Annotated in this window: 216 protein-coding genes, 4 tRNA genes, 7 pseudogenes and 1 riboswitch (2 of these 228 only partly in view); of the genes and pseudogenes, 110 read left to right on the forward strand and 117 right to left on the reverse strand. The window is 69.2% G+C overall.

Annotated features, from left to right (window positions below; translation table 11 throughout):
- From FHR32_RS09070 to FHR32_RS09080, 3 genes are all read left to right on the forward strand, one after another.
- Window positions 1–1,072, forward strand: the 3' portion of a protein-coding gene (locus tag FHR32_RS09070) for a helix-turn-helix domain-containing protein (RefSeq protein ID WP_246466060.1). The gene continues 842 nt to the left of window position 1, outside the view; 1,072 of the gene's 1,914 nt are visible here — the last part of the coding sequence; its start codon lies beyond the left edge, outside the window; its stop codon occupies window positions 1,070–1,072.
- Window positions 1,073–1,290: 218 nt separating this feature from the next.
- The gene (locus tag FHR32_RS09075; protein WP_184753899.1) at window positions 1,291–2,628 is read left to right on the forward strand and encodes an MFS transporter; all 1,338 of its coding nucleotides are present in this window, start codon (window positions 1,291–1,293) and stop codon (window positions 2,626–2,628) included.
- 10 nt (window positions 2,629–2,638) lie between these two features.
- On the forward strand, window positions 2,639–3,658 hold the full coding sequence (locus FHR32_RS09080) for an alpha/beta fold hydrolase (RefSeq protein WP_184753900.1): 1,020 nt from the start codon (window positions 2,639–2,641) through the stop codon (window positions 3,656–3,658).
- A gap of 23 nt (window positions 3,659–3,681) precedes the next feature.
- Here FHR32_RS09080 and FHR32_RS09085 read toward each other — a convergent pair whose 3' ends face one another.
- Together FHR32_RS09085 and FHR32_RS09090 are read right to left on the reverse strand one after the other, a co-directional pair.
- Window positions 3,682–5,655 carry a glycosyltransferase family 2 protein gene (locus FHR32_RS09085; RefSeq protein ID WP_184753901.1) on the reverse strand — a complete coding sequence of 658 codons (1,974 nt, stop codon included), beginning with the start codon at window positions 5,653–5,655 and terminating at the stop codon, window positions 3,682–3,684.
- 60 nt (window positions 5,656–5,715) lie between these two features.
- Window positions 5,716–6,417 carry an aggregation-promoting factor C-terminal-like domain-containing protein gene (locus FHR32_RS09090; protein WP_184753902.1) on the reverse strand — a complete coding sequence of 234 codons (702 nt, stop codon included), beginning with the start codon at window positions 6,415–6,417 and terminating at the stop codon, window positions 5,716–5,718.
- Window positions 6,418–6,741: 324 nt separating this feature from the next.
- Between FHR32_RS09090 and FHR32_RS09095 the strand changes: the two genes are divergently transcribed.
- The 3 genes from FHR32_RS09095 to FHR32_RS09105 are packed head-to-tail and all read left to right on the forward strand — an operon-like array spanning window position 6,742 to window position 9,394.
- Window positions 6,742–7,416: a response regulator gene (locus FHR32_RS09095; RefSeq protein ID WP_184753903.1), complete on the forward strand. Its 675-nt coding sequence runs from the start codon at window positions 6,742–6,744 to the stop codon at window positions 7,414–7,416.
- The gene (locus FHR32_RS09100; protein ID WP_184753904.1) at window positions 7,413–8,819 is read left to right on the forward strand and encodes an ATP-binding protein; all 1,407 of its coding nucleotides are present in this window, start codon (window positions 7,413–7,415) and stop codon (window positions 8,817–8,819) included. Before FHR32_RS09095 ends, FHR32_RS09100 begins: the two co-directional genes overlap by 4 nt.
- 11 nt (window positions 8,820–8,830) lie before the next feature.
- A complete protein-coding gene (locus tag FHR32_RS09105) occupies window positions 8,831–9,394 on the forward strand; it encodes a hypothetical protein (RefSeq protein WP_184753905.1) in 564 nt (187 codons plus the stop codon).
- A gap of 97 nt (window positions 9,395–9,491) precedes the next feature.
- Here the strand turns inward: FHR32_RS09105 and phoH2 are convergent, their stop codons facing one another.
- The 8 genes from phoH2 to abmR form a co-directional block, all read right to left on the reverse strand.
- On the reverse strand, window positions 9,492–10,835 hold the full coding sequence (gene phoH2, locus FHR32_RS09110) for an RNA 5'-3' helicase PhoH2 (protein ID WP_184753906.1): 1,344 nt from the start codon (window positions 10,833–10,835) through the stop codon (window positions 9,492–9,494).
- Between the two features lie 221 nt (window positions 10,836–11,056).
- The gene (locus tag FHR32_RS09115; RefSeq protein WP_184753907.1) at window positions 11,057–11,824 is read right to left on the reverse strand and encodes an isoprenyl transferase; all 768 of its coding nucleotides are present in this window, start codon (window positions 11,822–11,824) and stop codon (window positions 11,057–11,059) included.
- An 81-nt stretch (window positions 11,825–11,905) separates the two neighbouring features.
- Window positions 11,906–12,385: a hypothetical protein gene (locus FHR32_RS09120; RefSeq protein WP_312882191.1), complete on the reverse strand. Its 480-nt coding sequence runs from the start codon at window positions 12,383–12,385 to the stop codon at window positions 11,906–11,908.
- 442 nt (window positions 12,386–12,827) lie between these two features.
- Window positions 12,828–13,238, reverse strand: a complete 411-nt coding sequence (locus FHR32_RS09125; protein WP_184753909.1) for an SCO6045 C-terminal-like domain-containing protein — start codon at window positions 13,236–13,238, stop codon at window positions 12,828–12,830.
- Complete coding sequence (locus FHR32_RS09130) at window positions 13,231–14,043, reverse strand: MbnB/TglH/ChrH family RiPP precursor modification enzyme (RefSeq protein ID WP_184753910.1); 813 nt, start codon at window positions 14,041–14,043, stop codon at window positions 13,231–13,233. Before FHR32_RS09130 ends, FHR32_RS09125 begins: the two co-directional genes overlap by 8 nt.
- A 114-nt stretch (window positions 14,044–14,157) precedes the next feature.
- Complete coding sequence (locus FHR32_RS45815) at window positions 14,158–15,129, reverse strand: TIGR04222 domain-containing membrane protein (RefSeq protein WP_184753911.1); 972 nt, start codon at window positions 15,127–15,129, stop codon at window positions 14,158–14,160.
- 87 nt (window positions 15,130–15,216) lie between these two features.
- Window positions 15,217–17,016, reverse strand: coding sequence for a phosphoenolpyruvate carboxykinase (GTP) (locus FHR32_RS09140; protein ID WP_184753912.1), 1,800 nt, complete (start codon window positions 17,014–17,016; stop codon window positions 15,217–15,219).
- Window positions 17,017–17,304: 288 nt separating this feature from the next.
- Window positions 17,305–17,832 (reverse strand): ATP-binding transcription factor AbmR, encoded by a 528-nt coding sequence (gene abmR / locus FHR32_RS09145; RefSeq protein ID WP_184753913.1) that lies wholly within the window; start codon window positions 17,830–17,832, stop codon window positions 17,305–17,307.
- Window positions 17,833–17,933: 101 nt separating this feature from the next.
- On the opposite strand from abmR, the gene FHR32_RS09150 reads away from it, so the two are divergent.
- Both FHR32_RS09150 and FHR32_RS09155 read left to right on the forward strand, forming a co-directional pair.
- Window positions 17,934–18,494, forward strand: a complete 561-nt coding sequence (locus FHR32_RS09150) for an MFS transporter (RefSeq protein WP_221465327.1) — start codon at window positions 17,934–17,936, stop codon at window positions 18,492–18,494.
- Window positions 18,472–19,071: an acyl-CoA-like ligand-binding transcription factor gene (locus FHR32_RS09155; protein ID WP_184753914.1), complete on the forward strand. Its 600-nt coding sequence runs from the start codon at window positions 18,472–18,474 to the stop codon at window positions 19,069–19,071. Before FHR32_RS09150 ends, FHR32_RS09155 begins: the two co-directional genes overlap by 23 nt.
- 22 nt (window positions 19,072–19,093) lie before the next feature.
- On the opposite strand, the gene FHR32_RS09160 is transcribed toward FHR32_RS09155, so the two are convergent.
- The 3 genes from FHR32_RS09160 to FHR32_RS09170 form a co-directional block, all read right to left on the reverse strand.
- Window positions 19,094–20,335, reverse strand: coding sequence for a C40 family peptidase (locus FHR32_RS09160; protein ID WP_312882192.1), 1,242 nt, complete (start codon window positions 20,333–20,335; stop codon window positions 19,094–19,096).
- A 211-nt stretch (window positions 20,336–20,546) separates the two neighbouring features.
- Window positions 20,547–21,047 (reverse strand): transcription elongation factor GreA, encoded by a 501-nt coding sequence (gene greA / locus FHR32_RS09165; protein ID WP_184753915.1) that lies wholly within the window; start codon window positions 21,045–21,047, stop codon window positions 20,547–20,549.
- A 106-nt stretch (window positions 21,048–21,153) separates the two neighbouring features.
- Window positions 21,154–21,582, reverse strand: a complete 429-nt coding sequence (locus FHR32_RS09170) for a DUF4307 domain-containing protein (RefSeq protein WP_184753916.1) — start codon at window positions 21,580–21,582, stop codon at window positions 21,154–21,156.
- A gap of 229 nt (window positions 21,583–21,811) precedes the next feature.
- Here FHR32_RS09170 and mca point away from each other — a divergent pair, with 229 nt between their 5' ends.
- Both mca and FHR32_RS09180 read left to right on the forward strand, forming a co-directional pair.
- The gene (mca, locus tag FHR32_RS09175) at window positions 21,812–22,696 is read left to right on the forward strand and encodes a mycothiol conjugate amidase Mca (protein WP_184753917.1); all 885 of its coding nucleotides are present in this window, start codon (window positions 21,812–21,814) and stop codon (window positions 22,694–22,696) included.
- 34 nt (window positions 22,697–22,730) lie between these two features.
- Window positions 22,731–22,904 (forward strand): hypothetical protein, encoded by a 174-nt coding sequence (locus FHR32_RS09180; RefSeq protein WP_184753918.1) that lies wholly within the window; start codon window positions 22,731–22,733, stop codon window positions 22,902–22,904.
- A gap of 153 nt (window positions 22,905–23,057) precedes the next feature.
- Here the strand turns inward: FHR32_RS09180 and FHR32_RS09185 are convergent, their stop codons facing one another.
- The 3 genes from FHR32_RS09185 to FHR32_RS09195 all read right to left on the reverse strand — a co-directional run bounded on the left by FHR32_RS09185 (window position 23,058) and on the right by FHR32_RS09195 (window position 26,510).
- Window positions 23,058–24,203, reverse strand: coding sequence for a hypothetical protein (locus FHR32_RS09185; protein ID WP_184753919.1), 1,146 nt, complete (start codon window positions 24,201–24,203; stop codon window positions 23,058–23,060).
- A 172-nt stretch (window positions 24,204–24,375) separates the two neighbouring features.
- Window positions 24,376–25,785, reverse strand: a complete 1,410-nt coding sequence (locus FHR32_RS09190; RefSeq protein ID WP_312882196.1) for a sensor histidine kinase — start codon at window positions 25,783–25,785, stop codon at window positions 24,376–24,378.
- Window positions 25,782–26,510 carry a response regulator transcription factor gene (locus FHR32_RS09195; protein WP_184753920.1) on the reverse strand — a complete coding sequence of 243 codons (729 nt, stop codon included), beginning with the start codon at window positions 26,508–26,510 and terminating at the stop codon, window positions 25,782–25,784. The genes FHR32_RS09190 and FHR32_RS09195 overlap by 4 nt, the downstream gene beginning before the upstream one ends.
- Window positions 26,511–26,658: 148 nt before the next feature.
- On the opposite strand from FHR32_RS09195, the gene FHR32_RS09200 reads away from it, so the two are divergent.
- The 3 genes and pseudogenes from FHR32_RS09200 to FHR32_RS09210 all read left to right on the forward strand — a co-directional run.
- Entirely contained in the window at window positions 26,659–27,714 is a 1,056-nt protein-coding gene (locus FHR32_RS09200; protein ID WP_221465328.1) for a ferredoxin reductase family protein, read from the forward strand.
- Between the two features lie 10 nt (window positions 27,715–27,724).
- Window positions 27,725–28,207: an FMN-binding protein gene (locus FHR32_RS09205; RefSeq protein ID WP_184753922.1), complete on the forward strand. Its 483-nt coding sequence runs from the start codon at window positions 27,725–27,727 to the stop codon at window positions 28,205–28,207.
- A 20-nt stretch (window positions 28,208–28,227) separates the two neighbouring features.
- Window positions 28,228–28,829: pseudogene (locus tag FHR32_RS09210) on the forward strand (FAD:protein FMN transferase); the annotation flags it as partial.
- A gap of 143 nt (window positions 28,830–28,972) precedes the next feature.
- On the opposite strand, the gene FHR32_RS09215 reads toward FHR32_RS09210, so the two are convergent.
- Window positions 28,973–30,460, reverse strand: coding sequence for an MptA/MptB family glycosyltransferase (locus FHR32_RS09215; RefSeq protein WP_184753923.1), 1,488 nt, complete (start codon window positions 30,458–30,460; stop codon window positions 28,973–28,975).
- Window positions 30,461–30,843: 383 nt separating this feature from the next.
- Between FHR32_RS09215 and FHR32_RS09220 the strand changes: the two genes are divergently transcribed.
- Window positions 30,844–32,820, forward strand: a complete 1,977-nt coding sequence (locus tag FHR32_RS09220; protein ID WP_184753924.1) for a thioredoxin domain-containing protein — start codon at window positions 30,844–30,846, stop codon at window positions 32,818–32,820.
- Window positions 32,821–32,953: 133 nt separating this feature from the next.
- Here the strand turns inward: FHR32_RS09220 and FHR32_RS09225 are convergent, their stop codons facing one another.
- Together FHR32_RS09225 and FHR32_RS09230 are read right to left on the reverse strand one after the other, a co-directional pair.
- Window positions 32,954–35,179 carry a transglycosylase domain-containing protein gene (locus FHR32_RS09225; RefSeq protein WP_184753925.1) on the reverse strand — a complete coding sequence of 742 codons (2,226 nt, stop codon included), beginning with the start codon at window positions 35,177–35,179 and terminating at the stop codon, window positions 32,954–32,956.
- A 102-nt stretch (window positions 35,180–35,281) separates the two neighbouring features.
- On the reverse strand, window positions 35,282–35,761 hold the full coding sequence (locus FHR32_RS09230; protein ID WP_184753926.1) for an Lrp/AsnC family transcriptional regulator: 480 nt from the start codon (window positions 35,759–35,761) through the stop codon (window positions 35,282–35,284).
- 102 nt (window positions 35,762–35,863) lie between these two features.
- Here FHR32_RS09230 and hppD point away from each other — a divergent pair, with 102 nt between their 5' ends.
- The 13 genes from hppD to FHR32_RS09295 all read left to right on the forward strand — a co-directional run bounded on the left by hppD (window position 35,864) and on the right by FHR32_RS09295 (window position 48,146).
- A complete protein-coding gene (hppD, locus tag FHR32_RS09235) occupies window positions 35,864–36,973 on the forward strand; it encodes a 4-hydroxyphenylpyruvate dioxygenase (RefSeq protein WP_184753927.1) in 1,110 nt (369 codons plus the stop codon).
- Window positions 36,974–37,067: 94 nt separating this feature from the next.
- Window positions 37,068–37,598, forward strand: a complete 531-nt coding sequence (locus FHR32_RS09240; RefSeq protein WP_184753928.1) for an RDD family protein — start codon at window positions 37,068–37,070, stop codon at window positions 37,596–37,598.
- Between the two features lie 84 nt (window positions 37,599–37,682).
- The gene (locus FHR32_RS09245) at window positions 37,683–39,137 is read left to right on the forward strand and encodes a M1 family metallopeptidase (protein ID WP_184753929.1); all 1,455 of its coding nucleotides are present in this window, start codon (window positions 37,683–37,685) and stop codon (window positions 39,135–39,137) included.
- A gap of 100 nt (window positions 39,138–39,237) precedes the next feature.
- Window positions 39,238–39,579 (forward strand): PadR family transcriptional regulator, encoded by a 342-nt coding sequence (locus tag FHR32_RS09250; RefSeq protein WP_184753930.1) that lies wholly within the window; start codon window positions 39,238–39,240, stop codon window positions 39,577–39,579.
- On the forward strand, window positions 39,576–40,508 hold the full coding sequence (locus FHR32_RS09255; protein ID WP_184753931.1) for a hypothetical protein: 933 nt from the start codon (window positions 39,576–39,578) through the stop codon (window positions 40,506–40,508). The genes FHR32_RS09250 and FHR32_RS09255 overlap by 4 nt, the downstream gene beginning before the upstream one ends.
- Before the next feature lie 78 nt (window positions 40,509–40,586).
- Window positions 40,587–41,480, forward strand: coding sequence for a hypothetical protein (locus FHR32_RS09260; protein ID WP_184753932.1), 894 nt, complete (start codon window positions 40,587–40,589; stop codon window positions 41,478–41,480).
- A 71-nt stretch (window positions 41,481–41,551) separates the two neighbouring features.
- A complete protein-coding gene (locus FHR32_RS09265; RefSeq protein WP_184753933.1) occupies window positions 41,552–42,445 on the forward strand; it encodes a hypothetical protein in 894 nt (297 codons plus the stop codon).
- Entirely contained in the window at window positions 42,442–43,410 is a 969-nt protein-coding gene (locus tag FHR32_RS09270; protein WP_184753934.1) for a hypothetical protein, read from the forward strand. The genes FHR32_RS09265 and FHR32_RS09270 overlap by 4 nt, the downstream gene beginning before the upstream one ends.
- Window positions 43,407–45,182, forward strand: coding sequence for a peptidoglycan-binding protein (locus tag FHR32_RS09275; protein WP_312882200.1), 1,776 nt, complete (start codon window positions 43,407–43,409; stop codon window positions 45,180–45,182). The genes FHR32_RS09270 and FHR32_RS09275 overlap by 4 nt, the downstream gene beginning before the upstream one ends.
- Entirely contained in the window at window positions 45,175–45,987 is an 813-nt protein-coding gene (locus tag FHR32_RS09280) for an ABC transporter ATP-binding protein (RefSeq protein ID WP_184753935.1), read from the forward strand. Before FHR32_RS09275 ends, FHR32_RS09280 begins: the two co-directional genes overlap by 8 nt.
- 94 nt (window positions 45,988–46,081) lie before the next feature.
- Window positions 46,082–47,257 (forward strand): ABC transporter permease, encoded by a 1,176-nt coding sequence (locus FHR32_RS09285; protein ID WP_184753936.1) that lies wholly within the window; start codon window positions 46,082–46,084, stop codon window positions 47,255–47,257.
- Between the two features lie 194 nt (window positions 47,258–47,451).
- The gene (locus tag FHR32_RS09290) at window positions 47,452–47,829 is read left to right on the forward strand and encodes a type II toxin-antitoxin system RelE/ParE family toxin (protein WP_184753937.1); all 378 of its coding nucleotides are present in this window, start codon (window positions 47,452–47,454) and stop codon (window positions 47,827–47,829) included.
- Window positions 47,826–48,146 (forward strand): helix-turn-helix domain-containing protein, encoded by a 321-nt coding sequence (locus FHR32_RS09295; RefSeq protein ID WP_184753938.1) that lies wholly within the window; start codon window positions 47,826–47,828, stop codon window positions 48,144–48,146. Before FHR32_RS09290 ends, FHR32_RS09295 begins: the two co-directional genes overlap by 4 nt.
- 159 nt (window positions 48,147–48,305) lie before the next feature.
- Here FHR32_RS09295 and FHR32_RS09300 read toward each other — a convergent pair whose 3' ends face one another.
- Together FHR32_RS09300 and FHR32_RS09305 are read right to left on the reverse strand one after the other, a co-directional pair.
- Complete coding sequence (locus tag FHR32_RS09300) at window positions 48,306–49,370, reverse strand: ROK family protein (RefSeq protein WP_184753939.1); 1,065 nt, start codon at window positions 49,368–49,370, stop codon at window positions 48,306–48,308.
- On the reverse strand, window positions 49,371–50,531 hold the full coding sequence (locus tag FHR32_RS09305) for an FIST signal transduction protein (RefSeq protein WP_312882201.1): 1,161 nt from the start codon (window positions 50,529–50,531) through the stop codon (window positions 49,371–49,373).
- A 192-nt stretch (window positions 50,532–50,723) separates the two neighbouring features.
- Here FHR32_RS09305 and FHR32_RS09310 point away from each other — a divergent pair, with 192 nt between their 5' ends.
- Together FHR32_RS09310 and FHR32_RS09315 are read left to right on the forward strand one after the other, a co-directional pair.
- A complete protein-coding gene (locus FHR32_RS09310) occupies window positions 50,724–52,121 on the forward strand; it encodes a sigma 54-interacting transcriptional regulator (RefSeq protein WP_184753940.1) in 1,398 nt (465 codons plus the stop codon).
- Window positions 52,122–52,130: 9 nt separating this feature from the next.
- On the forward strand, window positions 52,131–54,077 hold the full coding sequence (locus FHR32_RS09315; RefSeq protein ID WP_184753941.1) for a vWA domain-containing protein: 1,947 nt from the start codon (window positions 52,131–52,133) through the stop codon (window positions 54,075–54,077).
- A 56-nt stretch (window positions 54,078–54,133) separates the two neighbouring features.
- On the opposite strand, the gene FHR32_RS09320 is transcribed toward FHR32_RS09315, so the two are convergent.
- Window positions 54,134–54,556, reverse strand: a complete 423-nt coding sequence (locus FHR32_RS09320; protein ID WP_184753942.1) for a DUF6292 family protein — start codon at window positions 54,554–54,556, stop codon at window positions 54,134–54,136.
- Window positions 54,557–54,826: 270 nt separating this feature from the next.
- Between FHR32_RS09320 and FHR32_RS09325 the strand changes: the two genes are divergently transcribed.
- The gene (locus FHR32_RS09325) at window positions 54,827–55,252 is read left to right on the forward strand and encodes a hypothetical protein (RefSeq protein ID WP_184753943.1); all 426 of its coding nucleotides are present in this window, start codon (window positions 54,827–54,829) and stop codon (window positions 55,250–55,252) included.
- A gap of 40 nt (window positions 55,253–55,292) precedes the next feature.
- Here the strand turns inward: FHR32_RS09325 and FHR32_RS09330 are convergent, their stop codons facing one another.
- Both FHR32_RS09330 and FHR32_RS09335 read right to left on the reverse strand, forming a co-directional pair.
- Window positions 55,293–56,432 (reverse strand): cystathionine gamma-synthase, encoded by a 1,140-nt coding sequence (locus FHR32_RS09330; RefSeq protein WP_184753944.1) that lies wholly within the window; start codon window positions 56,430–56,432, stop codon window positions 55,293–55,295.
- 40 nt (window positions 56,433–56,472) lie between these two features.
- Complete coding sequence (locus tag FHR32_RS09335) at window positions 56,473–56,634, reverse strand: hypothetical protein (protein ID WP_184753945.1); 162 nt, start codon at window positions 56,632–56,634, stop codon at window positions 56,473–56,475.
- 135 nt (window positions 56,635–56,769) lie between these two features.
- On the opposite strand from FHR32_RS09335, the gene FHR32_RS09340 reads away from it, so the two are divergent.
- Complete coding sequence (locus FHR32_RS09340; protein WP_184753946.1) at window positions 56,770–57,978, forward strand: sensor histidine kinase; 1,209 nt, start codon at window positions 56,770–56,772, stop codon at window positions 57,976–57,978.
- A 62-nt stretch (window positions 57,979–58,040) separates the two neighbouring features.
- Here FHR32_RS09340 and FHR32_RS09345 read toward each other — a convergent pair whose 3' ends face one another.
- On the reverse strand, window positions 58,041–59,411 hold the full coding sequence (locus FHR32_RS09345) for a cystathionine beta-synthase (RefSeq protein ID WP_184753947.1): 1,371 nt from the start codon (window positions 59,409–59,411) through the stop codon (window positions 58,041–58,043).
- Between the two features lie 134 nt (window positions 59,412–59,545).
- On the opposite strand from FHR32_RS09345, the gene FHR32_RS09350 reads away from it, so the two are divergent.
- The 3 genes from FHR32_RS09350 to FHR32_RS09360 all read left to right on the forward strand — a co-directional run bounded on the left by FHR32_RS09350 (window position 59,546) and on the right by FHR32_RS09360 (window position 63,311).
- Window positions 59,546–60,520 carry an SGNH/GDSL hydrolase family protein gene (locus FHR32_RS09350; protein ID WP_184753948.1) on the forward strand — a complete coding sequence of 325 codons (975 nt, stop codon included), beginning with the start codon at window positions 59,546–59,548 and terminating at the stop codon, window positions 60,518–60,520.
- 53 nt (window positions 60,521–60,573) lie between these two features.
- A complete protein-coding gene (locus FHR32_RS09355; protein WP_184753949.1) occupies window positions 60,574–61,932 on the forward strand; it encodes an outer membrane protein assembly factor BamB family protein in 1,359 nt (452 codons plus the stop codon).
- Window positions 61,933–62,090: 158 nt separating this feature from the next.
- On the forward strand, window positions 62,091–63,311 hold the full coding sequence (locus tag FHR32_RS09360) for an acetyl-CoA C-acetyltransferase (RefSeq protein ID WP_184753950.1): 1,221 nt from the start codon (window positions 62,091–62,093) through the stop codon (window positions 63,309–63,311).
- A gap of 98 nt (window positions 63,312–63,409) precedes the next feature.
- On the opposite strand, the gene FHR32_RS09365 is transcribed toward FHR32_RS09360, so the two are convergent.
- The 16 genes from FHR32_RS09365 to mfd all read right to left on the reverse strand — a co-directional run bounded on the left by FHR32_RS09365 (window position 63,410) and on the right by mfd (window position 79,702).
- A complete protein-coding gene (locus FHR32_RS09365; protein WP_184753951.1) occupies window positions 63,410–63,820 on the reverse strand; it encodes a PPOX class F420-dependent oxidoreductase in 411 nt (136 codons plus the stop codon).
- An 89-nt stretch (window positions 63,821–63,909) separates the two neighbouring features.
- Window positions 63,910–64,137, reverse strand: coding sequence for a DUF4287 domain-containing protein (locus FHR32_RS09370; RefSeq protein WP_184756436.1), 228 nt, complete (start codon window positions 64,135–64,137; stop codon window positions 63,910–63,912).
- A gap of 83 nt (window positions 64,138–64,220) precedes the next feature.
- Window positions 64,221–64,811, reverse strand: coding sequence for an IS630 family transposase (locus FHR32_RS09375; RefSeq protein ID WP_312882647.1), 591 nt, complete (start codon window positions 64,809–64,811; stop codon window positions 64,221–64,223).
- The gene (locus FHR32_RS09380) at window positions 64,745–65,353 is read right to left on the reverse strand and encodes a helix-turn-helix domain-containing protein (protein WP_184753818.1); all 609 of its coding nucleotides are present in this window, start codon (window positions 65,351–65,353) and stop codon (window positions 64,745–64,747) included. Before FHR32_RS09380 ends, FHR32_RS09375 begins: the two co-directional genes overlap by 67 nt.
- 233 nt (window positions 65,354–65,586) lie before the next feature.
- Complete coding sequence (locus tag FHR32_RS09385) at window positions 65,587–66,369, reverse strand: Bax inhibitor-1/YccA family protein (protein WP_184753952.1); 783 nt, start codon at window positions 66,367–66,369, stop codon at window positions 65,587–65,589.
- Window positions 66,370–66,674: 305 nt separating this feature from the next.
- Window positions 66,675–66,747: transfer RNA gene (locus tag FHR32_RS09390), tRNA-Leu, on the reverse strand.
- Window positions 66,748–66,950: 203 nt separating this feature from the next.
- Window positions 66,951–68,267 (reverse strand): NAD(P)/FAD-dependent oxidoreductase, encoded by a 1,317-nt coding sequence (locus tag FHR32_RS09395; protein ID WP_184753953.1) that lies wholly within the window; start codon window positions 68,265–68,267, stop codon window positions 66,951–66,953.
- 170 nt (window positions 68,268–68,437) lie between these two features.
- A complete protein-coding gene (locus tag FHR32_RS09400) occupies window positions 68,438–69,235 on the reverse strand; it encodes a uracil-DNA glycosylase (protein ID WP_184753954.1) in 798 nt (265 codons plus the stop codon).
- 133 nt (window positions 69,236–69,368) lie between these two features.
- Window positions 69,369–70,694 (reverse strand): hypothetical protein, encoded by a 1,326-nt coding sequence (locus tag FHR32_RS09405; RefSeq protein ID WP_184753955.1) that lies wholly within the window; start codon window positions 70,692–70,694, stop codon window positions 69,369–69,371.
- Between the two features lie 230 nt (window positions 70,695–70,924).
- Window positions 70,925–71,884 (reverse strand): Ppx/GppA phosphatase family protein, encoded by a 960-nt coding sequence (locus FHR32_RS09410; RefSeq protein ID WP_312882204.1) that lies wholly within the window; start codon window positions 71,882–71,884, stop codon window positions 70,925–70,927.
- Window positions 71,881–72,462, reverse strand: a complete 582-nt coding sequence (locus FHR32_RS09415) for a DUF501 domain-containing protein (protein WP_184753957.1) — start codon at window positions 72,460–72,462, stop codon at window positions 71,881–71,883. The genes FHR32_RS09410 and FHR32_RS09415 overlap by 4 nt, the downstream gene beginning before the upstream one ends.
- Window positions 72,463–72,503: 41 nt before the next feature.
- Complete coding sequence (locus tag FHR32_RS09420) at window positions 72,504–72,911, reverse strand: FtsB family cell division protein (RefSeq protein WP_184753958.1); 408 nt, start codon at window positions 72,909–72,911, stop codon at window positions 72,504–72,506.
- 159 nt (window positions 72,912–73,070) lie between these two features.
- Window positions 73,071–74,348: a phosphopyruvate hydratase gene (gene eno, locus FHR32_RS09425; protein WP_184753959.1), complete on the reverse strand. Its 1,278-nt coding sequence runs from the start codon at window positions 74,346–74,348 to the stop codon at window positions 73,071–73,073.
- A gap of 175 nt (window positions 74,349–74,523) precedes the next feature.
- Window positions 74,524–75,501, reverse strand: coding sequence for a nucleoside triphosphate pyrophosphohydrolase (locus FHR32_RS09430; protein ID WP_184753960.1), 978 nt, complete (start codon window positions 75,499–75,501; stop codon window positions 74,524–74,526).
- A 10-nt stretch (window positions 75,502–75,511) separates the two neighbouring features.
- The gene (locus FHR32_RS09435; RefSeq protein ID WP_184753961.1) at window positions 75,512–76,144 is read right to left on the reverse strand and encodes a SurA N-terminal domain-containing protein; all 633 of its coding nucleotides are present in this window, start codon (window positions 76,142–76,144) and stop codon (window positions 75,512–75,514) included.
- Between the two features lie 27 nt (window positions 76,145–76,171).
- Window positions 76,172–79,702, reverse strand: a complete 3,531-nt coding sequence (gene mfd, locus FHR32_RS09440) for a transcription-repair coupling factor (RefSeq protein WP_184753962.1) — start codon at window positions 79,700–79,702, stop codon at window positions 76,172–76,174.
- A gap of 171 nt (window positions 79,703–79,873) precedes the next feature.
- Between mfd and FHR32_RS09445 the strand changes: the two genes are divergently transcribed.
- From FHR32_RS09445 to FHR32_RS09455, 3 genes are all read left to right on the forward strand, one after another.
- On the forward strand, window positions 79,874–80,608 hold the full coding sequence (locus FHR32_RS09445) for a methyltransferase domain-containing protein (RefSeq protein WP_184753963.1): 735 nt from the start codon (window positions 79,874–79,876) through the stop codon (window positions 80,606–80,608).
- Window positions 80,609–80,687: 79 nt separating this feature from the next.
- Window positions 80,688–81,917 carry an adenylyl-sulfate kinase gene (gene cysC, locus FHR32_RS09450; protein ID WP_184753964.1) on the forward strand — a complete coding sequence of 410 codons (1,230 nt, stop codon included), beginning with the start codon at window positions 80,688–80,690 and terminating at the stop codon, window positions 81,915–81,917.
- Window positions 81,918–81,962: 45 nt separating this feature from the next.
- Window positions 81,963–82,925: a sulfite exporter TauE/SafE family protein gene (locus FHR32_RS09455; protein ID WP_184753965.1), complete on the forward strand. Its 963-nt coding sequence runs from the start codon at window positions 81,963–81,965 to the stop codon at window positions 82,923–82,925.
- Here FHR32_RS09455 and FHR32_RS09460 read toward each other — a convergent pair.
- Entirely contained in the window at window positions 82,809–83,864 is a 1,056-nt protein-coding gene (locus tag FHR32_RS09460) for a glycoside hydrolase family 26 protein (RefSeq protein ID WP_312882205.1), read from the reverse strand. The two genes, FHR32_RS09455 and FHR32_RS09460, sit on opposite strands and share 117 nt — an antisense overlap.
- A gap of 328 nt (window positions 83,865–84,192) precedes the next feature.
- On the opposite strand from FHR32_RS09460, the gene FHR32_RS09465 reads away from it, so the two are divergent.
- Genes FHR32_RS09465 through FHR32_RS09490 form a run of 6 tightly spaced genes read left to right on the forward strand, consistent with a single transcriptional unit; the run spans window position 84,193 to window position 90,535 of the window.
- Entirely contained in the window at window positions 84,193–85,314 is a 1,122-nt protein-coding gene (locus tag FHR32_RS09465; RefSeq protein ID WP_184753967.1) for a Wzz/FepE/Etk N-terminal domain-containing protein, read from the forward strand.
- Entirely contained in the window at window positions 85,311–86,603 is a 1,293-nt protein-coding gene (locus FHR32_RS09470; RefSeq protein WP_184753968.1) for a hypothetical protein, read from the forward strand. Before FHR32_RS09465 ends, FHR32_RS09470 begins: the two co-directional genes overlap by 4 nt.
- Window positions 86,600–87,499, forward strand: coding sequence for an RIO2 family protein (locus FHR32_RS09475; protein WP_184753969.1), 900 nt, complete (start codon window positions 86,600–86,602; stop codon window positions 87,497–87,499). Before FHR32_RS09470 ends, FHR32_RS09475 begins: the two co-directional genes overlap by 4 nt.
- Window positions 87,496–88,353, forward strand: coding sequence for a sulfotransferase domain-containing protein (locus tag FHR32_RS09480; protein ID WP_184753970.1), 858 nt, complete (start codon window positions 87,496–87,498; stop codon window positions 88,351–88,353). Before FHR32_RS09475 ends, FHR32_RS09480 begins: the two co-directional genes overlap by 4 nt.
- Window positions 88,341–89,636, forward strand: coding sequence for a lipopolysaccharide biosynthesis protein (locus FHR32_RS09485; RefSeq protein ID WP_184753971.1), 1,296 nt, complete (start codon window positions 88,341–88,343; stop codon window positions 89,634–89,636). The genes FHR32_RS09480 and FHR32_RS09485 overlap by 13 nt, the downstream gene beginning before the upstream one ends.
- Window positions 89,633–90,535, forward strand: coding sequence for a sulfotransferase (locus tag FHR32_RS09490; protein WP_184753972.1), 903 nt, complete (start codon window positions 89,633–89,635; stop codon window positions 90,533–90,535). The genes FHR32_RS09485 and FHR32_RS09490 overlap by 4 nt, the downstream gene beginning before the upstream one ends.
- An 85-nt stretch (window positions 90,536–90,620) precedes the next feature.
- Here the strand turns inward: FHR32_RS09490 and FHR32_RS09495 are convergent, their stop codons facing one another.
- The 9 genes from FHR32_RS09495 to FHR32_RS09535 form a co-directional block, all read right to left on the reverse strand.
- Entirely contained in the window at window positions 90,621–90,797 is a 177-nt protein-coding gene (locus FHR32_RS09495; protein ID WP_184753973.1) for a hypothetical protein, read from the reverse strand.
- Window positions 90,798–90,862: 65 nt separating this feature from the next.
- Entirely contained in the window at window positions 90,863–91,231 is a 369-nt protein-coding gene (locus FHR32_RS09500) for a protein kinase domain-containing protein (protein WP_312882208.1), read from the reverse strand.
- A gap of 68 nt (window positions 91,232–91,299) precedes the next feature.
- Complete coding sequence (locus FHR32_RS09505) at window positions 91,300–92,139, reverse strand: WecB/TagA/CpsF family glycosyltransferase (RefSeq protein ID WP_184753974.1); 840 nt, start codon at window positions 92,137–92,139, stop codon at window positions 91,300–91,302.
- Window positions 92,139–93,080, reverse strand: coding sequence for a glycosyltransferase family 2 protein (locus tag FHR32_RS09510; RefSeq protein WP_184753975.1), 942 nt, complete (start codon window positions 93,078–93,080; stop codon window positions 92,139–92,141). The genes FHR32_RS09505 and FHR32_RS09510 overlap by 1 nt, the downstream gene beginning before the upstream one ends.
- On the reverse strand, window positions 93,077–94,039 hold the full coding sequence (locus FHR32_RS09515) for a sulfotransferase (protein WP_184753976.1): 963 nt from the start codon (window positions 94,037–94,039) through the stop codon (window positions 93,077–93,079). The genes FHR32_RS09510 and FHR32_RS09515 overlap by 4 nt, the downstream gene beginning before the upstream one ends.
- A gap of 246 nt (window positions 94,040–94,285) precedes the next feature.
- Window positions 94,286–95,548 (reverse strand): sulfate adenylyltransferase subunit CysN, encoded by a 1,263-nt coding sequence (gene cysN, locus FHR32_RS09520; protein WP_184753977.1) that lies wholly within the window; start codon window positions 95,546–95,548, stop codon window positions 94,286–94,288.
- Entirely contained in the window at window positions 95,548–96,462 is a 915-nt protein-coding gene (gene cysD, locus FHR32_RS09525; protein ID WP_184753978.1) for a sulfate adenylyltransferase subunit CysD, read from the reverse strand. The genes cysN and cysD overlap by 1 nt, the downstream gene beginning before the upstream one ends.
- A gap of 19 nt (window positions 96,463–96,481) precedes the next feature.
- A complete protein-coding gene (locus FHR32_RS09530) occupies window positions 96,482–97,246 on the reverse strand; it encodes a 3'(2'),5'-bisphosphate nucleotidase CysQ (RefSeq protein ID WP_281390850.1) in 765 nt (254 codons plus the stop codon).
- Between the two features lie 2 nt (window positions 97,247–97,248).
- Window positions 97,249–98,634, reverse strand: a complete 1,386-nt coding sequence (locus FHR32_RS09535) for a sugar transferase (RefSeq protein ID WP_246466728.1) — start codon at window positions 98,632–98,634, stop codon at window positions 97,249–97,251.
- A gap of 198 nt (window positions 98,635–98,832) precedes the next feature.
- Here FHR32_RS09535 and FHR32_RS09540 point away from each other — a divergent pair, with 198 nt between their 5' ends.
- Window positions 98,833–99,336, forward strand: a complete 504-nt coding sequence (locus tag FHR32_RS09540; protein WP_221465333.1) for a 3'-5' exoribonuclease domain-containing protein — start codon at window positions 98,833–98,835, stop codon at window positions 99,334–99,336.
- 51 nt (window positions 99,337–99,387) lie between these two features.
- Here FHR32_RS09540 and pth read toward each other — a convergent pair whose 3' ends face one another.
- The 6 genes from pth to FHR32_RS09570 all read right to left on the reverse strand — a co-directional run bounded on the left by pth (window position 99,388) and on the right by FHR32_RS09570 (window position 103,513).
- Window positions 99,388–99,993 (reverse strand): aminoacyl-tRNA hydrolase, encoded by a 606-nt coding sequence (gene pth, locus FHR32_RS09545; protein WP_184753982.1) that lies wholly within the window; start codon window positions 99,991–99,993, stop codon window positions 99,388–99,390.
- Between the two features lie 63 nt (window positions 99,994–100,056).
- Window positions 100,057–100,656: a 50S ribosomal protein L25/general stress protein Ctc gene (locus FHR32_RS09550; protein WP_184753983.1), complete on the reverse strand. Its 600-nt coding sequence runs from the start codon at window positions 100,654–100,656 to the stop codon at window positions 100,057–100,059.
- Between the two features lie 193 nt (window positions 100,657–100,849).
- A complete protein-coding gene (locus FHR32_RS09555) occupies window positions 100,850–101,827 on the reverse strand; it encodes a ribose-phosphate diphosphokinase (protein ID WP_184753984.1) in 978 nt (325 codons plus the stop codon).
- Window positions 101,824–103,275 (reverse strand): bifunctional UDP-N-acetylglucosamine diphosphorylase/glucosamine-1-phosphate N-acetyltransferase GlmU, encoded by a 1,452-nt coding sequence (gene glmU / locus FHR32_RS09560; RefSeq protein ID WP_184753985.1) that lies wholly within the window; start codon window positions 103,273–103,275, stop codon window positions 101,824–101,826. The genes FHR32_RS09555 and glmU overlap by 4 nt, the downstream gene beginning before the upstream one ends.
- Window positions 103,199–103,450: a PEP-CTERM sorting domain-containing protein gene (locus tag FHR32_RS47195; protein WP_184753986.1), complete on the reverse strand. Its 252-nt coding sequence runs from the start codon at window positions 103,448–103,450 to the stop codon at window positions 103,199–103,201. Before FHR32_RS47195 ends, glmU begins: the two co-directional genes overlap by 77 nt.
- Window positions 103,439–103,513 (reverse strand) — tRNA-Gln (locus FHR32_RS09570). The genes FHR32_RS47195 and FHR32_RS09570 overlap by 12 nt, the downstream gene beginning before the upstream one ends.
- A 324-nt stretch (window positions 103,514–103,837) precedes the next feature.
- On the opposite strand from FHR32_RS09570, the gene FHR32_RS09575 reads away from it, so the two are divergent.
- The 4 genes from FHR32_RS09575 (at window position 103,838) to FHR32_RS09590 (ending at window position 108,956) form a co-directional block, all read left to right on the forward strand.
- The gene (locus FHR32_RS09575; RefSeq protein WP_184753987.1) at window positions 103,838–104,779 is read left to right on the forward strand and encodes an acyl-CoA desaturase; all 942 of its coding nucleotides are present in this window, start codon (window positions 103,838–103,840) and stop codon (window positions 104,777–104,779) included.
- 172 nt (window positions 104,780–104,951) lie between these two features.
- Window positions 104,952–105,959, forward strand: a complete 1,008-nt coding sequence (locus FHR32_RS09580) for a TetR/AcrR family transcriptional regulator (RefSeq protein ID WP_246466063.1) — start codon at window positions 104,952–104,954, stop codon at window positions 105,957–105,959.
- 62 nt (window positions 105,960–106,021) lie between these two features.
- Window positions 106,022–108,085 carry an RNA degradosome polyphosphate kinase gene (locus FHR32_RS09585; protein ID WP_184753988.1) on the forward strand — a complete coding sequence of 688 codons (2,064 nt, stop codon included), beginning with the start codon at window positions 106,022–106,024 and terminating at the stop codon, window positions 108,083–108,085.
- Window positions 108,078–108,956 carry an NUDIX hydrolase gene (locus FHR32_RS09590; protein WP_184753989.1) on the forward strand — a complete coding sequence of 293 codons (879 nt, stop codon included), beginning with the start codon at window positions 108,078–108,080 and terminating at the stop codon, window positions 108,954–108,956. Before FHR32_RS09585 ends, FHR32_RS09590 begins: the two co-directional genes overlap by 8 nt.
- 66 nt (window positions 108,957–109,022) lie before the next feature.
- Here FHR32_RS09590 and FHR32_RS46615 read toward each other — a convergent pair whose 3' ends face one another.
- Both FHR32_RS46615 and FHR32_RS09600 read right to left on the reverse strand, forming a co-directional pair.
- On the reverse strand, window positions 109,023–110,501 hold the full coding sequence (locus tag FHR32_RS46615) for a CYTH and CHAD domain-containing protein (protein ID WP_184753990.1): 1,479 nt from the start codon (window positions 110,499–110,501) through the stop codon (window positions 109,023–109,025).
- A gap of 90 nt (window positions 110,502–110,591) precedes the next feature.
- On the reverse strand, window positions 110,592–111,344 hold the full coding sequence (locus FHR32_RS09600; RefSeq protein ID WP_184753991.1) for a trans-aconitate 2-methyltransferase: 753 nt from the start codon (window positions 111,342–111,344) through the stop codon (window positions 110,592–110,594).
- Window positions 111,345–111,413: 69 nt separating this feature from the next.
- Between FHR32_RS09600 and FHR32_RS09605 the strand changes: the two genes are divergently transcribed.
- Entirely contained in the window at window positions 111,414–111,956 is a 543-nt protein-coding gene (locus FHR32_RS09605; RefSeq protein WP_184753992.1) for a MarR family winged helix-turn-helix transcriptional regulator, read from the forward strand.
- Window positions 111,957–111,986: 30 nt separating this feature from the next.
- Here the strand turns inward: FHR32_RS09605 and FHR32_RS09610 are convergent, their stop codons facing one another.
- The 3 genes from FHR32_RS09610 to rsmA form a co-directional block, all read right to left on the reverse strand.
- Window positions 111,987–113,789, reverse strand: a complete 1,803-nt coding sequence (locus FHR32_RS09610; RefSeq protein ID WP_184753993.1) for an ABC-F family ATP-binding cassette domain-containing protein — start codon at window positions 113,787–113,789, stop codon at window positions 111,987–111,989.
- Window positions 113,790–113,816: 27 nt separating this feature from the next.
- Window positions 113,817–114,719 carry a 4-(cytidine 5'-diphospho)-2-C-methyl-D-erythritol kinase gene (locus FHR32_RS09615; RefSeq protein ID WP_184753994.1) on the reverse strand — a complete coding sequence of 301 codons (903 nt, stop codon included), beginning with the start codon at window positions 114,717–114,719 and terminating at the stop codon, window positions 113,817–113,819.
- Between the two features lie 107 nt (window positions 114,720–114,826).
- Window positions 114,827–115,672: a 16S rRNA (adenine(1518)-N(6)/adenine(1519)-N(6))-dimethyltransferase RsmA gene (gene rsmA, locus FHR32_RS09620; protein ID WP_184753995.1), complete on the reverse strand. Its 846-nt coding sequence runs from the start codon at window positions 115,670–115,672 to the stop codon at window positions 114,827–114,829.
- 219 nt (window positions 115,673–115,891) lie between these two features.
- Here rsmA and FHR32_RS44170 point away from each other — a divergent pair, with 219 nt between their 5' ends.
- The gene (locus tag FHR32_RS44170) at window positions 115,892–117,424 is read left to right on the forward strand and encodes a serine/threonine-protein kinase (protein WP_312882210.1); all 1,533 of its coding nucleotides are present in this window, start codon (window positions 115,892–115,894) and stop codon (window positions 117,422–117,424) included.
- Entirely contained in the window at window positions 117,421–118,794 is a 1,374-nt protein-coding gene (locus tag FHR32_RS09630; RefSeq protein ID WP_184753996.1) for an FG-GAP repeat protein, read from the forward strand. The genes FHR32_RS44170 and FHR32_RS09630 overlap by 4 nt, the downstream gene beginning before the upstream one ends.
- Window positions 118,795–118,808: 14 nt before the next feature.
- Here the strand turns inward: FHR32_RS09630 and FHR32_RS09635 are convergent, their stop codons facing one another.
- The 3 genes from FHR32_RS09635 to FHR32_RS09645 form a co-directional block, all read right to left on the reverse strand.
- Window positions 118,809–119,669 (reverse strand): TatD family hydrolase, encoded by an 861-nt coding sequence (locus FHR32_RS09635; protein ID WP_184753997.1) that lies wholly within the window; start codon window positions 119,667–119,669, stop codon window positions 118,809–118,811.
- Window positions 119,670–119,820: 151 nt separating this feature from the next.
- Window positions 119,821–121,602, reverse strand: coding sequence for a methionine--tRNA ligase (gene metG, locus FHR32_RS09640; RefSeq protein WP_184753998.1), 1,782 nt, complete (start codon window positions 121,600–121,602; stop codon window positions 119,821–119,823).
- Window positions 121,603–121,627: 25 nt separating this feature from the next.
- A complete protein-coding gene (locus FHR32_RS09645) occupies window positions 121,628–122,872 on the reverse strand; it encodes a glycosyltransferase family 2 protein (RefSeq protein ID WP_184753999.1) in 1,245 nt (414 codons plus the stop codon).
- 127 nt (window positions 122,873–122,999) lie between these two features.
- On the opposite strand from FHR32_RS09645, the gene FHR32_RS09650 reads away from it, so the two are divergent.
- Window positions 123,000–124,508: a hypothetical protein gene (locus FHR32_RS09650; RefSeq protein ID WP_246466065.1), complete on the forward strand. Its 1,509-nt coding sequence runs from the start codon at window positions 123,000–123,002 to the stop codon at window positions 124,506–124,508.
- Here the strand turns inward: FHR32_RS09650 and FHR32_RS09655 are convergent.
- Entirely contained in the window at window positions 124,456–125,985 is a 1,530-nt protein-coding gene (locus FHR32_RS09655; RefSeq protein WP_246466067.1) for a dolichyl-phosphate-mannose--protein mannosyltransferase, read from the reverse strand. The genes FHR32_RS09650 and FHR32_RS09655 overlap by 53 nt on opposite strands.
- Before the next feature lie 54 nt (window positions 125,986–126,039).
- Window positions 126,040–126,894, reverse strand: coding sequence for a 16S rRNA (cytidine(1402)-2'-O)-methyltransferase (rsmI, locus tag FHR32_RS09660; protein WP_184756439.1), 855 nt, complete (start codon window positions 126,892–126,894; stop codon window positions 126,040–126,042).
- A 218-nt stretch (window positions 126,895–127,112) separates the two neighbouring features.
- On the opposite strand from rsmI, the gene FHR32_RS09665 reads away from it, so the two are divergent.
- From FHR32_RS09665 to FHR32_RS09675, 3 genes are all read left to right on the forward strand, one after another.
- The gene (locus tag FHR32_RS09665) at window positions 127,113–128,630 is read left to right on the forward strand and encodes a dolichyl-phosphate-mannose--protein mannosyltransferase (RefSeq protein ID WP_221465805.1); all 1,518 of its coding nucleotides are present in this window, start codon (window positions 127,113–127,115) and stop codon (window positions 128,628–128,630) included.
- A 112-nt stretch (window positions 128,631–128,742) separates the two neighbouring features.
- Window positions 128,743–129,957, forward strand: a complete 1,215-nt coding sequence (locus FHR32_RS09670; RefSeq protein ID WP_184754003.1) for a hypothetical protein — start codon at window positions 128,743–128,745, stop codon at window positions 129,955–129,957.
- A gap of 166 nt (window positions 129,958–130,123) precedes the next feature.
- Window positions 130,124–130,519 carry a peptidase inhibitor family I36 protein gene (locus FHR32_RS09675; RefSeq protein WP_246466068.1) on the forward strand — a complete coding sequence of 132 codons (396 nt, stop codon included), beginning with the start codon at window positions 130,124–130,126 and terminating at the stop codon, window positions 130,517–130,519.
- A 63-nt stretch (window positions 130,520–130,582) separates the two neighbouring features.
- On the opposite strand, the gene FHR32_RS09680 is transcribed toward FHR32_RS09675, so the two are convergent.
- The 4 genes from FHR32_RS09680 to FHR32_RS09695 all read right to left on the reverse strand — a co-directional run bounded on the left by FHR32_RS09680 (window position 130,583) and on the right by FHR32_RS09695 (window position 133,943).
- Entirely contained in the window at window positions 130,583–130,825 is a 243-nt protein-coding gene (locus FHR32_RS09680; protein WP_184754005.1) for a hypothetical protein, read from the reverse strand.
- A 91-nt stretch (window positions 130,826–130,916) separates the two neighbouring features.
- A complete protein-coding gene (locus tag FHR32_RS09685; protein ID WP_184754006.1) occupies window positions 130,917–132,140 on the reverse strand; it encodes a pyridoxal phosphate-dependent aminotransferase in 1,224 nt (407 codons plus the stop codon).
- A 36-nt stretch (window positions 132,141–132,176) separates the two neighbouring features.
- The gene (locus FHR32_RS09690; protein ID WP_184754007.1) at window positions 132,177–133,283 is read right to left on the reverse strand and encodes a histidinol-phosphate transaminase; all 1,107 of its coding nucleotides are present in this window, start codon (window positions 133,281–133,283) and stop codon (window positions 132,177–132,179) included.
- Window positions 133,284–133,943 (reverse strand): GntR family transcriptional regulator, encoded by a 660-nt coding sequence (locus FHR32_RS09695; protein WP_184754008.1) that lies wholly within the window; start codon window positions 133,941–133,943, stop codon window positions 133,284–133,286.
- 162 nt (window positions 133,944–134,105) lie between these two features.
- Here FHR32_RS09695 and FHR32_RS09700 point away from each other — a divergent pair, with 162 nt between their 5' ends.
- From FHR32_RS09700 to FHR32_RS09745, 10 genes are all read left to right on the forward strand, one after another.
- Window positions 134,106–135,266, forward strand: coding sequence for a diaminopropionate ammonia-lyase (locus FHR32_RS09700; protein ID WP_184754009.1), 1,161 nt, complete (start codon window positions 134,106–134,108; stop codon window positions 135,264–135,266).
- Window positions 135,267–135,713: 447 nt separating this feature from the next.
- Entirely contained in the window at window positions 135,714–137,249 is a 1,536-nt protein-coding gene (locus FHR32_RS09705) for a peptide ABC transporter substrate-binding protein (protein WP_184754010.1), read from the forward strand.
- Window positions 137,250–137,276: 27 nt separating this feature from the next.
- Window positions 137,277–138,200 carry an ABC transporter permease gene (locus FHR32_RS09710; RefSeq protein WP_184754011.1) on the forward strand — a complete coding sequence of 308 codons (924 nt, stop codon included), beginning with the start codon at window positions 137,277–137,279 and terminating at the stop codon, window positions 138,198–138,200.
- Entirely contained in the window at window positions 138,193–139,104 is a 912-nt protein-coding gene (locus FHR32_RS09715) for an ABC transporter permease (protein WP_184754012.1), read from the forward strand. The genes FHR32_RS09710 and FHR32_RS09715 overlap by 8 nt, the downstream gene beginning before the upstream one ends.
- A 40-nt stretch (window positions 139,105–139,144) precedes the next feature.
- Entirely contained in the window at window positions 139,145–140,185 is a 1,041-nt protein-coding gene (locus tag FHR32_RS09720; RefSeq protein ID WP_312882212.1) for an ABC transporter ATP-binding protein, read from the forward strand.
- Window positions 140,151–141,164 (forward strand): ABC transporter ATP-binding protein, encoded by a 1,014-nt coding sequence (locus FHR32_RS09725; RefSeq protein ID WP_184756440.1) that lies wholly within the window; start codon window positions 140,151–140,153, stop codon window positions 141,162–141,164. Before FHR32_RS09720 ends, FHR32_RS09725 begins: the two co-directional genes overlap by 35 nt.
- 81 nt (window positions 141,165–141,245) lie before the next feature.
- Window positions 141,246–142,505 (forward strand): metal-dependent hydrolase family protein, encoded by a 1,260-nt coding sequence (locus FHR32_RS09730; RefSeq protein WP_184754014.1) that lies wholly within the window; start codon window positions 141,246–141,248, stop codon window positions 142,503–142,505.
- Window positions 142,506–142,577: 72 nt separating this feature from the next.
- Window positions 142,578–143,795, forward strand: coding sequence for an amidohydrolase family protein (locus tag FHR32_RS09735; protein ID WP_184754015.1), 1,218 nt, complete (start codon window positions 142,578–142,580; stop codon window positions 143,793–143,795).
- Window positions 143,792–144,388, forward strand: a complete 597-nt coding sequence (locus tag FHR32_RS09740; protein ID WP_184754016.1) for a pyridoxine/pyridoxamine 5'-phosphate oxidase — start codon at window positions 143,792–143,794, stop codon at window positions 144,386–144,388. The genes FHR32_RS09735 and FHR32_RS09740 overlap by 4 nt, the downstream gene beginning before the upstream one ends.
- Window positions 144,389–144,545: 157 nt before the next feature.
- Entirely contained in the window at window positions 144,546–145,541 is a 996-nt protein-coding gene (locus FHR32_RS09745) for an alpha/beta hydrolase (protein WP_184754017.1), read from the forward strand.
- Window positions 145,542–145,734: 193 nt separating this feature from the next.
- Here FHR32_RS09745 and FHR32_RS09750 read toward each other — a convergent pair whose 3' ends face one another.
- A complete protein-coding gene (locus FHR32_RS09750) occupies window positions 145,735–146,232 on the reverse strand; it encodes a hypothetical protein (protein ID WP_184754018.1) in 498 nt (165 codons plus the stop codon).
- A gap of 301 nt (window positions 146,233–146,533) precedes the next feature.
- Window positions 146,534–146,601: riboswitch (guanidine-III (ykkC-III) riboswitch) on the forward strand.
- A gap of 11 nt (window positions 146,602–146,612) precedes the next feature.
- Between FHR32_RS09750 and FHR32_RS09755 the strand changes: the two genes are divergently transcribed.
- From FHR32_RS09755 to FHR32_RS09780, 6 genes are all read left to right on the forward strand, one after another.
- Window positions 146,613–147,518 (forward strand): MBL fold metallo-hydrolase, encoded by a 906-nt coding sequence (locus FHR32_RS09755; RefSeq protein WP_184754019.1) that lies wholly within the window; start codon window positions 146,613–146,615, stop codon window positions 147,516–147,518.
- A 343-nt stretch (window positions 147,519–147,861) separates the two neighbouring features.
- The gene (locus tag FHR32_RS09760; RefSeq protein WP_184754020.1) at window positions 147,862–148,131 is read left to right on the forward strand and encodes a hypothetical protein; all 270 of its coding nucleotides are present in this window, start codon (window positions 147,862–147,864) and stop codon (window positions 148,129–148,131) included.
- A 2-nt stretch (window positions 148,132–148,133) separates the two neighbouring features.
- Window positions 148,134–148,760 (forward strand): hypothetical protein, encoded by a 627-nt coding sequence (locus FHR32_RS09765; protein ID WP_221465335.1) that lies wholly within the window; start codon window positions 148,134–148,136, stop codon window positions 148,758–148,760.
- 77 nt (window positions 148,761–148,837) lie between these two features.
- Window positions 148,838–149,605, forward strand: a complete 768-nt coding sequence (locus tag FHR32_RS09770) for a hypothetical protein (protein ID WP_184754021.1) — start codon at window positions 148,838–148,840, stop codon at window positions 149,603–149,605.
- A gap of 316 nt (window positions 149,606–149,921) precedes the next feature.
- Window positions 149,922–150,512 (forward strand): hypothetical protein, encoded by a 591-nt coding sequence (locus FHR32_RS09775; protein WP_184754022.1) that lies wholly within the window; start codon window positions 149,922–149,924, stop codon window positions 150,510–150,512.
- A gap of 749 nt (window positions 150,513–151,261) precedes the next feature.
- Complete coding sequence (locus FHR32_RS09780; RefSeq protein ID WP_184754023.1) at window positions 151,262–151,528, forward strand: hypothetical protein; 267 nt, start codon at window positions 151,262–151,264, stop codon at window positions 151,526–151,528.
- 198 nt (window positions 151,529–151,726) lie between these two features.
- Here FHR32_RS09780 and FHR32_RS47200 read toward each other — a convergent pair whose 3' ends face one another.
- The 3 genes from FHR32_RS47200 to FHR32_RS09795 are packed head-to-tail and all read right to left on the reverse strand — an operon-like array spanning window position 151,727 to window position 156,285.
- Complete coding sequence (locus tag FHR32_RS47200) at window positions 151,727–152,359, reverse strand: TniQ family protein (protein WP_184754024.1); 633 nt, start codon at window positions 152,357–152,359, stop codon at window positions 151,727–151,729.
- A 27-nt stretch (window positions 152,360–152,386) separates the two neighbouring features.
- Window positions 152,387–153,400 (reverse strand): TniB family NTP-binding protein, encoded by a 1,014-nt coding sequence (locus FHR32_RS09790; RefSeq protein WP_184754025.1) that lies wholly within the window; start codon window positions 153,398–153,400, stop codon window positions 152,387–152,389.
- Window positions 153,397–156,285, reverse strand: coding sequence for a TnsA-like heteromeric transposase endonuclease subunit (locus tag FHR32_RS09795; protein ID WP_184754026.1), 2,889 nt, complete (start codon window positions 156,283–156,285; stop codon window positions 153,397–153,399). The genes FHR32_RS09790 and FHR32_RS09795 overlap by 4 nt, the downstream gene beginning before the upstream one ends.
- Before the next feature lie 251 nt (window positions 156,286–156,536).
- On the opposite strand from FHR32_RS09795, the gene FHR32_RS09800 reads away from it, so the two are divergent.
- The gene (locus FHR32_RS09800) at window positions 156,537–157,802 is read left to right on the forward strand and encodes an IS701 family transposase (protein ID WP_221465336.1); all 1,266 of its coding nucleotides are present in this window, start codon (window positions 156,537–156,539) and stop codon (window positions 157,800–157,802) included.
- Window positions 157,803–157,982: 180 nt separating this feature from the next.
- On the opposite strand, the gene FHR32_RS09805 is transcribed toward FHR32_RS09800, so the two are convergent.
- The 6 genes from FHR32_RS09805 to FHR32_RS09830 all read right to left on the reverse strand — a co-directional run bounded on the left by FHR32_RS09805 (window position 157,983) and on the right by FHR32_RS09830 (window position 164,185).
- Window positions 157,983–158,636 carry a hypothetical protein gene (locus tag FHR32_RS09805; RefSeq protein WP_184754027.1) on the reverse strand — a complete coding sequence of 218 codons (654 nt, stop codon included), beginning with the start codon at window positions 158,634–158,636 and terminating at the stop codon, window positions 157,983–157,985.
- 338 nt (window positions 158,637–158,974) lie between these two features.
- Entirely contained in the window at window positions 158,975–159,754 is a 780-nt protein-coding gene (locus FHR32_RS09810) for a transposase family protein (RefSeq protein WP_184753075.1), read from the reverse strand.
- A 188-nt stretch (window positions 159,755–159,942) separates the two neighbouring features.
- On the reverse strand, window positions 159,943–160,491 hold the full coding sequence (locus FHR32_RS09815) for a hypothetical protein (RefSeq protein ID WP_184753076.1): 549 nt from the start codon (window positions 160,489–160,491) through the stop codon (window positions 159,943–159,945).
- 586 nt (window positions 160,492–161,077) lie between these two features.
- Window positions 161,078–162,574: an FAD-dependent monooxygenase gene (locus FHR32_RS09820; protein ID WP_184754028.1), complete on the reverse strand. Its 1,497-nt coding sequence runs from the start codon at window positions 162,572–162,574 to the stop codon at window positions 161,078–161,080.
- A gap of 82 nt (window positions 162,575–162,656) precedes the next feature.
- Window positions 162,657–163,259, reverse strand: a complete 603-nt coding sequence (locus tag FHR32_RS09825; RefSeq protein WP_184754029.1) for an acyl-CoA-like ligand-binding transcription factor — start codon at window positions 163,257–163,259, stop codon at window positions 162,657–162,659.
- A 434-nt stretch (window positions 163,260–163,693) separates the two neighbouring features.
- Window positions 163,694–164,185: a hypothetical protein gene (locus FHR32_RS09830; RefSeq protein ID WP_184754030.1), complete on the reverse strand. Its 492-nt coding sequence runs from the start codon at window positions 164,183–164,185 to the stop codon at window positions 163,694–163,696.
- Between the two features lie 368 nt (window positions 164,186–164,553).
- Between FHR32_RS09830 and FHR32_RS09835 the strand changes: the two genes are divergently transcribed.
- The 6 genes from FHR32_RS09835 to FHR32_RS09860 all read left to right on the forward strand — a co-directional run bounded on the left by FHR32_RS09835 (window position 164,554) and on the right by FHR32_RS09860 (window position 168,067).
- Window positions 164,554–164,820 (forward strand): hypothetical protein, encoded by a 267-nt coding sequence (locus tag FHR32_RS09835; RefSeq protein ID WP_184754031.1) that lies wholly within the window; start codon window positions 164,554–164,556, stop codon window positions 164,818–164,820.
- 508 nt (window positions 164,821–165,328) lie between these two features.
- Complete coding sequence (locus FHR32_RS09840) at window positions 165,329–165,910, forward strand: helix-turn-helix domain-containing protein (protein WP_184754032.1); 582 nt, start codon at window positions 165,329–165,331, stop codon at window positions 165,908–165,910.
- Window positions 165,871–166,332, forward strand: coding sequence for a transposase (locus FHR32_RS09845; RefSeq protein ID WP_221465338.1), 462 nt, complete (start codon window positions 165,871–165,873; stop codon window positions 166,330–166,332). The genes FHR32_RS09840 and FHR32_RS09845 overlap by 40 nt, the downstream gene beginning before the upstream one ends.
- 109 nt (window positions 166,333–166,441) lie before the next feature.
- Window positions 166,442–166,849: a transposase gene (locus FHR32_RS09850; protein WP_184754033.1), complete on the forward strand. Its 408-nt coding sequence runs from the start codon at window positions 166,442–166,444 to the stop codon at window positions 166,847–166,849.
- A 29-nt stretch (window positions 166,850–166,878) separates the two neighbouring features.
- Complete coding sequence (locus FHR32_RS09855; protein WP_184756443.1) at window positions 166,879–167,886, forward strand: IS3 family transposase; 1,008 nt, start codon at window positions 166,879–166,881, stop codon at window positions 167,884–167,886.
- Window positions 167,887–167,899: 13 nt separating this feature from the next.
- Window positions 167,900–168,067 (forward strand): hypothetical protein, encoded by a 168-nt coding sequence (locus FHR32_RS09860; protein WP_184754034.1) that lies wholly within the window; start codon window positions 167,900–167,902, stop codon window positions 168,065–168,067.
- An 11-nt stretch (window positions 168,068–168,078) separates the two neighbouring features.
- Here FHR32_RS09860 and FHR32_RS09865 read toward each other — a convergent pair whose 3' ends face one another.
- From FHR32_RS09865 to galU, 9 genes are all read right to left on the reverse strand, one after another.
- A complete protein-coding gene (locus FHR32_RS09865; protein WP_184754035.1) occupies window positions 168,079–168,489 on the reverse strand; it encodes a VOC family protein in 411 nt (136 codons plus the stop codon).
- A 37-nt stretch (window positions 168,490–168,526) separates the two neighbouring features.
- Window positions 168,527–168,811, reverse strand: coding sequence for a DUF7710 domain-containing protein (locus tag FHR32_RS09870; protein WP_221465339.1), 285 nt, complete (start codon window positions 168,809–168,811; stop codon window positions 168,527–168,529).
- 133 nt (window positions 168,812–168,944) lie between these two features.
- Window positions 168,945–169,021, reverse strand: a tRNA-Ala gene (locus FHR32_RS09875).
- 57 nt (window positions 169,022–169,078) lie between these two features.
- Window positions 169,079–169,690 carry a divisome protein SepX/GlpR gene (gene sepX / locus FHR32_RS09880; protein WP_184754036.1) on the reverse strand — a complete coding sequence of 204 codons (612 nt, stop codon included), beginning with the start codon at window positions 169,688–169,690 and terminating at the stop codon, window positions 169,079–169,081.
- Window positions 169,691–169,814: 124 nt separating this feature from the next.
- Window positions 169,815–170,468: a GNAT family N-acetyltransferase gene (locus FHR32_RS09885; protein ID WP_184756445.1), complete on the reverse strand. Its 654-nt coding sequence runs from the start codon at window positions 170,466–170,468 to the stop codon at window positions 169,815–169,817.
- A 33-nt stretch (window positions 170,469–170,501) separates the two neighbouring features.
- A complete protein-coding gene (locus FHR32_RS09890) occupies window positions 170,502–170,975 on the reverse strand; it encodes a MogA/MoaB family molybdenum cofactor biosynthesis protein (protein WP_184754037.1) in 474 nt (157 codons plus the stop codon).
- 166 nt (window positions 170,976–171,141) lie between these two features.
- On the reverse strand, window positions 171,142–171,615 hold the full coding sequence (moaC, locus tag FHR32_RS09895) for a cyclic pyranopterin monophosphate synthase MoaC (RefSeq protein WP_184754038.1): 474 nt from the start codon (window positions 171,613–171,615) through the stop codon (window positions 171,142–171,144).
- A 43-nt stretch (window positions 171,616–171,658) separates the two neighbouring features.
- The gene (gene glp / locus FHR32_RS09900; protein WP_184756446.1) at window positions 171,659–172,846 is read right to left on the reverse strand and encodes a molybdotransferase-like divisome protein Glp; all 1,188 of its coding nucleotides are present in this window, start codon (window positions 172,844–172,846) and stop codon (window positions 171,659–171,661) included.
- Window positions 172,847–172,860: 14 nt separating this feature from the next.
- Window positions 172,861–173,760, reverse strand: coding sequence for a UTP--glucose-1-phosphate uridylyltransferase GalU (gene galU / locus FHR32_RS09905; protein WP_184754039.1), 900 nt, complete (start codon window positions 173,758–173,760; stop codon window positions 172,861–172,863).
- A 25-nt stretch (window positions 173,761–173,785) separates the two neighbouring features.
- Here galU and FHR32_RS09910 point away from each other — a divergent pair, with 25 nt between their 5' ends.
- The 3 genes and pseudogenes from FHR32_RS09910 to FHR32_RS46620 form a co-directional block, all read left to right on the forward strand.
- Window positions 173,786–174,367: a 5-formyltetrahydrofolate cyclo-ligase gene (locus FHR32_RS09910; RefSeq protein WP_184754040.1), complete on the forward strand. Its 582-nt coding sequence runs from the start codon at window positions 173,786–173,788 to the stop codon at window positions 174,365–174,367.
- A gap of 50 nt (window positions 174,368–174,417) precedes the next feature.
- On the forward strand, window positions 174,418–175,923 hold the full coding sequence (locus FHR32_RS09915) for a potassium/proton antiporter (RefSeq protein WP_184754041.1): 1,506 nt from the start codon (window positions 174,418–174,420) through the stop codon (window positions 175,921–175,923).
- A gap of 34 nt (window positions 175,924–175,957) precedes the next feature.
- Window positions 175,958–176,125: pseudogene (locus tag FHR32_RS46620) on the forward strand (FmdB family zinc ribbon protein); the annotation flags it as partial.
- A 62-nt stretch (window positions 176,126–176,187) separates the two neighbouring features.
- Here the strand turns inward: FHR32_RS46620 and FHR32_RS46625 are convergent.
- On the reverse strand, window positions 176,188–176,415 hold the full coding sequence (locus FHR32_RS46625; protein ID WP_312882672.1) for a hypothetical protein: 228 nt from the start codon (window positions 176,413–176,415) through the stop codon (window positions 176,188–176,190).
- A 66-nt stretch (window positions 176,416–176,481) separates the two neighbouring features.
- Window positions 176,482–178,545, reverse strand: a complete 2,064-nt coding sequence (locus tag FHR32_RS09925) for an MFS transporter (protein WP_184754043.1) — start codon at window positions 178,543–178,545, stop codon at window positions 176,482–176,484.
- Between the two features lie 151 nt (window positions 178,546–178,696).
- Here FHR32_RS09925 and FHR32_RS09930 point away from each other — a divergent pair, with 151 nt between their 5' ends.
- Together FHR32_RS09930 and FHR32_RS09935 are read left to right on the forward strand one after the other, a co-directional pair.
- A complete protein-coding gene (locus tag FHR32_RS09930) occupies window positions 178,697–179,506 on the forward strand; it encodes an S-methyl-5'-thioadenosine phosphorylase (protein ID WP_184754044.1) in 810 nt (269 codons plus the stop codon).
- Between the two features lie 100 nt (window positions 179,507–179,606).
- Window positions 179,607–180,212 carry an RcpC/CpaB family pilus assembly protein gene (locus FHR32_RS09935; RefSeq protein WP_246466073.1) on the forward strand — a complete coding sequence of 202 codons (606 nt, stop codon included), beginning with the start codon at window positions 179,607–179,609 and terminating at the stop codon, window positions 180,210–180,212.
- A 66-nt stretch (window positions 180,213–180,278) separates the two neighbouring features.
- Here the strand turns inward: FHR32_RS09935 and FHR32_RS09940 are convergent, their stop codons facing one another.
- Together FHR32_RS09940 and FHR32_RS09945 are read right to left on the reverse strand one after the other, a co-directional pair.
- Complete coding sequence (locus FHR32_RS09940; RefSeq protein WP_184754046.1) at window positions 180,279–181,343, reverse strand: M15 family metallopeptidase; 1,065 nt, start codon at window positions 181,341–181,343, stop codon at window positions 180,279–180,281.
- A 173-nt stretch (window positions 181,344–181,516) separates the two neighbouring features.
- Window positions 181,517–182,113 carry a hypothetical protein gene (locus tag FHR32_RS09945; RefSeq protein ID WP_184754047.1) on the reverse strand — a complete coding sequence of 199 codons (597 nt, stop codon included), beginning with the start codon at window positions 182,111–182,113 and terminating at the stop codon, window positions 181,517–181,519.
- A gap of 154 nt (window positions 182,114–182,267) precedes the next feature.
- On the opposite strand from FHR32_RS09945, the gene FHR32_RS09950 reads away from it, so the two are divergent.
- The 5 genes from FHR32_RS09950 (at window position 182,268) to FHR32_RS09970 (ending at window position 184,660) form a co-directional block, all read left to right on the forward strand.
- Window positions 182,268–182,340, forward strand: a tRNA-Arg gene (locus FHR32_RS09950).
- 340 nt (window positions 182,341–182,680) lie between these two features.
- A complete protein-coding gene (locus tag FHR32_RS09955) occupies window positions 182,681–182,998 on the forward strand; it encodes a PadR family transcriptional regulator (RefSeq protein ID WP_184754048.1) in 318 nt (105 codons plus the stop codon).
- The gene (locus FHR32_RS09960) at window positions 182,995–183,444 is read left to right on the forward strand and encodes a hypothetical protein (protein ID WP_184754049.1); all 450 of its coding nucleotides are present in this window, start codon (window positions 182,995–182,997) and stop codon (window positions 183,442–183,444) included. The genes FHR32_RS09955 and FHR32_RS09960 overlap by 4 nt, the downstream gene beginning before the upstream one ends.
- A gap of 141 nt (window positions 183,445–183,585) precedes the next feature.
- Window positions 183,586–184,359 carry an HARBI1 family protein gene (locus FHR32_RS09965; RefSeq protein WP_184756447.1) on the forward strand — a complete coding sequence of 258 codons (774 nt, stop codon included), beginning with the start codon at window positions 183,586–183,588 and terminating at the stop codon, window positions 184,357–184,359.
- A 52-nt stretch (window positions 184,360–184,411) separates the two neighbouring features.
- The gene (locus tag FHR32_RS09970) at window positions 184,412–184,660 is read left to right on the forward strand and encodes a hypothetical protein (RefSeq protein ID WP_184754050.1); all 249 of its coding nucleotides are present in this window, start codon (window positions 184,412–184,414) and stop codon (window positions 184,658–184,660) included.
- 104 nt (window positions 184,661–184,764) lie between these two features.
- Here the strand turns inward: FHR32_RS09970 and FHR32_RS09975 are convergent, their stop codons facing one another.
- From FHR32_RS09975 to FHR32_RS09985, 3 genes are all read right to left on the reverse strand, one after another.
- On the reverse strand, window positions 184,765–185,256 hold the full coding sequence (locus FHR32_RS09975) for a tyrosine-type recombinase/integrase (protein ID WP_312882216.1): 492 nt from the start codon (window positions 185,254–185,256) through the stop codon (window positions 184,765–184,767).
- Between the two features lie 198 nt (window positions 185,257–185,454).
- A complete protein-coding gene (locus FHR32_RS09980) occupies window positions 185,455–185,727 on the reverse strand; it encodes a hypothetical protein (protein WP_184754051.1) in 273 nt (90 codons plus the stop codon).
- Window positions 185,718–186,002 carry a helix-turn-helix domain-containing protein gene (locus FHR32_RS09985; RefSeq protein ID WP_184754052.1) on the reverse strand — a complete coding sequence of 95 codons (285 nt, stop codon included), beginning with the start codon at window positions 186,000–186,002 and terminating at the stop codon, window positions 185,718–185,720. Before FHR32_RS09985 ends, FHR32_RS09980 begins: the two co-directional genes overlap by 10 nt.
- Before the next feature lie 414 nt (window positions 186,003–186,416).
- On the opposite strand from FHR32_RS09985, the gene FHR32_RS09990 reads away from it, so the two are divergent.
- On the forward strand, window positions 186,417–187,583 hold the full coding sequence (locus FHR32_RS09990; protein ID WP_184754053.1) for a serine hydrolase domain-containing protein: 1,167 nt from the start codon (window positions 186,417–186,419) through the stop codon (window positions 187,581–187,583).
- A gap of 57 nt (window positions 187,584–187,640) precedes the next feature.
- On the opposite strand, the gene FHR32_RS09995 is transcribed toward FHR32_RS09990, so the two are convergent.
- Together FHR32_RS09995 and FHR32_RS10000 are read right to left on the reverse strand one after the other, a co-directional pair.
- Entirely contained in the window at window positions 187,641–188,285 is a 645-nt protein-coding gene (locus FHR32_RS09995; RefSeq protein ID WP_184754054.1) for a LuxR C-terminal-related transcriptional regulator, read from the reverse strand.
- Window positions 188,273–189,484 carry a sensor histidine kinase gene (locus FHR32_RS10000; protein WP_184754055.1) on the reverse strand — a complete coding sequence of 404 codons (1,212 nt, stop codon included), beginning with the start codon at window positions 189,482–189,484 and terminating at the stop codon, window positions 188,273–188,275. The genes FHR32_RS09995 and FHR32_RS10000 overlap by 13 nt, the downstream gene beginning before the upstream one ends.
- A gap of 132 nt (window positions 189,485–189,616) precedes the next feature.
- Here FHR32_RS10000 and FHR32_RS10005 point away from each other — a divergent pair, with 132 nt between their 5' ends.
- Complete coding sequence (locus FHR32_RS10005) at window positions 189,617–190,315, forward strand: ABC transporter ATP-binding protein (RefSeq protein WP_312882217.1); 699 nt, start codon at window positions 189,617–189,619, stop codon at window positions 190,313–190,315.
- The gene (locus tag FHR32_RS45835; protein ID WP_184754056.1) at window positions 190,312–192,423 is read left to right on the forward strand and encodes an FtsX-like permease family protein; all 2,112 of its coding nucleotides are present in this window, start codon (window positions 190,312–190,314) and stop codon (window positions 192,421–192,423) included. The genes FHR32_RS10005 and FHR32_RS45835 overlap by 4 nt, the downstream gene beginning before the upstream one ends.
- A 209-nt stretch (window positions 192,424–192,632) precedes the next feature.
- On the opposite strand, the pseudogene FHR32_RS44180 reads toward FHR32_RS45835, so the two are convergent.
- Window positions 192,633–193,877, reverse strand: a pseudogene (locus FHR32_RS44180) (ABC transporter substrate-binding protein); the annotation flags it as partial.
- Between the two features lie 193 nt (window positions 193,878–194,070).
- Here FHR32_RS44180 and FHR32_RS10015 point away from each other — a divergent pair.
- From FHR32_RS10015 to FHR32_RS45845, 3 genes and pseudogenes are all read left to right on the forward strand, one after another.
- Window positions 194,071–195,393, forward strand: a complete 1,323-nt coding sequence (locus FHR32_RS10015; protein WP_184754057.1) for a serine hydrolase domain-containing protein — start codon at window positions 194,071–194,073, stop codon at window positions 195,391–195,393.
- An 80-nt stretch (window positions 195,394–195,473) separates the two neighbouring features.
- Window positions 195,474–195,794 (forward strand): annotated as a pseudogene (locus FHR32_RS45840) (pyridoxal-phosphate dependent enzyme); the annotation flags it as partial.
- Between the two features lie 131 nt (window positions 195,795–195,925).
- Window positions 195,926–196,354, forward strand: a complete 429-nt coding sequence (locus FHR32_RS45845) for a pyridoxal-phosphate dependent enzyme (RefSeq protein ID WP_345004242.1) — start codon at window positions 195,926–195,928, stop codon at window positions 196,352–196,354.
- 911 nt (window positions 196,355–197,265) lie between these two features.
- Here FHR32_RS45845 and FHR32_RS10025 read toward each other — a convergent pair.
- Both FHR32_RS10025 and FHR32_RS10030 read right to left on the reverse strand, forming a co-directional pair.
- Entirely contained in the window at window positions 197,266–197,766 is a 501-nt protein-coding gene (locus FHR32_RS10025; protein ID WP_184754058.1) for a hypothetical protein, read from the reverse strand.
- A gap of 163 nt (window positions 197,767–197,929) precedes the next feature.
- Window positions 197,930–198,706: a TetR/AcrR family transcriptional regulator gene (locus FHR32_RS10030; protein ID WP_184754059.1), complete on the reverse strand. Its 777-nt coding sequence runs from the start codon at window positions 198,704–198,706 to the stop codon at window positions 197,930–197,932.
- Window positions 198,707–198,817: 111 nt separating this feature from the next.
- Here FHR32_RS10030 and FHR32_RS10035 point away from each other — a divergent pair, with 111 nt between their 5' ends.
- Window positions 198,818–199,897, forward strand: a complete 1,080-nt coding sequence (locus tag FHR32_RS10035) for an alpha/beta fold hydrolase (protein ID WP_184754060.1) — start codon at window positions 198,818–198,820, stop codon at window positions 199,895–199,897.
- Between the two features lie 158 nt (window positions 199,898–200,055).
- Window positions 200,056–200,670, forward strand: a complete 615-nt coding sequence (locus tag FHR32_RS10040) for an SMI1/KNR4 family protein (RefSeq protein ID WP_184754061.1) — start codon at window positions 200,056–200,058, stop codon at window positions 200,668–200,670.
- A 142-nt stretch (window positions 200,671–200,812) separates the two neighbouring features.
- On the opposite strand, the pseudogene FHR32_RS10045 reads toward FHR32_RS10040, so the two are convergent.
- The 3 genes and pseudogenes from FHR32_RS10045 to FHR32_RS10055 all read right to left on the reverse strand — a co-directional run.
- A pseudogene (locus FHR32_RS10045) lies at window positions 200,813–200,908 on the reverse strand (VOC family protein); the annotation flags it as partial.
- Window positions 200,909–200,965: 57 nt separating this feature from the next.
- On the reverse strand, window positions 200,966–202,930 hold the full coding sequence (locus tag FHR32_RS10050; protein ID WP_184754062.1) for a hypothetical protein: 1,965 nt from the start codon (window positions 202,928–202,930) through the stop codon (window positions 200,966–200,968).
- On the reverse strand, window positions 202,915–203,685 hold the full coding sequence (locus tag FHR32_RS10055) for an ABC transporter ATP-binding protein (protein ID WP_221465342.1): 771 nt from the start codon (window positions 203,683–203,685) through the stop codon (window positions 202,915–202,917). The genes FHR32_RS10050 and FHR32_RS10055 overlap by 16 nt, the downstream gene beginning before the upstream one ends.
- A 109-nt stretch (window positions 203,686–203,794) precedes the next feature.
- Here FHR32_RS10055 and FHR32_RS10060 point away from each other — a divergent pair, with 109 nt between their 5' ends.
- Window positions 203,795–204,376: a TetR/AcrR family transcriptional regulator gene (locus FHR32_RS10060; RefSeq protein ID WP_246466076.1), complete on the forward strand. Its 582-nt coding sequence runs from the start codon at window positions 203,795–203,797 to the stop codon at window positions 204,374–204,376.
- Between the two features lie 48 nt (window positions 204,377–204,424).
- On the opposite strand, the gene FHR32_RS10065 is transcribed toward FHR32_RS10060, so the two are convergent.
- From FHR32_RS10065 to tnpA, 3 genes and pseudogenes are all read right to left on the reverse strand, one after another.
- Window positions 204,425–204,634, reverse strand: a complete 210-nt coding sequence (locus FHR32_RS10065) for a GNAT family N-acetyltransferase (RefSeq protein ID WP_184754064.1) — start codon at window positions 204,632–204,634, stop codon at window positions 204,425–204,427.
- Between the two features lie 58 nt (window positions 204,635–204,692).
- Window positions 204,693–204,866 (reverse strand): annotated as a pseudogene (locus tag FHR32_RS42920) (DUF6461 domain-containing protein); the annotation flags it as partial.
- A gap of 425 nt (window positions 204,867–205,291) precedes the next feature.
- A complete protein-coding gene (gene tnpA / locus FHR32_RS10070; RefSeq protein WP_184754065.1) occupies window positions 205,292–205,720 on the reverse strand; it encodes an IS200/IS605 family transposase in 429 nt (142 codons plus the stop codon).
- 25 nt (window positions 205,721–205,745) lie between these two features.
- On the opposite strand from tnpA, the gene FHR32_RS10075 reads away from it, so the two are divergent.
- From FHR32_RS10075 to FHR32_RS10085, 3 genes are all read left to right on the forward strand, one after another.
- Window positions 205,746–206,897, forward strand: coding sequence for an RNA-guided endonuclease InsQ/TnpB family protein (locus FHR32_RS10075; RefSeq protein ID WP_312882219.1), 1,152 nt, complete (start codon window positions 205,746–205,748; stop codon window positions 206,895–206,897).
- Window positions 206,898–207,181: 284 nt separating this feature from the next.
- The gene (locus FHR32_RS10080) at window positions 207,182–209,368 is read left to right on the forward strand and encodes an McrB family protein (protein ID WP_221465343.1); all 2,187 of its coding nucleotides are present in this window, start codon (window positions 207,182–207,184) and stop codon (window positions 209,366–209,368) included.
- Entirely contained in the window at window positions 209,365–210,546 is a 1,182-nt protein-coding gene (locus tag FHR32_RS10085; RefSeq protein WP_184754066.1) for an McrC family protein, read from the forward strand. Before FHR32_RS10080 ends, FHR32_RS10085 begins: the two co-directional genes overlap by 4 nt.
- Window positions 210,547–210,699: 153 nt before the next feature.
- Here FHR32_RS10085 and FHR32_RS10090 read toward each other — a convergent pair whose 3' ends face one another.
- Both FHR32_RS10090 and FHR32_RS10095 read right to left on the reverse strand, forming a co-directional pair.
- Window positions 210,700–211,740: an FUSC family protein gene (locus FHR32_RS10090; protein ID WP_312882221.1), complete on the reverse strand. Its 1,041-nt coding sequence runs from the start codon at window positions 211,738–211,740 to the stop codon at window positions 210,700–210,702.
- A 245-nt stretch (window positions 211,741–211,985) separates the two neighbouring features.
- Window positions 211,986–212,294 carry a hypothetical protein gene (locus tag FHR32_RS10095; protein WP_312882222.1) on the reverse strand — a complete coding sequence of 103 codons (309 nt, stop codon included), beginning with the start codon at window positions 212,292–212,294 and terminating at the stop codon, window positions 211,986–211,988.
- Between the two features lie 171 nt (window positions 212,295–212,465).
- On the opposite strand from FHR32_RS10095, the gene FHR32_RS10100 reads away from it, so the two are divergent.
- Entirely contained in the window at window positions 212,466–213,497 is a 1,032-nt protein-coding gene (locus FHR32_RS10100; protein WP_184754068.1) for an aldo/keto reductase, read from the forward strand.
- An 18-nt stretch (window positions 213,498–213,515) separates the two neighbouring features.
- Here the strand turns inward: FHR32_RS10100 and FHR32_RS47205 are convergent.
- A pseudogene (locus FHR32_RS47205) lies at window positions 213,516–213,698 on the reverse strand (integrase core domain-containing protein); the annotation flags it as partial.
- Between the two features lie 453 nt (window positions 213,699–214,151).
- On the opposite strand from FHR32_RS47205, the gene FHR32_RS10110 reads away from it, so the two are divergent.
- The 6 genes from FHR32_RS10110 (at window position 214,152) to FHR32_RS10135 (ending at window position 219,828) form a co-directional block, all read left to right on the forward strand.
- Window positions 214,152–214,850: an alpha/beta fold hydrolase gene (locus tag FHR32_RS10110; RefSeq protein WP_184754069.1), complete on the forward strand. Its 699-nt coding sequence runs from the start codon at window positions 214,152–214,154 to the stop codon at window positions 214,848–214,850.
- 764 nt (window positions 214,851–215,614) lie between these two features.
- Entirely contained in the window at window positions 215,615–217,048 is a 1,434-nt protein-coding gene (locus FHR32_RS10115) for an ATP-binding protein (protein WP_221465344.1), read from the forward strand.
- A 103-nt stretch (window positions 217,049–217,151) separates the two neighbouring features.
- Window positions 217,152–217,571, forward strand: a complete 420-nt coding sequence (locus tag FHR32_RS10120) for a roadblock/LC7 domain-containing protein (RefSeq protein ID WP_184754071.1) — start codon at window positions 217,152–217,154, stop codon at window positions 217,569–217,571.
- Window positions 217,568–217,927 (forward strand): DUF742 domain-containing protein, encoded by a 360-nt coding sequence (locus FHR32_RS10125; RefSeq protein ID WP_184754072.1) that lies wholly within the window; start codon window positions 217,568–217,570, stop codon window positions 217,925–217,927. Before FHR32_RS10120 ends, FHR32_RS10125 begins: the two co-directional genes overlap by 4 nt.
- 13 nt (window positions 217,928–217,940) lie before the next feature.
- Window positions 217,941–218,516 carry a GTP-binding protein gene (locus FHR32_RS10130; protein WP_184754073.1) on the forward strand — a complete coding sequence of 192 codons (576 nt, stop codon included), beginning with the start codon at window positions 217,941–217,943 and terminating at the stop codon, window positions 218,514–218,516.
- A gap of 25 nt (window positions 218,517–218,541) precedes the next feature.
- Window positions 218,542–219,828 (forward strand): cytochrome P450, encoded by a 1,287-nt coding sequence (locus FHR32_RS10135; protein WP_246466080.1) that lies wholly within the window; start codon window positions 218,542–218,544, stop codon window positions 219,826–219,828.
- Window positions 219,829–219,862: 34 nt separating this feature from the next.
- Here the strand turns inward: FHR32_RS10135 and FHR32_RS10140 are convergent, their stop codons facing one another.
- The 6 genes from FHR32_RS10140 to FHR32_RS10165 form a co-directional block, all read right to left on the reverse strand.
- The gene (locus FHR32_RS10140) at window positions 219,863–221,278 is read right to left on the reverse strand and encodes a hypothetical protein (RefSeq protein ID WP_184754074.1); all 1,416 of its coding nucleotides are present in this window, start codon (window positions 221,276–221,278) and stop codon (window positions 219,863–219,865) included.
- An 87-nt stretch (window positions 221,279–221,365) separates the two neighbouring features.
- Window positions 221,366–221,734, reverse strand: a complete 369-nt coding sequence (locus FHR32_RS42925) for an LLM class oxidoreductase (protein WP_221465345.1) — start codon at window positions 221,732–221,734, stop codon at window positions 221,366–221,368.
- Window positions 221,734–222,258, reverse strand: coding sequence for an ATP-grasp domain-containing protein (locus FHR32_RS10150; protein ID WP_184754075.1), 525 nt, complete (start codon window positions 222,256–222,258; stop codon window positions 221,734–221,736). Before FHR32_RS10150 ends, FHR32_RS42925 begins: the two co-directional genes overlap by 1 nt.
- Window positions 222,259–222,326: 68 nt before the next feature.
- Window positions 222,327–223,466 (reverse strand): tetratricopeptide repeat protein, encoded by a 1,140-nt coding sequence (locus FHR32_RS10155; RefSeq protein WP_184754076.1) that lies wholly within the window; start codon window positions 223,464–223,466, stop codon window positions 222,327–222,329.
- A gap of 50 nt (window positions 223,467–223,516) precedes the next feature.
- Window positions 223,517–224,347: a WXG100-like domain-containing protein gene (locus FHR32_RS10160; RefSeq protein ID WP_184754077.1), complete on the reverse strand. Its 831-nt coding sequence runs from the start codon at window positions 224,345–224,347 to the stop codon at window positions 223,517–223,519.
- The gene (locus tag FHR32_RS10165) at window positions 224,338–224,673 is read right to left on the reverse strand and encodes a hypothetical protein (protein ID WP_184754078.1); all 336 of its coding nucleotides are present in this window, start codon (window positions 224,671–224,673) and stop codon (window positions 224,338–224,340) included. Before FHR32_RS10165 ends, FHR32_RS10160 begins: the two co-directional genes overlap by 10 nt.
- 152 nt (window positions 224,674–224,825) lie before the next feature.
- On the opposite strand from FHR32_RS10165, the gene FHR32_RS10170 reads away from it, so the two are divergent.
- From FHR32_RS10170 to FHR32_RS10180, 3 genes are all read left to right on the forward strand, one after another.
- Entirely contained in the window at window positions 224,826–225,221 is a 396-nt protein-coding gene (locus FHR32_RS10170) for a YbaB/EbfC family nucleoid-associated protein (protein WP_184754079.1), read from the forward strand.
- A gap of 25 nt (window positions 225,222–225,246) precedes the next feature.
- On the forward strand, window positions 225,247–225,612 hold the full coding sequence (locus FHR32_RS10175) for a YbaB/EbfC family nucleoid-associated protein (RefSeq protein ID WP_184754080.1): 366 nt from the start codon (window positions 225,247–225,249) through the stop codon (window positions 225,610–225,612).
- A 377-nt stretch (window positions 225,613–225,989) separates the two neighbouring features.
- Window positions 225,990–226,214 carry the 5' portion of a glycosyltransferase gene (locus tag FHR32_RS10180; protein ID WP_184754081.1) on the forward strand. Its footprint extends 915 nt past the window's final position, so 225 of the gene's 1,140 nt are visible here — the first part of the coding sequence; the start codon lies at window positions 225,990–225,992; its stop codon lies off the right edge, out of view.

Genomic DNA, 226,214 nt, shown 5'->3' on the forward strand with positions numbered 1-226,214 from the left:
CGGCTCGCTGGTCGTGCTGGACGACAACGGGCGGCCGATCGCGGGGGACGCGAGCGAGCTGGCCGAGGACCCGGCGGAACCGGAGGGCGGCTCCGCGGCGACGAGGCGCGGGGCCGAGGCGACCGCGGTCATGATCGCGGATGCCGCGCAGATGTCCCGGGCGCTGGGCCGTACCGTCAGGAAGGGCAGTCTGCTGGTCGCCTCGATGGATGTGGGGGCCGAGCCGCTGTGCACGCTCGTGCTGCGGACCGAAGGGCAGGTGGCGGACACCGACCAGCGCATCCTTGAGCGGGCCGCGCTGGTCACCGCGCTCCTGCTGCTGTTCCGGCGCACGGTCGCCGAGGCGGAGGGCCGGGTCAGGGGCGAGCTGCTCGACGACCTGATCTCTCGTCCGGGGCTCGACGGCCTGGGCCAGCGGGCCCGGCGGGTCGGGGTGGATCTGGACGCCGAGCACGTGGTGGTCGTGGTCCGCCATGGCGGCCGGCGCGAGCGCGCCGCCTTCTGGGCCTCCTCCCAGGCCACGCTGAGCCACGGTCTGGCGGCTCTGCGCGGGGACGAGGTGGTGCTTTTCCTCCCCGGAGACAAGCCCGGCCATCTGGCCAAACGGGTGGCGGCCGAGCTCAGCGTCTCTCTCGGCCATCCCGCCACGGCGGGCGCCTCCGGTCCGGTGCGGGGCCCGTCCGAGATCGGCGCCGCCCACCGCGAGGCACAGCGCTGCGCCGACGCGCTGCTGGCCCTGGGCCGGGCGGGGGAAGGCGCGAGCGCCTCCGAGCTGGGCTTCGTCGGCTTGCTCGTCGGCGACGGGCGGGACATCGAGGCGTTCCTCGACTCGGCGCTCGGTCCGGTGATCGACTACGACGACCGCCGGGGCACCGCCCTGGTGCGCACCCTCACCTCCTATTTCGGCACGGGTGGCTCGCTCTCCCGTACGGCTGACGCCCTTCACATCCACGTGAACACGGTCACTCAGCGCCTGGACAGGACCGCCCAGCTCCTCGGCGCCGACTGGCAGGAGCCGGAGCGCGCCCTGGAGATCCAGCTCGCCCTCCGCCTGCACCGCCTCAGCCGCTGACCGCACCCGGCGCGTGACCGGCCGCACGACACCATGCCGTCGTGCGGCCATGCCGCCGTGCGTCCCCCGTCATCGCCCACCGGTCATTCCTCGTGATGATCTTATATATCCACATAGGCCCGTCGTCGGGTATGGCGACCAGAGCCATAGGAGTGATGCCGGTCACTACGTACCGTGAGCCGACATCCCCCCAACAGCGATTCCCATTGGTGAGTGAGATGTCAGAGAAAACACGGACCCCCATCGGCAAGATCGTCGCAGCCAGTCTGGTCGGCACGACGATCGAGTGGTACGACTTCTTCCTGTACGGCTCCGCCGCCGCGCTGGTCTTCCCCGCGCTCTTCTTCCCGAAGTCGGACCCCCTCACCGGCACCCTGCTGGCCTTCCTCACCTATGCGATCGGCTTCATCGCCCGGCCCCTGGGCGCGCTGGTCTTCGGCCACTACGGCGACCGGCTCGGCCGTAAGAAGCTCCTGGTCGTCAGCCTGCTGCTGATGGGCGGCGCGACCTTCCTGATCGGCTGCCTGCCGACCTACGCGGCGGTGGGGGCGGCGGCACCGCTGCTGCTGACCCTGCTCCGGCTCGTCCAGGGCTTCGCCCTCGGCGGCGAGTGGGGCGGCGCGGTGCTCATCGTCTCCGAGCACGGCGACAGCGCACGGCGCGGGTTCTGGGCCTCCTGGCCGCAGTCCGGCGCCCCGGGCGGCAACCTGCTGGCCACCGCGGTCCTCGCCCTCCTGGCCGCCGTCCAGACCGACGAGGCCTTCCAGAGCTGGGGCTGGCGCATCCCGTTCCTGCTGTCGGGTGTCCTGGTGCTGCTCGGTCTGTGGATCCGGCTGTCCATCAGCGAGTCGCCGATCTTCCAGCAGGCCGTCGCCAACGCCGAGCCCACTCCCAAGATGCCCATCGTGGAGGTCTTCCGCCACCACTGGCGGGACGTGCTCACCGCGATCGGCGCCCGCTTCGCCGAGAACGTCTCCTACTACGTGCTCACCGCGTTCGTGCTGGTGTACGCGACCACCGCGGCGGGGCTGGCCAAGCCCGTCGTGCTGAACGCGGTGCTGATCGGGTCGGCCATCCACTTCTTCTCGATCCCGCTGTGGGGCGCGCTCTCCGACAGGCTCGGCCGCCGGCCGGTCTACCTGCTCGGCGCGGCCGGTGTGGGGCTGTGGTCCTTCGCGTTCTTCCCGCTGATCGACACCAAGAACTTCGCCGCGGTCACCCTGGCGGTGACGGTCGGCCTGATCCTGCACGGTGCGATGTACGGCCCGCAGGCGGCGTTCTTCTCCGAGCTGTTCGCCACGCGGATGCGTTACTCGGGCGTGTCGATCGGCGCGCAGCTCGCGTCGATCGTCGCCGGCGGCCTGGCACCGCTGATCGCGGTGGCCCTGCTGGACGCCTACAAGTCCGCCTTCCCGGTGATGCTCTACGTGGCCGGCGCGGCCGTGCTCACCCTGATCACCGTCTTCGTCTCCCGGGAGACCAGGGGCCGCGACCTCGCCAACCTCGACGGCGTCGCGGACACCGCCCCGGCCTCCGCGACCCCTCTGAAGCCCTAAGGAACACTCGATGCGCCTCGACAACCGGCGGGTGCCCACCGCCCGGATCACCCAGAACGTGCTGTCCACCGGCGAGGCCGGAGGTGAGGCGGTGCTGTTCGTGCACGGCAACGTGTCGAGCGCCGCCTTCTGGCGGGAGACGCTGCTCGCGCTGCCCGACGGCTACCGGCCGCTCGCGGTGGACCTGCGCGGCTTCGGCGACACCGATCCCGCACCGGTCGACGCCACCCGCGGCCTGCGGGACTACTCCGACGACGTGCTCGCGCTGGTCGACGCCCTCGCCCTTTCCCGCGTGCACCTGGTGGGCTGGAGCATGGGCGGCGGGGTGGTGCTCCAGGCGCTGCGCGACCGGCCGTCCGTGGTGAGGAGCGTGACGCTGGTCAACCCGGTCTCGCCGTACGGCTTCGGCGGCACGCACGGGCCCGGCGGCACGCTGAACCACCCCGACGGAGTCGGCGGCGGAGCGGGGGCGGCCAACCCCGACTTCGTGAAGCTGCTGGCGGCCGGAGACCGTTCCGGCGACTCACCGCTGTCGCCGAGGAACGTCTTCCGGAGCACGTACGTGAAGGCCGGCGCGGTGATCGAGGAGGAGGACGAGGACGCCTACGTGGAGTCGATGCTCTCCACGAAGATCGGCGAGGATCACTACCCGGGTGACGCCGTTGCCTCCGAGGTGTGGCCGGGGGTCGCCCCGGGGTCCCGGGGAGTGCTCAACGCGATCGCGCCCACGCACTTCCGGCTCGACGACCTGGAGACGATCGACTCCAGGCCGCCGATCCTGTGGATCAGGGGCGAGGACGATGTGATCGTCTCTGACACCTCGATGCTCGACCTGGCCCACCTGGGCGCCCTCGGCGTCGTCCCCGGATCGCCGGGCACCCCGGCGCAGCCGATGGTCACCCAGACCCGGACCGTGCTCGAACGGTACGGAAACCACAGCGAGGTCGTCCTCGACTGCGGCCACAGCCCGCACATCGAACGGCCCGAGGAGTTCCGCACCGCTCTCATCGACCACCTCAGGCGGAGCTGACCGGTGAACACGCCGAGCAGGTGTCAGTTCGGCAGGTAGCGCTCCTGCACGGTCCGGACGAGCCGGACCGTGCTCCGGGCCCCGGGGATCCGCAGCGCGACGCGCTTGAGCAGCGGATTCCGGGGCTCGGGCGTTTCCGAGGCGGAGCTGCGGATCTCCACCCGGCCGCCGCGGCCCATTCCGACCGTGAAGCGGAGCTCGACCTCCTTGTCGTCCACCCGCAGGAACGGCACCCAGTCCCCCGGGGAGAGGGCGCCGTCGCGGCGTGCCAGCCGGATGGGGACCTTGGCGACCAGCCGCCCGGGGTGCTGCCCGGGCACGCCCGGCTCGACCAGGGCGGGCGCGCAGACCTCGCGATCCGCCCGCACCGTGTGGCGGAGCACGAGCTCGGCGGGCGGGCCTCCGCTCGGCGGCACGTACGGCACGGGCACGACGACGAAGACGTGCTCGCGCTGCCGGGTGATCGTCGTCCCCGCCGAGACCAGGACGATCGACTCGGCGAACGAGCGGGGCTCCACGCATATGCCCAGCTCGCCCTGGTCGGACCACCAGGGGATGACCAGCCGCTTGGAGTAGTCGGCCAGCACCCCGGTGCAGTTCAGCGGGGAGCCGGTCACGCGGGTGCGCACGTGGTGGGCGCCGCCGTACATGCGCACGTGGATCTCCCAGAGCCCCGACGGCAGCGGGTGACCGAGCGCGGCGGAGGCGACGTCCAGCCGGGCCGTGCCCGTCACCTGCAGCCTGATCCCGTTACGGTGCCGCGAGCGCATCATCGAGCAGGCCACCGGCAGGAAGTAGACCAGACCGGTTTCCTCATGCCTGACGTAGATCTCGAACCGCGCCCGTGAGGCGGCCTGTGAGATGTCGGCCAGCTCGGGGGTGAGGCGGATGTCGAGAGGCACGGGTGGCTCCCAGAGCAGGCCGTCCTCGCCGTAGGGCACATAGCGTGTCGGGGACCCGTCGCCGCGCACGATCTCCACGGTGAGCCCCATGATGAACGTGCCGTCCTCCCAGACGACGTTCCTGAGGTCGGCCTGCAGCCGGGTGCCGCGCATGGCCTCGGCCAGCAGGACGAGTTGGTCGAGGCGGCCGGCGCGGAGCAGGGTCGCGCGGGCACGCAGGTGCACGGGGAGGTAGCGGTCGAGGCGCGGCGGGAAGCGCTGGACGACCAGCTCGCGCAGGGTGGTGAAGGTGGCGGCCCGTTCCTTGGCGGGGGCGGAGGCGAACCGGCCTCCGCCGAGCCGGCGCAGCACCGAGGCGCGGAGCCAGTGCGCGTACATCCGGTCGCGCTGGCGTCCCGCGGGGACCTCGACGTCGATGATGTCGAGCAGCTCACGTAGCTCGGCGCCCCGGACGTAGGGATCGCCGGCCGGTTCGGGCCGCTCGGTGACATGACAGCAGACCTGGTCGGCCAGGATGGCGATGACCTTGGCCCGCAGGTAGGACCGGATGGCGAAGGCCTGCTCGGCCAGGCGTCCGCCGAGGTCGGGGAAGCTCAGCGCCTCGGCGTCCAGGAACGTCCTGCGGTAGAGCTTGTGCGGGGTGAGAAGCGAGAGCAGCCGGTCCCTGAAGATGTCGGCCCGCTCCCGGTTGCCCTCGAACACGGTCGAGGGCGGGCCCTGGTCGCTGACCAGGCGCCCGATGAGGATGTCGGCGTCGGTCTCGGCCGCCCGCTCGTACATCCGCTCCAGGGCGACCCGTTCCAGACGGTCCGTCTGCTCCATCAGGTACACGTACTCGCCCTTGGCGATCGCCATACCGATGTTGCGCGCCCGCGCCGGCGAGCCGTCGGGGCCCAGATGGAGCACCCGCACGTTCGGCCGGACCGCCGCGATGGAATCAAGTCGCTGCTGGATCCCGTCGTCCGACCCGTCGTCGGCGAAGATGACCTCGTACTCCTCCGAGGACATCGACTGCTCCAGCACCGAACGGATACACGCGTCGGCGGTATCACCGGGGTTGTGCACCGGCACCACCACGCTGACCTTCACATCCATACGGCCAAGCGTGCGTCGCCCGCAGCCGGGACGTGGTCAGACTTGCCGACTCCTGGCCTCTCAGTACCAGCCCGTGGCCTGGGAATGACCCCACGCACCACATGGCGTGCCGTAGCGGCCCTTGATGTAACCAAGTCCCCACTCGATCTGGGTGGCCGCGCTGACCTGCCAGTCACTGCCGGCACTGGCCATTTTGCTGCCGGGCAGCGACTGCGGGATGCCGTAGGCCCCGCTGTAGCGGTTCATCGCCCGCTCGTTCCAGCCGCTCTCCTTCGTCCAGAGCTTCTCCAGGCAGCCCCACTGGTCGCCCCAGCCGCGCGACTCCAGCATCTGCTTGCCCAGCGCCTTGTTGCCGGTCGGGTTGGCGGTGCCCGGCGGGAGTTCCTTCGGGTCGAAGCCGCCGCCCCCGGGGGCCTTCTTGGGGATCACGATCGGGTCGAGCGCCTTGCGCTTGCCGCGCTGGGCCGCCAGCCTGTCGGCCTTGAGCGCCTGGACCGCCTGGGCTTTCAGGATGTCGGCCTGGGGATCGGGGCCGAACGGGTCGTCGCTGAGCATCTTCGACAGTTCGTCCAGGCTGAGCGCCGGGTTCGCCGGAGCGGAGGCGTTCTGGATCGCGGTGTAGACGGTGAAACCGCCGCCTCCCACGAGGACCACGGCCGTGGTGCCGAGGATGACGGCGCGCTTGGGGGTCAGCCATCCCCGCTTCCTGGCCCTGGGCGGCTTGGCCGTACGGCGGGGGCGGGGAGCTGAGCGCTCCTTCAAGTGCGGCGGTCCTGAACTCACGACCTATGAGCTTGCCGTGGACAGGGGGGTGGTCCGCAACCTGAACGGAAGAGTTGATTGGTGTTCCTCGGCCCATCCACCAAGTTTTTTACCATCTACTGGCTGGTTACCTGGACTTTACTGATACTTGGTGACATTAGTGTGATTTTCATCACATTGCCGCATGAGGAGCGCCCCACGTGCCCCTGTGCCGGGGGGAGTTCCTCCTTCAGGCTGCCACCGTCCTATCCGGTTCCTGTCCGCCTCATGTCACAGTTCTGTGACAGAGCGGGCATTACCGGACATTGGAAGAATAATGTCCGCGTGGCCGGCATCCTCCTTGTTGAAGACGATCCCTCGGTCCGGACCGGACTCGCGCTGGCGCTGTCGCGCCAAGGCCACTCCGTCACGTCCTATGGCAGCGGCGAGGAGGCACTCGACCACATCCGGGCACGCCGGCCCGAGATCGTCGTCCTGGACGTCATGCTCCCCGGGATCGACGGGGTCGAGGTGTGCCGCCGCATCCGCAGGCTGGACCAGTTACCTGTGATACTGCTCACCGCCAGAGGCGACGACCTCGACGTGGTCGTGGGGCTGGAGGCGGGAGCGGACGACTACGTGATCAAGCCCGTCGAACCACGTGTTCTGGACGCCCGGATCCGCGCCGTCCTGCGCCGGGTGGAGTCGGTCGCCTCCGACCGCATCACCTTCGGCGACCTGGTCGTCGACCGCGGAGCGCTCAAGGTCTCGCTGGCCGGGCGGGAGATTCACCTGACCCCGACCGAACTGCGGCTCCTGCTCGAACTGGTCCGCCACCCCGGCCAGGTCCTCAACCGCAGATACCTGTTGCGGGCCGTCTGGGACCACACCCACGTCGCCGACTCCCGGCTGGTGGACGCCTGCGTCCAGCGGATCCGCGCCAAGATCGAATCGGTGCCCGCCGAGCCCGAGTTCATCCATACCGTCCGCGGGTTCGGCTACCGGTTCAGCCCGCCGTGAAGCGGGTGTACACCGGGCTGCGCGGCCGTCTGATCATCACCTTCACCCTGATCGCGGTGACGGCCTCGGCGCTGGTCGCGGGGATCGGCTACGAGCTCGTCAAACGCCGTGTGATCGACCTCGCGGAGAACGTGGCCGTGAGCGAGGTGCGTGACACCCTGGAGGGGATCAGGGTGCCCATCGGCGCGCTCTGGCCGGGAGACAGCCCACCGACCGACGTCCAGATCAGCACGTTGCAGAAGAGCCTCCGCGTGCGGAACGGCGGGGTGGTGGTCCGCTATGAGACCTATCTCTACCCCGACGGCGCGTTCAGCATGGGCAACGTCCCCGCCGACCTCGACGCCGGGGCCACCCGGCGGCTGGTGACCAAGCGGCAGACGATCAACGGGAGGATGTGGCTGATCATCGGCACCCCCGTGTGGCGGATAGAGCCCATCCACACGGCCCAGCCCACCGGGATGACCGTCTTCGTGTTCGTCCCCCTCACCGCCGAGGAACAGCTCCTGAGCGACCTGCGGCAACCGCTGGCGGCGGCAGGGGCCGTCATGCTGGTCATCGCGCTCGCCCTGGCCCTGGTGTCGGCCCGGCGGGTGCTGCTGCCCGTCCGGCGGCTCGGGTCGGCGGCCCGGGCACTCGGCGCCGGTCACCTGGACACCCGCCTGCCCGTGCACGGTCAGGACGAGCTGGCCGAGCTCACCGCCACGTTCAACGACACCGCGGCCGCCCTGGAGCGGAGCGTGTCCGAGCTGCGCTCGCTGGAGGCGATGTCCCGCCGGTTCGTGGCCGACGTCTCCCATGAGCTGCGGACCCCGCTGACCGCGATGACCGCGGTGGCCGACATGCTCTCCGAGGAGGCCGACCGGCTGCCCCCGGAACCCGCGACGGCCGTACGGCTGGTGCTGCGGGAGATCAGGCGGCTGCGGACCCTGGTGGAGCAGCTCATCGAGGCGAGCCGGTTCGACTCGGGCACGGCCACGCTGCATGTGGACACCGTGAACATCGCCGACGTGGTCTGGGACTGCCTGAAGCTGCGCGGGTGGTCGGACCAGGTGCGGGTGAACGTGCCTCAGGGGCTGGCCTTCTCCGTCGACCCCCTGCGCTTCGACGTGATCCTGGCGAACCTGGTGGGCAACGCCCTGCGCCACGGCGGCCCCCCCGTCGTGGTGACCGTCCGCAGCACCGCGAACGGCATGGAGGTGAAGGTGCGCGACCACGGCAAGGGCATCCCGCCGACGGATCTGCCCCATGTGTTCGACCGTTTCTACAAGGCCGGCGCCCGGGGCGACGGGAGCGGCCTCGGCCTGTCCATCGCGCGGGCGAACGCCCGCCTGCACGGCGGCACCATCTCGGTACGTCCGCAGGACCCGGGCACCCTCTTCACCGTCTGGCTGCCCTCGGCATGAGGCCGCACCCCATGGCCGCACCCGGTGCCGGCAGGCGGCTCATGTGCCTGCTCGCGGCCGCCCTGACGCTGTCCGGCTGCGGGATCGCCCCCACCGGCGTCCAGGACGAGGGCCGCCCACCGGTGATCAGCTACAGCCCCACGTGGGTGACCGTCTACCTGCTCCGCGACGGCCGGCTGGAGCCCGTCAGGTTCCCGGTGGGCTCCGACTCCGCCAAGAGCATCATCGACACCCTGTTCCGTGCCGGGAAGGTGCCGCCGAGGCCGGAGCTGAGCACCGCGCTCAACTCCTTCCGCCACTACGACACCGAGACCACCCGGTACTCGGCCGCCTCCCAGCGCAACGAACCCGAGGACAACCTGGGGTATCGGCTGAACGTGCTCATCACGGGTGAGGGCACGATCACCAGGCAGGGGCTCGCCCAGATCACCTGCACCATCAGGCAGAACAAACAGGAGAGCATCTGGAGCGTCGAGGTCACCCGGCTGTTCCCGGGGCCCCCGCAGTCCTTCAAGGAGCACACCTGCTTCGAGTATCGCGACCTCGCCGCCGACGGCGTGCGCCTGCCTCCGTGACCCGGACGGGGAGCACGCCCGGCGGTCACGGGTGAGAGCGGGATCCCGTCCCCCGGGCCGTCCGGACGGCGCCGGCCCGGGGGACGGGATCCGCGGCCTACATCGTGACGTCCTCCAGCATCTCGGTGACCAGTGCGGCGATCGGCGAGCGCTCCGAGCGGGTCAGTGTGACGTGCGCGAACAACGGGTGGCCCTTGAGCTTCTCCACCACGGCCACCACGCCGTCGTGCCTGCCGACCCGGAGGTTGTCACGCTGGGCGACGTCGTGGGTGAGCACGACCCTGGAGTTGGCCCCGACCCGGCTCAGCACCGTCAGGAGCACCCCGCGCTCCAGCGACTGCGCCTCGTCCACGATCACGAAGGCGTCATGCAGGGAGCGGCCGCGGATGTGGGTGAGCGGGAGGACCTCCAGCATGCCCCTGTCCATGACCTCCTCGATCACCTCGGGCGTGGTGACCGCGCCCAGGGTGTCGTAGACGGCCTGCGCCCACGGGCCCATCTTCTCGTTCTCGGAGCCGGGCAGGTAGCCCAGGTCCTGGCCGCCCACGGCGTACAGCGGGCGGAAGACGATGACCTTGCGGTGCTGGCGGCGCTCCAGAACGGCTTCCAGGCCCGCGCAGAGGGCCAGGGCGGACTTGCCGGTGCCCGCCCGGCCGCCCATCGACACGATGCCGACCTCGGGGTCCATCAGGAGGTCGAGCGCGATGCGCTGTTCGGCGGAACGGCCGTGCAGGCCGAACACCTCCCGGTCGCCGCGGACCAGGCGCACCGACTTGTCGGGCAGCACCCGCCCCAGCGCCGACCCCCGGCTGGACAGCAGCCTCAGGCCCGTGTGGGTGGGCAGGTCACGGGCGTCGGCCAGATCGGCGGTGCCGTGCTCGAAGAGCGTCTCGACGTCCTCGGCGGTCACCTGGAGTTCGGCCATGCCGGTCCATCCGGACTCGACCACCAGCTCGGCGCGGTACTCCTCCGCGGCGAGACCGATGGAGGCGGCCTTGACGCGCAGCGGCAGGTCCTTGGAGACCAGCACCACGTCGCGCCCCTCGGCGGCGAGGGTCCGCGCCACGGTGAGGATGCGGGTGTCGTTGTCGCCGAGCCGGAAGCCGACGGGCAGGATCGATGGGTCGCTGTGGTTGAGTTCGACCCGTAGGCTTCCCTCGCCGATCGGCATGGGCTCGTCCAGCCGCCCGTGTGTCACCCGCAGGTCGTCGAGGTACCTCAGCGCCTTACGGGCGAAGTATCCGAGCTCTGGATGATGGCGTTTGCCCTCCAACTCGGTGATGACGACGATCGGGAGGACGACCTCATGCTCTGCGAAGCGGCTCATCGCCGCTGGATCCGCCAGCAGTACCGAGGTGTCCAGGACGTACGTACGCCGACTGGTGGCCGGCGACGTGGGTGAGGACGAAGGGTTTGCCACGCGTTCTCCCCCGGGCGCCATGGGGGGCGCCCTGCCATGAGCTGGGATGCGGACCGGATTCGGGCCCCCGCTCGCGGCTTGCCGAGGAGGCGCCGGTGCCCGGCCCTTCTTGGCAGTGGTGACGCAAAGGCGGGCCCTCTCCGGAGTAGGCGGGCTGTGCCCGACTACTTGTTACGGTACGTCCTGAATACCCAGTTTCCAAAGGGACATGCCTGTCCCAAAGGGGGTGTTCACGTGATGTTTCAGTTTCCGTACCGTCGATGCCGCGCGGCATACGAGCGGAGAGCCCGCAAGAAATCGACTCTGCGGAAGTCAGGCCAATAGGCCTCGCAGAAGTAAAATTCGGAGTGGGCGCTCTGCCAGAGCAGGAATCCGGAGAGCCGCTGCTCTCCCGAGGTCCGGATGACGAGATCCGGGTCGGGCTGACCGCGCGTGTAGAGATGCTCCGCGATGTGCTCCACATCGAGGACCTCGACCAGGTCCTCGATGCTCGCGCCCTTGCTGGCGTGCTCCTGGAGAAGGGAGCGCACCGCATCAGCGATCTCACGCCTTCCTCCATACCCAACAGCAACGTTCACAATCAAACCCGGACGGTGTGATGTTGCGTCTTTTGCATTTTTCAGGACATGGGCCGTGTGGTCGGGCAGAAGATCGAGCGCGCCCATGGGCTTGATGTGCCATCCGTCGGCGACGAGCTCCTGGACCAGGTCCTCGATGATCTTCACCAGGAGGTCCAGCTCGTCCTTGGGCCGGTTGATGTTGTCGTTGGACAGCAGCCACACCGTGACGACCTCGACACCCGCCTCACGGCACCAGCCGAGGAGCTCGAAGATCTTGTCCGCGCCCTTGCGATGACCCCGGCTGACGTCGTCGAGCCCCATCGAGCGCGCCCAGCGCCGGTTCCCGTCCACGATGACGCCGACATGCCTGGGGGCCATCTCCTTCTGACGGGACAGCTTCGTTTCCAGCCGTCGCTCATACAGCCGGTAGACGAGATCGCGCACGCCCATTGGAGCCCCTCCCCCCAGACGCCCGTCGTCGAAGGGCGCTGACAGGCAATTATCGCCGCACTGAAGACCTCTCCGCCCCGTCTATCGGGTTCCGGTTGAGTTGCCTGACTTCTCCGGCGCCAGGCACTCCTCCGCCTCGGTGACAAGTGCCTCCACGAAAGCAGCCAGCTCAGCCGAGGTGAGAACGGCCCGCATGCCCACTCCGCCGCCGCCTCCCCAGGCCTCCACGAAGGCTCTTCTGGTCAGTCGCCATTCGCCCACGGCTCCTTGCTGCGCGGGGATCCAGATGGGGATGGTACGCAGCTGACATCGGAGTTCGCCCCCGCTGACAATCCCGTTCCTGGCCCGATAACGAAAGGCGAACAGTTCTTCCTCTTCGGGAAACCGGTCGTCGGGGTCGGGCCACTGCGCCTCATAGTCGGCACGGGCCTCGGCGACGCCCCTGGCGAGCCGGACGAGGAGCCAGCCGCACCGCTCCCCCACCGTTCCGTAGAGCGTGCCGTCGCGATGGAGCTCGAGCGTCACCTCGTACGGCAGGCCGACACTGTCACGGCACGCCACCGGCGTAACGGTCAGATACGACCCATCAAGACAACGCAGTCCCCCCACCTCAGAGAGGTTATCCCCGGCACAGCCTGCTAAAACGTTCTTAACGCCGGCCGTGTCCGCGCCACCCGGGCGGCTGCGGAACAGGCCTCACCCACCGCTGCCGCAGCTGCCGCCACCGTCGCCGCCGCCCCAACCGTCGCCCCAGCCTTCGCCTGCGGCTCCCGAGTTCGAGATCGGCGCCGACCAGGTCGGGGACGGTCGTGAAGCGCCTCTCCTCTTGCGGGCCTTGAGGGAGCGCCTCGCCGGTCTCCCCACGATCCTCAGCGCTCTCAGTACGGTCAGACACGCCATCACCAACATGATGAAGGTGATCACGGCGATCAGAACGGGCATCATGTCGACCTCCGGGAGGAGCCCCTGACAGTGGTTGGACGGACGGCACCCGCGAGAGGTCTCACGGCCTTCGCAGGAACCGGGACCACCGGCGGGGCACGGCGGGCGGCTCCGGCTCCGGTGGCAGGCGGCCCGCCTCCCCGAGGCGGCCGGCGAAGGCGTGGGCGTCGGCGCGGGAGCCACCGGGCGGCTTGGGACGGCCTCGCGCATACTCCTCGAACTCCCGGGCGAACCCGTCGCCGAGCAGCACGACCAGATCCGGCCGGAGCCGGGCCACCGCCCCGCGCCGCTTGGAGATCAGGCTGGCGGCCTGGATCCGGAGCCGTTCCCCGTCGAACCCGGGCGGCGCCTCGCCTCCGGCGACCAGGGCGGCCAGCAGCCCCGCCTGTGCCCCGGCCAGAGCCGCCCGGGCTCCGTCGCCCGGACCGCTCCCGTCCCGGCCCCGCGCGGGCGAAGCGTGGCTCTCAGACACGGGCCATCGCGCCGCGGATCCGGCCGAGCTCCGCTCCAAGCGCGGCGTCGCTGGGGTAGTCGTCGTCCCACTCGAGTAGCACGCCGGGCGGGTCGACCCGGGCGCAGAGCTCGGACAGGATGTCCAGCACCTCGCCGGGGACGTGGGCGGTGTGGGTGTCGTGCCAGACGCCGTGACGGGAGTGGCCGCCGGCGACGTGCACGTAGGCGAGCTCGGACAGCGGCAGGCCGTCCAGCGCGGCGGTGGCCGCCAGGCCCAGGTTCACCTGGTTGGTGTAGAGGTTGGCCACGTCGACCAGGAGCTTGACCCCGGTCGTCTCCACCAGTTCGCCGAGGAACTGCGCCTCGGTCATCTCGTCCTCCGGCCAGCCGAACAGGGCCGCCACGTTCTCCAGGGCCAGGGGGACGGGGAGCGCCGCCTGCGCCCGCCGTACGTTCTCGGCGATCACCGACAGCGCGGCCCTGGTGCGCGGGACCGGGAGGAGGTGACCGGCCTCCATGCCGCCCGCGCGGACGAAGGCCAGGTGCTCGCTGACCAGCGGTGCGTCCAGGGCGCGCGCGCAGGCCGCCAGGTGCGCCAGCCTGGCGGGATCCGGCGGCTCGGCACCGCCCACGCCCAGCCCGACGCCGTGCGGGATCACCGGCACACCCCGGGCGAGGAGCACCCGCAGCGACTCCGGGAGCCGGTCGGGATGCACGTTCTCGGCGACGACCTCGACGAAGTCGACGCCCGGCAGGCGCTCCACCGTCAGGTCGATCTCCGCGCGCCAGCCGATGCCGACGCCCAAGGACCCGGATCCGGGCATCCTCACTCCCCCTTACCGACCACCGGGACGGGCCGTCCGGGCACCGTCACGGCCCCCTTGGCCACCGCTGAGAACCGCTTGGACTCCGTCACGACCTCCTCGGCCACGGACCGCTCACTCACCACCGCCACCGCACCCACCACCGCCACCGCAGCTCGACCCGCCTCCGCAGCTCGACCCGCCCGAGTCTCCTCCGCCCCAGCCGCCGGAGCCGAAGTCGCCGCCGCCGCCGAAGGAGGAGCCGTCGCCCGAGCTTGAGGACCCGCCCCCGCAGGAGCCGCCGGCGCAGCTCGTGGAGCTCTGCGGGGAGGTGCGCCTCAGTTCCTCCTCCAGGCCCGGGTCGCCGAGCTCGCCCAGGCCGTACAGCGCGACCGGGACCCCGACCGCGAGGGCCAGGTTCGCGCCCATGGGCTGGGCGCCGCGCACGTGGGTCCTGCGGGCGGAATCGAGCGCGTCATGACCCGCCTTGCTGAGGACCCCCCGCAGCGCGCGCCTCTGCCTGACGTAGGTGACCAGGGCGCCGATCACCGCGACCGCGCTGAGCAGCAGCGCGGCCGTGCCCTGGACCTCCCGCACGGGGATGGACACGACGACACCGACCAGGAAGACGGCGCCGAACACCGAGAGGACCAGCAGCCGGTTCAGCAGCCTCATCGCACCGGCGAGCGCGCCGTCGGGCACCAGCAGCCCCAGGCCGGTCAGGTGGTGGCGCAGATCGCTCATGGCCGGGCCGTCGGCCACCGTACGGCGGAGCTCCGCCGCCGGGCAGGAGCCGCCCCTGGCGTGGAGGGCGTCCAGAACGGCCTGCTCGACCGGCTCGGAGGAGAGCGGAGCGCCCCTCACCAGGCTGACCTGGCCGCCCCTCGACACGCGGACGCCCCCACCCTTGGCCAGCATGCCGAGTGCCGTGTTGACCGTCCGCAACGGCCCGCCGGACAGGTAGGCGAGCTCGTAGGGGGACGGCCTGCCCCCGTAGTGCCCGGCCACGGCCGAGCGGACCCGGCGGTGCTCACGGCGCAGTGCCGTGGCCATGGCGCTGACGGCGAGGACGAGGACGAGGGCTATGACGAACAGCACGGCTTCCATGTCCGCCTCCGGGGAGAGAAGACGGGGCGTGTGCCCCGTTGTCATGTAGACGCACGGGGCCACACGAAGGTTTCGCCGGAACGGCTTTCAGTCCAGGCGCGCGACGAGCGCGTCGTACTCGTCCCAGAGTTCCTTGGGGAGATGGTCGCCGAAGGTCTCGAAGAAGGCGGGGATCAGCGACGCCTCCTCCTTCCAGACCTCCTTGTCCACGCTCAGCAGCGTCCGCAGGTCCTCGGCGGAGATGTCGAGTCCCTCGGTGTCGAGCTCGGCGGGGAGCAGGCCGATCGGCGTCCGCACCGCCTCCGCCTCGCCGTTGAGGCGTTCGACGACCCATTTGAGGACGCGGCTGTTCTCCCCGAAGCCGGGCCAGATGAACGTGCCCTCGGCGTTCTTACGGAACCAGTTCACGTAGTAGATGCGCGGCAGCCGGACGTTCTCGCGCCGGCCCATCTCGATCCAGTGGGCGAAGTAGTCGCCCATGTTGTAGCCGCAGAAAGGCAGCATCGCGAACGGGTCGCGGCGTAGCTCGCCGACCTTGCCCTCGGCCGCGGCGGTCTTCTCCGAGGCGATGTTGGCTCCGGTGAAGACACCGTGCTGCCAGCTCAGCGACTCGGTCACCAGGGGGACCGCGGTGGCTCGGCGACCGCCGAACAGGATCGCCGAGATCGGCACGCCCTTGGGGTCCTGCCACTCGGGGGCGATCGTCGGGCACTGCGCGGCGGGCACCGCGAAACGGGCGTTGGGGTGTGCGGCGGGCTCCCCGCTGTCCGGGGTCCAGGAACGGCCCTTCCAGTCGGTCAGGTGCGCCGGGGGCTCGTCGGTGAGCCCCTCCCACCACACGTCTCCGTCGTCGGTGAGGGCGACGTTGGTGAAGATGCTGTTGCCCCAGAGCGTCTTGATCGCGTTGGCGTTGGTCGTCTCGCCGGTGCCGGGCGCCACGCCGAAGAAGCCGGCTTCGGGGTTGATGGCGTACAGGTGGCCGTCGGCCCCGAAACGCATCCAGGCGATGTCGTCGCCGACCGTCTCGACCTTCCAGCCCGGGATGGTCGGCTGGAGCATGGCCAGGTTGGTCTTGCCGCAGGCGCTGGGGAACGCCGCCGCGACGTAGCGGGTCTCCCCGGACGGCGGGGTGAGCTTGAGGATGAGCATGTGCTCGGCCAGCCAACCCTCGTCGCGGGCCATCGTGCTGGCGATGCGCAGCGCGTAGCACTTCTTGCCGAGCAGCGCGTTGCCGCCGTAGCCCGAGCCGTAGGACCAGATCTCCCGGGTCTCGGGGAAGTGGCTGATGTACTTGGTGGAGCTGCACGGCCACGGCACGTCGGCCTGGCCGGGCTTGAGCGGGGCCCCGACCGAGTGAACGGCCTTCACGTAGTCGCGGCGCTCCTCGATGAGCCGGAGCGCCGCCTCACCCATGCGCGTCATGATCCTCATGGAGACGGCGACGTACGGCGAGTCGGTGATCTCCACGCCGAGCTGGGAGATGTCGCCGCCCAGCGGGCCCATGCAGAACGGCACGACGTACATGGTGCGGCCGCGCATGCTGCCCTTGAAGATCTCGCCGAAGGTCCGGCGCATCTCGGCGGGGGCGATCCAGTTGTTGGTCGGCCCGGCGTCCTGCTCGCGCTCGGAGCAGATGTAGGTCCGGTCCTCGACACGGGCGACGTCACTCGGGTCCGAGGCGGCATAGAAGCTGTTCTGCCGTTTGGCCAGGCGCTTGAACGTCCCCTGCTCCACCAGCAGGTTCGTCAGGCGCGTCCATTCGGCCTCCGAACCGTCACACCATTCGATCCGGTCGGGCTGGGTCAGGCCGGCGATCTCCTTGACCCATGCGTCGAGCTCCGCGTGACTGGTCGGGCTGGGGGCGGTTACGTCTGCGATAACGGACACTGCTGGGCTCCTTACACTTCTCAGGGCCAAAACATCATTGACCGAAAAACCGCATTCAATCCAATTGGCATAGACCAGTGAATGCGTGCGGCCTGACGTCGTGACGCCCTCGGTCCGCCCGTGCTGATGGGCGTACGGGCTGGCAGAGGCCGTGACGTCTGAGGGACCTACCCAGAAGAAGTGGAGTTAAAGAAAGCCCTTTCGGCAGTGGTATAGGCCATTCACAGAGGTCTAAACCAATCATCAGAGAGGTTCAGACCAATTTCGGGCCGTTTTCCCTGACCAGCCTCAGGGGCTCACGTCCGGACCCGAGGCGCGCACCCGGTCGACGTGCTGAAGCGCGTCCCGCAGATCGGTCAGCCAGGTGTCGGTGTGCCTGCCCACCAGACGGACGCACCAGGCCAGCGCGTCACTCCTGCTGCGGGCCACTCCGGCGGCCACGAGGGTGTCGAGCACCCGCCGCTCCGACTGGCGGAGCCGGGTCATGACCGGCACCGACAGTGTGGTGAACATCACCGTCTCGTCGCCGACCACGACCCCCCAGGAGACCTTCCGGCGGAAGCGGTGCTCCGCCTCCAGCGCGATCTCGATGCGACGCTCCCTGGTCTCCTCGCGGAAACGCTCCACCCCACCCTCCACGGCGGCGGCCCGCTCCACTTCGGAGACGTCGTCACCGAGGGCGGGTGGCTGGAGCCTGCCGATCACCGCGATCTCCTCGCGGTCCAGCACGACCTCCGGCTGCCCCTCGAACCATTCCGCGGGCAGCCGGCCGGAGAACCAGCCCCGGAGCTTCTTCACTGCTTCGTCGTTTTCCATGTAATTAAGATTACACCGTCTCTCCGAGGGAGGCCAGAAGCACTTATTGACAGAAACTATTTTTTGAGAGTTACTTTTAAAATATAGTTACTTTCACTTCTTTGCGACGCTGGTGGGCCCTGGCCGCACTGGTCCTCAGCGTCCTGGTCATCGGGCCGGACGCCACCGTCCTCAACGTCGCGCTGCCCACGCTGGCGGTGGAACTCGGCGCCACCACCAGCGACCTGCAGTGGGTCATGGACGCCTATCTGATCCCGTTCGCCGCCCTCATGCTTCCCGCCGGAGCGTTCGGCGACAGGTTCGGCCGCAAGCGCCTGCTGCTGGCCGGCGAGCGGCTTCTCAAGGGATCCGGCACCTTGCAGACGCTCCGGCAGATCGGCGGAGCGTTCGGCGTGGCCGGGCTGGGCAGCCTGCTGTCGGCCGTCTACGTCGGCGGACTGCCTGCCGGAGTGCCGGAGGCCGCCAAGGACTCGGTCGCCGCCGCCGTACGGCTCGGGGACACGGAGCTCACCGCGTCGGCCGGGCAGGCGTACACGCTGGCGATGGACACGGTGCTCGGGACCTGCGCGGCGCTCGTGCTGGTGAGCGCGGTGCTCGTGGCGGTGTTCATGCGCGTCGCCGAACCACGAGAATCAGCACATGAGCTCACCTCCGCGCCCTGAGGGACTACGCGAACGCAAGAAGGCCAAGACTCGGCGGACGATCCAGGAGCATGCCCTGCGGCTGTTCGCCGAGCAGGGGTACGAGGCCACGACGGTCGAGCAGATCGCCGAGGCGGCGGAGATCTCTCCCAGCACCTTCTTCCGCTACTTCCCCACCAAGGAAGACGTCATCGTCCAGGACGACTACGACCCCGTCCTGATAGAGGTGCTGGCCGCGCAGCCGGCGGGCCTGGCGCCGGTCGCCGCGCTCCGCGCCACCATGCGCGCGGTGTTCGAGAAGTTCCCGGAGGACGAGGAACGGCAGATCCTGGCCCGCACCCGGCTACAGCTCAGTCACACCGCTCTGCGCGCCAGAGCCGTGGACAACATGCTGACCACGATCGACATGCTCGCCGAGGGCATCGCCGGGCGCCTGGGACGCGACGCCGACGATCCGCTGAGCCGCACGACCGCCGGAGCCGTGGTCGGCGTGCTGCTCGCCGCGCTGTTCGCCTGGGCGGAGGCCGACGGCGCCCGACGCCTGGCCGACGTCACGGACGAGGCCCTCGCCTTCCTGGAGGCGGGCCTGCGTCCCTGAGTCTCCTCCGGTCCCGGAAGTGTCAGCGGACCCGGGCCGCGATGGCCGGGCTGATCCGCACGACACCGGCGAAGTTGCGGGTGCCGACCGGACTGATCTTGACCACGTCGCCGGTCCTGGGGGCCTGCAGCATCTTGCCGTTGCCCCAGTAGATCGCCACGTGCGAGACGTAGGTGGGATTGGTCGGGTCGTGCCGCCAGAACAGCAGGTCCCCGGGCTGGGCCTGGGAGAGCGGGATCTGCGGGCCCGAGACGAACTGCTGGTGCGTCACCCGGGGCACCTTGATGCCCGCCTGGGCGTAGGCCCACTGGACCAGGCCCGAGCAGTCGAAGGTGTCCGGCCCCTCCGCGCCCCACACGTAGGGACGGCCGAGCTTGCTGGCCGCCGCGGTGAGGGCGACCTTGATCTGGGGCGCGGTCATGAAGGCACTCGCCGCCCAGGTCGTGCGCTGAGGCGCCGACAGCACCGGATTGATCGTGGCGATCTGGCTGCCCCGGGGCAGGATCCGCAGCAGGGTGCGGCGCAGCTTGGCCGAATCGACCTTCGGGGCGCTCACCACCAGCGCGTTGTTCTCGGGGATGCCCAGTGCCCGCGCGGTCTGCCGGGAGACCACGGCGTCGATGGCGCCCATGCCCATCGTCGCGTAGGCGCCCACGCGCAGGGACCGCCCGGCCGTGGTGACGGACTTGCCCAGCGGCATGCCTCCGTCGTTGCCGAGGACGAAGGAGACGGCGATCTCACCCGCGGAGACGTTGCGCCAGAGCCTGTCGGAGCGCGCGGTCGGCTTGGGGGTGTAGGCGCGGAACGTCGAGGGGTTCACCCCCAGGGTCTGCACCCGTTTGCCGTCCATGCCCACTTCTGCGGCGTCGGCGCGTTCCACCGCCCGCACCCCGGCCACCTGCGCGACCTTCGCGACCACGGCCGAGCGCAGCGGCTTGGCGGCGACGACGAAGAGGTGCGGCCGGTGGATCGAGGTCAGCGCGGCCACCGGCTGCGGTGGGGTGTGCGTGGGCTCGGCCGTGGCCACGCCGCTCTGGACGGTCTGCCTGGCGACCGGCCTGCGCATGGCGACCGTCTCCGGGGACCGCTCCGGCAGTTGGGTGACGACCACCACTCCCGTGGCCAGCGCGGCGACGAGGAGGAGCACGACGGCGGGGAACACCTGCCGGGGCAGGCGACGGCCATAGCGGATGCGCGGGCGGTAGGCGAGGTCCTGCCGGGCCTCATGGATCAGACCGGAGACCCGTGTCCGCCGATCCAGCACGAGATCCCCCCTTCCCACCCGTTCGGATCCAGCCCTAAGAGAGTGCCGTACATGGCGCCACGATGCACGCGAACCCGCCAAAACACTCTGTTAACCACGACACAGTCGCAAGCTGGACTACACGTCTCAGAAGACGCCACAGCAACAGGCGTATGAACACGGCGATCCGCCGGGATGGGAACCCGGCGGATCGACTGGTCCGAAAGGGAGGTCAGTTGCCGATGTACGGCACGGCCTCAAGGATCTCCACCGTGTTGGAGCGGCCGTTGGGCATCGTGTATGTGGCCTTTTCCCCGATCTTCTTACCGTTGATCGCCGCGCCGAGCGGCGACTTCGGCGAGTAGACGTCGATCGGGGCGCCGCTCTCCTCACGGGAGGCCAGCAGGAAGGCGACCTCTTCGTCGTCCCCCTCGAAGCGGACGGTGACGGTCATGCCGGGACCGACCACGCCTTCGGTGCGTGGCGCCTCACCCACCTTGGCGCTGTCGATGATCTGGTGGAGGTGGAAGATGCGGGCCTCCATCTTGCCCTGCTCGTCCTTGGCGGCGTGGTAGCCGCCGTTCTCCTTCAGGTCACCCTCTTCGCGGGCGTCTTCGATCTTCTTGGCGATGTCGACGCGCCCCGGCCCCGAGAGGTATTCGAACTCCGCCTTCAGGCGGTCGTACGCCTCCTGAGTGAGCCAGGTGACGCTCTCGTTGTGGGAGTCGGCCACGGGTTCTCCTTGCTTCCTCTATGGGGGCTTCGTACTTGGGTTAGCTGACGTTCGAATTTCGAAAGGCTAACAAGTTAACGCCTCGAACGCTTCCCCAAATATCTCACTATACGAGATAGCAGTAGTGGACGTCGCCCGAAGTGGCCGGGGCACTGGTCTCTAGCCGCTCAGTAAGCCGGACATATCCCTCACCAGCCGGAATAGTGACCTCCCGGCTCCCGACTTCTCCATGGGAGACATCCATCGCCCGCAGCCGGCAGACGGCGGCGCGATCGGACGGCTTGACCACCTCGAAGGTAATCTGCATAGAATCGCCGCGGCCGGGATCAAAAGCTATGACCTGGTCGATCACCTCGGTGTTCCCCTTGGACGCCCACATCACGTAGCCCCAGCCCGCGGCGCACACCGCGCACAGGATCGCGATCACGATGTGGACGACGAAGCGCCCCCTGCGCTCCGGGCGGTCGGGGAAGTCGTCCGGGACGCCGAGGATCGGACCGTCCTGCCGGTCCCTCTCGGCCTCGCTGGTGGCCATGGCGGAATCTCCCTGCACTACCTCGGCGTTATCCGAGACAATTGTCTCTCGTGGGGGCCTCGCCCTCGCGACCGCCATAAGAGAAACTAACCTCTCCCTGGAGTGGCCCAGGCCAACCCGGGGAGCGGCGCGTCATCGGAGCGGGCCCTGTGGGCGGTACGGCAGAGCCGTCCGTCCGCCGGACGAGTGAATATCTGAGCGCGACCTATACAGAGGAGACGTCGAGCCCGTGAGTGCACCGCTGCGGCTGATGGCCGTTCACGCGCACCCTGACGACGAGTCGAGCAAGGGCGCCGCCACGATGGCGCGCTACGTCGCGGAAGGTGTGGAGGTGCTCGTCTGTACCCTCACCGGAGGAGAACGTGGCTCAATCTTGAACCCCAAGATGGACCGCCCCGAGATCCTTGAGAACATCGGCGAGGTCCGGCGCCTGGAGATGGAGCGCGCGAGGGAGATCCTCGGCGTGCAGCAGCGCTTCATGGGGTTCGTCGACTCGGGCCTGCCCGACGACGAGAGCGAGCCGCTGCCCGAGGGCTGCTTCGCCCTCCAGCCGATCGAGATCGCCTCGGCGCCGCTGGTGGCCGCCGTGCGCGAGTTCAGGCCGCACGTCATCCTCACCTATGACGACGACGGCGGCTACCCGCACCCGGACCACATCATGACCAACCGCGTCTCGGTGGAGGCCTTCGAGGCCGCGGGCGACCCCGACCGCTATCCCGGGGCCGGTGAGCCCTGGCAGCCGCTCAAGCTCTACTACCACATGGGCTTCACCAAGGACCGGTTCGAGGCGCTGCACGAGGCGATGAACTCCCGCGGCATGGGCTCCCCCTACGCCGACTGGATCGCGCGCTGGGAGGACCGCCCGCAGAAGTGGCCGGTGACCACCCGCGTCCAGTGCGGCGACTACTTCGAGGTCCGTGACGAGGCGCTGCTCGCCCACGCCACCCAGGTCGACCCCGACGGCTTCTGGTTCGTCTGCCCGCGCGAGTTGCAGCGCGAGATCTGGCCGACCGAGGACTACCACCTGGCCCGTTCCCTCGTGGACACCGGGCTTCCCGAGGGCGACCTGTTCCTCGGCATCCACGCCGAAGAGGTGTCGCCCGCCTGCCACTGACACGACCATGAGGTGGCGGTGGCAGACTTGAGGCGTGATTGCACTTGACACCGTCACCAAAAGTGACGTCAGCCCGGGCCTCCTGGGGTTCCTCGTCGTCGCGGCGCTGGGGTTCGCGTTGTTCATGCTCGTGAAGTCGATGAAGAGGCAGATCTCCAGGATCGAGGTCCCCTCGGAGGCCGAGCTGAAGAAGCAGAGCACCACCTAGACGATCGACCGGCGTGGCCGCGGCGGCCGGACGAGGGTGTCCGCGCTCGGCCCGTGACGGCCGAGACGGGCACCGTCGTGGACGCACCGCGCGTGAAGATCACGCCGGAGCGTCCGCATCCGCCCGCCTCGATGACCGATCCCCCGAGCGACGTCAGTCGGCCGACCAGGCCCGCTCCAGCGCCCTCGGCAGGCCCCAGCGGCCCAGCGGGGTGAGCACCTCGGTCTTGTCCACGATCCCCAGGCACGCCCAGAGCGGTGTGACGGAGCTGAAGAGCGTCTCCGCCGCCTCCAGGTCGTCCGGCTCGTCCATCTGGACGTCGATGTCCTCGGACTCGGCGATGAACCGGGCGATCCGCTCGGGCGAGGCCAGCACCCCCGGACCGCGTCTGGCCAGGGCGGCCACCACCGCCAGCCAGTCCGCGTGGTGGATCGCGCACAGCGAGGCCAGCACGGCGTCCTCGTGGGTGAGCTCGCCCTCCAGGTCGGAGAACCTCTCCGGCGTGTCGTCGTCCTCGGGCAGGTCCGAGATGGGACCGGCGATGCCCGCCGTGACGGTCAGCCAGAGTTCCTCGTCGTCCTCGGGCAGCGGAGCCCCGTCGTATCCGGCGCAGGCCCGCAGCACGTTGCCCGGGTATCCGGGGCCGGACAGCACCTCGCGCAGCCGTACGCACGCCGCCCGCAGGTCCCCGACGGGCCGCTCGGGGGCGGGCAGGTCTGCCAGGATGCGCCGCAGCTCGCTGAGGGCGAAGGCCTCCTCCTCGTCCCAGGCCGCGAACAGCTCCTCGTCCTGCTCGTCGCTGACCGCCATCCCCGGCACCCGCCCATCGGGCATCGGGCTGTTGAGCCAGCGCTCCTGCAGCTCCTCGTAGGCCTCCCTGGCCTGCTCGTCCCCCTGTGCGAGCGCATCCGGATCGATCTCCCGGGCGGCGACCCGCTCCTCCAGGTAGGCGACCATGCCGCGGAACATCTCCTCGGTGATCGGGCCCCGCTCGTCCTCCTCGGGCCAGACGAAGAAGCTCCGGGTGAGCAGGAGCGGCTCGGTGCCGGTGGACTCCAGCCACCGCTGCACCTCCCCCACGGTCGCGGCGCCGGACTCGATGGCCCGCAGCGTCGTCTTGGCGGACTCCCAGAAGGGTGGGGACAGCGGGTTTCCCCCCGCCGTCAGCGCCCGGCGCAGGTCGGGGAGGGCGACCAGGGCCACCCCCGACGGCACCGCGAGCAGAGCACGGGCCACATCACGGCGGGTCAGCTCGGCGGCTGCCCGCTGGGCGTGCACACAGACGAAGTCGAGATCCACGCCCAGTGAGCCTACGCCCGAAGCCGCATGAACACACCTTCCGCCTCGGGACACATTCGCCTTTGTCTGGGACGACCGCTCGACAGGGCGGGGATGACCGTCCCGGAAACGCCTGACGTGACCGCGCGTGGCGGGGAGGCCCTCCTGCCCGGCCGTCCCGCTCACGTAGCTCTCAGGCGGGCAGCAGGACCCGGAAGACCGTACGGCCGGGGCGGCTCTCCACATCCACGGTGCCGCCGTGCGCGGCGACCACGGCGCGGACGATCGCGAGCCCGAGGCCGCTGCCGCCCGAGGCGCGCGAGCGCGCCTTGTCCGCCCGGACGAACCGCTCGAAGAGTTCCTCCTGGAGTTCCCGCGGGATGCCCGGCCCGTCGTCGGCCACGGTCAGCTCCGCCTTGCCCGGGCCGGGGACACGGACGGACACGGTGACCGTGGTGCCCGGCGGGGTGTGCACCCGCGCGTTTCCCAGCAGGTTGGTGACGACCTGGTAGAGCCGGTCGGCGTCGCCCGTCATCGTGACCGGCTCCTCCGGGAGCTCCAGCCGCCAGTGATGATCCGGCGCGGAGACACGGGCGTCCCCCGTCGCGTCGATCACCAGGCGGGTCAGGTCCACCTGGTCGCGGGCCAGTGGCCTGCCCGCGTCGAGCCTGGCGAGCAGCAGCAGGTCGTCGACGAGCTTGCCCATGCGGGCCGATTCCGCGTCGATCCGCTGCAGGGAGTGCCGTATCTCCTCCGGTACGTCACCGGGGGTGCGCCGGGCCAGCTCGACGTGGGCGCGGACGGTCGCCAGGGGAGTACGCAGCTCGTGGCTGGCGTCCGCGGCGAAGGTCCGCATCCGCTGCTCGCTGGCGTGACGCCGGGCAAGGGCCTCCCCGATGTGGCCGAGCATGCGGTTGAACGCCTCCCCCACCTGGCCCACCTCGGTCCGGGGGTCCTCGTCCGGCACACGGTCCGGCAGCGCCACCTCGCCGCTGGCGAGCGGGAGCGTGCTGACCCGCCGGGCAGTGGCCGCCACCCGCTCCAGGGGGCGCAACGACAGCCGCACCCAGAGCGCGCCGGCCACCCCGGCGATGATCATTACGACGGCGAACCCCACGATCTCGGCGAGCTGGAGACGGTGCACCGTGGCGTTGACGCCTTCCAGCGGGAGCCCGGTGACGAGGACGTCGCCGTCGGCGCCGTCGATCGCCATGACGCGGTAGTCGTCCAGCACCGACAGCTCGACGGAGTGACCACGCCCGTCCGCCGGGACGGCGGCCAGGACGGCCGCGTCGCCGGCGGAGAGCCTGGGGCTGCCGCTGTCCCGTGTCACCACGGCGGCGTTGGTCACCCTGCCGTCCGCGAGGCGGACACCCAGGGTCCCGAGGGACTGCCCGCGGCTGTCGCCGCGCTCGCCGTACTCCTTCCCGTGCTCCAGGCTGGCGGCGAACCCCCCGACGGTCATGGACAGCTGCTGGTCCACCCGGTCCACCATGAAGCGGTTCAGCGCGAGGGAGGTGGCCACGCCGATCGCGGCGCAGGCGAGCGCGAGCAGGATCAGCACGCCGGCCACCAGCCGGGTCCGGAGCGTGCGGGGCCTCACGGCCTGAGGACGTATCCCACGCCCCGCACCGTGTGGATCAGCGGCGGACGTCCCGCGTCGATCTTCTTACGCAGGTAGCTGATGTACAGCTCGACGACATGGGCCTGGCCGCCGAAGTCGTAGGACCAGACCCGGTCGAGGATCTGGGCCTTGCTGAGCACCCTGCGCGGGTTGCGCATGAGGAAGCGCAGCAGCTCGAACTCGGTCAGCGTGAGCTCCACCAGTTCGCCGCCCCGGGTCACCTCGCGGGCGTCCTCGTCCATCACCAGGTCCCCGACGACCAGCCGGTCGCCCTCGGAGGTCCTCGCCATGCCTGCGCGGCGCAGCAGGCCGCGTAGCCGGGCGAGGACCTCCTCCAGACTGAACGGCTTGGTCACGTAGTCGTCGCCGCCCGCGGTGATCCCGGCGATCCGGTCCTCCACGGCGTCCCTGGCGGTCAGGAACAGCACGCACACGTGCGGCGCCCCGGCTCGCAGGCGGCGCAGCACCTCGATCCCGTCGATGTCGGGCAGCATGACGTCGAGCAGCACCGCGTCGGGCCGGAACTCGCGGGCCACCCGCACCGCGGCCGCACCGTCGGCTGCGGCGCGCACCTCCCAGCCCTCGTAGCGGAGCACCGCGCAGAGCACCTCTACGAGGTCGGGCTCGTCGTCGACGACGAGCACACGGACGGGCGTCCCGTCCGGACGGAGCAGGTCGGGCAGGTTACGAGAAGTCGCATGCATGGTGATGCCAGGGTCCTTCCTGTCCTTGATGCGGACCCTCTGAGCCTCTTCTGAGAATCCTATGAATCATTGAGATATGACCCGTTTCATAGGGAAACGAGAGGTTCGGCTGGCACGGTGGGTCACGTTCGACGAGAGGGGACAGTCCGTGAGCACCACCTTCGCCGGAAGGGCCGTCGCCGGCACGCACCGGGGCGCTCCTCCACGGGGGGCCCGCGCGCGCCCGGCGGCCGTCCTCGCGGTCATCGCCGCGGGCGTGCTCCAGGCCACCGTGGCGGTGCTGCTCCTGGTGGGCGTCGGCATCATCTCGGCCCGTGCCATCCGGCCGCGGCTGCGCTACGAGACCTGGTTCCACCTGCATTTCTACACCTACCTGGCGGCCTGGCTGGCATTCGGGCACCAGCTCTCGACCGGCAACGAGTTCGCGGGCTCCCCGGCCGTCCAGACGGCCTGGTACGCCCTCTACCTCGGGGTCGCGGCAGTGCTCGTCTGGTATCGGTTCCTCACGCCGGTACGGCGGGCGTTCCGGCACCGGCTCCAGGTCAGCAGGGTCGTGCGGGAGAGTCCCGAGGTCGTCTCCATCTTCCTCTCGGGGCACCGTCTCGACAGGTTGCGGGCCGAGCCGGGGCAGTTCTTCCGGTGGCGGTTCCTCACCAGGGACCTGTGGTGGTCCCCCAACCCCTACTCGCTGTCGGCCGCTCCCCGGCCCGACGAACTGCGGATCACGGTGAAGGACCTGGGCGACCAGAGCCGCGTGCTCGCCCGGCTGCGGCCCGGCACCAAGGTCCTCGCCGAAGGCCCCTACGGCGCCTTCACCCCGGGACGCCACAGGGGGCGCAAGGTGCTGCTCATCGCGGGAGGGGTGGGCATCACCCCCGTGCGGGCGCTGTTCGAGTCGATCCCGGCCGCGCCCGGCGACCTCACCCTTCTCTACCGGGCCCGGGCCACCGGGGACCTGGTGTTCCGCACCGAACTGGAGGCGATCTCCACCCACCGGGGCGCGACGCTGCACTACTGCGTCGGCCCGAGGAGCGAGATCGGCGACCCGTTCACACCGGAGACGCTGGCCGGGCTCGTCCCCGGGCTGGCCGATCACGAGGTCTACGTGTGCGGGCCCTCCGGCATGACCGGTGGCGTGGTGTCGGCGCTCCGGGCCGCCGGAGTACCGAACCGGCGCATCCGCCATGAATCGTTCGAGTTCTGAGGGGATCCGCATGCGCAGAGCGATAGTGGCCATACTCGTCACCAGCATCGGCCTGGTGCTTCTGCTGTCCTTCAAGCCCCATGAGATGACGGCCCTGGCCGGCCGTCCCTCCGTCGTGTCCCAGAGCGGCGGCGGCCCGGACAGGGGCACGGCCCAGGTCACGGCGGACTCGGGCAGCTGGACGGGCGACGGCGCCGGCGCGGGCAGCATGAGCGGCGACAAGGTGGTGACCGGCGACACGGCCGACACCCGTTGGGGCCCCGTACAGGTGCAGCTGGTCCTCTCCGGCGGCAAGGTGACCGGCGTCAGGGTGCTCCAGGCCCCGGACGGCAACAACCGGGACTTCAGGATCAACACCCAGGCGCTCCCGATCCTCAACGAGGAGACGCTCTCCGCGCAGTCCGCCCAGATAGACACGGTCTCGGGCGCCACCTACACCAGCGAGGGATATCTCCAGTCGCTGCAGAGCGCCATCGACAAGGCGGGCCTCTGATGCGCCACGTCGAACACGTCATGGGGACGGTCTTCTCCTTCGACGTCCGCCACTCCGGTCCCGGCGACGCGGGGCAGGCCCTCACCGAGGCCGTGGCGTGGCTGCACCGTGTCGACGCCGTCTTCTCGACCTACCGGCCGGACAGCCCCGTCAGCAGGCTGGGCCGCGGCGAGATCGACCTGGCCGACTGCCCGCCGGAGGTGGCGGGCATCCTCGACCTGTGCGACGCGGTGACCGAGCTCTCCCACGGCTATTTCACCGCGTACCCCCGGGGGCGCCTCGACCCCTCCGCCATGGTGAAGGGCTGGGCGATCGAGCGGGCGTCGGACATCCTCACGCGGTCGGGAGCGGTGGACCACTGCGTGAACGGCGGCGGCGACATCCAGCTCGCCGGAACGGCCGCGCCCGGCTGCCCGTGGCGGACCGGCATCGCCCACCCGCTCCTCCGGGCGAACTCGTCACCGTGGTCGCCGGACGCGACCTCGCCGTGGCGACGTCGGGCACCGCCGAGCGCGGGCCGCACATCCTCGACCCGCACACCGGCCGCCCCGCGACGGAGCTGGCCTCGATCACCCTGACAGGGCGGAGTCTGACCGCGGTCGACGCGTACGCCACGGCCGCCTTCGCCATGGGCGGCGCGGCCCGGACGTGGGTCGAGCGGCTCGACGGGGTGGAGGCCTTCGCGGTCACCGCCTCGGGCCACACCTGGCGGACGTCCGGCTTCCCCACCGCCTGACCGTGACCCGCGGGCTCCCGGCCGTCCCCTCAGCCGTCGGCCGGCGCCGGTGTGCGGGAGTGGCGGAAGGCGCCCGCGAGGCCCAGCACGACGACGCAGAGGATGATGAGGTCGGAGGCCAGCGGAGCGATCCACGGACGGTAGACCTCGGCGATCCACCGGGTCAGCCCGGTGGGCTGGAGCATCAGGAAACCGATGGCGCCGGGCAGGTAGATGAGGCTGGTCACGGCCCCTCGCGCGATCAGCAGCCCGTCGAGGCGGCCGGCCGGCATGAGGGCCAGCAGGGGGAACAGCAGGGCGTCGTACCAGGGATGCTGCACCGGGGAGGTGAGCAGCCAGCACAGGCACCACGCCAGCGCCGGCCGTACGGCGTCCAGGCCGGGCGGCACCGGCGGGAGCCGCCAGCACAGCAGGAGGCCGATGAGGAAGGCGACGCCGAGGGTGAGCTGCCCCTCCAGCGTGGACGGCTCCGCCCCCAGCCCCAGCACGTCGGTGATCACACGCCACGGATCCGCCAGCGAGTGAGCGCCGATCTTGCCGACCATGTTCCCGAAGGCCTCCGGGCCCTGCGTCGCGTACGCCGTGACCAGGGCCGCCGACACGCCCATGACCATCGACAGGAACGTGGCCGCCGACCGGCGGGCCGCCCAGGCCAGGCCGGCTCCGGCGATGACGAACGGCGCCTTGACGGCGGCCGCCGCGCCGAGCAGCACCCCTGCCACCAGGCCCGCCACCACACCGCCCCGGCGCATGACGAGGAAGGCCGCGACGAGGAAGACCACTCCCAGACCGTCGATGTGACCGCCCAGCACCACGTGCCAGAGCATCAGCGGGTTGAGACTCCACAGCAGGTGGACGCGTATCCGCCGCTCGCGGTCCGGCCCCGCCAGCCGGTCGAGCATGAGCGCCGACAGCAGGAACGCCAGCCCGGTCATGGCCTTGAGGGCGAACACGGTGCCGGCCATCGACGCACCGCCCAGCCGGGAGGCGGCCAGCTGCGCCCAGGTGGCCAGCGGCCCGTACACCGAAGGAGCGTTGCGCCAGGCGAGAGGGGCGAGCTCACCGACCGGGTCGGCCAGCCTGTGCAGCCACGCCGGGGTCACCACGTACGGGTCCTGCCCCAGGGCGGCGATGCGCCCGTAGACCGCGTAGTTGAGCACGTCCGTCGACCCCGCGGGCGGGACGAGCGTGAGGGCGAGGACGGCGGCCACCGTACCGGCGAGAAGGATCCCCCGTGGGGGACGCCACCCCCGGCGCAGCGCGTACAGCCCGGCGCCCACGCCCAGTCCACCGGCGATGACGGCCGCCCAGGTCAATTGGATCACCAGCAGGTCGGAGGGGGCACCCCGCAGGGACCAGGGCGGACCACCGCCACCGAGGTCGGGCACCGCCGCGGACGGCCCGAGGAGGGCGACGGCCAGCATGACCGCGATGGCGAGCCCGATCGCGGCGAGCCCCGCACGTCCGGCGGCACGCGCGCGGCGGTACGGCTCGCCGGCACGTGCCGGCTCCGTCATCGGGAGCCGCGAGACAGGTCGGATCCACGTCGGCACCCGCCGAACCTCCAGGGAGAGCTAACCAGGATGGGCACAGCATCGCAGCCGCACCGCATAGCCGGACCCGTTCTGCGACCGGCGACTGTCGGACCACAACCGAATCACCGGTCCCATGACAGAAGAGGCCGCCATCGACGGCTGGGGGCGGCATCGACGCGACGCCGCTCCAAGCGTAGATCATCCCTGGTGATCTCCTCTCGCCCGGGCCTCCGCCGGAATCGAGGCGGTGCTCGGGCTCCCGCCCCCGTTTAGTGTGGGCGAGGCCGCGCGGGTACAACCGTGACGTGCACCCGTGCACCTCGCGCGGGAGGAGACGCGGGCACCGCGCACACGGGAGGGTTTGCATGAACCGCTTGAAGGACGCGACGAGCCCCTACTTGCTGCAGCACGCCGGCAACCCCGTCCACTGGTTCGAGTGGGGGCAGGAGGCCTTCGACGAGGCCGCACGTCGGGACGTGCCGCTGCTGATCTCGGTCGGCTACTCGGCGTGCCACTGGTGCCACGTGATGGCGCACGAGTCGTTCGAGGACGGCGGGACAGCGGCTCTGATGAACGAGCGCTTCGTCAACGTCAAGGTGGACCGCGAGGAGCGGCCGGACGTGGACGCCGTCTACATGTCGGCGACCCAGGCCATGACCGGCCAGGGCGGGTGGCCGATGACGGTCTTCGCCACCCCGCAGGGACACCCCTTCTACACCGGGACCTACTTTCCCCGCCCTCAGTTCCAGCGGCTGCTGACCGGGGTGTCGAACGCCTGGAACGGCGACCGCGAGGCGGTGCTGGAGCAGGGCTCGAAGATAGTCGAGGCGCTGAACGAGCGGTCGGAGCTGCCCTCCGGCCCGCTGCCCGTGCCGGACACGCTTGCCCGGGCCGTACAGAGCCTGAACGGGTCCTTCGACCCGGTGCGCGGCGGATTCGGCGGGGCGCCCAAGTTCCCGCCGTCGATGGCGCTGGAGTTCCTGCTGAGGTACGGCGCCGCGGGGGAAGGCCCCGAGGCGGGCACGGCGATGGCGATGGCGGAGCGGACGCTGGAGGCCATGGCCAGGGGCGGGATCTACGACCAGCTCGGCGGCGGCTTCGCCCGCTACAGCGTGGACGCCGACTGGGTGGTGCCGCATTTCGAGAAGATGCTCTACGACAACGCGCTGCTGCTCCGGGTCTACACGCACTGGTGGCGTTCCACCGGCTCGGCCCTGGCCAGGCGGGTGGCTCTGGAGACGGCCTCCTTCCTGCTGGCCGAGATGCGCACTCCCGAGGGCGGCTTCGCCTCGGCCCTGGACGCCGACAGCGAGGGCGTGGAGGGCAGGTTCTACGCCTGGACCCCCGAGGAGATCCACGAGGTCCTGGGCGAGGAGGACGGAGCCTGGGCGGTCGGGCTGTTCGAGGTGACCGGCACGTTCGAACACGGCACGTCGGTGCTGCAGCTCCCGTCCGATCCGGAGGACGCCGAGCGGTTCGCCCGGGTCCGCGCCGCGCTGCTGGCCGCGCGGGCCCACCGGGTGCGGCCCGGCCGGGACGACAAGGTGGTGGCCGCCTGGAACGGCCTGGCCATCGCCGCCCTCGCCGAGACGGGGGCGCTGTTCGACCGCGCCGACCTGGTGGAGGCGGCGCGGGCGGCGGCCACGCTCCTGGAGGAGCTGCACGTGGACGGCGACCGGCTGCTGCGCACGTCACGCGACGGTCGCGCGGGCGCCAACGCCGGAGTCCTGGAAGACTACGCCGACCTGGCCGAGGGCCTGCTGACCCTGTACGGCGTGACCGGGGAGGCGCGCTGGTTCCACCGGGCGGGAGCGCTGCTGGAGAGCGTCCTCGACCGGTTCGCCGACGGCTCCGGCGGCTTCTTCGACACCGCCGACGACGCCGAACGGCTGTTCCAGCGGCCGCAGGACCCCACCGACAACGCGACCCCGTCGGGGCAGTTCGCCGCCGCCGGGGCACTGCTGTCGTATGCGGCCCTGACCGGCTCGGCCAGGCACCGGACGGCGGCGGAGGGGGCGCTGGGCACGGTGACCGTCCTGGCCGACAGGCACGCGCGGTTCGCCGGGTGGGGGCTCGCGGTGGCCCAGGCCGCCGTCTCCGGGCCGATCGAGGTCGCGATCGTGGGCCCGCTGCACGACCCGGACACCTCCGCCCTGCACAGGGCCGCCCTGCTCTCCTCCGTCCCCGGGCTGGTCGTCGCACTCGGCGAGCCCGGTTCGGCCGAGATCCCGCTCCTTTCGGGCCGGGGTCTGGTGGACGGGGCTCCGGCGGCCTACGTGTGCCGCGGGTTCACCTGCCGGATGCCCGTCACCACCCCGGAGGGACTACGGGCCGAGCTGTGAGCGGGCGGCGGCCGGAGCTGCGGGTCCGGCGGTCCAGACCCGGCCGGGTCCAGTCCTCGCGGTCGCCGACCGGATCGCCCACGCCTACCGGGCGGGTCCTGGCACGTCCGGCACCGAAGAGCTGATACGCGCCCTACCGTCCCGCGGGCCCCTGGGGAGCGCCGTCCTGGCCGGGGCCGGTGCTGGGAGCCCGCTGGGGGATCTCTCCCGGAGGAGGAGACTGGTTCCCGAAGCCGTTGTTCCCCGATCCGGTGCCGCCACCGCCGTCACCGGGGCCGTTGCCCGTGCCGCCACCGCCGTCTCCGGGGCCGTTGCCCGTGCCGTCGCCGGGCCCGTCGCCGAGACCGTCCGGCGACGGGCCCTGGTCGGGGCCGGTCGTCCCGTCGGGGGACGGCGTGGGCGTGACGGTGTTCCAGCCGTCACCGGGGCCGGGACCGCGGTTGCCGGAGCGGTAGCCGTCGTCGTAGTAGGTGGAGTAGCCGTAGTTGGACGGCTCGGCGAACTCCTTGACCGGCTTGCCGGCCATCGCCTCGGTCATGAAGGCGCGCCAGATCTGTGCCGGGTAGGTCCCGCCGTACAGGGCGCTGCCGTCGACGACCACCGGCTTGTTGTCGTCGCGGAACATGTCGACCGCGGTCGTCAGCTGCGGGGTGAACCCGGCGAACCACACGGCGGCCGACTTGTCGGTGGTGCCGGTCTTGCCGGCCACCGGGCGGTCGTAGAGGCGGGCGGCCGACCCGGTGCCTCCCTCGACCACCTGGGTCAGCGCGTAGGTGGCGTCGATGGCGGTCTGCTCGGTGAAGGCCCGCTCCCCCTTGGCCTTGATCTTGGTGGTCTTCCCGGTGGCGTCGGTGACCGAGCGGATCACGTGAGCCTCGCGGTGGACGCCTCCGGCGGCGAGCGTGGCGAAGCCGGAGGCGTTCTGCACGGCGCTCACGGACGCGACCCCCAGCGGCAGCGTGGCGAAGGAGCTGTGCGGGGCGAGCTGGTCGGCGGGGATGCCGGCCTTCTCCGCGGCGCGGACGACCTTGTTGAGGCCGACCTTCTGCCCGAGGTCCACGAACGCGGTGTTCACCGAGCTCTGGGTGGCCTTGACCAGGTTGATCTCGCCGTAGGAGGTGTCCTCCGAGTTGGGGATGCCCTTGTCGCCCGTGGTGACGTGCAGGGGGGAGTTGCCGTTCACCCGGGTGTCGAGGCCGAAGCCGTTGTCCAGGGCCGCGGCCAGCGTGTAGGCCTTGAACGTGGAGCCGGCCTGCACCTTGGCCGAGAAGGAGTTGTCGAACTTGTTGGTGGTGTAGCTGGGGCCGCCGTAGAAGGCGACGACCTCGCCGCTGCGGGGGTCCACGGCGGCCAGGCCGGTGCGGACCTTCTTGGAGGTGCCCTCGGGCAGGACCGAGGTGACGGCCCGCTGGGCGGCGGCCATCAGGTTCTTGTCGAAGGTCGAGACGACCCTCAGGCCGCCCTGGGTGATGTCCTCGTCGGTGTATCCCCTGCGCTTGAGCTCGGCCTCCACCTGGTCGAGCATGTAGCCCTCCTGCCCCTTGAGCGTGAAGATCGACCTGGGCTTCTTGAGGGTGGGGAACGCGGTCGCGGCGGCCTGCTGGGGGGTGATGGCACCCGTCTGCACCATGCCGTCGACCACCGACCTCCAGCGCGCCCTGGCCGCGTCCAGGTCGGCGCCCCGGGGGTCGGCGAACCGGGACGGCTGCTGGATCACCGCGGCGAGGTAGGCTCCCTCGGCGACGGTCAGCTCGGCGACGTCCTTGTGGAAGTAGGCGTCGGCCGCGGCCTGGATGCCGTCGGCCCCCCGGCCGTAGTAGATCGTGTTGAGGTACTGCTCCAGCACCCAGTCCTTGGACTCCGACTGGTCCACCTTCAAGGAGATCATGACCTCCTTGAGCTTGCGGACGACGGAACGCTCCTGGCTGAGGCCGCTGTAGTAGTTACGGACCATCTGCTGGGTGATGGTCGAGCCGCCCTGGAGCTGCTGGCCGCTGACCGTGGACCACATGGCGCGGAAGGTGCCCGAGACGGAGATTCCCTTGTCCTCGTAGAACGAGCGGTTCTCCGCGGCGATGACCGCGTCCCTGACGTGCTCCGGTATCTGCGCCAGGGCCACGCTCTTGCGATTGACCCCCTGCCTGGCCAGCACGGTCTTGCCGTCCCGGTAGTAGATCACCGAGCCCTGCGCGGTGGCCCGGGGCTGCGTGCTGTCCGGGATGGGCGTCATGAACCACGCCACCGCGAGAAGACCGACCACCGAGACCACGGCGATGCCGAAGACGACGAGCGTGATCCGCAGGAGCTTCCTCCTCCCGGGTCTGCCCTTCTGGTCGCCGTTCCCGTCGCCCTGTTGCACGCCCGAACCCCCATCCACTCCGCATTCACCCCCCACGAGCAGTGCGGACCGTAAGGGTAAACGATGGATAACGGTGTCTGAACCCCGCTTGGGATAGTACGGCTAGCTCTTCCCCTGGCGCGGGACATCGGCCACTAAAGGAAGAACCCGGTATGGCACGGGGGTGTCCAGCGCGATCACCGACGAGGTCCGCACCACCCCGTGAACGTCAACGATCAGGTCAATGACCCTCTGCAGATCGGCATTGCTGCGCGCCACCACCCTGCAGAGCATGTCGTCGCCTCCGGTGATGGTGTGGACCTCCAGCACCTCGGGGATGGCCGCGAGCTGGTCGGCCACCGGATCGTGCCCGCTGACCTGGCGGATCTGCAGGGTGACGAACGCGGTCACGTCGTATCCGAGCGCCGCGGGGTCGACGTCGGGGCCGAACCCGGTGATCACTTTCCGGACGGCCAGCCGGTCGAGGCGGGCCTGCACGGTCCCCCGTGCCACACCGAGCCTCCGGGAGCACTCCAGCACACCGAGTTTGGGCTCCCCCGCCAGGAGGGCGATGATCCGGGCGTCGAGTTGATCTATCGTCATGGTGTACAGAAACTCCCGTGAGGTGCACGATCAGGTAGACAGATTGTCCATCTTTCCAGGTAACTGTTGCACAACCCGACCATAAAAACGGAAAGTATCCGCATGAGCGACAACTTTCCTGTGAACGGTATGGACGCCGTGGTCTTCGCCGTGGGCAACGCCAAGCAGGCGGCCCACTACTACTCCACCGCGTTCGGCATGCGGCTGGTCGCCTACCGGGGCCCGGAGAACGGCAGCCGCGACGAGGTGGCCTACGTCCTCACCTCGGGCGGCGCCCGCTTCGAGTTCCGCGGCGCGGTACGGCCCGGCACAGGGGTCGCCCGCCACGTGGCCGAGCACGGCGACGGTGTGATCGACCTGGCCATCGAGGTCCCGGACGTGGAGGCCGCCTACACCCACGCGCTGGCCCGGGGCGCCACGGGCCTGGCCGAGCCGTACACGCTGGAGGACGAGCACGGCAAGGTCGTGCTCGCGGCGATCGCCACCTACGGCGAGACCCGGCACACCCTGGTCGACCGGTCCAACTACAGCGGCCCCTACCTGCCCGGCTACGTCGCGGCACAGCCTCTCGTCCCGGCCCCCGACGTGAAGAACGGCCGTCTGTTCCAGGCCGTCGACCACTGCGTCGGCAACGTGGAGCTCGGCAAGATGGACGAGTGGGTGGAGTTCTACAAGAGGGTCATGGGCTTCACCAACATGGCGGAGTTCGTCGGCGACGACATCGCCACCGAATACTCGGCGCTGATGTCCAAGGTGGTCGCGGACGGCACCCGCAAGGTGAAGTTCCCGCTCAACGAGCCGGCGATCTCAAAGAAGAAGTCGCAGATCGACGAGTATCTGGAGTTCTACGGCGGCCCCGGCGTGCAGCACATCGCACTGGCCACCAACGACATCCTCACCACCGTCGACCACATGCGCGCGGCCGGGGTGCAGTTCCTCGACACGCCCGACTCCTACTACGACGATCCGGAGCTGCGTGCCCGCATCGGCGAGGTCCGCGCCCCGATCGAGGAGCTGAAGAAGCGCAGCATCCTGGTCGACCGCGACGAGGACGGCTACCTGCTGCAGATCTTCACCAAGCCGGTGCAGGACCGCCCGACGGTGTTCTTCGAGCTCATCGAGCGGCACGGCTCGCTCGGCTTCGGCAAGGGCAACTTCAAGGCGTTGTTCGAGGCCATCGAGCGCGAGCAGGACCTCAGAGGCAATCTCTGACCTCTCCCTTCTCCCAAGGCGGTCCTTGCACAATGGAGGCAACCCGTAACAGCCCTTGGCTTTGCGGGGGTGAGTCTCGGGTGATCACAAGTTCATGGGAACACCACCACCACCGCCGCCACCGCCGGACGACCGGGGACCGTTTCCCTGGTCCGGCCCGCCTCCGGGGCAGGGCCACGGCGGTGGCGGCCCGCCGCGCACGGGACTCGGCGGGCGCTGGCGGCGCCTGTTCGCGGGCATCCTCGACATCATCATCGTGGGCGTCATCTCCTCGCCCTTCACCTACCAGAGCTTCACTACCGTCTGGGACACCGGCAAGGACATCTTCGTCCGGGTGCCTGTCCAGCACACCTTCCTGGCCGCCCTGATCGGCTTCCTCTACTACTGGCTGCTGACCGCCTTCTGGAACGGCCAGACGCTGGGCAAGAAGCTGTTCGGCCTGCGCGTGGTCGACCGCGGCTGGGGCAGGGTCGGAGTCGGGCAGGCCGCGCTCCGCGAACTGGTGGCATGGGTGTTGTACGCCACCTGCTGCCTGGGCTGGGTCAACCTCGCGTTCATCCTTTTCACCAAAGACAAACAGGCCGTTCACGACATCGCAGCCGGGACATTGGTCGTAGATACCTGATTCCCCCAGGTCACATGCCGTGCTCGCGTAGTCTGCGAGGCAGGTGGCCCGGCACGGCCGGGCCCGGAAGGGGGACTTGAGGGCATGGCGTCCGGTCGGCGGGCTATCGCGGCAACCGCCACTTTTCTCGGCATACTCGGCACGGTCGCCTGCTCGGCATCGAGCGGCGAGAGCGTCTCATCCGGAAGCTCGGCGTTCTCGAGCGCCCTGGACGCCGGCCCGGAACGGGCCTCGGACAGGGTGGGCGCCCCCGGAATCGGTGATTCCGACTTCCCCACCGACGGCAACGGCGGCTACGACGTCGACCACTACCGGCTGAAAATCGACTACGACCCCGCCTCCAGGCGCCTTTCCGGCGTGACCGGGATCGAGGCGCGGGCCACCCAGGGCCTGACCAGGTTCAACCTGGACCTGAAGGGGTTCGAGGTCAGCCGGATCACCGTGAACGGCAGCGCCGCGACGTTCGAGCGCGCCGAGGACGAGCTCACCGTGATCCCGGCCAAGCCGATCTCCGACAGGGCCGCGTTCACCGTCACCGTCGTCTACGCCGGGGAGCCCCAGCCGGTCAGAGGCTCCACCAACCTCGGCACCTACGGGTTCATCCCGACCGAGGACGGCGCGTTCGTCGCGTGCCAGCCCAACGGCGCCAAGACCTGGTTCCCGGGCAACGACCACCCGGCGGACAAGGCACGCTACGACTTCGAGATCACCGTCCCCGCGGGGCTGACCGCGCTGGCCAACGGCGAGCTCGTCGGCGAGCCGAAGAGCGCCGGCGGCAAGACGACCTTCGTCTGGCGGGAGAGCCACCCGATGGTGAGCTATCTGGCCACCGCGACGCTGGGCAGGTTCGAGCTGCGCCGGGGCACGACCGCCGCCGGGATCCAGAACCTGGCGGCCGTGGACCCGCGCTACCACAGCGCGCTCGACAGCCTCTACACGCAGTCGGGGAAGATCACCGACTACTGGAGCACGGTGTTCGGCCCCTACCCGTTCTCCTCCACCGGCGGCGTGATCGACAACTTCTCCGCGGGCTACGCGCTGGAGAACCAGACCAAGCCCCAGTACGGCGGGTTCGACCCGGAGGGCAGCACCATCGCCCACGAGCTGGCCCACCAGTGGTTCGGTGACAGCCTGAGCATCAGGCGCTGGAAGGACCTCTGGCTCAACGAGGGCTTCGCGACCTACGCCGAGTGGCTGTGGACCGAGCACGAGGGCGGAGCCACCGTCGAGAAGACCTTCCGCAGCCACTACGCGGCCGGCCCCGACGCCCCCATCTGGAAGTACGCACCCGGCCGCGCCAAGCCGGCGGACCTGTTCAACGACTCCGTCTACACCCGCGGCGGCATGACGCTGCACGCGCTCAGGCAGCGGATCGGCGACCCGGTGTTCTTCAAACTGCTGAAGACCTGGGTCGCCCAGCACAAGTACGGATACGTGACGACGGACGAGTTCGTGACGCTGGCCGAGAAGCTCTCCGGCAAGCAGCTCGACTCGCTCTTCGACGCCTGGCTGTTCACGGAGAAGAAGCCGGCCGCCTGACGGCGCCTTTCCCCGTATGACGGGCTGGGCGCCCATCGGAGGAAGTTTCCGGAAGCGCTCCGGTTGACCATACTTCGCCCAGCGAAGTATGGTCTTCCGCATGGCTAAAGGATCACCTGCGGTCAGTGAGCCGACCTACTTCATCCTCGCCTCGCTGCTCGACGGCCCTCTGCACGGGCACGGGATCATCAAGCAGACCCTGGAACTCTCGGAGAACAGGGTGCGGCTGCCGGTCGGCACGCTCTACGGCGCGCTCGACCGGCTGGCCGCAGGCGGGCTGATCTCCGTGGACCGCGAGGAGGTCGTCGACGGCCGGCCGCGGCGGTATTTCCAGCTCACCGACCAGGGACGGCATCTGGTGTCGGCCGAGGCCCTGCGCATGCAGCAGGCCGCCTCGGTCGTGACCAGCCGGATCCTGCGCCCCGGATCGGCGTTCTCGTGACCGTCGCGACGGAACACCGCGCCGCTACAGGGGTCGGCACGGGGGTTCTGGAGCGACGGTACCGGCGGCTGCTGCTGGGCTATCCCCGCGCCTACCGCTCCGGGTACGGCGGCGAGCTCATCGCCACCCTGCTCGACACCGCCGAGCCGGGGCGCACCCTGCCCTCGCTCCGCGAGTCCCTGGCCCTGGTCGTCGGCGGGCTGCGGACGAGAGTGATCTACTCGACGGAACGGCCCGCCTGGATCGACGGGGTCCACCTCGGGGTCCTGGCGCTGTCGATCGCCCAGCTGGCGATGCTGGTGCCGTACGCGGCCACCATCCCGCTCTGGGCGGGGCTGTCGGCGCTCGCCGTCGCGCTGATCATGCGCGGGCGGGTACGGCTCGCGCTGCCGGTCGTGGCACTGGTCGCGGTGAAGGTCTGCTCGATCACGCTCGGCCAGACCTGGCTGGACCGGACCCTGCTGCCCGTCGATCCCGACCGGTTCTGGGACGGCGGAGCGCTCTACGGGGGTGGCGGCCCGGTGGCACCGATGATCGGCTACGCGGTGGTCGTCCTCGGCCTGCTGGTGCTGGCCGCCCGCGGGGGGCGGCTCGGCAGACGCTCCTGGTTCTGGCTGCCGGCGGCCCCGCTGCTCACCGGCGCGGACCCCGCGGGGCTGGACTTCTCCACGGGCGCCGGGCCGCACACCATGGCCAGGGTCGGCCTGGAGATCGGGGTGCTCCTGCTCGCCGTCTGGGCCGGTCACGTGGCGCAGGACCCGCGCTGGGCGACGGCCGCCGGCGTCTACCTGGTGCCGGTGCTGGCGATGTACGCCGAGAGCCTCGGCGCCCACTCGGAGCGGGACCTGGCCCATCTGGCCGCCCTCATCTTCCTCACCGCACTCGCGGCGGTCATGCCGTACCGCGCGAAACGGCACGTCGTCCTCTAACTCCTGTAACTCCTCCTCGCGACAGGCGGCGCCACCGCCTCTCCCGAGCATGCCCGCACATCGAAACGGGGTCACCCAGTGTCACGAGTTCTCACCGCCATGCCCGCGGCCGCCCTGGCCGTCGCGGTACTCACCGGCTGCGGCGCGGATCCGGCGCCGGCCGCCGCACCCGCCGCCACGGACAAGGCGCCCGCGTCCGCCGACCCGCAGGGCAAACGCCGCCAGATGGAGGCGATGCGCGCCGACTGCATGAAGGGGAAGGGCTTCAAGTACGAGCCGTACGTCCCTCCTCCGGCGAAGGTGTCCGAGGAGTCGCGCCGGGAGTGGACCGGCGACTACGCGACGATGCGTGAGCAGCGTGAGCGGCGTGGCTTCAGGATCTACTTCCCCTTCGTCCACCCCGAGGATCCCGAGGACGGTATCGGCACAGTCGATCCCAACCCCAACGACGCGCTCGCAGGATCTCTCTCCAGAACCCAGTACAGGGCATGGGACGCCGCTGACGGAGCCTGCTACGCGGAGGCGTTCACGGAGCTCACCGGCAAGACCGTCACGTCCAAGGACGATGTCTTCACGCAGGCGGAGAACATGTACCTCCGCACCACGAGCCGCGAACTCGACGGCGATCCCCGGATGATCGAGTTGGCCACCGCCTTCGGTACCTGCCTCAAGGGCAAGGGTTATCCGGTGCCCTCGCTCAAGCCGACCGCGTTGAACTTCAGCAGCCGGGAAAGGCTTGAGAAGCAGCGCGGGGACGTGATCGCCGGGCGGGTGAAGCAGGACCCGGAGGACACCGGCTTCAGAAGGTTGACGCCCCAAGAGGCGAAACCGTACCTGGTGAAGGAGATCAAGGTGTCCCTCGACGACCTGGAGTGCGGCAAGGACTTCTACGCCGCGTTCCTGCCCAGATATGAGGCGCTCCGCCAGAAGGCCTATCGGGAGTTCGGCGAAGACGACGGGCTGTGGTCGTGAGGCCCGCGGGGATGAGCCGGTCGCACCTGGCCCGCAGCGGACACGTCCACACCCAGAGACAGGATCACACGATGTCACGACTTCTCACCGCCATGCCCGCGGCCGCCCTGGCCGTCGCGGTACTCACCGGCTGCGGCGCGGATCCGGCGCCGGCCGCCGCACCCGCCGCCACGGACAAGGCGCCCGCGTCCGCCGACCCGCAGGGCAAACGCCGCCAGATGGAGGCGATGCGCGCCGACTGCATGAAGGGGAAAGGCTTCAAGTACACGGCGAATGTGCCCGGGCCAAGGAAGATACCGGCGGAGGAGCTCCAGGCTCGGACCGGCGACTACGACGCGATGAGGAAGGATCGCGAAAAGCGAGGTTTCGGGGTCTTCTCGGGCTACGTCTACTCTGAGCCCACTATCAGGCAGATGTTCGACGGCAACCCCAACACGTCGATCCTCAAGGCGCTCTCGGAGACCCAGCAGAAGGCCTGGGACACGGCGGACCAGACCTGCTACGGGGCGGCGTTCTCGAAGTTCACCGGCAAGAAGGTCACCTCGTCGATGGACGCCCTCGCCCAGATGAGCGAGAAGTCCAAGGAACTCAGAGGCCGCGAGCTCGACGGCGACGGCGAGCTCATCAAGCTCGCGCAGGCCTTCGGCGACTGCCTCAAGGGCAAGGGTCACCGGGTCACCTCGCTCAAGCCGACCGCGATCGCCCGGGCCGGCCAGGACAGGTTCCAGGCCGAGGTCGAAAAGCTCGGGGCCGAGCAGCACCCGGGTGAGAAGAGCCCCGGGTTCTTCCCACCCGAACTGACGCCCGACCAGGCCAGGCCGTACCTGACGAGGGAGATCAAGGGCGCGCTGGAGGATCTGGAGTGCGGCAAGGACTTCTACGCCGTCTACCAGCCCAAGCAGTGGGAGGTGGCCGAGAAGGTCGACGCGGAGTTCGGGGTGAAGGAAGGGTTGTTCGGCGAATGAGACCCGTGGCCCTGATGCTCCTCCCGCTCGCCCTGCTCACCGGCTGCGGCGCGCAGAGCGCGGCGTCCCCGCAGCCCTCGCCCTCCGCCATGGACCGCAAGCAGGACATGACCCGCCAGATGGAGGCGATGCGCGCCGACTGCATGAAGCGGAAGGGGTTCAAGTACAACGTGAACGTCCCCCCGCCGAAGCAGGTCAGCGACGAGAAACGCAAGCTCGACTCCGGCGACTACGAGACGATGAAGAAGTCGCGGGAGAAGTACGGTTTCAAATACTTCGCCGAGTTCGTCTACCAGAATGACCTCGCGGCCCGCCAGTACGAGATCTTCGACAACACGGCCAACCAGCCGATCAGGAACGCCCTCTCGGCGGTCCAGCTGGAGGCCTGGGGCGGGGCGGACGAGACCTGCCACACCGAGGCGATCAAGAAATTCACCGGCAAGACGGTGACCTCGGAGGATGACTACTACGCGCAGCTCAACCGGCGGCTCGAGCGGGCCGACCGGGAGACGGACAGCGATCCCAGGCTGGTCGAGCTCGCCCGCGCGTACGGCGACTGCCTCAAGGGCAAGGGCTACCCGGTCACCTCGCTCAGACCGACCAAGATGGACATGGCCGGCGGCGCGGGCCTGCGGCGCGGGCCTGCGGAAAGAGCTGAACACGCTCGGCCGCAACCAGGCCGAGGACCCCATCGAGGGCGCCGAGTACCAGCCGAAGCTGACGGCCGAGCAGGCCAGGCCATACCTGGTCCGGGAGATCAAGGCCGCACTCGACGACCTGGAGTGCGGCAAGGACTTCTACCCCGCCTATCGCACCGACAGTGCCAGCAGACGGGCGTTCGAGGAATTCGGCTACGGAGTGATCCAGTGGTGAGAAACGTTCCGACCCTCCTCATCCCGGCCGCGCCGACCTGTCGCGCCGCGGAATGCGTGGTACCGGACAGTCAGGCCACCGGGCCGTGGTGACGTCGAGGCAGCGCGTGCTGAGCGGCATCGTGGCCGGGGTCGTCGTGATCGCCGGCGCCGGGTGGGCGGTCGGCACGCGACTGCGCTCCCCCGCCGACGAGGCCGCGTCGCGCCGGCCGCCCAGACCCTCCCTGGTCACCTCTCCCGTCGTACGGAAGAAGCTGACCAGCACGGTCGCCGTCAGCGGCACCCTGGCGTACGGCTCGCCGCTGCCCGTCACCCTCGCCGGGGTGGTCGGCGGCACCGCCGAAAACCAGCGGGTCACCCGGGCCCCGCGCCCCGGGAAGATCACCGAGGGTTCGGTGCTGATGGAGGTCAACGGCCGCCCGGTGTTCGCGCTGCGCGGCAAGGTCCCCATGCACCGGACCATGGCCGCGGGCACCGCGGGCGCCGATGTCAAGCAGCTCCAGACGGCGCTGCGCCGCCTCGGGTTCGGCGCGCCGGTCACCGGCGTCTTCGACTCCGCGACCACGGTCGCCGTCCAGCGCTGGTACGCCAAGCGGGGCTACGTGGCCCAGGAACCCGACCTCACCGCCAAGCAGACCAGGGAACAGCTGCGCCAGGCCGTGCAGACCGCCGAGGAGACCCTGCTCACCGACCGCAAGGCCCTCGACGCCGGACGTGACGTCAAGCCGCTGAAGCTCAAGCTCGACAACGCCCGCCAGGACCTGCGGGCCGCCGAGAACGCGTTGGAGGGAGAGGACGCCACAGACCTCACCCCGGAGGAGACGCGGCAGCTGGAGACCCTGCGCCAGGCCGTACGGACCGCCGAGGAGGAGGTGCTGGCCGCCGAGCAGGCCCTCGCCGCTGCCCAGTCCCCGCCGGCTCCCCCCACGCCCAAGCCCGAGCAGACCCCCGCCCCGGCCAAGCCCGAGGCCGACACGCGGCTGTTGGAGACAAAGGTCTACAACGCCCGGCAGAATCTTGAATCCGCGCATGCCGCTCTGGCGGCTTTCGCGGACGAGGCGGGCCTGAACAAGGGGAAACGCCTTGCGGAGCTGCGCAAGGCCGTACGGCTGGCCAAGGAGGCGGTGGTCACCGCCGAGCAGGCGCTGCGCCAGGCCCGCCAGGACTCCCCGCTCCGGTTGAAGATCGCCAACGGCAGCAAGAACGTGGCGAGCGCCAAGGCCATCCTGGCCGAATACCTGAAGACGTACGGCATCGGCATCCCACCCGGCGAGATCGCCTTCCTCCCCGCTCTCCCGGCCCGGCTGGACAAGGCGTCGGTGAAACCCGGCGACACCGTCGGCGACAAGGTCGCCACGGTGACCAGCTCGGCCTTCGCGGTGACCGGCTCGGTGGAGACCAAGGAGGCCAAGCTTCTGCGTAAGGGCATGAAGGCGACGCTGGAGACCGCCGACGGCACGACGTTCCGGGCCGTGCTGAGCGCGACCGGCGAGGCGGCCAAGCCCGCGGACGAGGAGAAGAAGGACGAGGGCGCCGGGGCTGCCGACGACAATCTGGGCTCGGTGCCGGTGCTGCTGACCCCGACCGTCACCAAGGGACTGCGGGAGCAGATCGGCGCGTCGGTCACCGTGAAGATCTCCGTCGGCGCCACCGGCGGCGCCGTGCTCACCGTGCCGGTGGCCGCGGTCGTCACCTCGGCCGACGGCCGGCCGCGGGTCCAGGTGGAGCTGCCCGGCGGCGGCGACAAGGTCAAGGACGTGGAGGTCAAGACCGGTCTCACCGCCGACGGCGACGTCGAGGTGACACCGGTGAAGCCGGACGGGCTGAAAGAGGGCGACCGGGTGGTGGTGAGCGGCGATGCCTGACGTCATCCGACCGGGAAACGGTCACACGGACGTGCCTGACGTCACCGCGCCGGAGAGCAGCCGAGCCGGGGTGCCCGACGTCATCCACCTGGACGGTGTCAGCCGGGTGTTCCTCACGGAGCCGCCCGTGCACGCCCTCTCCATGATCAGCCTACGTGTTGGGCAGGGGGACTACATGGCCATCGTGGGCCCCTCGGGGTCCGGGAAGTCCACCCTGCTCAACACGTTAGGCCTGCTGGACCGGCCCACCTCGGGCTCCTACCTGCTGGACGGGATCGAGACGACCACGCTCAGGGACGGCGCCCGGACGAGACTGCGGGGACGCAAGATCGGATTCGTCTACCAGTCCTTCCACCTGCTCCCCCACCGGACCGTGGCGGAGAACGTCATGCTCGCCGAGGTCTACGGCCGGAGCGGGCGGTCCGGCCGCAGGAGGGCGGAGGACGGACCGGCCGGTGTCCGGGCGGGCGCGGCCTTCGGCCGGAGGGGACGCCGTAGGCGCGCCGAGGAGGCGCTGGAGAAGGTCGGGATGACCCACCGTGTCGGATTCCTGCCCGGCCGGCTGTCCGGCGGCGAGCGCCAGCGGGTGGCCATCGCCCGCGCGCTGATGGGCGGCCCGTCGCTGCTGCTGTGCGACGAACCCACCGGCAACCTCGACAGCCGGAACACCGAGGCGGTCCTCGACCTCTTCGACGGCCTCCGTGACCAGGGCCTCACCCTGCTGGTCATCACCCACGAGGACGCCGTGAGCTCCCGCGCCGGCCGCCGGGTCCGCATCAGCGACGGCGTCCTGACCGAGGAGTGACCATGTATCCCCGCTCCGCCCCCGACCCCCGTCACCTTGTGACCATGGATTCCCACCCGGTCCCCGCCCCTCGTCTCCCCGGTGAGGAGTGACCATGGACCTCCGTGACCTCTGGGCCGAGGCCCTCGCGGGCATGCTCGCCCGCCCCGTCCGCTCCGCGCTGACCACCCTCGGCACCGTCCTCGGCATCACCACCCTGGTCATCACCCTGGGCATCGCCGCCACCGCCGGGAACCAGATCGTCGGCCGGTTCGACGAGCTCACCGCCACCGCGATCACGGTCGAGATCCCCGACAAGCCCGATCCGCTGGTCGCCTGGGACGCTCCCTCCTCCCTCACCCGGCTGCGCGGGGTCACCTCGGCCGCCGCGCTCGCCCAGACCGACAAGAGCTCCAACCTCCAGGTCACCTCCAACACCCTGGTGGACCCGACCCGTGTCACCGGCCAGACCCTGGCCGTGGTGGCCACCGGCCCCGAACTCCCCCAGGCGGTCCACGGCCGGATGACCGGGGGCCGGTTCTTCGACGTCGGCCACATCACGCGCCGCGACCGCGTGGTGGTCCTCGGCGACCAGGCCGCCAGGATGCTCGGGGTCACCCGCCTGGAGAGCGCTCCCGCCGTCTTCATCGGCGACCGCGCCTACACCGTGATCGGCATCCTCGGTGACCTGCACCGCGAGCAGATCCTGTCCACCGCCGTGATCGTGCCGCCCACCGTCGGCGCCGACTTCGGCCTGAAGAACGTCACCCGTGTCCTGGTCAACACCACCCTCGGCGCCGCCGACCTGATCGCCGGACAGGCCCCCGTCGCACTGAGCCCGAACCATCCCGACGAGCTGCAGGTGATCGCCCCGCCCAGTCCCAAGCGTGCCCGCGACGGCGTCCAGGACGACGTCAACGGCCTGTTCCTGATCCTCGGCCTGGTCTCCCTGGTGGTCGGCGCGGTCGGCATCGCCAACGTCACCCTGGTCACCGTGATGGAACGCGTCGCCGAGATAGGCCTGCGCCGCTCCCTGGGCGCCGCCCGCCGCCACGTCGCCGCCCAGTTCCTCCTGGAGTCCACGCTGATCGGCATGACGGGCGGGGTGATCGGCGCCGGCCTCGGCCTGGTCGCGGTCGTCGTGATCTCGGCCGCCAAGGAGTGGACCCCCGTCCTCGACCTCCGGCTCGCGCTGGCGGCCCCGCTGGCCGGAGCCGTCGTCGGCCTCCTCGCGGGCCTCTATCCGGCGCTCCGAGCCGCCCGCATGGAGCCCGTGGACGCCCTGCGCTGAGCCCTTGCCGACCTGGCGCGACTCACCCGCGCGGCAGCGCGGGCGGCCTGTGAACGGTCGGCGTCACGGCGACCGGCCACGCGCACCCCTTTGATTCCGATGGTCAATGACCGCCTGGCTGATCGCGCATTCTCACCTCAAACACAATCAAAAATATTTAGGATATTCTAAATTTCGGCTAGCCTGGGAGCATCGTGAGCGACTGGGAGATCTTTTTCGCTGACGAGGTGGGAGAGTTCCTCGACACCCTTTATGGAGTCGATCGAGAGTCACACAAGCTGGTCAACCAAGCCATCTTGATCTTGGAGCGCAACGGACCCGCCGAAGGCCGACCACTGGTGGACACCGTCACCGGCTCCAAGATCTCTAACATGAAAGAGCTTCGACCGGGATCCGCCGGGCGCAGTGAGATCAGGATCTTGTTCGTTTTCGACCCATGGCGAGCGGCGATCCTGCTTGTTGCGGGAGACAAAGCAGGTAACTGGGAACGCTGGTATCGAGAGGCGATCCCGAGAGCTGAACGGTTGTATGAGATCTACCTGGTGGATCGGCAGAAGGAGATGACGCGGTGACCGGCCATCGCAAGTGGCGTGAGAGCGGCCATCTGGAGCGTGCGATCGAGACTGCGGGGGGCGTGGAGCGGTTCGAAGCGGAGACACGGCACCTGCGGGAAGAAGCTCAGGCGTGGCGTCTTGCCGAGATGCGCAAGCGCCGTGGACTCACCCAGAACCAGGTCGCGGAGAGTATGGGCGTCTCGGTCGGACGAGTGTCACAGATTGAGAAGGGCGACGTGTCGACTCGCGAGGTCCTGGATCGATATGTCGCCGCGCTCGGAGGCACCCTTAAGCTGATCGCCGACTTCGGCGACGAGCAGCTCAAGGTCAGCTGATCATTCGGCAGTTTTCGGCCGACACCACGGCGCCGGCTCATCCGATCAGATGAACGACCACACGGTGGGCCCGCCGGCGGGGCGATGCTCCACGGAGCCCGGCCCCGTACGGCGAGGCGCGCCAAGGGGGCGGAGCCGTACGGGAGTGCGAGCGCGCCGTCAGTGTGACCGGTAGCGGTCGGCGGCGAGGATGAGGGCGGCGGCACCGGCCAGGCCGGCCTCCTGGCCGAGGGAGGCCGGGACGACCCGGACCCGCCGGGCGAACTCCAGCCGGGTGTGCTCCCGCAGCGCGGCCTCCAGCGGCTCGAACAGCAGCGGCCCGGCCTGGGAGAGACCGCCTCCGATGGTGACGACGTCCAGGTCGCAGAGGTTGGTGGCCGAGGCGATGGCCAGCCCCAGGGCCCGGCCGGCGCGGTCCATGGCCGCGAGGGCGGTCGGGTCGCCCGCCCCGGCGTCCAGGGCGAGTTGCCGCCCGCTGGCCGCCGTCGCCTCGACGTAGGCGGCTCCGGCGCCCGGACCTGCGGCCTCACCACCGGAGGCCCAGGCGTCGCCGGACGGCACAGGCGCGACGGCTGGCGGCCCGGCGGCGCCCGGCTGCCAGCCCTGCTCCACCGCCCAGGCGGCCAGGCCGGGGCCCCGGGCGATCGCCTCCAGGCAGCCACGGCCACCGCAGCCGCAGGCGGGCCCGTCGGGGTCGACCACCACGTGCCCGATGTGCCCGGCATTCCCGCTGCCGCCGTCGACCAGGCGGCCGCCCAGGATCAGCCCGCCGCCCACCCCCGTGGAGACGACCATGCCGAGCATGTTGGCACTGCCGCGTCCCGCGCCCAGCCAGTGTTCGGCGACGGCCAGGCAGACGGCGTCGTTGTGGACGCGCACCGGCACTCCGGGGAACCGCTCGGCGAGCCTGGCCCGCAGCGGGAAGCCACGCCACCCCGGCATGTTCAGGGGGGAGACGACCCCCTCGGGCCAGGTCATGGGGCCGCCGCAGCCGATCCCCACGCCGTCGACCACGCCGCCGGCCGTACCGCCCGCGACGCCGTCGGCCACGGCGCCGTCCAGCAGGGAGTCGATCAGCTCGCCGAGCGCCTTCCACAGGGTCTGCGCGTCGCCGCGCGGCGGGGTCGCCCCCCGGCGGGCCGCCCGGACGTTCCCGTCGGGATCCACCAGGGCGACCGCGAACTTCGTCCCGCCGATATCGACAGCAAGCACTAATCCCGACATCTACTGATCATAGGAGCGATCGGCGCTCGGATGGGTGGAGAAGACCAGGACAGAGGCGGTGAAGCCGTGCACGTGGTTCTGTCCGGCGACCGGACCGACCTCACCGGCCGCGAAGAATCCGGCCACGCTGATGGGGCCGAGCGTCTCGCGCACCGCGACCGCGTCGTGGTCGGCGCTGCCGAACATGGCCGAACCCCGGCCGTTGCAGCAGAACAGCAGGGCACCGTCCACCCGGCCGAACTCCTCGCGGTGGGCGTCGAGCAGTTCGTAGAGGTCCTCGTCGGCGGTGGCGGCGTCGCGGACCTGGAAGCGGACGGTCCGGCCGATCTCGACGACGTCGCCGATGGCCACGGCCTCCCGCTCGGGGTCGATCCCGAGCACCCCCCGGATCAGGAAGTCGCCGCGCTCGTGCCGCTCGGCATACTCGTTCATGGCGACGCCGATCTGCAGCCCCGAGGCGACCAGGTCCCGATCGTCCTCGTCCAGCGCGCTGACGATCTCCTCCAGCCGGGCCAGAGCGGGCTGGCCGGCGAGTTCGAGGAGCAGGTTGTCCTCGACGGCGGTGACGGCCATCGTCGGGCCGATCGGGCGGCACCCCTGGCTGACCACGGTGCTGATGTTGACGGGGCCGCTGAGCAGCACGCCGACGGCCCCCTCGGTGTAGACCTCCCCGTCGGCGAACAGCCGTACCGCGCCCCGGCCATGGATCGCGTTGGCCAGTCCGCCGATCAGCGGAAGGTCTCCCAGCACCTCCTGGGAGCGCTCGACGAAGCCCTCGGTGGGGAAGCTGTAGGGGTCGACGAACAGGATGGCCGCGTGGTCGTCGGGGCGGCGCTCCGGCAGGCCGACGACCACGAAACGGTCATCGGTCCGCAAGGTGTCCAGGGCGAAGGTCGTCAGCCGGGCACCGTCCAGGGTGGCCGCCCAGACGCTCACCGCGGGGCTGACCTCGACTCCCTGGCCGTCACCGATCACCCCGGTGGCGCTGCAGCCGATCACCGAGGCGTCGGGGGCCATCTTCATCACGCGCAGTCCCGCGCGGGAGACGTCGTCGGGGTCGTCGCCGCAGATGAAGAAACAGAGCAGATCAGGCGGTCCGGCAAGGCCGGACAGGGCCTGGCGCACCGCGGTCTCGGCGGTGGTGACCAGATCGGATCCCACAGCGAGACCATCGGCGAAACGACCCGTCAAGAGTGCCACTCGTCTCGCCTGCCCTTCTTGTCCGAAACCTTGCCCTGGAGCGATTGTCCCCACTGCGGGGACAAGCACGCACATGGACCGTCACACAATGGTCAAGATCCGAAACCCGGATAAGAGCGCCGGTTCCGGCTTCGGGGACGTAGGCTCGATCCCGTGCCTCAAATCCCAGAGCCACGTACTCTGCGCGAGCTTCGCGCGAGCGGCCATATCCACCGTACGGTAAAGGCCGAGATCCGCGAGAACCTTCTGGCCCGTCTCCGGGCCGGAGAGCCGCGGTTCCCCGGCATCGTGGGCTTCGACGACACCGTCCTCCCCCATCTGGAACGCGCCCTGCTCGCCGGGCACGACCTGGTCCTGCTGGGCGAGCGCGGCCAGGGCAAGACCCGGCTCATCCGCACCGTCACCGGTCTGCTCGACGAGTGGGCCCCGGTCGTCGACGGCTGTGAGATCAACGACCACCCCTACGAGCCCTCCTGCGTCCGTTGCCACCGTCTGGCCGGCGAGACGGGCGAGGAGCTGCCGATCTCCTGGAAACACCGCGACGATCGGTACGGCGAGAAGCTCGCCACTCCCGACACCTCCGTCGGCGACCTGATCGGCGACATCGACCCGATCAAGATCGCGGAAGGGCGCACGCTCGGCGACCCGGAGACCGTCCACTACGGCCTGGTCCCGCGGAGCAACCGGGGTGTCTTCTCCGTCAACGAGCTGCCCGACCTGGCCGAACGGATCCAGGTGTCGCTGCTCAACGTGCTGGAGGAGCGCGACATCCAGGTCCGGGGATACAACCTGCGGCTCCCGCTGGACATCCTGCTGATCGCCAGCGCCAACCCCGAGGACTACACCAACCGCGGCCGGATCATCACCCCGCTGAAGGACCGCTTCGGCGCGGAGATCCGCACCCATTACCCGCTCTCGATCGAGGCCGAGCTCACACTCATCCGCCAGGAGGCGGCGCTCGACGAGGTGGGCGCCGACCTGCCCGACCACCTCGTCGAGGTGATCGCCCGCTTCACCCGCCTGGTCCGCGAGTCGACCGCGGTGGACGCCCGGTCCGGGGTGTCGGCCCGCTTCTCCATCGCCGCGGCCGAGACCGCGGCCGCCTCCGCCGTACGGCGTGCCGCCCTGACCGGTGAGGAGCACGCGGTCACCCGGGTGGCCGATCTGCCGGGCATCGTGCACACCCTGCGCGGCAAGGTGGAGTTCGAGGTCAGCGAGGAGGGCAGGGAGACCGAGGTCCTGACTCACCTGCTCCGCCGGGCCACGGCCGAGACGTTCCGGGGCACCCTCGGGGGTGCGGACCTGGCCCCGCTGCTGGAGAGGTTCTCCGAGGGCGTCCAGGTCGAGTCCGGGACCATGGTGCCCGCCGCCGAGCTGCTGCGCAGGGTCGGGCCGGTGCCCGGCCTGGCGAAGATCATGTCGAGGCTCGGCATCGGCGACGAGTCCCCCGGGCACGCCGCGGCCGCGCTGGAGTTCGCCCTGGAGGGGCTCTACCTCCTGCGCCGCCTGTCCAAAGACGAGGTGGACGGCACGTCGGTCTACCGCACCTGAGGTGTCAGCATGAGCTATCGCTATGGCGAATACCGGGACGGGCCCGACCCGCTCGCCCCGCCGTACGACGTCCGTTCGGCGCTCGACCAGATGGGCGACGCCGTCCTGTCCGGCTCCAATCCCGGCCATGCCCTGCGCGATCTGCTCAAGCAGGGCCTGCCGGGCGCGGAGAACCGGCGCGGGCTGGACGACCTGCTCCGCGAGGTACGGCGGCGCCGGCGCGAGCTGCGCGAGCGCGGGCGGCTGGACGGAACGCTGGAACGGGCCAGGGCCCTGCTGGATACGGCGATCGGCCAGGAGCGGAGCGAGCTGTTCCCCGACCCTTCCGACGAGGCCCGGCTGCGCGAGTCGGAGCTCGACGGCCTCCCGCAGGACACGGCGAGCGCGATCCAGGAGCTGAGCACCTACGAGTGGCGCTCGGCGGCCGCCCGGCAGACCTTCGAGGAGCTGCGCGACCTGCTGCGCAGGGAGGTGCTCGACAGCCAGTTCCGCGGTATGAAGGACGCTCTGGCCAATCCCGATCCCGCCGCCATGGAGCGGGTCCGGGAGATGATGTCCGAGCTGAACGACGTGCTGGACCGGGATGCGCGGGGCGAGCACACGCAGGACGACTTCAATGCGTTCATGTCGAAGTACGGAGACATGTTCCCGGAGTCGCCACGGAACCTGGACGAGCTGGTCGACACCCTCGCGCGCCGGGCCGCCGCCACCCAGCGGCTGCTGGCCTCGCTCACTCCCGGCCAGCGCGAGGAGCTCAACGCGCTGATCAACCAGACGCTTGAAGCGGCCGGGATGGACGAGCAGATGCGCCGCCTGGGCGAGTCGCTCCACGCCCGCCGCCCCGGCCTCTCCTGGAACACCCCGGAACGGCTGACCGGCGACGACCCGATGGGGATGGGCGACGCGGTGTCCGCGCTGGACGAGCTCGCCGACCTGACCCAGCTTGAGGCCGCGCTCCGCCAGGACTACCCCGGTGCCCGGCTGGACGACATCGACGAGGGGGCGATCCGCCGCGCACTGGGCCGCGCGGCGGTCGACGACCTGGACGCGCTCCGGCAGATCGAGCGGGAGCTGGAGCAGCAGGGCTACCTCCGCCGCCAGCGCGGCAAATTGGAGCTCACCCCCAAGGCCGTCCGCCGCCTCGGCGAGACCGCCCTGCGCCGTGTCTTCGCCTCGCTCGAGACAGACCGTCGCGGGGACCACGACCAGGTTGACGCGGGCGCCGCCGGGGAGCTCACCGGCTCCTCCCGGCCCTGGAGGTTCGGCGACGAGCAGCCCATCGACGTGGTGCGCACGGTGATCAACGGCGTACGGCGCGGCGGGGGCGGCGGCGCGGTCACCCTGTCGGTGGACGACTTCGAGGTGGCCGAGACCGAGAGGCGCACGGCCGCGGCGGTCTGCCTGCTGGTGGACCTGTCCTACTCGATGGCTCTGCGGGGCACCTGGGCGGCGGCCAAGCAGACCGCGATGGCCCTGCAGGCGCTGGTCAGCTCCAAGTTCCCCCAGGACTCGGTGCAGATCATCGGCTTCTCCAACTACGCCCGCGTCCTGGCTCCCGACGAGCTCGCCGGGCTGGAGTGGGACATGGTCCAGGGCACGAACCTGCACCACGCCCTGCTGATCGCGGGCCGGCATCTGGACCGCCACCCCGACTTCGAACCGGTCGTGCTCGTGGTCACCGACGGCGAGCCGACCGCCCACCTGCGACGCAACGGCTCCGCGGCCTTCGAGTGGCCTCCCACGCAGGAGACGCTGGAGCTGACGCTCGCCGAGGTGGACAAGATGACCCGGCGGCGGGCGACGCTCAACGTGTTCATGCTCGCCGAGGACGAACGTCTGAAGGAGTTCGTGAACGAGGTCGCCCGGCGCAACGGCGGCCGGGTGTTCTCCTCCAGCGCCGACCGCCTGGGGGAGTATGTCGTCAGCGACTTCCTGCGGACCCGCCGGACGCGCTGACCGCGGTCGTCCCGCTCACGCACCGGCCCTGGACACGCTGACGGTGAACGCGTCGCTCAGGCGTCGACGTAGGCGGGGTAGCCGCTGAGCGCACCGTCGAAGCCGTCGCGGTAGTGGCGGTAGGAGCGGTAGCAGGGCCGCCAGGCCGTGCTGTTGCCGACGCCTGCCCGGGCGTCGGCGATGGCGGAGGGGACCCGCTCCGGACGGAGCAACAGGCCGCCGCCGAGATAGCGGGCGTCGGCGAGCACGGTGCAGGCGTCACGGTCGCCGGACACGTAACGGCCGCGGCGCCAGCCGCTCTCCTCGTCCCACACCAGCGCGTCGCCGCCGCTCAGCAGGACCGTGACGGTGCGGGGGTCGCAGGGACCCTCCCACCAGTCGGCGGCCTCGGCGCCCAGCGCCTCGACGACACGGCTCACGTAGAGAGCCGGCTGCCTCAGCCACTCCTCGGTGTACGGCTCGACATGTTTTCCACCCACAGGGGCACTCCCTTGTGCCGTCGTGCACGACCTGATTCACCGCTCGTCCGGCACGACCGCGACCTCACCGCCGACGGTCCCATCACACGGGAACGAGCTCGCCAGCGATCCTACTCACTCCTCGAGGATGCTAAGGGCCGAAATGCGAAGATCTACCATCGCGGGCTATCGGAACATCGAACGATCAAAAATGCCATCTTTTCATGACAATCAAAGAGGCCTTGGGCGCGCCATACCGAGGGGAGGTCGCCGGGGGCTAATGTCTGGCACATGACAGACCTGCTGCTCTGGCTGCACATCGGTTTCGCGATCTTCACTCTGGGACCGGTCACCGCGGCCACCATGTCCACTCCCCGGTTCATCCGCGCCAAGGACGTCAACGTCCTGCGCTATCTGCACAAGACCACGCGCATCTACGCCATCGCGGCCATCGGCGTGTTCCTCTTCGGGCTGATACTGGGCCGCGAGTATCTGGGCAAACCCTACCTGTCGATCTCCATGACGCTCTTCATCGTCGCCGCGGTGCTCCTGGTCATCATCGACCGTGACCAGATCACCGCCATCCGGGTCCTCGGCAACGAGAACCCGGACGACGGCGCGAAGCTGCAGACCGGGCGGATCGCCATGCTCGCCGGCATCGTGACCCTGATCTGGATGGTCATCCTGGCGCTGATGGTCTGGGGCAACCCGGCCTGACCTGACCGCTCACCCCGGCGCCGGCGATCGGCGCCCGGCCCTACCCCAGCGCCTGGCTCAGGTCCGCGAGCAGGTCGTCGATCGACTCGATGCCGACCGACAGCCGGACCAGGTCGCCGGGGACCTCCAGTGGCGAGCCCGCGGCGGAGGCGTGCGTCATGCGGCCGGGGTGCTCGATCAGCGACTCGACACCGCCGAGCGACTCACCCAGCGTGAACAGCTTGGCCCGGTTGCAGATCTCGACCGCCTCCGCCTCCCCTCCGGCGACCCGGAAGGAGACCATGCCCCCGAAGCGCTTCATCTGCTTGGCCGCGACCTCGTGGCCGGAGTGCTCGGGCAGCCCCGGGTAGAGGACCGAGGTCACCTTCGGGTGGGCGAGCAGGAGGTCCACCACGCGCTCGGCGTTGTCGCAGTGGCGATCCATCCGCACACCCAGGGTCTTGAGGCCGCGCAACGTCAGCCACGCGTCGAACGGCCCCGCCACCGCGCCCATCGCGTTCTGGTGGAAGGCGAGCTCCGCGCCCAGCTCGGCGTCGGCCGTGACGAGCGCGCCGCCGACCACGTCGGAGTGGCCGCCGACATATTTGGTAGTGGAGTGCACCACGATGTCCGCGCCCAGCGACAGCGGCTGCTGGAGATACGGCGAGGCGAAGGTGTTGTCGACCACCAGCAGCGCGCCGTTGTCATGTGCGAGCTCGGCCAGGGCCGCGATGTCCGCGATGCCGAGCAGCGGATTGGTGGGCGTCTCAACCCAGACGATCCTGGTCTTCTGGTTCATGGCGGCCGCCACCGCGTGCAGGTTCCCGAGCGGTACGGGGTCGTAGTGCAGACCCCAGCGCGCGTGAACCTTGGAGAACAGCCGATAGGTGCCGCCGTAGGCGTCGTTCGGGATGATCACGTGGTCATCCGGCTTGCACACCGTACGGAGCACGGCGTCCTCGGCCGCGAGGCCGGAGGCGAAGGCCAGGCCTCTGGTGCCGCCCTCGACGGCGGCCATGGCCTCCTCCAGCGCGGTCCTGGTCGGGTTGGCCGACCGGCTGTACTCATATCCGGCGCGCAGCCCGCCCACGCCGTCCTGCTTGTACGTCGACACCGCGTAGATCGGCGGAACAACGGCCCCGGTGTGGGGGTCAGGCTCCTGACCTGCATGGATGGCGAGCGTTTCGAATCCTTCACTCATACGGCCAACGCTACCGGAGTGCGGACCCGTGTCCCCGCCCTCATACCGGGGCGGCGTCCGCCGGCGGGGACTGAAGGCGACGGCCGCCGGTGCCCTCGGCGGAGTCCCTGGTGAGAAGCGACAGCAGGACCGGGTCGGCGAGTGTCAGCGACACCCCGACCACGAGTCCGATGGCCAGCAGCACGATCCCGATGACGGTCATCTGAATTCCTTTCGACATCTCAAGCATCGGCGGCGGGCTCCCCCGCCGCCTCCGCTGAAGGGCCGGTCCAAAGGCGCACCCATCAGCCGAACGACTGATATGTCATGTCAGCCGTGAGGCTTAAGCTCAAGTGCCGTGGGAGATACACATCGCGTCGTCTACTGGATCCAGCGGCTCAGCGAGCTCGCGCTCATCGGCTGGCTCTCCCTGTTGCTTCTGATCGACTTCGCGGTGGCGGTGCCGGGCGGCAACTGGACGATGTGGCTGAGGCCCCTGTGCGGCGTCGCCGGCGTCCTGGCCGTGCTGTGGCGCCGCACCCGGCGGGTCAGCGGGTTCGCCGTCCTGCTGGTGCTGTCGTCCGCCTGCACGCTGATCGTCGAGATCACCGGCGCCGGCGGGATCCCCGGGCTGGCCGAGACGGGATCGCTGCTGATCCTGACGATCGGCGGGCTGCGCTGGATCGAGCCGATCAGACGGGCCGCGCTGTTCTCCGTCGCATCGGTGATCGTGCTGGAGGCCGCGGTGGGACGCATCACCCAGACCAACGCCTCCCTGTCCACCGGCTTCCTCGTCTTCGTCAGCTGGTCGATCGCCGCCTCGGTCGGCACCTACCTCCGTTTCCAACTGGAGCGCCGCAGGGAGGCGGTGAGCTCCGTACGGCGGGCCGAACGCCTGGAGCTCGCCAGGGAGCTGCACGACCTGGTCGCCCACCACATCACCGGGATCGTCGTCCAGGCGCAGGCGGCCAAGGTCGTCGCCGAACGGCAGCCGGAGGCGGTGGTCCCCTCGCTGGAGGCGATCGCGGGCGCCGGCGCCGACGCGCTGACCTCGATGCGCCGCCTGGTGAGCGTGCTGCGGGCCGAGGACGAGGCCGCCCGGTCCCCCGGCACCAAACTCATGGACATGCGGGTGATGGTGGAGCGTTTCTCCTCCGGCGGTCCCAGGGTCGCCTTTGACATCGGCCAGGGCATCACCGACGAGACCCTCGCGCCGGAGGTGATGACCACCCTGCACCGGGTCCTGCAGGAGTCGCTGACCAACGTCCGGCGGCACGCCCCGGGTGCCGGGTGGGTGGAGGCGGACCTGAGGCTGGTCGGTGACCAGGACGGCCAGGCCCCGGACGGCGGGCGGGATCCGCGCGACCGGCCGGGACGGGCGAGAGGCGCGGCGGTACGGCTGCGTGTGCGCAACCACGGTTCGGCGGCCGACGTCAGGGTCTCGCGCCTGGGAGGCGGGTTCGGCCTGGTGGGCATGGCCGAGCGCGTTGAGGCGCTCGGCGGCCGCCTTGTCGCCGGCCCCACCCCGGAGGGCGCCTGGGAGGTGCTGGCGGAGTTTCTCGTCTGACCGGTGGCCGGTCTGATCCGCCCGGTGGCCGGCCCGGTCTGACCGCAGGCCGGCCCGTCCGGTCAGTGGTTGGCGAGGAATGCGAGCAGGTCCTGGCGGGTGAGCAGCCCGACGGGCTTGCCGTCGTCGAGGACGACTGCGGCGTCGGCCTTCTCCAGCGCCTCGACCGCGATGGAGACCGGCTCGCCCGCGCCGATCATGGGCAGCGGCTGGGACATGTGGCCGGCCAGCGGGTCGTTCGGCCGCACCCGGCCCCGGTAGAGGGCGTCGAGCAGGTCGCGCTCCACGATCGAACCGACCACCTCGGCGGCCATGACCGGCGGCTCCTCCTTCATCACCGGAAGCTGCGACACGCCGTACTCCCGCATGATGGAGATGGCCGTGTCCACCGACTCGTGCGGGTGGGTGTGCACGAACTCCGGCATACCGGAGGCCTTGCGGACCAGCACGTCCCTGACCAGGCCCTCGTCGCTGGAGGTGGTCAGGAAGCCGTAGTCGGCCATCCACTCGTCGTTGAAGATCTTCGACAGGTAGCCTCGTCCGCCGTCGGGCAGCAGCACCACGACCACGTCGTCCGGACCGGCCTGACCGGCCACGCGCAACGCCGCGACCGTCGCCATGCCGCAGGAACCGCCCACCAGCAGCGCCTCCTCGCGGGCCAGGCGCCGGGTCATGCCGAAGGAGTCCTTGTCGGAGACCGCGATGATCTCGTCGCAGATCGTGGTGTCGTAGGTGGCCGGCCAGATGTCCTCGCCGACACCCTCCACCAGATACGGCCGTCCGGTGCCGCCGGAGTAGACCGAACCCTCCGGATCGGCGCCAATGATCTTCACTCGGCCGCCGGAGACCTCCTTGAGATAGCGGCCGGTGCCGCTGATGGTGCCGCCCGTGCCGACGCCGGCCACGAAGTGGGTGATGCGTCCCTCGGTCTGCTCCCAGATCTCCGGGCCGGTGGAGTGGTAGTGGCTCTCGGGGTTCTGGGCGTTGGAGTACTGGTCCGGCTTCCAGGCGTTCGGCGTCTCCTTGGCCAGCCGGTCGGAGACCGAGTAGTAGGAGTCCGGGTGGTCGGGAGAGACCGCCGTCGGGCAGACCACGACCTCGGCTCCGTAGGCGCGCAGAACCGAGATCTTGTCCTGGGCCACCTTGTCGGGCACGACGAACAGGCACTTGTAGCCCCGCTGCTGGGCCACGATGGCCAGACCGACCCCCGTGTTGCCCGATGTGGGCTCCACGATCGTGCCCCCCGGGCGCAGCGCGCCCGACTTTTCTGCGGCGTCGATCATCCGTACCGCGATCCGGTCTTTCACCGAGCCGCCCGGGTTGAAATACTCCACTTTGGCCAGCACTTGAGCCGGCAAGCCCGCCGTCACACTGTGCAGCCGGACAAGTGGGGTGTTGCCCATCAATTCGACGAGTGAGTCATGTACGCGCACCGAGTGATCACCTCGAAATACCAAAGCTTTGTCAGCTTGTTGTGTTGAATGCCGGGTCCGCTGGGGGTGGGCACGACCCGCTTAGTTTCTCAAGGCAACGCTACCGCCGCGCCGTATCGAGGGAGCAACGCCACGTGACCTGGACACCCGGGGCGGCACGGACCGCCCGGCGCATCGCGGCCGCCGCGGCCGTGGGCGGAGGAGGAATCACCGCGCTCGGCGCGGCCACATACGGTCTGCTGCTGGCCGAGGCCATGCTGGCCCGCCGGATCGTCGGCCGCCCGCACGGCACGGAGGGGCCCCCGTCGGACGGGCTCTACGGCGCCTTCGACGGCGACCCGATCCGGATGGTCATGCTCGGGGACTCCACCTCGGTGGGTCTGGGAACCACCGACCCCGCCGAGACTCCGGCCGTGCTGATCGCCTCGAGTCTGGCCCTCGTCGCCGAGCGGCCGGTGCTGCTGACCGTGACCGGCAAGTCGGGAGCGGCCTCCGCCGAACTGGACGAGCAGGTGGACCGGGCACTCAGAGCCGAGCCGGAGATCGCGGTCATCTTCATCGGCGCCAACGACGTCACCACCCAGACACCGCCCGCGCAGGCCGTACGGCATCTGCAGAAGGCGGTACGGCGGCTGCGTGAGGCCGGGGCCGAGGTGGTCGTGGGCACCTGTCCCGACCTCGGCACGGTCCGGCCGATCGCGCAGCCGCTGCGCTGGGTGACCCGGCGCTGGAGCCGTCAGCTCGCCGCGGCGCAGACGGTCGCCGTGGTCGAGGCGGGCGGGCGGACAGTGGCCTTCGCGGACCTGCTTGGCGACGAATTCGACGCAAATCCGGGCGAGATGTTCGGACCAGATCGTTTCCACCCATCTGCTCAAGGTTATCTACAGGTTGCTTACGCGGTGCTACCTTCTGTAGGCAGTGCGCTGGGACTGTGGCCCGAGCCTCGGCCTCAGCGCAGTGAGTCGATCTACCTCGCGGCGGCTATGGCCGCGGAGGAACCCGGCACCGAGGTCTCCGCGACCCGCGTCGCCGGCCGAGCGACCGGACCCCACGGACGGTGGGTGACGATGTTCCGCCGGAGGCCCGGAGCGCCGACTGACGGCGCCTGAACACGGTTACCCTCCGCGGCGAAGCCGTAACGCCTCGCCCCCATTGGAGTGGAATGCCCGTCATCCGGACTCACGCGAAACCGGTTCTGGTGCTCGCCGGAGCCCTGGCCCTGGCCGGCTGCTCCGGCACCGAAGCGGCCACACCGGTCTCCCCCACCTGGCACAACCTCGAAGTGAACGCGGTCAGCCGCACCACCGCCGCCGGTGGCGTCGCCATGACGACCTCCGCGAAACCCGACGGCACGCTGGAGACGGTGGCTCTCGACCTCGCCTCGGGCAGGAAGCTGTGGGCCCACCCCGCGACCATGGCGGGCCGCCTGCCGGGCATGGGGGTCCCGGCCCCGGCGATCGTCGAGACCGGCGGGGGACAGACCGTCGCGGTGGCGGTCGACCCCACCCGGCCCACCAGGAAAGGCCGGTGGAACGCCACACTCATCGCCCGCGACGCGAGGACCGGAGCGCAGAAGTGGACCCGCCCGGTGCACTCCACCTTCGGGCCTCAGAGATGCGGGGCGTTCGTGTGCATGTCCGAACAGACCGCCCTGCCCACGGCCCGGGTCGTCGTGCTCGACCCCGCCACCGGCAGGCCGATGTGGAAGCTCCCCGGCATCGCCGAGGTGGAGTGGTCCGACACCTCCCGTGTCGTGTTCCTCCGCCTGGCCAAGCACCCCGTCCTGGAGTCGTACGACCTGAAGACCGGGAAGGCCGGATGGAGCCTGCCCATCGAGCAGGCCCTCGGCGCCGGGGTGGACATGTCGGGCGGCTGGTCGTTCGGCGCGACCGATGACAACCTCACCGGCTACGTCGCCCCCTACACCAACCCCAAGACTGCGAAGGTGTCCGCCTTCGGCCTCTTCTCCGTCAAGCTCGCCGACGGCAAGGTCAACTGGCTCCGCCCGTCGGTGGTGCGGGTCTACCCCAGCGGCAGCCCGGGGTTCGCACCGGTGGTGCGCCCGGTCGACCAGCAGGGTCAGTACGGCGGCTTCGCCCGGCTGGACGCCGAGAGCGGCCGGGTCCTCGGGCAGATCCCCGTCACCCAGGTCCCCGACTCGGGCTGGTGGCTCGCCTTCCCCGCCCAGATGGAGAAGCTCGGCTTCCTCAAGCACGACAAGCCCGGCAGCGCCTTCGACCTGACGACCGGCCGCAGCGCCGAGATCAAGGAGGAGCGGGGCTGGTCCTTCTGCGTCACCGACCCCAAACCTCTGGCCCTCAAGGGCCAGAATCCGGGCTTCTACGCGGTGGCCTCACTGTGCGAGTACGACCTGGCCGGCGGCAAGAGGGTGAACGGCTCCGCCGCCCCGCCCGCCTGGTTCACCGGAAGCCAGGACGGCTGGCGGACGTGGCGCGACGAGCAGGGCGGCCTGCACGGGATCAAGGACGGCACCGGCACCTCTCCGGGCATGTACGGCTGACCCGTCACGGGTGCCCCCGTGACAGGAGCCCCGCCTCCGGGTGGGGCTCCTGTGCGCGCCGTACAAAGTTCTGTTTCATCCCGCCCTGGGGCGTGGCATCTGGGCTACCGCGGGGTAACCTCCGCAGGAGGACCGACAAACGAATCCAGGAGAGCCACATGCCCGAGGCAGTCATCGTCGCAACCGCGCGCTCGCCGATCGGACGCGCCTTCAAGGGATCCCTCAAGGACATCCGGCCCGACGACCTGACCGCACAGATGATCAAAGCCGCGCTGGCCAAGGTCCCCCAGCTCGACCCGGCCGGCATCGACGATCTGATGCTGGGCTGTGGCCTGCCGGGCGGCGAGCAGGGATTCAACATGGCCCGCGTGGTCTCCACGCTGCTCGGGCTGGACAGCGTGCCCGGCACCACCGTCACCCGCTACTGTTCGTCCTCGCTGCAGACCACCCGGATGGCCATGCACGCGATCAGGGCGGGCGAGGGCGACGTGTTCGTCTCGGCGGGTGTGGAGTGCGTCTCCCGCTTCGCCAAGGGCAGCTCCGACTCGCTGCCCGACACGCAGAACGAGCTCTTCACCGAGGCCGCAGGCCGTTCGGCCAGGGCTGCCGGAGGGGGCGGCGAGGTCTGGCACGACCCGCGCGAGGACGGCGCACTGCCCGACGTCTACATCGCGATGGGCCAGACCGCCGAGAACGTCGCCGGTCTGAGGGGCGTGTCCCGCCAGGAGCAGGACGAGTTCGGTGTCCGGTCCCAGAACCTGGCCGAGAAGGCGATCGCCAACGGCTTCTGGGAGAGCGACATCACCCCGGTCACCCTCCCCGACGGGACCGTGGTCAGCAAGGACGACGGTCCTCGCGCGGGCACCACCTACGAGGCGGTCTCTCAGCTCAAGCCGGTCTTCCGGCCTGACGGGACGGTCACCGCCGGCAACTGCTGCGCGCTGAACGACGGCGCCGCCGCGGTGATCGTGATGAGCGACACCAAGGCCGCCGAACTGGGCATCACCCCGATCGCCCGGATCGTCTCCACCGGCGTGACCGGTCTGTCCCCCGAGATCATGGGCCTGGGCCCGGTCGAGGCCTCCAGGCAGGCCCTGGCCCGGGCGGGCATGTCCATCGGCGACGTGGACCTGGTGGAGATCAACGAGGCCTTCGCCGCCCAGGTCATCCCGTCCTACCAGGAGCTCGGCATCGAGCTCGACCGGCTCAACGTCAACGGCGGCGCCATCGCGGTGGGCCACCCGTTCGGCATGACCGGTGCCCGGATCACCTCCACCCTGATCAACAGCCTCCGGTTCCACGACCGGTCGATCGGCCTGGAGACCATGTGCGTGGGCGGTGGCCAGGGCATGGCGATGGTCCTGGAGCGCCTCAGCTAGCGGCCCTGCGCCGAACGTTGACCGGGGGATTCCCCCCGATGGGGGTCAGGCGCCTCGGCCCGGAGAAGCCCGGTCAAGGTTCGGCGACGCCCCACTGGTCAGCCGTGGACGTCGGGGCCGGCGCGGGTGAGGTCGATGCTCAGGACCACCCGCCGGTCCCGCTCCATGGCCGCCCGGTAGTCGTCCCAGTCGGGGTGCTCGCCGGAGATGTCGCGGTAGTAGGTCACCAGCGTCTCCATCGCCTCCGGCAGCGAGACGACCGTCGCGGTGCCCTCGATCTGGATCCACTCGCCGTAGAAGGCGTCGGTCGTCACACAGAGCGCCACCCGGGGATCCCTGCGGAGGTTGCGCACCTTGACGGCGGTCTCCCTGGTGCTGACGATCGCGTTCCCCTCGGCGTCCAGCCCTACCGCGACCGGTGACATCTGCGCCCGGCCGTCGGCGTGCCAGGTCAGCAGGACCGCGCGGTGGTTGTCGCGGATGAAGTTACGTGCCTTGTCGAGATCCATGGCCCCATCATGACTGCGGAGATCGTGTTTCCACGTGCGAAGGCCCGCGCCGCCGTACGGGGACACGGGCCCGCGCGAAGATGGACGACTTACAGGTAACGGTTACGGCGGTGGCGTTCGTGCTCGTGCACGATGGCGGCCGCGTAACCGTGGGTCAGCCCGTGCTCGTCGGCGAGCCAGTTGGCACGCTCGTCACAGCGCAGGAAAGACGGGCCGTTGTCGATGGCTTGAAACCACTCTGGGAGAGCGCGTCCCGTTATGTCCGGGACTCTTGCGATCAGCTTGTTCTGCGTCTCCAGTGAGTGGTTCAACGACATGGGCACCTCCACGGATAGGGCTCCTTTGCTCGACAGTGCATCACGAGTCCGCAGATAGCAAGCCCTCACTAGTGCTTCGTTCCTCATAGCAAATAGACGAACTTGCGGCGCAGGGCTCGGGGCTGCGGGGGCGGTCGTCCCCAGATCCAGGGATGGGCGTGGGCGTTGAGCTGGGCGGTAGCGAGGGTGACCGCGTGGGCGATCTCGGTGGCGTCGGCGAAGGTCTGCCCGGCGAACGCGGCCCGGCGCAGCAGCCGCCACCAACCCTCGGCCAGGTTCAGCCAGCAGGCCTTGACCGGGATGAACACCTGGCGAATACGTGGATGCCGCAGCAACCACTGGCGGACCTTCCAGCTGGAATGGCTGGACAGGTTGTCGGTGATGACCACGATCGGGCCGCGTCGGTTGGCCCTGGCGATCTGCTGAAGCAGCCCGATCCAGCCGTCGCTGTCGCGTGAGGGCGCGCAGAAGGTGAGCTCGATGCCATCGCGGATGCGCAGGCCGCCGTATACCCAGCTCTTGTCGGTGCCGCGGGAGTAGGTCAGCGGCGCTTTAATCCGGTGTCCGTCGACCGACCAGCCGGGCGCGGGCGGGAAGGTGCGCGGGGTCACCGGTCCCAGCTCGTCGGCGCAGATGACCGTGGTACCGGGCGGCGGGTCGGTGTAGCAGCCGATGACCTCGGCCCTTTTGGGGCGAAGTCCGGATCGGTCGAGGTGGTCCAAGAGCGGGGATGGCGCCAGCGGACCTTCTCTTTGAGCAGGATCCGGCGGACCTGGCTGCGCGCGATGACGATGCCCTGCGCGCGGGCGGCGGCGGTCAGGCTGTCCAGCGTCCACTGCGGCGGGCCGCCCTCATCGGCCGCGGCCAGGTCCCCGGCCTCGTCGCGGACCAGCCGTCCGGGCGGAGTCGAGCGCGCTAGCGCGATGAGCTGTCCGCGTTCGAGCTCGGTGATGCGTGGTTTGCGGCCTGCCCCGGGTCGGTCGCCCAGGCCGGCCAGGCCTTCGGCGTTGAAGCGCTCGATCCGCTCGCGTACGGTCTGCATGTGACAGCCCAGCTTGGCGGCAATGGCGCTGGTGCGCAGCCCCTGCCAGCTGAACACGATGATCTGCGCTCTCATGATCCAGTCGGCCGGGGCATGACGGGCCCCGGCCAGCTTGCAGATCTGTCGTTTCTCTTCGGCGTCCATCGGTGGACGCGCATGCAGCAGTTTCGGCATGACAATCCCCCCTGAGACCATCATCACCCCAGGTCAGCAGGGATCTTTGACTCCATTCAGGAACGCAGCACTAGCTGGTCATCGGTGATTGTTCGTCGTTCATTGGTCGCTTCTCGTTCATGTGCGTTGCGGCTTCTCGCTCCTGTGCGTTCCCACCCCGCACAGGAAGAAACCCCCGCCGGACTCTCTCCGTCGGGGGTTTCGCCATGTGGCCGGCCGTCACCGGCTCTCGTCTAGTCGCTGCTGGAGAAGTAGCTCAGCAGGCGCAGGATCTCCAGGTAGATCCAGACCAGGGTGACCGTCAGGCCGAAGGCCATCAGCCAGGAGTACTTCTCCGGGGCGCCGGCGCGCACGCCCTGCTCGACCGCGTCGAAGTCGAGCAGCAGGAAGAAGCAGCCGATCAGGATCGTGGCGATGCTGAACACGTAGGCCAGGGCACCACCGGAGCGGATGCCGATGCCGTCGGCGATGAAGAAGGTCGCCACCCAGTTGACGAGCATGAGGCCCATCAGACCCAGGGCCGCCGCCACCACGAACTTGGTGAACTTCGGCGTGACCCGGATGATGCGCAGCGAGTAGACCGTCAGCATGGCGGCGAAGGCCAGCGCCGTGCCGACCACCGCCTGGAAGACGATCCCGCTGTACAGGTCGTTGTACATGTGGCTGATCACGCCGATGGCCACGCCGTAGGCGACCGCGTAGCCGAGGATCAGCACCGGGTTCGTGCTCTGCTTGAACGAGACGATCAGGCCGAGCACCAGACCGACGATCACGCCGACGAGCAGCGCGGCCGTGCCGAGGTTGAGCGCCCACGCCACCGCCGCGGAGACGACCAGCGTGCCCAACGTGATGAAACCGCGCACGACCACGTCGTCGATCGTCATGGTCCGCTGCGCGGGCGGTGCGTACGACGGCCTGTCGTACATGCCCTGAAGCTGGTCAGGGGTGGGGGTTGGCGATCCCCAGGCCTGGTGGCCCTTGGACTGCCGGCTGAATACGGGGTTCTTGCTCTCCATCGCTGCCTCCACGCTGCGACCTACGCGATCAGCGTATTAGATCGGTTGTCACACGGCCGTATCGTGTTGATATCCATGTCCCTCTGGTTCATGTGGCCGTACGGCTACCGCCGATGGATCAAACGAACGGCCCGTCCGCCGGGTTCCCGCCTTCCACATCGGTTTCACCGTCCACGCGCGGGAAGCGCCACCTCCGTCCGACCTTCCGTAACCGGCCGGTGACGCTCGCGGACGGACAGCCGGCGAGGACGGCCCGCGACCACGTTTCTGCTGATCACGGGCTTGATACGGCAGACCGCCATCAGTGCCCCCGGAGGGACTCGAACCCTCACTCGAACCCTTTTAAGGGGTTTGCCTCTGCCATTGGGCTACGGGGGCGCCGCAATCATACGTAACGGACCACTCATCCGAGGAGCACAACTTCGTATCATGCGTCACACGGGCCTGCGACCGGCGTCTCCCCGACCGGAGGCGGAAACGCCGCCGCCCCGGTGCCGGCAGGGGCCGGGGCGGCGGTGGACGCGGGAATTCCGAGCGGCGGTCAGCGGCCGGGGCCGTCGACGTCGCTTCGGGACGGCCCGTCAGGCCGCCGCCGCCTCGCGGAACTCCGTCCGCGGCGCCTCGATCTCTCCGAGCGAGACGGTCTCCCTCTTGAAGAACAGTGCCAGGGTCCAGTCCGCCGTCACACGGACCTTACGGTTGAGGGTGGGCACCCGCGACAGGTGGTAGGTGCGGTGCATGAACCACGCGGGCAGTCCGCGGAGCTTGACACCGTAGACGTTGGCGACACCCTTGTGCAGGCCCAGACCGGCGACCGATCCGACATACTTGTGGCGGTAGTCGACCAGCTCCTGCCCATGAAGGTGACGGGTGATGTTGTCGGCGAGGACCTTGGCCTGCCGTACGGCGTGCTGGGCGTTGGGCGCGCAATACCGACCCGGGTTGGTCACGTCGGGCACCCCGGCCACGTCTCCGGCCGAGAAGGCGTCCTCGACCCCGGCCACGGTCAGTCGTGCGGTCGTCTTGATCCGGCCGCGCTCGTCCAGCGGCAGGTCACCGGCGTTGACGACCGGGCTGGGCTTCACACCGGCGGTCCACACGATGGTCGCCGACTCGAACTCGTCACCGTCGGAGAGCTTGACCAGGCCACCCACGCAGGAGTCCAGGCGGGTGTTCATCTTGACTTCCATGCCGCGCTCGCGGAGCTGCTCGGCGGTCCACTTGCCCATCTCGGGGCCGACCTCGGGGAGGATGCGGTCGGTCGCCTCGACGAGGACCCAGCGCATGTCCTCACGGGAGACGTTGCGGTAGTAGCGGACGGCGTCGACGGCCATGTCCTCCAGCTCGGCGAGCGCCTCGACGCCCGCGAAGCCGCCGCCGACCACGACGAACGTCAGCGCCCTGCGGCGCAGCGCCTCGTCACCGTCGGACTCGGCGCGGTCGAGGAGCTCGAGCACCCGGTTGCGGAGTGCGATCGACTCGCCCACCGTCTTGAAGCCGATCGCGGCGTCGGCGAGACCGGGGATGGGCAGCGTGCGGGAGATCGAGCCGGCGGCCATGACCACGATGTCGTAGTCGATCTCATGGGGTGTGCCGACGTTGGGCGCGAAAGTGACCGACTTGGCCGCGTGGTTGACCCTGGAGACCTTGCCGTTGAGGATCGTCGCCTTCTTCAGCACCCGGCGGAGCGGGACGACCACGTGCCGGGGCGAGAGGTTTCCCGCCGCCGCCTCGGGCAGGAACGGCTGGTAGGTCATATGGGATTCGGGAGTGAGGACAGTGATGTGCACGCTGCCGTCGCGCAGTTCCTTGCGGAGCGTGTGCTGCAGACGCAGCACGGTGTAGAGACCGACGTAGCCCCCACCGACGACCACGATGTGCTTGGAGTTGCGGTTCACTTCGGCGCCATCCTTAGGTTCACGGCTTGTGAAAGCTTTCACAAGCATACGTCCGCCGGTCGCGTCGCACCATGTCCCCCTTGGTTAAAACATAATATTTTTAACAAAATCGGGATATTGGATCTACCTTCTGCCTATAAAACACGGCGATATTCTCTTTGTGATCGAGTTCACAAGCAACGCAGGGCGTTTGCCCTGGTGAACAGCTCGTCAAGCATCCCTGCCGTCACACGGCCGGTGAACGTGTTCTGCTGACTCGGGTGATAGCAGCCGAGAAGATGCGCCGGAGTTCCGTCACGGGAGATCTCCACCTCGGCACCGTGCCCGAAGGGCGGCCTCGGGCGCGGCAGGTCGTATCCGGCGTCCCTGAGCGCGGGCCAGACCGCCTGCCAGGCGAACCCACCCAGGGCGACCACCACCCGCACGCTCCCCGCGACCAGTGCGATCTCCCGGGTCAGCCACGGGAAACAGGCGGCCCGCTCCGCCGGCTCGGGTCTGTTGGCCGGTGGAGCGCAGCGGACGGCGGCCACCATACGCGCGCCGATGAGCCGCTGCCCGTCACCCGCGTGGACACTGGTCTCCCGGGCGGCCAGGCCCGTCCGGTGGAGCGAGGCGAACAGCCAGTCTCCGCTCCGGTCCCCGGTGAAGATGCGGCCGGTGCGGTTGCCGCCGTGCGCGGCCGGGGCCAGCCCCACGATGAGGACCTCCGGCTTCTCCTCCCCCCATCCGGCGATGGGCCGCCCCCAGTAGGTCTCCCCGGCGAAGGCCCGCCGCTTGACCGTGGCGACCTCCTCACGCCACTCCACCAGACGCGGGCAGGCCCGGCAGACCGACTGACGGGCCGCGAGTTCGGCGAGGGTGGGGCTCGCGCCCGCGAGCTCGACCACCTCCGAGGGGTCGTGCGCGACGGGGGTGTCCGGCCGGGCGGGGTCTTCCGGCCAGCCGGATCCGGGAGGAACGTGGCTCATAACCTCGATGGTGCCCGACCGGGCATGGTCCATGGACCTCCGAGAAGCAAAAGAGCGGCGCCCGCTGGGTGCGGGCACCGCTCTCGGTGTCTCCTCAGACGAGGTCAGGCGTCAGACGCCGTCCCCGGTCCTTTCAGGCCTTGCAGACGGCCGTGTAATCCACGGACGTCGAGCCGGCGCCGTCGATCGCCAGCCTGACGGTGCCGCCCTTGAGGCCGTCCGAGTCGCTGCTGAACGAGACGGACTGGCTGCCCGCCGACGCGAAGTCGAGGTCACCGGACTTGACGACGGTGCCGTCGAGGGTCCAGGTGTACTTGACCTTGATCGGACCGGTGGCGTAGATGCTGCCGGTACCGCTGACCGAGGCCGCCGGGCAGGTGCCCGCGGTCTGGGTGACCGACGTGCCGCCCTCGATCCAGGCCTTGGACGCCGGGGGAGCCGCCTTGCAGGTGACCTTGCCCTCGACCGTGCCGCTGGTCGGGCCACCGTAGATCTCGATCGCACGCTTGCTGGTCCCGGAGGCCGAGGCGCTCCAGGTGTCGCTCACGGTGCGGGTCTGGTAGCCGTTGCCGCTGAAGTAGACGTCCTGCCAGCCGCCCGCGACGCCGTCACGGATCCAGCGGTACTTCACGGTGCCGCGACCGTAGGAAGCGCTGATCGTGCCGGTGAAGGTGCGGCTGACCGGGCAGTCGCCCTCGTAGCTCGCCGGAGCGTCGACGGAGGCCGAGACCTTCGGCGACCAGTCCCTGCACGAGATCTTGAAGTAGGCGCGGCTGGAAGAGGTCTCGACCGGGTCGATGATCTCCAGAACGGCCCAGCCACGCAGGCTCTCGCGCGGCTTGATCACGTGGTAGACCTTGCGCGCACCGTCCACGCGGACGGCGTCACGGTCGACGACGTGACCGTTGACGACCCACTGGTAACGCACCCAGCGGGGGCTGGAGGAGGTGATCCGGCCGATCAGGCCGGCCTCACAGTTGCCCTCGTCGACCCAGGCCTGGGCACGGACGCTGCCGTTGTTGACGACCTGCTGGCCGTCGTCACCCTGGTCGTCGCCGCAGGCGATCGTGAAGTAACCCTTGGCGGACGTGACCTTGCGCGGCGCCAGGACCTGCAGCGCCTGCCAGCCCTTGAGGTCGCCGCCCTTGAAGGACGCCGACTCCTTGACAGTGGCGCTCTTGACGCCCTTGCCCTTGACGACGAACGACTTGACCTTGCTCTTGGAGCCGTCGCCACGGAGCCAGCGGTAGGCGACCGTGGTCTTGCTCGCGTAGGTCTTCACCTTGATGTTCGACGAGAAGGTCACCTTGGTGGGGCACTCGTCGGACTTCGAGGGAGAAGCCTTGGTCCTGCCGACCGAGACCGCGGGCCTCGGCTTGGCGTGGGAGGAAGTTGCCTTCCCCGCCTGGGTGGAACTACTGGCCGCCGCTGCGGGCGAGGCCAGAAGCCCTGCCGCCATGGTTGCCAGCATGGCCGCGCTGGCTCCTGCGGCGGCTAGCTTTCGAGCTAGTCCGGACATGAGGGGATGCTCCGTTTCGTTAGGAACGAAAGTGCGCTCCGGAGACGGTTGCCGCCCCGACACCAGCTGTGCCGGGCCCCACGGCAAAGCCTCACTAAAGCTCCTTTACCTAACCATAAAACGGAAGGATCTCTCAATACTCCTTAAGTATGGGAAATGTCCAGATGTTGTCAGGGTTTAGATGCCAACCAGGCGATTCCATCCAAAATGTCGTGTTCACTGACGACTACCTCTGTGAAGCCGTATCGCTCGATGATCCGGTCCAGAATCAGGGCACCGGCGCCGATCACGTCGACCCTCCCGGGATGCATGACGGGAATGGACGCCCGCTCGTCATGGGTCATCTCCAGCAGACGCCGGGAAACCTCATGAACCCGAATTGCCGGAACACGTGAGTGGTGGATTTTCTTCGGGTCGTATTCCGGCAGATCAAGCGCTATTCCGGCAACGGTGGTGACGGAACCCGCGAGGCCCACCAATGTGAGCGCCCGCTCCACCGGCACCTCCTGGGAGACCCGGTCGAGTGCCTCGTCGATGTCGGCGAGCATGGCCTCGACCACCTCGGCGGCCGGAGGGGTTCCCGCGTCGCGCAGGTGCCGCTCGGTCAGCCGCACACAACCGATGTCCACCGACAGCGCGGCCTCCACGTGCGTGGAACCGATCACGAACTCGGTGGAGCCCCCACCGATGTCGACCACGAGATACGGCGGGCGGGTGCCGTCGGGAGCGGGCATGCCGGTCTCGGGCGAGAGCCGTGCGAGGTCGCGGGTGGCCCCGGCGAACGACAGCTCCGCCTCCTCGGCACCCGTGATCACCTCGGGCTCCACGCCGAAGATCTCGCGCACACCGTCCACGAAGTCCTGCCGGTTGGCGGCGTCCCTGGTGGCGCTGGTGGCCACCACACGGACCGCGGAGGCACCGTGCTGGTCGATGAGCTTGGCGTAGCCGCGCATCGCGCCGAACGTGCGCTCCAGGGCCTCAGGGGCCAATCTGCCGGTCCTGTCCACCCCCTGGCCGAGCCGGACGATCTCCATCCGCCGCTCGACGTCGGTCAGGGCGTCGGCGTGGATGTCCGCGATGAGCAGGCGGACGGAATTGGTGCCACAGTCGATGGCTGCGACGTGGGTCACGGGGTCTCCTCTTCGGGGCTCGCGGTCGTGGCCGCCCCTGCGGCGCCCACCCTGTCGGTGGTGTCGGCCCGTCCGGTCTCGTCGACGGCGCAGCAGGGCCCGTCGGCCCACCATTCACCGAGCGCGTCGAGGGCCTCGCGGCCGAACGGGTTGCTCCCGGGGACCGCGAGCTCGTGGCCGACCAGGGCGTGCAGGCACTTCACCCGGGTCGGCATGCCTCCGGTGCTCTGCATGTCCCTGGGCAGCGGCTCCAGGCCGTCCTCGGCGGCGGCCTTGTCGCGGCGCGCGACGTAGTCGTCGTGAGCGGCCTGGTAGGCCCGGGCCAGATCGGGCTCCTCGGCGAGCCTCGCCTGCATGACCCGCATCATCCCGGAGGTCTCCAGCGTGCCGATCGCCGAGGCGGCCCGCGGGCAGGTCAGGTAGAACAGGGTCGGGAAAGGTGATCCGTCGGGGAGCCGGGGAGCGGTCTCCACCACGTCGGGCAGCCCGCACGGGCAGCGGTGCGCCACCCGTCGCAGGCCCCTCGGCGTCCGGCCGAGCTGCCGCTCCACCGCCGCCACATCGCGATCATCCACCATCCGTGACACCCCCTGAGAACACGAGGACCAGGCTATCGGGGTCACCCGGCAGGCTTGGCCGCCTTCTGGCCCTTCCCGGTGTCGGCCGCCTCAACCGACTCCCAGAGCGTCTGGTACCACGGTGGCCGGGCGGCCTTCTTCTCTCCCGCCGTGCCCCTGCCCTCCGCGGGTTTCTCACCCATGACGACGTAGCACTTGTGCCCGGGGTCGCAGTAGAAGAGCCGCTCCCTGGCCTGGCGTTTGATGTAGCCGGGGTCCTGGAGCTGCCTGCGCCGGTCGTCCAGGGCCTTGATGGCCTCAAGCTCCCTGGTCTGCTGCTGCTGGAGCTGGGTGATGTGGCGGCGCTGCGCGATGTACTCCCTGACCGGGTAGGCGAGGCTCATGGCGATCGCGCACACCACGACCGCGAGGATCGCGGCCCGCCCCGTCAGCTGCGGCCGTTTCGCCATGCACCTCTCCCCGTCTGCTCTCCGCCATGCCGCGCACGCCGGCCTCCCGCACCACGGCCGGCACGGCACCGGGTCGGCCTCTCCGCGCCGGGGCCCGGACGGCTCCTTCACGATACGGCTCGCGCCCGGCCAAATCGGGCGCAAGCCGTAGGTGCGAAACTACCGCTGGAACCGGGGGAACGCCGCGCGACCCGCGTAGCGGGCGGCGTCGTCGAGAAGCTCCTCGATGCGGAGCAGCTGGTTGTACTTGGCCACGCGGTCGGAGCGGGCCGGGGCGCCGGTCTTGATCTGGCCGCAGTTGGTGGCCACGGCGAGATCGGCGATCGTGGTGTCCTCGGTCTCGCCGGAGCGGTGGCTCATCATGCAGCGGTAGCCGTTGCGGTGGGCCAGGTCCACGGCGTCGAGCGTCTCGGTCAGGGTGCCGATCTGGTTGACCTTGACCAGCAGCGCGTTGGCGGTGCCTTCGGCGATGCCGCGGGCCAGCCGCTCGGGGTTGGTCACGAACAGGTCGTCGCCGACGAGCTGGACCTTGTCGCCGAGTGCCCTGGTGATGGCGTTCCAGCCCTCCCAGTCGCTCTCGTCCAGCGGGTCCTCGATGGAGACCAGCGGGTAGTTGGCGACCAGGTCCTCGTAGAAGGCGACCAGTTCGGCGGCCGACAGCCCCTTGCCGTCGATGGTGTAGACGCCGTCCGAGTGGAACTCCGAGGCGGCCACGTCGAGCGCCAGCCCGACGTCCTCGCCGGGCACGTAGCCGGCCTTCTCGATGGCGACCAGGATCAGGTCCAGCGCGTCGCGGTTGGAGGGCAGGTTCGGCGCGAAGCCGCCCTCGTCACCCAGGCCGGTGGCGTAGCCCTTCTCCTTCAGCACGGCCTTGAGCGCGTGGTAGACCTCGGTCCCCATCCGCACGGCCTCGCGGAACGACTCCGCGCCGATCGGCGCGATCATGAACTCCTGGATGTCCACGTTGGTGTCGGCGTGCGCGCCACCGTTGAGGATGTTCATCATCGGGACGGGGAGCACGTGCGCGTTCGGCCCGCCGAGGTAGCGGAACAGCGGCAGCTCGGCGCTCTCGGCGGCGGCCTTGGCCACGGCCAGGGAGACCCCCAGGATGGCGTTGGCGCCCAGCCGGGCCTTGTTGGGCGTGCCGTCCAGGTCGATCATGACCTGGTCGATGCTGCGCTGCTCGGCGGCGTCGAACCCGATGATCTCGTCGGCGATCTCGTCGGTCACGCCGAGAACGGCCTTCTCCACGCCCTTGCCGCCGTAGCGCTCGTCGCCGTCACGCAGCTCCACGGCCTCGAACTGGCCGGTGGACGCGCCGCTCGGAACGGCGGCGCGGGCCTCGCTGCCGTCGTCCAGCAGGATGTCGACCTCGACCGTCGGGTTGCCCCTGGAGTCAAGGATCTCGCGGGCGGTGACGCCCTCGATGGAAGCCACGAAGCGCTCCTAAAGTCGCAGGACAGTTTGCCTCAGAAGCCTACCGAGGCTTACTTGCCGGTGTGGCGGCCGCCATACCCGGACGGCCTGGCGCGCCGCGGGGCACGCCGCCGGGGAACACGCCCCCCTGGGAACATGCCGCTTTCACGGCACTCCGCCCGGGAACGCGCCGCACTCAGGACACCCCGCTCCGGGGACCGCCGCCCGACTCCCAGGCACGGACCCGCTCGCGATAGGCGCGGGCGGCGGCGCGCAGCTCGGCCTCCGGGTCGAGGCCGGCCGCGTGCGCCTGCCGTACGAGCTCGAAGAGCCGCCCGCCCAGGCCCTCGGCGGGCTCGGAGGGCTCAGAGGAGAGGTCGGCGGGGGCTCCGGCGCGCTCGGCGCGCCGGAGGAGCTGAGCGGTCAGGGACAGCGCGGGCTGGCCCATCGGGACACCGTCCAGGACGGATCCCGCGTCGCCGCCGTTCTTGGCCGCGCGCTCGGCGGCCTTGATGGTCTCCCAGTTGTCGCTGACCTCCTCGGCGCCCTCCACCCGGGTGTCGGCGAAGACGTGCGGGTGGCGGCGGACGAGCTTGGCGACGATCCCCTCGGCCACGTCGTCGATGTCGAACCCGTCGGAGCGCTCGCGGGCGACCCGCGCGTGGAAGGCCACCTGCAGGAGCAGGTCGCCCAGCTCCTCACGGAGGGCGGCGTGGTCGCCCTCCTCGATGGTCTCCAGCACCTCGTAGGCCTCTTCGAGGAGGTACGGCGCCAGCGACTCGTGGGTCTGCTCGGCGTCCCAGGGGCAGCCCGTCCGGAGGCGGTCCATCACCGCGACCAGGTCGAGCAGCCGGGCTCCCGGCAGGTCGTAGGAGCCCGGCACCACCTCGATCACCGGCGGGTCCTCCAGCGCCACGGCCGCGTAGCCGATGGAGCGCATCAGCGTCTCGTCGGCCTCCAGCCACACCACGGTCCCGGTGACCGCCTCCCGCACCAGCGCCGCCGGGTCCGGCGTCACGACCTCGACGGCGATCCCCGCGTCGGCGAGGTAGGGCAGGTGCGGGTGGTCCGCCGACGCGGTGCGCACCGGACCGTCCTGGAGGACCTGCCACGCATGACGGCTGAGCAGCCCCGGGGCGACCCGGGGCGAGGTGGTGACGACGATCAGGGGCATGCCACCGAGGTTACTGCTGCGGCGCGGACTCGGCCTGGGCGGCGGGGACCTTGCCGAAGCGGTCGCCGGTGAGGAAGATGCGCGGCTGCTGCTGGCTCGGCTGCGCGTTGAACGTGCCGTAGCGGGGGTTCCAGTCGATCTTCACCGCCTGGACGTCCTTGCTCGCCTGCGCCGTGCCACGCTGCAGGGCGGCCTGGTCGGTGCCTCCGCCGTACTTGGCCGCGAGCTTGCTGGCCATCAGGCTCGCCTTGGCGTAAGCGCGCATCTCCGACGGCGGCACGGCCTGCTGGAGCATCTGCTGCTCGTACTTGGCCTGGCCACCGGCGGCCGTGATCAACTGGTCGACCTCCCCCTCGGTCGCCGTGACACCTTGGCGCTCGGCCGCGATGGTGAGCTGCTTGGCGGTGGCGGTCTGGTACAGCACGAGCTGCGGGAGGCTTCCGTAGGACTGCAGCTGCTCCGCGGAACCGCCGGCCTTGGTCAGCGCGGCCTCCAGCTCCCGCACGTTGCCGTCCAGCTGGCTGGAGCTGATCCGCTGCCCGCCCACGATGGCCGCGGCACCGGCCTGCGTCGGAGAGCAGGCGGTCAGCGCGACACCCGCGGCGGCGACCGCCAGGATGATACGCACTCGAGTCGACTTCACACGCGTTCCCTTCACGACAAACGCCGCTTACTTTACCGGCATGTTCTCAAGGAACATGGCCTCGACCAGGTCACCGCACCACCTGAGCAGATCCAGGTCGCGCAGCGGCTGGCCGCCGAGTGGTCTGGTCTTGGGGACGGGCACCAGCAACGTACCGCTCGCCTGCTTCAGCAGTGCCTTCGGGTACAGCCGCTGGAGCCTGACCTGCTGGGAGTCCCTGAGCGTCACCGGGGCGAATCTGATGTTCTGCCCCTGCAGGGTGACGTCGGTCAGACCGGCCAGGCGGGCGCGGATCCGGAACCGGGCGACCTCCAGCAGGTTCTCCACCTCCTGGGGCGGCCTGCCGTACCGGTCGACGAGCTCGTCGCGCACCTCGGCGGCCTGGACGTCGGAGCCGATGGCGGCGATCCGCTTGTAGGCCTCCAGTCGCAACCGCTCGGAGGTCACGTAGTCGTGCGGGATGTGCGCGTTGATCGGCAGCTCGACCTTGACGTCCGGCCGCTCCTCCTCCACGGGACCACCCGACAGCTTGGCCTTCTGCTCCTGCACCGCCTCCGCCATCATGCGCACGTAGAGGTCGAAGCCGACGCCCGCGATGAAGCCGGACTGCTCGGCTCCCAGGATGTTGCCCGCGCCGCGGATCTCCAGGTCCTTCATCGCGACGTACATGCCCGCGCCCATCTCCGTGTGCTGGGAGATGGTGGCCAGGCGCTCGTGGGCGGTCTCGGTGAGCGGCTTCTCCGGGGGGTAGAGGAAGTAGGCGTAACCGCGCTCTCGGCCCCGGCCGACCCGGCCGCGGAGCTGATGGAGCTGGGAGAGGCCGTAGTTGTCGGCCCGGTCGACGATCAGCGTGTTGGCGTTGGGCACGTCGAGGCCGGACTCGACGATCGTGGTGCAGACGAGCACGTCGAAGTCACGCTCCCAGAACCCCACCATGATCTTCTCAAGCTGGTGCTCCTGCATCTGGCCGTGCGCGACGGCGATCCTGGCCTCGGGCACGAGTTCGTGCAGCATGGCCGCGACCTTGTTGATGCTGGCCACCCGGTTGTGGACGAAGAAGACCTGGCCGTCGCGCATCAGCTCGCGCCGGATCGCGGCGCCGATCTGCTTGTTGTCGTAGGGGCCGACGAAGGTGAGGATCGGGTGGCGCTCCTCCGGCGGGGTGAGGATCGTCGACATCTCGCGGATGCCGGTGATCCCCATCTCCAGCGTGCGCGGGATCGGCGTGGCGGACATGGCCAGCACGTCGACCTGCGTGCGCAGGTGCTTCATGGTCTCCTTGTGCTCGACGCCGAACCGCTGCTCCTCGTCGATGATGATCAGGCCCAGCTCCTTGAACCTGACCTCTGGCGAGAACAGCCGGTGCGTGCCGATCACCACGTCCACCGAGCCGTCGCGCATGCCCTCCATCGTCGCCTTGACCTCGCCGTCGCTCTGGAAGCGCGACATCGGCCGCACGTTCAGCGGGAACCCGGAGAACCGCTCGGCGAAGGTGGACAGGTGCTGCTGGACCAGCAGCGTGGTCGGCACCAGCACCGCCACCTGCTTGCCGTCCTGCACGGCCTTGAAGGCCGCCCGCACCGCGATCTCCGTCTTGCCGTAGCCGACGTCGCCGCAGATCAGCCGGTCCATCGGGATCGGGCGCTCCATGTCGCGCTTGACCTCGTCGATGGCCTCAAGCTGGTCACCGGTCTCGGCGTAGGGGAAGGCGTCCTCCATCTCCCGCTGCCACGGCGTGTCGGGCCCGAACGCGTGCCCCGGCGAGGCCATCCGTGCGGAGTAGAGGCGGATCAGCTCCCCGGCGATCTCCTTGACCGCCTTCTTCGCCTTGGTCTTGGCCTTGGCCCAGTCGGCGCCGCCCATCCGGTTGAGCGTGGGCGACTCGCCGCCGACATAGCGGGTGACCTCGTCGAGCTGGTCGGTCGGCACGTAGAGCCGGTCGCCCCTGGCGTACTCGATCACCAGGTATTCGCGGGTGGCGCCCTGTACGGTCCGCTGCACCATCTCGATGTAGCGTCCCACGCCGTGCTGCTCGTGCACCACATGGTCGCCGACCTTGAGCTGGAGCGGGTCGACCATGTTGCGCCGCTTGGAGGGCAGCCGCCGCATGTCCTTGGTGGACGCCTTCTGCCCGACCAGGTCCAGATGGGTCAGCACAGCCAGGTCGGGGCCGACGAAGCCGTGCTCGATCAGGCCCGTGCTGACGTGGACGACCTTCGCGTCCGGCGCCCGGTCGATCTCCCGTTCCAGCCGTGCCGGCAGGTCCACGCCCTTGAGCAGCTCGACCATCCGCTCGGCGGGGCCGTGCCCCTCGCTGAGCAGCACGACGACCTTGTGCTCGTCCAGCCAGCCCTTGATGTCGCCCAGCGCCCGCTGCGTGTCGCCTCGGTAGGCCTCCGCCTCGTGTGCCGCGAGGACCAGCCCGTCGCCGAGGTCGTCGCCGCCGAACGGCGCGATCGACCACCAGGGCTGGCCGAGCTCGCGCGCGTGCTCGCGGATGTCCTCCAGTGTCTGGAACGCCGCCGCGCCCAGGTCGATCGGCGCCTCCCCACCGGAGGCGGCATTGATCCAGGACGCCTCCAGGAACTCCTGGCTGGTGCGCACCAGCTCGTCGGCACGGCCGCGGATGCGCTCCGGGTCACACACGAACACCGCCGCCTGCTCCGGCAGGTGGTCGACGAGCAGGTCCATCTCCCCGGCGAGCACCGGCGCGAACGCCTCCATGCCCTCCATGGGGACGCCCTCGGCGAGCTGGTCGAGGATCTCGGCCAGCGCGGGGTGTTGCCCGGCGAGCTCCCGTGCCCGCTCCCTGACGTCCGCCGTCAGCAGCAACTCGCGGCAGGGGGCCGCGAACAGCCCCTCCTCCGCCACCTCCAGCGACCGCTGGTCGGCCACCTTGAACCAGCGGATCTCCTCGACGCTGTCACCCCAGAACTCCAGCCGCAGCGGGTGCTCCTCGGTCGGCGGGAACACGTCCAGCAGGCCGCCCCTGACGGCCACCTCACCGCGCTTCTCCACCATGTCGACCCGGTTGTAGCCGTTCTCCACAAGCCGGTGGACGACGCCTTCGAGATCGGCGTCGTCGCCGGCGCGCAGCCGTACCGGCCGCAGGTCGCCCAGGCCGCGCACGATCGGCTGGAGCACCGCCCGGACCGGCGCGACGATCACCCGTAGCGGGCCCGCGGCGGCGTCCCCCTCGACCGGGTGAGCCAGCCTGCGCAGGACGGCGAGCCGCTGGCCCACCGTGTCGCCGCGCGGCGACAGCCGCTCATGCGGCAGCGTCTCCCATGCCGGGAAGACCGCGACCGTGCTCGGGTCGAGAAGGCCGGTGAGCGCCGCGGCGAGATCCTCGGCCTCGCGGCCGGTGGCGGTCACCGCCAGGACGGTCCGCCCCTCGTCCTTGGCCCCCTCCCTCGCCAGCGCGGCCACGGTGAACGGCCGCAGCGCGGGCGGCGCGATCAGCGACACGTCGGAGGAGTCTCCCCCTCGGAGGTCCTCAAGGGCGGAGGCCAGTTTCGGCTCCGCGACGACAAGGTCCAGCAGTCCGGAAAGGCTCATCAGATTTGCCCACAGCCCCACGACGGCAACACGACAGGCCCCCGGCCATCAGGGCGCGGGGGTCACCCCCCAAGGTTACTTGCCCCGGCGACCGGCCTTCCGCAGAGAGACCGCTCCCGCAGCGGAGGGAAATGCACGATGAATCGTGTTGAGATGACTACTCTTAGTTACATGTCAGAGGTACGGTCGGTCGTCGCTCGAGACGACATATTCAGTCGGCGGATCCGCGAGCAGTGGACGGGGCAGTCAGGTCGGCGGCTCGACGCCCTGATCGCCGGGTGCGGGTGGCCCGAGCCGCTGCAGCTGGAGCTGGATGAGATGGAGGCGCGGATCACCGGCGTCGACGAGGATCTGCCGGTGCTGCGGACCAGCACCTCCGCGCGCAAGGACCTGGACTCCTGGACGCTGGGAGACCTGCGCTCGGTGCCGGTGGCGCCGAGGGCGTTCGACATCATCTACGTGTCGTTCCTGCTGGAGCGGATCGAGCATCCTGAGCTCGTGCTCGACCGGCTGCTCACCGGCCTGCGGCCGGGCGGGCTGCTGCTGCTGCAGATGCGCGACAGGACCTCCGCCTACGGGACGTGGGACCGGCTGATGCCCTCGGCGCTGCGGCGGCTGCTGTGGCACAGGTTCGCCCCGGCCGGCGCCGTGGGGCCCCTACCTTCCTGCTACGGGCAGATCACCTCGCGCGAGGGGATGCACTCCTTCTGCCTGACACGCGGGCTCATGGTGACCGACGACTCCTCCGCCACGAGCGGACCAGCGCTGCGCGGCCCGCTGGGCGGGCTGACGCGCACCGCCTGCTCGATACTGGAGACCCTCTCCAGGGGTCGGTGGCGCGCCTCCCACGATGAGATCATCATGGTGATCCGCAAGCCCCAGAGCCACTTCGCCCGGCTGGTCTGAGAGGCGACCGGCTGGTGCCGGGGGGCCGGAGTAGGTAAGGTGGCAAAATCCGACTAATTCGATCGGGATTGTGGAGCTGATGACGGCGCCTTTCGACTGGACCCCCGACGCTCATGAGCTGGCCGATCTGGAGCTGCTGCTCTCCGGCGCGTTCCAGCCGTTGACGGGCTTCCTGAACTCGGCGGACGCGCACGCGGTGGAGGATCACGGCATGCTGGCGGACGGCACGCCGTGGCCCGCGCCCGTGTCGCTCACCCTGCCCGGCGACCACCCCGCCGCCGCCGGCGACCGGATCACGCTACGCGACCCCGAGGGCGCCGCGCTGGCCGTACTGACCGTCACCGAGCGTGTGGGCACTTCCGTCGCCGGACCGGTGGAGGCGCTGGACGAGCCCGAGCACGGACCGTTCGCACGGCTGCGCCGCACTCCCGCCGAGATCCGCAAGGAGCTCGCCGACCGGGAGGTGCTGGCGGTCACCATGCGCGGCCCGCTGGACGACCTGGAGGAGATCAGAGCGACCGCCGAGGAGCTGGACGCGGCGATCCTGCTGCTCCCGCTGGCCTTCGGCGAAGGCGGGCCCGCGGTGGTCCGCGCCGCCCTCAAAGCCCGTGACCGGCTCCCCGAGGGCACGCTCGTGGCCGTGGTGCCGCTCGCTCCCCGGCAGGATCCCAGCATCGACCTGGAACTGCGCGAGCACGTGGCCGAAGCCTACGGCGCGACGGAGCACCTGGCCGGCCCCGAACCCGTGACGCTCCCCGGGCCGCCGCACCGGCGGGGGCTGGTGGTCTTCTTCACCGGCCTGTCGGGCTCCGGCAAGTCCACCGTCGCGCGGGGGCTGCGGGACACGCTGGCCGAACGCGGCAGCCGTACGGTCACCTACCTCGACGGCGACGTGGTCCGCCGCCTGCTGTCGGCGGGGCTGAGCTTCTCCAGGGAGGACCGCGACCTGAACATCCGCCGGATCGGGTTCGTCGCCGCCGAGGCCGCCCGGCACGGCGGGCTGGCGATCTGCGCGCCCATAGCGCCCTACGCCGCCACCCGTGACGAGGTCCGCGCGATGGTCGAAGCCGTCGGCGCCGACTTCCTGCTGGTCCATGTGGCCACCCCGCTCGCCGAGTGCGAGCGCCGCGACCGCAAGGGACTCTACGCCAAGGCCCGGGCCGGGCTCATCCCCGAGTTCACCGGCGTCTCCGACCCCTACGAGGAGCCCGACGACGCGGACCTGGTCATCGACACCACGTCGATCAGCGTGGAGCGGGCCGTCCAGCAGGTGCTGGACCCGCTGATCCAGGGAGGGTGGGTCCGCTGAGGACGCAGGCATGCGCGGTGAACCAGAAGAAGGGGTGAACGGCCGATGGCCATCGACCTCCCGCTCGCCGTCGGCTCGTTCCTCGTCGCGATCGTCGTCGGCCTGACCGGCATGGGCGGCGGCGCGCTGATGACGCCGATGATGATGCTGTTCTTCAACGTGCCGCCGCTGGCGGCCGTCTCCAGCGATCTCGTCGCCTCCGCCGTGATGAAGCCGGTCGGCGGGATCGTCCACATGCGGCGGGGCACGGTCAGCCTGCGGCTGGTCGGCTGGCTGTGCGCGGGATCGGTGCCCGCGGCCTTCTGCGGAGTGCTCGTGGCCCGGGCCTTCGGGGACGGGGAGCAGGTCCAGCAGACGATCAAATACGCCCTGGGCGGCGCGCTGCTGCTGGCCGTCGCCGGGCTGGTCGCCAAGGCCTGGCTCTCGCGGCACGAGGGTCGCAGGGGGAAGGCCTCGGCGGACCTCGGCGAGATCGTCGTGCGCCCATTTCCGACCTTACTGGTCGGTACAATTGGTGGTCTGGTCGTCGGGATCTCCTCCGTGGGCTCAGGATCGTTGATCATCGTGGCGCTGCTCGCGCTCTACCCCGCGCTGAAGGCCAACCAGCTCGTCGGCACCGACCTCGTCCAGGCCGTGCCGCTGGTCATGTCGGCCGCCCTCGGCCACCTGCTCTTCGGTGACTTCCAACTCGACGTCACCACCTCGCTGCTGGCCGGCTCGATCCCCGGCGTCTACCTGGGCGCGCGGATCTCCGCCCGGGCGCCTGGCGGGATCATCCGGGCACTGCTCGCGGTGGTGCTGCTGGCCTCCGCGTTGAAGCTCCTCGACGTGGGAAACGCGGCCACCCTCTGGATCCTGGCCGGCGCCGTGGCGGCCGGGGCCGTCGGATGGTCACTGCTCAGGGACCGCGCCCGCCCGGAGGTAGGGGTCGCGGGCGAGGTCGGAGAAGGTCCGCAGGCCGCCGGGAGTGGTGTCGAACCGGGTGTCTCCCCGAGGCGCGCGCGGTGAGTCGAAGTAGACCAGCGCCTTGATCTGCGGGTAGAGCCGCATCTCCCGGCGGACCGAGGAGAAGAACGCCTCCTTGAACCCGGGCTCGGCGCGGCGCTCGAACACACCCCACTCGGCGATCATGATGGGCTTCGCCGGGAAGTGCGACTGCATCCACCGATAGAACCCGGGCCATCCGGCGAATCCCTCGCGGGTCTTGTTGACCAGCCCGTCGAAGCTGTGCACCCTGTCGTCGACGTAGGGGTCCATGGCCACCCAGTCGACCACGTCGTCACCGGGGTAGAGCCTCTCGAACCAGGGCTCGGCCGCCCAGTTCGGCGCGCCCATGTAGGTCATGACCGTGACCGCGTTCGTCACGCCCCGCTGCCTCAGGCGCAGCACCACGTGCCGGAACATCGCGGAGTAGTCCTCGGCGGTCATGCCCGAACCCGGCTCCTCCCGCACGTCGTTCTCCGGCTCGTGGTGCACGGTCAGGAAGAACCTCTCGGGGAAGCTCCCGCGGATGTGGTCGGCCAGCCGGTCGATCCGCCGGTCGATCGCACCGCCGGCGATCTCCGCCCAGGTGTGGCCGAAGGACGGCTTCCAGTTGACCAGCAGGAGCCTGCGGCGGGCGGGATCGCGCGCGATCGCGCGCTCCTCGGAGGTCGGGAAGAGCTCCGAGCCCCGGTGGTAGACGTGCATGATGTCGGCCGGTCGGCCCATACGCCCCTCGGTCTGCTCCAGCGCCGGCCCGGGGCGCCTCCCGGTGAAGACCTCCGGCGCGACCCCCCACCATGCCCCGCACGAGGGGACGAGCCTGGCGGTGACCTCGCAGGCGGGGGCCGACGGGCGGATGCCCAGCATGGCGTTGACCCGGGCCGTCATGCGCTCCGGCGAGTCCTCGGTAACCGCCGGAGGGTGACCGCAGGCGCCCATTCCGAGGACCAGAACGAGACCCACGCCGCCAATTATCATCTTGCGCGACAATATCCCCAAAAAGGTATTTATCCCATACAACGGTCCCTCACAGATGCTCCGCTCACGCATTTCCCGGCTTTACTCGCATCACACCTTCCCACCCCCCGGACGTGCCATGTCACAGAGTTCGCCGGACCGCACCATACTTCACCTAGAGAAGGGGAGAAATGTCGGACAAACACTAGTTATCTCGCCGTGATTGACAATGACGACCCGAAGAAAAACTTGCGTATCGGGTCGGAGAAATGGCGAGCCGACCTATAGTTCCTAGGGTCCTGAAGCGTCAACGCCGCCCGAAAGGGACCGCATAATGAGCCTGCCGCCGGACGTCCCGGTCCGCCGCTCCGGCGGAGAGCCGGCGGACTACACGTCCCTTCTCCGTCGCAGATGGCCGACCCTCCTGATCTTCCTCGCGGCCGGGCTCGGCGGCGGCGCCGCCCTGTTCCAGCTCACCCCTCCCGCCTACACCGCCTCCACCCAGGTGCTGGTGGCCGCGACGGGCCTCCCCGAACAGACCAACCAGGTGACCAATCGGCAGCGCGAGCCGCTCAACCTCGACACCGAGGTGCAGATCGCCCAGTCCGCGACGGTCGCCAAGAAGGTCAAGACCGCGCTCAAGAGCACGCCGGGGCCCGTCGAGGTGTCCGTGCCGCCCAACACCTCGGTTCTGCAGATCTCCTACACCGCCGCCGACCCGCGCACCGCGGTCGCCGGGGCCGACGCCTATGCCCAGGCCTATCTGGCCAACCGGCGCGAGTCCACCACACAGGCACTGGACGCCCAGCTCAAGGCGCTTCTCGCCAAGCTGAAACAGGTCAGCGCGAGCCTGGTCACGGTGGTGGACTCGCTCCCCGCGCTGGCGCGGGGCACGGCCGAGCGGACCATCGCCCTGCAGCGGCAGAACGTCCTCAGCCGACAGGTCTACAACCTCACCGTCAAATACGACGCGCTCAAGACCATCGCCGTCACCCCGGGATCGGTGATCAGCGACGCGGTCACGCCGGCCAGGCCCAGCTCCCCCAGCGCCCCCCTCAACCTCGGCAGCGGCCTCATGCTCGGGCTGCTCGCCGGAGCCGGGGTCGCCTGGGGCCGCGACCGTCTGGACACCCGGATCCGCCAGGGCTCCGACGTAAAGCGCCTGACCGGCCTCGACATCGTCAGCGCACGGGAGATCAAGGAGCTGACGGGCACGGGGAGTGCCGTGCTGCTGGTCAGCGTGCCGGGTACGACCTCGCGGGAGGTGACGCAGGCCGTGCGGCAGCTCAACGAACGCGGGATCCCGGTGATCGGCGCGATCGTCACCCCGCCGGGCGAGCCGTCTGACACCTACAACCCCCGCGACTCCGGCCCGTCCTCCACGAGGAGGACCTCCACCCGGAGCCGGCGTGCGCCGGGCCCGCCCCCGAGCGACACGCTGGTCTTTCCGGCATGAGAGGCCTGCACCGGGCGGCGTGGCCGATCGCCGCGCTGCTGGTGGGATATCCGCTGTGGTGGGCGCTGGGCTTCGGCGGGCTGTCGGTGATCGTGCTGGCGGTGCCGATGGGGCTGATCCTCCTGCGGCGGCGGCCGATCAGGGCACCGCGGGGGTTCGGGCTCTGGCTGCTGCTCCTGGCGGGCTACCTGGTCAGCGCCCTCATGCTCGACGAGATGCCCCCGGACACCTACGGCGAGTTCAGCGCCGGGCGGGTGATCGGCTACGTGATGCGACTGCTCCTCTACATCTCACTAATGATCATGGTGCTCTACCTGGGCAACCTCACCGAGCGGGAGCTGCCCCAGCTCACGCTGGTGCGCATGCTCGGCACGCTGTTCGTCACCACCGTCGTGGGTGGCCTCGTGGGCGTGATCGCTCCGCACGCCGACTTCACCTCGCCGGTCGAGCGGGTCCTGCCCGGGTGGGTCAGCGGCAACTCCTTCGTCCACAACCTGATCCACCCCACCACCGCCCAGGTGCAGAAGGTCCTCGGCCACGCCTCCCCTCGCCCGGAGGCCCCGTTCGAGTGGGCCAACGCCTGGGGCAGCAACATCTCGGTGCTGCTCATCTGGTTCGTGGTCGGCTGGTGGGTGTACGGCGGGCCGCGCAGGCGCCTGGCCGTGGCCCCGCTGATCGCCCTGGCCGCCGTCCCGATCGTCTACTCCCTCAACCGCGGCCTCTGGATCGGCCTGGGCGTCGCCGTCGCCTACCTGTTCCTGCGGCTGGGCACGCGGGCCCGTGTCGTGGTCTGCTCGGCCACCGCCTGCGGGGCGCTGGTGTTCTTCCTCAGCCCGCTGCAGGCGATGGTGGCCCAGCGGCTGGACAACCCGCACAGCAACGACATCCGCGCCTTCACCGTGTCGGCGACCGTCGCCGCCGCGGGCACCTCCCCGGTCATCGGCTACGGCAACACCCGCAACGCGACGGGTAACCACCGCACGGTCACCACGGGGAAGACCGACTGGTGTGACACCTGCGGCCATCCCCCGCTGGGCAGCGACGGCCAGCTCTGGCACCTGCTGATCACGCAGGGGTTCGTCGGAGCCGCGCTCTACGTGGCGTTCTTCACCGGGGCCATCCGCCGTCACTGGCACGACCGGAGCCCGATCGGTCTGGCCGGAGTCCTGGTGATGATCCTGACCCTGCTCTACATGTTCGTCTACGACGGGCTGGTCACGCCGCTCAGCCTGTATCTGATCTCGTTCGCGCTGCTCTGGAGAAACGGGATGGCGGGCGGGGTCACATGAGCGACGCCCGTGTCCGGCTGCGCTACCTCGGCGAGACCCTCGACCTGCTGTTCCCCGGTTCCGGCGAGGCCCGGCCCTACAGCGTGCTCCCCCACTCCCTTCTCCCCCGCAGGCTGGCCCCCCGCGCCTGGTGGCATCCCGGCAGGAAGATCATGGTTCCGTCGGGGGAGGCCACGATCGCGACCTACCTCAGCGAGGTGCTGAGCGCCCCGGTCCGGGTCGTGCTGCACGTCCGGCCCGCCCTGCGGATCAACCGCAAGCCCATCCTGGAGGCCCACACCCCGGACGGGCTGGCCGCCTTCGTGAAGATCGGCGACACCGACCGGGTCCGCGAGCTCCTCGCGAACGAGGCACGGACCCTTCACCTGCTGGCCGGCGTGCCGCTGAAGACCGTCGTCGCGCCGTCCGTGCTGCACCACGGATCCTGGCGCGGTCTGTCCGTGCTCGCGCTCAGCCCGCTCCCCGTACGGCGTGGCCGGATCCCCGCAGACCTGCTCGTCGACGCCATCGACGAGATCAGCCGGATTCCCGACCGTGGGTCCGCCTGGCACGGCGACTTCTCCCCGTGGAACATCGCGCGCGGAGCGGACGGGCGGCTGCTGGTCTGGGACTGGGAACGGTTCGCCACCGGGGTGCCACCCGGCTTCGACGCCGTCCACCACTTCTTCCAGCGCGCCCTGCGCCGCGCCGACCCGGTGACCGCCGCACGGGCCTGCCTGGCGCAGGCCCTGCCCGTCCTCGCGCCGTTCGGGCTGTCGGCCGCAGAGGCCAAGCTGACCGCCATCCGTTACCTGATCGCGCTGGCGGACCGGCACGCGGCCGACGGTCACACCCCGTTCGGGCCGCCCGAGCGCTGGCTCAACCCCGTCGTCGACTTCCAGGAGACCCTCACGTGAAGCTCAGGCTGAAGCGTTCCGTCCACGCCCTCTCGCGGACCACCGGACGCCTCACCGCCCGGAGCCGGGTGCTGCCCTCCTTCCTGATCGCCGGGGCGCAGCGCTCCGGTACCACCTCCCTCTACCGGGCGTTGGCCCAGCATCCGCTGATCCTCAAGCCGGTGCTGCACAAGGGCGTGCACTACTTCGACGTGGCCTACGGCCGGGGCCTCCTCTGGTATCGCGCGCACTTCCCACTGCGGGCCACGGCCTCCCGGCTGGCAAACCGGTACGGCTGCCGGCCCCAGGCCTTCGAGTCGTCGCCCTACTACCTGTTCCACCCGCTCGCCTGCTCCAGGATCGCCTGGGACCTGCCCGGGGTGAAGGTGATCGTGCTGGTCCGCGACCCGGTGGAACGCGCCTTCTCCGCCCACGCCCACGAGCTGGCGCGGGGCTTCGAGACCGAGGCGTCCTTCCCCAGGGCCGTGGAGCTGGAGGAGAGCAGGCTGGCCGGGGCGGTGGAGGGGCTGCGCGCGTCGCCCTATTCGCTGAACCACTCCCACCGCCACCACGCCTACCTGGCACGAGGCCGCTATGCCGGGCAGCTCGCCCCGCTGGAGGCGCTGATCGGCCGGGACCGGTTGCTCGTCCTGGACAGCGGGCGCTTCTTCTCCGAACCGGAGGTCGTCTACGACCGGGTGCTGGAGTTCCTCGGGCTGCCGCACATCGGCGATCCGGTGTTCGAGCGGCACAACGCCCGGCCCCGGCCGGCACCGATGCCCGAGTCGCTGCGCCGGGAGCTGACCGACCACTTCGAGGAATCCGACACCCTGCTGACCTCGTGGCTCGGCACGGAGCCGACATGGCGGCGCTGACCTCCACCCGCCTGCCCCGCCTGACCGGGGTGGCGCGGGGCGGGCTGGCCGGGCTGATGGGAGCCGGCATCGGCGCCACCGCGCAGTTCGGGGTGGTCGTTCTGGTCACCCGCGGGACCGGGCAGGAGGCCGCGGGCACCTTCTTCACGGCGACCGCGCTCTGCCTGATGGCCGGCGGAATCCTGCGGATGGACGCCGGCAACGGGTTGATCTACTTCATCGCCCGGTCCCGGCCGTTCGGATACCGCTGCACCCGCGGCTACGTCCGCGCGGCGCTCGTCCCCGTCGCAATCCTCTCGTTGCTCGTCGGGGCGGCGGCCGCCCTGGCCGCGCCCGACCCCACGGTCCGGGTGCTGGCCGCGGCGCTGCCGGTGATGGTCTGCGCCGACATCGTGGTGGCCGCGACCCGCGGGTCCGGCGCGATGCGGCCGACCGTGCTGCTGGACGGCATGCTCCAGCCGGTCACCCAGCTCGTGCTCATCGGTGCCGTGGTGCTGACGGGCGCGGAGTCGGTGCCGCTGCTCGCGGCGGCCTGGGCGCTGCCGTCCCTGCCTGTCCTGGTGCTGTCGGTGCTCTGGCTGCGCCGCCGGCTGCCGTACACGCACCACCTGCCGGGCACCGCCCACGACTTCTGGCGCTACACCTGGCCCCGGTCGATGGCCGCCGCGATCCAGGCGGTGTTCCAGCGGTTCGACATCGTGGTCGTGGCGGTGCTCGCCGGACCGGTCGAGGCGGCGGTGTACACCGCCGCCACCCGGTTCAAAGTCGTCGGCCAGCTCGTCAACCAGGGGCTGGCCCAGGCCGTGCAGCCGCGGCTGGTGCGTGCGCTGGCCGGTGGTGACCTGGCGCGCTCCCGCGAGCTGTACCAGTCGGCCACCATGTGGCTCGTCCTGTTGACCTGGCCGATCTGGCTGGGCTATGCCGTGCTCGCGCCGTGGCTGCTCGACCTGTTCGGCGGTGACTACGCCTCCGGCGTCCCGGTGGCGCTCGTGCTGGCCGTGACGATGATGCTGGCCACCGCCTGCGGCATGGCCGACGTGGTGCTGACCTCCGCCGGGCACACCGGTTCCAGCCTGGCCAATCTGGTCGCCGCCATCGCGGTGACCGTGGCGCTGGACGTGGCGCTGGTCCCCGCCTGCGGGGCGCTCGGCGCCGCCCTCGGCTGGGCCGGGGGCATGCTGGTCAAGAACCTGCTCCCCCTGTGGCTGATCCACCGCCGTTACGGGCTGCGCCCCTTCGGCGTCCACAGCCTGGCCGCACTGACGTCGTGGCGGGTGCGATGACACCCGTCCTGGTGACCGGGCTGCCGAGGAGCGGGACGAGCTGGACGGGCAAGATGCTCGCGGCGAGCGGTGAGCTGGTCTACGTCAACGAGCCGCTGAACCCGCAGCGCCCGCCGGGGCGCTCCCCCGGGGTGCTCAACGCCCAGGTCGCCCATCGCTTCCAGTACATCTGCCCGGACAACGACGGAGCCTGGCTGCCCGCCTTCACCGACACGGTCGCGCTGCGCTACCGGTTCATCGCCGAGCTGCGCCGCAACCGCTCGCCGTACGACCTGGCCCGGATGGCCCGGTACGGCACCGCCTTCACGTTCGGCCGGCTGGCCGGGCGCCGGGCTCTGCTGGACGACCCGTTCGCGCTGTTCTCGGCCGGCTGGTTCGCCGAGCGGCTGGGCTGCAGGGTGGTCATCCTGCTGCGCGACGCCGTGTCGTTCGTCGGGAGCTGGCAGCGGCTCGGCTGGACGATCTACTTCCATGAGCTGCTCGAACAGCCGTTGCTCCTCCGCGACCACCCTCACCTTGAGGCGCTCCGCCCACTGGTGGGCTGCCAGGACAGGGTCGTCAAGGCCGTCGCGCTGTGGCGCGCGGCCCGGACGGTCGCCACCGACCTGGCCGCACGGCATCCGGGGATCCTGCTGGCCCGCTACGAGGACCTGGCCGCCGCCCCGCAGCGCGGCTTCCGTCACCTGTACGAGTGGTCGGGCCTGACATGGTCCGCCCGCGCCGAGGAGCGCATCTCCCGCGCGTGTACGGCGGCCGCCACCGGCACCGGCGGCTTCGCCTGGAGTGGTCTGTCCCGCACCGCCTACCGGCCGATGGACTCCCGCCAGGCGCTGGCCGCGGCGGCCGGACGCCTGACCTCGGATGAGATCCGCAGGGTCAGGGAACTGACCACCCTGTAGTCCTTCCGTCTCCGGCCGCCCCGGGCGTGTGACAGCTCCGGGCCATGGCAGGAGCATCCTGGCCGCAACCGGCGGTGGAGGCCGATCAGCTCGCGGTGAACCGCATCATGAGCCTGCCGGTTGCGTACTCCTGCCGGGGGATGTCGGCGAGGACGCGGACGACCTTCCCTTTCATGTCGGCGATGACGAGCCGGTGGGGATCTTCCGTCTCGTCGACGAGCATGACGTGGGCATCGTTGTACCAGCCGATGAATCTACTCACGGCGGGGATCGGGAATGTCGCCCGCCGCCGGCCGGTATTTCACGCACATGAAGTCGGCCTGGGTTTTACGGTTCTCGCCGCTGACGTGGCAGCACGTTACCGGGGTTGAGCTCACGGTGAACGATCCCGGCCTGGTGGATGGCGACCAGTGCGGTCATCGTGCCGATCGCGAGCCGGTGCAGTGCCGCACCCCGCAGCGGTCCGCCCTCTTCGACGGCCTCCTGAAGGGTCGGGCCGTCGATGTACTCACTGACGACGTACGGCCGGGCGCCGAACGTACCGGTCTCGATGACCTGGGCGGTGCAGAAGGCGGAAACCTGCCGGAATTCCTCAACCTTGGCCAGGAACCGCCCGGCTCTGGTCAGACCCGCATGGAGCAGTTTGATCGCGACGTGCTCGCCTTCTGGCCCTTTCGCAAGGTAGACGGTGCTCACGCGCCGCGAATGCAGCCGTTCGCCCGGCTGGTGTTCACCATGAGGTTATCTCAGTCATAAGTGGACGATCAGGAGAAAAGTCGGCGGAACAGGCAGGAGGTGAGCAGCCAGAGCGCGAACGGCAGGTCGTGGAGCAGGTAGCGGCGGGCCAGCCGGCCCGGCTCGTTGAGCAGCCGGAAGAGCCATTCCAGCCCCGCCCTCTGCATCCATGTTGGCGCCCGGCGCACCGCGCCGGCCGCGAAGGCGATGGCCGAGCCGCAGCCGACGAACCAGGTGCCGGGCAGGTCCTTGCGGAGCATCGCGATGAGCCGGTCCTGTTTGGGGAAGCCGAGCCCGACGAAGACCAGCCGGGGGCCGGCCGCCACCACGGCGTCCCTGAGGCCGGGGTAATTCTCGGGGGTGGCCTCGAACCCGTACGGCGGGGTGTCCGTTCCCGCGACGAGCAGTCCGGGGTAACGGCCGGTCAGACGGTCGGCCGCCTGTCTGGCCACCCCCGGCGGGCCACCGAGCAGGTAGATCGGGTAGCGGTAGAAGGTGGCGGCCTCCGTCAGGGACCAGATCAGGTCGGCGCCGGCGACCCGGCTGGGCAGGGGCGTGCCGAGCAGCTTCGCCGCCCACACCAGTGGCATGCCGTCGGCCACCACGAGGTCGGCGCCCTCGATGATCTTTCGTACGTCGGGGTCTCGGGCGGCGGCCCAGCTGATGTCGACGTTCGGGGTGACCAGATGGCCGCCTTCTCCCCGTTTCAGTGTGTCGATCACGTGGTCGACGACCTCGCCCTCGGTCATCGGGTCGAGCGCGAGACCGGCCACATGCACCCTGCGGCGCAGGCGCCTGCGGGTGGCCCTGTCCGGCCGCGGCCGCTGGTGTGGGACGCTCAGCGCCTCGTGGATGGCCCGCAGCGCCATCAGATGCCGTACCCGCGGTGATGCAACGTGCTGAGCACGGCCTGGGCCGACACCAGGCCGGCCGCCACGGCGAGCGCGATGGGGGCACGGGGTTCGCCGTGCCGTGCGGTGAAGGCCCGCCAGGCCCAGCGGCCCGCCTCCCGTCGCCGGCCGAGGGCCGCGTGGTGGAAGGCGAGTTGACCGTAGACCCGCGCCGCGCCGCGCGGATCCACGGCCAGATCAGAGTGCCGGGCGAGCATCCACTCCAGCCCGGCGATCCGGTCGGCCCAGCGGGTCGCGTACAGGGAACCGCCCCAGCGGACGCGCACCAGAGGACGGTCGACATGCACGATCGGGTGGCGTGCGGCCGCGCGTAACGCCAGGTCCCAGTCCTCGTTCTGGCCGCCCGGCGCGCTCTCGTCGACCCAGAACGCGCCACGCCGGAACAGGAACGTCGAGGAGTGCACCATCACCATGCGGGAGCGCAGCAGGTGGGCCCGGGTGACCAGATCGGTCCCGGCGAGCCGGGTGACGCGGCGCGAGCCGTACTCGATCTCTATGGCGGAGCTGGCGAACTCCGCGGCCGGAACCGCCTCCAACGCGGCGACCTGCGCGGCGACCTTGCCGGGCAGCCACTGGTCGTCGTCGTCGCAGAAGGCCACCAGGTCGGTGCCGAGTGCCGCGATGCCGGTGTTGCGCGCCCCCGGCAGGCCGGGGCAGAGCCGGTTGGCGACCACCCGGACACTGCGTGGGACCGTCTCCTCCTGCCGGGCAGTCAGCGCCCGGCTGGCCAGCAGGTCGGCCAGTTGGTCGGTGACCAGTCCCGGATCACCGCCGTCCACGACGATCACGATCTCCATCGGCCCGGAGTGGTCCTGGCTGAGCGCGGCACGCGTGGCCGAGCGCAACTGGTCGGGCCGACGCCCTCGCGTGGGGATGACCACGCCCACCGATTGACTCACGCCAGCCTCCCGAGGTATCCGTACTTGTTCATGAGTGGCCAGGTCAGTGCGGTGACCAGGCGTTGGTGCCGGGCTGAGGCGGCGGTGCGCCAGCCGTCGTCCGGAATCAGGCCGATCCGGCCGACCGTGAAGCGCACGGGGTTTCCCGAGGCCGTGTGGGCCATCGAGAGCTCGGCCTCGCTCCCGGCCAGGAAGTCGAGACGGGGCCGGAGCCCGATCCTGGCGACCAGACGCCTGAGCGTGCCGGCGGGGGCTTCGAGAAGGTCTTCGTAGCGGACCCGGGTGACGGAGACGCCTCTGCGTGCCAGGAGTTCGAGGCTGAGGTTCTGAGCCAGCCAGTGCATCGAGGTGCGGGCCGGCGACCATCGGGTCATCGGACGGCCGTCCTCGGGTCGAGCGACCCGCCGGCCCCAGGAGTGCGCGACCGCCCGGGGGTCGCGGACGACGTGCACGACGTGCACGTCGACCCCTGCGGCGGCCAGACAGAAGGCCAGGGAGGCGTGCTTGCTGGAGTCGATCACGATCGGACAACCGGCCGCCTCTCCCGCGGCGTCATAGAGGCGGCGGTGGGCGGCGACGTACTCCCCGAGTCCGGTCAGGCCGGGAGACGGCCACACGGCGGAGGTGCCCGCCTGCTCCTCGGTGAGGAGCTGGGCCAGGGTGGGGATGCGCCGGGTCCGGTCCACCTGCTGTCTGAGAGTGAGCATCCGGTGGGCCAGTCTCTCCGACCAGCCGCCGAACGCGCGCTCGCCGACCTTGGACCAGAACGGGCACGAGCCGAACGGCCGTCCGCACCCGCAGGCCTCATCCGCGAGCACGCCTCTCGTCCAGAGGTGGACGACCTCCCCCAGGGGCGCGATGCCGGGCACCTCGCCGAGGAGGCGCTCCAGCAGCGTGGTGCCGCTACGGCCGAGGCCGCCCACGAAAACGACCCGGGTTGGGGAGGGACTATCAGACACAGGCACGAATCCTTACCCGACGGATACGGAACGTGCCGAGATTAGCGCGGAGAGTGACCAAGCGGTCAAGGAACAGACAAAGGATCTACCCGGTAGATGCCAGGGCCCGGCCGGTGACGGGACGGCCCTCTGTGCCGCGTCCGTGCTGCGGACGCGGCACAGAGGGCCGGTCATGCGGTGTGGCGAGGGAGGGCGTTGTCGGCCGCGGCGGAGGGGGGCGTGCGCACCAGGCGACCGGAACGGGCCCTACTTCGCGTCGACGATCATCCCCGCGCCCACGGTGTTGCTGGTGGATTCGTCCACCAGGATGAAGCCGCCGGTCAGGCGGTTTCTCGCGTAGTCGTCCACGAACAGCGGCTGGGTGACGCGGAGCGAGACCCGTCCGATCTCGTTCAGACCGAGCGAGGGGGCCGCCTCGTCGCGGTGCAGGGTGTTGACGTCCAGCCGGTAGTGCAGATCGCGGACCAGGGCGCGGGCCGTGCGGGTGGTGTGCTTGATGGTCAGCTTGGTCCGCGGGGCCAGCTTGCCGGCGTCGGTCATCCAGCAGATCATCGCCTCCAGCTCCTGGGCGACGTGCGGCTGGTTGTTCGGACGGCAGATCATGTCGCCGCGCGAGATGTCGATGTCGTCCTCCAGCCGGAGGGTCACCGACATCGGCGCGAACGCCTCCTCCACCGGCCCGTCGAAGGTGTCGATCGACGCGATCCGCGTGGCCAGGCCGGAGGGCAGGTGCACGACCTCGTCGCCCGGCTTGAGCACGCCCCCGGCGACCTGTCCGGCGTAGCCCCGGTAGTCGTGGAAGGCCGGATCCGTGGCCCGCTGCGGGCGGATGACGTACTGCACGGGAAAGCGCACGTCGACCAGGTTCCGGTCGGAGGCGATGTGCACATGCTCCAGGTGGTGCAGCAGGGAGGAGCCGTTGTACCAGGGCATGTTCTCCGAACGCGAGACCACGTTGTCGCCGTGCAGCGCCGAGATCGGGATGAACGTCAGGTCGGGCGCGTTCAGCTTCGCCGCGAACGAGCTGAACTCCTCTCGGATCTCCTCGAACCGCTCCTGGGAGTAGTCGACGAGGTCCATCTTGTTCACGGCCAGCACCAGGTGCGGCACGCGCAGCAGCGTGGTCAGGAACGCGTGCCGCCGTGACTGCTCCAGGACGCCCTTGCGCGCGTCGATCAGCACGATCGCCAGGTCGGCCGTGGAGGCGCCGGTGACCATGTTCCGGGTGTATTGGATGTGCCCGGGGGTGTCGGCGATGATGAACTTGCGCTTGGGGGTGGCGAAGTAGCGGTAGGCCACGTCGATCGTGATCCCCTGCTCGCGCTCGGCCCGCAGGCCGTCGGTCAGCAGCGACAGGTCGGTGTATTCGGTGCCGCGGTCACGGGAGGTGCGCTCGACGGCCTCGAGCTGGTCCTCGAAGATCGCCTTGGAGTCGAAGAGCAGCCGCCCGATGAGGGTCGACTTTCCGTCGTCGACGCTTCCCGCCGTGGCAAAGCGAAGAATATCCATCAGAAGTAGCCTTCCCTCTTGCGGTCTTCCATCGAGGCCTCGGAGGCGCGGTCATCGGCACGGGTGGCGCCGCGCTCGGTGATCCGGGTGACGGCGATCTCGTCGATGATCTCCTCGACCGTCGCGGCGGCGGACTGGACGGCGCCGGTGCAGGTCACGTCGCCGACTGTGCGGTAGCGGACCACCGCTTCGAAAAGTGGCTCGTCCTCGTCTCGAGTGATGAAATCGCTGTCGGCCAGCAGCATGCCGTCCCTTTCGAACACCTTGCGCGTGTGCGCGTAGTAGATCGACGGGATCTCGATGCCCTCGCGGCGGATGTAGTCCCAGATGTCGAGCTCGGTCCAGTTGGACAGCGGGAACACCCGGATGTGCTCGCCCTTGCGGATCCTGGCGTTGTAGAGGTTCCACAGCTCGGGGCGCTGGCTCTTCGGGTCCCACTGGCCGAACTCGTCGCGGAAGGAGAACACCCGCTCCTTGGCGCGGGCCTTCTCCTCGTCGCGGCGGGCGCCGCCGAACACCGCGTCGTACTCGTTGTCCTCGATCGCGTCCAGCAGAGTGGTGGTCTGCAGACGGTTGCGGGAGGCCCTGCGGCCGGTCTCCTCGGTCACCCGGCCGGCGTCGATGGACTCCTGCACGCTGGCCACGACCAGTCGGGCGCCCAGTTCCTCGGCACGGCGGTCACGGAACTCGATGACCTCCGAGAAGTTGTGCCCGGTGTCCACGTGCATCAGCGGGAAGGGAATCGGCGCGGGCCAGAAGGCCTTCTCCGCGATGCGGAGCATGACGATGGAATCTTTGCCGCCGGAGAAGAGCAGACACGGACGCTCGAACTCGGCCGCCACCTCACGCATGATGTGAATGGCCTCTGCCTCGAGGACATCGAGCTGCGACGTTGTGTAGTCGCTCTGGAGCATCAGACTCTCCTAGCGGGGATTATCGGTGCAGATCCCGGATTCCAGCGAGCAACGTTGGCGCTAGTCCCGGTAGGGAAACAAGAATATCCGGCAGTGAGGGGTCACCTTGGTTGTAGTCCAGAGGTGAGTCGTCGATGCGGCTGGCGTGCGCTCCCGCGGCGAGGGCCACGGCCACCGGCGCGGCGGAGTCCCATTCGTACTGGCCGCCGGCGTGCACGTAGGCCTCGACCTCTCCGGTGAGCACTGCGGAGATCTTGGCGCCCGCCGATCCGATCGGCACCAGGTCGGCGCCGGCGAGACGGGCCAGGTCCTGGACGAACTCCGGCGGCCGGGTCCGGCTGACCGCGATCCGCGGTCTGGCATCCGGCCGGAGCGCGGGCAGCGCGGGAGGCCGCAGGGTCGACAGCGTGCGACCCTGGGCGGGCAGCGCCACCGCTCCCGCGGTCAGCACGCCCCGCTCCCAGAGCGCCACGTGGACCGCCCAGTCGCTCCGGCCCTCCTCGGCGAACTCACGGGTGCCGTCCAGCGGGTCGACGATCCACACCCGCTCGGCCCGCAGGCGGCGAGGGTCGAGGCGCTCCTCCCTGGTCGCCTCCTCCGACAGGACGCTGTCATCCGGGCGCGACCGTGCCAGTGCCTCCATCAGGAACAGATGCGCGGAGGCGTCGCCCTCCTTGCGGAGCCTGGAGGGATCAGCGAACCCCTCCTTCTCCCGCAGAGCCAGCAGCCTCTCACCGGCCTCCGCCGCCAGGTCCGTGGCGAGAACATGATCGTCACGAATCATTATCAGTATGCTCCAGATCCTCGTGCGACAGCCGAACAAGTCTTCCACAGGATCTGCAGGTCCAGCGTGAGAGACCAATTCTCGACATAACGCAGATCCAGACGGACGGATTCCTCCCAGGACAGGTCGGATCGGCCACTCACCTGCCAAAGGCCGGTCATCCCCGGCTTGACCAGCAGCCTGCGGCGGACGTCGTCTCCGTAGCGGGCGACCTCGTCCGGCAGCGGCGGCCGGGGTCCGACCAGTGACATATGTCCGAGCAATACGTTGATCAGCTGGGGCAGTTCGTCCAGGGAGTGGCGGCGGAGCCGGGCGCCCAGCGGGGTCACACGCGGATCTTGCCTAATCTTGAACAACACGCTCTGCCCGTCCCCGGCAAGGTCGATCCTCTGCTGCTCGGCGTCGACGCCCATGGTCCGGAACTTGTAGATGGTGAATTCGGCGCCGCCCCGCCCCACCCGTCTCTGACGGAAGAACGCGGGCCCCGGACCCGACATCCGTACGGCCGCCGCCAGGCCCGCGAGAAGGGGGAGCAGCGCGACCAGCAGCAGGGCGGCCCCGATCCGGTCGAAGAGGTTCTTGACCACCTGGCGCAGACCCGCGATCTCGGGATGGTCCACATGCAGCAGCGGCAGCCCCGCTGCCGGGCGGATGGTGATCCGCGGACCGGCGACCTCCATGAGCGCCGGAGCCACGACGAGATCGGTGTCGGTCTTCTCCAGCCTCCAGGCCAGCCGCCGCAGCGCCACCCCGTCCATCTCCGGGCAGGCCAGCACGGCCACGGTGTCCGCCGCGATCTGCCCGACCACGAGTGCGACGTCGGAGAGGCCTCCCAGGACCGGGACGCCCTCCACGTCGCCCGTGCCGTCGCGCGGCATGCAGACCCCGACGATCTCCATGCCGTGGTAGCGCTCCCGGCGGAAGCGGCGGATCAGCTCGGCGGTCGCGGCCCGGTGCCCCACCGCCACCACCCGCCGCATGCAGTCGCCCCGCGCCCGCCTCCGGTGCAGCCGCCAGCGCAGGCCGTAGCGCGCCAGGAGGGTGAGCACCGTCGCCAGCGGGATCGCCAGCACCACGTAACCGCGGGCCACATCGGTCTTGGTGACGTAGGCGCCGATGGCGGAGGCCGCGGTGAGCATGAATCCGCACTGGAGGACCCGCTGGAACTCCTCCGGCCCCAGGCCGAACAGGCGGGGTTCGTAGGCGCGGTTCAACGCGACCGCGCAGACCCAGGCGAGGGGGAGCGCGGCGCTCACCACCACATAGGGAGTGACATACGGAGTAACCTCGCCGAAGCGGACGGACAGTGCGAGGAATCCGGCGAGGGCGGCAGAGCCGATGTCGGCGGCGACGGCCCGTGCTCGATATCCGCGCACCCAGCCCGGCATGCGGGGGCGAGGTGCTGTCACGGATCTCGGTATCGCCTGGACGACGGTCACGTCGCGCACGCGCTCCCCCTGCGTAACCAATCATCAACGGACAGTGACCGAATGCTAGCGGGGAGAAGAAAGGCCGGAGGGTTGAAGACCGAAACGTATATCTCTGTGGACATTGAGGCTGATGGCCCGATCCCTGGGCCGTATTCGATGGTCAGCTTCGGCATGGCCGTGGCCGGACGGATGACCGGGAAGGTCTTCGAACCGGTCGATCCGCAGACCCACACCTTCTACGCCGAACTCAAACCGATCAGCGACGACCACGTGCCCGAGGCGCTCGCCGTCAGCGGACTCGACCGGGAGAAGCTGATCCGTGACGGGCTGGAGCCCGTTGACGCGATGAGGGCCGCCACCACGTGGATCCGCGAGGTGTGCGCCGCCGGTGCGCCGGTGCTGGCGGCCTACCCGCTCTCCTACGACTGGATGTGGATGTACTGGTACTTCATGCGCTTCGGCGGCGTCTCACCGTTCGGGCACTCACGCTGTATCGACCTCAAGACGCTCTACGCCGCCAAGGCGGGCGTGCCGATCGGCTGGGCCACCAAGCGGCAGATGCCCGGCCATCTGCGCTCCTCGCGGCCGCACACCCACAACGCGCTCGACGACGCGATCGAGCAGGCCGAGCTGTTGCAGAACCTGATGGCCCTCGACTGAGACCGGGCCCCGGGCGACGCCGTACGGCACGGCCCGGCCGATGCGCCCGCGCTATCGGGGCGGGCCGGAGACGTTCAGGTCACCGGCGTGGAAGGTGTTCTGGGTCGCCTCAAGACCCGAGGTGATCAGTGACTCCACCACGTCGGCGGCACGGTCGACCAGGAACGGCAGATCCTTGCGCTCGGCGGTGGCGAAGTCCCGCAGGACGTAGGAGGCGGCGTCCATCCGGCCGGGAGGACGGCCGATGCCGAAGCGCACTCGCAGGTAGTCCTTGGTGGCGAGGGACTTGGTGATCGACTTCAGCCCGTTGTGGCCGTTGTCGCCGCCGCCCAGCTTGGCCCGGAGCGCGCCGTACGGGATGTCCAGCTCGTCGTGGACCGCGATCACGCGCGCCGGGTCCACCTTGTAGAAGTCGGCGAGGGCCTTGACCGGCCCGCCCGAGAGGTTCATGAAGGACAGCGGCTTGGCCAGCACAGCGGGGGCGCCCGCCAGGCGGCCCTCCAGCACCTCGGCGCGCGACCTGTGCACCTTGAAACGCCCGCCGGCCCGCGCGGCGAGCTCGTCGAGCACCATGAAACCCGCGTTGTGCCGGTTCCCGGCATACTCCGGCCCGGGGTTCCCCAGGCCCACGACCAACCAGCGGTCCACGGTCGGCATCCCTTCATATGCGCGTCAGGGCAGTCCGGCCTCGGACTGCCCTGACAGGTGTAGCAGAGAAAACTATTCGGCGGACTCGCCCTCGGCGGCCTGGGCGGACTCGCCCTCGGCGGCCTCGGCCGCGGGCTCACCGGTCGGGGTCGCGGTGACGTGCAGCACCAGCGTGTCCGGGTCGGCGATCAGGCTGGTGCCCTTGGGGAGCTTCAGCTCGCCGGCGGTGAACTGGGTGCCGATCTCCATGCCCTCGACGTCGACCTCGACGCCCGTCGGGATGTGGGTGGCCTCGGACTCGACCGAGATGGAGACGAGCTGCTGGTCGAGGATGCCGTCGGCCACCTCGCCCACCACGGTGACGGGGATGTCGATGGTGACCTTCTCGCCGCTCTTGACGAGGAGGAGGTCGACGTGCTCGAGGAAGCCCCTGATCGGGTCACGCTGGACGCCCTTGGGCAGCGCCAGCTCGCCGGCCGCGCCCTGGAGGCGGATCAGCACGTTCGGCGTGCGCAGGGCGAGCAGGAGCTCGTGGCCCGGGAGGGTCAGGTGCTGCGGGTCCGTGCCATGTCCGTAGAGAACGGCGGGCACCTTGTTCTCGCGACGGATCTTGCGGGCGGCGCCCTTGCCGAACTCGCTGCGGGGCTCGGCGTTGATGACTACTTCGGCCATGGCGGATCTCCTAGGGATCTTCAGTGGGACAGGAAGGTGCGTTCCCCCTCACCCGCCCTAGCGGAAGGCGTTACGAACGCACGCAATCTATAAAGCCTAGCGGATGTATTGCCGGGCTCCGCCCGACGGCTCAGGTGCCGGTGGCCGGCGCCTTCCCCCGCCCCTCGGTCCGGATCACCGGCGCACCTTCGCGTCAGCTGTCGCCTTCGAACAGGCTCGTCACCGAGCCGTCGCTGAAGACCTCGTTGATCGCACGGGCGATCATCGGGGCGATGGACAGCACCGTGAGCTTGTCGAACCTTTTCTCCTCGGCGAGCGGCAGGGTGTTGGTGACGATCACTTCGGAGATCTTGGAGTTCTTCAGCCGGTCCACCGCCGGGTCGGAGAACACCGCGTGCGTGGCGGCCACGAGCACGTTGGCGGCGCCCTGCTCGTACAGTGCGTCGGCCGCCTTGCAGATCGTTCCGGCGGTGTCGATCATGTCGTCGATCAGCACACAGGTGCGGCCGCGGACCTTGCCGACGACCTCGCTCACCTTCACCTGGTTGGCGACCTCAAGATCGCGGCGCTTGTGGATGAAGGCCAGCGGGGTGCCCAGCGTGTCGGCCCAGCGCTCCGAGAGCCGCACCCGGCCGGTGTCGGGCGAGACGACCGTGGTCGTCTCCAGGTCGAGCTTGTCCTTGAGGTAGTCGACCAGCACCGGCATGGCGAACAGGTGGTCCACCGGGCCGTCGAAGAAGCCCTGGATCTGGGAGGTGTGCAGGTCGATCGACATCAGCCGGTCGGCACCCGCCGTCTTGAACATGTCGGCCATCAGACGGGCGGTGATGGGCTCGCGGCCGCGGCTCTTCTTGTCCTGGCGGGCGTAGCCGAAGAACGGCATGATCACGGTGATCCGTTTGGCGGAGGCGCGCTTGAGCGCGTCCACCATGATCAGCTGCTCCATGATCCACTGGTTGATGGGCTCGGTGTGGCTCTGGATGACGAACGCGTCAGAGCCCCGGACCGACTCCGTGTAGCGGGCGTAGATCTCGCCGCTGGCGAAGTCACGTAGCGTAGTGGGGGTGATATCCATTCCGAGGTGGCTGGCCACCTCCTCGGCGAGCTCCGGATGCGCCCGCCCGGAGAAGAACATGAGGTTCTTCTCACCGGTCAGCTTGATGCCACTCACGACTTGCTCCCCTGCTGGTTTCCGGCCTCGGCGGCCTTCAGCGCCGCCTCGGCCGACTTGGTGCCCGCGCGCCTGCGCACGACCCACCCTTCAATGTTGCGCTGCCGCCCACGGGCCACGCCGATCGCCCCCGCGGGGACGTCGCTGTCGATGACCGAGCCCGCGGCGGTGTATGCGCCGTCGCCGATGTTCACCGGCGCGACGAGCATGGTGTCGCACCCGACGAAGGCGTGTTCGCCCACCGTCGTCCGGTGCTTGTTGACGCCGTCGTAGTTGACGAAGATCGCCGAGGCGCCGATGTTCGCTCCGGCACCGATCGTGGCGTCTCCCACATAGGTGAGGTGGGGCACCTTCGCACCCTCGCCCACCTGGGCGTTCTTCATCTCGACATAGGTTCCCGCCTTGGCCTTGCGGGCGAGCACGGTGCCCGGCCGCAGGTAGGCATAGGGGCCCACCAGGGCCTCGGGGCCGATCTCCGCCTCGACGCAGACGGCATTGCGGACCACCGCGCCCTCGCCGACCACCGTGTCGGTCAGCGTGGAGGCCGGGCCGATCTCGGCTCCCTCCGCGACAGCCGTACGGCCGTGCAGCTGGGTGCCCGGGTGGATCACCACGTCCTGTTCCAGGGTCACGTCCACGTCCACCCACGTGCTGGCCGGGTCGACCACCGTGACCCCCGCGCGCATGTGGGACTCCAGCAGCCGGGAGTTGAGCACCGTGCGGGCGAACGCGAGCTGCACCCTGTCGTTGACGCCCTCCACCTCGACGTAGTCGGCGGCGATGTGCGCGCCGACCCGGTGACCGTCCTCCCTCAGGATGGACAGGACGTCGGTGAGGTATTCCTCCCCCTGGACATTGGAGGTGGACACCCGCTTGACCGCGTCGGCCAGCAGTGCCCCGTCGAAGGCGTAGACGCCGGAGTTCATCTCCCGGATCGCCCGCTGCTCGGGGCTGGCGTCCTTCTCCTCGACGATCTCCAGGACCGCCCCCGTGGTGTCACGGATGATGCGGCCGTAGCCGTACGGGTCGGGCACCTCGGCGGTCAGCACGGTGACGGCGTTGCCGTCCTGCTCGTGCCGCTCCAGCAGCGTGGCCAGGGTGTCGGTGCGCAGCAGCGGCGTGTCCCCGTAGGTGACCAGGACCGTGCCGTCGATGGTGCCGGCCGTTTCCAGCACGATTCTGACCGCGTGACCGGTCCCCCTCTGCTCGGCCTGCACGACGGCCTGGGCATCGGGGCCGGTCCGCGCCAGATGGGCGTGGACCCGCTCTCGTTCGTGACCTATGACAACAATGAGCCGCTCGGGTCTGAGACCTCGAGCGGCGGTGAGCACGTGGTCGACCAGGGTACGGCCGCACAGCTCATGCAGGATTTTAGGTGTTTTCGACTTCATCCGGGTGCCCTCGCCTGCGGCAAGGACGATGACGGCGGCCGGGCGCGGCACACTCACGGACGAGGCTCCCTCGGCATCGCGGCTGAGACATGACAGAGCGGGATGCCAGATGTCCACCATCAGGGCAGCATCTGGTAACCCACTCGACAACGTGAGGATACCTTCCCCGCCGGGAACCCACCCAGCCGACCAGGCCGGTCAATAAACCGGACAGAAGCGATGGCTCCGGCACCAGGACTCGAACCTGGACAACAAGGACCAAAACCTTGCGGGCTGCCAATTACCCAATGCCGGACCGGCCCGGCTGTTCGGACGGAATCCGATCGCCTGGCCCCCCTACGATACCGAGCCCTTGACGTCGAACGCGCCTCGTTTTGAGTCCTCATCGACCACGAAGGGGGCCAGCTGGGGTAACGACCTCGTAGGGGCGGTACGGAGCGCGCCGTTTAGCAGGTCAGACGGGTGGTAGACAAGACATGAAACCACTACCGGTCCCCTCCGTGAGAGTCACCTTCTCCACATTAAACAGTTGGGGATTCCTAACTTACGATGGCGTAGGTTACGGTGGCGTAGCCAGACAAAATCCTGTCGCCCTTCTTCGAGCTACGTGAGGTAGCGCATGACCGTCGTCGCAGAACGTCCTGGTCCTGGCCCCAAACCGGAAGCCGATCCCGAGCGGAAGACCCGAGCTGAGATCATCACCTTCGGCGTGGTGGTCGCCGCCCCGCTGATCGCCCTGATCACCGCCATCCCGTTCGCCTGGGGGTGGGGGCTGGGCTGGAGCGACATCGTCATCGCCGGCGTCCTCTACGTGATCACCGGCCTGGGCGTGACCGTCGGCCTGCACCGCCACTTCACCCACGGGTCCTTCAAGGCCAGGCGCCCGCTGAAGATCGTGCTGGGCATCGCGGGCAGCCTCGCGATGGAGATGTCGGTGCTGGACTGGGTGGCCACCCATCGCAAGCACCACAAGTTCTCCGACAAGGATGGGGACCCGCACTCGCCGTGGCGCTTCGGGACCGGTTTCCGCGCCGTGAGCAAGGGCCTGCTCTGGGCGCACATGGGCTGGCTGTTCGAGACGGACCGGGCCAACCGCGAGAAGTACGCCCCGGACCTGGTCAAGGACCCCGACATCGTCAAGCTGCACAAGCTCTTCCCCGTGCTGGCGATCACCACGATAGTGCTCCCCGCGGTGCTGGGCGGCCTGCTCACGTTGTCCTGGTGGGGCATGGCCACCGGCTTCTTCTGGGGCACTCTGGTCCGGATCGGGCTGCTCCACCACGTGACCTGGTCGATCAACTCCATCTGCCACGTCTTCGGCGAAGAGGTCTTCGAGTCGCGCGACAAGTCCCGCAACGTCTGGTGGCTGGCCATCCCCTCGTTCGGCGAGTCCTGGCACAACCTGCACCACTCCGACCCGACCTGCGCCCGGCACGGCGCCCTCAAGGGCCAGATCGACCTCAGCGCGGGTGTGATCCGCTGGTTCGAGAAGGCCGGCTGGGCCTATGACGTCCGCTGGCCGACCCCCGAACGACTGGCGGCGAAGCGCATTGCCGCCTGACGGCCAAGCAACAACCGCCCCGGCGGCCCGAAACACACCACCGCCACCCGACCGCCAAGCAACAACCGCCCCGGCGGCCCGAAACACACCACCGCCATCCGAGACACCTACGGGAACCACGCCGGAGGTCGACAATGACGCGGTTCCTGCCTCACGCACGGAAAGCGTCATTATGAGAACCGTGAGCGAACCTCGACGACGCATGTCAGGCAAGGAACGCCGGGAGCAGCTGATCCAGATCAGCAGGTCCCTGTTCGCGGAGAAGGGATTCGACGGGACGTCCGTCGAGGAGATCGCCGCGAGCGCCAACGTCTCCAAGCCAGTGGTCTACGAGCATTTCGGCGGGAAGGAAGGCGTCTACGCGGTCGTCGTCGACCGCGAGATGCAGAAGCTGCTGGCGATGGTGACGGAGGCGCTGTCGGCCTCGCACTCGCTGATCAAGCTGGAGCGGGCCGCACTGGCCCTGCTCGCCTACGTGGAGGAGAACAGCGAGGGCTTCCGCATCCTGGTCCGCGACTCGCACGCGGCCTCGGGGACGGGTACGTTCGCCAGCCTGATCAACGACATCGCCAGCCAGGTCGAAGACGTGATGGCCGACGAGTTCGTCGGACGGGGCTACGACCCGAAGCTGGCGCCGATGTACGCGCAGATGCTCGTGGGCATGGTGGCCCTGACCGGGCAGTGGTGGCTGGACGTGCGCACGCCCCCGCGGGAGGAGGTCGCCGCGCACCTGGTCAACCTGGCGTGGAACGGCCTCGTCGGACTGGATCCGCGCCCCCGGCTGACCGCCTCCTCCCGCGGCATGGAACAGCGGCGGGCGCCGCTGCCCTCGCACCCGACCGACAGGGAACTGCGAGAGATGGGCAAGGCCCGCGAGCGGGAACTCAAGGAACAGGAGAAAGTCCGCGAGCGGGAGTTCAAGGAGCAGGAGAAGATCCGGCAACGCGAGCAACGCGAGGCCGAGAAGCTGGCGAAGGAGCAGGAGAAGGCACGCGAGCGGGAGCTCCGCGAGCAGGAACGGCTGTTCAAGGAGCAGGAGAAGATCCGCGAGCGGGAGCTCAAGGAGCAGGAGAAGATCCGGCAACGCGAGGCCAAGACCGCCGACCGGGAGACGGCGCGGCAGGCCAAAATCTCCGGACACCCGGACGAGACAGGCCCGGAACATGAGTCCAGCGGATAAGCAACAACGGCCGTTGCGACAAAATTAACGTTAAGTTCAACTAAAGCGGGCATTCTGCTCATATGTCCGCAGAACCCGCACTGACCACCGACGAAGGACTGCCCCTTCCACAGGAACGCTTCCTCAACCGCGAGGAGAGCTGGCTGCAGTTCAATCAGCGGGTCCTGGAGCTGGCGGAGGACTCGTCCCTCCCCCTGCTGGAAAGGGTCAGGTTCCTGGCGATCTTCGCCAGCAACCTGGACGAGTTCTTCCGGGTACGCGTAGCAGGCCTCAAACGGCGGATGGCCACCGGCCTTCTCCTGCGGACCAAGAGCGGACTGAAACCCCGCGAGGAACTGGCCAGGATCGCCTCCATCGCCAACGACCTCGCGCAACGGCACTCGGTCTGTTTCCACGACCGGCTCTGGCCCCAGCTGGCGGCCGAGGGAATCCAGATCATGCGCTGGGAGCATCTGGGCCGTGACGAGCGGACCGAGATGCGCAAGCTGTTCCGCGAGCGGATCCGGCCGGTGCTGACGCCACTGGCCGTCGATCCCGCCCACCCTTTTCCCTATATTTCCGGCTTGTCGCTCAACCTGGCTGTCACCGTCCGCAACCCCACGACCGGTCACACGGTGTTCGCCCGGGTGAAGGTGCCAAGCCAGCTCCCCCGTTTCGTGGCGGCGTCCAAGGACCGCTTCGTCCCGCTCGAAGAGGTGATCGCCGCACACCTCGGCCAGCTCTTCAAGGGCATGGAGGTCGTAGAGCACCATGTCTTCCGGGTGACCCGCAACGAGGACCTGGACGTGGACGAGGACGTCACCGAGAACCTCATGCAGGCCCTGGAGCGGGAACTCCTCAAACGCCGGTTCGGCCCGCCGGTCCGGCTTGAGGTCGAGGACACCATCACCCCCGAGGTGCTCGACCTGTTGGTGGACGAGCTGGGGGTGGCCGAACACGAGATCTACCGGCTGCCCGGCCCGCTGGACCTGACCGGGCTGCACGCCATCGCCGATCTCGACCGGGGCGAGCTGAGCTTCCGTCCCTTCGTGCCCGCGGAGGTCGTCCACGTCGAGGACGACATCTTCGCGGTGCTCCGCGAGCGGGACGTGCTGTTGCACCACCCGTACGATTCGTTCTCCACGAGCGTGCAGCGCTTCATCGAGCAGGCGGCGGCCGACCCGAGCGTGCTGGCCATCAAACAGACGCTCTACCGGACCAGCGGCGACTCACCGATCGTGGACGCGCTGATCGACGCCGCCGAGGCGGGCAAGCAGGTCGTCGTGGTGGTGGAGATCAAGGCGCGCTTCGACGAGCGCGCCAACATCACCTGGGCACGCAAGCTGGAACGCGCCGGATGCCATGTGGTCTACGGGATGGTGGGGCTGAAGACCCACTGCAAGCTGGCCCTCGTCGTACGGCAGGAGCCCTCCGGCGAGCTCCGCAACTACTGCCACATCGGCACCGGCAACTACAACCCCAAGACCGCCAGGCACTACGAGGACCTGGGGCTGCTCACCGCCGACCCGCTGGTCGGCGAGGACGTCACCGACCTTTTCATCCACCTGACCGGATACTCCAACCACTCGGCCTACCGGCGGCTGCTGGTCGCCCCGCACTCGATGCGCGGTGGGCTGCTGGCCAGGATCGAGCGGGAGATCGCCCACCAGCAGGCGGGCCGCCCGGCCAGCATCAGGATGAAGACCAACTCCCTGGTGGACGAGCCGGTCATCGACGCGCTCTACCGGGCCTCTCAGGCGGGCGTGCCGGTGAACCTGTGGGTGCGCGGGGTGTGCACGCTGCGGCCGGGCGTCCCGGGGCTGTCGGAGAACATCCGGGTCAGGAGCGTGCTGGGCCGGTTCCTCGAACATTCGCGGATCTACGAGTTCGGGCGAGGGCGCAGGCCGGAGACCTGGATCGGCAGCGCCGACCTGATGCGCCGCAACCTGGACCGCCGGGTCGAGGCGCTGGTCAAGGTCACCAGCCAGCAGCAGCGGGTCTACCTCAGCGATCTCCTCGACCTGGCGATGTCGGAGGAGACCGCCACCTGGTGGCTCAACCCGGACGGGACCTGGACCCGGCACCGGGGTGAGGACCTGCAGACCCATCTGATCGCCACCCGGCGATGGAGGACGATCGATGACTGAGCTGGACGTCCATCCGACCGACATGATCCGCGCCGCCGGGGCGGTGGTGTGGCGGGGCACGGAATCCGCACCGGAGGTCGCGCTCGTTCACCGGCCGAAGTACGACGACTGGACCTTCCCCAAGGGGAAGCTGAAGCCCGGCGAGCACGTCATCGCCGGTGCCCTGCGGGAGGTGGCGGAGGAGACGGGGATCACCGCGCTGCTCGGCCGGTCGCTGCCGCCGATCCACTACCTGAAGGGCAGGCGGCTCAAACGCGTCGACTACTGGACGGCCCGGGTGGCCTCCGGGGGGCGATACACCGCGGTGGACGAGGTCGACAAGGTCATCTGGCTGCCGATGAAGGAGGCCAGGCGGCGGCTGACCTACGAGTGGGACGCCGGACTGCTCCGCGCGCTCACCGCGGTCCCCCTGCGGACCACGCCGCTCATCCTCGTCCGGCACGGCCTGGCCGGGTCGCGCCAGGAGTGGGAGGGCGACGACGACGAGCGGCCGCTCGACGAGGCCGGCAGGATGCAGGCCGAGGTGCTGGCGGACGTGCTGTCCGGCTACCACCCCACGGAGCTGCTCAGCTCTCCCAGCAGGCGGTGCGTGGAGACGCTGGAACCGTACGCCGAACGGGCCGGCCTGGAGATCCGCCGTGAGCGTCTCCTGTCGGAGACCCACTACGATCCCCGCGCCTCGCTGCGCCTGGTCTCCAAGGCCATGGACTCGGAGCAGCCGACGGTTCTCTGCAGCCACGGCAAGGTCCTGCCCGAGCTGATCACCGAACTCAGCGACCGGCCGGGAGACGTGCAGCTGCGCAAGGGCGCGTTCATGGTGCTGCACCGCGCCGGCGGCAGGGTCGTGAGCGTGGACCGCTACATCACCTGAGGGTCGCCGCCCGGCGACGGGCGGGCGCGCGGAAGACGGCGGGCGCGCCGCCACCTCGGCTGAGGATCACAGGAGCTTGGCGACGGCCTCCGTGGTCTCGGCCCAGAGGCGGGGGAACTCCTCGAAGGCGCGCTCGGCGGCGGCCCGTTCCAGGCCGCTCAGCACGCCGTAGGTGAAGGTGTCCTCCCCGAGCCGCCGGGCGGCCTCGGCCTCGGCCGCGAGCCGTCCCTGCGCGACGACGCCGTCCAGGTGCGCACCCAGCGTCTCCTGCACGGCCTCCGCCCGTCCGGCGAGCTTCTTCATGCCGAGCGTCTCGGCGGTGTAGCGGGCCCGCTTGGCCGCCTTGCGCACGTCGTGCATGGCGGGTTCGCGCACGACGGGGTCGTCGGCCGCCTGAGCCCTGGCGTAGGCCCGGGTGACCCTGCGCCAGCTCTTGGCGGCGAGGGCGTCCAGCGTGCCGGCGGGCCGGCGGGCCGCCTGGGTGAGCGTGGGGCTGCCGGTCAGGTCGTCGAGAGCGTCAAGCAGGGCGAAGTAGCGTTCCCCGCCGAGCATCTCCCTGATCCGGTCGTAGGCCTCGTGCTCGGCGTCCAGCAGGTCGGAGCTGAGGCGAGCCCGGACCGGGCCCACGATCAGCTCGCCGTCCAGGCTGTCGAGCCTGCGGGCGAAGCGCTCCCGGACAACCTCCAGATCGCGCACCTCACCTAGGATCTGGCCGAGCCACTTGAGCTCCTCCTGGAGAGGGTCTGTGCCCTCGATGACCGAGGCGAACGACTTCAGCGCGCTGCGGAGCCGGCGGCTGGCGACGCGCATCTGGTGCACGGCGTCCTCCTCGGCCTGCCGTACCCTCGGGTCCTGCGCGAGCAGGGCGTCCGCCTGGGCGGAGAGGTAGTTCATGACGAGCTCTCCGGCGGAGCCCGGCCTGGTCGCGGCGCGCGGGGGCCCGGGGACGGGGGCGACGGCGTTGAGCAGGCGGGCGAGCTTGCTGGCGGAGCCCGCCGGGGCCGCTCCGGCCTTGACCAACCGCCTGCCGACCTTGCGGAGCAGCTTCTCGTCGCCTTCGACCAGCTCCGCCTCGACCTCGCGCCAGCGCTCGACGTGCGGTTCGGCGCCGAACACCGTGCCCTTGACCCGGTCGTCGGCGATCTCCACCAGCCGTACGCCCGCGCCGTTGACCGGCGTGGTCACCCCGCGGCGGGTGTCGAGTTCGGCGATCGGGACCAAGGGGGCGCCCCTGGTGTAGGCGAGAACGAGGTCCGCCAGCTCGGTGGGGACGGTCTTGATGCTCCGGGTCAGGGGATGGGCGATCTCCTGCCGGACCCCCTTGGCCTTGGGCAGTTTGAGATGCCAGCCCGCGTCGGTTCCGCCTCTGCGCCGCCGCAGGGTGATCCCCCGCGCGGCGAGCCTCAGATCGGGGGTGTCGAAGTAGAGCGCGACAAGCTGGTAGGTCCTGGGGCCCACGACGTCGACGACTCCCGGGAGACCGGTCAGCTCGGGAGTTTCGTAGTCCACCGGTACGTCGAACTTGTCCTCGATCTCTATCGCCACAGGTCATCCCCTGATGTACCGAGATAAATACTTATTTCCAGCAGTATTTATTGATGCCCGGTTATCTGTCGAGAAACTCTGGGCGGCCGATCAATTCTGGGCCACCACGAAGATCCGGCGGAACGGGAAGACCGTCCCGTACGGCCGCCGCGGATAGGCCTCGTTCAGCAGGGCGGCGCAGTCGCCGAGGAACGCCTCCGCCTCGTCGGGGGCCAGCCGGTCGAGCATGGGGCGCAGGGCGGTGCCGGTGATCCACCGGAGCACGGCGTCCTCGCCGGGGAGCACATGGAGGTAGGTGGTCTCCCAGGCGTCCACCCGGCAGCCCAGCGCGGTGAGCAGGTGGAGATAGCCGGCCGGGTCGTCGACCGGGGACTCCCTGGCCAGGTCGCCGAGCCGGTCACGCCATTCCGTACGGCACAGCTCTCGGACCAGCGCATGACTGGGAGCGTCGAAGTTGCCCGGCACCTGGAAGGCGAGCCAGCCTCCGGGGGTCAGTGCCCCGGTCCAGCGCGGCAGCAGTTCCCGGTGCTCGGGCACCCACTGCAGGACCGCGTTGGACACGATCACGTCCACCGGGCGCTCGGGTTGCCACCGCGTGACATCGCCGACGGAGAAGGTCAGCCGCTCCCCCGCCGGAGCCTTCCCGATCATCGCGGGTGAGGAGTCGAAGCCGTGGACCTCGGCGTCCGGCCAGCGCCGGGCGAGTTCGGCGGTGAGCTCGCCGCTGCCGCAGCCCGCGTCGACCACGCGGCCGGGACGCTCGGCGGATATCCGGGCGACGAGATCGAAGAAGGGCCGCGAACGCTCGTCGGCGTAGCGGCCGTAGATGACTGGGTCCCACATATCTCTCGACATAAAGATACTTGATATCGAGAAAGATATCTCGATGTCAAGAAAGATACACTCTGCCGTATGACCCTGCACCACGCGGATCACGACGCCGACCGCCCCGCGGACGAGGTCGATCACCTGGTCGCCGCCTGGCGCCAGGAGCGGCCCGACCTGGATGTGGAGCCGCTCCAGGTGCTCAGCCGGGTCTCCCGGCTCGCCCGGCACCTGGACCGCGCCCGCCGGGCCTCCTTCGCCGAACACGGCCTGGAGACCTGGGAGTTCGACGTGCTCACCGCCCTGCGCAGGGCCGGCGAGCCGTACGAGCTGAGCCCCGGAGCGCTGCTGCGCGCGACTCTGGTGACGTCCGGGACGATGACCAACCGGATCGACCGCCTCGCCACCGCCGGGCTGGTCCGCAGGCGCCCCGATCCCGAGGACCGGCGCGGAGTCCTGGTGTCCCTCACCGACGCCGGACGGTCCCGGGTGGACAGCGCCTTCGCCGACCTGCTCCGGCGCGAGCGCGAGCTGCTGGCAGGCCTCGGAAAACATGAACAGCAGGCCCTGTCGGGCCTGCTGCGCACACTACTCATCCCTTTTGACGCGACCGGCACCGGAGCGCACTGAGCACTATGCCCCTCGGAGAGGGATGAACGTTCACTCACCGAGGCGGTCGGCCGCCTCCAGCCATTCGGCCTCGACGGTGTCCTTCTCGGCGATGATGTCCTTGAGCTCCGCGTCGAGGGAGGCCAGCCGGCCGTAGTCGGCGGCGGCGTCGGCCATGGAGGCGTGGAGTCTGGCCTCGCGGCTGCTCAGCTTGTCGAGCTGACGCTCCAGACGGGAGAGCTCCTTGCGGAGCTCGCGCTCCTCCTTGGCCGACAGGCCGGTCTCGGATGCCTGCGGGGCCGGCCCGGCGGGCGCGGGAGCCGAGGCGCCGGACGCCGCCCGGGCCGACAGCGCCGCCCCCGAGGCGCGCCGCGCCAGGTATTCGTCCACACCACCCGGGAGCATCGACAGCTTGCCGTCGCCGAGCAGCGCGACAGTCCGGTCGGAGACACGCTCCAGGAAGTAACGGTCGTGGCTGACCAGGATCAGCGTGCCGGGCCAGCCGTCGAGCAGGTCCTCCAGCTCGTTCAGCGTCTCGATGTCAAGGTCGTTCGTCGGCTCGTCGAGCAGCAGCACGTTCGGGTCGTCCATCAGCAGGCGCAGCAGCTGGAGCCGCCGCCGCTCGCCGCCGGACAGATCGCCGACGACCTTCCACTGGGCGTCGCCCTTGAAGCCGAGACGCTCCAGGAGCTGGGAGGCGGTCCACTCCTTCTTGCCGACCTGGATGAACTTGCGGATCTCCTCGACGGTCTCCAGCACCCTGCGGGTGGGATCGAGCTCGCCCAGCTCCTGCGACAGGTGCGCCAGGCGGACCGTCCTGCCCCGCACCACCCTGCCGGAGTCGGGCTGAACGGTGTCGGCGAGCAGGCGCAGCACCGAGGACTTGCCCGAGCCGTTCACCCCGATCAGGCCGATCCTGTCTCCCGGGCCGAACTGCCAGGTGGAGTGGTCCAGGACCAGCGGGCCCCGTCCGGGACCACCGGCGTGCAGGGTGACGTCCTCAAGGTCGTAGACCGTACGGCCCAGCCTGGCGGCGGCGAACTTGACCAGCTCGACGCTCTCCCGGGCCGGGGGCTCGTCGGCGATCAGCGCCTGGGCCGCGTCGATGCGGAACTTGGGCTTGGATGTGCGCGCGGGCGGACCCCGGCGGAGCCAGGCGATCTCCTTGCGCATCAGGTTCTGCCGGCGGGCCTCGGAGGCGGCGGCTACCCGGGCGCGCTCGGCCTTGGCCAGCACGTAGGCGGCGTATCCGCCTTCGTAGCGCTCGACCGAGCCGTCCACGACCTCCCAGGTCCGGGTGGAGACCGCGTCCAGGAACCACCGGTCGTGCGTGACGACCAGCAGCGCGGTCTTCCTGCCGGACAGGTGCCTGGCGAGCCAGTCGATCGCCTCGATGTCGAGGTGGTTGGTGGGCTCGTCCAGGATGATCAGGTCGTGCTCGCCGATGAGCAGCCTGGCGAGCGCCGTGCGGCGCCGCTCACCACCCGACAGGCTCGCGGCGAGCGCGGTGAGGTCGATGTCGCCGAGCAGGTTGGCGAGGATCTCGCGGATGCCCGCCTCGCCCGCCCATTCGTGCTCGGGCCTGTCGCCCAGGACGATCTCCTGCACCGACAGCGCCGGATCGAGGTCGTCCCCCTGCGACAGAGTCGCCACGTGGAGGCCCCGGTTGTGGGTGACCCGCCCGCCGTTGGGCTTGAGATCACCGGCGATCACCGAGATGAGCGTGGTTTTTCCGCCGCCGTTGCGGCCGACCACCCCGATGCGGTCGCCCGACTCGATGCCGAGGGAGACGTCGCGCAGCAGCGGCTTGGGACCGTAGGAGTGGGAGACCGACTCAAGGTTGACCAGATTCATCGCTTTACAAGGGTATCCGGTCCCGGCCTACACAACCGTCGGCCCGGAGACCGGGCCGTAGGCGGTGATGACGTCACGGGCCACGCCTGTGGCCGTGAGGGACACGGCCAGCTCCTCGGCGTGGGCCTCGGAGTCGGCGAGGAAGGCGCAGGTGGGCCCGGAGCCGGAGACGAGCGCGCCGAGGGCGCCGTGCTCGCGGCCGGCGTCCAGGGTGCGGGCCAGGGAGCGCCGGAGCATCACGGCGGCGGGCTGCAGGTCGTTGACCAGTTCGGCGCCCAGCGCCTTGGCGTCTCCCCGGCGGAGCGCGGCCAGCAGCGGGTCGGAGGCCCGGGGCCAGGCGACCGTCTCGCCAAGGGCCTCGCGCATGCGGTCGCACTCGGCGTAGACCTTGGCCGTGGACAGGCCGCCGTCGGCCAGGGCGAACACCCAGTGGAACCTGCCACCGACCTCCAGCGGGGTGAGCCGCTCCCCCCTGCCGATGCCGACGGCCGTCCCGCCGAGCAGCGCGAACGGGACGTCGCTGCCGAGGTCGGCGGCGATCTCCAACAGGTCCTCGATCGGCAGGCCGAGGCCCCACAGCTCGTTACAGGCGACCAGCGCGGCGGCGGCGTCGGCGCTGCCGCCGGCCATGCCTCCCGCCACCGGGATCGCCTTGCGGATGACCAGGTTCACGCCGTAGGACCGCCCCGCGTGCCCGGCCAGCGCGAGGGCGGCCTGGATGGCGAGGTTGTTGTCGTCATCGGGCACCTGGTCGGCGCACTCGCCCTCGACCCGGACGCTCATCCCGGTCTTCGCGGTGGCCGTCACCTCGTCGAAGATCGACACGGCGTGGAAGACGTTCACCAGGTCGTGGTAGCCGTCATCCCGCAGCGGACCCACCGCGAGCTGCAGGTTGACCTTGGCGGGCACCCGGACGGTCACGGAGTTCATGCGCGCCTCGTCGGCATCGGCGCTGGCTTGCTCGTCACGGTCTCCGATCGTAACGGGGTCTCCTCCCCCTCGCGCGAGACACCCTCCGCCCGGGGCGGGAGCACGCCCTACGCGCGGTTCTCGGCGATCCGCGCGAAATCCTCGACGGTGAGTTGCTCGCCCCGCTCCGAGGGGTCGATCCCGGCGGCGCGGAGCGCCTGCTCGGCGGCGGCGGCCGTACCGGCCCAGGAGGCCAGGGCGGCGCGCAGGGTCTTGCGACGCTGGGCGAAGGCGGCGTCGACGACGGCGAAGACGTCCTCGCGGGCGGCCCTGGTCGAGGGCGGCTCGCGGCGCGTCATCGCGACGAGGCCGGAGTCGACGTTGGGGATCGGCCAGAAGACCGTACGGCCGACCGGACCGGCCCGGCGGACGTCGGCGTACCAGGCCGCCTTGACCGAGGGGATGCCGTAAACCTTGGAACCGGGCCCGGCGGCCAGCCGGTCGGCGACCTCGGACTGGACCATGACCAGGATGGTGCGCAGGGACGGCAGGGTCTCCAACAGGTGTAACACCACCGGAACGGACACGTTGTAGGGCAGGTTGGCGACCAACGCGGTCGGCTTCTCCTGGGGCAGGTCGTCCGGCAGGACCCGCATGGCGTCGGCGAGCACGACGGTGAGACGGTCGGCGAACTCCGGAGCCCGCTCGGCGACGGTCAGCGGGAGCTGAGCGGCCAGGACCGGGTCGATCTCCACCGCCACCACGGCGCGGACCTCGGGAAGCAGCGCGAGGGTGAGCGAGCCCAGCCCGGGGCCGACCTCGATGACCACGTCGTCAGGCCGCAGCCCGGCGACCCGGACGATCCGGCGGACCGTACCGCCGTCGATCACGAAGTTCTGGCCGAGCTTCTTCGTCGGACGGATATCCAGCTTTTCCGCCAGATTACGTATCTCCACCGGACCCAGAAGGCTCATGCTGGTTCCCCGTCCGGCAAGATGCCGCCCGCCGGGCCGCCGGGCCCACGGAATCGTTCGCTGCGCTCACTCACGGATGCACTCCCCACGTCATCCGACAAGTTTCGCGCATCGAACACACTGTGACGACGCGTCGGGAACACGGGAGACCCCGTTGTGGATAACGTTGCCATACGGGGGCTTGTCAGTATGGGAGGGAATCCGCCCCGTGATGAACACGTGAACCAGCCCGGTGTCGAGGGATTACGCCCCGGCGATCCCGAGCAGGTCGGGGGTTACCGGCTGCTCGGACGGCTCGGCGAGGGCGGCATGGGCACCGTCTATTTCGCGCTGGCCCCGACCGGACGGCCGGTGGCGGTCAAGATGGTCAAGGCGGAGTTCGCGGTCGAGGACGGGTTCGCCGCGAGGTTCCACACGGAGGTGGAGAACGCCCGGCGCGTGGCCTCCTTCTGCACCGCCCAGGTGCTCGACAACGGCAACGGCGAGGACGGCCGGCCGTACATGGTCACCGAATACATCGCGGGCACCCCGCTGTCCCGCCAGATCACCCAGCACGGCGCACTCGACCCCGGTCCCCTGCACGGCGTGGCCCTGGGGGTCGCCGCCGCGCTGGCCGCCATCCACGTCGCCGGGCTGGTCCACCGCGACCTCAAGCCCGCCAACGTGATCCTGTCCATGTCCGGCCCCCGCGTGATCGATTTCGGCATCGCCCGGGCACTGGACGCGACCCACGGCTTCACCCGGTCGGGCGAGGTGCTCGGCAGCCCCGGCTGGTGGGCTCCCGAGCAGGTGCGCGGCCTGGAGATCACCCCGGCCGCAGACGTCTTCGCCTGGGGCTGCCTGATCGCCTACGCGGGCAACGGCCGCCACCCGTACGGCCGGGGCGATCTGATCACCATGGCCACCCGGCTGCTGAACACCCCGCCCGACCTGGGCGCGCTCCCCGCCCCGCTCGACGGCCTGGTGCGCCGGGCCACCGCGATGGACCCCTACCGGCGGCCCAGCGCGCAGGACCTGCTGATCGCACTGGTCGGCGGCGGGATAGCGGCACCGGGCGAGGCGGCACCGGTCCCGGAGGACCCGCCCACCCTGATCGCCATCGACATGCTCAGCCGGTCGTGGCGGGCGCCGGCCAATGTGGAGCCCGACTCCACCCGGATCCTCGGCGTGCCCGCCGTGGACGCTCCCCCGGCCGCTCCCGCCCCGTCCGCTCCGGCCGGCGCCGGGGAGCGGCCGGCCCGGCGGCGGTGGCCGCTCGTCGGTGCGGCCGTCGCGGCGGCCCTGGCGGTCACGGCCGCCGTGCTGGTCAACGCGGGTGGCGGAGCCGGCGGGGCGACGCCGTCCACGGCCGTCGCCACCGCGGGCGCGGGCGTCACCGACGTGGGCCGGCGGATCGCGACGGGCTCCTTCGTCGAGGATCCACAACTGCTCATCCCCCAGGCCCCCCGGTGCGGCCTGACCGGTTACCAGGGCGCCGTCCCGGCCCGCGGCCGGTTCTGCGCGGTCCGGTGGACCCTGCTCAACACGGCGGGCCAGGCTTTTCCGATCAGCCGCGCCCCGCTCACCCTGGTGGACGACCGCGGCTCGGCACACAGCCCCGAGCCGGTCTCCACGGGCCTGCCGGGCACGCTGGCTCCCGGCGGCAAAGTGGACGGAGTCCTCGTCTACGACCTGCCCCCGGCCCGTAGACCGCTGAAGCTGACCGGCCGCGTGATCGAGGGCGGCAAGAGCATCGAGGTGAGGCTGTCATGAGGCTCCTGGCGTCCCTGCTGGTCGCGGTGGTGTTTACGGTGCCGCCGGTGCTCCCCGGACTGGCCGCGGCCTCTGCCGACTGCTCCGCGGCGAGCGGGAGCGACTTCGACGGCGACGGCACGGACGACGTGGCGGTCGGCGACCCGTCCGCGGATCTGGCCGGGGCCGGCGGCGCCGGAGCCGTGCACGTGCTGTTCGGCCGGGGTGCGGGCGGGACCGTCGTGAGCGCTCCCGAGCCCGGCGCGGGCGACGGTTTCGGATGGTCGGTGAAGCTGACCCACCTGGATGCCGACCGCTGCGCCGACCTGCTGATCGGCGCGCCGTACGCGGACGTGGCGGGAGAGCGGGACGCGGGCGCGGTCTACGCCGTGTACGGCGGGGCGCAGCGCAGAACGGTCCGCGTGGTCGCCCCCCGGCCGGAGCCCGACGCCCACTTCGGCTGGTCCCTGGCCTCCGGCGGGACCCTCGTCGCGGTCGGCGCGCCGTACGAGGACGCCGACGGGGTCGCCGACGCGGGGTCGGTATACCTGTTCGAGGCCGGCGGGCTCGGCGGCGCCCGGCGGATCTCCCAGGACAGCGCGGGGGTCTCCGGCAACAGCGAGGTCGGCGACATGTTCGGCTGGTCGGTGGCGATCGGCAGGCTGGGAGGCGTCGCCGAGGAGGCGGATCTCGTGGTCGGCGCCCCGTACGAGAACGACGACGGGGTGGGACGGCAGAACGGCGAGGGGAAGACCGACTCGGGATCGATCGCCGTGCTCTTCGATGTGCGGAACTCCCAGGGGAGGTACACCGGCAGGAAGTGGGATCTGCACGAGATCGTCGACACCGACGCGGGCGACCGGTTCGGCTACGCGATGGCCTACGCGCAGGAGGGGGACGTGGGCTACCTGGCGGTGAGCGCGCCGCTCGGCGACGGCGGGCGGGTGAAGGACTCCGGGCTGGTCACGCTCTTCCAGGCGTCCAGCACCGCGGAGATCACCCCTGCGGGCACCTTCGACCAGGGTGCGGAGGGCGCGCCCGGAGAAGGGTACGGCTTCTCCCTGGCGCTCACCGCGGAGGGAGGGGTCCGGCTGGCCGTGGGGGTTCCGTTCGACGGGCCGGACCAGCGGGGTGGCGTGTGGGTGATTCCGGTGGGGGATCCGGGCCAGGCCCGGCTGGCCGCCCAGGGCGGGGCCGGCGACCACGTCGGCTGGGCGGTGGGGTTCAGCGGGAACCGCCTGGTGACCGGTGCGCCGGACAAGGGCACTCCGGGGGCGCTGACGCTGCTGGGCCGTAACGACGCCACCGGAATCCCGCTCGCGCCCGGGGCCGGTCAGGTGCCCCTCATCGACGGCGGCGGCTCGGTCGACTTCGGCGCGGCGGTGGGCTGAGCTCCCGCGGCGGGTCACCAGGGACCGAAGACGGTCTCCCCGTTCGCGTTGATGGCCGAGGCGAGCTCGGCCGCCTCCATCCCCTTGACCTCGGCCAGGCAGCGCAGCGTGAGGGGGATGAGATAGGGCGCGTTGGGCTTGCCCCGGTGCGGGGTCGGCGGGAGGTAGGGGGCGTCCGTCTCGACGAGCATCAGCTCCCTGGGCGCGACCGCCGCCGCCTCGCGCAGGTAGGCGGCGTTCTTGTAGGTGACCGGGCCGGAGAAGGACATGAAGTAACCGGCCTCGGCGCACTTCCCCGCCATCTCCGCGTCACCGGAGAAGCTGTGGAAGACCACGATCTCCGGGGCGCCCTGGTCGGCCAGCACGCGCAGCACGTCGTCGTGGGCCTCGCGGTCGTGGATCACCAGGGCCTTGCCGGCCCGCTTGGCGATCTCGATGTGCGCCCGGAAGCTCGCGTGCTGGTCGTCCTTGGACGCCCAGTCGCGGTAGTAGTCGAGACCGGTCTCCCCCACCGCCCTGACGTGGGGGAGCCGGGCCAGCTCCTCGATCTCGGCGAGGGTCTCCGGCGTCGAGGCGTGCGCCTCGTTGGGGTGGATCGCCACCCCGGCGTAGACGTCGGCGTGCAGCCCCGCCGTGTCGGCGTTCCAGCGTGAGGACGGCAGGTCGTAGCCGATCGTGACGAGCCGGGTCACGCCGACCGCGCGGGCCTCCCTGAGGATCCCCTCGACGCTCGCCCGAGCCGCCTGGGCGGCTTGGGCGACGGGGTCTCCCGAGGACGCCTGGCGGTTTCCCACCATGATGTCCAGGTGGCAGTGGCTGTCGAACACCTCGGTGGCCAGAGGTTCGGGGGCGGCGGGAAGCTTCGTCGTGCTCACGCAGCCCAACCTACCGAGGAGCCGGTACGGCTCCGCACCGTCCCGCCGATCCCACCCCGGCGGGATCGGGCCTCCCGGGCCGCGGGATCGGCGGCGTCCCCGCCGATCGCCGTGACGGGATCGGCGGGGCGCCTGCCGCATCGGAGGCGTGTCACCCGTTCAGGCGGGCGAGCTCCTCATCGACGATCTTCGAGTCGAGCTTGGGGAACAGCGGGGTCGGCGGGGCGAGCGGGGTACCGGCCTGGATCGGGGTCGACTCCCAGCGCGCGGCGCCCTCGTAGGAGCCGGTGATGATCGGGTAGGTCCGCCCGTCGTCGTCGGTGACCTCGTGGATCTCCGGCATGCCCGACCAGACGCCGGTGCCGCCGAGCATCGCGTAGATCTTGTTGGAGGAGTTGGGCAGGACCGGGGTGAGCAGGGTCTTGGCGTCGTCGACGACCTGCAGGGCCACGTGGAGGATGGTCGCGACCCGCGCGGGGTCGTCCTTGATCTTCCAGGGCTCCTGCTCGGCCAGATACTTGTTGGCCTCGCGGATGACCTCGAACGCCTCGTTCGTCGCGTTCTTGAACCGGCAGTGCTCCAGCTCGGCGGCGGCCTTGGGGAAGGCGGCGCGGCTGCGCTCCAGCATCGCCTGGTCGGCGGTGGTGAGATCGCCCAGCTCGGGGATGACGCCGAAGTTCTTGGCGGCCATCGAGATCGAGCGGTTGACCAGGTTGCCCCAGGCGGCCACCAGCTCGCCGTTGTTGCGGTTGAGGAACTCCGACCAGGTGAAGTCGGTGTCCTGGGTCTCCGGGCCGGCCACCGCGATGTAGTAGCGCAGCGCGTCGGCGTCGTAGCGCTCCAGGAAGTCGCGCACGTAGATGACGACCTGGCGCGAGGAGGAGAACTTGCGCCCCTCCATGGTCAGGAACTCGCTGGAGACGACCTCGGAGGGCAGGTTCAGCGCGCCGAGAGAGCCCGGCTTGCCGTCACGGGCCCCCTTGCCGTTGTAGCCGAGCAGCAGCGCCGGCCAGATCTCGGCGTGGAAGACGATGTTGTCCTTGCCCATGAAGTAGTAGCTGAGGGCCTCGGGGTCCTGCCACCACCGCCGCCAGGCGTCCGGGTCTCCGGAGCGGCGGGCCCACTCGATGGAGGCGCTGAGATAGCCGATGACGGCGTCGAACCAGACGTAGAGCCGCTTGTTGGGCTGGTCGCGCCAGCCGTCCAGCGGGATCGGCACGCCCCAGTCGAGGTCGCGGCTCATCGCGCGGGGCTGCAGGTCGCCGAGCATGTTGAGGGCGAACTTCAGCACGTTGGTCCGCCACTCGCCCTGCTTGGACTCGAGCCAGGACGCCAGCACCTCGCCGAACGCGGGCAGGTCGAGCATGAAGTGCTCGGTCTCCACGAAGTCGGGCGTCTCGCCGTTGATCCTGCTGACCGGGTTGATCAGCTGGATCGGGTCGAGCTGGTTGCCGCAGTTGTCGCACTGGTCGCCGCGGGCGCTGTCGTAGCCGCAGATCGGGCAGGTGCCCTCGATGTAGCGGTCGGGCAGGGTGCGGCCGGTGGACGGTGAGATCGCGCCCATCGTGGTCTTGGGGAAGATGTAACCGTTGTCGTACAGACCCTTGAAGATCTCCTGCACGACGGCGTAGTGGTTCTCGGTCGTGGTCCGGGTGAACAGGTCGTAGGAGAGCCCCAGCGCCTGGAGATCCTCGACGATCACCCGGTTGTAACGGTCGGCGAGCTCGCGTGCGGTCACGCCCTCGTTGTCGGCCTGCACCTGGATCGGAGTGCCGTGCTCGTCGGTCCCGCTCACCATCAGGACCTTGTTGCCCGCCATCCGCTGGTAACGGCTGAAGATGTCGGACGGCACGCCGAATCCGGAGACGTGCCCGATGTGGCGGGGGCCGTTGGCGTAGGGCCAGGCGACGGCGGTCAGGATGTGCTGGGACATGAGGACAAGCCTAAGGGACGCGAGCTCAGGCCTTGGTGCTCTCCCGGTTTACGGTTTTGCCGCCCTCCCGGGTCACGGCTTCGGCGGCCTCCTCCGCGGCGGAGGCGGCCACGTCGATGGGCGTCTCCCTGGTGCGGCGGATGCCCAGGATGCTGATGAACAGCGACGCGAAGATGGTCTGGAAGCTCATGATCAGCGCGGTGGCCGAGGGCACGACCAGGCGCAGCGACTCCGACGGGATCAGCGTGCCGAAGCTGCGCGTCTGCCAGTGGACCAGCGAGGCGACCAGGCCGCCGAGACCGGCCAGGGCCAGCAGACCGCCGGCGATCAGGCCCTTCTCCAGGCTCACGATGTCGACGAGCTTGCGCACCCGCCTGTCCTCCGGCAGGAAGCCCTCCTCCGCCGCGTACACCTTGGTGAACACCGCGAACAGCACCGCCTGGAAGCCGATCACCAGCGCGGCCGAGGCGCCGACCAGGGTGTCGACGTCGAAGGCGAGCTTGCCGATGTAGACCGGCCCGAAGGTCAGGGCGGTGCCCCCGACCAGGCCGACGGTCATCAGGACCAGGCCGGGGATGAGGAACAGCCAGCGCGGGCTGTAGAGCATCAGGAAGCGCAGGTGGCGCCAGCCGTCACGCCAGGAACGCAGGTGCGGCGGGCGGGAGCGGCCGTCGGGCGACAGCGTGGTGGGCACCTCGCGCACGTCCAGCCCGGACAGCGTCGAGCGCACCACCATCTCGCTGGCGAACTCCATGCCGCCGGTCTGCAGACCGAGCTTGAGGATGGAGTCACGCCGGAAACCCCGCAGGCCGCAGTGGAAGTCACCGATGGCGCTGGGGAAGAACAGGCGGCCGATGAAGGAGAGCACCGGGTTGCCGAGGTAGCGGTGGAGCGGGGGCATGGCGCCCGGCGCGATGCCGCCCTTGAACCGGTTGCCCATCACCAGGTCGGCCCCGTCGCGCAGCTGCTCGACGAACGGCAGCAGCGCGGTGAAGTCGTAGGAGTCGTCGGCGTCGCCCATGATGACGTATCGGCCGCGCGCCGCCCGGATGCCGCCCATGAGCGCGTTTCCGTAGCCCTTGGCGTCCACGTGCACGACCCGGGCACCCGCGTCTCGCGCGAGCTGCTGCGAGCCGTCGGTGCTGCCGTTGTCGGCGATCAGCACCTCTCCGTCTATCCCGTGTTCCCGCATGCAGGCCAGTGCCTTGCGTACGCAGGTCTCCACGGTCTCCGCCTCATTCAAACAAGGCATCACCACGGTCAGTTCCACGTCTCAACCCCTCATTACGGCACAGACCAATCTCATCATGATGCCCTCTGTCGTCTACTGCGCGGGTCAACTCCGTGAAACGACTGGCATCCTGTAATGCATGGTGACCGTTGCCGAACGAGCACACATGGACACGCCTCCAGCGGACTGGGCCGCGCGTCTGTGGGCTTTCCTGCGCCGTCACCGCCTCTTCGCGGCCGTGCTCTCGCTGGCCTTCGTGCTGCGTGTGGTCGCCATGATCGGGTACGGCCCGGCTCTGTGGTTCAACGACTCCTTCGAATACGTCTCGGGGGCGATCAACCCCGGGAGACCCAGTGCCCTGCGCCCGAACGGTTATTCCTTCTGGCTCCTCCTGTTGCGGCCCTTCCACAGTTTCGGTCTGGTGGCCTTCACCCAGCATCTGATGGGCCTGTCCGTCGGGGTGCTGGTCTACGCCCTGCTGCGCAAGAGGTTCGGCCTGCCCGGCTGGGGGGCGACGCTGGCCACGCTACCCGTCCTGTTCGACGCCTACCAGATGCAGCTCGAACACCTGGTCATGTCCGACACGATGTTCATGCTGCTGGTGGTGGGCGTCATCACGCTGGTGCTCTGGCATCCGAAGCCGTCGTGGCGGCTCGGCGTGATGATCGGCCTGCTGCTCGCCCTCACCGCGCTCACCCGATCGATCGGGCTGCCGATCCTCGTGCTGGTCGGGGTCTACATGCTGGTCAAACGGACCGGTTGGAAGCCGATCGCGGCCATGGTCACGGCGTGTGCGATCCCAGTGGTCGGCTACATGTCCTGGTTCGCCTCGACGTACGGCAACCTCGCGATGACCAACAGCGACGGCGCGATCCTCTACATGCGGACCGCGCTGTTCGCCGACTGCCAGAAGATGGGGGTCGACCCCCGCAAGGAGCTGGAGCTCGCCCTGCTGTGCATCAGCGCCCCGCCGGACCGGCGCGGCCTCTCCGGGCAGAGCTTCCTCTGGTGGGCCAGCGGGACCTCCGGCCAGCGCTTCCACGCGTTCGGGACGGGCAGCACGTTCACCCCGCAGGTGAACCAGACCGCCGGGACGTTCGCCAAGCGGGCCATCCTGTCCCAGCCCGGCGACTACCTCGCCCGGGTCGGCCTCGACTTCGTCCGCGGTTTCCAGTGGGGAAGGCCGCAGTTCCCCGACGCCAAGACCTACCTGCAGTACGAGTTCCCCTTCGAGGACAGGGTGCTGCCGTCCTGGTCCTCCTACAAGGGCACCAGCGACGGCGACGCGCGCAAGTACGACCCGGGCCTGCCGACGGCCATGATCGACGGTATGCCGAAGGTGATCGGCACCCGGCTCCACGAGCCGTGGGCCACCTTCATGCAGGACTACCAGCGGATCGTCCGGCTGCCGGGCACCCTGATCGCTGTCCTGTTGCTGGTCGGCCTGGCCGGGGTGGTGACACACTGGCGCACGCTGGGAGGTCCGGTGCTCCTGCCCTGGCTGGCGGCCTTCGGCCTCATCCTGGCCCCGGCCGCGACCGCCGAGTTCGACTACCGCTACCTGCTGCCCGCCGTGCCCCTGGCCTGTCTCGCCGCCGCGATCTCCCTGCGCAGGGGATGCACTAGACCCAGCGCGCCAGCAGCATCCGTGCCCACCACTGAGCGTGCGGAATGATCTCGCCGGTGAGCACCGGGTGGAGCCACCCGAAGTTGATCAGCGCGAGGATCATGAAGGCCCCGGCGAACGCGGCTCCGGCCGCCCTGCGGTTGGGCGCGGCCTCCGCCTTTCCGATGACCAGCCCGGCGGCCAGGGTCAGCGCGAGGATCATGAAGGGGACCATGGGGATCGCGTAGAACAGATACATGGTCCGGTTGTCGGCGATGGCGTAGTAGAACCAGGGCAGCCAGCCGGCGGCGTAGCTCAGCAGGACGGCTCCGGCCCGCCAGTCGCGGGTGGCGACGTACCAGGCGACCATCGCGATGAGCGCGGCCAGCCCGCCGTACCAGATGACCGGGGTGCCGACCCCGAGCACCGCCTGGGCGCATTTCTCCGCCCCGCACCCGCTCGGGGGCGTCTCCCAGAAGAACGCCACCGGACGGAGCAGCAGCGGCCAGCTCCACGGATCGGACTGGTAGGGGTGCGGGGTCGTCAGGCCGGTGTGGTAGCCGAGGACCTGCACCTGGTAGGAGAGCCACGACCGGATCGAGTCGAAGACGAAGTAGGCGGGCCCCTGGGAGGTCGCCCGCTCCCAGTTGCGCCCCCAGCCGAGTGCGGAGACGAACCAGCCGGTCCACGAGATCAGATAGGTGATTGCCGGGACCACCGCCACGGCCGAGAGCGCGGTGGGCAGGTCCTTGCTGAGCGTCCCGCTGTAGGGCCTGCGCAGTCCGATCGCCCTGCGGGCTCCGGCGTCCCAGACGAGGGACATCACGGCGAAGGCGAGCAGGAAGAAGATTCCCGACCACTTGACCGCGCACGCCGCGCCCAGACAGGCGCCGGCCGTGAGCCGCCACGGCCGCAGGCCCAGCCACGGGCCGTGGTCGGTCAGCGGCGAGGTCTCGTACCAGTCGACGAGCCGGCCGCGTGCCCGGTCGCGGTCGACCACCAGGCAGGCGAATCCGGCCAGCACGAAGAACATCAGGAAGATGTCCAGCAGCGCGGTCCGCGACAGCACGAAATGCAGCCCGTCCAGCGCGAGGAGCAGACCGGCCAGGCAGCCCAGCAGCGTGGAGCGGGTCATCCGGCGGGCGACCCGGGCCAGGATCAGGATCGACAGCACGCCGACCACGGCCCCGGCGAACCGCCAGCCGAACGGGTTCATGCCGAAGAGCTGCTCGCCGATGCCGATCATCCACTTGCCCAGCGGCGGATGGGCCACGTACAGCGGGCAGGGGTCGGCGCCGGGCGGAGCGCACGCGACCCAGATGCCGGTGTCTCCCGCGAGAAGCTTGCGGTCGGCGATCGGGTTCTCGACATTGCCGACCGAGGCCCGTTCCACGCCATAGGTGATCAGTGCGAACGCGTCCTTGACATAGAACGTCTCGTCGAACATGACCGCGTGCGGCCGGCCCAGGCCGGCGAACCGCAGGATCGCTCCAAACCCGGCGACCAGCAGCGGTCCCAGCCAGCCCCACAGGACGCTGCCCGGCATGGGGGGCGACAGTCGGTTCCGCATTAATCCCATTTAGGAAATTATGGAGATAAATCAGCCTCGATGGACGGCATCATAAAGATCGCGCTTGGGAATTCCCGCCGCCTTGGCCACATCGACGATCGCCTGCTTCTTCGGCACCCCGGTCTCCTGGCGGCGGGCCACTTCGGCGACCAGGTCCTCCATCACCGGCGGCAGGTCCTCCGGGACGTGCCCGGCGACGACCACGGTGATCTCCCCCTTGACCCCCTTGGCCGCCCATTCGGCCAGCTCGCCCAGGCCGCCCCGCCGTACCTCCTCGTAGGTCTTGGTGAGTTCCCGGCAGACCGCCGCCGGGCGGTCGGCGCCGAACCCCTGAGCCATCGCCTCCAGCGCGACCTGCAGCCGGTGCGGCGCCTCGAAGAACACCATCGTGCGTTCCTCTCCGGCCAGGGCGTCCAGCCTGCGGCCCCGCTCGCCCGGCTTGCGCGGCAGGAAGCCCTCGAAACAGAACCGGTCACTCGGCAGGCCGGAGACGGCCAGCGCGGTGGTGACCGCGGACGGGCCCGGCAGCGAGGTGACCGTGATGCCGGCCTCGACGGCCAGATGGGTCAGGCGGTAGCCGGGGTCGGAGACGCCGGGCATCCCGGCGTCGGTGATGATCAGGACGGTCCTGCCGTCCCGCAGGGCCGCGAGGAGCTCGGCGGCCCGCCCGGCCTCGTTGGCGTCGTAGTAGGAGACGACCCTGCCCGTGATCTCCGCGCCCAGCTCGCCGGCCAGGCGGCGCAGGCGGCGGGTGTCCTCGGCCGCGACCACGTCCGCGGTCTCCAACGCCTCTCGCAACCGGGGTGAGGCGTCACCCACCTGCCCGATCGGAGCCCCCGCGAGCACCAGCCTGCCGTTGTCCGTCACAGTCCCATCCTCCCCCATCACCGATGAGGTCCCGTCCCCGCGCATAGTGCCCGCCCGTTGGGGGGATGCTCCTCTAATTAGGCATGTAGGCGGTGTTTCTTGGGTTGCCCGGTTGGAGGGGCCCGTACGATGTCCGGGTGGCCGTGACCGACTTCAGCAACCAGGCTTTCGACCAGCCGGACCCCCAGCCGGACGGCGGATCCCCGGGCTCCGTGCGTGATCGGCTGGTGCCGCCGATGCCGGGCAGTGTCCTGTGGGGCTGGCTGGGACCGTTGCTGATCGCCGGATTCGGGGCGATTTTGCGTTTCGTCGACTTGGGCCGCCCGCGCGCGGTCATGTTCGACGAGACGTACTACGCCAAGGACGCATTGGCGCTGATCAAGTTCGGTGCCGAACGGGCCGTCGTCAAGGACGCCGACAAGCTGCTGATGCAGAACAGCACGGAGATCTGGCAGCAGTGCGCGCCCGCCGATATCTCCAAGTGCGCCTCCTACGTGGTCCATCCGCCGCTGGGCAAGTGGATGATCGGCATCGGCGAGCAGCTCTTCGGCATGAACCCGTTCGGCTGGCGGTTCGCCGGTGCCGTGGTCGGCGTGCTGTCGATCCTGATCCTGGCCCGGGTCGCCCGCCGGATGACCCGCTCCACGCTGCTGGGCTGCCTGGCCGGTCTGCTCCTCGCGCTGGACGGGCTGCATTTCGTGCTGTCGCGGACCGCGCTGCTGGACATCTTCCTGATGTTCTTCGTGCTGGCCGGATTCGCCTGCCTGGTGGTCGACCGCGACCGGGCACGCGGCCGGCTCGTCGACTGGTACGAGACCTCGCCGCTGACCGACCACGGCCCGTGGCTGGGCCTGCGGCCGTGGCGGCTCGCGGCCGGCGCCTGTCTGGGCGCGGCGTGCGCGGTCAAGTGGTCGGGGGTCTTCTTCCTGCTCGCCTTCGCCGTGATGTCCCTCGTCTGGGACGCCGGAGCCCGCAGGGCGATCGGACTGCGCAGGCCCTACAGCGGGATGTTCGGCAAGGACCTGCCCACCCTGCTGGGCAGCATGGGTCTGGCCCCCGCCGCCGTCTACGTGGCCTCGTGGACCGGCTGGTTCGCCTCGTCCTCCGGCTGGGGGCGCAACTGGGAGCGGGCGACCTCCCAGGGGCCCGCCTACTTCGTCTTCGACTCGATCCGGTCGTGGCTGGACTACCACTTCCAGGTCCTGGGCTTCCACACCGGGCTGGCGACCCCGCACAGCTACCAGTCCGACCCGTGGAGCTGGCCGCTGCTGCTGCGTCCGGTGGCGTTCTTCTACGAGACGCCCAAGTCCGGATGCGGGGCGTCGGGATGCTCGCAGGCGGTGCTCGGGGTCGGCACCCCGGTCATCTGGTACGGCGGGCTGGCCGCGCTCATCGCGATGGTCGCCTGGTACGTCGCCACCCGCGACTGGCGGGCCGGAGCCGTCCTGCTGAGCTACGCCGCCGGCTGGCTGCCCTGGTTCTACTACGCCATCGCCGACAACCGGACCATGTTCCTGTTCTACGCGATCCCCATGGTCCCCTTCATGATCCTCGCGCTGACCCTGGCCGCCGGACTGATCATCGGACCGGTGGACGCCGCGCCTCGGCGGCGGATCGTCGGCGCCTCGGTCGTGGGCGCCTTCACGCTGCTGGCGCTGATCAACTTCGGGTGGCTCTACCCGGTGCTCACCGCCGAGGTCATCCCCTACGCGGAGTGGCACGCGCGCATGATGTTCAAAAAGGGCTGGATCTGACCGTCTATACATATGAGCTGCTTAGAGCCGATTCCATAGGGTAGGGGACGTGCACGATCCATTACGTCACGTTCATCGTCAGAGCAGGCCTGGATACGGCAGACTTCGAAGCATGCCTGCACCGGACGTGGCCGCGCTCCTCTCCGAGCTGGAGCGATCCGAGCCCGGCGACGTCGAGCACGCCCGGAGCGCCATCGACTGGCTGACCGGCGGCGAGCCCCTGGAGACCATCACCGAGCTCAACGTGTGCGAGTTTCTCTGGTACACGCTGCCGACCAAGGTCGTCGGCGACCGCCCCGCGATCGCCCGCGCGCTGGGCAGCCTGCTGCGGCTGGGCGGCATGGAGCGCTACGCCGCGCTCTGCCTGTCCTCGACGACCGCGCAGATCCTGCGCACCTACGCCCGTTCCGGCGAGGACGCGGGGACGGCCTCCTACCAGAGCGCGCTGGACGCCACGGGCGTGCTCCCACCCGACGTGCCCGAACTGCGGTGGAGCTCGATCATGGGCCCTGAGGAGCTGGGCGCGCACGGCGCCTGCTCCGCCGCCCTGGAGCTCGCCATCGTCTCCGGCGAGCTCACCGCGGACTCGTCCGAGCGGCAGGCGCTGACCCGCCACTGGCTGACGACACCCCGCGCCGAACTCGGCGGGGACAACTGGCTCCACCGGGTCCAGGGCGAGCGGCTGAACCGCTGGGTGCTCGGCCGGGGCGCCGCCTGGCGCGAGCTCGCCCAGCCCTTCGAGGTCCGCCTGCACGCCCCGATCCCGGCCCCGGCCGAGGACCATCTCGACGCGCTGCGGTGGCTGCTGGAGCTGGGCCGCCGGCCGGGCGGCATCCCGCTGACCCAACGGCACAACCTGGCCCGCTCCGTGCTCGCGGAGAGCACCTGGAGCGGAGCGGAGCTGGCGGCGGTCCGCGAGGTGGCCCAGGGGCCGATGGGTGCGCTGCGCCGCGCCGGCAGACGGTTGGTGATCACCTCGGCCGGAGAACGCCTGTTGCAGGACAACGACCAGCTCTGGGAGGCCGCGGCGGCGGCCCTGCTGGCCCCCGAGGCCGGGGAGCACGGTTTCCGGGCCTCGGCTCGGGAGGTGGCGCTGATGCTGCTCGCCGACGGCTCTCCCGCCGACCGTGACCGCATCGCCGCGGTGATCGTCTGCGAGGAGTGGCAGATCTCCGAGATGGACGCCTCGCTGGCCGAGCTGGAACGGCGCCTGGACGCCTTCGGTCTCCGGCGGTCGGACACGCTTACCCCGGCGGGCCGGTCGGCCGCCCTGGCCGCGCTGCGGAGCCACGCGCTGCGGCCCCGGCGGTACGTCAGCATGAGCTGAGCCCCCGGGGCGGTCTCCCCGTGTGGCTCAGGGCGCCCTGCTATGCCCCAACGAGTGGAAATCAGGGGCGGTCATCCCTTCCCTCAGCAAGATCGAGCCAGGTATGTTTGTGCGGTCATCGAAAGAAAGTTTCACCAATGGAGGAACATTGGGAAAGAAGCTTCAGATGCTGGCACTACCGATCGTGGCCGCTGCGCTGGCCACCCTGACGAGCGTTCCCGCCCAGGCAGCCGACGGCTACAACCGATGCCATGACGACCACTACTGCCTGTTCTCCGGCCTCGACGGCACGGGCGACATCATCGAGATCCAGAGCGATACGCCGGATCTCGCCTCCCTCAACATGGCCAGCAGGGCCAAGTCGGACTGGAATCGCACGGATTCCTACATCCACCTTTACTCCGAAGCCAATTACGGCGGCTGCTCCGCTCTGACCACCCCCGGCGGGAAGGGCAACTTCTTCAGCACGTACCGCGACTTCTTCAATTCCGTCCGCATCGGCGGTCCGAACGGCCCGTCCTGCCTCACCTTCTCGGGTTCACGGGCCGACTCACACGGCTGACGGAGCCCCAGGCGGCCGGGCATCGCACAGAAGCACACCGGCGATGCCCGGCCCGACCTGCGGCTACCGGAAGCGGGCGACGAAGCGGCGTTGCCAGGGTGTCTCCACGGTGTGTGACGCGTAGTGCTCCCGGACGTAGGCGACCGCCTCGCGGCCCGGCACCCCGTCCAGAACGGCGAGGCAGGCCAGCGCGAAGGTGGGCACCGGCCCTTCCGGAAGAGGGCGCCTGAGTCCCCGTCCGCGGACGAGCCGGCCCGAGGGCAGGCGTAGCACGCCCGCCGCCGCGGGCTCCCAGGAAGCGATCATGGAGCGAGCGTAGCCTTCTTCTCCCGGCCGAGGTGGGACGGGATTCGGACTCGTCCACCGGGCTGGATGATTCGGGCGGTGCGCCTTAACCTCAGTGCACGTGCGCGCGAGGGACGTCCTGCGCGCTGAGGATGCGTTGCAGCCGCTCCAGCCCGGTGTGCAGGCTCTGGTCGTCCAGGGCGTAGGAGAGGCGCAGGCATCCGGGGGCGCCGAACGCCTCGCCGGGGAGCAAGGCCACACCGGCCTCGTCCAGGATGAACGTCGCCAGTTGCACGGTGTTGGCGAAGGACTGGCCGAGGATCTTCCCGGCGAGCAGCCGTCTGACCGAGGGGAAGCAGTAGAACGCGCCTATCGGGGTCGGGCAGTCGACCCCGCGGATGCCCTGCAGTACGTCGACCATGAGCCGTCGGCGCCGGTCGTAGGCGGCGATGACGTCGTCGAAGCCGGGCCGGCCCGCCCGCAGCGCCGTGATCGCGGCCACCTGCGCGACGTTGGCGACGTTGGACGACATGTGCGACTGCAGGTTGACGGCGGCCTTGACGGCCTCGGCCGGGCCGTACAGCCAGCCCACCCGCCAGCCGGTCATGGCGTAGGTCTTCGACACGCCCCCGATGACGATGCACCGATCCCTGATCTCCGGAGCCGCCACCGGCATGGAGTCGGCCACCGCGCCGTCGTAGACGAGGTGCTGGTAGATCTCGTCGCTGATCACCCAGATTCCCCGCCGCGCCGCCCAGGCCCCGATGGCCCGGGTCTCCTCCCGCGTATAGACGGTCCCGGTCGGGTTGGCCGGGGAGCCGAAGATCAGCACCCTGGTCCGCGGCGTCAGCTGCGCGTCCAGGAGCTCGGGCGTCACCTTGTAGTCCTGCCGGGCATCGGTGCGCACCGTGACCGGGGTCGCGCCCGCGAGGCGTACGGCCTCCGGGTAGGTGGTCCAGTAGGGGGCCGGCACGAGCGCCTCGTCGCCGGGATTCAGCAGGACCATGCAGGCGAGATATACCGCTTGCTTCGCGCCGTTGGTCACCATGATTTCCGCGTCGTCCAGCGCGAGACCCGTGTCCACGTGAACGGCCTGAGCGATCGCCCGGCGCAACTCGGGCAGCCCCGCCGCCGAGGTGTACCGGTGATTGACGGGGTCCGCACAAGCCCGCTGCGCCGCTTCGACAATGTGGTCGGGGGTCGGGAAATCCGGCTCCCCGGCGCCGAAACTCACGATGCGATGTCCCGCGGAACGCAACTCGGCGGCCCTGGACGAAACCGCCATCGTCGCGGACCCGCCAATGGCGCCTGCTCTTTCGCTCAGTCCGATGGACATGGTTCTCCTCTCACGATCACAAAAGGGTGCTGGAAACTAACGGGTGACGTCGGCCAGGGCTTTGAGGAACACGTCGTTCTCGTCGGGATGTCCGACTGTGACGCGCAGCCATCCACCTGGACCCAAGTCACGCACCAGCACGCCCCGCCCGGCCAGCCGCGCGGCCACCGCCGACGAATCGGCGCCGGTGTCGAAGAACAGGAAATTCGCGTCGCTCCGCGCGACCGTGTGGCCGGAGGAGACCAAGGCGTCGCGCATTCTCCCGCGCTCGGCGAGAATGACCGGAATATTCGCCAGCAGCTCATCGGCGTGGTCGAGGGCGGCGAGCGCGACCGCCGCCGTCAGCGTCGACAGGTGGTACGGCAAGGCGACGATCCGCAACGGAGTCAGCACATCAGCCGACGCGACCAGGAATCCCACGCGAATACCAGCGAACCCGAAAGCCTTCGACATCGTCCGGGATATCACGAGCTGCGGGTACCGGCTGAGCAGCCCTGCCCGACTCCCGACGGCGGAGAACTCGATATACGCCTCATCCAGCACCACCAGCCCAGGCCCGGCGTGCAGGACGGTGTCCAGCGTCGCGGGATCCAGCGGCGTCCCGGTCGGATTGTTGAGCGCGCAGAGGAAGACGATATCGGGCCGGTCGCGTTCGATCGCCGCGGCGGCAGCCTCCGGACTCAGCCCGAAATGCGAGTCGCGATCAGCCTGAATCCACCGGGTGCCGGTAACGGTCGCGATCTGTTCGTGCATCGAATAGGTGGGCCCGAATCCCAGGGCGGTTCTGCCGGGGCCGCCATAGGTCTGCAGCAGGTGCAGCAGCACCTCGTTGGAACCATTTCCGGGCCACACCATGTCGGCGCCGACGCCATGTCCGATGTATCGCGCCAATGCCGATCGCAGTGCGGAGAGGTCGCTGTCCGGATAACGGTTCGCGGTGGTGAGCGCTTTGGCGGCGGCGGAACACAACGCATCCAGATGCCGTCCGTCCGGCGGGCAGGGACTCTCATTGTTGTTCAACAGCGCGACAGGATCGACTGCCGAGGGAAACCGCCGCGTCCCGATCGTGTCGTAGGGGGAGGCCGCACGCAGATCATCCCGGACGGGCAGGGGTGCCGTACGTTCCTCTGAGGGAGCCAACACTTAATCTCCGATTGCGTCTTGTGATCCGGTGATGCGCGCGACCAGACGGTGCATCGACGTTTTCCAATTGCTTTCCAGCTCTTGGAACGTCACCGCGAAATCCTGCTCCTGCAGAGCCCGCGCGATACGCTTGTGCTGTTCGATCGACTCTCGAACGCTATGCGGATCGCCGAGGTAGGCATGCTCGTAGCGGTGGACGATGCGCTTGGTGTCGGTGATCATCTCCAGGAGGCGGGCGTTCGGGCACGCCTCGAGCAAACTCGCGTGCCACTCGTCGTCGGCGCGTTGCACACCGCGGACATCTGCGGCCGTCGCCATCTTCTCCGCGAGCTCGATGAGCTCTGGCGCGCGCCGGGCGAGCTCCTCGGGGTCGGAGAGCTTGACCGCGAGCACTTCGAGCTGAGCGATGATCGGATAGGTGTCGCGGACTTCCTGCTCGCTCAGCACGGAGACCCAGTAGCCCCGGTTGGGCCGGGCGTCGAGAATGCCCTCCTGGGCCAGGCTCGCCAGCGCCTCACGCAGCGGCGTACGGCTGACACCGATCTCCGCCGCGAGGTGTACCTCGTTGATGCGACTGCCCACCGGATACTCGCCTCGGAAAAGGCGGTCGAGAACCTCGTCTCTCACCTGCTCACGCAAAAGTCTGCGAGCGACCGCCATTTTCGCCTCCAAGCATGCTTCCGATGCTGTCAAGATAAGCATACTACATACTGAACTCAGTGTGCACGGAGCGCTAGGGTGGGGCCGAATCCCATCACTCCCCTATGCTCCGGAGGCGGCACCATGCCAGGCTTCGCCATCACACGAACGCCAAAAAAACCCATGCCGAGCAGCGGTTCCGCGCTGACCGTCAGCGACGATCCCCGGGACGCTCCCCAGCGATTCCACCAATCGATGCCGGGCTACGCCCGCACCCCGCTTGTCGAATCGCCCGAGCTGGCACGTCGGCTGGGAGTGGGGCGAGTCCTCGTCAAGAACGAGCAGTCCCGCCTCGGGCTGCCATCGTTCAAGATCCTCGGGTCGTCCTGGGGGGTCTACCGAACGTTGTCCGAGCGGCTCGGCCTTGATCCGACGCTCACTTTCGAACAGGCGCGCCAGGCCGTACGGCCGTTGCGTGACCACGTGCTGACGTGTGCCACGGACGGGAACCACGGCAGAGCCGTGGCTCACATGGCGGCTCTCCTCGGCATGCGCGCCCGCATCTACGTTCCGATCGACGTGTCGTCCTCGCGGGCGGAGGCGATCGAGGGCGAGGGAGCGGAGGTGATCCGGGTGTTCGCGAGCTACGACGACACGGTGCGCTATGTCGCCGTCCAGGCCGATCGGGACGACCACGCCATCCTGGTGTCCGACACCGCCTGGCCGGGGTACGAGACCGTGCCCCGCTATGTGATCGACGGCTACTCGACGATCTTCCACGAGGTGGACGAGCAGTTGACCGAGTTGGGTCTCGACCCTGCCGACGCCGTGGACCTGGTGATCGCCCCCGCGGGCGTCGGCGCGTTCGCCGCGGCGGTGGGCCTGCACTTCGGTCCCCGCGCGGCGACGCGCATCGCCACCGTCGAGCCTGACAGCGCCGACTGCGTCCACCGCTCACTCGCCGCCGGCGTGCGGATGACGGTCCAGGGCCCTCACCACTCCATCATGGCGGGCCTGAACTGCGGCGAGACGAGCGTGGTCGCGTGGCCGATCCTGCTCGACACGGTCGACGCGACCATCACGGTCGACGACGACAACGCGCGCCAGGCCATGCGGATCTTCGCCGACTGCGGGATCGAGTCGGGTGAGAGCGGCGCCGCCTCACTCGCGGGCGCGCTGCTGGTATCCGCGGATCCGGGCTTCCGTGACGACCTGGGACTGACCCGGAGCAGCACGGTCCTGTTGCTGAACACCGAAGGCGCGAGCGATCCGGTGAGCTATCGCAGCATCGTCGGAGATCAAGGCGCCGCGAACGTGCCGGTCACCGGCCGGTCGAGTGATTGACGCGGTGAGCGGGGCACCGGCAGGCGTGCGCGCCGCCTGATCCGGACCGGCCCGGCGGCAGCTGTGGCCGTGGTCTGGACACGTGCGTAGGACTCCCCCGTGCGGGGCCTGCGCACGTGATCTTCCAGTGCCCGCATCCGGCAAGCCGACGCCGTTCCGCACCTCCTCCGCGCCGGATCATCACCGGCGACAGCGGGCGTCGGTGAGGGCCTGTAACGCGGCCACCTCGCATATTTCCCCAGAAGGTTCCTCTATCCATGTCCCTTGACAGCGACAGTGCCGTATCTGCATTCTGAATGCAGCACGCAGTTGGAAGCGCGTGGGGAATGCCTCGACTGCCTGCGTCACACGACTGCCAGTTCTGGCGTCATGACGGTTTCCATCAAAGGTGGGTTGGCTGTGTTCCTGCGCGTCAGAAGTAGGGCGACCATCGGCTTAACAGCTGTCGTGTTAACTACGGTGGCCTCGTGCGGCGGCTCCGGAGCCGCGAAGAAGGCGGAGGCGTTCTCCGCCGCGATCCTGGAGCCGTCGTCGCTCATGCCGGCCAACTACTCCGAAATCTACGGAGCGCAGGTGGTGTCCGCGCTCTTCACTCCTCTGGTGACGTTCGACATCAAGACGAACCAGACCGAGCTGAAGGTCGCCGAGAGCATTGAATCCGCCGACAACAAGGTGTGGAAGGTCAAGCTCAAGCCCGGCTGGAAGTTCCACAACGGCGAGGCCGTGACGTCGAGGTCGTTCGTGGACGCGTGGAACTTCGCCGTGAACAAGAAGTCCGCCCAGCTGAACGCCTACGTCTTCGGCGAGATCAAGGGATACCCCGACGTCGTCTCCGGCGCTCAGCAGACGATGTCGGGGCTGCGCGTCGTGGACGATCAGAATTTCGAGATCACGCTGGTGAGACCGTGGTCGCAGTTCAAGCAGCTGCTGGGTTATCCCGCGTTCTCGCCGCTGCCGTCGGTTGCCTACCAGGACCCGAAGGGGTTCGAGCAGAAACCGATCGGGAACGGTCCGTTCGCCATCGAAGGCATCTGGCAGCACGACCAGCAGATCACGCTGCGCCGCTACGACCCCTATCCCGACGCCAAGGCCAAGGCCAAGGAAGTCCAGTTCAAGATCTACCAGAGCTTCGACACCGCCTACAACGACCTGCTCGCCGGCAACCTCGACGTCCTGCCCGCCGTTCCGACCGCCAGGATCACCGAGGCCAAGAGCCAGCTGGGAGACCGGTTCCAGGAGTCGCCGAGCGGCCGGATGGAATACCTCGGGTTCCCCCTGGACAGCGACAAATTCAAGTCCGCCGGCGTCCGCAGGGCCATCTCGATGGCCATCGACCGGGCGGCGATCACCAAGGCGATCTTCCAGGGCACGCGCACCCCGGCGACCGGCTACGTTCCGCCCGTCGTCCCCGGTGCGCCGAAGGACGCCTGTGGCGCCACGTGCGTTCACGACGCCTCCGCGGCCAAGGCAGCCTTCGACGAGGCGGGCGGCATCCCCGGCAACACCTTCACCATCGGCTACAACAGCGACGCCCCCGAGAACAAGGAGTGGGTGGAGGCCGCCGCGGGCCAGATCTCGAAGGATCTCGGCGTGAACGTCCAGACCAAGGCCTATCCCAAGCTCGCGGTGCTGCTCGGGGACCTGGGCAGCGGAAAGGTCGACAGTGCCTTCCGCACGGCGTGGACCTTCTACTTCCCCAGCCCGGAGAACTATCTCAAACCGCTGTTCACCCAGAACGCCGGCGAGAACTTCTCCGGCTACAAGAACGACAAGTTCGAAGCGCTGCTGCGCGACGGTGCGGCCGCCCCGAGCCCGGAATCCGCGAACGCCACGTACGCGGAGGCCGAGCAGGTGCTCCTCCACGACATGCCCTACGTGCCGCTGTGGTACCAGGGCGTGATGGTTGGACACTCCAAGCGGGTCAGCGACGTGAGCGTGGACTCCTTCCGCAGGTTGCGGGTCGAGTCCGTGGTCGCGAACTGACCACGCGGTTGAACGGAGAAAGCAATCTTGCCTCGTTATGTCATCAGCCGCGTCCTACAAGCGGTGCTGGTCCTGGTCGGCGCGACTCTGGTCATCTTCATCCTCACCTTCGCCCTGCCGGGTGACCCGGTACAGGCCCTGGCCGGGGAACGGGCGGCCGATCCGGCGTTCGCGGAGGCGATCCGAGCCCGTTACCACCTCGACGAGCCGCTGTTGCAGCAGTACGGCCGCTTCCTGCTCGGGGTCGTCCAGGGCGATCTGGGTGAGACCTACAGCGGCCAGGACGTGGCCCAGATGCTCAGTGAGCGGATGTGGGTCAGCGGTCAGCTCGCGTTGTTCGCCCTGGCGTTCCAGATCATCATCGGTATCGGCGCCGGGGTGGTGTCCGCCCTGCGCCGTAACGGTGTCGCCGACGCGGGCGTCCGGCTCTTCACCCTCGCCGGGCTGTCCATCCCGTTCTTCGTGACCGCGTTCGTGCTCCAGCTCGTGGTCGGCGTGAAGCTCGGCTGGCTTCCCGTGGCCGGAGCCGAGAGCGGCTTCCTCAGCTACGTCATGCCCGGGTTCGTGCTCGGGTCGCTGTCCACCGCCTATGTCGCCCGGCTGACCCGAGGCCAGCTCACCGAGGCGCTTCGAGAGGACTACGTCCGGATGGCCACGTCCAAAGGCTTGACTCGAGTCCGAGTCGTGGCGTTCCACGCCCTGCGCAACAGCCTGATCCCGGTGGTCACCTTCCTCGGCCTGGAGGTCGGCGCGCTGCTCAGCGGCGCCGTCATCACCGAGAGCATCTTCAACCTCCCCGGCATGGGTCAGGCCATGGCGCGCGCCGTCTACCTGGGAGAACGCACCACGGTGGTCGGCGTGGTCACGGTCTTCGTGCTGATCTACGTCGTCGCCAACCTCGTCGTCGATCTGCTGTACGCCGTACTCGACCCGAGGATTCGCTATGCCTGAGCTCGCTTCCGCCACCGGCGTCATGGAGCGCCCGGCGGCTCCGCAGAGAAAGCGGCGTGGTCACTGGCAAGCGGTTTGGAGAAGGCTCGCCCGCAGTCCGCTCTTCTATCTGTCCGCCACCCTGCTCGTGGTGATGGTGGGCATGGCCGTCGCACCGGGCCTGTTCGCGCCGGCCGACCCCCAGGACTGTGATCTCGGGCGGACCCTGGCCGATGCGGGTGCCGGGCAGTGGTTCGGCCGGGACCTGCAGGGCTGCGACGTGTTCTCCCGCAGCGTCCACGGCGCCCGGGCGAGTCTCGGCATCGGTATCGCCGTCTCGGTGGTGACAGGGCTGCTCGGCGGGGTCATCGGCGCCACCGCGGGCTACTTCGGCGGCTGGGTCGACGCGACCCTGTCCAGGATCACCGAGATCTTCCTGGCCATTCCGCTGCTGCTGGGCGCGAGCGTCCTGCTGACGCTGTTCGGCACCTCCGGCAGCGGCATGTGGACGGTGATCATAGCCCTGTCGGTCCATGGCTGGCCGCAGGTCGCGCGCATCACCCGTTCGTCGGTCATGGAGGCGAAGCAGCAGGACTACATGCTGGCCGCGGCGGCCATCGGCTGTTCGCGATCGCGGGCCCTGATCCGCCATGTCGTGCCGAACAGCCTCGGCCCCTGGCTGGTGGTCGTGACGACGAACCTCGGCGTTTTCATCACGTATGAGTCGATCATCTCGATGCTGGGGATCGGCCTGCGCCCACCGACGATCTCCTGGGGGCAGATGATCCACGACGCTCAGGCCCGATTCCTGGAGGCGCCCCTGCCGCTCCTGGGCCCGGCTCTGTTCCTGAGCGTCACCGTCCTGGCCTTCATCCTGCTGGGCGATGTCGTCCGAGACGCGATCGATCCGAGGATCCACTCATGATCGCCGTATCCACCGGGCCACGAGGTCGAAGGGGAGAATCGTGACAACGGAACACGCCGAAGGCGGCTCGACGGCCGGCCACCTGCTGGAAGTGGACGACCTGCGGGTCGAGTTCGGCGGCGACGACGGCCACACACCGGTGCTGCGCGGGGTGAGCTGGCACGTGGATCGCGGGGAGACGCTCGCCGTCCTCGGCGAGTCCGGGTCGGGCAAGAGCCTGACCGCGCAGGTGATCATGGGAATCCTGGAGACCCCGCCCGCGCGGATCGCGGGCGGAAGCGTGCGCTGGGAGGGCCGTGACCTGCTCGGCCTTCCGGAACCCGCCAGACGCGAGATCCGGGGGCAGGGGATCGGCATGGTCTTCCAGGACGCGCTGTCCGCGCTGAACCCGGTCCTCCGCGTCGGTCCGCAGATCGGCGAGACCCTGCGCGTACGCCTGGGCCTCTCCCGCCGGGAGGCGCGCGAGCGGGCGATCGAGTTGATGCGGCAGGTGCGGATCCCCGATGCCGAACAGCGGTACCGCCAGTACCCGCACCATTTCTCCGGCGGCATGCGGCAGCGCGCCGTGATCGCGATGGCGCTCGCGCTCTCGCCGGACGTGCTGATCGCCGACGAGCCGACGACCGCGCTGGACGCCACCGTCCAGGTCCAGATCCTCCGGCTGCTCCAGACGTTGCAGAGCGAGTCCGGCATGGGGCTGGTGCTGATCAGCCACGACTTCGGCGCGGTCGCGTCGATCGCCGACCGCGTGGCGGTGATGTACGCCGGTCGCGTCGTGGAGACCGGCGCGGTCCGCGACATCTTCCGCCGCCCGGCCCACCCCTACACCCGGGCACTGCTGGATGCGGTCCCGCGCGCGGATCGCCGGGCCGGGCAGCTCGCCGCCCTGCCCGGGCAGCCGCCGGTGCTCCGTAAAGGCGCGACCGGGTGCCCGTTCCGCTCGCGATGTCCGATGGCGGAAGCCGTGTGCGAGGAGCGGGAACCGGCCCTCGCGGAACACGCACAGGGCCGCTGGAGTGCCTGCCACCTGGGAAAGGACGTGATCGCTGGTGTGCTCCCAGCCCATTCTCGAGGTCACTGACGTCACCCGCCACTATGCGTCCGGGCGTCGGTGGCCGTTCGGTCCCCCGGCGCAGGTGCACGCGGTGGACGGCGTGTCCTTCGCCCTGGGCGAGCGGGAGACGCTCGGCCTGGTCGGTGAGTCCGGCTGCGGGAAGTCCACGCTCGGGCGGATGCTCGTCGCGCTCGATCGACCCTCTTCCGGGACGATCCGATACCGCGGCGAGGACATCCACCGGCTCAGTCGCGCGGGCCTGAAGCACCTGCGGCGTAAGATCCAGATCGTCCTGCAGGACCCGTACACGAGCCTGGACCCGCGGATGACCGTGGGCGACATCGTCGCCGAGCCGCTGTCGGTGCACGGCGAAGGCACGCGGGCGGAGCGCCGGCGCCGGACCCAGGAGCTCTTCGAGCTGATCGGGCTCAACCCGGACCAGGTCAACCGCTACCCGCACGAGTTCTCCGGCGGTCAACGTCAGCGCATCGGCATCGCCCGCGCCCTCGCGCTGGGGCCCGAGGTCATCGTCTGTGACGAACCCGTCTCGGCGCTGGACGTCTCGATCCAGGCGCAGGTGCTCAACCTGCTGGCCGAACTGCAGGAGCGGCTCAACCTCTCCTACGTGTTCATCGCCCACGACCTGACCGTGGTCCGCCAGATCAGTCACCGCGTGGCCGTGATGTACCTGGGGAAGGTCATCGAGATCGGCCCGGAGAACGCGGTCTACGCGGAGCCGCGCCACCCCTACACGCAGGCGCTGCTGTCGGCCGCGCCGCACGCGGATCCCGATCTGGCGCGCGAGCAGGAGGTGATCCTGCTCGAAGGCGATCCGCCCAGCCCCGCCGCCCCGCCCAGCGGCTGCCGCTTCCGCACCCGGTGCTGGAAGGCGGAGGAGGTGTGCGCCGTACACGAGCCCGCGCTCGTGGGGGCCACGGGTGACGCCGCTCACCATCAGACCGCCTGCCACTTCGCCGCCCCGTCGCCCGTACACACGACGGGTTAATGCGGCAGTCGCGGGGTTGCGCATAACTGCCTTCTGAATACAGAATATTGAATGCGATTGCATTCCAACCTTGGAGGAAAAGTGACCAAGCCCCTAGATGACCGACAGTTCGCCGTCCGGGCCTCCCGCGTGCTGGACCCCGCGAGCGGTGAGTACTACGAGGACGCGAGCGTCGTCATCGCCGATGGCCGGATCGTGTCGGTCGTCGACAACCCGCCCGCCGATGCCGAGCTCATCGACGTCGGGCGGTTGACCTTGATGCCCGGGCTCATCGACTGCCACACCCACATGCTGCTCCGCCCCGAGGACCAGGTGTGGCCGCCGGCGCTCCTGTTCAAGACGCAGGTCTACCGGGTGATCGAAGGCGTCAACGCGTGCGACCGGGCGCTGCAGATCGGTTTCACCAGCGCCCGCGACACCGACAACGAGCAGGTGTGGCACGGCGACACCGCGCTCCGGGACGCGATCGAGGCCGGCATCATCCCCGGCCCGCGCATGGCTGTCGCCTCGGACGGCATCTCCATCACCGGCGGCGACATGCGGATCGACGACAAGGTGAACCCGGAGCTCCACCTCCCGGACGTCGCCGGCATGGTCGACACCCGGGACGAGCTGATCAAGGAGGTCCGCCGCCAGATCAAGATCGGCGCGGACTGGGTCAAGATCTACGCGACCAGCACCCGCAAGGACGTGGAGCCGGAGGAGCTGGAGCCGCTGCACCAGTTCACGGAGGAGGACATCGCCGCCGTGGTCGCGGAGGCGAAGAGGTACCGGCGCGACGTCGCGGCCCACGCGTACGGCAAGGACGGCGCCCAGGCCGCGATCCGCGGCGGCGTCCGCACCCTTGAGCACGGCCCGCTCCTGACCGAAGAGGACCTGCAGGCCATGCTCGAGTTCGGCACCTTCTGGGTTCCGACGATGGGCACCTACTACAAGCGGCAGCACACCGACTTCGACCGGCGCTTCGTCAAGAGGCACGAGGGCGCGTTCAAGCGCGGCCTCGAACTGGGCGTCAAGATCGCTTTCGGCACCGACGTCGGCTCCTTCCCGCACGGCGAGCAGATGGACGAGTTCAGCCTGATGGTGCAGTACGGCATGAAGCCCCTGGACGCCATCAGGTCGGCCACCGTGGTGGCGGCCGAGGTGCTGCGCAAGGAGGGCCAGATCGGCACCCTCGCCGCGGGCGCCCACGCGGACCTCGTCGCCGTGGATGGAGACCCTCTGCAGGACATCGAGGCGCTCAAGCGGGTGGGCTTCGTGATGAAGGGCGGCCGGGTCCACCGGGACGACTTCGCCGCCAGCGCGAAGACGCCCGACGTGCAGTGGACGCCGTCGCGCTGAACATCCAGGTGTGACGATCGAGTCATCCCGCCGAACGGACCGGCGGGATGACGTGGACCGAAGCGGAGGGCCATGACCGGGCTACGGGACGGACTGGTGGTTTATGCGGGACGGCTGCGCGCCGATCCATGGTCGCGCGACCTCGGCCCCGCCTGGCTTCGCATCAGGAACGGCCGCTTCGAGGAGATCGCACGCGGCCACACCCGGCCGACGGACTGGCCCGACTGCCCCACCGTGGACCTGGGGGCTGCGGTCGTGCTGCCCGGGCTGGTGGACTCCCACGTCCACCTGACCGAGTCGGGCGACGGGACCGGTGAGGACGTTTCCGCGGCCAGGTCCACCTCCGAGCGGGTGGACCTGGCCATCAGGAACGCCCGGACCGCACTGCGCGCGGGCATCACCACCGTCGCCGACTGCGGAGGCTCGCCGGAGGCCGTGTTCGAGGTGCGCGCCCGCGCGGCCTCCCTTCCCGACTGCGCCCGGACGCTCGTGGCGGCGGCGCCGATCACCACGGTGCGCGGACACACCTGGCGCTTCGGTGGAGAGGCGCGCGACGACGAGGCCATGCGCGATCTGGTCAGGCGGTTCGCCGCCGCCGGGGCCGACTTCATCAAGATCATGGCCTCCGGCGGCGGTACGCCGGGGGCGCCCGCGTGGGAGCCGAGCTTCTCCGAGGAGTCGCTGCGCGGTGTGGTCGAGACAGCGGCGTCGCTCGGCCGTCCCCTGAAGGTCCACTGCCTGTCCGCTGACTCGATGCGCACCGCCGTCGCCGCAGGCGCGAGGCTGATCGAGCACGGGAAGTTCCGCACCGCCATGGAGGACGGCAGCGGCTTCGACCCTGCCGTCGTGGACCTGATCGTGGGGGCCGGCGCCGTCGTCTGCCCGACGCTGTCGGTCGGCCATCATGTGCTCGCCGCGCCGCCCGAGGTCTCCGGGGACGCGGGGACGTTGTGGGGCAGGCGACAGCCGCATGACCTGGACGACTTCCGGCGGATGGTCGAGAGCGGTGTCCGCATGGTGAGCGGCACGGATGCCGGCTGGCGGTTCACTCCGTTCGACGCGCTGCCCGGAGAGCTGCGGCTGATGGCCGGTTCCGGGATGACGAACCGGGAGACCCTGGCCTCGGCGACCACCGGCGCGGCCGACGCGCTCGGGGTGGGAGATCGGATCGGCCGGATCGCGGCCGGATACCAGGCGGACTTCATCGCTGTCGACGCCGACCCCGTGGACGACCTCTCCGCGCTGGATCGGCCGCAGGCGGTGGCGCGCGACGGGCACGTCATCCGATGAGCGATGTCGAGCCGGCCGACCCGGTGACCGTCCTGCTCGACTGGCAGCGGGCCGCGCGGGAGGCCGACGATCCGCAGGCGGGGCTGATGGCGCTGAGCACCGTCAGTCCGGCGGGCGAGCCGCGCCTGCGGACCGTCTCGCTGAAGCTGCTCGACGGCCGCAGGATCGGTTTCGTCACCGACAGCCGTTCGCCCAAGGCCGGCGACATCGCCGCCTGTCCCAGGGTGGCGGTGATGTTCGTCTGGATGTCACTACGACGGCAGGTCATGATACGCGGTGTCGCGGCACGCATGAGCGAGGCGGAGGCACAGGAGGAGTTTCACCGTCGCGCTCGGCCCGCCCAGCTCGCAGCCTGGGTGAGCCATCAGTCCGCACCGGTTCCGGGCCGGGCTGAGCTGGAATCGGACATGGCTGCGGCCTCCCGCCGCTGGCCTCCGGGCACACCCGTGCCGGTGCCTCCGCACTGGGCGGGGTTCGTCGTCACGCCTGTGGAGATCGAGTTCCTTCAGGCGGGCCGTCCTGACCGCCTGCATGATCGCCGGAGACATCGGCTCGTGGGGGACCAGTGGGTCCAGCGGATCCTCAGCCCTTGAGCTGAGGCCCTGGCCGTGGCGCATCGGGTCGTACGACTCCTGAAGACAGTAATCCGCATTCAGAAATTGGGGTTAGCACCCAAGAGGAGCAAGAGTGAAGCGTCGCGAATTGTTGGGAAGCGCCGTGCCCGGCGTGATCGCCTTATCCGCCGGAGGAATGGCTCTGTCGAATGACGACGGCGGCATTCACGTGCGAGAAGTGGGCAGCTACTTCGTCGGCGGAAAATCAATCACTCTCGCCGATGCGCCGTCCCGGGACGCATTCGTCGCGGCAGGGCGGTCCCCGGCCCGCGTGGATCCCAACGGGGATTTCGAAACCGGTCAGGTCTACGTCCAGTTCGTACGGCTGGCACGCCCCCGCAGTTCGTTGCCGCTGCTCATGTGGCACGGCGGCGGCCTCACCGGCGTCTCCTTCGAAACCACGCCGGACGGCCGACCGGGATGGCAGCAGCAGTTCCTCGCCGGTGGGCACGACGTCCACCTGGCCGACGGCTTCGGCGGTGGCCGCGCCTCATGGCAGCGCTATCCGGAAATCTCCCAGGCAGAACCACTGTTCCGCACCAAGCAGGAGCTGTGGGAGCTGTTTCGGATCGGCCCCGCCGGATCGTACGCCACCGATCCGGCGAAGCGTCGGCCGTATCCCGACACGCAGTTCCCCGTCGCCGCATTCGACCGGTTCGTCAAGCAGGTGGTGCCTCGCTTTCGGACGTACGACCAGTCCACCCAGGCCGGGTACAACGCGCTCGTCGCCCAGGTCGGGCCGAACGTGGTACTCACCCACAGCGCCGCTGGACCGCTCGGATTCGCCTCGACGATCGCCGCGCCCGACCTCGTCCGCGCCCACGTCGCGATCGAGCCGTCAGGCGCTCCCGACCCGGACTCCGTGGACCTCAAACGGCTTAGCCGGATTCCGCACCTCATCATCTGGGGCGACCGTCTCGGGCTGAACGAACCCGGCAACTCATGGACGGAGCTGTACACCTCTACCAGGAGGTTCCATGACGCCCTGCGGAAGGCCGGTGGCAAGTCGACCTGGATCGACCTGCCGTCCGAAGGCTACCGCGGGAACTCCCACATGATCATGATGGATCGCAACTCACGGCAGGTGTCAAACCTGATCAATTCATGGCTGAAAGAAAACGTGAACGATTGAGTTCGTGGCGTTCACGAGAAGACGACCGGGCGTCCGGACAACGGATATGCCGCTGGCCGCACCGGTCACCATGACCACCCGGCGCGCCTATCTCCGGGTGTCGCATGTCGAGGAGTCCTGACCTCAGGCCGGGGCTCTGAGGAGCCCGGCCACCCCCGGGTGTTCCGGGCCCAGTATGTTTTCCAGCCCTGCCTCATCCGTTGCCGTAGTCGATGATCCGCCACCGCTCCGAGGGAGCGTTTCGGCCGACCAGGAAGTCGTAACGACGTTCCCCGTCCATTTCGGGCCCCTCTTCCTCCAGATCGACCTTGTATCGGGTAGGAACAGCGGACACGAGCCGGGCATATGCAGAACTGTCTGTACGGGGTTCGCCAACCCAGATCAGGTCAAGACGGCGATAGGAGCAGCCGATGCCCCTATCGCCATGCCTCGCCAGGAAAGAGGGTGCGGACAGGGCCCGCGCGGTGTCGTCGTCCCTGGCCGCCACGGCTTGCAGGTATGCCGTGACGACCTGTTCCGGGGTTGCGTCGGGCGGTGGAGTGGCGACCGCGGAGCGCTGCTCGGGAAACAGCTTGCACCACTCGACCCGCAGCGTTGGCAGAACCTCATACGAGGTCGCGATGATCACGCCTGCCAGGACGACCGCGACCGCGACCGGTATCCAGATCTTGCGTGTCGTTCTGGCAGTCACACCGAAGTCCTGTCAGCGGTTGATACGCACAGCGTGGATTTTACCTTTCGGAACCGTGCTGTGAACTGGAACCGGGCCTTCCTCCTGATGAGAGCAGGGCCATTCGGACCTTGGGGTGATGGAGCATGGCCATCGCGGAGGCGTTGCGGAAAGACACGCACCATCTCGCCGGAATCGGAGGTCTCGCCGGCCAGCGGTCAGGGTCACCCGCCGAGGCCGCTGAGCGGTGGCCCAGCCCCGCCCAAGCAGGTCCGCGGGTGAGAACGGTTGAACGGCCCGGTCGGTGCGTATAAGTTTCCCCCTGGAGGCGCATAAGCGCCTGCCCCGGACGAGATGGGCGCCGTACCCGGACTGCCAAGACGACGCTCTCAGGAGACGTCATGGGCGGAAGCACGCATCCGGTCGATTTCACGTCTGAGACGCCCGAGCCTCGCGCACTGGACGTCCGCTGGATCCACGGGTCGCCGTCAGCGAAGCACAACACCGATCCCGACATCCAGGTGTACTCCTACGACGAGCACACGTTCATCCTGCGCCAGAACATGGCGATCAACTACGAGGCGCCATTCCTGTTCCTGATGTTCGGCAGCACCCGAGCCGTACTCATCGACACCGGAGCCACCGCGTCCGCCGAGTTCTTCCCTCTGCGCCGGGTCGTCGACGACCTGACCGGACGCCGGCTGGCCGAGCATCCCCGAGACGGCTACCCGCTGCTCGTCCTGCACACCCACGCCCACCGTGACCACATCGCCGGAGACGCCCAGTTCACCGACCGCCCCGACACCGTCGTCGTGGGAGCGGATCTGAAAAGCGCCTGGGAGTACTTCGGGTTCGCCGACGCCCCCGACCGGGTGGCTCAAGTCGATCTCGGGGGCCGAGTACTGGAGTGCCTGGCCACCCCCGGGCACCATGAGGCGGCCGTCACGTTCTACGACCCCCACACCGGATTCCTGCTCACCGGCGACACGGTGTATCCAGGACGGCTGTATGTGGAGGACTGGGCCGCCTTCGGCAGGACTATCGACCGCTTGATCGGGTTCGCCGACGTCCGGCCGGTCACCCACGTCCTCGGCTGCCACATCGAGATGACCAACGAGCCGGGTGTGGACTACCCCGTCCTCACCACCTACCAGCCGGACGAACCGCCGCTGCAGATGACCGTGGATCAATTACGCGGCATCCGCAAGGCGATCGATGCGATCGGCGACCGGCCCGGCCGACATGCCTTCGCCGACTTCGTCATCTGCCGCAAGGGCACTGCGCAGGGCTCAGGCGGTGTTGGCTGACTTTTCGCCGGCTCCAGTCCGCGAGAGCCCTGCCGAGGCCGTACGGCCTCCCCCACGGAGGAACCGACCGCATAGCCGCTGAACAGCGAAAAGGCCCGGATCCATAATACGGAACCGGGCCACTCGACCTTGTGGAGAGTTCACGAGTGGCCCTTGCCAGGCGCGGAGTAGGTGCCAGGAAGATCGCTTCCCGGAATCAGGGTGATCGTTTCCCGAGGACGACCCCGTCGGCGCGTGGCTAGCCCCGAGCGAGAACCAGGCCGATACGTTCGCCCAGCCCCTGGCCGTACCCGAACTGAAGCTGGACCAGACCCTGTCCGGTGAGGACGGTGACGACGGCTGGATGCAGCTCGGATTCCGGCACAACTGCTGGAAACACGAGGAAGACCTGACCATCCGCTACACGGGCGTGACCCGCTTCACGCTGCAGACCGCATCAGACATGCCTCGCGTGACCCGACTCGGTGAGGTCATCCTGGACGAGGTGCTGCCGCACCCGGACGGATGCGCCCACGAGATCGCCTGCCACACCGGGTCCACCACCATCGTCTGCCGGGACCTCACCGCAACGTGGGTCGAGGCCAGCTGCCCGGACCAACCCCAAAAGGACTGATCTTGAGAAGAGATGGCGCGATGGAGCCCGGCTACGCCCTTGCCGGCTATCGGGTCGCCCCACGCGCTGATCGCCAGGACTGGCAGGACACCGCCCTTCCCAGCACGGGCCTGGTGTCGCTGAGCGACTGCGTGGTCGACCTGATGCCAGTAGACCCCAATGGCTGGGACGACTGGTTCGCCAGCCCTCAGGAGGCTGAGATCGCGCGCGACCAGGCCGGCAAGCCGGGCTTGCACGTCCTCGCAGTCGGATTCGCCACCGCCGATGTTCCTGGGCTGCTGGCCGATATCGCCGATGGCGGCTGGGACACAGCAGCCGGCGGCCTACCGGAACGGCTGGCCCGGCACGAGAGGTTCCCGCATGCCGGCGGCCAGCGGCTGGGCTTTGAACTGGTCGGCTTCGACAGCGGGCGCTGGCACACCTGGACCTGTCTGGGAGGCCTTGTCGCCGACGTCCGCAGGGCCACCGGCGTCCAGCCGGGACAGTGGGGGCTGATCCAGGACGAGCAGGACGCGCGCCGCGCCGCTCAATGGCTCACCGGCTCAGGCCTCGGCGACCCCAAGGTATTGCTCTGGGCAGCCGCGCTCCTCACCGACGTCACCCGAGCATTGAACGCAGCAACTCCATGACCGTCCACACCGGACCCGGTGGTGAGCCTGCGAATAATCCGCATGCCCCAGAACTGGCATCACGGCAGACTCCGACCATGACCGACGTTCTCGCCTGCGAGCTCATGCCCCTGGGGACGAAGACACCCCGGCTTGGGGTCGACTGGACCCAACGACCCAGCCGCTACCTGACGATCGACGGCAAGCCCGCCTACCGGATCGCCTACTCGTGCGGCACCTGCGGACTGGTCCTGCGCCGCCAACCCGGAGCGACCGCGGGCCCGCCGCCCGCAGAAGAGGTTCGCGACCGGCTCAGCACCGGACTCGACACATTGGACTCCGAGATCATCGGCGCCTTCTCCGCTCAGCTGCCCCATGGGGACTACCTCGTCATGCTGCTGGACGTCCAGCCGAGGCTCGTCACGCCCGGCTCAGCTGACGACTACTTCGCAGCCGAAGGCCCCAGCGCCTGGCGGAACGAAGAGTTCGAGTATCCGCTCGACCCAGCCAACACCGGCTATTACCGGCTCGGCCGCAACCGTGTCAACGAGCACGATGAACTGTTCCAATTCGCCGTCCCCATCACCGACCCCGCACAGGCTGATCCGGCAACCACTGACCGCTACGCCAGCGCCGCCGACAGCCACCCCACAGCGGTCGCCCTCGGGCTCCTTGACATCCAAGGACCCTGGTTCCGCCGTGAACGCCACTGGGGGCTGTTCCACTACCTCCTCGACGGTCACCACAAGACAGCCGCCGCAGCAGGACGCACCGTCCGCCTGCTGACCTTCATCTCAGCAACCGAGTCCTTCGCCACCGAGGCGGAGCTCCTGCAGCTGCCAGAGACCCTCCAGGCCGAGGAATAGTGCACGGTCGGAATAACACCCCTGCACCAGTAGCTCACCGGGCGCTCGGCCTCACCTGCCTCACCAGACACCGGGGACCGCAACCGGTCGACCAAGGCCACCAGCCGCAGCAACGCCTCCACGCTGAGTATCGCCCCAGGCCCAGACGGTGCAATAGAGAGCAGTCCAGCTACAGGTGCATCACCGGTGGCGGATTGAAGCGGTCCAGCGCACTCCGTCAGGCAAGGTGTTCACCGCCAGGTTCGGAATCTGTCAAACCTGCTGCCTTTCCGCCGACTCGTCGGTGATCTCACCTCGTGTCGATTGCGACTGCACCGTGACGTTTGCCCTCGAAGATGACCGTGTGAATATAGAGAAGATGCGTCCCCGCGTTGAGGAGTTGTCCCGGCGGCTTGGTGTCAACCCACCTGACGTGGTCTACGGCCAGCCGCCCCAAGGAGCGGACTGCATGCTGAAGAGACGCGGCAAGAACTCACTGATTGTCATCGGAGCTACCTTTGACGACCTGCCGGAGCATTTGCAGGACGTGGATCTCGGGTGGGCCATCGCGGCATCCGACCGCACACGTGTTCGCAAGGAGGGGGTATCAACTTCGGCCTCGGCTGGCATCGGCGCTGTGGCTGGCCTCGTTGGGGCCCCGTTGATCTTTCTGTTCGACTCACCCATCCCATTCGGCGTGGTGACTCTGACACTTCTCATCGTGATCGGAATGCCGATCATCATCAGAGGGCAGATATACGCGCTGGACCGCAGGGTGGCCGAGGTCTGCGGAAGGGAGGTGGTCCATCGCGCCCTGGAGTACTGGCAGAAGAACCCGCCTCAGATGCGAGGTCTCTACCAACTCGCGATAAAGCTGCAGCCTTCCATGGCGAAACGAGCTGCTCGGCTGGCCCCTGCGAACCTCTGAAGGCGAACCACACTCCCCGCCACGTGAGCAGCCTGCGTGCGCCCGCACAGTTTCCCCCGAGTCTCTCTCATCACTTCGTACGCCCTCGATCCACCACGGAGCGGCAGCGGGCTAGCGACGGAGGGGCTCGGCCTCACGTATATCGCTCCAAGGCCCCCTGCTTGCAAAGCAGGCGTGGTACCGGCTCGACATGGTTGGGGGCTTTGCTCTTCCTGCTGGGATCTTCCGCCATCGTCCATCAGTGTCCACAGCGCGCTGCTCATCGACGGCTCCCTGGCCTGCCCGCTGATACCCGGCCGCCTCGCCACCGCCACCACCGGCCTGGACGACGCCGCCACCCGCACACCATCGGAAGAACTCACCGCGTTGATCACCGCGCGCCAGCCGTACTTGCTGCGTCTCAAACAGAGCCCGAACGCAGACCGCAACATCCGCTTCCAATGCCCGGCAGCAGGCACCTCCCCGTCGGTCACCTGCCCCCGCTTCGACCGCCTCCACCAGCGCGGCCCCAGCCGACCCACCGCGGTCGACCTGACCGACGCCCGGCAGCGAGCCGCCCACCCAGCGGCCAAACCCCGCGTCTTGCCCCCGACCCCCGGCCCCCGACCACAAGACCGGTGAACTGCCGAAGATCTGCCACCAGCACACCATCACCCTGCGCAACGACGACCTCGGCCACCTCGACAAGTTCCGCCAGGATGCCTTACCTCAGCCCCTCGTGGCGGGGGACGTACTCCACTGCCAGGGCCATGACGGAGGGGCTGAACGGCCGTCTCAAGGGCCACGACCTCGACCTGAGTGATCCGAAGAACCGGCTCGCCCACGGCCGCGTCGCCCAGACCATCCTGGTCGCTCTGCTCGTCACCGTCGCCAACGACCACTTCCTCGACCAGTGGCGCCACATCCACCAGCACCCAGACGAGCCCGACACATCCGCCGACATTCCCGAGATCCCAGCAGAGCACATCGACCGCACGCCGCTCACGGGCCGGAGCAGGCCACCACCCGCCCCATAACCCGCATTTCAGATCACCTTGTCGCAACACCCAGCCCGGAGCCGACATCGCCATGCCCAGCGACGCGAACTCCAACCTCCACCAGCGCCCTGACACCACCCGGGCCTTCCCGGACACCTGCTCCGCGGCTCCCAAACCAAGACGAACCCGATTCGGAAACTCCTGAACTGTTCTGTCGCAGCGAAGGTTGAGCGATTCTCATCGAAGTTTGAGTGATCGTGGCTCAGCTGCCTTCTGGCGTTGCTTCCGACGTTCTCGGTAGGCCCATACTCGGCACGCGTCTGAGCACCAGAGCCGAGGCAGACCACGGGGGTCGTCACGAGGCAGCAGAGCATCGCATCGCCCGCATCGTCGGTGCGGCGGTTGGCTGGCTCGGCGGCAATCGCGAGAGTACCAATGGGACGGAGCAGGCGAGGTGAAGGAAGTTCCGCATGCCTCACATGAGTTCACGATTGGCGGTTGAGGCGCTGGTCGGAAACGTTCGGAGTGGCGCTGGCGGTATGCCATTTGGCGGCAAGTGGCCGAACACCAGCGAACGGCTCCCTGTACTCCAAGGCGGAGCGGGGCGAAGCACCTCTCGCAGAGGAATCCGGCAAGGGTGCGCCGCAACACGTCCTGACTGCGGCCACTTGCGGCCGCGAGTCGGTCCAGCTGCGGGCGCCCTCGGAAATCCGATGATCCCTGCAAGTGTGCCCGCAGGAGGTTTGGTGCGAGGTGGTTGGCGATGGCAAGGCGTTCAACGTAGGAGGCGACGCTCTCACCCCGGCGGGGGCGGATGTTGATGGGCAGACGGGCGGGTAGGCGGCGGTCGTCCGGGCTGCTGGGCGGCATGCCGAAGGCCTTTCCGAGTCGGCGGGGTCAGTCGAATTCGGAGCCGTGGTCGAGCGGGACAGCCTCCAGGCCCTTCTTCGTGATCCTCTCGCTGCCGGCCAGGAGCGCGTCCAGGGCCGCCCCGCGGATCAGGTGGGACAGCGAACCGATCATGCCGCCGGTGCGCTGGTGCAGGTAGCGGTCCAAGGAGGTGAGGGTTCCGGGGCGGTGCGCGTGCAGGCGGAGCGCGTTCTCCAAGGTGGCCACCAGGCCCTGCCACTCGGCGTTGTAGGTCAGCGGCGCGGTCGGGATCAGGGTGAAGCGCCCGGCGATCTGCTGCCCGCGGGTGCCGTTGAACAGCCCTTCGCGCTCGACGTTGATCCCCGCATAGACGAAGGTCGCCGGGATTCGCTCCGAGAAGTACTTGAGCGTGTCGGCGACCTCTGCGCCGGAGCGGGTCGTCAGCGAGATGTTGTGCAGTTCGTCCACGAGCACCAGGCCCACCCGGGCGTCGATGAGGACGCCGCAGACCGACTCCAGAACGTCGGTGATGTTCGCCCGGGTGCCGACCGGCAGTCCCAGGAATCGCGCGAACTCCACTGCCATCATCCGCGCCGTGGCGGCGGGCGGGACGGTGATGTAGACGACCGGGATGCGGTCGCTCACGCCCGGGTGGCGGGCCCGGTCCAGCAGTTCGTGGGCGAGGCCGAGTTGGGTGATGGCGGTGGTCTTGCCCGTGCCAGCCGGGCCGGAGATGATCAGTCCGCGGCGGGCGCTGACCGCGTGCCGGTTCAGCAACATCAGGCGCCGCCCGCAGATGGTCGTGTGCTTGATGGTTGAGGTCGCCACCACCAGCAGTCGGGTGTGGTGGTCGATCCGCTCCTCCTCGTAGCGGGTGCGCTCGGCCGGAGAGAGCGCGTCGCGGTCCGCGTCGGACAGCAGCACGGGGATCGAAGGCTGGTCGGCGACGAAGACTCGCCAGCCCGGCAGGCTCGTCAGGTGACGGTCCGGCTCCCTCAGTTCGTCGGCGGATGGGGGGCGCGGGGCGGAAGGGCGGGTCATGAAGACTTCCAGGGGTCGGCGAGCGGATCGAACAGTCCCAGCGGGATCACCTCGGCCAGCGGCTTGTCCTCACCCGCGGTCTCCTCGGCATCAAGCTCGGGCTCCGGGGCCGGCGGTGGGGTCGGGACGGGTTGGGCGGTTTTGGCGCGGGCGGCCACGCGCTTCTCCCGGCGTGTGCGCTTCTTCGGCTTCGCCCCGCCGTTCTCCGCGTCCTCGGGGCCTGCGTGGGCGCGGGTGAGCAAGGCGGCGCCCGCGTCCGCGATCTCCGCCTCGGTGCCCTCGGGCAGTTCACGGGCGGCGTGGTCCCAGGCCAGTTCCCCGAACGGGACGGGGGTGTGGCGCAGGTGCTTCCAGGTGGCTTCCAGCCATTCGCCGTTGCCGTGGTGGTTGCGTACCCAGATGCGGGAGATGTCGTAGGGGTCGTGGTGGACCTCCCACAGGCCCTTCTTCGCCGTGACACCGGAGTGCTGACGCCGAATCAGACCCGGGCCGTCGTAGGTGCGCCGCTTGATCTTGATGCCGTAGTCGTTGACCGCCCGCCAGGTCGCCGGCAACAGTTCGATGTAGTCGGTGGCGCTGAGCGCGACTGGAACGTAGCCGCAGGCCTCCACCAGCGCGGCGTACTTCTCGTTCGATGTGAAGGACCTGCCCGGGTGCAGCGGGTCGCGTAAACCGTTGTGTTCGCGGTTCTGCCACGACGCGATGAGCCATTCGTCGAGAAGCTCCTGCAACTCCAGCAGCGACCACAACCGCCGCTCTTCCAGGTTCCGGCCGCGGTGGTCGGTGCTGCGGCCGGTGAACCCGGACACGAACTGAGCGAAGAGCGTGCCGACGGAGTCGAGCATCTTCTCCACGTGCCCCTTCTGGAACGGGGACGCCTTGTGCGTGGGCTGAAAGTCGATTTCCAGGAAGCGGCAAGAGGCGCGGAAGCTGTGGGAAACGAACGCTTTGCCGTGGTCGCAGACGATCATCTCTGGCACGATCACCGGCTGCGCGGCGGCGTGCTCCAGCCGCTCGTCCAGCCTCAGTAGCCGGCGGTGCGGCAGCACCGAGTGCGACATCCTCAGCGCGTCCACCCAGCCAGGCCGCATCAGCTCCGGCGTGACGGTGCGAGCCAGCAGTACGCTCGCATCCACCGCCTTCGTGGTGGGCCGCAGCACCGCAGCGGTCACGGTCCTGGTCGCGACATCGATCATGCCGGTGAGCTCGATCTTCCCGACCACGCCGTCGTCGAGACGGACCAGCACGTCCAGCGGGGTGGAGTCGATCTGTACCACCTCGCCCGGTGCGAACACCGTCCATTGGCCGAACGGTGCCTTCGCGCCGTGGGCGCGGGAGCGGCGGGCGCGAGCCGTGCCCAGGGCGTGCGTGCCCTGGGACAGCTTCGCCAGCAGCCGGTAGAGCGTCGCCTTCGACGGCAGTTCGACCGACGCACCCCGCTCGCGCAGGATCTCGCCGGTCCGCCAGATGATGTAGGTGCCGGTGCGGGTGGAGTCGTCCTCCCCTTCCTTGATCGCCTGCCGCATGGCGGCTACGACCGCGTCGCCCACCGACCCGAACTGCGGCTTCTTGCGGACCGGTCTCCGGTCCGCCAGCCCCAGCACCCCCTCGGCCTGGTAGCGGCGACGGAAGTTGCCGACCGTGCTCACGCTGACCTGGTGCCCCGCTGTGGTCAACTCGGCCGCCTTGGCCCGCTCGCGGGCGGTCAGCGAATGGCGGGCCGGGTCGTACTCGGGGCGAGGCCGCGCATCCTCGGCCACCTCAGGCCTCGTGCCGTGCAGAACCTCCAGGATGTGCCCCTCCCACCACAGAGCCTTCTCCACTGCATGCCGGGGCATCGCCTCCAGCAGCGAAAGCGGAGGGAGAGGCATCCGGACTGGGCTGGCGAACACTTTGAAGTCCGGATCTCCCAGCAGTTCCCCCAGCAGAACCTCACGCGCGGGTCCCTCCTCATCGGCCAGCGTCACCGCCCTTGCGGACACTGCGAGCACCGCCCGCACCTGCCCGGCGAACCGCACCCGTTCACCCACCCCGATCGAGGCCGGCCGCGACAGCTTGCTCATCTCGTTCCTCCCGCCGTCCATGCCCCGTCCGCGGTCTGCAAGGACGCCCCGCGTCCCAACCCCAGACTCCAGGACAGCAACGGACCCGTCCGCCGTGTGCACCATGGTGCCGCTGCTCAGCAGACAGGTGTGCAAATCCACCCGCAGCACACCAGCCCACAACAGGTGAAACAGCGTTGGCAGCACCGACAGCACATCGCCGACCTCCTCCGCACCTGCCCGCAGCGGAGTCGGCCGACGAAAGACCCTCTCCAGGCGCCCAACCACCTCGTCGCGGACGCATCGCGCGTGCCGGTAACGGGCCAGCCAACGCACGTTCGCCATGAACATCGGGTCAGGGACGCCCAGATGCTCAAACTCCCAGCCGACCGCCGCGCAGGCCTCGGCCGTGCCTGCGAACGCCTCCGCAGTCCGCTCGTTCACCTGGTCCGCAGCGCGGACATCAACCACCCTCGCGCGGCCATCCGCCAACCGTACGAAGTAGTCGGGCGCGTGACGACGAGCGTCGCCATCACGCCAGTGCAGCCAAAACGGCTGCGAGGCGATCCCCACCACCTGCGGATCGAAGTCCAGCAGGATCAACCGGTCCCGCTCCAGCCAGGATTCGTAGCCGACATGGTCGCCGGTAGTTGCTGACCAGTACCAGCCGGCGAAGCCCCGGCCTCCCTTGGCCCAACGGAACCCCCGCACCGGCCGCACGTGCTCGAACCGGACGCTCCAGCCGTCGCCTAACCGGGTCCGCAGCCGCCGCTCGCCATCGAAGAAGTCCAGGTCGAAGGCGCTGAGCACAGGGTCGCCGTACGCACCTGCCTGTTCCCTCAACGTCTCTCCTGGAACTCAAGCGTCCCTTCCGAGTGAAGTTGGCGGGAGGGACACGCGCTGACTTGCGGCACGTCACCTTGGTTCGGACGGTTCCGAACGCAGTCGTTCAGGTCTTCCTGTCGGTGAGAAGGTGTCTCCGCTGACCACGACACGGAGACATCACGACCCTGGGGCACTGCTAGTAGTACTTCGTTAGATTGTCGATCACCTAGCGTGATCATTTTGAGAAGTCACTTCGGGATCATGTTGTCGTGACACCTGACGAGATGGCGCCGGTGCGCCCGCGGCTTGAGAAGTTTGCAGATCAGATGCTGCGGAGGGTGCTTCGTCGCCGTGATCAACTCGCCACCGGCGAGTTGTATCTGCGGGGGCTGATGCTGGACGGGCGGCGCAAGTCGATGGATCCGATGGCGGAGCGTCTGGGAGTTGACACCCAGCGGTTACAGCAATTCATGGCCGACTCGACCTGGGACTACGAACCGGTCCGGGAAAACCTCACACATTGGGCGCTGGAACGGATCGGTCCGCAGGCGGTCGTCATCGACGATGTCGGCTTCCCCAAGGACGGCCCGAATTCTCCGGGAGTGGCCCGGATGTATTCCGGGACGCTGGGCAAGACCGGAAACTGCCAGATCGGCGTCAGCGCACATCTGGTCACCGATCATGCCTCGTCCGCGGTCAATTGGCGGCTGTTCATCCCCGAGTCGTGGGACCCGGCCAAGATCGAGGATCCGGTTCAGGCGGAAACGGTCCACAAGCGCCGCGACCGGTGCAAGATCCCTCAGGACGTCGGTCACCAGGAGAAGTGGCGACTGGCGTTAAACATGATCGACCAGATGTACGACGAGTGGGGAGTCGGCACCGATCTTCCGGTGGTCTTTGACTCCGGTTATGGCGATTGCACCGCTTTCCGGCTGGGACTGGAGGACCGCGGCCTGTCTTACGTGGCGGCCGTCTCCGATGATCTGTCGGCCTACCCCGGAGATGCGGTGCCTGAACTGCCGGAATACAGCGGCAAGGGGCGCCCGCCGAGACCACGCTATCCAGGCAAGCCATCGAATCTGCGCAATCTCGCATTGGCGGCAGGGCGGGCGAATCTGCGGCGGGTGACCTGGCGGCAAGGCACAAGGAAGACCAGCGGTAATCCAGGCGCGAAAATGCGATCACGCTTCATGGCTCTACCGGTTCTCTTGGCCAACAAAGACATCCCCCGCAACCCCGACGGCAGCCTGCCTGCGCGTTTGCTGCTGGTGGAATGGCCGGCAGGCGAATCCGAACCCACCGATTACTGGATCACCAATCTCCCCGCCGAGACTCCGCTGCGCGAACTCGTCCGGCTCGCCAAGATCCGCTGGCGGATCGAGCATGACTACCGGGAGCTCAATACCGGTCTTGGCCTCAAGCATTTTGAGGGGCGGAGCTTCTTCGGCTGGCACCGCCACGTCACCCTGGCCGCATTAGCGCAGGCATTCTGTACCGAACTACGGCTAGACCCAAAAGTCCCTGCGCCGGCCTGACCTTGTATGAGGTTCTCGGCGAACTCCAGGCTTTACTCGCCACCTGGACCGGCGCTTGCCACGTATGCCATCAAATGTACGCGCCCCATAACACTTCGTAACTTAACGAAGTACTACTAGGGCTCAGCGTCATGGTCACGGCGGTGGTATGCGATGCCGGCCCCGCTCAGCCTCGCGCGCCTATTCGTCCACGTCCGGATAGTTCGACTTGCGCGCCAGCCACCACCAGCCGTCACCCAGCCGGCTGCACCACCAGTAATCGTCGAACGTGGTCGCGGTGAGATCACAGGGACTTACCCGCGCGGCGTCAGGCCGGTCATAGATGTAGAGGAACATGTTCTCCGACACTTCCTCGTTCGACAGTCCCATCATGAGAACACGTCCGGGATAAAGCTCCATCGGTACATCCTGCGTACTGAGATGATCAAAATGCAGGACATCGAATTCATCAGGCAGACGCACCCAGCCACCCGAAGGCATGTCCGCCGACAGCTTCCTGTCCTTGGCCAGCTGGGCCAGCGCGGTGAACTTGCCGTGATGGACCGCGAACCACGTACGCCCGAAGATCCCGTTCCAGGGCAGCAGCACAACGGCGGCACACAGAACGACCGCCGCACCGACCGCGACGTAACCGCGGATGTCACCACGTCGGCGTATGAGTCTCTGCGCCCACCACGACGTGGAAAGCACGGCCACGACGAACACGATCCCAAGGATCAGCTGCTCGATGATCCGATCGTAGTACTCCAGCCACAGCAGATACCGTCCAGTCACGACCACGAGCCAGCTCGCCACCATGGTCGCGGTCAACGCATGCGATCGCTTCTCGATCACGCCTCCAGCCCCGGTCGGCGAGCACTGCTTCACGTGAGGACGGCCTCCCGCCAACCTGTGAACCCAACTCGCGCACTGCAACCCGCCTCATCTAACGGGACACCGCACAACCCGCGGCCCTCCGCGACGTACCAGACCTCGAACGCGCTGTCGGTGAGGCGCAACGGACATCAAGCCCCAGCAGTCACTCAACCTTCGGTGAGACACCGTAGCCGTCATCAACCTTCGATGACAATGAGATCGTTCCAACTTGAAGTTGCTGGTCAGGGGCCTGGTGTGATCCGTTGAGGGCATGCTCTGGCTGGTGGTGGGTACTGATCATGGTGGGTGATCATCGGTCAGCGGGTGTGTTCGGTGATGGCCAGGACCATCAGCGCGCGGAGCAGCTTGGTGACGTGGATGGCGTCCAGGCGGAGCTTGGTGAGGATGCGCCAGGCCTTCAACGTGGCGAAGCCGTGCTCGACGGGGGCGCGTTCGGCGCTGATGAGCCGGTTGACCTGCTTTTGCGCGGGGGTGAGGGGCCTGCCGCGGGTGGCTTTGCGGCCGGTGATGATGACCGGATTGTCGTCATCGTCGTCCAGGCCGACGAAGCCGAGGTCGGCGATAGCGCCCAGCCCGGCCTCGCGCAGGCGGGCGGTGAGGCGGTTGTGCCGGGCGGTGGTGATCTCCGATGCGCGACCAGGCCGGACGGCGGAGACCCACAGCAGGTTGCCGCGGGTGTCGGTGAGCGCCACCACGAGCAGCCCGTGGGCCTTGTGCTTGCCCGAGTAGTTCCTGCGGTTGTCGGCTCCGGTGCGGCGGCGGGTGCGGATCAGGGTGCCATCCAGCAGGACGACCTCACCACCGGCTTTGGCGATCTTCTTCAGGGCGCGGTCCAGGCGGGGTGCGCGGGCGGCGAGCAGTTCGACGGTCTCCAGCATCCAGCGTCGCACGGTGGAGGCCGAGACGTTGTTGGCGCCGGCCATGTCGGCCAGGCGCTGGTCATGGCGTAAGACGGCCAGCACGATGGTGGCGATCTTCCCGGCGGGCAGTTTCCGCCAGCGCGAGCCGATGGTCTTGAGATGAGCGCGCAGCAGGTCGGCCAGGAAGGTGAGGGTTTGGGTGGACAGCGGCAGCATGCAGGAGTAGACAGGCGAGGGCGTGTCTTCGGCGGACGTCGAAGCCTTCGACGTTGTCGATGTCGTGGTTTTGGTTGTGGTCACACGCCGCCAGGCCCCCGCCGGGGACACGCTCGGGATGTTTCACCCGGGCAGGGCCTGGCCAGGGGCTGCGGGAAGCGGCAGTGGGCGCAGTGGGCCGCCCGAGGTCAGGGGGCGAACGCGCCGCTGGGGGTCTTGCGCAGCCAGCCCCGCTCGGCCAGCCGGTTCAGCTTGGCCCGCACGCCTTCGACCTGCCCCGATTCGGTGGAAAGGCTGAGCTGGGCGCAGATCGCCTTGCAGATGAGGGGGCCGTCGGCGGCGCGTACCGCGGCCAGTAGCGCCTGGTAGTCGGCGGGCAGCTCATCAGTGCCGGCAGCGTGGTGACGGTGCGGGATCAGCAAACCGCCGGGCACGGGCACGGACGCGGGTACGGGTACGGGTATGGGGCGCAGCTCTATCCCCTGGGAGGCCTGCTCTGCTGCCTGGGCTGGGGTGAGCATCACCTGGTAGAACGGCGTCGGCTCACCGCCGGGCTCGCCGGGTGCGTTGAGCTGCTCGGCGGGATCGTCGGCGAGGAGTTCCTTGACCACCTGCTCGGCCACACGCAGCCGGTCCATCTCGTCTTCGGTCTCGGCCAGTTGCTCGCGCAACCGATCGGCGTGCGTGCCCAGCGCGACCAGGCGCATGGTGATGCGCTCCAGCAGCGGCGACGACATGGCTTCCCCCGGCCGACAAGACAACGATTACCTGGCGAGATCACCAGGACACGGACGATAACGACCCCAGGCCGGGCAGCGCAGACGAAAGCCGGAAGATCCACATTTGCCCCCGGCGGACGATCGAGACCCATGATCCCAGCCGTCTACCAGGAGAGAGCACACTCAACACCGCCAGGCCACCCCCTCCGACCTGCGAGGACAGGATGGAACTAGCTCAATGCTCAGTTTTCGCTGCGACAGGACATGAAACGACAAGATCCCGCCCGATCGCGATGATCAGACGGGATCCCGTCAACTACAGCCCAGCCGTTTCAAGAACGGCCCTTGGCGGGGTGTTCACGAGTGCTCATGACCTGGGGCGCAGCAGACCTTTCTAAGATCGCTTCCCGGACAGGAATTGATCGTTTCCCGGGCAGTCGGTACGGACGGGTGTCATCGGCGGGTCCTGCATGAGGGTTTCGCCCGGGCCGCCGCAGGCCAGGCCGCAACCGACGTGCCGCATTCCGGACACCTTTCCGATCAAACAGTCAGGACCGCAAAAGCCCAGCTCAGGTGCTCACTAGGACGAGGTGCACCTATCCAGTCATCCCAGCCAGCGTTGGATCGCCGCCCGGAGCGATGCGCGGGACGCCGCGTCCGGCTGCGGGACGTCGGTGGCCCATGCCACGTATCCGTCGGGCCGCAGCAGCAGCGCCGTGCACGGCACGGCGGAGCCGGGCAGCCCCGCGGTTGCGGGGTATCCCCAGTCGCCGCCAGTGAAGTCGATCAGGTGCGGGCGGCCGTCCCTGGTCAGCTCGGCGAGCCGGACCCCGTCTTTGAGGTCCAGGTCGGGAGCCCACCGACCGGCCAGCGGATGGTCGCTGCCCACCTCGTAGCGGACGTCGGCGCCCGACATCAGGTCGGCGATACGGCGGACGTTGCGCGGGTCGCCGAGCAGTTCGGTGAACAGCGCGCGCAGGCCGGTGACCTCGCTGCCAGGGGCGATCAGTGCGGATTGGGCGCGCGAGGACATCACCACCCGCTCAGCGACCGGGCGTCGTTCGGACTCGTAGGTGTCGAGGAGACCGGCGGGGGCCGTGCCGCGCGCTTCGGCCGCGAGTTTCCAGCCAAGGTTGACCGCGTCCTGGAGGCCGAGGTTGAGCCCAGGCCCGCCGATCGCCGAGTGCACGTGAGCGGCATCGCCGACCAGCAGCACCCGGCCGTCTCGGAAACGCTCGGCCAGGCGGGTGTTGCCGCCGTTGAGCTTGCGCATCAAGTGCGGCCCTTGGCCGTCGGGCGGGCCGAAAGCGATGTTCACACCGAGCACGCGGTGGGCGCTGGCCTGCAGTTCCGCGAACGTGAGCGGCCCCTCGGCGTCCTGTCCGTTCCACTCCATAGTGGAGATCAACGGTGCGGGGGCACCCGGCAGGGGCGCGTACACGAACAACCCGCGGTCGGTCCGGTGGTGCAGTAACGGCGGGATGGGTCCGTACCCGGGAATGTCGAGGCCGCCGGTGGCCGGATCGACGAACTCGGCCGGCACGACGGCGTGCGCGGTGCGCGCGATCGTGCCGTCGGTCGTCACGCCGGGGAAGGCGATCCCGGCCAGCTTGCGTACGATGCTGTGCCCGCCGTCGGCACCGATCAGGTAGCGCGTTTCGATCGTGTACGGCCCGGCCGGCCCGCTGACCTGGAGGGTCACGCCATCAGTGTCCTGGGTGAATCCGGTGAGCTCGTGGCCGCGCCGGATCTCGACGGCGAGTTCGACGGCCCGTTCCTCCAGCATCTGCTCGATCCTGCGCTGCGGAACCTGGAGGATGTAGAGGGGGTTGTCGTCCAGCACACTCAGGTCGATGGGCAGCGCGCCGAAGACGAATCCGGGAGCGGGCCGCGGTGGGTCCTGGTTACCAGCGAGCCGCTCGTACAGGCCTCGCCGGTCTAGCATCCGTACCACCTGGCCGACCAGGCCGTTGGCGCGGTTGTCCTGGGTGCGCTCTGGCAGGCGCTCCAGGACCAGGGGGCGGATTCCGGCCAGGCTCAGCTCGCAGGCCAGCATCAGGCCGTTGGGCCCGGCTCCGGCTATGACGATATCGGCGATCATGGTGGTCCTTCCGGGCATGACGGATCGACCGGCGGCAGGCCGGCTGATCTTCTATAGGGAAGATGGGAAAGGTCTGGAAGGGTCAGGGCGTGGGCAGGCCGGCGGCGACCTGACCGAGGGCGTCGCGCAGCAGTTCCTCGAACGGTGCCGGCGCATCGCCGTGGAGCCACAGATGGATGGCCGCGAGTATGGCGGCGCCGACCGCCCCGGCGACCAGGTGCGGATACAGATCTCGATCGGCATTGGTGCCGGTGCGCTCGGCGACCGCCGCGGCCAGCGCTTCCTGCGCGGCCGTGTGGGCCTTGAGGAACTCGCCCCGGTGCTCCGGGTGCTGGCTCATCAGCTTGACACCGGCGATCCAGCGCTCGTCGGCCGGACGCTCGGCCTCTTGCATGCCAAGCGCGAACCGGGCGAACACGGCGTTAGTGATGGCCTCCCACAGGGGTTCACCGTCCGGCCTGGACCTCAGCTCGTCTGCGATCTGCACCGCTCGGTCGAAGTGCCTGGCCGCGATCGCCTCCCCCTTGCTGGAGAAGTAGTTGTTGAACGTGCGGTGCGAGACACCCGCCTCGGCGGCGATGTCCTCCACCTTGACGTTGTCGAAGCCACGCTCGACGGTCAGCTTGATCGCCGCCCAGCTCAGCGCGATCCGGGTTTCTTCCTTCTTGCGCTCTCGCAGCCCCATGCGAATACTCTACACAAATTTGCGAGCCACGCAAAGATGCGAGATACGTAAAGATGCGTGGCTCGCATCTATGCGGCGGCCTTGCTCGATATCTCTTCCTCGGGCCACCACATCGAGCGGCTCGGCCGCGCGCACTCGCCCGCCCGGCACCTCGATGGCTTCCTCACCGATCTGGTCACTGGTGCCTCCGGGCACACCCGGCGCGCCTACCGTGGCGATCTGATCCGAGGACAAACAGGGTGTTGGGGTGTTCACAAGTAGGGCTGGCCTGGGGCGCGAGAGGGGTTGCGAAGATCGCTTCCCGTGCCAAGAAGATCGCTTCCCGCTAAGCCTCTAGTCGCAGCAGGGCAGCGTCTGAGCGCTCAGGCCGTAGGTGGCCAAAGTTCCCTCCCAGGAGGAGAGAACTGGCGCTTCTATTTCGGTGGGTCATAGGCTCACGGCAGGACGCTTATGTACGCCATGTTGTCCATTGGCAGCCCTGTGGCTGCAACCTGCTCGCGTAGGTCGCTGCTCATGTGCGTCTTTTTGAGCTGCTCCACCGTAACGAGGGCAGAAGGCCATCTGGCCGACTCCAGCCAGATTTCAGGCGGCTCCCTGCGCGATACGGACCAGCCACTCTGGTTCAGCCGTTGCTCGGCCGCGGCGAGTATGTCGTCCTTCACGTTGCCGTCGAAGTAGATCACGAGGTCGTTCATTTCGACGTACGTGTTCTCCCACTCGTGGAGCATACTGGCGTCTTCGCCGACAACCCGGCCGATGGTTCGTAACTCCGAGAGCACGGCCGGGTCTACGCGCCGCACATCGGGCCCGAAGAAGAAGTACAGCGCGGCCCATCCCAGGCCAACCACCAAGAGGACAGCACCTAGCGGAACCACGAGCGGGGCCACGACGCTCTTCAGGCAGTTGTTTATGCGCGACAGCGCCATGCTACCTGCACCTCCTCAACCAAACGATCATGCTGCCGGACAACGTGCCCGACAATCAAGGGCGAGCGAGTTCGATCACCTGCCTGTGGGGTTGCGTCTGGCGCTGAAGGCTTTGCAGCGACAATGTTGCAGATCTGTCTTCACCGGCGTCTCACAGCCCTCTACAGTTACATTTTTGTAATCACTGCGCGACTCTTTGCGGTCGGGGCGTTCATGAGTGTGGTTGGGCAGCGACGATGACGCCCCGGCGAAGATCGCTTTCCAGGATGGTCGTGACTCGAAGACTTCGCCCAAGCTGCCCACAGTGCCGCCAGGATCTGCCCTACCTCAGCCCCTCCTGGCGAGGGACGTACTCCACCGTCAGGGCCATGACGGAAGGGCTGAACGGCCGTCTCAAGGGCCACGACCTCGACCTGAGTGATCCGAAGAACCGGCTCGCCCACGGCCGCGTCGCCCAGACCATCTTGGCCGCGCTGATCGTCGCCGTCGCCAACGACCACTTCCTCGACCAGTGGCGCCACACCCAGCAGCCTCCAGGCGAGCCCGACACCTCGGCCGACGTCCTCGAAATCCCAGCAGAGCAGGTCGACCGCATGCCGCTCCCGGGTCGGAGCAGGCCACCACCCATCCCATAAGCCGCAATTCAGATCACCCTGTCGCAACACCCAGCCCAGCGTCGCCTTCGCCATGCCCAACGACGCGAACTCGGTCCTCGACCAGCGATCTGACACCACCTGCACCTTCCCGGACACCCGCTCCGCAGATCCCAAACCAGGACGAACCCAATTCGGAAACCCCTGAAACGACAAGATCCCGCCCGATCGCGATGATCAGACGGGATCCCGTCAACTTCAGTCCAGCCGTTTCAAGAACGGCCCCTGGTGGAGATGAGGGGATTCGAACCCCTGACCCCTTCGATGCGAAGCCATTTCGCCCGGACGGAGACCTCGGTCGATGTGCCGCCTGAGCTGCGGGGGTGGTCCTCGACAGTCCACGATCGTCCAAGCTCGTCCGCGGTCGTTGTCACTCAGTTGGTCACTCAGTCCGCAGTGCTTGCCGTGCCCGAGCTAGTGCTTCGTTCCTCTTTGCATGGGTAGGTTTTGTTCCCAAAGGGTGCTGACCTGCTGTGTGGAGGCGAGCACGGTGCCGAAGTTTCTGCGGGCCCGTCCGCTGCAAGACGAGGCGGAGGCCAAGAAGGTTCATCAGCTCGCTCGGGCCCGGCATGCCCCGGCCGATTGGATCGAGCGAGCCCGGATCGTCACGCTGAGCTGGGACGGACTGGGAGTCCCGGCGATCGCAGCCGAGATCGGCTGCCATGAAAAGAAGGTGCGCCGCTGGCTGCACCGGTTCAACGCCGACGGCCTCGATGGACTGGGTGACCGTCCCGGAGTGGGGCGCAAGCGGCGGATCACCGAAGAGCAGCGCTCGGCCATCATCGCGCTGGCCCGGTCGGCGCCGCCCGGGCGCCTGGTCCGCGATGCGGCCGGGGAGCTGTCAGCCGCCGATGAGGACAAGCCGGCGGAGTGGACCTTGGACACCCTCACCCAGGCGGCCCAGGAGGCCGGGATCGAGGTGCATCGCAGCCAGGTACGGCGCATCCTGCTGGCCGAGGGGGTGCGCTGGCGCCATACCCGCAGCTGGGTGACCAGCCGGGATCCGGAATTCGCCCCAAAAGGACGGCCATCGTGGAGCTCTACACCGCCCCGCCGGAGGGCTCCACGGTGATCTGCGCCGACGAACTCGGACCGGTGATCCCGCGCACCTTCCCACCCTCGCCCGCCTGGTCGCCCGACGGCCATCGGATCAAAGCCGAGCTGGACTACTCGCGCGGCCCGGAGAAGACCTGGGTCTATGGCGGGCTCCGCGTCGCCGACGGCGCCGCGGTCACCATGACCGCCGCCTCCCGCAACAGCGACCACTACCAACGGTTTCTCCAGCAGGTGGAAGAGGCCAACCCGCACGGCCAGATCGTCGTCATCACCGACAACCTCTCCAGTCACAACAGCGTCTCCACCCGCACGTGGCTGATCGACCACCCCCGCATCCGGCAGGTGTTCATCCCGGTCGGCGCGTGCTGGCTCAACCTGCAAGAGGGCTGGTGGCGCCTGTTCCGCAAGACCGCTCCCCTCTCTGTCAGACTGCTGTGAGACATAGACGTATGAGTCCTTTTGATGTGAAGCAGGGCGAGACGGGACCACCAAGACAGTGACAATGACCTTCGCTGATCAGACCGCCATGACGGGGCAAAATGGTCACGTGACCGATAAGCGGCCGAGCCGGCCGGTGCGCCGGACGTTCACCGCGGCCTACAAGACGCGGATCCTCGCGGCCTACGACGCGCTGCCCGAGGGCAGCCCCGAACGCGGTGCCCTGCTGCGCACCGAGAAGCTGTACCACTCGCATATCGAGCACTGGCGCAAGCAGCAAGACAACGGAACCCTGGCCGCGTCGACCGGCAAACCGAAGAAGGACGCCGAATCGGAGGAGTTGGCCCGGCTGCGGGCCGAGAACAAGAAGCTCAAGGCGGACGCGGCCAAACTCGCGGCGCGAAACGACAAACTCGCCGGTGAACTCGGAAAGACCAGGACAGCGCTGGACATCGCGGGAAAAGCATTCGCGCTGCTGGAGAACATCTCAAGCAGCGCGGACTCCGACGAGAGCTGAACCAGGCCCTCGATGAGTATTTCCCCGGCCTGGAAGCCGCCGTCGGCACGCAGCACGCGTGCCGGATCCTCGGGAGATCCCGCGCCGGCGTGTATCGGAAACGCCATCCCCGGCCGCGCGTGGCGCGTGAGCGCACGCCGTTTCATCATCCGGCCGAGTTGTCGCAGGAAGAACGCGCGCACGTGCTGGCGGTGCTGGACTCGCCCCGGTTCGTCGACCGGTCCCCGGGCCAGGTGTGGGCGATCCTGCTGGACGAGGGCACCTACCTGTGCTCGCAGGCCACCATGTACCGGCTCCTTCGCGAACGCGGCTCCTCCGGCGAGCGCCGCGCCCAGGCCGTCCATCCGGCGAAGAAGAAACCCGAACTGGAAGCCGACGGGCCGAACCAGGTGTGGTCCTGGGATATCACGAAACTGAAAGGACCTTCGCGCGGCGTCTACTATCTCCTGTACGTCATCATCGATATCTTCTCCCGTAAAACCGTCTGGTGGGAGATCTGGCCGACGGAAACAGGAACCCTTGCCAGAGAGTTCATCGAGCACGCCATTGAGGCCAATGGTGGGATTGCCCCGGGCGCGATTCACGCCGACCGCGGCACGTCGATGACGTCGAATACCGTCTCCGGCCTGCTCGCGTTGCTGGGGATCGATCAGTCCCATTCACGGCCGCGCGTGTCCAACGACAACCCGTACTCGGAAGCGCAGTTCAAGACGCTCAAATATTGTCCCGCGTTTCCTGGAACGTTCGGGTCCATCGAAGATGCCAACGTCTTTTGCGGCCAGTTCTTCCGATATTACAATAACGAACACCGCCATTCCGGTATCGGAATGCACACCCCGGCGTCCGTGCACGACGGCTCCGCGGCCGAGATCCACGCCAAACGGGTCGCCACCTTGAACGCGGCCTTCCTGGCCCACCCCGAGCGGTTCCGCGGTCGTCGGCCCTGCCCGCCGCCGCTGCCCACCCGAGTGTGGATCAACAAGCCATCCACGACCCTCCAGACCGAGACCTCAGTACAAACACCGCAAGTAGCCTGATGTCTCAATCAGTTTGACAGCTTCCGCTCTGGCCGGGACCTCCTTCGCCGATCCCGATGAGATCGACCACGCCACCCGCGTTGCCACCGCCCAGCTCAACGCCCGCGCCCGCCCCTGGATCTGGGGACGCCTCCAGCCCACACCTCGCTCATACCGCCGCCACTTCGTGTACACCCTTTGAGGAACGCAGCACTAGTCGCGCTTGGGCCAGATCGGGCCCTGGTCGGTCCAGATGACGCCCTTGTTGCGGCACAGGCAGAAGGGGTGGCCGATCGGGTCGGTGTAGATCCGCCAGCCGTAGCCGTTGTGGCCGATGAAGTCCTGCTGCAGCGTCGCGCCGAGATCGAGGACGCGGCGCTGCTCGGACTCGATCTCGTCCACTTCGAAGTCGAGGTGGAACTGCTTGGGGTGCTCGCTGTCGGGCCACTGCGGAGCGCGGTAGTCGTCCACCCGGATGAAGGCCAGCTCGACCTCGCCGAACTTGATGCCGGCCCAGTTCTCGTGGCTGCCTTCCTTGATCGCGCGGCCCGTCACCTCAGAGTAGAAGGCCGCCAGCTTCATCGTGTCCGGGCAGTCGATGATGAAATCGGTGAGTCGCAGCATTTCGCGATTTTGTCACAAGATATCTGATACAGGAGCCTTAGTCCGGGTTCCCATCGGTGTAGTGGAAGTGCTCCTGCTGCGCGGTCGTGAAGCGCCCGACGAACGAGGGGGTCTGCTGATGGGCGGCGCGGGGCTGGAAGTGGCCATGCTCGATCGCCCAGTCGTAGACACCCGTGTCGAGGGGGTACTCCGTGATCATCCCCGTCAGCTCGCCGGTCTTGATCCACGACTCTGCGCGCTCTCGCGTCCGGAACACGCCTGACGGCCACTGCGCACCCTGGCCCAGGAAGACCCACACGGTCACGGGACTGGAATCGCTCACCGCTGAGACACCTCGTCACTGAACTCTGCGAAACCCGGAGGGGCACAGCCTCGGTGGATGGACCGTAGTCACTCAGTTGGTCACCCAGCAACGCAGAAGGCCGCTCCCGGTCTCTCGGAAGCGGCCTCTGGCCTGGTGGAGATGAGGGGATTCGAACCCCTGACCCCTTCGATGCGAACGAAGTGCGCTACCGGACTGCGCTACATCCCCAAGACGTGCACTAGGTTAGCAAACTTCCGGGCGCGCTCGCGCCATCCGACGCACTGATCAGTCGCCGACCGCACGGCGGGGAGCCTCGGCGTACTGGTCGAAGATCTCGTCGCGGTGCGCGTCCAGGTCGATGATCTCCGCCACCGGCCGCTGGGCCTCCTGTTCGGCGGCCCGGCGGCGGGCGCGCCTGGCGCGTTCCGCGCGGGCCTGAGCGGCAGCCGTACGCTGTTCGGCGTCGATCTGCACCGAGACCCTCAGGACGGCCAGATAGGACCCCAGGAGCACCAAAGAGGGCGAAACACCCCACCAGGGGATCACCTGGACGGCGGCCGTCACCACCGAGGCGAGGACCAGCAGCGTGCACCAGAGGGTCAGCCGCCTGCGCTTGGCCACCTGTGTCGCCCGGCGACGCCGCTCGGCGCGACGACGCTCCCCCGGGGACGGCACGGGCTCGGACTCGGCCGGGTCCGCCATCCCGGACAGGAGGTCGGATCGGGCGACGATCTGGGTGTCGGACGTCTCGTCCTCGGTCGGCTGCTCGTCCGAGAGAGACGGATCCGCGCCCTTGTGCGTCTCGACGAAGGTGGGCCGATCCCTCCGCAACCACATGGGAACGAGGACGCACAACCACATCACGACAATGGCAAGATACAGAAGAGCACTGCTCACGGACACCTCCGGGCAGCATGAGGACGCCTGTGGTCTCTTGGCGTCCTCAATGTGCTCACGTCACGCACCGTAAGACCGCGTGTCACTATTTGACGAGTATTCGATGCGGTGTGTCGCGAGATCTTCAAACCTCTTCATGGGGAGGGCCACCATGGGCCGCCGACTCCCGGCTCCTCCGCCACCGCACGAGTAAACCTCTTGGTGCGTCTTCGACCGTGAGGGCGTAACAGATGTGGTCGCGCCACGCACCGTCGATGTGCAGATGCCGTCTTCTGACGCCTTCTTCCCTGAAACCCAACTTTTCAACCACCCTGCGGCTGGCGTGATTCTCCGGCCTGATGTTGGCCTCCACCCGGTGCAGCCCGGTGGTGAAGAAGCAGTGGTCGACCGCCATGGCCACCGCGGTGGGGATGATGCCCCGGCCGGCCAGTGCGCCGTCCACCCAGTAGCCGATCTGGGCCGACCTGGCCGAGCCCCAGACGATGGCGCCGACGGTGAGCTGCCCGGCGAAAGCACCCTCGTAGGTGACGACCCAGGGCAGCGCGAGCGCCTGCCTGGCCTCCCTGCGAAGGGTGTTGGACATCGAGATATAAGGGCCGAGCCCCGTCCTGAACAGAGGGGTCTCGGGATTGCTCGGCTCCCAGGGCCGGAGCCAGTTGGCGTTGCGCAGCCGCGCTTCCCGCCAGACGCGCACATCCCGCAGACGCAACGGCCGAAGTCCCACCGGGCCTTCCGTCAGGGTCACCGGCCAGCCACGAAGTCGATCCACGCATCCCATCATCCCCCCAAGGCGCGCCGGCGTGCCATGGAGTCAGCGGGGATGGTCTCCACCGTGGATCTGGTCCACGGCGTGCCGCAGGACGGGCAGGAGTACGGCCATGCCGTCGCGGACCCCGCCGGAGGAGCCCGGCAGGTTGACGACCAGGCTGCTGCCCGCCTGGCCGGCGAGGCCCCGGGACAGGATCGAGGTGGGCACCCTGTCGCGGTCCGCCTGGCGGATGGCCTCGGCGATGCCGGGGATCTCCCGGTCGAGCACCCGCCCGGTCATCTCCGGCGTGAGGTCGGCCGGGGTCAGTCCGGTGCCGCCGGTGGTGACGATCACGTCGTAGCCCTCGGCCACCCCGGCCCGGAGCGCCGCCTCGACCGGGTCACCGTCGGGGACCACCCGGGGGCCGTCCACGTCGCATCCGGCCTCCCTCAGGAGTTCGGCCAGCAACTTCCCGGATTTATCCTCGTATATCCCTGCGGAAGCCCGGTTGGACGCCGTGATCACCAGAGCTCTCATGCCGTCATCCTTTCAGCCTCACCGGCTACGGCGGGGGCGGAGCACCGCTTCACCGGCTCCGAGGAGCGCACCGTGCACCTGCGTGCGCATCCACCTCCGGCACCGTGCACCTGCGTGCGCATCCACCTCCGGCACCGGCACCGGACCTGGTCTCCGGCCTCGGCGATCAGGCCTGCCGGGTCCAGGTCCCGGTCTTCCCCCCGGTCTTCTCCTCGACCCGGACATCGGTGATCACCGCCGCCGGGTCCACCGCCTTGACCATGTCGATCAGGGCGAGCGCGGCGACCGCGACCGAGGTCAGCGCCTCCATCTCAACGCCGGTCCGGTCCGCCGTCCTGACCCGCGCGGTGATCTCCACCCCGTCGTCGGCCACGGTCAGCTCGACCTTCACCCCGTGCAGCGCGATCGGGTGGCAGAGCGGGATCAGATCAGGGGTCCGTTTGGCGCCCATGATGCCGGCGATCCGCGCGGTGCCGATCGCGTCCCCCTTGGGGATGTCTCCCGACCGCAGCAGGGCCACGGCCTCCGCCGACAGCAGCACCTTGCCGGTGGCGCTGGCCGTACGGACCGAGACGTCCTTGGCGGAGACGTCCACCATGCGCGCCGCACCGGTCTCGTCGATGTGCGTGAATCCACTCATACGGTCTCATGCCCTCGAAATTGACGGTCCCGGGCTCGCCCGCTCACAGCCGGATGACCTCCACGGTCGCGCCCTCGGGCAGCTCCGTGGCGTCTTCGGGGACCACGATCAGGGCGTTGGCGGTGGCCAGGGCGGCGAGCTGGTGCGAGCCCTGCCCCCGCACGGGGGCCACCGAGCCGTCGTCGGCCAGCACCGCCCGCAGGTATGACCGCCTGCCCTCGGGCGAGCGGAGCGGGGAGGTGGTCACGGCCCGCACGGTCGGGGTGGGACCGGCGGGCAGCCCACGCATCTTCCGCAGCGCCGGCCGGACGAACACCATGAACGACACGAAGGACGACACCGGGTTGCCCGGCAGCGCGAAGATCGGGGTCTGGTCCTCGCCCACCACCCCGAACCCCTGGGGCATGCCCGGCTGCATGGCGACGCGGTCGAAACGGACCGTGCCGAGAGGGGCGAGCGCCTCCTTGACCGGTTCGTAGGCGCCCATCGAGACGCCACCGCTGGTGATCACGACGTCGGCCCGCAGGAGCTGGGCGTCGAGCTGGTCGAGGAAGAGCCGGGCGTCGTCGGCCACCACTCCGGCCCGGTAGCCCTCGCTCCCGGCCTCACGGACGGCGGCGACCAGGGTGTAGCTGTTGGACTCCCAGATCTGGCCGGGGGCCAGGGGGGTGCCCGGCTCGGCCAGCTCGGCTCCGGTGGAGATCACCACGACCCTCGGGCGGGGCCGTACCAGCACCCGGCGGCGGCCGACCCCGGCCAGGATACCCAGCTGCGCCGGTCCTATCAGGGTGCCCGTCGGCAGCACGACCTCACCGGGGACCACGTCCTCGCCGGCCCGGCGGATCGCGTGCCCCTCCGGCACCGGCCGGTTGATCGTGACCTGTTCCGTGCCGCCGTCGGTCCACTCGACCGGGACCACGGCGTCGGCGCCCTCGGGCATCGGGGCGCCGGTCATGATCCGCGTGACCGTGCCGGGGACGACGGTGAACCGCCCGCCGCCGCCGGCCGCGACGTCGCCGAGCACCGGGAGCGTCACCGGGACCCGGCCGACGTCCTTTGCCCGTACGGCGTAGCCGTCCATTGCCGAGTTGTCGAACGGCGGCAGCGCGACCGGAGAGACGATCTCCTCGGCCAGGGTGGTGCCCAGCACCTGCTCCACGTCGAGCTCCAGCGGGGCGAGCACCCGCACGGTGCGCAGAATGTCCGCCAGGTGGTCGTCGACCGATCGCATCGAGCTCGTAGCGCTCATCGCGAGGCCAGGAATTCCTTCAGCCAGGGCATGAACTCCGGCGCCAGGTCGGCACGGTCCGCGGCGAACTGCACCACCGTGCGCAGGTAGTCGAGCTTGTTGCCGGTGTCGTAGCGGCGGCCGCGGAACAACACGCCGTGGACCGGCCCGCCCTCGTCGCCGCCGCGACCGGCCAGGGTGCGCAGCGCGTCGGTCAGCTGGATCTCGTTGCCACGGCCCGGAGGGGTGTTCTCCAGGACCTCGAACACGGCCGGGTCGATCACGTAGCGGCCGATGATGGCCCAGTTGGACGGAGCGTCCTCGGCCGCGGGCTTCTCCACCAGGTCGGTCACCCGGACCACGTCGTCCTCGGAGGTGGGTTCGATCGCGGCGCAGCCGTACAGGGAGACCTGCTCCTTGGGCACCTCCATCAGCGCGATGACGCTACCGCCGTGGGTGCGGCGGACCTCGATCATGCGCTTGAGGAGCTCGTCGCGATAGTCGATCAGGTCGTCGCCGAGCAGGCAGGCGAACGGGTGGTCGCCCACGTGCTGCTTGGCGCAGAGCACGGCGTGGCCGAGACCGCGCGGCTCGCCCTGGCGCACATAGTGCAGGGTCGCCAGGTCGGCGGGCTCGCGCACCTGGGAGAGCCGCTCGTCGTCTCCCTTCGCCTCCAGGGCGTCCTCAAGCTCGATCGCCCTGTCGAAGTGGTCCTCGATGGAGCGCTTGTTCTTTCCGGTGACCATCAGGACGTCGAGCAGACCGGCGGAGACGGCCTCCTCGACGACATACTGGATCGCGGGCTTGTCGACGATCGGCAGCATCTCCTTGGGAGTGGCCTTGGTCGCCGGAAGGAATCGGGTGCCCAACCCCGCGGCGGGGACGACAGCTTTGGTCACAGGATGGAAGTCGGCCATAACTGAAACAATAGTGGAGGGATCTGTGGACAAGCTGAAGCTGCGTGCGGAGATCGAGACCGCACGCGCCTCGATCCCAGAAGACGAGCGGCACTCGGCTTCCGTGCGGACGAGGGAGATGCTTCTGGACCGGCCCTGGGTCCAGATGGCCGGTCTCGTCGCGTGCTACTGGTCGATCGGTACGGAGCCGGCGACCCACGGGCTCGTCTTCGCGCTCTGGAAACACGGGGCCACCGTGATCCTCCCGGTGCTCCGCGACGACCATGATCTCGACTGGGCCGTCTACGACGGACCCGACACCCTCGCTCCGGGCCGTTTCGGGATCATGGAGCCGGTGGACACCCGGCGCGGTGTCGACGCGATCAGGACAGCGGCCCTGGTGATCGTGCCCGCGCTGGCGGTCGACCGGTCCACCGGAGTACGGCTCGGCCGGGGCGGCGGCTCCTACGACCGGGCGCTGGCGAGGGTCGGCCCGAACGTGCCGACGGTCGCCCTCTTGCACGAGGGCGAGCTGCGGGAAGGTGTTCCCGCCGAGCCTCACGACCTGCCGGTCCGCTACGCGGCCCTGCCGAGCGGGGTCACCCGCGTCGTCGCGGAGCGTCCCTGACAGCTGCTCGAATGCGACACAATGATCTCCGGAGTTAGAGAGGGGGCCAGATGGGATGGGACGTCTGGCTACTTCTGGGGGCCGGGATCGTCATCGCGTCCATCCTGGCGGTGCGGGTCGCCCATCGGAGCGGACTGCCGAGCCTCCTCATCTTCCTGGGCTTCGGCCTGGTCATCGGTGAGTCCGGCTTCGGACTCCAGTTCGAAAACCCCGAGCTCGCCCAGCAGATGGGGCTGATCGCCCTGGCGATCATCCTCGCCGAGGGCGGCCTGACCACCAACTGGAACCATGTCAGGCGTTCGGTCCCGACCGCTCTGGTGCTGGCCACCGTCGGCATCGGAGTGAGCATCGCGGCCGTCGCGGTGCCGGTGCACGCCCTGCTCGACATGGACTGGCGGACCTCCCTGCTGCTCGGCGCGATCCTCGCGTCCACCGACGCCGCGGCCGTCTTCTCCGTCCTGCGCCGCCTCCCCCTGCCTCCGCGCCTGGCGGGCATCCTGGAGGCCGAGTCCGGTCTCAACGACGCCCCCACCGTCATCGCCGTGATGCTGCTGAGCGCCGCCGCCTCGCCCAGCCTGGGAAACGCTCTGCTGCTGGTCGTCTTCGAACTGGTGGTGGGCGCGGTCGTCGGCCTGGCCGTCGGCCCCCTGGGCGTCTACGCCCTGCGCCGCATCGCGCTGCCGGTCTCCGGCCTCTACCCGATCGCGGTGCTCGCGCTGGCGTTCGTCGCCTACGCCGGGGCCGTGCTCCTGCACGGCAGCGGCTTCCTGGCGGTCTACCTGGCCTCCCTGGTGATGGGCAACTCCCGGATGCCGCACCGGGGCGCCTCCCGGGGATTCGCCGAGGGCGTGGCCTGGCTGGCCCAGATCGGCCTGTTCGTCATGCTCGGCATCCTGGCCAGCCCGTCGGAGATGCCGTCGGCGATCGTCCCGGGCCTGGTGGCGGGGCTGATCCTGGTCCTGGTGGCCCGGCCGCTGTCGATCGTCGTGTCGGCCTTCCTGGTACGGCTGGCCGGGGTCGATCGCCTCGACTGGCGGGAACAGGCGTTCCTGTCGTGGGCGGGACTGCGCGGGGCGGTGCCCATCGTGCTCGCCACCATCCCCTGGGCCGCGACCTCGGTCGCCGACGGCACCGCCAAGCTCGTGTTCAACGAGGTCTTCGTCATCGTCGTGGTCTACACCCTGCTGCAGGGGCCGACACTGCCCTTCGTGGCGAAGCTCCTCGGGCTCTCCACCCCCGACGAGGCCCGTGACCTGGAGGTGGAGTCGGCTCCGCTGGAGGAGCTCAACGCCGACCTGCTGCAGATCAAGGTGCCGCCGACCTCCAAGTTGCAGGGGGTGGAGATCTTCGAGCTGAGGTTGCCCTCCGACGCACAGGTCACACTGATCGTCAGGGACGGCCGGACGTTCGTGCCCACCGACTCCACGAGGATCAGAATCGACGACCAACTCCTGGTCGTGGCCACCGCGGCCTGCAGAGATACGGTTGAAAGACGGATACGGGCGATCAGCCGCAGGGGCAAACTCGCCGGCTGGTTCGGCGAGCGGGGCACCTGATCCCCATGGAATGCGACAGCTCCGACTCGCGTTTATGCCTGTCGGCTGCGTACCATTAGCAGTCGCGTCAGTAGAGTGCCAATCGGCGCGGACCAACGAGGAGGAGCGCGTGCCCACCTACCAGTACGCCTGTAGTGCATGCGGCAACGAGTTCGACATCGTCCAGAAGTTCTCCGACGATGCGCTCACCGAGTGTCCGAAGTGCGCCGGCGAGCTCCGCAAGGTGTTCTCCGCGGTCGGCATCGTCTTCAAGGGCTCGGGCTTCTACCGGACCGACAGCCGGTCCTCCTCCACCAGCACGGTGAGCTCCAGCAGCAGCACCGCCAACGCGTCGTCCTCGTCATCCTCGCCGGCTTCCGGCTCCTCCGGCTCTTCGACGGAGTCCACGAACTCGACGCCGTCGAAGAGCACGAGCAGCCCGGCGGCCGCGGCCTCCTGAGCTCCGTCCGCCCCGTCGGCGGAGTCCGCAGCCCCGACACCGCCGAAGCCCACGGGTAGGCCGCCGCGGCATCCTCAGCCGCCCGGCCTGCGGCAGGTCCCGCCGCCACAGTGGGCGGTTCAGCCGTTCCGCGGCTGATCGGCCACCGCGCCGAGCAGCTCGTGAGAGAGCCTGCGCAGCAGCTCACGGAGCTTGGGGTTCTCCTCGGGATTCCAGTCCCGGATCAGCCGCCCGAGTCCCTCACGGGCGTCCAGGACCAGCCGCGCGGCCGCCCGTTCACCGGCCGGGGTGAGTGCCAGGACACCGTCGTCATCCCTGCTGGCCAGGCCGCACGCCACCAGCAGATCCCCGTACGGCCGGCTCCTTTCGAGCGTCACCCCCGCTCTCCCGGCGAGTTCGGCCCCCGCCTGCGGGCCCTGGGTGCCCAGCCGCGCGAGCAGCCACACGGCGCCGGGAGGCAGATCCATACCGGCCATGTCACCCAGGCGGCGGTAGTAGTCCCTGCGCATGTCCGCATCGGCCAGCCGCCACAGCCCGCGCTCGACCTCGTCGAGTGAGGAGCGCGCACTGGGCGCGGCGCCGTAGCACTCGCCCGGGTCGGCGGGCCTGGTGGTCTCCCGCAGGGGCACCTCCGGCAGCAGCCAGGCCGCGGCGAAGGCGACCAGGGCCACCGGCGCGCTGTAGAGGAACACGTGGGAGATCGCGTCGGCGTACGCTCCGAGGAACGCCGCGGCGGTCTCCCCCGGCAGCGCCCGGATGACCGTCGGGTCCGACTGGACCGTTCTCTCCAGTCCCGGCGGGATGCTCACCGTCCGCGAGAGCCGCGCCAGGTCGTCGCCGAGCCGCGAGGTGAAGATCGATCCGGCGATCGCGACGCCGAAGGAGCCGCCGATCAGGCGGAAGAAGGTGGCCCCCGAGGTCGCCACCCCGAGGTCCTCGAAACCGGCGGCGTTCTGCACCACGATCACCAGCACCTGCATCACCAGGCCGATGCCGACGCCCAGCACGAGCAGGTAGACGCTCAGCCGGAGGGTGGAGACGTCCGGGCCGACGCGCGAGAGCAGGTGGAGGGCGAGCGTCACGACCGCGGTGCCGACGATCGGGAAGACCTTGTATCTCCCGGTGCGCGTGATGATCTGACCGCTCGCGATCGAGGTCACCAGCAGGCCACCCATCATCGGCAGCAGATGGATCCCCGACATCGTGGGCGAAACACCCTGGACGACCTGGAGGAACAGCGGCAGATAGGTGAGCGAGCCGAACATCGCGAAGCCCACGACGGAACCGATCAGCGAGGCCACGTTGAAGGCCCTCAGCCTGAACAGGTGCGGCGGCAGCACCGGTTCCCTCGCCCGTTTCTCCGCCTGCCACCAGAGCAGCAGCAGCACCGCGGAGGCGGCCCCCAGCCCGACGACGACCGGATCGCCCCAGGAGTAGGCGGTCCCGCCCCAGGTGGTCATCAGCACCAGGCAGGCCGCCGCGCCACCGAGGAAGACCATGCCGAGGTAGTCGACGGTGTGGTGGGTGCGCTCCGTGCCGGGCGGCAGCGCCGAGGAGATCACGGCCAGCGCGAGGACGCCGATCGGCAGGTTGACGTAGAAGACCCAGTGCCAGGACAGGTGATCCACGAAGAGGCCGCCGAGCAGCGGGCCCGCGACGCTGGAGACGGCGAACACGGCGCCGAAGAACCCCTGGTATCTCCCTCGCTCGCGGACGGGCACGATGTCCCCGACGATCGCCTGGGCGAGCACCATGAGCCCACCGCCGCCGAGCCCCTGCAGGGCGCGGAAGCCGATGAGCCCGCCCATGGTCTGCGACAGGCCGCAGAGCGCCGAACCTGCCAGGAAGATGACGATCGCAGCCTGGAACAGCTTCTTCCTGCCGTACTGGTCGCCGAGCTTCCCCCACAGAGGCGTGGAGACCGTCGAGGAGAGCATGTAGGCGGTGACCGCCCAGGACAGCTCCTTCAGCCCGCCCAGATCACTGACGATCGTCGGCAGCGCGGTCGAGACGATCGTCTGGTCCAGCGCGGCGAGCAGCATGCCGAGCATGAGCGCGCCGATGATGATCCCCAGGCCCCCGGTGCGCCGTGCCTGTCGCATCTGCCGCGTCTGCCGCGTCTGCCCTGTGCGCCGCGTGTGCCGCGTGTGTCGCGTGTGCCGTGGAGGCTGCCGAGCCTTCATCCGACCCCCCGATCGGTGTACGGCGGTTCCTACCCAGCGTGACCAGGTGGCCACACCCGAAGCGCTCAGTTATCCACAGGGCATGGTCATGTTGTCCACAGGGCGGGCCCGGTCTCCTCACCCGGTCGCCCATGGCGCTAATCTCTGCGCCATGGTCACTCGCGCAGACATCGGGGTCATCGGCGGCTCGGGCTTCTACTCCCTGCTCGACGACGCCACGGAGGTCGAGGTCACCACCCCGTACGGCCCGCCCAGCGACGTCATCACCATCGGCAGGATCGGGACGCGCTCGGTGGCGTTCCTGCCCCGCCACGGCCGCGACCACCGCTTCTCACCTCATCGCATCCCCTACCGCGCCAACCTGTGGGCTCTCCGTTCCCTCGGTGTCCGCCAGGTTCTGGCTCCCAGCGCCGTCGGCTCCCTGCGCCCCGAGCTCGGCCCCGGCACCCTGGTCGTCCCCGACCAGTTCGTCGACCGCACCTCCGGCCGGGTGCAGACCTACTACGACGACGGCGGCGTCGTGCACGTCGCCTTCGCCGACCCCTACTGCCCGACCGGCCGGGCGACGGCCGTCTCCACCGCCCGATCCTCCCAGTGGGAGCTGGTCGACGGCGGCACCCTGGTGGTCATCGAAGGTCCCCGCTTCTCCACCCGCGCCGAGTCCCGCTGGTTCACCGCCAACGGCTGGTCGATCGTCGGCATGACCGGCTTCCCCGAGGCCGTCCTCGCCCGTGAGCTGGCCCTCTGCTACACCTCGCTCTCGCTGGTCACCGACCACGACGCCGGAGTCGAGGCCGGCGAGGGAGTCACCCACGAGGAGGTCCTCGCCTTCTTCGGGACCAACATCACCCGCATCCGTTCCCTCATCACCGACGTCGTCACCGCCCTGCCCGAGAAGCGCACCTGCGCCTGCGGCAACGCCCTGGACGGCCTCAAACTCCCCTTCGACCTGCCCGAGTAACCCCCCGAGCAGGTCCCTTCACCGCTCTGCCCGCCGCACTGCGGGCAGAGCACCCCGTCACGGGCCCCGCGCCGCCCGGCTCTCCCCGATGGAGTCAGTCATGCGCGCCTTCCGCCGTCTTCTCGGCCGCCGTCATCGCGTCATCGCCGCCGCCGTCGCCGCTCTGGCGACGGTGTGCGCCCTCATCGGCCTGCGACCGGACACCGCGTCGATCACCGTTCTCGCCGCGGCCCGCGACCTCCCCAGCGGCGTGCTGGACACCGCCGACATGAAGGCGGTCGCCCTACGGCCCGACACAGTGCCCGACGGAGCCGTGCGGCCCGGCACACCGGTCGCCGGAAGGGTCCTGGCCGGCCCCATGCGCCGCGGGGAACCGCTGACGGACACCCGGCTGCTCGGCCCCAGCCTGCTCGCCTCCCACGGCCCGGGAACGGTCGCCACCCCGGTCCGCGTCGCCGATCCGGAGACCGCGCGACTGCTCTCCCCCGGCGACGTCGTGGACGTTCTCGCCGCCCCCTCCACCTGGGAGGACGCCGCCCCCGCCCGAACCGTGGCCGAAGACGTCACGGTCCTCACCACCCCGGACGGGGAGCAGGACAGGGGCGCGCTCATCGTGCTGGCCACCACCTCTGACCAGGCGGTCAAACTCGCCTCCGCTCAGGCGGGCGGACACCTTTCGATCACGATCAACCCTCGCGGGAGATGACGGGCGGGGACGGGACCCTTCCGTCCGCCGGCCGACGCACTCCGCGCCGCCCCGCGAGGTCACGGCCTACAGCAGGGAGCCCAACTTCGGGTCATACTCCCAGTGCCAGGGTTCGAACGGGCTGACGTAGGCCCACTTGGGATGGAACCAGCCGAACTTCTTGCCGTTGGTCTCCAGCCAGTTGAACTGGGATGACCGGAAACGCTCCACACCGCCGCACAGGTCGACGGCGAGCCCCAGGCCGTGGTTGCTCCGGCCCGGGATGGCGGCGAAGCCCGGACGGCGATAGTAGACCGACTGCTGCTCGGCCAGGCTCCGGTAGCTGTCGGTCACGCACATGGCGACACCGAACTGCCTTCTGTATGCCTCGTTGAGGCTGATGAACGCAAGCGCCGCGTCTCCTCGCAGCTCCCTGCCCCGCTGCTGGAGCGGGCAGAGATAGGCCTTCGGGATCAGCCCGTTGGCGAACTCGTTCGCCGACAACGCCTTGGTCGGGGCGCAGCCCGCCGCGGGCTGACCGCCCTTGTCGACCTTCACCCCCAGCTTCACCAGGGCCTGCGACAGCGATTTCACGATCTTGTCCGAACGCGCCCTGAGCGTCTCGATCTCGGCGCCCATCTGCGCCTCCGACAGCAGGTTGCTCGCCCGCAGCTCCTGCGCCTCGGAGGCCAGCCGCTCACGCTCGGCCTGCAGCTTGCTGCTGTCCTGGAGAAACTGGTCTCGCTCGGCCACGAGCTGGGAGACGTCGGCCATGGCCCGCAGGGTCGCCCCGTCGGCCTCGCCGGAGAGGAAGCCCGCCATGTCGCTGCCCGTGGACTGCTGGTAGAGCTGCCCGACGAGGTCCGACAGCGGCTGCCGTACCTGGGCGAAAGCCTTGTCCGCCACCTGTAGCTCGCGCAACTTGGCCGTGAGCGCCTTCTGTGAGGCCTGGATGTTGGCCCGCCGTTGCTCCAGCGCCTTGGTCGCTCCCTCAAGGTCCTTGGACGCCTTCTCCGCCTCACGGCGCAGCTCGGTGAGGTTCACGGGGTCACGGCGGAGCTCCGCGAGACTCACGGCCTCGGGGGCGGCGACGGACCGGACCTCCATCGGCGCCCGCTCTGCGGCAGCGGCCCCCGGCAAAAGGGAAGTCATGGTCGCGACAACGGCGATCAGACCCGCTGATCGACGAGGTGGCACGTTCGACCCCTCCGTTTGCGAACTCGTGACCTGGGTCAGGCACGCACGCTACTACAGCTCACTGAGTCTCCGGGCCAGACTCCCCTCAGCCGATATGCGTCGAACACCCCATTTGGCGATCCGCTCCCTCAGCTCTCCTTCCGCCCCCGCTCCCGGCAGACCTTCCACAACCAGGTCTCCCGCCACTCCTGGGGGCACCTGAAGCCGAGCGCCCGCAGATGCTTCGGTGACATCTGCCTCACCCGCGAGATTTCGGACAGCTTGGGCGCCTGTGCCCGCATCCCGAACAGTCTGGGCATCCGTGCTCGCGTCTCAGAGGGTCCAGGGGTCTGCGCCCGTGTCCCGGACGGCCGCGTCCTGGAGAGCCGGGGCAGGGCTTTCCGCACGATGCCGGGGGCATCCGCAGGGACGGCGTCCGCCGTGGATCGGCGCACGTCCATCCCGCGCCGGGACGCCACGATCTCGTACGCCCGGCCCAATGAAGGGGGAGGCACCAGCCTCGGCTCGAACGCCGTATCCCGGACCGGCGGCAGCACCGCCGGCATCACGACGCCTCCCCGGGGCCCCACCATGGCGGCGGCCTCCCGCATGCCCTTCTCATACCCACCGAGCTCGGCCGTCAGAAGGCCGCCTGCCAGAAGCGCAGGCGCCAGCATCGCCCCACACAGCACCAGCGGCCGCAGCGCGCGACGCCCCCGGATCCGCTTCCGTCGCCGTTCGTTCACGGACGGCGACGCTAGCCATCCTTGACCCGAGACGACCGCCCACTTGTCTCCCCTTTACCGCAGATCAGCGAAGTGATGACCCATCGTTCGGCAACCACCCACCCTCCACCCGCACATCCACTCGCCGTTTTCGCTACTCTTAGCTGTAGTCCCTGCCTCCGTAGCTCAGGGGATAGAGCACCGCTCTCCTAAAGCGGGTGTCGCATGTTCGAATCATGCCGGGGGCACCTAGTTGACCTTGTGGTTTGCCGTCTGACCTGGGCGTTCTTCCCTGGTACGGCTTCCGCCACGTGCAGCCGTGGGCCACCGAGCGCAGCCCTGGATCACTGTTCACGGTCTATTCACGGGATGATCTTGCGAGCGTTTTGCCAGGTCACGCCGGACGAGACCACCTCGGACTCTCAAGATCTTCCACACGTCGACGCTGTTCATGATCGATTGACCTTTGAGAGATCAAATCTTATTTAGCCGTAACACCCCGCCGAGATGGGGCGGGCAAGGAATCTCCACTTTGATTCCTCTCTACCTAGGGCTAGGTAGAGTTAGTGCATGGGTAACGTTCCTCGGATGACCTTGCCGACTCAGCTCGTGCTACGAGCACTGCTCGACAATCCGGCCCGCGAAATGTACGGCTTGGAGATCTGCGCCGCCGCCGGTTTACCCAGCGGTACGATCCACCCGATCCTCGCCCGCCTGGAAGGCTTCGGCTGGCTGGAATCGCGGTGGGAGAAGGCAGATCCGCATGAGCAGGGCCGTCCTCGCCGCCGGTACTACCGGTTCGCACCAGACGGTGCCGAGCACGCGCGCATCGCCCTGGCCCAAGCCCGCACCAAGGTCAACCGGCTGCCCGGCTTGCGTCACAGGCTCGGCGGCGGTGGCGCATGAACAACGAGCCCCCCATCGAAACTTCCATCGAGCTCGTCATTAAGCACGTTCTCGCCCGCGACCGCGTTCTCACCCACGAGATCGACTGCGATCTCAAGGTCGCCCTCAGCGTCGTTCGTAACCTCGATGACGCTCTCGCCCACGCTAACGCCCTCATCCGTAACGTCGTCCTGGTCCGTGAAGGCGACTTCCAGCTCAACCGCCTTAACTTTGATCATGAGGCCATCCTTGAGCTTGATCGCGATCTTACCCACGCCCTCAACGTTGCCCTCGACCATGCCCGCGCCTTCGACACCGACTTTAATTTCGCCGACATCCTTGACATTTATTACGCCGTCGACTTAGCCCACACCCTCAACCTCGCTTTAACGGACGCTCTCGACGGTGACCACGTCCACATCCTCATCAGTGAGACGTTGTCAGCAACGGTCGATGACCGTGTGTAGCCGATCACGGCGGGCGTGGGAGTGATCAAGTAGAGAAAAGCGTGAAGCCCCTGGTAGGGGTGGGTCTTGTCGAAGGATCCACCGCACCGCACACAAGGGCTTCACGTGACCTCCAGTATCACCTACACAGCCGAGTTGGACATGCCGCGCGAGGTTGTGCTGTTTCTGGCCGGGCTGTTGCGCGCCGAGCGGGTACGGCGCCGCACCCGCGCGGGCACTCGGGCGCTGGGCGAGTTCAAGCAGGCCGTTCTGATCATCCGCTGGCTGGTGGACGGCGCTCGGATCGCCCGGCCGGCCGCCGATAACGCCATCTCGCACGCGACCTGCGATCGGTACGTCGAAGAAGGGGTCACCGTATTGAAGGCCCAGGCGCCGACGCTACAGGAGGCGCTCACGGCGGCGAAGGCCGCCGGCTACACCCACCTGCATCTGGATGGCACGCTGATCGAAACCGACCGCTGCCGCGCCCTGGGCCCGAACGGCGCCGACCTGTGGTGGAGTGGAAAACACAAGCAGCACGGCGGCAACATTCAGGTCCTGTCCAGCCCCGGCGGCGACCCGCTGTGGACTTCCGAGGTACGGCCCGGCCGTGAACACGATCTCACCTGTGCCCGCCTGCACGGCCTCCTCGACCCGCTGGCCAAGGCCGCCGAGGACGGGCTGATCACGTTGGCCGACCTCGGCTACGTCGATGCGGGTATGGGGTTTCGCCTGCCGTACAAGAGGTCTCGGGGTGGCACACTCACCGACGATCAGATCCAGTACAACAAGGTCCACGGTGCGCTCCGAGCCCTCGCCGAACGAGCGAACGCCCAGCTCAAGATGCGGTTCAAGGCACTGCGGAACGTCAGCAAGTGCCCTTGGAAGATCGGCGGTATCGTCGCCGCGGCGCTCGTCCTCTTCCACCGGGAGTAAGCTCACAAGCAGCTGTCACCCAGCGTGAACGCCGGTTGCTGACAATGACTCAGTGAAGCTTGATCCCCATTCTGCTCTGATGAGCCATCTGCTCGGAGCCGTCTTCGAGGATGAGCACAGGGCGGAAAGACCTGCTCTGACCTCCATCGTCACTCACAAGTACGGCGATAAGGAGCCAGGGGCGGGCTTCTACGAAATGGCTCGTTCGCTTGGTTACCGGTTCGACGAGCCCTTTGTTTTCTGGGCTCAGCAGGTACAAGACATCTTCAAACTCCACGGAAGACCTGATGGGCGCATATAGATGTAATACGGACGGCAGGCTCGGCGTAAAAACCATGACGCTGAGCCCGCCGGTCGTTGTACCCCGGGCTCAGCGTCATGGAAATCCGTCAGGACTATTCTGGATCAACCGCTGAGGGCATCGGCGATCTTCCCATTGGCGCGGTGCTGCTGTCCTTCCATGCACCTGGCGTAGACACGGAGCAGCACGTCAACGCTGTGCCCAGCCCGCTTGGCGACCTCGGTGGCCGGAACACCCGCGTTCAGCCAGAGCGAGACAGCGGCGTGGCGCAGATCGTACGGTCGGGCCGCCAGCGGGGAAGCGACCTGTTCAGGGGTGAAGGCCAGCCGCCGCGCCTCTTGCCAGACGGCCGAATACGCCGAGGAGGAGAACGGACGGCCTTTGCTCGTCCGGAAGAGCCGGCCATCCTCAGCCGTGCCGTACCGGGCGATGTGCTCCCGAAGGGCGACGACAAGGACCGGAGGGATCGGAATGTCTCGTGTATCGTCCTTGGCCCGGTGTTTGAGGCCACGTTCGTCGTGGGTCTCTCCGCTGTTCGTCCACCGCTTGTTCGCCTGAGGACGAGCAGGATCTCCCGTACCGCAGAGCCGCTCCACCGGCCCAGCGCGCGCCTCGGATCTACCGGCATCGGCGGCGGATACTTCTCGGGTTCGAGGTTGAGCTTGTCCGCGATGGCGTCATACCCCAGCCGATAGAGGTTGCGCAGTGTGAAGATGTGGGTAACCGTCGGTCCCTCGCCAGGGTGGGGCCTTCCGCGTCAGAATTAATGAACCAGTCCCGGTCCGAAACACCCATCAACCGCGGGTAGTTTGATCACCCGTTGGAAGAGGTTGGAGCAGGTGGCAGGACCACAGCAGGACCCCGGGACCGGGCTTGGCGTCATCGAGCCGCCCGACCACCGCGCGCGCCTGCCAGCGCAGCACCCGCACGTGATCCAGACCGAGCAGCGCCGCCGAACGGCGGACCGACCAGCCGCCTTCACGGGCGCCGTGCTCGACGAGTTCCAGCAGACCGGCCTTGACGCAGACGTCCACTCGCGGCGGGACCAGGCCGGCATTCAGCCCCAAAGCGATTTTCCCTGGTGGAGATGGAGCGCGACGGCCTGCTCGGTCACCGTCGCCCGCAGCCGCTCGATCTCTTTGCGGGCCGCCTCCAGTTCGGCGGCCTCGGGGCTCTTTCCCGGACGCGCCGGCGTGGAGGTCGCCGCCAGCGCGTCCAGCGCGCCCTGCTTGGCGGTGCGGCAGATCGCGTTCACGGTCATCCGGTTGACGCCGTACTTCTCGGCTGCCTCGCCCTGGATCGCCTGTCCGGTGAGCACGTCGACGAACACTTGGTACTTCACCGACGGGGCCGGCCGCGTACGCTTACCTGTCCCGCTCGTGCGGGCCTGCGAAGCCTTGGGGTCCTGCTGTGGTCCTGCCACCTGCTCCAACCTCTTCCAACGGGTGATCAAACTACCCGCGGTTGATGGGTGTTTCGGACCGGGGCTGGTTCATTAACTCTGACGCGGAAGGGAATGCCTACTTCGAGATCGCCTTCGAAGGCCAGCTGTCAGCCGTCCGCAAGTAGAACCCACAAAGATCAGTTACACCGAAGAGACTGGGCAGACCCGATGTGGGTGATGCTCGTTGAAGGGTCTCGTAGGTGGTGGCGCTGGCTGTAGTACGCAAACACCCACGCGCGGGATCGATCGCGAGCTGGCCGCGCCGACATGCTTGATGACGCATCACAACTACGTCATCAAGGGAGTCTCCCGATGTCTCAGCATCCTGCTGTCCCTTTCCGCCCGGCTTGGGCAGGCGCCGCGGCGGTTCTGGCCCTGGCGCTGGGGACCCTCAGCCCGGCGTCCGCCGACGTCGGCCCGTGGGACCAACCGGGCGACGCCGTACAGACGGCGCTGAACGATCTGGTCGGCGGCGGCGAGTTCCCCGGTGCGCTGGCCGCGGTCAGGGAGCGCGACGGGCGCAGCCGGGACTACACCGCGGGTGTGAGCGACCTTGCCACGCGGGCGAAGGTCCCGGTCAACGGGCAGGTGCGCATCGCCAGCAACACCAAGACCTTCACCGCCGCGGTCGTGCTGCAGCTGGCCGGCCAGGGCAAGGTCGAGCTGGACGCACCGGTCGAGAAGTACCTGCCGGGAGTGGTGCGCGGCAGTGGGAACGATGGCCGCCTGATCACTGTCCGCCAGCTGCTCCAGCACACCTCCGGCACGCCTGAGCACGGCAAGGCCATCGCAGGGACGTTCTTCGAAAGCCAGCACCGCTACTTCGAGCCGCGGGAACTGGTCGATCTGGCCTTGACGCAGAAGCCGCTGTTCGCTCCTGGCAAAGGATGGAGTTACAGCAACACCGGATACGTCCTGCTCGGGCTGCTGGTGCAGAAGGTCACAGGCCGGCCGGTGGGTGCGGAGATCACCGATCGGATCATCACGCCGCTGGGGCTCGGCGACACCTACTGGCCCGGTGCCGGCGAGCAGAAGATCCGGGGCGCCCATCCCAGGGCCTACAAGTCCAGGACCGGCAAACCGGGTGGCGAACTGGTGGACGTGTCGGAGATGGATCCATCCAGGGGGTGGGCGGCCGGGCAACTGATCAGCACGCCGCGGGACGTCAACCGGTTTCTGAGCGCACTACTGGGCGGCAAGCTCCTCAAGCCGGCCATGCTGGAGCAGATGAAGCGGACGGTCTCGGTGGCCGGGGCCCCGCAGGGGTGGGGGTACGGGCTCGGACTGACGAAGATCCCGCTGAGTTGCGGCGGCCTCGCGTGGGGGCACAGCGGTGACGTCGGCGGCTACTCGACCCGCAACGGCATCACCGAGGGCGGCCGGTCGGCCACGGTCACCGCGACCGCGGAATCCCTGACGGCAGGCGGCGACAAGCAGCTCAACGCCGCCCTCGACACTGCCCTCTGCGCCGGAAAGTAGAAGGCCTCTCGGGCCGGCTCTCGCGAGCCGGACCCCCACGAGCCAGACTGTTGCCGGTCAGGCCTTGAGGTAGGCGAGCACCGCGAGGACCCTGCGGTGGCCGCTTTCGGAGGGCTGGAGGCCGAGTTTGGCGAAGATGTTTCTGATGTGCTTGTTGACCGCGCCCTCGCTGATGACCAGCTGCTCGCTGAGATCGGTGTTGGACAACCCCTCCGCCATCAACGCGAGCACCTCCCGCTCACGCGCGGTCAACGCGTGGAGAGGGTCATCGGCCCGGCGACGGACCAGGAGCTGGGCGATCACCTCGGGGTCGATCGCGGTCCCGCCCTCGGCCACCCGGTGCAGCGCGTCGAGGAAGGACTGCACTTTGCCGACCCGCTCCTTCAACAGGTAGCCAACCCCCACGCCACCCTCGCTGAGCAGGGCGGAGGCGTAGGTGTCCTCGACGTAGGAGGACAGCACCAGCACGGGCAGCCCGGGCCGCATCCGCCTGGCCTCGATGGCCGCGCGCAGGCCCTCGTCGCTGAAGTCCGGCGGCAGCCGTACGTCCACGATGAGCGCGTCGGGCGCCTTGGCCGAGACGGCGGCGAGCAGGTCGGCGGCGTTGTCGACGGCGTCGAGCACCTCGATGCCCTCGGCGGCCAGCAGCAGCACCAGCCCTTCGCGCAGCAGCGCGTCGTCTTCGGCGATCACAACCCGCATGGCAACTCCACTTTCAGCACGGTCGGCCCGCCGGGCGGGCTGGTCAGGGTGGTCCGGCCGCCGAAGGCGGCGGCTCGGTGGTCGATTCCGGTCAGGCCGCTGCCGGTGCCGCTCTGGGCGCCGCCCACGCCGTCGTCCTCGATCTCGGTGATCAGCAGGCCGCCGTCCAGGTGCATGCGCACCACCGCCTTGCCGGCGTGGCTGTGCTTGGCGACGTTGGTGAGCGCTTCGGCGGCGGTGAAGTAGGCGGCCGCCTCGACGGCCGCGGGCAGGCGGGGGAAGTCGGCGATCTCGACGGTGCAGGGGACGGGGCTGCGCGCGGCCAGCGCGGCGAGCGCGCCGTCGAGCCCGTGCTCGGTGAGGACGGGCGGGTGGATGGCCCGGATGGCGTCACGCAGGTTGACCAGCGCGTCGGAGGCTGCCTCCTGGGCCCGTCCGGCCAGCTGCCGGGTGCTCTCGGGGGCGCCGGCCAGGGCACGTTCGAGCATGCCGAGGTGCATGACGACGGCGACCAGGCGGTTCTGCGTGCCGTCGTGGAGGGTGCGCTCGATGCGCCTGAGCTCCTGCGCGTGGGCCTCGAGCGCCGAAGCCCTGGCCGCGGTCAGCATCGCCACCTGCTGCGCCAGCCGTACCCGGCCCAGGGGTTTGAGCAGGCTGCGGCTGAGTCGTTCGGACAGGTCGGCGGCGGTCGGCAGGACCAGGCAGGCCACGCCCAGATAGCCCGCGGCGACGAACGGGCCGGTCAGGGCCAGCGGCCAGGAGTCGACGGCGTAGCCGAGCACCGATGGCGGGCTGCCCGGCGTCAGCCACCACCACAGCGGCAGGGTTGCCGCGTTGAGCGCGGCCAGGGGCAGGCCGAGTGCCAGGAAGCCGAGCACGATGCCGGTAAGGCCGTGCGCGAGGAGCCAGAGCACCTCCCGCGGCGTTGCGGGGTCGCCCACGGCCGCGCGCACGCGCACCGGCAGCGGCCCCTCAAGCGGCAGGTACGGCGGAGCCGGCATCCCCAGGCGGCGGCGCTGCCACCCGGACAGCCGCCTGACCAGACGCGTCACCGGCGGGATCAGGGGCAGGCCGATCCCGGCCAGGCTCAGCAGCGTGGTGCAGACAACCAGCCAGAACAGCGGCAGCGCGAGCAGCGCGGTGCCCAACCCGATGATCAGGAAGAGCGCCGCGTTCCGCGTGGCCGTCAGGACGTTCATGGGCGACATTCTGCATGGTGGTGCCCGCACCACCTCCAAGACACCCAGCGATGGGATGTCGCGCCCCCATCCCTCGCTCTTACGTTTGTGCAGGTCAGAGAGAGATTGATGGGGGCTGCGTTGGCGGTTCGGGTGGAAGAGCTCCACAAGACATACGGAAAGATGGCCGCGCTCGCCGGGGTCACGCTGGAGATCGCCGACGGCGAGTTCGTCGCGATGATGGGCCCGTCGGGCTCGGGCAAGAGCACGCTGCTGCACTGCGCGGCCGGGCTCGACACGCCGAGCTCCGGCCGGGTGTTCCTGGGCGGCGTGGAGGTGACGGCGCTGGACGAGCCGGGGCTGGCCGCGCTGCGCAGGGAGCGGATCGGCTTCGTCTTCCAGGCCTATAACCTGCTGCAGGCGCTCGACGTCGCCGACAACATCACCCTGCCGCTGCGCCTGGCCGGACGCCCGGTGGACGAGGCCAAGCTGATGGCCATCGCGGCCAGGGTGGGGCTCGGCTCGCGGCTGGGTCACCGCCCGGCCGAGCTGTCCGGCGGCCAGCAGCAGCGGGTGGCGCTGGCCAGGGCGCTGATCACCGATCCCGAGGTGGTCTTCGCCGACGAGCCCACCGGCGCGCTGGACACGCGGACCGCCCGCGAGGTGCTGACGCTGCTGCGCGAGCTGGTGGACGAGGCCGGCCAGACCCTGGTCATGGTCACCCACGACCCGGTCGCGGCCTCCTACGCCCACCGCGTGGTCTTCCTGGCCGACGGGCACCTGGCGGGCGAGGCGCTACGGCCCACGCCGGAGCAGGTGGCCGAGCGCATGACGCAGCTGGGCGCGTCATGACCGACCTGATCTGGAAGCTCCTGAAAGCGGACAAGGCGGGCCTGGCCGGCGCGTTCGCCGCCCTGTTCGCCGCCTCGGCGCTGCTGACCGCCTGCGGGCTGATCCTGCAGTCGGGCCTGGGCGCCGGGGTCTCGGCCGAGCGGTATGCCGCCGCCGACGTCGTGGTGAGCGGCCCTGACTCGGTGCGGGTGACGATCGGCGGGGAGAGCGAGACCAAGCCGCTGACCGAGCCCGCGACCTTGCCGAGCGCCCTGCTCGAGCGGGTGGCCGCGGTGCCGGGCGTGCGCGCCGCCATCCCCGACCGCGGCTTCCCCGCCGACCTCATCACCGGCGACGGCGCCTCGCCGGCCGCCACCGGTCACGGCTGGTCCACCGCACAGCTGGCCCCGTTCACCCTCGCCGCCGGACACGCCCCCGGCCCCGGCGAGGTCGTCATGGACGCCGCCGCCGGGCTGCGGCCGGGCGATCGCGTCACCATCGTCGCCGGTACGGCTCCCGCCGCCGCCTACCGCGTGGCCGGGATCGTCCGCGGCGACCTGCGCCGCCCGCTGGCGCTCTTCCCCGACGAAGAGGCCACCCGCCTGTACGGCAAGCCGCAGGCGCTCGACGCCATCGGCGTGCTGGCCCAGCCCGGCATCAGCCCGGAGGAGCTGGCCGAACGCCTCGAAGAGGCACTCGGCGGCTCCGTCACCGTCGCCACGGGTGAGGCGCGTAGCCGGGCCGAGTTCGGCGACGTCCGGCAGGCGCGCTCCGACCTGCAGGAGATGGCCGCCTCGCTGATCGGCAGCGTGGTCGTGATCGCCGGGCTGGTGCTGACCGGTGCGCTCTCGCTCACCGCCCACCGCAGGCGCCGCCAGATCGCGCTGCTGCGGGCGGTCGGCGCGAGCTCGCGGCACATCACCCGCATGATCGCCGCGGAGACCGCCGCCGTCGCCCTGCTCGCGGGCCTGCTGGGCTGCCTGCCGGGCGGACTGCTGGCCGCGCTGCTCCTCGACGCGCTGCGCCTGGTGGGTCTGGCGCCCGACGACTTCGCGATCTCCGTGGGGCCGATCCCGATGCTGGCCGCGGTCGGCGCCTGCCTGCTCATCTCGCAGGCCGCCGCCTGGGCGGTCAGCCGCCGGGTGTTGCGCCCGCTGCCCGCGCAGGCGCTGACCGAGGCGTCCGTGGAGCCGCCCCGGTTGTCGCCGGTCCGGATCACCTCGGGCGTGCTGCTCTTGATCACCGGAATCGGCGCGTCGTCGGCGCCGGTGTGGTGGAGCAGCGTGTTCGCGGTGGCCATCGCCGCCGGCGGCGGCCTGATCATGATCATCGCGCTCAGCGTGCTCGGGCCGCCGATCATGCGGCTGGGCACCAGGATGCTCGCCGGGCGACTCCGCCGAACCTATGGAGCGGCGGGCTACCTTGCCGCGGCCAACAGCCTCGCCGACTCGCGACGGCTGGCCGGGACGGTCTCCCCGATGATCCTCGCGATCGGCTTCGCGCTCCTGCAGCTCGGCCTGCCGGCCACGACCGCGTCCGCGGCCCAGCGCGACCTGGAGGCCGGCACGCTGGCCACGCACACCCTCACTGGCGGCGAGTGGGGGCTGCCGCCCGGTGCGAGCGGCGACGTGCGGAAGCTGCCGGGCGTGCGTGCCGCAACGCCGGTCGTGCGGACCCGCGTCTACGCCGCGATCAGCCTGCTCGACAGCCCGGAAGTGCTCGACTACCAGGCCCAGGCCGTCGATCCGGCGGGGTTGTCCGGAACGGTCGACCTCGGAGTGGAGGCCGGGTCGCTGGCCGGGCTGCGTCCCGGGACGGTGGCGATCAGCCGGGCCGCCGCGGGCACACTGTCGGCGAAGATCGGTTCGATGCTCCACCTCTACCTGGGGGACGGCACGCCGTACCAGCCCGAAGTGGTGGCGATCTACAGCCGCGGCTCGGGCTTCGGCGACCTCACGCTGCCGCGCGCGGTTGTGCCGAGGAGCCGCGACGACGCCGTCCTCGTACGCGCCGACCCCTCGGCCAACCTCGGCGCCCTCGCCCGGGCGCACCCAGGGCTGGTGGTCAGGCGTACCGAGCTCGGCACCACGCCGCCGGTGACCAGGTCGAAGGTCACCGCGTCGCCGTAGACGGGCGTGGGGGACTCGCTGAAGGGCACGACGTCGAAGCGCCGCAGCAGTGCTTCCTCGGCGGCGAGCCATCGGGTGCACCCCTGATCGGCCGGCAGCGCCATCGCCTGCTTGACCAGGCGCCGGTAGTCGGGGTTGTCGATGTGCGCGAAGTTGTTGCCGTCCGGCGGGTTGGGCCCGGATAGGAAGGCGGCGAGCTGGCTGGGCAGCGAGGCGTTGACGGGGATCATCGACACGTCCCAGGTGCCCGTGCCGTACAGCGTTTCCTTGGACTGGCTGGGCGACATGCTCTTCAGCTCCACCTGGACGCCGAGGCTGCGCCAGCGCTGGGCGATGAGTTCGGCGGCCGGGGCGACGCCCTCGCCGTAGGCGGGCAGGTAGACCAGGCGGATCCGTGGGGTGCCGCCCGCAAGGAGTTGCTTGGCCTTGGCCGGGTCGTGGGCGGGCAGGTTGCGGGTGACGGCGTCGCCGGTGCAGGGCTTGGGTTCCTGCGCCACCAGGCTCCGCGGGACGCGCCCGGCCTTGCCCGCGATGACCCCGGCGAGTTCGGGGATGTCGAGGGCGGCCACCAGCGCCTGCCGTACCTTCTGGTCCTGGCCGGGGTGTCCGTCGGCCTGGTTGAAGAACAGCTCGCCGATCATGGTGTGGTCCTCGCGCTTGAACATCGAGGCGGCGTCGAGCCGGTCACGGTCGGGGCCGTTCACCTCGGCGACGTTGACCTGCCCGGACAGCAGCAGGTTGGTCGCGGTCGTCTCGTTCTTGACGACCTTCACCACCGCCGACGCGGGCATGCCGGGCTCGCGGCCCGTCACGCCGCCCGGACCCCACGCGTACTCGGGGCGGCGGACCAGCGTGTAGTGGTCTTCCGGGACTGCCTCGGTCGGCTTGAACAGGCCAGTGCCGTGCCCGCCGCGCTGCCTGCCCGCGGGGTCGGTCAGGCCCTTGCGGCAGACGACGAAGACCGAGGTCGTCTTGCGCGCCAGGAACGGATCGGGGTCGGTGACGGTGAGCGTCACGGTCTTGGCCGCGTCATCGGCGCTCACCTTCACGCCCGGCGTGACGGCGACGCCGAGCAGTGCGGAGCCGTTGGCCGGGTCGGCGATGAAGCCGAAGGTAGCGGCCACGTCGGAGGCGGTCAGTGGCGAGCCGTCCGCGCAGGTGACGCCCTCCTTCAGGGTGAAGGTGGCCGAGGTCGGCGTGGTGATCCAGGCCGTGGCCAGTCCCGGCGCGAGCGTCCCGTCGGACCGCAGGTGGAGGAGGGGGTCGTAGAGGAAGCGGTTGATGCGCCGAGTGAGGCCGGAGGAGGCGAGCAACGGATCGAGGTTGCCCGGGTCCTCCGGCACGGCCATGGTGAAGGTGCCGCCTGCCGTACTGGCCGCGCCCCCAGTACCGCAGGACGCGACCAGCATCACGGACGCGCACAGCCAGCCGCCGAGCCAACGAGTCGATCTCATAGCGCGCTCCCTGCCTGGTGAGGATTATCGGAAGTGTGCCGATTGGCCGGTTTGCCTTCTTCCTTCGATTGGAGGGAGTCGGGCCCCGTTCCTCCTCGATCGAGAGGAGTTCGTCAGGTGTGAGGAAAGTGCGGCCCTGCTTTCCGTCGAAACCGGGAAGACCTAGGGCGCCAAGACGGACAATCTGTGCCTTATGACGGATTTCGAGGAACTTGTGCGCGCCAGCGGGGCGCCAGGCGCCGTGTTCGCCGTTCGGCACAACGGCGAGGTTCGCGAGCAGGCCTGGGGCCTGGCGAACCTGGACACAGGACAGCGCATGACCACCGACACGATCTTCGAGATCGCCTCGGTCTCCAAGCTCTACACCGCCACCCTCGCCATGCTGCTGGCCGACGCGGGCAAGCTCGACCTCGACCGGCCGATCCGCCACTACCTGCCCGATTTCGCGGTCGCGGACGAGCGGGCCACGGCCACGGTGACCGCGCGCCACCTGCTCACCCACACCAGCGGGATCGACGGCGACAAGCTCGACGACCACGGCCGCGGCGGCGACGCCATCGAGCGCTACGTCGCCGCCTGCGCCGCCCTCGGGCAGGTGCATCCGGTCGGCGCCACACAGTCCTACTGCAACACCGGATTCGTCATCCTCGGCCGCCTGATCGAGATGCTGGCCGGGCTGCCGTGGTCGGACGCGCTGCGCGAGCTGCTCACCGCACCGCTCGGCCTGGCGCGCACCTTCACCCTGCCGGAGGAGCTCATCTGGCAGCGCATCGCTGCCCCGCACACCCCCGCGGGGATCCTGCGCGTATGGGACAACTCGCGCTCGACCGCGCCCTGCGGCGGCATCAGCGCCACCGCCGCCGACGTGCTGGCCTTCGCCGGCCTGCACCTGGCCGACGGCGCCGGGTTACTCACCGCCGCGAGTGCACGGGCCATGCGCTCCCCGCAGGTGGCGCTGCCCAACCCGTACGGCGAGGCCACGCACTGGGGGCTGGGCTGGAAGCTCACCGTGCAGCCTGACCAGCCGCTCATCATCAGCCACGGCGGCGCGAACTACGGCCACCAGGCCCGGCTCATCTGCGTGCCCGAGCACGACTTCGCCGCGGTCGTCCTGATCAACGCCGGCGGCGTGGACATCGACAGCGTGGCCCGCCCGCTCTTCGACAAGGAGCTCTCCGCCCTCGGCGTACGGCTGCCACCTGGCCTCGAAGCACCGGAGCGGCCGCCCGCCGTCGATCTGACCCGGCATGCGGGCTCGTACCGGACCCTGGCCTTCGAGCTCTCCCTCGAACCGGACGGCGGCGCGCTGGAAGGCATGCTGCGGCTGGTGACGCCGGACGCCGCCCAGCTCCCCAGCGAGCACACCACCCGGCCGATCACCTTCCTGCCCGTCCGCGACGGGCTCTACGTCAGCCGCTTCGCCGGCGAGCAGCGGCTCACTCCTGCCGTGTTCTTCGCCATCGACGGGCAGGACTACCTGCACATCGGTGGCCGCGCATTCCTCCGCGCGGGGTGAGCGTGGTGCTTCCGGCCTACGACGACGTCCTCGCCGCCGCCGCCGCCAACCTCGCACCGCACACGCACCGCACCCCGGCAATGCGCTCGCGCCTGATCGACGAGGAGATCGGCGCCGAGGTGCTGTTCAAGTGCGAGAACCTCCAGCGCATGGGCGCCTTCAAGTTCCGTGGCGCCTACAACGCGTTGTCCCGGCTCAGCCCTGGACAACGGCGGGCGGGCGTGATCGCGTTCTCCTCGGGCAACCACGCGCAGGCCGTCGCGCTGGCCGCCCGGATCTTGGAGATCCCGGCGACACTCGTGATGCCCGCCGACGCGCCCGCGGCCAAACTCGCGGCGACCCGCGAGTACCGCGGGCAGGTCGTCACCTACGACCGCTACGCCGACGACCGGGAGGAGATCTGCAGGACGCTGGCCACCGAGCGCGGCCTCACGCTCATCCCGCCTTTCGACCACCCCCACGTGATCGCCGGCCAGGGCACCGCGGCCAAGGAACTGTTCGCGACGAGGCCGGCGAGCTCGACGCGCTCCTCGTGCCGCTCGGGGGCGGCGGCTTGCTGGCCGGTGCGGCTCTCGCCACCCGGGCCCTGTCGCCTGGGTGCCGGCTCTATGGAGTGGAGCCAGAAGCGGGCGACGACGGCCTGCGCTCGCTACGCCAGGGCACGATCGTGCGCATCGACACCCCGCGCACCATCGCCGACGGGGCGCAGACCCAGCAGCTCGGCGTGCACACCTTCGCCATTATCCGGCACGCGGTCGACGACGTCTTCACCGTCAGCGACGCCGAGCTCGTCGACTCGGTGTTCCTGCTCGCCTCGCGGATGAAGATCGTCGCCGAGCCCACCGGCTGCCTGGGCCTCGCCGCGCTCCGCCGGCATGCGCCGCAGTTCAGCGCGCAGCGCGTCGGTGTGATCATCAGTGGCGGGAACGCCGATCTCGCTGCCCTGGTAGCTCGCCCGTAGTCCTGGCCCTGTCTATGGGTGCCGTAGCACCAACCCGCCTGCCGGCCCAGGAGTTGCCACCCTGGTACGGCGAACTGGCGGCAGTCCGCAGATGGTCACAATCCACCGCGCGACGCCGCCGCGGCCGACGTGAGCGGCCACCGCTGCCACAACCAACCTCAGCGCCAGGGTGACCTGCCGCGACACCCGCTATCGCTGTGACGAAACTTGGGCCTCAGCCACAGCGCGGCACCGGGTCTGGTGGGATCAAGGTGACCTAATACCCGAGGCGTTCCAGGGTCTTTTGATAGCGGGCGGCCAGATGCTGGGCGTGCCGGGCCTCGCGGCTAACGCCCACTCTCGCCAGGCGAGCCTCTCCTACCTCCGGAAACAACGAACGGCGGTGCGCCACGGGCAGACCATCGGTGTCGCCGTCAGCTCCACACCCCTCCTGGTAGCGGACAAGTCGCTCGCACTGAGAACAACACGTTCTGTGAGCGACCAACCCCTTCGGGTTCAGACTGATCTCCAGGGACGTAGAGATGAGGCCGCTGTCGGCATAGACGTTCCCACGGCGACGGTCAAGGGGCGGCGTCGGCACTGAGTCAGGGACGGGTTCCAGCCGACCGTCAAGACCGGCGCTCCTCACGAGGCGGCCCAGCGGGGTTCCTCCGCCGCAGCTCGGAGGGCACGGGCACGACGCCGCGGGAGGGGCCGGACCACGTCGAGCGCCAGCTGTCGAGAATGAACTTCCTGGTCAGAGGGGGTACCTACAGTTTCCCTTCTACTGGGTCCCTCGCCGGGGGCACTCTTCTGACCAGCCGTTAGGCCTCTGACCAGGGGTTTAGCGCGTCCCCTCTCAGCGATCACGTGCAGCTGAGCGCCACCATAGGCAGCCGTAGGCCAATGATCGCGGGACATACGCGGGACGATCATGGACCCGTTTCCGCTACCGGCCCCGGCGTCAATCCCAAGGTCTCGCGCGTCCACTGAGTGATGGCCCCCATCTGAGTTGCAGCCGGGTGCGGGTCTCCCGTCGTGATGCGCCGGCCGAGCTGGAGATCCTCTCCTTCCATTCCGCTCTCCTCCTCGACAATGCGGCCGAGGTGATAGGCGGCGGCCAGAACAGCAAGAGCACCGTTCCCGGAGAACCAATAGGGGATCTCCATGTAGGCCGAGTCTCCGGAATACTCGATCTGGAAGGCGCCATGAGGCCCCTCGTACCGCAAGAGGGGGCCTGACGGGTATTCCTCGGTCTTCACGTGTCCGAGTTCCTCAGCGGCGCGATGGACGATCCGATCCCATACAGTTCTCTGCTCCGCAGTGAGATGGACCGGACGAGGCTCGTCGTCGACCTCATCAGGCTCTACCGCCGTTGATTCGATCACGTCGCCATCAGCGCGAGGATGCCCGAAATAGATGTCATAGGTCACAAGATCCGAAGCCTAAGATCCCGCTTCGCTACGGGCCATCCATTTTGACCAACTCCTCGTCCCAGCGGATGGCGGCTGTCGAAGAAGGATGGAGTCCGCTTACTAAAGCTACGGCCAGCCGCCACAGGCTGGCTCCGGATGCACACCGAAACCTGACGGTGTTTCAGGATGAAACTCCCCCAGTGTGGTCGATGAGTACCTGGACGCCGTCGAAGATGCGGGCAAGGCCGAAGTCGAGTGGGTCGATCGCCACCGGCGCGAACATGCCCTCGGCGATGGCCTTGGTCAGGGCGGGGAAGCGGTCGGCATGGCGGTCGAGCAGTTCGCCGGTCAGGCGGCCCCATTCCCGGTCGTGGTCGGCGTCGAAATCAACCAGTTGCTGGGCGAGGTTGCGCACCTGCCCGACGATCAGGAGGAAGATCTGGTGGCGCTGGGCAACCATCAGGCCGGTCGGTTCCAGGGCGGCGAGCGCGGCGTCCAGCCAGGCGAGTTGGTTGGGGCCCATGACCTGGCGGCGCATCGCGGTGGCCGCGAGTAGCCAGGGGTGGGCCTGGTAGACGGCCCACAACCGGTGGGCCCATCCGGTGAGCTGGGGTCGCCAGCCGGGGCCGGCTGCCGACAGGTCGGGGCGCTCGGCCAGGACGGCTTCGACCATCAGCTCGACGAGTTCGGCCTTGCCTGGCACGTAGCGGTACAGGGCCATCGCCGAGACGCCGAACTCGGCGGCGACCTTGTTCATCGAGGCGGCCTCCAGCCCCTCGACATCGGCGAGAGTCACCGCGGTCTCAGCGATGCGGCGGGAGCTGAGGCTGGGCTTGGGACCGCGGGTGGGCTGCTCCTGCTCGCCCCACAGCAGCGCGACGCTCGCGCGCATGTCGCGCGCCTTCTCCTTAGTGCCGCTGGCCTCGTTGTTCCTGCGGGTGGCGCCGGTTCTGGCCATGGCGGTCCTTTCTATCGGTCGCTGCCGTGCGGGGAGCGGTTGACATCCCCTCTAACTGTATATACCTTAAATCACATCGCTTATGACATAAACAGTTTAAGGAGATAACAGATGCTCGACACCATCCTCGCCATCACCACCGCCGCCGTCGCCACGCCCGCCGCCGGGCTGCTGGGCCACCGGCAGCTCAAGCGCGCCGCCCACGCCAAGCGGCTGCGCATCACCACCCCGAACGGCATCGACGAGTCCGGCTTCGTCCGCATCGGCGGCATCGACCAGTGGATCTCGATCCGCGGCGATGACCTGCGCAACCCGGTGATCCTGGAGATCCACGGCGGTCCCGGCGCCTCCAACCTCGTCTTCGCCCCGCGCACCCGCGCCTGGGAGCGACACTTCACGATCGTGCGCTGGGACATGCGCGGCGCCGGCAAGACCATCGGCCGCACCGGCCCCGGCGGGCAGGGCGAGATGAGCCTGCAGCAGCTGCACCGCGACGCCCTAGAGGTCACCGAGCACGTCCGTGCCCGGCTCGCCGTCGAGAAGGTCGTGCTGGTCGCCAACTCCTTCGGCTCCTTCGTCGGGCTGCGCCTGGCCCGCAGCCACCCCGAGCTGTACTGCGCCTACGTCGGCACCGACCAGAACATCAACGCCGGCGGCCGCGACCACACGGCCTACCACGCGCTGGCCGACCGGCTCGACAAGACGGGCAAGCGCACGGAACTGGCCGCCCTCACCACGATGGGCACCGACAAGTCCGCCTGGGACCTCAAGCAGTGGTCGCACTACAACAAGCTCCTCATCACCTCCGACCCGCTGACCTTCAACACCATGAAGACCGTGGTGATCAGCTCGCTGTGGTCCTCGCCCCTGCACACCCTGCGCGAACTGCGCACCTACATGCAGGGCCAGACCTTCTCCGAACGCGTCGCACCCGAATCCGTGACGATCGATGAGTGGACCGAGGGCACCACGTTCCAGATCCCGTTCTTCGTCTTCCAGGGCGAGCATGACGTGCTCACCCCGCCCGAGTCGGCCAGGCGGTTCTTCGACGACGTCACCGCCCCGATCAAGGACTTCGCACTCATCGAGGACGCGAGCCACTTCGCGGCCCTCCGCCGCCCCGACCATTTCCTCGACCTGATGCTCACCAAGGTCCGCCCCCTGCTCACCAGCGAGGCGATCAGCTCATGAGCAGAGCGAGAAGGGGTACCGGACTCCCTGCGGCGGCTCGCCACAGTTTCAGGAGTTCCGGGCTATAACCTCAGCCATTAAAGCTCTCTACCTAGCAGGAACCGGCCTGCCGCACATCAGCTGAATCCTCTTGATCACATTGCCGTACGGTATGGCCCATGAGCGCCATCCATGTCCCTGGCAACATGCGCTATTCCTGGCTCGGCCTTCTGCGGCACGTGGGCCCGGTGGCCATTGAGCGTGCATACGGGGATGACCCCGAACACCTCGCGGCTGAAGCTCGCTCTCGAAACTGGCTGGGCTCACCTGGGGTCACTGAGCCCGAGATCGTGCAGCACGAGCAGCGTCTCGGTGTCCGCCTGCCACCGAGCTACAAGGAATTCCTCCAGGTCACCAACGGTTGGGACGAGGACGGTATCGCCTGCGGCCGATTGCTGCCGCTTGCCGAGATCGGCTGGCTTCGTGATCTCGATCCGCATCTGGCCGGCATGTGGTCATCCCCGGACGAGGAGCTCCTGAGCGTGCCCGATGAGGACTACTTCGTCTACGGGGAAGGCCAGGACACGGTCCATCTCCGGGCAGAGTACCTACCAGACACCCTCCAGATCGGCGAATACGACGACGGCACGTACCTCCTCAACCCTCACATCAAGACCCCGGACGGTGAGTGGGAGGCCTGGTATCTCGCACCCTGGCTACCTGGGGCCGAACGCTGCCGCTCCTTCTGGGATCTCATGAACAGCCAGTTGCGAGAGTACACAGAGGCTCCATAGGGGTTACGCGGTCCGGCTCCGCCGCGCGAAGAGGTCGAGACGCCGACGATGAACCGGTCGCTGCGAGTACGGATCGGTCACCACCTGACCGGCCGGGCGGTGCCGTACATCGGCTGCCACCGCTGTCACCGAACCTCTGCGGTCAGCGGTGCCCCAGGACGTTGACCACGCGGCCGTTCGGGTCACGGACGAAGAACCGGCGGACGCCCCACTCCTCGTCCTGCAACGGATGCACGACCAGCGGCGATAACCCCGAAAACACCGTACTCACCAGTTCGTTGACATCACGCACAACTCACCGTGACGCAGCAGGACGTTCGGTCACCGCCGAATCTGCGATAGAGCCGAAATCCGTACAGTCCCGTTCGACGCCGTCTCGCCGTGACTTGGCCAGGTAGTAGAGGCCGATTCCCAGCCCGGTCGTCAGCAGGATGAGCCCGAGAGCGATCATCGCGATGATGGTGGGCCATTGGAGATGCTGCGGGAGGTACAGGGCCAAAAACCACGATCGGGTGACCTCGCCGGTGATCAGCATGAGCGCGGGCACGATGCCTTGGGCCCCCAGAGGCACCCAGCACAAGGTCAAGCTCACGATGACGTAGGTACGCAGACCCGCCGGGGCCAGGTCGAGGCCGAGCCTTTCCAGGCCTAGGCCGGGTTTCGGCAGGTGCGGTCTGCCCGGTTCCAGAGCCGGGAGCGGGCGAAGGGCCGGTCGCGTCCGCTTGGGTGGGATACCGGTTCGCAGGTGCAGGAGAAGTTCGGGCGCGCTCGACTGGAGTCTGGCCGCGGCGAGATGCCCCAGCAGCCAGGTGAGCGCGGCACCGCTGATCAGACCCACGGCTGGTCCCGCCCAGACCGGGCCCAGCCGTACCGCGAAGTAGGCGGGGGTGGCGGTCGCCGCGGTGAGGAGCAGTACCAGCAGCACCTGAGTGAAGTCGGTGCCGTTCTCCAGCAGGTTGCCGCCTCTGCGGTGCGGGTCGGTCATGGGGACCGGCCGCAGGACCGACACCAGCACGGTGACGCCCGCACCGCCGCCCAGCAGCGCGGGGACGAGCGCGGCCAGCCAGGGCCACAGGTCGTAGTGGCCGGTGAGGGCCAGCGCTGCGGCGGTGAGGACGACGGTCGGCGGCGCCGTGACCAGGAGCCAGGCGAGCTGACGGCCGCGGATGTCGAGGCGCGCGGCGCCGGGGATCATCATCTTGCCCCACAGCTCGGTACCGTCCTCGCCGTACAGGTTGGCGGAGATGGCGGCGGTCCACAGGGCGAAGACCAGACCGGTCCAGGGCAGGAAGATCGATGCGCCGATGGCCAGCGGCAGCAGGCAGAACACCAGCGCGTAGCACAGGGCGAAGCACAGGTAGTGGAAGCGCAGCAGGTCTCTGGACCAGGTGCGCAGTTCCCTGGCGGCGACCGCGGTCACCGGGCTCCTGGCCCAGCCGCTGGAGGTAACCCTGGCTGGGCGTCCGCTCGCGCGCCGGGTGGTCAGCCGCCGCTTCAGCAGGCCGGCCCAGCCGTACAGACAGACGACGCCGAGTGCGGCCAGCCCCGCCAGGGCAGCGGCCGCCGTGAGCCATTGGCCCTGCCCGGCCGCCCGCACGGCGACCAGGCCCCAGCCGGAGGGCAGCGCCCTGACCCAGGTGGAGAAGGAGTCGGGGAAGCCGGTGCGCAGGGCGGCCTGCACGAGGGGCGACAGCACCCAGCTGGAGTGCAGGGCGGCCAGGATGGCGGCGCTGATGAGGGCGGCCAGCGCGGCGCCCGTCTTGGACCGCATGACCTGGCCGAGTGCCGCGGTGACCAGCCGGGAGGCCAGCACGCACACCACCAGCTGGAGAGCGACGGCGAGCATGCCGACCGCTGTGGCCACCGTGCCGAGTTCGGCTTTGACGGCCACCACGACGAGCGCGGCGAAGGCCACGAGTGTGACAACGGGAGCGACACCGACAAAGGCGGCCCCCGCCAGTCCGGCCGCGAGGCGGCGAGGGGTGAACGACAGCAGCGAGAAATGCTCGGGGCGCAGCGCTTCATCGCCGCCACCGAAGAGCGCGGGGCCCAGCAGCCAACCCACGGTCCACAGGGCGAAACCCGCGCCGAGCAGGTCGAACGGCAGCGACGCGACCTGATAGTCGCGCCCCGCGAGCACGATCAGACCCGCCGCGAGAGCCAGCCCGGTCAGAGCGCCGGTGACCATCTGGGCGGCACGCCGGCCGGTCATGGAGTGCCGCAGCACGGTCAGTTTCATTTTGATCAGGAGGACAACCATGCCAGCTCACCCACCTCGGGGATCTGGCCGCCGACCAGGCTCACGAACCGCTCCTCCAAACTCTGGCCGGACCGCACATCCTGCAACGGGCCCGAGGCCACGACCCGGCCGGAGGCGATCACCGCCACGTGGTCGCACAACTGCTCGACCACGGCCATCACGTGGCTGGAGAACACCACCGAGCCACCGCCGCGCACGAACCGCTGCAAGATCACCTTGATGGTGGCGGCCGAGATGGGGTCGACGGCCTCCAGCGGTTCATCCAGTACCAGCAACTTCGGCGCGTGCAGCAGTGCCGTGGCCAGGCCGATCTTCTTGCGCATACCGGTGGAGTACTCCATCACCAGGGCGCGCTCGGCCGTGTCCAACTCCAAGATCTCCAGCAGTTCACCCGCCCGCCGCTCGACCTCCTCCGGCTCCATGCCGCGCAGCAGGCCGGTGAAACGCAGCAGCTCACGACCGGTCAGCCGTTCGGGCATGGCCAGCCCGTCGAGCAGCACGCCGATCAGTTCCTTGGCCCGGGAGGCGTCGTCCCATACGTCGAGACCGAAGATCTCGGCTCGGCCCGCATCTGGCCGGAGCAATCCCACCGCCATCGACAACGAGGTGGTCTTGCCCGCGCCGTTGGGGCCGACCAGACCGAAGAACGATCCGCTCGGCACCTCCAGCTCGATGCGGTCGACCACGAGCCGGCGGCCGAACGTCTTGACCAGACCGGTGAGCCGAATCGCCGGATCAGTGGTTGGTGATCTCAACGGTCCCCTTTCCCTCAATCAGAACGGCACGTGCCGTGCCGTCCTGAATCCTGCTGCAGGGCAGCCGGAGTTGTCAATACGGCACGTGCCGTTCCGCTACGGTGATGGCATGACCGACAAGCGCAGCGCCAAGGCCGCCGGCCGGACCGAAGCCATCATGCGGACCACGCTGGAACTAGGCCAGGAGATCGGTTACGCCAAGCTCAGCATCGAAGCGGTCGCGGCCCGCGCCGGCGTCGGCAAGCACACGATCTACCGCCGCTGGCCGTCCAAGGGCGCCCTGTTCCTCGACTCGCTCCTGTCGTTGAACAGGCCTGGTCTGGACTACCCCGATACCGGCGACGTCGTTGCCGACCTGCGTGAGCAGATCCACATGGCCATTGATCTGCTGGACCGGCCGCCATTGGGCCCGTTGTATCGGGCCCTGATCGGTGAGGCACTACTCAATCCCCAGGTCGCCGCAGCGCTCAATGACCACTTCATCACCCCGCAGGCGGAAATGACCGTCGCCCGGCTGAAGGCTGCCCGCGATCAAGGTCAACTGTCGCCCGACTTCGACCTGGACCTGGCGATGGGCATCTTGTCGGGTCCGCTGTACTTCCGGGCCCTGATCATCCAAGAGCCACTGACGCACGAGTACGTCGACCGCGTGATCGAGGCCCTCTTCGCCGGGATGGGACCCAGGCGTTGATTCGGAGGGCGAGCCGAAGTTCCAGGGCATGGGTCGAGTCCATCGACGTCAGCGGTTGGATCGATGGGTGAAGACCGCCAGGGGCAGCCGGGAGGAACCGGCCAGGTGGCCGGCTTCGCGCCAACCCATGTTCCGGTAGAGGCCGGCTGCGGGCGCCTCGGTTGAGGTGATCAACCATGCTGCAGGCCAGTCGGCGACCATGTCGGTGAGCAGGGCACGCGCGATCCCTTGTCCGCGGCTGTCGGGGTGGACGAACACCGGACACGGTGGTGGCGCCGACGAACAGAGCGTCACCTTCGTGCCTGTCCCAGATCTCAAAGGTGGGTTCGAAGAAATCGTCGAGGTGCCGGGGAACGGCCTCGGCCTGAGCGCCGAGTCGTGCCAGGAACTCCTGTGGAGTGAGCCCGCGCACCAGCGTCAGGCAGTACGCCTCAGCCAGATGGGAGAACTGATTGCAGAACCAGGCGTACTGAGCAGCAGTGGCGCTCATGCTCGCATCCGCTCCCGACAAACACGTCCCATCCAGGCGTTCGCTGCGCCCCTGAGGGTCTGACCGGCCATAGTGCCCGAACTCACTGACCCGGACTTACCTTCGCACCGGGTGGTGCCGACAGTCGGCAACAGATGACGCCGCGACTCATCGGCGTACCACCCCCAGCAGGAGCTGGGGCCTCATGGAAGCGCTGAAGGTTAGTCGTCGAGCGCATCGGAGATCTGCCGATTGGCACGGGAGCGCTGGCCGTCGATGCACTTGGCGTAGACGCGCAGGAGGACATCAACACCGTGTCCGGCGCGCTGGGCAACTTCAGCGTGATCTGGCGTGGAACCCCGGGCGTTTACGCCCGGGAGGAAACGACAGCGCGGGAGGGCCTCCGGGCCCGGGCGGTGCCGTGACAGCTGGTCCTTGTGAGCAGCTCAGCCCGGCCGTTTCTGGTTCTCGATGTACTCCTTGATGATCGACAGCGGGGCGCCGCCGCAGGAAGCGGCCAAGTACGACGGGGACCAGAAGCGCCCACCCCACAGGTATTGGCGGACGTGCGGGCCAAACTCTTTACGCAGGAGCCGGGCCGAGACGCCTTTGAGGGAGTTGACCAGGACCGACAGGGCGACTTTGGGCGGGTAGTGGACCAGCAGGTGCACATGATCGTGCTCGCCGTTGAATTCGACCAGGACGGCGCCGAAGTTGTCGCATACCTCGATCATGATGTCTTCGCAGCGGCGCAGGATCTCGTCGGTGAACACCTCGCGCCGATACTTGGGTGTGAAGACCAAGTGGGCGTGGAGGCTGTAGATGACGGTCCGGCCTCTGCGGATATCGGGGTTCGGTTCCCATCGTGGTGACATGGGCCAAATGATAGTGTGTTCGATTGTGAAACTGGTGGTGCAGGTGAAGCTCCTGCCAACGCTCGAGCAGGCGGCGGCGCTGGAGGTGACCCTGCGCGAGTGCAACCAAGCGGCCGATCTCGTCGCGCGCACCGCGTTCACCACCGGGATCACCCGCGAATACGACCTGCGCAAGCAGACCTATGCGACGTTGAAGGAGCGGGGCCTGGGTGCCCAGGCCGCCCAGCATGTGATCAAGAAGGTCGCCGACGCCTACACCACGTTGAAGGCGAATCTGCGGGCCGGAAACCTGGGACCGCCGACCTCGCCACGCCGGATCCGCGCCGAGAACAAACCCATCGCCTTTCGCCCGCATGCCGCCCAGCCCTACGACGATCGCTGTCTATCGTGGCAGCTGCAGGCGGGCACGGTGTCGATCTGGACGACGGCCGGGCGGCTGCGTGGTGTCGCGTTCATCTGCTCCGACCAGCAACGGGCGATGCTGAGTGCCCATCGCCGGGGCGAGTCGGATCTGGTCTTGCGGGACGGCAGGTGGTTCCTGATCGCCACCTGTGACCTCCCCGACGTCCCGCTCGCCGAGCCGGATGGATTCCTCGGCGTGGATCTGGGCATCGCCAACATCGCCACCACCTCAGAGGGGACCCGGCACACCGGGAGGGCTCTGAACGCGGTCCGGCACCGCAACCGGGAACTGCGCCGCCGGTTGCAGGCCAAGAAGACCAAATCCGCCAAGCGGCTACTCAAGCGGCGCCGCCGTAAGGAAGCCCGGTTCGCCGCCGACACCAACCATGTGATCGCCAAACGCATCGTGACCGAGGCAGAACGCACCGGACGCGGGATCGCCCTGGAAGACCTCCACGGGATCCGCGAGCGGGTACGGCTCCGCAAGCCCCAGCGGGTCACGCTGCACTCATGGAGCTTCCACCAGCTCGGCTCCTTCATCACCTACAAGGCGGCCCGAGCCGGAGTGCCGGTGGTGTACGTGGACGCGGCCTACACCTCGCAGGGGTGCTCGGCATGCGGCCACATCTCGAAGAAGAACCGGCCTGATCAGGCCGCCTTCCGATGCATGTCGTGCGGCTTCGCTGAGCACGCCGACGTGAACGCAGCCCGCAACATCGCCGCGCGCGGTGAGGCGGGATGGGCAGTGAGTCACGCTGCCGACGACGCGGCCTGAACCGTGCACCCCATGCACGGTGAGGAGCTGCAAGCTCGGCCCTTCGGGGCCGAGAAGCTGACTTGGAGGAACTCCGGCATTGAGCCAGAGCGAGACCGCAGCATGCCTCAGGTCGTACAGCCGAGCCGCCAGCGGGCAGGCGACCTGCCCGGCGGTGAAGGCCCGTCGTCGGGCCTCCTGCCAGACCATCGGCGGAGAGCAGAAACGCCTTCTGATCAACCCTGTGTAACGCCACGCGGGCCGCCTGGGGATGTGTAGGAGACGAGGTTACCCAGAAGGGACTCATGGTGGATCGGGAACAGGGCGTGATCGTGTGCCGCGCGGCACGCCAGGTAGTCGAAGGTGGTGTTCTGACCGGGGAGTCATCGTTCGCTTCCGGCCTGCGCGCCTGGACGCCTGAGGCCGCGGACGAGTTGTTCCGCCGGTTCGTGGAGAACTTCGACGAGTCATCTGACGAGTTTCTGGTCAAGCTCAAACGGCAGATCTCCGAGGGCGGCGACGCGGCGATCGTGCTTGCCGCCGAACTGCTCTATCTCAACGTCATGCCGCTGAGCCCGGCCACAATCGGCGTCAATCGTAAATTCGAGATCCTGGACAGCGTGCTGTCGTGGGCATCCTTCCAGGTGAGGGTGCCCGACGCGTTGGCTGCGGCGGCCTCACCGGGCTACATGAAGGGTGGCCAGGCGTTCCTCAACTACCGCTGGGCCCAGTTCGCCTTCCTCATCCGCCTCACGCGGCTGTTGGTGAAGTTACCGCTCGACGAACGGGAATCGGCTCTGCGGGATCCGTGGCGCTTCCGGGACCTGGCCGAATCGGTGCTCACCGACTACGACGGCAAGTCGCGAGCCCGCGCCCAGTTCCACGTGCTGCTGTTTCTGCTGTTCCCCGAGGTGTTCGCCCCGGTCTCGGTCGAGCGCAACAAGCAGCTTATCCGGGATGCCTTCGCCGACCGGCTGGCCGAGCCGACCGGGGATTTCGACCGTGACATCTATGCTATCCGCCAGCAGATCGAAGCAGAACACGGCGGACAGTTCAGCTTCTACGACGAGCCCTGGCGGTCTCGTTGGGAGCCGCCTCCGCCACCGCGGCCGCAGAAGGGCTGGCTGGTGCGTGGGGCCAACGTCGACGGCGTCAACGCGATCCCGCTGTGGCTGGCCGAGAGCTTTTGCTCAGTCAGCTTTTCGGACATCGAACAACTACCGGCCGGCGCGTCCCGACAGCAGGTCAAGGACGCTGTCGCCGCCGGGCTTCCCGACGCCAAACAAGGCAGCAAGGACGTCGCGGCTGGGCAGCTGTGGCGTTTCCTCAGCGGCTTCCAACCCGGTGATCTCATCGCGACCGTCGACGGCGACGCCGTCTATGTCGGCACCATCACCGGCGACGCGTATTACGACGATTCCGCCGGCCGTGGCCTGGCTCGCCGCCGCTCGACCAAGTGGAACCCCACCGCCATGAGCCGCCAGACCCTCCCCGAGGAAGCCCAGGCCAAGCTCAAGACCGCGATGACGATCGGCGAGCTGACCAGCGTGATCGCGGCGCTGGCCACCGGCGCCGGACTGGAGGAACAGCTCACCGACGAGGTGCTGGCCAAGGACGAGACCCGCGGCCTGATCGTCCCAGCACTCACCCAGGCGTTCGCCGACGACCTGCTCATGCCGCTCGACTGGCTGCAGGAGACCGCCGACCTGCTGACCGCCAAACGGCAGATGATCCTGTACGGCCCGCCCGGCACCGGCAAAACCTACCTGGCCACCAAGCTCGGTGAGGCGCTGGCCGGTCCCGATCGCACCAGCCTGGTGCAGTTCCATCCTTCCTACGGGTACGAGGACTTCATCGAAGGCTTCCGCCCCCGGCTCGGCGAGAACGGCACGATCGGCTTCGACCTGGTGCCCGGCCCGTTCAAGAACGCCGTGGAAGCCGCCGAGAAGGAGCCGGACCGGCCGTATGTCCTGGTCATCGATGAGATCAACCGCGCCAATCTGGCCAAGGTGTTCGGCGAGTTGTACTTCTTGCTGGAGTACCGGAATCACGAGATCACCCTGCAGTACTCGCCGGACGAGCCGTTCAAGCTGCCCAAGAATGTCTTCGTCATCGGCACGATGAACACCGTCGACCGCTCGGTGGCATTGATCGACGCGGCGATGCGCCGTCGGTTCGTCTTCCGCGCCCTGGCCCCCGACCGGCCACCAGTCGACGGGCTGCTACGCCGCTGGCTGGAGCGCGAGCGGCTCCCCGTCCTACCCGCGCTCCTGCTGGAGGAGGTCAACCGCCGCCTGAACGACCCGGACCGCGCCGTCGGCCCCTCCTACCTGATGACGCCCGACGTGGCCACCCGGCGCGGGCTGGAACTCATCTGGGCGGCTGAGCTCCTGCCCCTGCTGGAAGACCAGCTCTACGGCAAACTCGACGACATCGAGGCCAGGTACGGCCTCCCTGTCCTGCTCGCCGCGCTCGGCCACACCCTGCCGTGACTCTGCGTCTCCACCTCGCCGAGGCCACAGCCGGCCCGCCTCGGGCTCTGACCCCGGCGCAGGTCGCCACGCTGGCCACGGTCCCCGGCCTGGTCACCATCACCCCGACCGGGGGCGGGCTGTGGCGGCTCGCGGGGCGCCAGCGGGTTGGGATCGTACGGCTGGGCCACGGCGACGGCGCCATCGAGATGCGCGTCCGGCCGAAACTGCCTGTCCGGCGGCTGCTCGGCCTGCTCGGGCACGACGACGTCTGGCGACACCGCCAGATCACCGCCGCCACCGACGACCTACTCGTCCCCGCACTGGCCACCGTGTTCGCCCGTGCCGCGGAGCGTGTGCTTCGCGGCGGGGTTCTGCACGGTTATGTCTACCGCGAGGACGCTCTCACCGTCGTGCGGGGCCGGATCCGCACCAGCGCCCAGCTGAGCCGCCGGATGGGGCTGCCCACCGCGATCGAGGTCGCCTACGACGACTACCTGGCCGACATCCCCGAAAACCAGATCCTGCTCGGCGCGATCGAGCTCGCCCAGACCCTGCCTGATGTCGCGGACGCCACGCTCGCGATGCTGCGACACCTGAGCGCGCGGCTGGTCGGCGTTGTCCCCGTCCACCCCGGGGCACCGCTGCCGCCGTGGCGACCAACCCGGCTCAACGAGCGATATGTCCCCGCGCTCCGGCTGGCCGAGCTGCTCCTTTCCGGAGCCTCACTTCAGCAGGAGGGTTCGCGGGCGATACAGATCGACGGGTTCATCCTGAACATGCCCCAGATCTTCGAACGCTTCCTCACCCGGCAACTCACCACCGTGCTCCTGCCGTACGGCTTGCGCTGCGTCGCCCAGCAGGGGCACCGGCTCGATCAGCAGAGGCGAGTGCTCTTCCAGCCCGACATCCTCGTCTGTCGCGACGGGCGGCCCGAAGTGGTCGTCGACGCGAAGTATCGGACGCTGGATGGTGCTCCGCCAACGGGGCATCTGTTTCAGCTGATCTCCTACTGCATCGCTCTCGGCCTCACCGACGGGCACCTCGTCTACGCCTCCGGGACGCCGTCAGCGGAGCCGTACCAGATCAAGAATTCGGATATCAGGGTGCACGTACACGTCCTGGACCTCGACCAGGAGCCCGCCGACCTGGAAAACGCCGTAGCCGCGTTGCTCGGGCGCCTGACGGAACGTTCCTAAGGACCAGCGAGGGTGACCTGGTCGAGCCCGTCACCCGACGAGATCAATCTATCCCCGGGCGTGTGGACGGAGACGTGACAGCGGATACCTTCGTGGATTCGGCGGCCTTCCGCACCGCCCGCTGAGCCTCCCCTCATACGGGCTGTTCGTGCCTCAGCCGCGCGTGCTCTCGTCGCTCGGCTCGTTCAGCGGGGTCAGCGCGGCCGAGGCCGCGTTGTGGTCCATCCCGGTCGCCTCGAGCAGATCGACGGCGATGGAGCGCAGCTGCGCGATGGTGACGTTCGCGGAGAAGCCCAGGTTTTTGGGCCGCTCCCGCGCGGCGACGGCGAGCAACGCCTGCCTGGCCAGCATCGGTTCGCGCCCAGCCCCCAGTTCGAGCTGGAGCAGCAGCGCCGCCTCTGAGACCTCGCGCAGCGACTCGGCCAGCGCGGCCGGTGGCGGGCTGGCCTCACCCAGCGCCGCGAGCGTGCGGCGGACCAGCACCCGTGCGTTGCGCAGCGCCAGGTCCACCGGTACGGCGGCGGTCTCGTACCTGGTTAGTCTGGCCCGGTGATGCCAGCGCAGCGGCGAGATCATGATGATCTCCTTGCTGTTCTCCAGCGCCGCCTCGAACTCCTCGACCGCCGTCTGGGTCCTGCGTCCGCACTCCAGGGCCTCGGCGGCCAGGTCCATATCGCACTTCTCGATCGCCTCCGCCGCCTGCTCCAGCACGGTGGAGAGGGCGTCGAGCACGCCGGACAGATGCTTGCCCGCGATGGTGAGCGGGCTGGCGGGCAGCAATGCGACCGCGGCGATGCCGATGACGCCGCCGGTGAGCGCGTCGGCCATCCGGTCCAGCCCGCCGACGTCCTCGCCCGGCACCAGCATGGCGACCAGCACCGCGGACGACCCGACCTGCGACACGAACAGCTCACCGCTGTTCAGCAGCCCCGCGATGGTCATCGCCAGCGCGATCACGAGCGCCATCTGCCAGGGACCCGAGCCGATCCAGGACACCAGCAGGTCGCCGATGCCCACGCCCAGACTGACGCCGACCACCAGCTCGGCCACCCTGCGCAGTCGCCGCCCGAGCCCCACACCCACGCAGATCATCACGGAGATGGGCGCGAAGAGGGGATGAGCGTGGCCGAGCAGATGAACGGCGACGATCCAGGCCAGCGCGGCGCCCACGGCACACTGCGCGATGGAGGGCACAATCGGGCCAAACGTGCCCAGCCGTTTCCTAACTTGATCACTGAGCCACGTTCGCACTCCTCCACGATGGCGGATCTTTATGACATTAGGATCACATTTGCTCCGAGTTCTTATGATTCGGACCATTCGGCGAAGGTCCGGGTGGCCACAGCCTTCTGGGGCGGATGGCACGAAACCGGGGCCGAGGAGGGGACGAGGGCGGGTCACTCGTCGAGGGCGTTATTGATCTTTTCGTTGATGTGGTCCTACTGGCCGTCCGTGCACTTGGCGTAGACACGGAGCAGAACGTCCACGCTGTGACCGGCCCGCTTGGCCACCTCGATAGCCGGCACGCCCGCGTTCAGCCAGAGCGACACGGCCGCATGGCGCAGGTCGTACGGCCGGGCGGCCAACAATGACTCCACCTGAGCCGGGGGCAGAGCGAGTTTCCGCGCCTCCTGCCAGACGTAGGAGTGCGCCGAGCTGGAGTAGGACCCGTCATTGGCCGTGCGGAACAGCCTGCCGTCATTGGCCGTGCCGTAGGTCTCGCCCTGCTTCACATCAAAAGGACTCATACGTCTATGTCTCACAGCAGTCTGACAGAGAGGGCAGCCACGACGTATTCGAGTTGACCAGGCATCGGGATTCATCGTTCTTGACGATCGAATGGATCGGTTTCTTCTGTTGGACAGCTCAATCCGAGTCGCGCAGACTCCGATATGGATCTCGTCGAAGGAGGCAGAGCGATGGAGTACCGCACCTTGGGCAGCACCGGCACGGTGGTGTCCTCGCAGTGCCTGGGCACGATGACGTTCGGCAAGGAGAGCAGCGAGGAGGTGTCGCATGCTCAGCTCGACCGGTTCGTTGAGCGCGGGGGGAACTTCATCGACACCGCCAATGTGTACTCCGGAGGATTGTCCGAGGAGATTGTTGGTCGCTGGTTGGCGACCCGGTCGGGGCTACGGGATCAGCTCGTCATCGCGACGAAGGGACGCTTCCCGATGGGGGCTGGGCCCAATGATGCGGGCCTGACCCGCACCAACCTGTCCCGGGCGTTGGAAGCGAGTCTGCGGCGGCTCGGGGTCGAGACCGTCGACCTCTACCAGGCGCACGCCTGGGATCCCCTGACCCCGATCGAGGAGACGCTCGGCTTCTTCGACGACGCGGTGCGCGCAGGCAAGATCCGCTACGCGGGTGTCAGCAACTTCCTCGGCTGGCAGTTGCAGAAGGCGGCGCTGCTGACGCAGTTCCGTGGGCTCGCGCCGATCGTGACGCTGCAGCCCCAGTACAACCTGCTGGTGCGTGACATCGAGTTCGAGCTGGTGGATGTGTGCCGCAACGAGAACATCGGGATCCTGCCGTGGTCGCCGCTGGCCGGTGGCTGGTTGACGGGGAAGTACACGCGTGACCATGCGCCGACCGGCGCGACTCGGCTCGGCGAGGACCCGCAGCGCGGCATGGAGGCCTATGCCCCGCGCAACGCGCAGGAGCGCACCTGGCAGGTCATCGACACGGTGCGGCAGGTCGCCGAGGTGCGTGGCGTGTCCATGTCACAAGTGGCGCTGGCCTGGGTCGCGGGCCGGCCCGCGGTCACGTCAGTGATCCTCGGCGCACGCACGCTCGAACAGCTCGACGACAACCTCGGCGCCGCCGAGTTGCACCTGTCCGAGAAGGAGACAGACCTGCTCACCGAGGCTAGCTCGCCGATCGTGTCCGACTATCCGTACGGCACACCGGGCATCCAGCAGCGCTCGCGTGTCCTGAACCCTCCCAGTTGATCGGTCGGGTGAGCGTTGCCGGCGGGACTGGTGGGGCCGATGGCCGTTGCAATGATCGGCATACTCGCCGAGCACCGAGCGAAGGCGCCGTCCGTCGTAGATCAACATGCGGTCGGTGCACTCGGCTCGTACGGTGCGCACCCATCGCCCGGCGTGGCAGTTGGCCCGGGGCGTCCACGGCGGCGTCTTCACCACCGTCATGCCCTCGCCGGTGGACACTTCATCGAGAACGCCGGTGAACGTGGCGTCACGACCGCGGATGAGGAAGCGGAACAAGCCCGCTCGGCCGCCCGAGATCCATGTACGTCCGTCCACCTCCGCGGCCGACGTCCCGCATGCTGGCGACTAGCCCTGGGCCAGATCCCCAGCCGACGTGTCTCGCGGCAACTGCCGTGACTTCTCACTCATACCTCACGATTCTGCCGCCAGCCGATTCGCAGGCCGGCGCAGACCGTCGTCGAGAGTCCCCTTCACGCCGCCGAGCGCTGGTCGCATCCCGTTTTCCGCCTCCAAGGAGTTACCCGATGTCCGCATGTAAGAGAATATGAGCACCTCCTCCCCCGCGCCGATACCGTCCGCCGCCCCTCCTGTCACACTCCGCGTCCGGCCGTTACCTTCACCGAGATTGTCGGGCCGCTCCGCTACGTTGCGGCCATGACGGAATTCGTACTAGTTGCAGGTGCGTGGCTCGGATCGTGGGCGTGGGACGAGGTGGTGCCGGAGCTGCGTGCCGCCGGCCATGGCACCCACCCGTTGACGCTGTCCGGCCTCGCCGACAAGCAGGGCGTGCCGGCCGGGCAGCAGACCCACGTCCAGGACATCGTCGACGAGGTCGAACGTCACGATCTGCGAGACGTCATCCTGGTCGGGCACAGCTACTCGGGAATCCCGACCGGTCAGGCCGCCGAGCGGATCGGCGACCGGCTGGCCCGCGTGGTCTTCGTCGACTCCAACGTTCCGACCGACGGCGAGTCGTTCGTGTCCGGCTGGCCGGATGGCCGGGCGATGATGGAGGCCTCGATCGCCGGCAACGGGGGCTTCTGGGCGCCGTTGACCGCGGCCGACTGCGAGGGTCAGGGTCTCACCGCCGAGCAGATCGCACGGATCGTGGGCGGCTCGACACCGCACCCGGGCGCCACGCTGACCGAGCCGGCCGTGCTGGCACGCCCGCTCGGCGAGCTTCCGGCGACTTACATCAAATGCCTGCTCGACGGCGACAAGCCGAACGACGACGTGGCCAAACTGCTGACCAGCGAGCACTGGCGGCTGGTCGAGATGGACACGGGCCACTGGCCGATGTTCTCCCAGCCGCGCGAGCTGGCACGGATCCTGCTCGACGCGGCCGCGGAGTGAGTGTCCGCGCTGACGCTGGGCGCGTGCTCACCTCCACCAGAGACCTGGGCTGAGCCACCAGATCGACGGACTCGCCCCGGACTACGGCCGGGGCCCGGGGCGAGCGTCTACGGTGTCCGACTCGGGGTTGTTCCAGTACCGGTCCGTGCCATGACCGCCACGCCGGCGTGCTCGCCGTACATGACGGCGGTCAGCCATTCGCGGGCGGCATTTCGCGTCCGCACCGGCACATCCGTCAGGCGGGTCACGCGCTGCCGGTGAGCTGTTCCCGGAGATCACGGCTGCTGTATCGTACGATCCCTTGGCCACCGCCGGCCCCGGACCGTCGGTACGCACGCCGGTGTCCAACGGCCGGCCTCCTTGATCACGGGCCGATTGATTTGACAATGGATCTTGCCCCATGTGGAGTATGTCCGATGAGATCGCTATCGGCCCCCCTGTATCGATCAAAACGGACGTTCCTTCCGGAGAACGGACACCGGGCCCGGGCCGTCCGGCGGAGCCAGGCCGGCCCGGGTGAAGGCGGCGGCGAGCTTCCGCCCGGCCGGAACACACCGCGATCGGTCACCGGCCACGCACAGAACACGATGTGCTCTCCTATGGTTCGATCAAGGTCTCAGGGCCGCATGGTCCGGCCCCTGCCGGCCCCGGGGCGGCTCCCCCTCTGCCACCAACCGCCGACGAGGAACTGATCGATGTCAGTACACACACCTGTCCGCAGTCAGGTAGGGCGTCCGCCGACAGGCCAGGTCCTGCTCCTCCTGATGGCTGTTGTGGTCATCACCGGGGGTGCGTGTCTGTGGGCGGTGGCCGAGACACCGGCCGCGGAACGGACGCTCGTGGGCTGGTATCTCGGGACCGCGGCCGTCCTGTTGTGCGTCGCCGTCGCGGTCGCGGCGTACGGCGTGCAGCGAGCGCGTCATCTCCGCGACCGTCTCACGGCGATGGACGCGGGCCTCGCCCGGCTGGCCGACGACACGCTACCCGCTCTGGTGGGGCGGTTGCGCGATGGGGCGTCGGCGGACACCGCCCTCGCCGAGATACCGAAACCCGCCGAGAGAACTCACCAGCGCATCCTGTGGACGCTGGCGCAGGAGGTCGGCAAGGGAGACCGTATGCGCGCGGCCGCGATGTCAGCCTGCGCGAACGCCGCGGGCCGGGTTCAGGCTCTGGCGACCAGCATGCTCGCCGATCTGCGCGAGATGGAGGACCGGCACGGCGAGGAAGTCCTTGGTGACCTGTTGAAACTGGACCACAGCACCGCGCAGGCGGGCCGGCTGGCGGACAGCATCGCGGTGCTGACCGGTGCGCGCTCCGGGCGGCGCTGGACCAAGCCGATCGTGATGGAGAGCATCCTGCGCGGAGCGGTGGGCCGTATCAGCGCCTACCAGCGGGTGCGGGTGCACTCGGCCACCACCGTCGCGATCGCCGGGTACGCCGCCGAAGGCGTCATGCACGCCCTCGCCGAGTTGATGGACAACGCCACCAGCTTCTCGCCTCCGTCCGAGGAGGTGCACGTGTACGTGGAAGAGGTGAGCGCGGGTGTCGTGGTCACCATCGAGGACTGCGGTCTCATCATGAGTGCCGCCGCGCTGCGCCGCGCCCAGCAGGCCGTCTCGTCCGAGCCGCTGGACCTGACGACGCTGTCCGGCACCCGCCTGGGTCTGGCGGTGGTGGGCTGTCTGGCTCGCAAGCACGGCCTGACCGTCTCCTTCAGGCCGTCCTCACGCGGAGGCACCGGAGTGGTGATCATGATCCCCCCGCAGTTGATCACGCAGTTCGCGCCGGACCCCCGAGTGGACGGGCCGCGCCCGGCGGGTGTTTTCACCTCGCCTCCCGCGCGCCACGCAGCCGCTGGGTCGGCTGTGCCCGCCAGGACGGCCATGCCCGCCGCACCCGCCAGGGCTGCCGAGACGACCGCACCCGCCATGCCCGCCGTACCCGCCGCACCCGCCAGGGCGGCCGAGATGGCTGCGCCCGCGGACGGCGAGCCGTACGAGCTGCCCAAGCGCCGCCGCGGGCAGACGCTCGCGGCGACATCCCCGGCACCCCCGCCCCCATCCGCGGCCCCGCCGGCGGCGAAACCCCCGCAGCCCCGCTCCGACCCCGGAGCCGGATTCAGAGCCTTCCGCCAGGCCGGCCGGGGAGGCGGCACCGGCAGCGGCGCCTCTTCATCCCCGGAAGACGGCACTCGGTGACCGCCATGCCGATTCTCACCGTCGGACCGGATAGGACAGACAACAGATTGGAGGGGGGCCGTCCTCCGGACGTCAATGTCCGGATCACCGCCCCGGAATCCCGATGAGAACCTCACACCCCGACCTCGCCTGGTTGCTGGAGAACCTCCTGGAGAGGACACCGCAGACCCGGTATGCCCTGGTGCTGTCGAAGGACGGCCTCAAGCTCTCCCACACCTACGGGCTGACCGTGGACCGGGCTGATCAGCTGGCCGCCATCGCCTCAGGCATCCAGAGCCTGTCCCATGGCGCGTCCATCGAGTTCGGCGACGGTACCGGCGGCCTGCGGCAGTCGATGACGGAGTTCCACGGCGGCCTTCTGTTCATCGTGGAAGCGGGGGAAGGAGCTCATCTCGCCGTCGTGGCGACCGAGGACGCCGACCCCGGCATCATCGGTCACAACATGAACGAGCTGGTCGAGCAGATCGGCGAGTATCTGACCGCCCCACCCCGCGCGCCCCAGCAGAGCAACCGGCCGCTATGACCTCACGGCGAGTCGATCGCGAGAATCCGGACCGGTTGTACACCGTCACCGGAGGGCGCAGCCGCGCGGACGAGAGCGCCATGGACATGGTCACGCTGATCGTGAGCGAATGCGATCCGGCACCGGGCATGCAGTCCGAGCATTTCAAGATCCTGCGGATGTGCCGCCAGCCGATGGCGGTCGTGGAGATCTCCTCGGAGCTGGGACTGCCGGTGAGCGTCGTGAGGATCCTGCTGTGCGATCTGCTCGATACCGGACGCATCACCGCCCGCCATCCGCCTGCGGCTCTTCCCAAAGCCCAGCTGCCCGATCCCGAAATCCTGAAGCAGGTGCTTGTTGGACTTCAGAAGCTCTGAGCAACCCGCCCGTATGCCGCTACGGAGTACGGCGGATACCGGGCTCAAGATCGTGGTCGTCGGCGGGTTCGGTGTCGGCAAGACGACCCTGGTCCGCGCTGTCAGCGAGATCCGCCCGCTGAGCACCGAGGAGACCATGACGCGGGCGGGTGTCGGGATCGACGACGCGCGCGGCGTGGAGGCCAAGACCACGACCACGGTGGCCTTCGACTTCGGCCGCATCAGCCTGAACGAGCAGATGGTGTTGTACCTGTTCGGAGCTCCGGGTCAGGAACGGTTCTGGTTTCTGTGGGACCGGTTGTTCTCGGGGACCCTGGGGGCGGTCGTCCTGGTGGACACTCGCCGCCTGGCCGATTCCTGGTACGCCATCGACCGCCTCGAACACCACGGAATGCCGTTCATCGTCGCCCGCAACAACTTCGGCGAACCGATGCATCCCCTGGAACAGGTACGGGACGCGCTGTCTCTCGCCGACGACGTTCCGCTGATCGACTGCGACGCGCGACAGCGCGACTCCAGCAAGGCCGTGCTGATCGCTCTCGTCAACCATCTCTACACCCTGTCCTCTGCTCGGGAGGGCACCCCGTGACGTCCTCTGCCCGGGAGGGCACCCCATGACGAACGCCCATCACTCCCCTGACCCGTCCTCGTGGTTTCCCAGCCCGCCGGCGCCTGCGGGCTACCCCGCCCACCCGGGGGCCATACCGTTGTACGGCCCCCGGTTCCACCAGGATCCGGCCCGGCTGTACCGGGAGATGCGGCAGCAGCACGGGCAGGTCGTCCCGGTCCTGCTCGAGGGCGACGTGCCCGCGTGGCTCGTGATCGGGTACCGCGAGCTCCGCCACGTCCTCAGCAATCCCCAGCTTTTCGCCCGCGACTCCCGCCGCTGGAACGCCTGGGACCGCATCCCGCCCGACTGGCCCCTGATGGCGTACGTCGGCTACCAGCCGTCCATGCTGTTCACCGAGGGAGCCGAGCACCAGCGGCGTGCCGGAGCCGTCAGCGCCGCCCTCGCCGCCGTCGATCAGTTCGAGCTGAAAACCCAGTGCGAGCAGATCGCCGACAGCCTGATCGACGCGTTCACCGGCAGCGGCAGAGCCGACCTGATGGCCCACTACGCCCATCCGATGCCCCTGCTGGTCATCGCCGCGATGTTCGGTCTGCCCAACTCCGAGGCGCCGGGCCTGGTGGTGGATGTGAGCGCGACGTTGAACGGCGGCGAGAGCGCCATGGAGGCGTACCAGCGGGTTCACGCCACGATGCAGCGGCTGCTGGACAGCAAGCGCGAGCGCCCCGGCCCGGACGTCCCCTCACGTCTGCTGGCGCACCCCGCGGGGCCCGCCGACGAGGAGATCATCCAGGACCTGATCGTGGTGATGACCGCGGGTCAGGACACCACCGCCAACTGGATCGGGAACACCCTGCGGCTGATGCTGACCGACGAACGGTTCGCGGTGACCCTGTCGGGTGGCCGCCGCAGCGCCGGCCAGGCGCTGAACGAGGTCCTGTGGGAGGACTCCCCCAGCCAGAGCAGCATAGGTCGTTGGGCGACTCAGGACACCCAGCTGGGCGGGCAGCGCATCCGGGCCGGCGACGGGCTCATCATCGGCATGGCCGCCGCGAACGCCGATCCGCAGGTGCGGCCGGACTCCTACGGCGGCTCCGCCGGGAACCACGCGCACATGTCCTTCGGTCACGGTGAGCACGGCTGCCCGCACCCGGCCCCGGAGATCGCCGAGGTCATCGCCCATACGGCCGTCGAGGTGATCCTGGACCGGCTCCCGGATGTGATGCTGGCGGTGCCCGCCGACACGCTCGTATGGCGGACGTCCATACAGATGCGCGGCCTGTCCGCCCTACCGGTCGAGTTCACCCCCGGGTACGTCACGGGAAGGGGTTAGTGAGGCGGGCGCCGCGGGCGCCCGCCACGTGGTGTCAGCGCCGCCAGATCACGGCCGAGGTGGTGGCGCCGTCGAGGAGGACGTCGCCGTTCCAGGTCAGGAACGACTGCTGGGGCAGGTAGTCCTGGCCGAGGAAGAAGCCGCGCTTGATCCCGGTGACGTGTACGGCGGCGCCGGTGTCGGTGCCGACCACGACGCGGTGGGCGGTCACCTCGGCGATGTCGTCGGCCGTCGTGCCGGCCGGCAGTTCGACCGTGGTGGCCGCCGCGTCGTCGCGCTGGAGGGACCAGGTCGGCTCGACGTGGTGGGACAGGTAGACGGTGTCGCCGTTGACGAGGCGTACGCCGAGGGAGACCCCGACCCAGGACGCCCCCGTGTTGGTCGCCTGCGTGGTCTTCTTGAGCACCGCGTACAGGTAGTTGCGCTGGTCGCTGACCTCCGGCGTGGCCGGCGTCGTCGCCGAGGCGGCCTCGATCTTGCCCTCGCGGAGCATCTCCTTGGCCATGATCTCGTAGGTCCAGGGGTTGGTGTCCATGAGGTACTCACGGGCCTGACCGGCCGGCAGGGTCTGCAGGGGCGACAGGAAGAAACGCATGGGGTCGTCCGCGGTGTCGCACATGTTGTTGTTCGACGTGCAGGTCTGCAGCAGGGCGTGGTCGCCCTCGTACCGGCCGGAGAAGTGCAGCGTCTGGTGGTTGGCGGCCTGGTAGGTGTCGCTGCCCGCGACCCGGTTGCCGTGCTCGTCGACCTCGACGTCGTAGATCCACTCGATGTCGGTCGTACGGCCCCAGCGGGCCATCAGCGCCGGGGTGTTCGTCCCGCCGTCCTCGTTGCTCCACACCACCGAGTAGGTGAGCTTCGTGTGCCCGGGAGTGGCGGCCGGCGCCGACTGGTGCCAGGCGATGAGCGGGGTGTCGGTGGTCGCGTTCTGGTACGGGCTCCCGAGGGCGGAGATGTTGCGCCCGTAGACGACCGGCGCGTACCGCAGCGCCAGGTACTCCGGGCTTCCCGGCGCGTACGTCGAGACCCGCAGCGTGTCCAGCACGACTGACCTGCTCGCCGCCGCGGAGCGTTCTCCGGCGAAATGCAGGCGCAGCATATGCACACCGGCGGTGAGCCGTCCCAGCGCGAGCTGCCGGTGGAGGGGCTGCCCGCCGGAGACGACGAGGTCGGTGGCGTACCGGTTGTCGACCGAGACGGACACGACCGCCGACTCGGCACCCGCCACCGCCCAGTCCGTGCCCGGCGCGGCCGTGTTCAGGTCGATGATCGCCTCACCGGACTTCCGCACGACCACCGGCACCCGCACGTCCGGGTGGTCACGGCGGACCTCGATGTGCCGCGTGCGGGCGGTGTCGCCCGGCTCCGTCTGTGCCGTGGCCGGTGCGGTCATGCCGGCCACGGCCAGGACGGCGGCGGCGGACGCGGTCAACAGGTGGACAACTCTCATCAGGCTTCCTTCCACTGCAAGGGACGGCGTCGCCGGCAGGCGGAGTGAACCGCCTCCTGCGCGACGCGCGCCCTTGAACAGAACCGATCAGCAGCCAGGTCTAATGATCGAAACTAACCGGTCGGCCAATATCGGGGAAGCGGTCACTGAAGAGCGAGACAATCTCATCCGGTCAGGCGGCGGGCCGAGGTCCCGTGGTCGGGCGGCCCGTGCCGCTCCCTCTCCCGGGCGGCCCGTGCCGCTCCCTCTCCCGGGCGGCGCGGGCGAGACGGCGAACGCCACCGAGGTGCCGGTGCCGGCCCGGCGGACCCCGGCCACGAACAGGGTGAGGTCGAAGCCGTGCTGCTCGGCGTCGACGGCGAGGCCGCGGATGTAGGGCCAGTCGACGCTCATACCCTCGTCCGGGACGTTGCGCAGCCACCCTCCGAAGATCGGCATCCAGTAACCGAACCGCATCAGCGGGCCTCCCCTTCCTCGATGAGCCTTCTGACCATGCGGGCGATCTGCCGCGGCCCGGAGCGGGGGGCCGCCGCCTCCACCTCGGGGTTGTAGTTGGTGTTGGTGTTGGTGTCATAGGTCACCAGGCAGCCGTCCGCGGGTACGGCCGGCACGGCGCAGGCGTCCGCGGGGCACAGCTCGAAGCCGCCTCGGGCGGTGTCCGCGGTCGGCGCGTAGACCACGTCGCCGTCGACGATCTCCACCCGGGTGATGCGGGGCTGCGCTGCGCGGAGATACTCCTGGAACAGGGCGATGCCGTCGACCGGCGGCTCGTACCCGGGCGAGTTCAGGTGCTCGGTGAAGGCGTCCACGCTGTCGAACAGCGCGACGCCGAGGCCCTTGCCACCCTGGTTGTGCTTGGCGATGAAGGGGGCGGGGAGGGCTCCGGACGAGGAAGGCGGACTCGCCGGCTTCACCATCGAGAAGGTCGCGGCCCTCGCGGGGGCGAGCAGGGCCGCTGACCGGCGAGTTCGCCGAAACACCCGTCAGGAGCCTGCTGGCCGTGAACGGCTCGTCCGAAGAGAGACGGCCGTCCACCACCCCTGAACCGCTACTCGATTGTTCCGTCCGGATGCCCCCTGAGAGTCTCCAACTGCTCGGCGGTGGCGCCAAGGCTCTCGGCCTGCGGCACCAGCGCTCCGATCTCTGACGCGCGGCCTTCCCCACGGAGCAGATCCGCGTAGGAGAACACGGCGCTCAGCCAGCCCGCGGCGATGCTCGCCCGGAAATACTCCTCTGCGGCGCCGGTGTCCCCGCGCTCCCGGCAGAGGAGAGCGAGATCCTCGTAGGCGCCGTCCGACCCGGCGTCGATCGCCTGCCGGTAATGGTCCATCGCCTCGTCGACGCGGCCTTCCTCGGCGAGGAACACCGCGTAGTAGTAAAGGGCGCCTTCGTCGTCGTTCTCGATCGCCGCCCGGAAATCAGCCTCTGCCCCGTCCCGCGCCTCCGGATCGCCGTTGTCGGCCAGAAAGCGGGCCCGCCCGACGAGAGCGTCGGGCACCCTCTCCTCGACCGCGCGGTCATAGTGGGCGCGCGCGGCGTCAAGGTGCCCGAGTTGCTCTTCGGCGACGGCGAGTTTCAACATCGCCGAGGACCCCGGCGCGGCTCCGGACTCCAGCCCCCGCTCCAGCCAGGCGACCGCCGCCTCCGGATCTCCGCGGTCCAGCTCCATCCCGCCGAGGTTGCCGAACGCGAGCGTGTCCCCCTGCTCGGCGGCCTGACGGAGCAGGCGCTCCGCCTCCTCCAGGCGGTCGTCGTCCTCCGACAGGAAGGCTCCGTAGTCGTTCGCGGCACCGGGAGCGCCCCATTCGAGCGCTCGTCTGTACCACTCCTCCGCCTTTTCCCGGTCCCCCACGGCATCGGCCCAGACCGCCGCCACCCGCAGGGCTACCACCGGTGTCTCCCTGCCGGCGATCTGTTCCAGAAGACGAGCGGCTTCGTCGGGACGGTCATCGGCGATCAGGACATCGGCGAGCCAGTCGTGGGCACCTTCCGCCCCATCGGCCGCGGCCGTGCGCAGAACCCGTTCCGCCGCCGGATGGTCACCCGTGCGGAAGAGCATCTCGCCGTACTTCACCGCCGCGCCGGGCACACCTTCCCGTACGGCCTGCTCGTACAGCTCCCCGGCCTCCTCGTACAGATTCAACGCGGCCAACCGGTCAGCACGGGCGAGCCTGTCGCCGGTACTCATCCAGATCCCCTCTTTCCCTGGGAACACGTCGGCTGCCGACGGTCACGCCGCTACTCATTTTTCGGTTTCTTGTTGGGGTTGATAAATTTCTTCTTTCCCCCGTGTGAAGCGGCCTTCTGGTGTTTGTCTCTTGTGGATTTGCTGCCACTGCTGGTGTGCGGTTTTCTGTTTTCCTGGCTCTTCGGCTCTTTTTCTTTGTCCTTCCGTCCCATCTTCGCCATTCCCGGCATGTCGCCGGGACGGTCGCCCCTCCTCCCGATGGGACTGCGGCCCATCGGGACCCGTGGCCCCCCGGCCCCGGCGAGCGCCGGACCTCCGCCGCCCCCGGGACCGCGCAACTTCTCGAGGATGTTCTGGAGCGGATGGGTGACCCTGCGGCTGAGGGCCGGTGCCAGCACCCGGCCCGTGCCTTCGCTCCCCTCTCGCAGGATCCTGCCCATCGCGAAGCGGGTGGAGAACATCGTCGCGGTTGCCGCGCCGACGCCCAGCGGTCCGCCGATGAGCATCGCCCTGCCGACCTTCACCGCCGCGGCGACGGCCTGCGTGGCCACCGCCACCTTGACGGCCGTCACCACCATGGCGGTGCCGTCGAGCGCCACCGGGGCGAGCTTGGCCGCGGCGGCGGCCTGGGCCAGGTGCCCCCCACTGTTCCCGGTCTTCTCCCAGAAGCCCGCCATGGCGTCCGCGGAGTCCCCCTTGTAGGTCTGCTCCATCGTCCGCCGTACCGTCGCATCGGCCCCACCCCCGGCCTGTTCGGTGCCCGCAAGCACGGTCCGCCAGGCGCCCGCGTCCTTCCTGATCTCGTCCTCGTCGAGGTTCGGCCATGGCACGCCGAGCATCCCGAGCATCCCGTTGACTTCGGGCGGCAGCGTCACACCCATCTTCGGTCTGATCCTCCGTGCAGCTTCTGGACGTCCTGCTGGATGAGGGTCTCCGTTCCGTGCAGGGAGCCCGCCGTGGACGCCATGCACCCGCCGGTCGTGCCGATCACCGTATGCAGACCTGTCAGGGCCTCGACCCCGACCCTGCTGCACTCGGCGTAGGCTCCGGCGAACGTGCCGATCAGGCCGGTGTCCCCCCAGCAGGCACCGCCGGGCCCGCGTTCCCTCAGCCGCTGCACCGCTGCGGCGTAGTCCTCCCCATGGACTCTCATCCGGGAGGCATCCTGGTTCATCGACTCAGGATCGATCTCAAATCCGGAACTCATGCCACTGGACCCTAGCGCGTTGCGGGGAGATGCATTATCGGAGCCGTACGCCCGCCGTACCCGGGCTTTGCGATCCGTGCCCGGACGACACCACGCCGGGGTCCCCGCATAGACTGAACAGCTGATCCACAGCCTCACTTCTGGAGTCCGGAGTGCCACCGACACCCGCGTCGAACGACGAGCTTCGACATCTGGAACAGATCATGGAACAGGCCCAGGAGGTGATGCGGAAGTTCCAGGAGGCACAGACCGCGATCCTCGAAGTCACCGGGGCGGGCGAAGGAGCCGACGGGCTGGTGAGGGCCGTCTCCGATGGGCGGGGCGGCATCATGGAGATCGACTTCAATCCACGCGCCATGCGACTTGACTGCGCGACCCTCGGCAGGGAGGTGACGACGGCGCTTCAGGCGGCTCAGCAGGAAGCGGAGCGCCGGTCGCAGGAGATCATGGGCGAAGCCCTGGCCTCCGCCGAAGCCATGCCGGAACCACTGGACGAGACCTTCGTACGTGACCGGGTCGAGCAGGCCGCTCGCGACCTTTTCAGCTAGGAGGCAGGTTTTGTACGGCTCTCCCATGAATCCGGACGATATCCGGGTCGAAGAATTCGAGCAGGCCCGGGACCGCGCGGAGAAGATGCTGGCGTGGATCGAGGGAGCGCAGAGCGAGATCGACGAGATCGTCGGCGTTGGCGAGGGGGCGTCCGATCGCATCAAGGTGACGACCGCGGCGAACGGGAAGGTGCTGGACGTCGTGTTCGAGCCCCGGGCCCTGCGCCTGGACAGCAGAACTCTGGCCGAGGAGGTGCTGTCGGCCGTCAAGCAGGCACGGAGTGACGCGGAGCGGAAAATCCAGGACCTGATGCGCGAGTCACTGGACGGCTTCGACCCCGTCGAGACCCAGGCGCGGTTCGACCGCATGCTGAAGACCGGCTGGCGATAGGTACCACCGACTCCTGCAGACTCGCCGTACGGGGACAGGCCGCATGGTTCATATGGCGGACACGCGCTGCCGTCGACCCGGACTCGCCTCAACATGGTGTCGCGCCCAGGGCGGGCGCAGGTCCGGCTCGGACCGGATGGTAGCCGGTTATCTACGCGTTTACCAGGGAATGATAGGCGGAGCTTAGGTCCTGCTACTGTCAGGGTGACGTAGCCCCTGCCATCCGCCGCGGGGTCGCGGCAGCCGGGCCCGCATGAGGACGGCCCCGGTTCCCAGGCTCAGCTCCATCCGTCACACACGCTGACCGATGGACGTCTTCACCGCGTGAGGCCCGCACCCGCGACCGGGAGCGGGCCGATGACCGGAAGGCAGAGCAGTTGGCCCGCACGTATGGCTTTCTCAGCACCCATCCGCCCACCCAATGTGGGCTCGCCACCTTCAACTCCGCCCTGTCCGCCCACCTCACCGAGGGCGGCATGTACGGCGGGATCGTCCGTGTCATCGCGCAAGACGACGACGGGCGTCCCGTACCCGGGGTCGTGCACACCTGGGGCCACGACAGACCCGGCGGCTGGGAGGCCGCGGCGTCCGCCCTCGACCGG

Origin of the sequence: Streptosporangium album (genome assembly GCF_014203795.1) — a bacterium.
GTDB lineage: Bacteria > Actinomycetota > Actinomycetes > Streptosporangiales > Streptosporangiaceae > Streptosporangium > Streptosporangium album.

Excerpts from the sequence above, each read along its gene's own strand:
- hppD (WP_184753927.1), top strand. The coding sequence starts at position 35,864 with ATGAGCGACAACTTTCCTGTGAACGGTATGGACGCCGTGGTCTTCGCC.
- FHR32_RS09485 (WP_184753971.1), top strand. The coding sequence starts at position 88,341 with ATGGCGGCGCTGACCTCCACCCGCCTGCCCCGCCTGACCGGGGTGGCG.
- FHR32_RS09195 (WP_184753920.1), bottom strand. The coding sequence starts at position 26,510 with ATGCATGCGACTTCTCGTAACCTGCCCGACCTGCTCCGTCCGGACGGG.
- FHR32_RS09080 (WP_184753900.1), top strand. The coding sequence starts at position 2,639 with ATGCGCCTCGACAACCGGCGGGTGCCCACCGCCCGGATCACCCAGAAC.
- FHR32_RS09380 (WP_184753818.1), bottom strand. The coding sequence starts at position 65,353 with ATGCCGAAACTGCTGCATGCGCGTCCACCGATGGACGCCGAAGAGAAA.
- FHR32_RS09810 (WP_184753075.1), bottom strand. The coding sequence starts at position 159,754 with ATGCTGCCGCTGTCCACCCAAACCCTCACCTTCCTGGCCGACCTGCTG.
- abmR (WP_184753913.1), bottom strand. The coding sequence starts at position 17,832 with ATGGAAAACGACGAAGCAGTGAAGAAGCTCCGGGGCTGGTTCTCCGGC.
- FHR32_RS09075 (WP_184753899.1), top strand. The coding sequence starts at position 1,291 with ATGTCAGAGAAAACACGGACCCCCATCGGCAAGATCGTCGCAGCCAGT.
- FHR32_RS09815 (WP_184753076.1), bottom strand. The coding sequence starts at position 160,491 with ATGTCGTCGCCGCTGCTGGAGCGCATCACCATGCGCCTGGTCGCGCTG.
- FHR32_RS10015 (WP_184754057.1), top strand. The coding sequence starts at position 194,071 with ATGACGGATTTCGAGGAACTTGTGCGCGCCAGCGGGGCGCCAGGCGCC.
- FHR32_RS09315 (WP_184753941.1), top strand. The coding sequence starts at position 52,131 with ATGAGCTATCGCTATGGCGAATACCGGGACGGGCCCGACCCGCTCGCC.
- FHR32_RS09585 (WP_184753988.1), top strand. The coding sequence starts at position 106,022 with ATGTCCGCAGAACCCGCACTGACCACCGACGAAGGACTGCCCCTTCCA.
- FHR32_RS09170 (WP_184753916.1), bottom strand. The coding sequence starts at position 21,582 with ATGGCCACCAGCGAGGCCGAGAGGGACCGGCAGGACGGTCCGATCCTC.
- FHR32_RS10040 (WP_184754061.1), top strand. The coding sequence starts at position 200,056 with ATGAGCGCCATCCATGTCCCTGGCAACATGCGCTATTCCTGGCTCGGC.
- FHR32_RS45815 (WP_184753911.1), bottom strand. The coding sequence starts at position 15,129 with ATGGAAGCCGTGCTGTTCGTCATAGCCCTCGTCCTCGTCCTCGCCGTC.
- mfd (WP_184753962.1), bottom strand. The coding sequence starts at position 79,702 with ATGAGCCTTTCCGGACTGCTGGACCTTGTCGTCGCGGAGCCGAAACTG.
- FHR32_RS09590 (WP_184753989.1), top strand. The coding sequence starts at position 108,078 with ATGACTGAGCTGGACGTCCATCCGACCGACATGATCCGCGCCGCCGGG.
- FHR32_RS09885 (WP_184756445.1), bottom strand. The coding sequence starts at position 170,468 with ATGGGATGCGTGGATCGACTTCGTGGCTGGCCGGTGACCCTGACGGAA.
- glp (WP_184756446.1), bottom strand. The coding sequence starts at position 172,846 with ATGCGATCGGTCGACGACCACCTGGCGGACATTCTGCGCACCGTGCGG.
- FHR32_RS09420 (WP_184753958.1), bottom strand. The coding sequence starts at position 72,911 with ATGGCGAAACGGCCGCAGCTGACGGGGCGGGCCGCGATCCTCGCGGTC.
- FHR32_RS09115 (WP_184753907.1), bottom strand. The coding sequence starts at position 11,824 with ATGGGCGTGCGCGATCTCGTCTACCGGCTGTATGAGCGACGGCTGGAA.
- FHR32_RS10060 (WP_246466076.1), top strand. The coding sequence starts at position 203,795 with ATGACCGACAAGCGCAGCGCCAAGGCCGCCGGCCGGACCGAAGCCATC.
- FHR32_RS45835 (WP_184754056.1), top strand. The coding sequence starts at position 190,312 with ATGACCGACCTGATCTGGAAGCTCCTGAAAGCGGACAAGGCGGGCCTG.
- FHR32_RS10095 (WP_312882222.1), bottom strand. The coding sequence starts at position 212,294 with ATGAGTCCTTTTGATGTGAAGCAGGGCGAGACCTACGGCACGGCCAAT.
- FHR32_RS09940 (WP_184754046.1), bottom strand. The coding sequence starts at position 181,343 with ATGACTTCCCTTTTGCCGGGGGCCGCTGCCGCAGAGCGGGCGCCGATG.
- FHR32_RS10030 (WP_184754059.1), bottom strand. The coding sequence starts at position 198,706 with ATGGCCAGAACCGGCGCCACCCGCAGGAACAACGAGGCCAGCGGCACT.
- phoH2 (WP_184753906.1), bottom strand. The coding sequence starts at position 10,835 with ATGGCGCCCGGGGGAGAACGCGTGGCAAACCCTTCGTCCTCACCCACG.
- FHR32_RS09505 (WP_184753974.1), bottom strand. The coding sequence starts at position 92,139 with ATGGCGCTGCGGGCCATCCACGAGGCGCTGAGCGTCCCACACCAGCGG.
- FHR32_RS10115 (WP_221465344.1), top strand. The coding sequence starts at position 215,615 with ATGGCTGTTGTGGTCATCACCGGGGGTGCGTGTCTGTGGGCGGTGGCC.
- FHR32_RS10120 (WP_184754071.1), top strand. The coding sequence starts at position 217,152 with ATGAGAACCTCACACCCCGACCTCGCCTGGTTGCTGGAGAACCTCCTG.
- FHR32_RS09285 (WP_184753936.1), top strand. The coding sequence starts at position 46,082 with ATGGACCTCCGTGACCTCTGGGCCGAGGCCCTCGCGGGCATGCTCGCC.
- FHR32_RS10130 (WP_184754073.1), top strand. The coding sequence starts at position 217,941 with ATGCCGCTACGGAGTACGGCGGATACCGGGCTCAAGATCGTGGTCGTC.
- FHR32_RS10100 (WP_184754068.1), top strand. The coding sequence starts at position 212,466 with ATGGAGTACCGCACCTTGGGCAGCACCGGCACGGTGGTGTCCTCGCAG.
- FHR32_RS09760 (WP_184754020.1), top strand. The coding sequence starts at position 147,862 with ATGCAGCTCGGATTCCGGCACAACTGCTGGAAACACGAGGAAGACCTG.
- FHR32_RS09575 (WP_184753987.1), top strand. The coding sequence starts at position 103,838 with ATGACCGTCGTCGCAGAACGTCCTGGTCCTGGCCCCAAACCGGAAGCC.
- FHR32_RS09990 (WP_184754053.1), top strand. The coding sequence starts at position 186,417 with ATGTCTCAGCATCCTGCTGTCCCTTTCCGCCCGGCTTGGGCAGGCGCC.
- FHR32_RS09580 (WP_246466063.1), top strand. The coding sequence starts at position 104,952 with ATGAGAACCGTGAGCGAACCTCGACGACGCATGTCAGGCAAGGAACGC.
- FHR32_RS09415 (WP_184753957.1), bottom strand. The coding sequence starts at position 72,462 with ATGGTGGATGATCGCGATGTGGCGGCGGTGGAGCGGCAGCTCGGCCGG.
- FHR32_RS10175 (WP_184754080.1), top strand. The coding sequence starts at position 225,247 with ATGAATCCGGACGATATCCGGGTCGAAGAATTCGAGCAGGCCCGGGAC.
- FHR32_RS10125 (WP_184754072.1), top strand. The coding sequence starts at position 217,568 with ATGACCTCACGGCGAGTCGATCGCGAGAATCCGGACCGGTTGTACACC.
- rsmA (WP_184753995.1), bottom strand. The coding sequence starts at position 115,672 with ATGAGCCTTCTGGGTCCGGTGGAGATACGTAATCTGGCGGAAAAGCTG.
- FHR32_RS09490 (WP_184753972.1), top strand. The coding sequence starts at position 89,633 with ATGACACCCGTCCTGGTGACCGGGCTGCCGAGGAGCGGGACGAGCTGG.
- FHR32_RS10110 (WP_184754069.1), top strand. The coding sequence starts at position 214,152 with ATGACGGAATTCGTACTAGTTGCAGGTGCGTGGCTCGGATCGTGGGCG.
- FHR32_RS09960 (WP_184754049.1), top strand. The coding sequence starts at position 182,995 with ATGAACAACGAGCCCCCCATCGAAACTTCCATCGAGCTCGTCATTAAG.
- FHR32_RS09465 (WP_184753967.1), top strand. The coding sequence starts at position 84,193 with ATGAGCCTGCCGCCGGACGTCCCGGTCCGCCGCTCCGGCGGAGAGCCG.
- FHR32_RS09820 (WP_184754028.1), bottom strand. The coding sequence starts at position 162,574 with ATGATCGCCGATATCGTCATAGCCGGAGCCGGGCCCAACGGCCTGATG.
- FHR32_RS09130 (WP_184753910.1), bottom strand. The coding sequence starts at position 14,043 with ATGCCCGGATCCGGGTCCTTGGGCGTCGGCATCGGCTGGCGCGCGGAG.
- moaC (WP_184754038.1), bottom strand. The coding sequence starts at position 171,615 with ATGAGTGGATTCACGCACATCGACGAGACCGGTGCGGCGCGCATGGTG.
- FHR32_RS09600 (WP_184753991.1), bottom strand. The coding sequence starts at position 111,344 with ATGTGGGACCCAGTCATCTACGGCCGCTACGCCGACGAGCGTTCGCGG.
- FHR32_RS10035 (WP_184754060.1), top strand. The coding sequence starts at position 198,818 with ATGCTCGACACCATCCTCGCCATCACCACCGCCGCCGTCGCCACGCCC.
- FHR32_RS09220 (WP_184753924.1), top strand. The coding sequence starts at position 30,844 with ATGAACCGCTTGAAGGACGCGACGAGCCCCTACTTGCTGCAGCACGCC.
- FHR32_RS09105 (WP_184753905.1), top strand. The coding sequence starts at position 8,831 with ATGGCCGCACCCGGTGCCGGCAGGCGGCTCATGTGCCTGCTCGCGGCC.
- FHR32_RS09355 (WP_184753949.1), top strand. The coding sequence starts at position 60,574 with ATGCCCGTCATCCGGACTCACGCGAAACCGGTTCTGGTGCTCGCCGGA.
- FHR32_RS09325 (WP_184753943.1), top strand. The coding sequence starts at position 54,827 with ATGACAGACCTGCTGCTCTGGCTGCACATCGGTTTCGCGATCTTCACT.
- FHR32_RS09270 (WP_184753934.1), top strand. The coding sequence starts at position 42,442 with ATGAGACCCGTGGCCCTGATGCTCCTCCCGCTCGCCCTGCTCACCGGC.
- FHR32_RS09245 (WP_184753929.1), top strand. The coding sequence starts at position 37,683 with ATGGCGTCCGGTCGGCGGGCTATCGCGGCAACCGCCACTTTTCTCGGC.
- FHR32_RS47200 (WP_184754024.1), bottom strand. The coding sequence starts at position 152,359 with ATGCCGCCCAGCAGCCCGGACGACCGCCGCCTACCCGCCCGTCTGCCC.
- cysN (WP_184753977.1), bottom strand. The coding sequence starts at position 95,548 with ATGGATATTCTTCGCTTTGCCACGGCGGGAAGCGTCGACGACGGAAAG.
- cysD (WP_184753978.1), bottom strand. The coding sequence starts at position 96,462 with ATGCTCCAGAGCGACTACACAACGTCGCAGCTCGATGTCCTCGAGGCA.
- FHR32_RS09550 (WP_184753983.1), bottom strand. The coding sequence starts at position 100,656 with ATGGCCGAAGTAGTCATCAACGCCGAGCCCCGCAGCGAGTTCGGCAAG.
- FHR32_RS09780 (WP_184754023.1), top strand. The coding sequence starts at position 151,262 with ATGACGGAGGGGCTGAACGGCCGTCTCAAGGGCCACGACCTCGACCTG.
- FHR32_RS10000 (WP_184754055.1), bottom strand. The coding sequence starts at position 189,484 with ATGAACGTCCTGACGGCCACGCGGAACGCGGCGCTCTTCCTGATCATC.
- FHR32_RS09475 (WP_184753969.1), top strand. The coding sequence starts at position 86,600 with ATGAGCGACGCCCGTGTCCGGCTGCGCTACCTCGGCGAGACCCTCGAC.
- FHR32_RS09365 (WP_184753951.1), bottom strand. The coding sequence starts at position 63,820 with ATGGATCTCGACAAGGCACGTAACTTCATCCGCGACAACCACCGCGCG.
- FHR32_RS09215 (WP_184753923.1), bottom strand. The coding sequence starts at position 30,460 with ATGACGGAGCCGGCACGTGCCGGCGAGCCGTACCGCCGCGCGCGTGCC.
- FHR32_RS09605 (WP_184753992.1), top strand. The coding sequence starts at position 111,414 with ATGACCCTGCACCACGCGGATCACGACGCCGACCGCCCCGCGGACGAG.
- FHR32_RS09755 (WP_184754019.1), top strand. The coding sequence starts at position 146,613 with ATGGGCGGAAGCACGCATCCGGTCGATTTCACGTCTGAGACGCCCGAG.
- FHR32_RS09085 (WP_184753901.1), bottom strand. The coding sequence starts at position 5,655 with ATGGATGTGAAGGTCAGCGTGGTGGTGCCGGTGCACAACCCCGGTGAT.
- FHR32_RS09745 (WP_184754017.1), top strand. The coding sequence starts at position 144,546 with ATGGCTCTGTCGAATGACGACGGCGGCATTCACGTGCGAGAAGTGGGC.
- FHR32_RS09265 (WP_184753933.1), top strand. The coding sequence starts at position 41,552 with ATGTCACGACTTCTCACCGCCATGCCCGCGGCCGCCCTGGCCGTCGCG.
- FHR32_RS09430 (WP_184753960.1), bottom strand. The coding sequence starts at position 75,501 with ATGCCCCTGATCGTCGTCACCACCTCGCCCCGGGTCGCCCCGGGGCTG.
- FHR32_RS09155 (WP_184753914.1), top strand. The coding sequence starts at position 18,472 with ATGAGCTCACCTCCGCGCCCTGAGGGACTACGCGAACGCAAGAAGGCC.
- FHR32_RS10155 (WP_184754076.1), bottom strand. The coding sequence starts at position 223,466 with ATGAGTACCGGCGACAGGCTCGCCCGTGCTGACCGGTTGGCCGCGTTG.
- FHR32_RS09930 (WP_184754044.1), top strand. The coding sequence starts at position 178,697 with ATGGTCACTCGCGCAGACATCGGGGTCATCGGCGGCTCGGGCTTCTAC.
- FHR32_RS09770 (WP_184754021.1), top strand. The coding sequence starts at position 148,838 with ATGACCGACGTTCTCGCCTGCGAGCTCATGCCCCTGGGGACGAAGACA.
- rsmI (WP_184756439.1), bottom strand. The coding sequence starts at position 126,894 with ATGGGGGAGGATGGGACTGTGACGGACAACGGCAGGCTGGTGCTCGCG.
- FHR32_RS09280 (WP_184753935.1), top strand. The coding sequence starts at position 45,175 with ATGCCTGACGTCATCCGACCGGGAAACGGTCACACGGACGTGCCTGAC.
- FHR32_RS09735 (WP_184754015.1), top strand. The coding sequence starts at position 142,578 with ATGACCGGGCTACGGGACGGACTGGTGGTTTATGCGGGACGGCTGCGC.
- FHR32_RS09685 (WP_184754006.1), bottom strand. The coding sequence starts at position 132,140 with ATGTCCATCGGACTGAGCGAAAGAGCAGGCGCCATTGGCGGGTCCGCG.
- galU (WP_184754039.1), bottom strand. The coding sequence starts at position 173,760 with ATGGCCGACTTCCATCCTGTGACCAAAGCTGTCGTCCCCGCCGCGGGG.
- FHR32_RS09610 (WP_184753993.1), bottom strand. The coding sequence starts at position 113,789 with ATGAATCTGGTCAACCTTGAGTCGGTCTCCCACTCCTACGGTCCCAAG.
- FHR32_RS09230 (WP_184753926.1), bottom strand. The coding sequence starts at position 35,761 with ATGACGATAGATCAACTCGACGCCCGGATCATCGCCCTCCTGGCGGGG.
- FHR32_RS09530 (WP_281390850.1), bottom strand. The coding sequence starts at position 97,246 with ATGATTCGTGACGATCATGTTCTCGCCACGGACCTGGCGGCGGAGGCC.
- tnpA (WP_184754065.1), bottom strand. The coding sequence starts at position 205,720 with ATGTCACCACGATGGGAACCGAACCCCGATATCCGCAGAGGCCGGACC.
- FHR32_RS09835 (WP_184754031.1), top strand. The coding sequence starts at position 164,554 with ATGACGGAAGGGCTGAACGGCCGTCTCAAGGGCCACGACCTCGACCTG.
- FHR32_RS09330 (WP_184753944.1), bottom strand. The coding sequence starts at position 56,432 with ATGAGTGAAGGATTCGAAACGCTCGCCATCCATGCAGGTCAGGAGCCT.
- FHR32_RS09740 (WP_184754016.1), top strand. The coding sequence starts at position 143,792 with ATGAGCGATGTCGAGCCGGCCGACCCGGTGACCGTCCTGCTCGACTGG.
- FHR32_RS09670 (WP_184754003.1), top strand. The coding sequence starts at position 128,743 with ATGCCTGCACCGGACGTGGCCGCGCTCCTCTCCGAGCTGGAGCGATCC.
- FHR32_RS09400 (WP_184753954.1), bottom strand. The coding sequence starts at position 69,235 with ATGAGCCACGTTCCTCCCGGATCCGGCTGGCCGGAAGACCCCGCCCGG.
- FHR32_RS09925 (WP_184754043.1), bottom strand. The coding sequence starts at position 178,545 with ATGAAGGCTCGGCAGCCTCCACGGCACACGCGACACACGCGGCACACG.
- FHR32_RS10080 (WP_221465343.1), top strand. The coding sequence starts at position 207,182 with ATGGTGGATCGGGAACAGGGCGTGATCGTGTGCCGCGCGGCACGCCAG.
- FHR32_RS09205 (WP_184753922.1), top strand. The coding sequence starts at position 27,725 with ATGCGCAGAGCGATAGTGGCCATACTCGTCACCAGCATCGGCCTGGTG.
- FHR32_RS09335 (WP_184753945.1), bottom strand. The coding sequence starts at position 56,634 with ATGACCGTCATCGGGATCGTGCTGCTGGCCATCGGACTCGTGGTCGGG.
- FHR32_RS09650 (WP_246466065.1), top strand. The coding sequence starts at position 123,000 with ATGGACACGCCTCCAGCGGACTGGGCCGCGCGTCTGTGGGCTTTCCTG.
- FHR32_RS09300 (WP_184753939.1), bottom strand. The coding sequence starts at position 49,370 with ATGTCGGGATTAGTGCTTGCTGTCGATATCGGCGGGACGAAGTTCGCG.
- FHR32_RS09385 (WP_184753952.1), bottom strand. The coding sequence starts at position 66,369 with ATGGAGAGCAAGAACCCCGTATTCAGCCGGCAGTCCAAGGGCCACCAG.
- cysC (WP_184753964.1), top strand. The coding sequence starts at position 80,688 with ATGACGGCGCCTTTCGACTGGACCCCCGACGCTCATGAGCTGGCCGAT.
- FHR32_RS42925 (WP_221465345.1), bottom strand. The coding sequence starts at position 221,734 with ATGCGGTTCGGTTACTGGATGCCGATCTTCGGAGGGTGGCTGCGCAAC.
- FHR32_RS09405 (WP_184753955.1), bottom strand. The coding sequence starts at position 70,694 with ATGGCGGCAGGGCTTCTGGCCTCGCCCGCAGCGGCGGCCAGTAGTTCC.
- FHR32_RS09445 (WP_184753963.1), top strand. The coding sequence starts at position 79,874 with ATGTCAGAGGTACGGTCGGTCGTCGCTCGAGACGACATATTCAGTCGG.
- FHR32_RS09995 (WP_184754054.1), bottom strand. The coding sequence starts at position 188,285 with ATGCGGGTTGTGATCGCCGAAGACGACGCGCTGCTGCGCGAAGGGCTG.
- FHR32_RS09250 (WP_184753930.1), top strand. The coding sequence starts at position 39,238 with ATGGCTAAAGGATCACCTGCGGTCAGTGAGCCGACCTACTTCATCCTC.
- FHR32_RS10160 (WP_184754077.1), bottom strand. The coding sequence starts at position 224,347 with ATGGGTGTGACGCTGCCGCCCGAAGTCAACGGGATGCTCGGGATGCTC.
- FHR32_RS09700 (WP_184754009.1), top strand. The coding sequence starts at position 134,106 with ATGCCGAGCAGCGGTTCCGCGCTGACCGTCAGCGACGATCCCCGGGAC.
- FHR32_RS09675 (WP_246466068.1), top strand. The coding sequence starts at position 130,124 with ATGCTGGCACTACCGATCGTGGCCGCTGCGCTGGCCACCCTGACGAGC.
- FHR32_RS10050 (WP_184754062.1), bottom strand. The coding sequence starts at position 202,930 with ATGGTTGTCCTCCTGATCAAAATGAAACTGACCGTGCTGCGGCACTCC.
- FHR32_RS09965 (WP_184756447.1), top strand. The coding sequence starts at position 183,586 with ATGCCGCGCGAGGTTGTGCTGTTTCTGGCCGGGCTGTTGCGCGCCGAG.
- FHR32_RS09665 (WP_221465805.1), top strand. The coding sequence starts at position 127,113 with ATGCCGGGCAGTGTCCTGTGGGGCTGGCTGGGACCGTTGCTGATCGCC.
- FHR32_RS09240 (WP_184753928.1), top strand. The coding sequence starts at position 37,068 with ATGGGAACACCACCACCACCGCCGCCACCGCCGGACGACCGGGGACCG.
- FHR32_RS10135 (WP_246466080.1), top strand. The coding sequence starts at position 218,542 with ATGACGAACGCCCATCACTCCCCTGACCCGTCCTCGTGGTTTCCCAGC.
- FHR32_RS09695 (WP_184754008.1), bottom strand. The coding sequence starts at position 133,943 with ATGGCGGTCGCTCGCAGACTTTTGCGTGAGCAGGTGAGAGACGAGGTT.
- FHR32_RS09790 (WP_184754025.1), bottom strand. The coding sequence starts at position 153,400 with ATGACCCGCCCTTCCGCCCCGCGCCCCCCATCCGCCGACGAACTGAGG.
- FHR32_RS09915 (WP_184754041.1), top strand. The coding sequence starts at position 174,418 with ATGGGATGGGACGTCTGGCTACTTCTGGGGGCCGGGATCGTCATCGCG.
- FHR32_RS09360 (WP_184753950.1), top strand. The coding sequence starts at position 62,091 with ATGCCCGAGGCAGTCATCGTCGCAACCGCGCGCTCGCCGATCGGACGC.
- FHR32_RS10140 (WP_184754074.1), bottom strand. The coding sequence starts at position 221,278 with ATGAGAGTTGTCCACCTGTTGACCGCGTCCGCCGCCGCCGTCCTGGCC.
- FHR32_RS09630 (WP_184753996.1), top strand. The coding sequence starts at position 117,421 with ATGAGGCTCCTGGCGTCCCTGCTGGTCGCGGTGGTGTTTACGGTGCCG.
- FHR32_RS09615 (WP_184753994.1), bottom strand. The coding sequence starts at position 114,719 with ATGAACTCCGTGACCGTCCGGGTGCCCGCCAAGGTCAACCTGCAGCTC.
- pth (WP_184753982.1), bottom strand. The coding sequence starts at position 99,993 with ATGCCGACCGTGGACCGCTGGTTGGTCGTGGGCCTGGGGAACCCCGGG.
- FHR32_RS09865 (WP_184754035.1), bottom strand. The coding sequence starts at position 168,489 with ATGCTGCGACTCACCGATTTCATCATCGACTGCCCGGACACGATGAAG.
- FHR32_RS09455 (WP_184753965.1), top strand. The coding sequence starts at position 81,963 with ATGGCCATCGACCTCCCGCTCGCCGTCGGCTCGTTCCTCGTCGCGATC.
- FHR32_RS09825 (WP_184754029.1), bottom strand. The coding sequence starts at position 163,259 with ATGGGGCTGCGAGAGCGCAAGAAGGAAGAAACCCGGATCGCGCTGAGC.
- FHR32_RS09535 (WP_246466728.1), bottom strand. The coding sequence starts at position 98,634 with ATGCCGGGCTGGGTGCGCGGATATCGAGCACGGGCCGTCGCCGCCGAC.
- metG (WP_184753998.1), bottom strand. The coding sequence starts at position 121,602 with ATGTCCCAGCACATCCTGACCGCCGTCGCCTGGCCCTACGCCAACGGC.
- FHR32_RS09890 (WP_184754037.1), bottom strand. The coding sequence starts at position 170,975 with ATGAGAGCTCTGGTGATCACGGCGTCCAACCGGGCTTCCGCAGGGATA.
- FHR32_RS09540 (WP_221465333.1), top strand. The coding sequence starts at position 98,833 with ATGGTCAGCTTCGGCATGGCCGTGGCCGGACGGATGACCGGGAAGGTC.
- FHR32_RS09655 (WP_246466067.1), bottom strand. The coding sequence starts at position 125,985 with ATGCCGGGCAGCGTCCTGTGGGGCTGGCTGGGACCGCTGCTGGTCGCC.
- FHR32_RS09830 (WP_184754030.1), bottom strand. The coding sequence starts at position 164,185 with ATGGCGCTGTCGCGCATAAACAACTGCCTGAAGAGCGTCGTGGCCCCG.
- FHR32_RS10165 (WP_184754078.1), bottom strand. The coding sequence starts at position 224,673 with ATGAGTTCCGGATTTGAGATCGATCCTGAGTCGATGAACCAGGATGCC.
- FHR32_RS09370 (WP_184756436.1), bottom strand. The coding sequence starts at position 64,137 with ATGTCGTTGAACCACTCACTGGAGACGCAGAACAAGCTGATCGCAAGA.
- FHR32_RS09715 (WP_184754012.1), top strand. The coding sequence starts at position 138,193 with ATGCCTGAGCTCGCTTCCGCCACCGGCGTCATGGAGCGCCCGGCGGCT.
- FHR32_RS09680 (WP_184754005.1), bottom strand. The coding sequence starts at position 130,825 with ATGATCGCTTCCTGGGAGCCCGCGGCGGCGGGCGTGCTACGCCTGCCC.
- FHR32_RS09470 (WP_184753968.1), top strand. The coding sequence starts at position 85,311 with ATGAGAGGCCTGCACCGGGCGGCGTGGCCGATCGCCGCGCTGCTGGTG.
- FHR32_RS09935 (WP_246466073.1), top strand. The coding sequence starts at position 179,607 with ATGCGCGCCTTCCGCCGTCTTCTCGGCCGCCGTCATCGCGTCATCGCC.
- FHR32_RS09955 (WP_184754048.1), top strand. The coding sequence starts at position 182,681 with ATGACCTTGCCGACTCAGCTCGTGCTACGAGCACTGCTCGACAATCCG.